This window comes from Acinetobacter sp. ANC 4558, from assembly GCF_002135375.1.
Classification (GTDB): domain Bacteria; phylum Pseudomonadota; class Gammaproteobacteria; order Pseudomonadales; family Moraxellaceae; genus Acinetobacter.
This window is the reverse complement of the sequence record NZ_NEGH01000009.1, coordinates 1-193,537: the sequence shown is the minus strand read 5'-3', so window position 1 is coordinate 193,537 and position 193,537 is coordinate 1. Positions and strand designations below refer to the sequence as shown.

Here is a 193,537-nt window from a genome sequence, read left to right as displayed (position 1 = left end):
CCACAACAAACCAATCAAAACAACGGCGTAGATTTTTTAGTAGGCGATGTAATTGTTTCTTTATGTAATGCGATTAATCCCGTGCTTTTTGAAGTTCGGGAATTAGCACACGTAACATATCCAGAATTTATTAAATGCAGACCTATTCCAAATGGTGATTATTTTTGTTGGTTAGCTGTGAATGAGATCCGTACAGCAACACCATCTGAACTCCAAGCCAACCGCCGTCTATCTAAAACTGAATTAGCACTTGCGGAGGTTTCATGAATAGTCAATTTAGAAATCAACAAGAGTACAAAGATACGCAGAGTATTCAATCTTTTTATGAACCTGCCTTAGAAATCCTGACTCAGTTGATTAACCGTAATAAAGACAATCTTCGTAGCAAAGGCTATGACGAAAATAATGCTGCAATTACTAAAGAGGAATTCGCTCAAGAAATGGCACGGCGTTTCCGTATTACCCAATGGCTTGCACATCAAGTTGCAACAAGTCTAATCAATGCCAATTTGATTAAGTCATTTGGCGGTTATGTGAAGTTGATGGAAGGTGAGCAATGAGCCATATCTTATCTATTCGTGGCATTGGTCAGCCGATAGCGTATTTCCCGAAATTATCAAAATATCTTGGTTGTGTTAATGCTGGAATCTTCTTAGGCCAAATGGTTTTTTGGTCTGATAAGACTGATAACCCACTCGGTGTTTATAAGACTTCAGAAGAAATTACTGAAGAAACAGGCTTGTCATATAAACAACAAGTCAGTGCACGAAAAAAGCTAGTGAGTCTTGGTTTAATTTCAGAAACGTATAAGCGTTTAGATCATCGTTTGTTTTTTAAATTTAATACTGAACGCTTTGATGAGTGGTTTTCTGAGGTGATTTTCGCGGAAGAACAAAAGGTCAATTCCCCAAATGCTGAAACAGAATTTCCCGAACTTCCCAAAGGTCATTTCGGGAACACCTCAAAAGTATGTTCGGGAACAGACCAAATAGTCGATCGGGAGCAACCAAAAGGTCAGATCGTTATACAAGAGAATACTACAGAGATTACTACAGATATACACACTCAAGAAAACGCACCCGAAAAAAACGAAATTTGTGAGCAGTGGAATCCTGATCTCGAATTCTTAAAAAACATTCTTGTTCAGACAAAATTCAGTAACCGAGCAGAAGAAATTTTATCAATGACTGATTTCCAATTTCACTTAGGAAATTTCAATGCTCATTGGGAAAACAAAACTTACCTCACTGAAAACCAAAAAACTCGAAAGTTTGCATCTTGGTTAATTCAGGAGTTCGAGAAATCAGAGCGTAGCGCGAAAGCGAAAACTCGTAGTTTTGAAAAACCATCTCGTAACGTCAACGATGCTTGGGATTCAATTCCACAGTTTCAAGGTGAAGTGGCTCCAGTTGAAATACCAGAGGATTTTGTATGAACGCTAAATTTTCTATGAGTTTCCAACAAGCGAAATCATTCTGCACTGAACACAATGTTCAAAAGGTTCAAGCAGGTCCTAATCAAATTTGCCCTGAGTGTGCAAAAAACCTTGTGAATCAGAAAAACCAAGAGCACCAAAAAACCGTAGATCAAAAAGTACGTGAATTACATTTTGCAGGGGCCATGATTCCAAATCGCCATGCTGAAAGTGGATTTAAGAACTACATAGCAAAAATATCTGGTCAAAAGAATGCTTTAGCGGAATGTATTGGATTTTCAAAATCAATGATTGCAGGACAGAAGCGTAATTTAATCATGTCGGGTAAGACAGGTACTGGTAAGACGCATTTGAGCTGTGCAACGGCTAGAACACTTTTGAACAAGGGTATCTATGTTCGTTACATCACTTCAGAAGATATGGCGAATGATATTGCAAATGCATGGAAGAAAGCGGATGACAGCGAAGCAAATGCGATTCACCGATTCACTGATACGGATTTATTAATTCTTGATGAATATGGCTTGCATGATCGTCATGAGAACAGATTGCAGTTAGTTCACAAGGTTTTGTATGCACGTTATGACGCTAAAAAACCAACGATGCTTATTTCAAATTTAACAGTGCAGCAGCTTAAGGAAGATTTAGGTGATCGTCTTTGGTCTAGGTTTCAACATGACGGACTCACAGTGGTTGAGTGTAATTGGGCAGATTCGAGAGTTGGGGGTGGGGTGTGAGTTTAATTCAAAAAGTTGGTGGTCTTGGTCAAGCACAAATTATCACAAGTGAGATTCTAACCAGAGCTTCTTGCCCGAATTGTTATTTCCCTGAAAAGAAAGTCTATGGCTTTGCTGATGCACATGATGATCAGATTTATTTCTTTGATGAAGAATCTTGTCAATTTTTTAATGTTGAAAATGCAAGTGAGCCGCTTGGTGAGTATGTGTTGTTGATTGATCTAAAAGTTGAGATTTGCGAGGTGGTGTCGTGAAAGAACTCAATAAAGCTTTTCTTTTCGTGTTCATGTTGATTGGTGCGGTTGTAGTGAAAGTTGGGGGTGGGGCATGAGCGCAACACTGGAAGACGTAATTAATTTTATTGAGTCTGCAAGCGATTCTGACTTAAGCACAATTGTAAGTGAAATAACTGAAAAAGGTTATGAGTACGAGTGCTACGAATGTGAAACGCATGAATGTGAAGAGTGTAGTTGTGACGAGGATATGAATGAAGAAAAGGAAAATTTCATCCGTCACTTGGCGCAGCGTCTCAATCAATTTGGCTTAGATGACATGCTTTCTGAGTTAGAAGAAGAGGCTCGTAGTTTTGGTATGTATATCAAGTTGAGGGCGGTGGCATGAGCATACTCAGTAAACAAATAACCTCCCAAGCACTCAGCATTGAGATTGATAAATTTTTAGATTCTGGCGGCCGTATTGAAGTGCTGCCTTTGGGATATTCATGTGAATTTTCAAATAATACTCAAGCATTAAAACCGACAGCAAAAATGCGAGCAATTATGTCTGCCTCTGTAGCTAGTGCTCATGCAAGAAAGGATCGCCCAGATGTTTTTGCTAGAGAGAAAGCAAGGGTTAGTGGACTTCTGCATTATCACGGAAAGCCGTGCAAGGTGTGTGGTGCAACATTACGTTATGTAAGTACAAATAATTGCTTTAGCTGTAACAAGGCGAGCGCATACAAACGCAGTCAAAGAATAAAAAAGGGAATCACTCATGATCAATGATGATTTTAAAACGCTTCGTGACAAGTTGAATGGCTCTATTGCTCACAGTGATGACGAGATGGAATTACAAGAACAATGGAATGAATTACATCGCCGTGCTGAAGAAGATGCGCTGAATGATGATGAGAATTGGGAGGTGTGCGGTGAATAAAAGACAAATAAAAAAACTTAATAAAAAATCTATGGATTTATTAATTGGATGCGGTTTGTGCCCCGAAGAAGATTTTGATCTCTTCTCAAATGATTGGATTATTTATGTAACTCATGAAGCTAGAGAGGAGTGTTGGACTGATGAAGTAGAGCCATTTGCTTATCTCACAGGTCTAGTTCAAGACACTTTGGTGGAATATATCGAAGTTGAAGATGATTCTGAATATGGCTTTCATATTGAGGAGTCTTGGACAAGAAATTCAAATCTTAGTGTGATTGATGTGTTTGCTATTTTCCGCAATACGTATGGATTGGAGGTGTGCGGTGGATTTAATTAATCGTTTGGGTGGGTATGAGCGAGCAAGCAAGATTGCTAAGTGCGAGTCGGGCGTAGTACATCCAACACAACAGTTACTTGACGCCTTGCTTCAATACCGCCGTGAGCACAATTTTTATGAGGCTGGGGATTTGATTGTTAAATGTGGAAGCATTCATCAAAAATCTAACTCCAAAAGTTTATGGGTCGTGGGTGCTGTTTTAAATACAACTATTCCATGTATTGAGGTTTCTCCGATTAATAAAAGTGGGAAGCCTATGCGTTGTAATTGTCAAATTGTTGTTTCGCAGCAATTTAGACATGCCACTCCTGAAGAAATCCAAGTAGGCAAAAGACTAGATCAAAATAAATGTTGGTCATGCGACAAACCATTCACTACCGAGCAACTCAAGTTGAATGATGGTTTCTGTATTTATTGTAATGCGGAGGTGTGTGGTGGGTGATTGTACGTTTTCAAGAGTCCAAAACGATTTAAGTGCGAATGTAGAGCATATTGTGGTCAATCAATACGGTAAAGTTCTACTAAGCAGATCATATTTTAAATGTAATGAAATATTATGCATTGTTGTATGGAAACAATGGTTAAACACTAGAACAATGGGGGGTGTTATGAGTTTAATTGAAAGCTTAGGAGGGTATGAAAATGCGCAAAAAGTTTATCTTAATAGACCTGAGCAAGATAATGATACCTATCCTAAATACTATTCAGTAACCAAAGATGAATACTTTGATGGCTGTGGGTATGGATGGTCAGTTAAGGAGAGTCGATGGATTGAGGTTATGGGATCATTACATGAAAAAGATCTAATCTCCATAAATACATTAGGAGAAGAGCTTGTTGAATATCGTAAGAGCAATAACTTTTATGAAATTAATGATTTTGTTGTCCTGGATCAGGGCGTTATTAATACATTGTTTCAAGTAGAAACAATTACATTAAAACAAAGTAGACCAAAAACATTGAAGTTTAATTCCATAAGTAATTATTCAGTAGGTAGGCAACTTATACGACATGCTACGGAGGAAGAAATTAAGGCAGGTAGGCGACTAGAAACGTTACATACTAAAAATAAAAATCATTTACTGAAACTTCAACATGAGTATAGAAGAGTGACTTTTGAAAAAAATCAACTAGAAAGAGATAAGAAAGAGCTTCAAATGGTTAGCGTTCAACAGTCTGAGTTGATTAAAGGTAATGAGCTTAAGATAAAAAAAATCAAAGATTTACTTCAAGTGTTGGTGGATGATAATTGCACAATTATGCGCCCAAGTATGGCTAATAAGATATTTGAAACCTTGCGAGGTGACAGTGACCAGCATCTCAATCACTGAATACAAAAAGAAGTATGCAAAACCACGGCGCAGTAAACGCCGTGTAGCTGTTAAGAAAGAACGTGTTGTTAGCGAAGGTGAAGCAACGCTTGCTCAGCAATTGAAGTCGTACAAGATCGAATTTGAGCAGGAATTTAAGTTTCATTCAACAAGACAGTGGAGAGCTGATTTTCACTTAGTAGACAAAAAGATTTTAGTTGAAGTAGAGGGCGGTATTTGGAGTAACGGACGGCATACCAGGGGAAAAGGTTATTTAGGAGATATGGAGAAGTATAACGCAGCAGTCATGTTGGGTTATCAGGTGATACGGTTTAGTACAGAGCAAGTGAAGTCAGGTTTAGCGATACAGCAGATTGAGAAGATGGTAGGGGATTTGGGGTGAATGCGATGTTGAAAACACAAACAATGGATTGGTCTAAATTTACAGCAGAAGAATGGCTTAAACAGTATGGTGCTTATATTCAAACCTGTCGCATGAAAAGCGGTAATGAACCTGATGATTTAAGTATTAATCAAATTTATTGGCTAGTATTAGAAAACAATAAAGATATGGCCAATAGAAGAAAGGATCAGTTGATTTGTGAAGTTAATGACTTTGAAGCTGAACAGGTGCGCAAGCTTATAGTTGATTTTCAAAAGTCTACAACTGTGTGTGATTCAGCTAAACGCGCCGTGATGTTATTTATTGAAAAGAATGTGCGTGGAATGTCTTTACGCCAGATGGGTGCTGAATTTTGCTTAGGAAAAACATCAATTGATGCGATGTTATATGCAGGTAAGTTTTATCTAGCTGGGCATGATAAAAGACTCAGAATTGATTAGGATTTGACTGTCCGGACAAGATATGGCATATTTCTGTTATAGTGGACGAAGTTATGGTAATTCACTAGTTATATTAAAGCCCATCGAAAGATGGGCTTTTTGCTTTGGGGAAAGCTATGTTTAAGTACTTTAAGTGTCTATTTGGTTTTCATGGGGCTACTGAAATCTACCACTGTAAGGATGGGGATATAGGAGTCTGTCAAAATTGCTTTAAGGTTAAGGAAATAGACCAGCATTAATTAAAAATATGGTAATCAAGGGAATTTGAGTTGTTTGTAAAACGCTATTAGTGACATATATCTTAGTAGGAATGGTAGATTTCTTTATTGGTTGTGATGCAATAAGTCGCATTCGACTATCTAGTCTTTTGTATCATTATTTTTCTAAATATAGGTTTTTATCTAATTTATAATTAAAATAATTAAATATTTTTTGAAAAGAAATAACACCAAGCATGAGTGGATATACCGCTTCTTTTACTGTTATTAGGCCTGATAATCAACGATATGAATTGAAGCAATGTCGAATGGATTATAGCAAGAGAGTTATTTATACAAAGGATTTGAGTATTAGTATTCAGCAAGGTGATAAATTATTTAAACAGAATAAGGATGGTTATATAGAATCTTATTTAGTGATACATGTACGTGCAAAAATAGCACTAAATGGGGTTGTTGCGATTCATATACTACAATTCTAATTTATATGAAAAATTATGTAATATATTGTCAGGTTTTTGTTTGTTTTTTGTGATATAAGATAGTCATAACTAATTAATTATAAACATTATTATGAATAAGTATGATGCAACTCTCACGGTTTTTGGGTTTAACGAGAATAAATATAAATTAAGCCAATGTAAAATTGATATTCGGAAAAAAATAATCTATACAAAGGATTTAAGTACAGAGGTTAAAAATGGTTATTGGCTTATTAGAGAATTTAATACGGGCTATTCTGAACGTTACTTGGTAATACATGTGTGTAAGAAAGCTTCACTGAAAGATGTTAATGTGATTCATATAATGAGATTTTAAAAAATATCTACAGAAAATATTGAAGCCACTCTGAGGTGGTTTTTTTCCTCTCTAGAGGAAATAGACTAATTTTTTCCACTGAAATTAATATTAAAAAGTAGTTTTTCTGTAAAAATATGAGATAAATTTGACTTCAGCTAATAACATTGCGTTTTTTTGTAAAAATGAAACAGTATCATGAGTAATTTTCAAATTTTGAGTGAATCTTTAGACAATGCTGAATTATTAAAAAAATTACATCATGCAATTGATGAGTATCGTCTTCCAATTACCTCAAAAGATGATCTAAATAGTCAAATAGTAGAGATTGAAAAGTATCTTGGTGGTAATGAATTTAGTAATCTCAATGCAAAAACAAAATTTGCAAACTTAGGAACGGGACTGTTAGGACTTCCTGTTTTAATTTACTGTTTATTTCTTTTCGGGAGTCGTTATGCAAACAGCTTTGGATTCAACATTGATGCGGCTGCATTTAATCATTCATTATTTATGTTGGTGATAAACTATTTGTGGATTTTGATTATTTATGCTTTGTTATTTATTGGGTTGGTTGCGTATTTCTATAAATTAAATAAGCAAGTTAAAGCGAAAATCTATTCAATAGTAAACAAGCTATTTACTATTTTGAATTAAAAATTATGAAAATCACCTTCGGGTGATTTTTTATGGGTGAAATATGGAAATTAACCAATACAAAGCCCTAACCAATAAGAAGCCACTCAAGCCAAAACTAAGAAATAGACCACTGCCTAAGGCAACTCAAAAATATTTAGAAGCTGAAGAAACCTTATTTCAAGAATTAGAAGAACATCTCATTGGTTATCGCAGAAAATTTCAATTTGAATCAACTCGAAATTGGCGCTTTGATTTTTATATTGTGAAACTAAATCTTCTTATTGAGATTGTGGGTAGTCCGTGGGCTGTAGGCCGTGGTGGAAAAAAGATAGCGAATTCATTTAATAAGTATGATCTTGCTGAAGATATGGGTTACAAGATTGAGCGGTTCCATCCTGATTCTATTTATTCGGGTTATGTGATTCAAAAGATATTAAGCAGAGTAGAAAAATAAAGCTTCACATCCACTATGTGAAACTTTATTAGTCTTTAAATTAAATCAGTTATATCTTACTTTTTGTTAGGCACATTTTGATTAGGTTGAACTCCTTTATCTTTTTGATCAGTGCTTGGTGGTGGCGTATTTGCCGGGGTGGGGTTTGGTTGGGAAGATGGTACGTGTTCTTTCACTTGTTCGTTAGTTTGAACATTTGATGCTTGATGACTAGCTTTAGTTGAAAAATTTTTAAAATCTGACATTTTAATTCTTCTTTACTTTGTGAAGGAGTATTCACCTTACGGATTTAATGACACTTACACTAAGGCAATTATGGGAGTCGTGAGTGGATATTTGTTGTGTAGTGAGTGTTTATATCGACATGATATTTCATTAATAAATTCAGCTATATATTAGTTATTGATTTAGATTGCTTTAACTGAGTTTTTATTGTCCTGTGAATTCAAGTATGGCTACATAATCTGCACAAAATATAATTATTTATAATATCTTGGTGAGAATTACTATGGACCAAATCAGACCATTTCCACCGACGGATCTCATTGATCAAGCTGAGGAAGAAGAAGCTATTCGTTTGGCTCCTGCAATCGATTTAAAAGAATGGGTTGTTACTAACTTTTTAACGGTTGGCGGTCACTTACATAATCCTGATCATGATCATATTGCTGAGCTCTTACATGACAATGAAGAGTTCTTAGCCTTTGCATGGGCATCATCTGCCGCCGTGGCTAAGAAACGCATGGTATTGGGTCAATGTGAAAAGGTGATGTTTAACCAAGGTGGGTGGAAAAAGGCACGACAAGAACAACAAATGCGTGATTGGTACGGCTTTGTACCTCAATACTTGGTTACGGTTGATGCTTCATTCTGCGAACAAGCCACTGATCATGATTTCTGTGCCTTGATCGAACATGAGTTGTATCACATCGGCGTTGAACGAGATGAAGACGGTGAAGCGATTTACAGTGAAATGACGGGCTTACCTAAACATTACTTAGCTGGTCACGATGTTGAAGAATTCTACGGCGTAGTGAGACGTTGGGGAGCGAGTGAGAATGTAAAACGCTTAGTCGAGATCGCCAAAAATCCGCCGTTTGTATCTGATTTTAATGTATCTGCGTGTTGTGGGACATGTGTAATAGGATAGTTTCAAATTTTTTTGCTCACTTTCCTTGATGTACCTTGATGGATGGTGGTTTATGGCAAGGCTTAAAAAACTAGAAAAAGTCTTTATTGTTCGGTCACTTGCACAGTTTATGACACCGACTGAGGTAGTAAAGGACATCAAGGAAAAATTCAACATTGATGTATCTCCACAACAAGTCGAAACATATGATCCAACAAAAGTTGCAGGTGCGGACTTATCACAAGAATTTATTGATTTATTTAGTGAGGCGCGTAAAGAGTATTTAGCTCAACCTATACATAACATTGTAGGGGCGAATGACATCACTCAATTGCAGATTCTCAGCGATCTCTTAATGTCTAAGAAAAGTAATACTGTATTGGCAATTAAGCTTATTGATCAGATTCAAAAAATAGTCAAAGGACATTACGAGAAAAAAATAGAAATCACAGGCAAAGATGGTGGACCACTTGAATCGATTCAAACAGCTGTATCTGTGCCTAAAGAAGATTATCTCAAAGCTCGGCAGGAGGTTGTGGATGACTACTGACCCTGCACGTGACTTGGCAATTGAAATTGAAGCTAAAGAAGATTTATATTTTTTCACACGCTATATGTTCAAAGAACGTCGTGGCTATAAATGGATGCATAACTGGCATCATCGTGAAGTGTGTGATGCTTTGATGAAAGTGTATAACGGCGAAATTAAACGACTGATTATTAATATTCCGCCACGTTATTCTAAAACTGAAATCGCCGTGATTAATTTTATGGCTTGGGCATTGGGTAAAAATCCAGACTGCGAGTTTATTCATATCAGCTACTCAGCTATGCTTGCTGCAAACAATGCATTCCAGACTCGCAACTTAGTACAAGAAGAAGCTTATTTAAAAGTCTTTCCCGATCTAAAGTTACGTGATGACAGTAAAGCCAAAGATAACTGGCGCACGGCGGCAGGTGGAGTGTGCTATGCCACAGGTACTGGCGGTACCATTACAGGTTTTGGTGCCGGTAAGATGCGACAAGGTTTTGGTGGATGCATCATTATCGATGACCCACACAAGGCAGATGAGGCATCATCTAAAACTATTCGTGAAGGTGTGATTGATTGGTTCCAAAATACACTTGAATCTCGTACCAATTCACCAGATACCCCAATCATTGTCATTATGCAGCGTTTGCATGAGGAAGACTTAGCAGGATGGTTGTTAGGTGATAGAAAGGACGGCGTAGCTGTTGCAGGGGGAAATGGCGAAGTATGGGAGCATATTTGCTTATCTGCGATTCAAGAAGATGGCTCAGCACTCTGGCCAGCCAAGCATAATATACAAAAACTCACACTAATGGAAAAAGCTGCGCCGTATGTTTTTGCAGGGCAATACAGACAGCGTCCAGCACCACCAGCAGGTGGTTTTTTTAAGCCTGATGAAATTGAAATTGTAGATGCATTACCGGTAGGGATTGTTAAAAAGACCCGTGCATGGGATTTAGCCAGTTCAGAAGGTGAGGGTGCTTATACCGCAGGTGTTGGTATGGCAAGTGCCAGTGATGGATTCACTTATATCTTTGGTATAGAGCGTGAACAGCTTGGTCCCGAGAATGTGAATAAACGTATTAAAAGTACTGCGGATTTAGACGGAACCTCTGTCACGGTGCGATTACCACAAGATCCTGGTCAAGCAGGGAAATCACAAGTCAAATCATTTACTAAGCTCTTGGCTGGTTACAACGTTGTTGCCCTGCCTGTATCAGGCGATAAGGTCACACGTGCACAGCCATTCGCAGCACAGGTCAATGTAGGCAATGTTCGAATGCTTCGTGGTGATTGGAACAAAGAATTTAAGGATGAGCTGAGAAACTTTCCAAATGGTAAATATAAAGACCAAGTGGATGCGGCTTCTGATGCTTTTAATGATTTATATGAAGGCTTTACGCCGTTCTTTCCAACAATGGGGTTTGCTCGATGAGTGATGTCACTTTTAAACATCCTGAATATGTAAAAAATCTCTTGTTGTGGGAACAAGTCGATGATGTCTGTAAAGGGCAGAAAGCTGTTAAAGACAAAAGAGAAAGTTATTTACCTCGCAATAATCCACAAGATACAAGTGCGGAAGCACGGGGCTTTTATGATTCATATCTTCAACGTGCAGTCTTTTACGGCGTGACAGGTAAAACCTTAGGCAGTTTGGTTGGTGCAGCCTTTGCCACCGATCCGACGTTTAAATATCCGACTGAATTGGAACATTTAGAGCGTAATGCCAATGGTTCAGGTGTCAGTCTGTATCAACTTTCACAATCCACGATACGTCATGTGTTGAAGCATTATCGCTGTGCGCTATATGTTGATTTCCCTGATGTTGGACCATCACGCAATCGTGCTGAGGAAAAGATCAGACAAGCCTATCCCATGATTCATTTGCTTAGTGCAAAAGCTGTGATTAATTGGGATACGATTACCATTGGCAATCAAACAAAACTCAATTTGGTTGTCATTAGTGAAAGTGTCTCTGAGCGTGGTCAAGATGGTTTCAGCATAGAATCAAAACAGCAGTATCGCGTGTTACGTTTAGAAGATGTTGGATTAGGTGAGTTTGTTTATACCATTGAGGTGTATACCAAGTCTGATAAAGGGATTTGGACTGGCAATGGTCGTAAAATCCCAACAGATTATAACGGCGATACATGGAGTTATATCCCATTTACCTTTGTCGGTGCGGTTGATAACTCAGCACAAATTGACAATGCGCCATTACTTGAACTTACAGACCTGAATCTTGCGCATTACCGTGATAGTGCTGACTTTCAGGAATCAGCGTATTACATGGGACAGCCTCAATATTATGTTACTGGCGTGGATTGGGCATGGTTTAAAGAGGCGCGAAACAACGGTGTTTATGTAGGCTCTAAGACATTGATGCCAATACCCATGAATGGAACATTAGGCATTGCACAAGTTCAACCCAATACACTTTCGCGTGAAGCCATGAAAGATAAATGGCAGCAGATGAAAGAAATGGGTGCACGCTTAGTTGAGAAAGGTTCAGCCAGTAAGACCGCAACTGAGGCAGATAATGATGACGCCATTCAACATTCAGTCTTGTCTTTATGTGTGGTGAATACTAACGAAGCTATATCGGTTGCATTACGTTGGTGTGCCAAGTTTGTCATGCCGAATGTGGATGTACTGACCAAGGATGATTCTATCTTTGAAATCAGCCAAGAATTCAGTAAGCAAGGTTATCTGGCTGATCTCTCCCGACAGCTCTTTGAAAGCGCCGTACAAGGTCATAGTTCATTTAAATCATGGTGGGAATATAACCAGTCTGGCATGTTCCCGAAACAGACCTATGAAGAAGAAAAATTGAACTTAGAAACTGAGCGTGAAGGAAAGCTTGATTTAACAGGTGAATGATATGGCCAAGAATAAAGATGATTCATTATTAGATTCAATTATTCGTCACCAAGCTTACCTGTATCGGCTTTCATCTCATGAAGTCATGGAAATCTTAAAACAGTTCAACCGTGAATCGAATGCAATGGTTTCACAGCTTCGTGATTTGCTTGATGAATTAAGTGAATCAGAAAAGACGGCGCTATCAGGAGCAAGATATACAACAGTAAAACTCAAGGAAGTTAAGCGTATTTTGGATGATTGGCAAGATGCGATTGTCACGGCGTTGCCTGAATCATTTGCGGTGTCTGGTGTTGCTTTATCTGTTTATGAAGCAAATTACCAAGCTAAAATCTTAGGAAAGAAAATCAAAGAACCTCAGGGCGAAAAAATATTTAATCAGGCATGTAAAAAGCCATTTTCTGGTGGGGCATTGATTGACCAGATGTTCACAGATATGGCTGAAAATACACGTCGCCGTGTTGAATATGCGATACGTGATGGGATTTCCCAAGGGCAAACGAATCAGCAGATTACCCAGCGAATCAAGGGGACTTCTAAGCTGAAGTATGAGGATGGAATTTTAAACCAGTCTCGGCAATCGATTGATATGGTTGTTCGAACAGCGCGAAGTCATGTGAGTAATACCGCGTATGATGAAACCTATCGGGCATTAGGCGTTAAAAAGCTCAAAGTATCAGCCACACTGGACGGAAGAACATGTAAGTTTTGTGCATCTGAAGACGGCAAGGTCTATGACATTGATGATCCGAGTCGTCCGCAGTTTCCAGTACATCCACGGAATCGAACGGTCTATGTTCCATATGTTGAAAATGAAGATGAAAAGTTCGTAGGAAAACGCCCTTATGTGATTAAACCAGGTGATGCTGGTCAAGTCAGTGCCAATACTGATTTTAAGGAATGGTTTGCTGTGCAGGATGAAAGCTTTCAGCGTGAATGGTTGGGTAAAAAGCGGTTTGAGCTTTATAAAAACGGCGATTACACAATTGAAAAGTTTCTAGATCCTGAAGGTAAGCTTTATACGCTTAAGGAGTTGGAAGCACTGGACAAGCAAACATTTAAGGGGTTGGGGTTGTGATAAAAATTTATGAAGTTGGAACCTATGAGCAATATGAGGAAGGATTTCATGCGTTTTATCGAACACAAGATGAATGTAAAGCTCTTAAGGTATTAGAACTCGCCCAAACATATTTAAAAAATGCACCACATGAATTGGGCTCTCATCATTCAGATGAAGAGTTTCAAGTATTCAAAGATCAATGTAGAAAGTTAGATTTAGACTTTCAGAGAGAATCTAAAGCTAAGGATTTTTTAATATCAAGATATTTTAATGACTTGTATACGATAGAAATACGGAGCTTTGAAACGAATGATTAAATTAACCACATCTGTTTTAGATATTAATGAGATTAGCTACATATTAAGCATGGATCTAATTCTTCCACCATTTCGAGCGAATGCGCTGCGCCGTCAAATGATGTTGCTTAGCTTAGGGCAAGAGAGACGAAAGGCAGTGGTGTTATGACAAAAGTTAAAACTCGACCACTGGTCGTTAAGCGTATTGGTAATGGGTTGGCTCTACACGATGAGCAAACAGGCGAACTATTGCAAGGACAGACATCTGTGGTGCTTGAGAGTCATTCAGGCATGCCACCAAAAGTCACAGTCACTTTTGATGCATGGGGAGCACACGGCGTTCGTTTTGAAGATGAACCACGATTAGAGCAGTAACTTATTGAATAAACCACGGAGCCAGTAGGCTCTTTTTTGTGAGTAAAGAAATGGAAAACCAACATCGTAAAATTACAGGTTATCGTGAGCTTAATGCTGACGAAATTGCATTAATGAATGAGATCAAAGAACTTGGTCCACAAATTGATGCAGTGATTCTTAAAGTACAGACACATGTGCATAAGCAGCGTATGAAGGCATTGTATGGTCAGGAAGATTTTAAGCCTTCACAAAATACAGCAGTTAACCCATTAGACCCTGAAACACTAAAACGATTAGAAGATGCTACCCCTGAGCGTTTTGCTGCTATGGCAAAAACTGAATTTCAAACTGGCTTAATGTATCTCGTGCGCGCCGTTGCACAACCTACAACATTTTAAATAAACAATCCAAATCACAGCACCTTCCGAGGTGCTTTTTTAATGCCTGTAATTTACCAAAAAGGTCAAAGGACTTATGAAACTCAAATTAGATGAAAACGGCAATGTCGTTCTTCAAGATGGAAAGCCTGTCTATGTGCATGACGATGGTAGCGAAGTCGCATTTGATGCACCGCAAACGGTCGCAACAATCTCTCGATTGAATGGCGAATTGAAGACCACACGTGAAGGCAAAGAAAAAGCTGAAACCGCTTTAAAAGCGTTTGATGGAATTGATGATCCAGCTGCTGCTAAAAAGGCGTTGGCCACAGTTAAAAATTACGATGATAAAGAGCTTGTTGATGCAGGTGAAGTCGAAAAAGTCAAAGCCGAAGCGATTAAAGCAGTAGAAGAAAAATATGCTCCGATCGTGCAACAGCGTGATGATCTTCAAAATCAGTTACACGGCGAACTTATCGGTGGTGGTTTTGCTCGATCACAAATGATCAAAGACAAAATCTCGGTACCAGCCGACATGATTCAAGCGCAGTTCGGACGTAACTTCAAAGTTGAAAACGGCAAAGTGGTTGCTTACGACAACAATGGCCAACAAATTTTCTCGCGTGCACGTCCTGGTGAATTAGCTGACTTTGATGAAGCACTTAACTTGCTTGTTGATGGCTATCAATTTAAAGACCAAATCTTGAAAGGCGGTCAAGGTAATGGAGGTGGTTTTGGGGGGCATGGCAATCCAAATACAGGATTAAAGCGTAGCGAAATGGATGCTAAAGCAAAAGCGGATTACATCCGATCTCATGGGCAAGAATCATATTTAAAACTTGAAAAATAAGGAGTCATCATGACTACAACTGTAAATAGCGACATGATTATCTATAATCAATTGGCGCAAACGGCGTATTTAGAACGCTTACAAGACAATTTAAATGTTTTTAACGAAGCATCTAATGGTGCAATTCGTTATGTAAATGAAGTGATTCAGGGTGATTTCAGTCAGAAGTCATTTTATCGTGTAGGCGGAAGCATTGAACATCGTAATGTAAATTCGACCGCAAAGGTAACCAATAAAAAGATTAGTGCAGGGGAATCTGTTGGTGTAAAAATTCCATTTAAATATGGTCCATATGCTTCTACAGAAGAGGCGTTTAAACGCCGTGCACGTTCTCCTGAGGAGTTTGCAGAAATTATCGGTTACGACTTGGCGGATGCATTGGTTGCTGGTCGCTTGCAATACAGCTTGACGGCGCTTAAAGCAGCAATCACAAGCAATCCTAGTATGGTTGCAAAAGGAAGTATTGCGACTGATGGTCGAAAAGCTCTTACTAAGGGGATGCGTAAATTTGGAGACAAGTTTGGGCGCATTTCACTGTGGGTTATGAATTCAGATACATATTTCGATATTGTTGATGAAGCACTAACTAATCAGATTTACGGTGAATCTGAAATTGTTATTTATGGTGGATTACCGGGGACATTAGGCAAGCCAGTTCTAGTAACTGACTTGATTGAAGATGATGATGCGTTTGGCTTACAAGCAGGTGCGGTCACAGTCACTGAGTCTCAAGCACCGGGTTTTCGTGCGTACGACATCAATGATGAGGAAAACTTGGCAATCGGTATGCGTGCTGAAGGTACGTTTAACCTTGATCTACTCGGTTATTCTTGGGATACATCCAAAGGTGCAAATCCAGAACTTGCATTGCTTGGTGCTGATGCAAATTGGAAGAAACATGCAACCAGCAACAAAATGACAGCTGGTACATTGCTTGATCTTTCTGGCAAATAATAATGATTAGGGCTTTATAGCCCTTTTTTTGTGAGAAAAAAATGAAAATTATTTATGCAAAGAAAAGCACTGGTATCAATGAAGATGGATTATTCATGAATCCCAAATACTTTGAGCGTCCAGATAGTAATGCCTCATCTGTCGTGATTTATGGTGATTATCCTGAAATTAAAGCAGCTTATGCAGAATTAGGGGTTACTGCTGAAGTGCGAGGTATTGTTGAAAAATCTTCAATTGCCAATATTTCAATAGCTGAAAAAGAACAATCTCATGCACAGCTTAAAGGCGTTGTGCCACAAGATGTTTACGATGAAGTATATAAGGATCGTACACGGCTAGAACAAGAAGTTGTTGGTATTAAAGCTGACTTGGAAAAAGTCACTGGTGAGCGTGATGCGTTGATCATTCAGGTGGGTGAATTGCAAGCCATTATTGATAGTGCTCAGTCTGCCAATGATGCACCTACCGCCGTTGAGACTGAACAAGCGGTACAGGAAAATCAAGTGACACCAATTGATTATTCAGCTTGGACCATTGAGCAAATCAAAGTATTTTTAGCTGATAAAAATATTGGCTTTAAAGCATCTTCAACTAAGCCTGAATTATTGGCACTCATTCCGAAGGGATAACATCATGAGCTTTATCACAATTGAACAAGCAGAAGCGATTTTAGGGGCAGATTTCGCCGATGATGGTGATAAAGCTCGTCTTGTTTTACTCGCAAATACATGGATGAAGAAAAATGCAGGTCAAAGTTTTGATCCAGTGCCATATGATCTTCAAGTAGCTGCATGTGAAATCATCAAAGGGATTCAAGCCAAAGCCATTTATAACGGTCAAAGCCAAGCCTTAAAGAAAGAAAAAGTTAAGGCAGACGGCGTAGAGTCCGAAGAAGAATATCAAGATGGTAGTGTGACCATATCAAGTTATGAGCAAATTGCACTGGATTTGATTGCATCCATTGAAGTGGATCAACCTAAAACGCCGTATGGCATTTATTTAACACGGGTGTGATATGGGACTGCGAGATAAGATTCAAGGTAAATTAGCCAAAGCTTTTGACAACAAGCTTTCTGACGCCGTGTATTCCTTTACCTGTGAACGAATTATCAATAGCGGTACGTACAATCGAATTACGGGTCAATACGAAAATAAAGATGCCTTAACGTATTCAGGTCGTGGTGTATTGTTTGGTAGTTATAACCAGTATGAAGTGCAGAATCTAGGTGTGTTGGCAACGGATAAAAAAGCCACTTTGCTACAAAATGAAGTCACGGCGGAACCATTAATCAATGATGAGTGGATAACGACAGAGGGCAGATTCAAAGTGATTTTTAAAGGACAAGATCCAGCCAAAACCATTTGGAAAGTACAGCTAAGAAAAGTGTAAGTGAGGGCTTTATGGCTTGGACAAATAACCCTGTCAATTTCATTAAAGAAATAGAAAAAGACTTATGCGATCGACAAAAGAAAATAGCCATTGATGCCTTACGGGGTGTGATTGAAGCATCACCAGTGGATTCAGGAGCATTTAAAGGAAATCACCGTTTAAGTATCAACACTGAAGATCATGGCTTTGATCCTAACATCAGCGATAAAGCTGGTTCGAGTGCATTATCAAAAGGCTTATCTGTTCTTGCTCAGCTTGTACCGTACTCAACAGTCTATATCCAAAACAATGCGCCGTATGGACCTACATTGGAATACGGCGGGTATTCTAATCCTGTGAAGAAAGGTAGTTGGGTGAAAGGCAAAGGCTTTGTCATTAAATCGGCAGATGGTTACTCCAAACAAGCACCTTTAGGTATTTACGGTGTTACCTTTACTTTAATCAAAGAGAAATACAAATGATGACACATGAGCAAGCTCGACAAGCTTTTATGACGTTGATCGATAGCTTTGATTACTTAGATCAGTCTCTAATTTTTACTCAAAATCAAAAGATGGGAAATGATCAGCCATTTGAACCACCAGAGCATGGCTTATGGTGTGAGGTTTCTATTCAAAATGCGCCGTCTTTTATCGCCAGTATTGGGAATAAACCATGCACAAGAACAGTTGGTAATTTAATTATTCAGTGTTTTGAGCGTTTAAATAACGACACGGTTGAATTAACTAAGCTTGCTGATGCATGGATCGAACACTTGCAATTTAAGCAAATCAGTCACCTAGAAATACTTCAAGGCTCCGTGATCAATGTGGGGAGGGTAGGAGATTTTCTTCAGGGTAAGTCTGGTGACTTTTATCAGTTTAATGTGATTTTTGAATATCGAATTAATTAATCAACTCTTTTTCTAAACCGTCCTCCTTGGGCGGTTTTTTTATGCCTGAAAAATGGCAAGCACTGGCTAGAACGACGGTTTGAAAAGCGTATTTTCATGTTCATACGCCTGCCAGTTTTTTATTTTGAACATGTGTATAAGAGGAAATCTTATGAACATGATGTCAACGTTAAATTTAAGAGCGGTAGTCACAGCCGATAATGGTGAACCTACAACAACCAGTTACGCAGTAGGGCAAGCTTTTAATAAGCGTCATTCCGATGTGCTTAGAGCAATTAAAAATATGAAGTGCTCTCAAAAGTTCCGTGAACGCAATTTTGCGTTTACCTTAGAAAACAAACAGATAGGTAACACAAAAAGAAATACTGGTTTTTATACAATGACTGAGCGTGGCTTTATGTTTCTTGTGATTGGTTTTAATGGCGAAAAAGCTGATGCAATTAAAGAATCATTTATTGATGCATGTCTGTGTGGTTTTCATACCCACAAAAAGCAAAAAGCCAAGAATTCGCAGTTCTTGGCTTGTGCTGTTTATATCCCAAAGGAATACAAACATAAATGAAGTTAAACAATAGTAACACTAAACCCGATATCAGTATAGAGGGAAAAATGAGCGAAAAAGATACAGGAAAGGTAGCCATTATCATGGCATGGGGTAAATCAATATCTCTTGTTGTTGGTAGCCTAGCAGGCGCAGTAGTAGCTATTTCAGCAGTTATTAAATTGATTACTTAATCAAGTAAGTCTAATCCCATCCACCTCCTTAAAGGAGGTTTTTTTACGTCTAAATTAAGGAGAGCTCAATGAGTTCTGGAGCTAAAATCCGCCTCTTTTATGCAGAGGAAAAAACACCCGAGGTCTTACCTGATACACCCATATGGAAAACCGTCCGCCGTGTGACAGATGGACTTTCAGAGTCTGTGACAACTGAGACTTCATCTAGTGTTGCTGATAATCGCTTTCGTCAAGGTGGACTTGCAACTGAAGCAGAAATTACAGGTAGCTTAGAGGTAGAACTATCAGTCGGTCTATTTGATGACTTTTGGTCAGCCGTTGCCATGAATGAATGGGATGATCAAGGCGTACTCTTATTTGGTGGAGATGTTCGCAAGACATTTACCCTGGTTAAAGTATTTGAAGATATCGGACAAATCTTTATTTATCGTGGTATCCGTATCGGTGAAGCCTCTTTATCCATTGCAACCACAGGAAAGATCACGGCGAACTTTGGAATGGTTGGGACTATTTTTGAAAGAAGTTCTACCAGTCCTGTAATTAACCCATTACCTGTACCCGAAGATGTCTTAATTTCAGCATTGAATGTCGGTGATTTAAAAGTAAATGGTGAAACGGTTATTGGGAAAGCATGTATGCAGACGCTTGAGCTTTCTATCAATAATAATCTTGAAGCGATCCGCTGTATTGGTTCTAAACGCCTCACAGCGACCACGTACCTTGAAAAGATCGTAGATATCACAGTCAACACGCAGTACATGTTCTCAGCGCAATCAGCATCGTACTTAGACTATGTTAAATCACGCGACACAATGCCATTAGAGTTTTCAATTGAAGATGAGGGTGGTGGTAATGGATATGCCTTTGAATTTCCGAAACTCGAAGTATCAGAAGCGAACCATCCAGACGGTGGCGGTGAAGACACTATTACATTGGATGTGAACTTTAACCATATTCGTGTATCACCAAAAATTACACGTTTGAAGCTGTAAAAACTTTATATGAAATACAGAAAAGCAAAAAGCCCGTGACTGCAATCATGGGCTTTTTTATTTCCAAAACTTAAATAAGGATCAGAAAAACATTTATGTCCGACAAAGATAACCGATTTACCTTTAAGTTTCTAGGAGTGTTTACTGTGGAAATTGTAAAAGTTACCCCTAAAGAGGTTCGTAAAACGATTTGGCATGCAGCATTAATTATTTTTATTTGCATCCTTTTAATTCGTTTTCCTTCATATATGGACGCTATTCGTTGGTGGTGAAAATGAGTGAGCAAGGTGTGGATCAAGCAGGAATTACACTTGCAAATGCAGCAAAAATTGCAGCGATTCTCTTTGGAACATCAGCACTAATCAGTGCATTAGGCTTTGCCTATAAAAGCATATTCAATTAATAGCCCGATAAAGGGCTTTATTTTTAGGATCAAAGAACCATGGCATTAAAAGTCGAAATTCAAAAGAGTGAAAATATTTCCCTTTGGAAAGAATATAAAGATGAAGAGGGTAATATTCTTGCCGAGTTTAAAATACGTGGACAGTCTTACAAGCCTTATCGTGTGGCCTTAGAGCGTGCGCAAAATCAAGTCGCGCATAAGGGTTATGATGTACCGATGGCACGTGCTGAAGATAAGCTTTATCACGAGTTACTATTAGAAGCCACAGCCTGTCATTTGATAGAAGACTGGAAAGGTGTTGTTTTCATTGAAGACGGTCAAGAGATTGAACAGACCTATTCAGCAGAGAATGCAACCAAGCTGTTAAATATGGGTGATATTGGTGTTGCGATTTGGGGCTTTGTGATGTCACATGCAGAGAAAATTCAAAACGAAGCAGATCAGGTTAAAGCTGATATCTTGGGAAAGTCACAGCCCTCTACCAATGGCACAGCTCAGACATCGGGAAGACGGAACACCAAAAGAAACAACTCCAAGCGTTAGGGGTAAAGATTCCTGAACCTCCTGAATATAGCTATGTGGCCAATGTGATTTTAAGCGCCTTTAATGTGATTGCTCGATCACGTACATATGAAACTGGTGTTGCTTTACCTTTAGACAGTAGCATGATTGAAGCTTACCTCAATCTTCATGATGCGCCGTGTGAAATGCATATTTTTGTTGAGAGTATTTTTGTCCTGGATAATCTGTTTTTAGACAAGGTTCATAATAGAAGCTAGCAATTAGTTGGTTTCTTTTTATATTCAAAATGTTACATTACAGTGATTTCTTTTAGCGTGAATATTCGATGATTAAGAAAGCTCTTTTAGTATTATGTGCGACCAGCACTTTTATGATTTCAAGTTCTGCCTTGGCGGAAATTTCATGTGAGGCTGAAGTTGAAAAAGTGAATCAATTATTAGGTCAGCAGGGTTTAACACCTATTAGAGATACATCAACTTTAATAAGAACTATAAGAACTTTTGATAAGACTGATCGACTACCAATTGATTACGTGACTAGTCAGGAGGCTAAAAAGATGGGTTGGTCTGGGGATCCAAAAGATTCGTTATGGTTTGTTTGGGCATTAAATAAGAAAATTATTGGTGGGGATGCTTACTCTAACGCAAACTTACCTTCTAGGTATTCATGGATATCAGTTGATTTGGATTCTGTTCGAGGTATGAGATCAGATAAAAAATTGATTTTATCTGAAACGACTAGAAAAAAATTCATCACCACCAATAATTATCGAAGTTTTGTTGAATTAGCACCATGTCGATAAATTATAAATAACCATGAAAAATACCATTCTTGGGAGAGTATTTTTGTCCTGGATAATTTGTTTTTAGACAAGGTTCATAAGAGAGACTAATGAGTGATTAGTTTCTTCTTTCTTGTTATATTCACAAAATATTAATATTTGAGAATATGTAATGCTGAAACTAATCGCTGAAGACTTTATTCAAGCTGATAAAATTGAAACTGTGTTACCTTTTTATAAAGAGTTGGTCGAAAAAACCAGAACAGAAGCTGGTTGTATATCTTATGAATTACATCAAGATATTAAGGACCAAGGACATTTCATATTTATTGAAGAATGGGTAGATCGAAATGCTTTAGATTTACACGTTGCATCAGAACACTTTCAACGATTAGTACCACAGATTGATCAATATAAAGTTAAAAATGGACGTTTTACCCATATGCGTAAATTGGAGATGTAGTCGCCTTAGGATAGCTTTATATATTCCTTTTTATTTTAATATTTAGAATGATTATTTTGGGGGAATTATTAACCACATATCTTGTATTATTAATGTTCTTCTATATACGGATTTAAGTGTTACACTGGGTGAAGTCCATCACTTTATATAAGGAGGGCTTTATGTGGTTATTATTTTTTGTTGTATTTGTTATAGGAATAACATTTTTTTTCATGGTTAACTCAAATGAAAAGTTTAAGTTATCTGGAAAATTTAGACATATTAAGAAAAATAAATTTCAGCATGAAATCAATGGCGGGAAAATCTATCAAGAATCTTTTATTCAACTTATTGGTCCTAAAATAAATAACTCTATAGAACAGATTGTTACAGCATTTTTGATCAGGGACTTCGATCAACAATATGCAGTAATGGTTTTGGTAAATGATCTAAAGCTCGGATACTTATTAGATGATGATGCTATTAAATTCATAAAGTTATTAAAGTTAAACAATTTATCGGATAACGCTGGAATCAATGTGCAAGCTTTAATATATGGTAATTGGAGAATAAATGGTGTAAATGACAGGTTTAGGATTAATTTAAATATTTGTAAGAATTTAAGTGATTCTGAAATCATATAATTACACCTACTTCGTAAGACTTTTTTTGTAGCTAATAATTCCAAAAAGTCTGTGGATGTTGTACATGAACTGGCTTATCGATTTATTTGGAAAATTTAAAAATAGTTTAAACTAATAGCGCCCTTTAGGCGCTTTTTTACGTCTAAAGGAAAGCGAAATGACAGAACAGAAAAGTCGTTTAGTTGTTGAGATTAGCTCAGAGCAAGCTAAGCGTAATGCTGAGCTTTTAAACCAAGAACTTGATAAATTATATGAAAAAGGTAATAAATCAAGCACTTCATCTGCTGCCCTAGGCAAAGAGTTAAAAACAACAGGCGAGTCAGCGAAATCACTAGGTGAATCCACTTCTAAAACCACCAAGGATTTAGCACAGCAAGAATCACAACTTAATAAGAATGGTTCTGCTGTGATGCAACTGGCGAAGTATGTAGCTGGTTATCTAACCATTAGTAAAGCGATTTCTATGGCAGACGGTTATACACAAACGGCTGCGCGTATCCGAAATGCAACCACAAGTACGCAAGAATATAACTTAGTTCAAGACCGCTTGTTGTCTACCGCAAATACAACCTTTCGTGCGCTCTCAGAGGCACAGGAGGTTTACTTGTCGATGTCAGGTGGAATGAAGTCATTGGGTTATAGCACAGCTCAAACACTGGATATGACAGATTCACTATCATTTGCCTTTACCGCGAATGCTACTCGTGCAGATCAAGCTCAATCTGCAATGGATGCGTTATCTAAATCGATGGCAAAAGGTAAAGTCGATGCAGATGCATGGATCTCAATTGTTACGGGTGCGGATAATGTCATTGCAGATATGGCAAAAACGACAGGGCGTTCTGAATCTGAAATTAGACAACTAGGTGCTACAGGAAAAATATCTTTAACTGAATTGATTAAAACACTCATTCAGACCAAGGATGCAAATGAAGCTTTGGCCAATAATATGGAAAACTCATTTGCGGATGGGATGCAAAAGTTATCTAACGCCGTAACTGAATATTTAGGTAAAGCAAATGAATCGACCAGTGCAACAGGGATGTTGGCAGCAGCACTCGGTACGCTGGCTGATAATTTAGATACCGTTTCCAATGTGGCCATGTTGGGTGGTGTTGCTTATTTAACCAAGGTTATTGCAACACAAACGCTTGCAGTTAGAGCATCTATATTGGCAAGCATCAATAAACGAAACGCTACGATTGCTGAGTTAGAATCGCAAGTTCGTTTATCTGCAGTAGAGGTGCAACGCACACGCCAAGTGACTGCCTTGGCTGCAACAGAGGTTAATCTTGCCCGTGCTGAATATAATTCTGCAACCACACGCAATGAAAGAGCAGCTGCAACGATACGTTTAACACAGGCTGAGATTGCTCATAACCTTGCAATGAAACAAACAACCATCGCAACGACTGCACAGACTGCAGCTCAAAATGCATTGAATACAAGCCAAGCAATAGGTTCCAGATTATTCAATTTAGTCGGTGGTGGTGTTGGCGTATTAACAATTGGTGTTGCTGCTTTAGCTGCTGGCTATATGTATATGCAAAGTCGGATTGCCCAAGCCAACAAAAAATTGGAAGAGCAAGCATCTGTTGCTAAAAAGGCGAAAGAGGAGTTATTAGCGCTTAAAGGGATTGAAAAAGACAATGCGATAGAGGATATGACAGCTTCATTTAAGCGTCAAAATGAAGCGTTAGCAGAATCAAGTACTCAGATAAATATTCAACTTACTGCAATTAAGCGTTTATATGCAGGAAATAAAGAAGTTGTTCAAGTGGTTGAGGATGCACAAAGTGGCACAATCAGCATGACGGAGGCATTAAAGAAGTTCAATGAACTGCGCATTAGTAAAGATATTTACAATGCATTAAAGGAAAATATTCCTCAGTTTATTAAATTTGCGAATGAAGCTAAAAACTCTAAAGAGAAATTAAGCCTCTTTGGAAAAGAAGCTGTATTGGCAGGACGTGATGCTCAAATTGGTGCTGTGGGCGTGGATGTTGGCAGTAAAAGCATGACTGAACATGAAAAAGCCACAAAAGCTGCTACACAAGCTCAGAAGGACTTTCGGGCATCATTGTATGATCAAGAATTTGATGCTGTTTTTACGAGGCAATTATTAGCGAAGAATGCCACTGAAGAGCAGATCAAAGTTATTTTAGAGGCTGCGAAATGGGCTCGAAAGAATAATGTGAAATTCACCAATGAATTGGCACAAGAAGCACTTCGAGTTCATGCAATTGAGCAAAAAAATAAAAATGTCATTGAGGGCAGGAATAAAGCTGAAAGGGACAGAACCAAAGAGTTAAAAGAGCAGGTAAGTATCTCAAAACGCTTGATCGGGATTTCTGGAAACTCTGGCATTGGTACAGGTGCTCATCTGGATGTCCGTTACGGTGGATCACGTGATGGGCAAAAGGTATCTAAAGAACATTTGGCAAGATTACAGGCAGGAGGAAAATCCTTATCATCGTATCGAGTCAGTTCGGATTATGGACAACGAAAAGCCCCAACAAAAGGGGCTTCTTCTTTTCATAAGGGAATTGATTTTGCGATGCCAGTAGGAACACCAATCACAACGAATGTCGCGGTGAAGGATGTTAAGACAGCTTACGATTCTAAAGGTGGTGGCTATTACAGCACTGTGACCTTTGAAGATGGTGTTGTATTAAAGCTTTTACATCAAGCACCATCCATGATGTCTAAAGTTAAAGGAGGAGCGAGCGAGGGAACACTTAAGGCTAATCAGGATATTGAGAAACAAGCTGAGGATGCTGCGAGAAATCAATTGCAATTAACACTTGCAGTTGCAGCTGAAAAGACTCGAATTGAAACTCAACTTGCAGAAGATATTAAAGACATTCGTAAAGCTGGATTCTCAACTGAAGAAGAGGGAAAACTCATTGCTCGATACAAAGAGCGTGCTGATAATGATATCGCCATTGCAAAATATGCTTTAAAAACCAAACTCGATGATTATGAGGATTTCCAAAAGTCAGAAGCTGAATTACTTGAAAAGAGTTTTGCACAGAAGAAATTTGCTGCAAGTCGTGATTTGGAATTGACTAAAGGTGAACGTAGTAAAGCGGTTGATCTTCTTAATCAGCAATTACTGCAAGAACAGGCTTATTTGGCTTTGGCAACTGAACAGCGTTTATTTCAGATCCAACAGGCTTATATGCATGAGGTTGATATCATGCAAGAGCGATATAGACTCGAACGCTTAGAAATTGCTAAAACAAAAGATCCAGAGCAACGAAGTAAATTATTGAATGCTTCATATCGTGCTGAAGATAACGACTATGAGACTAAGCGTAGAAATGTTCATAATGAATATCGAAGTATGAAAGCTCAACAAGATGGATCGAGTGAGTTTCTTCAATTGGACTTTGCAAAAGAAGATGCCCAAAAAACTATTGAAGAGAGCATTAAGTACAATTTAATCACTGAGGAACAGGCTAAAAGAGATCTTCTTCAAATTGAGGAGGATTATCAAAAAGCTAAGCTTCAGCTTCAATTAAATTATGGTGAACGTATTGCTGGATCGGTTACAGACAGTATGGCCACAATTTTTGGTGAGCAATCGGCTGCCTATAAAGCGATGTTTGCTGTACAAAAAGGCTTTGCAATCGCTCAATCTATGTTAGCGATCCAGCAAGGTATCGCAAATGCCATGTCGTTGCCGTTCCCAACAAATCTTGGTGCAGTTGCAATTGTTGCTGCTGAAACAGCCAGTATTTTATCTAACATTAAAGCAGTCACTATGACGGTTTCTGGTCGTAAGGAAGGCTATTTTAATGGAGGGTTTACTGGTGTAGGCGGCAAGTTTGATCCTGCTGGTATCGTGCATAGAGGTGAGGTTGTCTGGTCGCAGGACGATATCAAACGTTGGGGTGGTGTGAGTGTTGTCGAAGCCATGCGGACATCTAGACCATCGGGCTATTCAGATGGTGGTTTAGTCTCAACTAAGGATACACGCCGTGTGGGTTCTGGTGTTGCTGATGCGGTAAGTAGATCAGGAGATGAAAGTTTTGCATTAAAAGTGATCATCAATAATGCACCTGAAGGTACTACTGCAGAACGAGGAGCCGATGGTAATTTGTATGTCACGATTCCACAGGTTAAGCAGATGCTTAAAGAGTCTTGGGGAAATCTAGGTCAGGCAGGTTCTTTTGAATCCAAGCAAGTGTCTCGAAACTTCGATACTCGAAAGAGACTCGGATAAATATAAACCACCTTCGGGTGGTTTTTTTAATGGGTGCAAGTTATGCATAAATTACTTTATTGCTCCACCCAGTCGGGCTATTCAGCCCAATTGGGTGATGGTGTTATTTCACAAGAGTTAGATGGTGGTGCGCCAAGATATCGCCGTGCATTGAAAGGTAGTTATCACACCGCATCCGTGCAGTGGGTGGTTCAAGAAGAAGGCTATCAATATTTAATGGCTTTTTATCGAGTATGGGTTAGAAACCCAAGTCAGCGGTTCTTGGCAAAGCTGTGTATCGATAGTCCTGTTGTTGAAGATTATCAGTGTTATTTTTCAGGTAGTCCAAGGCTCACCAGTAAAGAAGCAGGGGTTTATACCGTTACTGCTGAATTTCGTGTGAAGCCGTTAAATATTGATCCAAGTTTAGATAATTCAATTGTTAATGCAGGTAGCGAAGGTGTGGATCTAAACGATCTTACAAACCCACTGGAAACACTGGTTAATGAAAGTTTGCCGAACGCTGTAGGAAAACTCTAATGGATTACACCTCATTCTTTTTAAACAGCTCAGGTGGCGTGGTTCAGCTTGAATGCATCGAAATATCTCATCCAAGTTTCACTAAAACCTTTCGGTATGTTCGAAATGATGAGGATGGGGTAAAAATTGGTAAAGATGTTTATCAATATCAACCAATGTCAATTAAACGTGCCAATGTTACCAATGATTTAGAACAGCGTTTATCAATCACCTTGGCAGATATGGAAGATGAATTCTCGGATGCCATTGATAATATTCTTCTATCGACCAGTTCGCGTGTGAAACCTAAACTGGTATTTAAGATGTATCGAGATGATGATTTATCCGCACCTATGAACGAAATACAAACCTTAGAAATCGCAACGATTTCAGGGGATAGCACTGGATTGGTGACGTTTGAAGCACAAGCACCTGAATTAAACGCTATTAAAACTGGTCGGCTGTTTACCTTTGAAGATTATCCGTTACTTAGGGGGATTTAGGCATAAAAAAACCTCGTTGTTGTGGAGACTCGTAACGAGGTGTGTCTTAAGAAACAAGGTGAATTAAGACTAGATTTTCATGATATTCCCAGTTTTTGTAAACGAATAGCAGATAATTTAACGTGAATTGTAAAGTATTCTATGAAATCTATACTTAATGATTCTCTATTGTAACTTTTATGTGAAATAGGTAGTAAATGAGTATCGATAATTTATTAGATCGTACATGGTCCAGAGATTACACCTGTAATGAATTTGCGTGTGAAGCATGGAAACAGATTACAGGCAAGGATTTAAGTAAGCGAATTTATAAAGTGTTAAGCGGTAAAGGTCGATTTAAACGATTAGAAGAACCTATTTCGCCGTGCATTGTCTATTTTAAAAATAGCGATACAAGCCCTACACATGTGGGGCTTTTTTATTGCAACAAACTTTTGCATTTAACCTCAAGAGGTGTGCAATTCGTACCGCTTGAAGTGGTGGCGATGCACTTTAGGGAAGTGAGATTTTACACATGAAAAAAGTCATCATCATAGAGCAATTCAAGGGTAAAGAGACTCAGATTGAAGCTTATGTTGATAATGTGCATGCTTATATCGCATGGAGTTTTGAAGAATTTACACCTGGCATTCGCATACACCATGGTGAAAATCCAACGCAAGACAATGATGTTACCCCAAGGACTAAAGAAGATGTTGAGCGGTTAAATCAGCTAGAGGGTGTGATTTGGGTGGTGGTTCATCCGACTTGGTTGCAAGTGGTATTTTGGGTGGTTACCGCAGTCATGGCAGCATATAGTGTTTATATGATTGCCACGATGCCAAAGCCGAATGCCAATTCAAGCATGGGTTCATCGAATAATGAGTTAGCAAGTCGGACTAATAAAGCACGTGTAAGAAGTCGTATAGCAGATATCTTTGGAACGGTGTTGTCTTTCCCTGACTTAATTGCTGAAATCTATACTTATTATGAAAATGGGATTGAAATTGAAGAGTGTTTAATGGTCATTGGTCGTGGCTATTATCAAATCCACAACTGTAAAGATGGTGATACAGCCATTGAAGGGATTGAAGGCACATCGGTCAGTATCTATGATCCAAATAAATCCATTACAGGCAATGAAACAATTTATCGAACAGGTAACGCATTTACTTCAGCACCTCGCGCTGTCAGAAAATCAGATGCCATTAATGGACAGTCTTTGGTCAAGCCAAATGATTTAAGTCTTGAATCGAAGGCCCTCTATTTCATGACAGGTGGTGTGATTCGAAATACAGCAAATATCGATTTCTCTCAGTCGTTTAAGGTGGGTGATGGTATCGCGATTACAGGCGCAGGCTTTGGGATTAATGATGCAGTTTTATCAGGTACCGCAGTATTAACACCGAGCTTTCAAGTGATTGTTCAAAGCCAGTTAGATATTGAAGCCTTTGCAGGATATAAAGGATTACTACTCAATGGTGCCTCATTTGAATATATCGTTGAAGAAACCACGGTTGATCCCGAAACAGGAGAATCAACAACAGTTGTGAAAGATCGTTTATTTCGTGATGTCTCTGGACAGTATGAAGTAAGTCGGGTCACACGCACATTGAGCCAAGATATTTACACCTATACGATCCAACTGGTGAATGCTAAGCAAGTGAACTTTAATTGGAATGATGTTGTAGAGGATCAAACAGTCAATGCAGGGATTACCCTGAATTTGAATGCAGATTCAATGACTTTAGATGGGATCTATTCAATCAGTGCTATTAGTACAACACAGATTACTTTAGCGAATGCCAGTACCGTCAATACGGAATGGTTGAAATTACCAAACATGTTTAATGGTAGCACTCAAGGTAAGTCAACCAATGTTGAACTTGAGATTGTGGCCAACAAGTGGGTGGGGTGGTTTAACCTTGAATTTGAGCAAGCAACACAAGCAGTTTTTAATGTTTATGCGCCACAAGGCATGTATGCAACAACAGATTCAGGTGGTGAGCGTCAAGCAGGTTGTACCGTCACAGTACAAATTCAAATGCTAGATGAGAATAAAAGACCTTATGGGCCAATCATTAATCATGACTGGAGCATATGGGCTCAAACCAAATCAAGTTTTGGTCGCACTTATCGTTACACCTTACCAGATAAAGGAAGCTTTCGATTTCGTCTTGCTAAGACCTATGCCAAGGAAAATAACCAACCTGTTACAGAAGTGAAGATTAAGAGTGTATATGCCACCTATGCTTCACAGAAGCGTAATTATCCCGATGTTACTGTAGTTCGATTAAAAACCACGGCAACGGATGGTGCTTTGTCCGTCAAAGATCGAAAGTTGAATTGCTTGGTCACACGTAGACTTCGTGTGGATGGAACAGGGGCGTATGTTGCAACACGTGATGCAGGACAAGCCCTAATTAACATGGCATTAGATCAATACATTGGTCGGCGTTCTGCGTCTGAGCTTGATATTGTTCAGATCAAAGCTGAAATTCAAAAGGTTAAAAACTATTTTGGGTCGGATGCTGCAACAGAATTTAATTACACCTTTGATGATGACAATCTGAGTTTTGAAGAACAGGCAGGCATGATTGCTTCGGCATGTTTTTGTGAAACACACCGTTATGGCAATAAACTTCGTTGGAAGTTTGAAGGGCCACAAGATCATTCTGTCTTGTTGTTTAATCACCGCAATAAGGTACCGGGTAGTGAGAAACGGACGATTAATATCGGCATCAATAAAGACTATGACGGTGTAGAAATTGAATATACCTCACCTGATGATGACATACGCACCACTTATTCCATTCCCGAAGATGGCTCAGCACGTAATCCGATGAAGATTACAACATCAGGAATTCGTAATCATGCTGTTGCTAAAACAAGGGCATGGCGAGAATGGAATAAACTGCAGTATCAAAATGTCAGTTGTGAGTTTATCGCTTTGGATGAATCTAATTTATTGATCAGAAATGATCGTATTTTAGTGGCTGATAATAGAAAGCTGAGAACTCAAGATGGACAAGTTGAAGAAGTAAACGGTTTGACTCTAACACTCTCTCAAAATGTTGAATTAAAACCAAAGACCGCATATTTCATATGCTTACAGATGGAAAATGCCACAGTCGATATGATTAGCTGTGTGATGGGAAATAATTCAAATGAGGTTATTTTAAGTCGTGCACCATTGAAGCAACTGGTAGTTGATGAGGATCGATACATCACGACTACTTATTTGATTGTTGAGGAACAAGATGCAAAAAAACAAGCATTTCTACTGACTGAATTAAGCCCGAATGATGAGCTGACAAATAACCTGACCTGTATTAATTACGATGCACGTTATTACGAAAAAGATCATTCATTTATCTAAAATTTAAACCTTATCAGGCACTCGAAAGAGTGCTTTTTTATGCCTGGGGAAAAGCATGGCGATTATTACGATGGAGAAGCTTGAGAATGCTGATAAAGATGCAGATTCTCTTGATGATTTTGTCAGTGGCAATGGCAAGAAAAAAGTAAAGACAAGACGTGGGATTGAATATTTAACCGCTCCTGGTGTTGAGCAAACATTACTGGATAATGGTCTAAAGCGTGGATTCGCTAATAAGGCTGCACTTGAAAAATACAAACCAAGTATTGAAGGCAGTCTTGCACAGGATATGGAAACCAAGAAGGTTTGGTTATGGGATGGTGCTAAGTGGAATGATACAGGGGCAAGTGATAAGGATTTAGCTATTGCTCATTCTGATGCTGAGATTGCTAAAACGAATGAAACCATCACAAATATATCAGCGACAACGACAGAGAAAATTAATGAAATCCAAGCTGTAGATTTTTATTCACAAGAAAAATCGAAAGAGACTAAGACGTTTCGACAAACAGATTCAGAAGGCAATATTTTAATTGCATTTGATGATGATGGTTTTTTACAGCAGAACTTCAAGTCGGATTTCCATTCAGAAGAAAAGTTGAGTAGTTTTTTAATTGTCGATCATCATCTAAATATCATTTTTGCAAATGAAGAAGATGAACAATTTTTAAAAGATTTTTTTAGAGATCAAAATCAACCTTCTTTTTCAGTTGTTGATAGTCAGTTTAATTTGCTTATTGGAGAAAATAAAAAAAGTGATGACGATGATCAACAAGATATCGACTTTTCAAAACTTCAAAATAATGCATTAAACCCAGAACCACTCAATACCACAAAAGATTTGTATTCAGATTTTGGTGTTATTAAGCGAATGCAGGATTACACCGATGATTTGTATAACCTGCCTATACGCACACTTATTGGAAATACAGCTAGTCTATATACGCTTTACGATGCGCTAGTTAATACGTATGCATCAATGTCATCACAAGAGATAGGAAGCGACGCTTTAGGGAATATTATTAAAGCATATACGTATAAGCCAATTCCGTTCGAGATGGGTATGGATTCAGAACTTCCATTTGATCTTAAGGAAATGATTAAGCCTAAACACATTGTTATTACTACTGGTGTTCATGGTAATGAAAAAGATGCAATGCTCCAAATGTATATTTTCTTAAAAGAAATTCTTGAAAGAAAAGAAGATATTCAGGAAGCAAGTCTGTTAAGTAACGCTCGTATTACAGTTGTACCTGTGATTAATCCGACGGGTACAAATGCGCATACAAGATTTAATCACAATCAAGTCAATTTAAATCGCAATGGTGAGTATAAGTGGGGAGCTTTTCCTGGTGAACAAGGTTCAGGGCCACTATCAGAAAAGGAAGCACAAATCGCATCAGCTTTGCCTGTAACTTTTCCAGATGCGACATGCTTTGTTGATTTTCACAATTTCTGGCCGAATATCACAGGTAATGGGGTTGGATGGTTAGGTGCATCAAGACAAGACACTGTGAAAGTGATTAGAAATGTAGCGATTGAAATTAATAGCGATATGCGTCGATACAAGCTTTTTTCAGATCAAAAACTAATGCGTGTTGGTCTCAATTATACAGGCACACTCTCACGAGATTGGATTGAGCTTTACAACAAGCGCGGTTATTTGCTTGAAACACCTGTCGAAACGGCAGGATTTAACCGCTACAAATTGCGTCAATACGGATTAGATGTTGTGAGAAAAACACTCGCAGCAGTTTACAAATATGAATTAACTTTTTAACCATTCAGGAAATAAAAAATGATCACGATTCAAAAACTATCAAATGTCAATGTCGGTACTACAAGTTTAGGCAAGTATGAAATTAGCGAAGCAGGGAAAGCCTTAGCCCATATTCCAGAGTTCAAAGCATTTTTTGATGCTGATTTCTACACAGACAAATCAATGGATATATTAAATCGGGCGAATGGCATTAACTCTAGATTACGAAGTGCAACCTATACACCTGTAGTGTTTCACAATGGTCAGCGTGGGTTAAGTAAAAGAATTAGCGGTGCAACGTATGTTGTAACTGATGGTGATTACGATATTAATCCTGATGCTTGGACATTTTTTGTTGTGATGAAGCCAGCAGTATCAACAAATGAATTTAGATTGATTCGTGCGATCAATGATACGACTGAACCATCTCCACATCTAATACTTTCAGCTTCGACCCGTACACTCGGTGTAAAGCCGCATGCAATCAATGGAGTGAGTAGTATTCTTTACTATGAAGCACCTGTTGGCGATGCGATGGCAAATAAGCCAACTCCACAACTTGCAATATTTAGTTTTTCAACGAAACGCGGAACAACAATTCGACTCAGTGGAAAAGAAGTCGCATTTAGTTCTACACTCAAAACCCCATTTATCGCAGGCTATAAGAAAGGAGAGTGGGATTGGATGAGAAATGCGCATGCAGACTTTGGTGCGTGGGGCGGCTTAAATATTGATTTAACATTAGACGAAAATAAGCAGTATTTAAATGATCTTGAAAGATATTTTATGAATAAATATGAAATCACAGCTTAATGCACATCAAGCCTCATACCCCGACATAGATCGGGGTTTTTTATTACCAAAAATTAGGAAAAATATGGAACCAGTCTCTACAGGTAGTCTTACTGCCTTCTTAAAATTTTATGGCGCAGCGCTTGCAGTCACACTTGCTATCGCACTTGTGGCAACAGTTGTCATTATGATGAGATTTCCACGTTCACCTCAAGAGTGGGCGGTAGGTTTGATTTGTACCATCGTTTCGAGTCTAGGTGGTGGAGCATTCATCATTGTTCGTTGGGGGTTGCATGAGTGGGTCACTGATATTTGGGGAATGATCGCACTTGGGGGCTTTTTTTTCGTCTGCGGTTTACCAGGTTGGGCAATTGTGCGGTGGACATTTAACTTTATTGATCGGCAGGAAGGTAAAACCATTGTGGAAGTCATTAAAGAAGTTAAAAAAGCCAGAAAAGATATTCAAGGGGAATGATCATGCAAAATATATTCGATCAGCTTCGTAAAATGTCAGGTGGCAAGCTCACACAAAAACAGGTCAATGCCACGGACAAATTAATTTCCTTTGACCAGCAAGCTGTAAATGACATGCTCGGTATTAAAGATCAAATGGCTGTGAGTGATTTCGGGATTAATCTTATCTGTGGTTTTGAAGGGAAGCGATTAACAGCCTATGACGATGGTGTAGGTGTTTGGACCATCGGTTTCGGTACCACGATTTATCCGAACGGCCAGAAAGTTAAAAAAGGTGACACTTGTACAGAAGCTCAAGCCAAACAGTTCATGCAGAATGATTTAAAGAAATTTGAACACGCTGTAAATGAAGCTGTCACTGTATCACTCAATCAAAACCAATTCGATGCGCTTGTTTCACTGACTTATAACATTGGATCGGGAGCTTTTGAGAAATCGACCTTACTTAAAAAACTGAATACTGGTGACTATCAAGGTGCAGCGAATCAATTTGATGCATGGGTCAATGCTGGTGGCAAGCGATTACAAGGATTAGTGAATCGTCGTGTTAAAGAGAAGGAGTTATTTTTAAAATGAAAATAGCTCTTCAGCAATTTATAGATAAGTTTTACCAAATCATCATTTTAGTTTTGTTGGCCATAATTTTAATTCTTTCAATTTTCAGTGGTACACAGACTTGGCGAGTACAAAGTCTAAAGACGAATTACTCATTGCTGAATGCTCAATACAAAACAGAAGTTGCCGAAACTAAAGCCTTAACCGAACAAGCTAAAGCTGAAGCAAGAACTAAAGAAAAACAATGGTCAGATAAACTTTTAGAAGCAGAGAGAAATCACAATGCGAAAATGCAAGAAATCATTATTGATGTTAATCATGCTAAGTCCGCTATTAATGGCATGTCAAAGCAAATCGATAAAGCCACAAGTCGTATGTCTACAGCTTCCAAAGAAACCATTATTGAGTACACCACTACCAATAGTGACGTACTCAAAGAGTGCATCGGACAATATCAATACGTGGCAGAACAAGCTGACAAACACGCAGCTGATGCACATCGATTGAGTGAAGCATGGCCTGAAAATTGAAAGAAAAATTAGGCTGCTTGCGTGAAATACATGAGCAGCTGCAAATTGAATTAATTTATTGTTAATATTAAATCTTTGTGAAATCAGAAAATCGTTAATCGAGATTTCCTAATTGGGGGAGTTTAGCTTATCAATCTCTTTAAGTGTTATATCTTGAAGACTTCTAATTCCTTCATGTGATACCGAAATAAAAGACTTAGATCTGCTTAGAATTTGGAATTGATCGTAGGTGCCTCGGTTAACTAAAATCTCTTTATACTTACTATCAACACCTTTGTTAAGTTCAGTATAAATTGGATTGATTTTTAAAAATGCCTCCATGGATATGTATTTAAGTGATAGAAGATCCGATTCAAGGTGCTGAATATCATGAGTGATTTTCCTGCAAGAACTTTTAATACTGGGAATCATATTGCGTATTTCATCCAAATGTTCAGGCTTTACTAATGCGATACTCAATCCACCCTTTAAAGAATCAGTGCTATCCAATATTATTTTTAAATCATATATCTCGCTATCAATACTTAAAATTGAGTTTTTAAGTCGTTCACACGTTGCGGATATGTAATTAGCTCTATGCATTTTCCTCCAATCATTAAATAGTAAAGATGCAATATACGCAGCAGCTAAGGTTGCTATAGCCCCTGCATAATTACCAACTAATGACAACGCTGCCACCAAAGGTCCTGAATTACCAATGCTTTTAAAATATAATGTGGCAGAAATAATTAATAATAAAATCCAACCAATAGCTGTAGTAATTACTTGAGACACTTTCTTTTTAATTGAGATTTCTTCTTCATTCATAATCTGCAAAACCCCATTATTTTTAATTTACCGTGCTTTTTAACTCGTCACAATAATTAGCCCATGCTTGCATCATTTCTCTTCGCTTTTTTAAGTGCTTCGTGCGGTTATATGCCCGACCATGCATGTCTCTAACTTGATGCCCTAATTGCATTTCAATAATCTCGACAGGGAACTGCAAAACTTCTTCAAGCATAGTTCGTGCTGATGCCCTAAAACCATGTCCAGATACTTTTTCCTTCTCATAACCAAGTCGCCTTAATGCTTGATTGATTGTATTTTCAGACATTGGTTTTAAGCTTGATGTCATTGCAGGAAAAACAAAATCACTTTGATTACTTGTTACAGGGTAAATTTTCTCAAATAAAATCAATACTTGGGTAGATAGCGGGACAATTAATTCAACCCCAGTTTTACTTTTTGTCTTAGGTGGGGTGTAGGCCCATATTTTTTCATCAAAATCGATATCTGACCATTTTGCATGTCGAAGTTCTCCTGGTCTAACAAAAACTAAAGGAGCAAGCTGTAATGCAATTTTTGTTATATATGTACCGTCATAGTGATCTATATCTGCTAAAAGAAGTGCAAATTCTTTTGGGTCTGTAATTGCAGACATATGCTCAACAACTGGTGTAGTCAATGCACCTCTTAAATCTTGAGTTACATCTCTTTCACACAATCCAGTAGCAACCCCATATCTTAAAACCTGACCACATTTAACCTTTACTTTTTTTGCGGTCTCAAACTTTCCTTGTCTTTCATAAATGCGACAAATATTTAAAACATCTACAGGTGTAATTTTGTTAATGGGTTTTTTTCCAATACTTTCAAAAATCACATCAAATAAGCTTTTGGATTTCTTAATTGTGGATTCGGCTAGACTCTGCTTAGACAGCCATTCACTTGCAACAAATTTAAAAGTATTTTTTAGCGCATCACCATGTTCCAAAGTTATGCGTTTTTTTTCTTCTTGAGGATCGATATTTTGAGCTAAAAGAGATCTAGCATCTTCTCGCCTCGATCTCGCATCAGCAAGTGAGACTTCAGGATAAATACCAAAACTAATAGTATTTCGTTTTTTTGAGTAGGGGCGATAATAGTCAAAACGCCAAAATTTATTATTGTTTTTATCAATGAGTAAATACAAACCCCCACCGTCTGACAACTTAATGTTAGAGCCTTGGGATTTAGCCTTTTTTATCTTTGTATCATTAAGAGGTACAACGGTTCTAGCCATTTTAGCGGTATCACTTTTAGCGGTATCCTGACGATACCGTTATAAATACCGTCATAAACACTGGATTAACTTAAACTATCTTAGACTATTAAATTACAAATGCGTTTATTTTTCAATGCTTAGAGGGTAGTCGATATACTATGTTATACGATGTTTAATTCTAAATTGGTGCGCTCTGCGGGACTCGAACCCACGTCGGTCGCTTAGGAGGCAACTGCTCTATCCAGTTAAGCTAAAAGCGCATGTGAGTTAACTTAGCATAAAAATAAAAAGTTATTACCGAAGTAATAACTTTTTTAATGAAATTAATCGTCTTTAGGCTTCAGATCACTTAAATCTTTTGGATTTAGACGATCAAATAGAATCAACATTAAGGTAATCCAAATTGGAATCATGATGACAGATTCTTGGAAGCCCTGTGTCCACATAATGAAGAGAACTACAGCAATAAAAGCCAAAACCAAATAATTACTTAATGGTGCCCATAGCGCAGGATAAGAGGTTTCAAATTTTAATGTTTGTTTTGCACGTCTAAATTGTAAATGAGTCAATGTAATCATTGCCCAGTTTAAAACTAAAGCACCAACTACAATGTAAATTAAATGACTTAAAGCTTCTTCAGGCACAAAATAGTTAAGAAGAACACAACCAAAAATCAGTAAAGCAGACATTAAAACAGCCTGAATAGGTACCCCTTGCTTATTTGTTTTTGCAAAGATTTTGGGTGCATTTCCTTGTTTGGCTAAACTATACAGCATTCGACTATTGGCATACATTCCACTGTTATAAACAGAGAGTGCAGCAGTTAGAATAATAAAGTTAAGTAAGTGAGCTGCCCAATTAATACCTAATTGGCTAAAGATCATGACGAATGGACTTTTATCTAAGCCGCCCAATTCTAGCTGGTTCCAAGGTACAAGTGACAATAGAACAGCAAGTGAACCGACATAGAACAAGAGGATTCTAAATACAACTTGATTGATTGCTTTTGGAATGGTCTTTTTAGGATTTTCTGCTTCAGCAGCAGCCATACCAATCAGTTCAATACCACCAAAAGCAAACATCAAAAAGGCTAACATGTAAAATAGACCATCAAAGCCATTGGGGAAGAATCCTCCATGACTCCAAAGGTTGCTAAAAGAAGCTGTTGAATTGGTATCGGCTGTAAATATTAAATACAAACCGAAAAGAATCATAGAAACTACAGCAATCACTTTGATGATAGAAAGCCAAAACTCAGACTCTCCGTATATTTTTACATTTCCAAGATTGAGAATTGTAATGATAATAAAGAAGAAAAGCACAGAAGACCATGCAGGAATATGTGGCCACCACCAGTTAATATATTTAGCGACAGCAGTCAGTTCGGTCATGGCTACTAAAATATAAAGGATCCAATAATTCCAGCCAGTTAAAAAGCCTGGGAATTTTCCCCAATATTTATAAGCAAAATGACTAAATGATCCAGCAACGGGTTCATGTACAATCATTTCACCTAATTGACGCATAATTAAAAAAACAATAAAGCCACCAATCGCATATCCTAAAATAATAGAAGGACCTGCTGATTGTATGACATGAGCGGAACCTAAAAATAAGCCTGTACCAATTGCACCACCCATGGCAATTAATTGGATATGACGATTCTTTAAGCCACGCTGAAGTTCAGTATTTTTATTCAAATTTTTCAGCCCGACGATGAATATGTATTGAGATTGTAATAGATTGATTTGTAATAGCCTAGTAGTCCGTTAAAAATGAAATTAATTTATGAAATTTATAAAGCAGTTTGAAGTTTATTTCTTTTATTAAATTTATATTTATCAGTTGGTTGTGAGTTTTTAATAAGGTTGGGTCTTAGTAAAAATGCCGTAAAATAAAATATTAGAAAGCTTCTTTTTTATACTTAAGTCAAGTCGTTGAGTAATCTGTAAAAAAAAGCAGTATGCTAAAAATAGAACGTAAGTCATCAAAATACCTCTTTAAAATAGGATTTACCCATGAGTTTTTTTGCTCCACAAATAAAAATTGCGGCAACTTATATGCGCGGTGGTACAAGTAAGGGTTTATTTTTTAAATTAGATGATCTACCTGAAGCTGCACAGCAACCAGGTGTAATTCGTGATCAAATTTTATTAAGAGCAATAGGTAGTCCAGATCCTTATGCTAAACAAATTGATGGTATGGGTGGGGCAACATCAAGTACAAGTAAAACGGTGATTGTTTCTAAGAGCTCAAAAGAAAATCATGATATCGATTATTTATTTGGTCAAGTGTCTATTGATCAGCCTTTTGTTGACTGGAGTGGAAATTGCGGGAATTTAACCGCTGCTGTTGGTGCATTTGCAATTCATCAGGGGCTTATTGATCCGATTAAGATTCCTGAAAATGGCTATTGTACTGTACATATATGGCAAAAAAATATTGAAAAAACCATCATTGCGCATATTCCTATTGTGAATGGACAAATACAAGAAACGGGTGATTTTGAATTAGATGGTGTGACATTCCCAGCAGCAGAAATTCCGCTCGAATTTTTAGACCCTGCTGATGATACGGGTAAGATGTTTCCTACAGGCAATGTGCTTGATATATTAGATGTACCTGATATAGGTTCATTTCAGGCAACGTTTATTAATGCAGGTATTCCAACTATTTTTTTAAAGGCAGAAGAATTAGGATATTTAGGGACAGAATTGCAAGATGAGATGAATAATGATGCTGTTGCTTTAGCACGAATGGAACTAATTCGTGCATATGGTGCAAAAAAAATGGGGTTAATCCAAGATGTATCTGAAATTAAGCATCGTCAGCATACACCTAAAATTGCATTTGTTTCTTCTCCAAAAAGTTATACCTCTTCCAGTGGTAAACAGGTTTCAATGCATGAGATAGATCTATTGGTTCGTGCTTTATCTATGGGGAAACTCCACCATGCAATGATGGGGACTGCTGCAGTAGCAATAGGTACAGCTGCGGCTATACCAGGAACGTTGGTCAATTTAGTGGCAGGTGGTGGGCGAAAAGATACCGTGAATTTTGGACATCCATCTGGCACGTTAAGAGTGGGGGCTTATGCTGAACTTGAAGATCAACAATGGAAAGTTAAAAAAGCACTGATGAGTCGCAGCGCTCGGATTTTAATGGAGGGGTGGATACGGATTCCATTTGTACTTTAGAGCTGAATATAAAAGATAGAATGAATGGTTAAAGGTGAATTTAGTTAATGCTTTTACTTTTAATTGAGATGTTAGACGAAAGTAAAGTCATTTAAACGTGGTAGAGATCGTATCAGAACATGCTTTTATCAATGTATAAAAGCATTATATTTGATTAGGTTGAATTGAATAGTGCTGATAAGAATGAAACCCAAAAAAATAAAAGGTACAATGTGCGCAGATGTGTTAGCTTGAAAAGTTAACTTTATTGAACTATAGCAACGTCCATTGAGGCCAATGTGTCATCATTAACTCATATGCAAACAGATGAACTTATTACTGCACAAAATCGTATTCAACAGGATTTACTCACGACTTTAGATGCATTTTCTCTTCCTGAACCATTAAAAGGGGCTGTACATCATGCAGTTATGCTGGGAGGAAAGCGTATACGCCCAGCATTGTGTTATGCGACTGCGGAAATACAATCGAATCTCAATTTTGCTGCTGTACGTCGTGCTGCTGTCGCAATTGAGCTTATTCATTGCTATTCATTGGTTCATGATGACTTACCCTGTATGGATAATGATTTATTACGTAGAGGACAACCAACATGTCATGTTGCTTTTGGTGAAAGAGCTGCATTGTTGGCTGGAGATATTTTACAATCAATGGCTTTTGAAGTGCTTGCTAGTCGCTTATTTGATCAAGCAGGTGCTGTCGACCAAGCCATTGTGGTTAAGCAAATGCAAATTTTAGCGACTGCTTCATCTAAGATGGTTTGTGGGCAAATGTTAGACCTTCAGTCTGAAGGGAAGTGCATAGACCAGATTACTTTAGAGAAAATTCATAAAAATAAAACAGGAGCCTTGATTTCTGCAGCGATTATGATGTCAGCAGTTGCTGTATTTGAAGGGGTTAATCCTGCAATTCCAAAATTAAGAGAGTTTGCTCAAGCCATTGGTTTAGCATTTCAAGTGCAAGACGATATTTTGGATGTAACGGCTAGTACAGAAGAGTTAGGTAAAACTGCTGGAAAAGATGAATTAGTAGAAAAGTCGACTTATCCTGCTTTAATGGGTTTAGATGATGCGATTCAATATGTTAAAGAATTACATGATGAAGCATTTAATGCCTTAAGTTTTTTTGATGGTAAAGCAGTTGCATTAGAAAATATTGCTTTATTTTTATTACATCGAAAACAGTAAAAAGAAAAAGCATGTATGAACATGCTTTTTCTAATCATTTAATAATCCATCGTGCTTGCGTCTGGTGGAGTGATTGATTTTCCATCTTTTAAGCTTTGTAGTGCTTCTGGATCAAAATCAATGAGTAACGCATTATTTTCAATATCAATTGCATATTTGCTAATTAATTTTTTGTCACCATCAATTGTTTCAACGGTATATCCATCTGCAATATTTAAAATGCCATCAAGATTTGTCGTAATGGATGCCTTGTCTTGGCGAAAAAGATCATAAATATCACGCATATCAAAGATTGCATTTTCTACATCTGGGTGTTTTTCAATGTAAGTCTCAATATGGCGAATAATTAATTGGGCATATAAAAAGTAATTTGGTTTGTGTGTATAATCTAAACTCATGTAAGAAACCCGTATTTATATTGAGTGTTATATAGGAATACCATAGAAATATAATAAAAATAAATATGTTATTTTTATTAATGATGTAAAAATTAACTAAAACAATATTTTACAAAAATATTGAGATGAAGAATACGAATATGTTTTTTGAGGTTTATTTCACTATTAAATTCATATAAAAAGTAACAATATGATATTTAAATTGAATTTTATTCTATTGCGTTATTAGAAAAAAGTAATCGTAATTTGCTTCTTAATTCAATAAAGCGATTTTAAGGTAAATAGAGAGACGAAAACTCAAGTTTTTATAAAATTGCTGAAAAAATCATCCGAAAGACTAAGACTTATAAACTAGCAAGTGAAAACAGAAATCAGGTACAATTGGCGGGATTAATTTTGTGTTTGGTGTATTTGAAGGCCAATACATACATTCTTTGTTAATAAATAGGCCTGCCAGGAGTTATCCCCGCATGAGTGCTATTACTCCATACGAATGGGCAATTATTGCCTTCGTGATCGGCGTTACATTTTTATGCGTCTTTATGCTCACAGTCCCGTTACTCCTTGGGGGTAAGTCATGGGGTCGTGCTAAGCAAGAGCAGTTTGAGTCCGGTGTAGTGGGTGCAGGTGGAGCACGTATTCGCTTCTCTGCAAAATTTTATTTAGTCGCAATTTTCTTTGTGGTGTTTGACTTAGAGGCATTGTATTTATATGCATGGTCAACATCTGTACGTGAAGTAGGTTGGGTCGGATTTACTACAGCGGCAGTATTTATTTTAGTTTTATTGATTGGTTTGATTTATGAATTATCGACTGGAGGATTAAATTGGTCTCCATCTGATAAGCGTAAAGCGGCAGGTATTAAAACTAAAATCGGTTCTCCAAATATGGATATTGCCGAAATTACGCGTTTTAACTCGATTGAAGAATTGGTGATCGACCCTACTGGTCAAATCCCAGCTCAATCATCTGGTCGTGTGAAAAATTCTACGACTGCACCATCTGATAAGGGGTAACTCGGGATGAAATATACATTAACCCGTGCGAATCCGGATGCTGATCAATATCCACTTCAAGAGCGTCAAATCGTTATAGATCCGCTTGATGAAGAAGTGAATAAGAATGTGTTTATGACTCGTTTAGAGGATTTAGCACATACAGCAGTAAACTGGGGACGTAAAAACTCAGTTTGGCCGTTTAACTTTGGTACATCTTGTTGCTACGTTGAGTACGCGACAACACTTACAGGCGTGCATGATTTATCACGTTTTGGTGCTGAGGTTATTCGTGCTTCACCACGTCAGGCTGACTTGATGATTGTTGCTGGTACTTGTTTTATGAAAATGGCACCAGTCATTCAACGTTTGTATGAGCAAATGCTAGAACCTAAATGGGTTATTTCCATGGGTGCATGTGCAAACTCTGGTGGTATGTACGATATTTATTCGGTTGTACAAGGTGTGGATAAAATCATTCCTGTTGACGTATATGTTCCAGGTTGTCCACCACGCCCAGAAGCATTAATTCAAGCATTAATGTTATTACAAGACCAAATTCAATTAGAACGCCGCCCACTTTCAGCGGTAATTGGTGATGATCTTAAGCCTGTATATAAGCCAAAGATGATGCCAGAACGTGATCGTAAGAAAGAGCAGCGAATTGCTGTGAAGAACTTGCGTTCTATGGATGAGATTAAATAATTTAACCGACTAAAAAATTGATGCACCCGATATGGGTGTAATTGTCGTTTAAGTTGACTGAATTTGTATTAAATAGGAAGCCAAGCCAATGGCTGAAACTGACGTTGCTATGCCAGAATCAACTCCAGTTGATTCACGCCCAGCATTTGCAATTGTAGAGGAGCTCAAAACCAAATTTGGTGAGAACTTCTATGTGCAAGCGACTTGTGAAGATTTTCCAACGGTCTGGGTTGAACGCGCACGCGTGCAAGACGTTTTAATGTTCTTGCGTACAGTATCACGTCCTTACGTGATGTTGTTTGACTTATCTGCGGTAGATGAACGTTTACGTACACACCGCCATGGTTTACCTGCGTCTGACTTTACAGTGTTTTATCACTTATTATCGTTAGAACGTAATACTGACATTCGTGTGAAAGTTGCATTGAATGAAAGTGATTTAAATATTCAAACCGCAACCAATATTTGGCCAAATGCAAACTGGTATGAACGTGAAGCGTATGACATGTTCGGGATCAACTTCGAAGGGCATCCAATGCTTCGTCGTATTTTGCTCCCAACCTATTGGGAAGGTCATCCACTTCGTAAAGAATATTCTGCACGTGCGACTGAATATACTCCGTATATGCAGAACAAAGCGAAGCAGGATTTTGAACAAGAGCATTTACGTTTTGTCCCTGAAGATTGGGGCTTAAAACGTGGTAATGCTGACGAAGACTTCATGTTCTTAAACTTAGGTCCTAACCATCCATCTGCACATGGTGCTTTCCGTGTTGTTTTGCAGTTAGATGGTGAAGAAGTTAAAGATTGTGTGCCTGATATTGGTTATCATCACCGCGGTGTGGAAAAAATGGCAGAGCGTCAAACATGGCATTCTTTCATTCCATATACTGATCGTGTTGATTACTTAGGTGGTTGTGCTCAAAATATGCCTTATGTATTGGGTGTCGAGCAACTTGCAGGAATAACTGTTCCAGATCGTGCACAATGTATTCGTGTCATGATGTCAGAGCTTTTCCGCATTAATAACCATTTATTGTTTATTGGTACTGCAATTCAAGATGCGGGTGGTATGACGCCTGTATTCTATATGTTCGCTGATCGTCAAAAAATCTATGATGCGATTGAGGCAATTACGGGATACCGTATGCACCCAGCATGGTTCCGTATTGGTGGAACAGCACATGATCTTCCAAATAACTGGCAACATCTAATCCGTGAAATTTTGGATTGGCTGCCTAAGCGTTTAAAGGAATACCATACTGCTGCACTAAAGAACTCAGTGTTCGAAGGTCGTACACGTAATGTTGCTCAATACGATGCAAAATCTGCATTGGCATGGGGTGTTACAGGTACAGGTTTACGTGCAACGGGTATTGATTTTGATGTGCGTAAATATCGTCCATATAGCGGTTATGAAAACTATGACTTTGAAGTACCATTAGAGTACGAAGGCGATGCCTATGCACGTGTCATTGTTCATTACCGTGAAATTGAACAATCATTAAAAATTATTAAACAGTGTTTAGATAACATGCCATCTGGTCCATATAAAGCGGATCACCCATTGGCAGTTCCACCACCAAAAGACAAGACATTACAAGATATTGAAACGTTAATTACGCATTTCTTAAGTGTATCTTGGGGTCCAGTTATGCCTGCTGGTGAAGCATCTGTAATGGCAGAAGTGGTAAAAGGTGCGTCTAACTATTATTTGACTTCAGATAAGTCAACCATGAGTTATCGTACGCGTATTCGTACACCAACTTTCACGCATTTACAGCAAATGCCTTCTGTGATTAATGGCAGTCTGATGTCTGACTTAATCATTTATTTAGCGACCATTGACGTCGTAATGGCTGACGTGGATCGCTAAGGGGTAAACGCATTATGATGATTTTGACAGATAAAAAACCGCGTGTGAGCGTTGAAGGAATTTTGACTGCGGACGAAATTCACGAAATTGAACATCACATTGGTCATTACCCATATCCACGCGCTGCATGTTTAGATGCTTTGAAACATGTACAACGTCGTAATGGTTGGGTTGATGATGCACAAATGCATGCAATTGCTCAAATGTTAAGTATGAGTGTTGCAGATTTAGAAGGTGTTGCAACTTTCTATAATCGAATTTACCGTCAACCAGTTGGACGCCATGTAATTTTATTATGCGATTCAATTGCGTGTTTTTTAATGGGTGCAGAAACCTTAGCAGAAGCATTTCAGCGTGAATTAGGAATTCAGTATGGTCAAACGACAGCAGATGGTCGTTTTACATTGCTTCCAATTTGCTGTTTAGGGAACTGTGACAAAGGTCCAACCTTAATGATTGATGAAGACACTCACGGCTTAGTTGAAGTGACGTCAATTCAACAGTTATTGGAGAAGTATGTATGAATACTGAACCAAAACCAATTTATGGTGAAGGCAATCCAGAAACTCATCCATTAACTTGGCGCTTGAGTAAGCAAGAACATGTTCGTAGTGCAGATGACTATGAAACGCTAGAGGGATATGCTGGCTTTAAAAAAGCAATTGGCATGCAACCCAAAGATGTTCTTGATGTAATTAAAGCTGCAACAGTGAAAGGTCGTGGCGGTGCGGGTTTCCCAGCAGGCATTAAATGGTCATTGATGGCACCTAATGATGGTGGTCCACGTTACCTCATTTGTAATGCTGATGAAATGGAACCAGGTACCTTTAAAGATCGTTTGTTGATGGAAAAACTTCCTCATCAATTGATTGAAGGAATGTTGATTGCAGGATATACCTTAGAAGCGACGCATGGTTATATTTTCATTCGTGGTGAATATATTGAAGCCGCTCAATATCTAAATGAAGCTTTAGAGCAAATTCGTGCCAAGGGTTATTTGGGCGAAAATATTTTAGATACAGGTTGGAGCTTTGATTTACATGTACACACGGGTGCAGGTCGTTATATTTGTGGTGAAGAAACCGCATTAATTAACTCTCTAGAAGGTCGTCGTGCAAATCCAAGAACGAAACCTCCATTCCCGCAAGTTGCTGGTGCATGGGGTCGTCCAACGATTGTAAATAACGTAGAAACATATAATAACTTACCTGCAATTATGCTCCGTGGCCCAGAGTGGTATATCGGCTTATCTGCTGGTAAATCTAAAGATCCAGGTACTAAAATTTACGGTGCATCAGGTAAGGTGAAATTCCCAGGTTTGTGGGAGCTTCCATTTGGTACAACTGCACGTGAAGTTATTGAAGATTATGCTGGTGGGATGCGTGATGGCTTAAAGCTAAAAGCATGGTTACCAGGTGGAGCATCAACTGACTTCTTGGCTGCAGAGCATATCGATATTCCTATGGATGCTGAAAGCATCATGAAAGCAGGTTCACGTTTAGGTACGTGTTTGCTTATGGTAGTTGATGAAACTCAATGTATGGTTTCAGCAACGCGTAACCTTGAAGAATTCTTTGCACGTGAGTCTTGCGGTTGGTGTACACCTTGCCGTGATGGTTTACCTTGGGCAGTTAAAGCGCTTAAATCACTTGAGAATGGTGAAGGCAAGAAAGAAGATATCGATCATTTACAAGAGCTTACGCGTAAGCTTTGGATTGGTAAAACTTTTTGTGCCCACGCTCCAGGTGCAATGGAACCACTCATGGGTGCACTCAAACATTTCCGTGGCGAATTTGAAGCAAAAGTAGTAAATGCTGCTGCTCAGACTAGCAACGTAGCACAAGCTTAAGGAATTCGACTATGGCTACAATTCATGTCGATGGACAATCGTATGAAGTCAACGGCTCAGAAAACTTGCTACAAGCGTGTTTGAGTCTTGGTATTGATATCCCGTACTTTTGTTGGCATCCATCCTTAGGTTCTGTTGGTTCTTGCCGTCAATGTGCTGTGACTCAATATGCGAATGCGGATGATACCCGTGGACGTTTAGTGATGTCATGTATGACGCCTGCATCTGACAATACCTACATTTCAATTGAAGATAAAGAAGCAAAAGATTTCCGCGCTTCAGTTGTTGAATTTTTAATGACGAATCACCCACATGACTGCCCAGTCTGTGAAGAGGGTGGTCATTGTCATTTACAAGATATGACGGTAATGACGCAGCATGATCGTCGTCGCTATCGTTTTACAAAACGTACACATTACAACCAAGAGCTAGGCTCATTCATTGCACATGAAATGAACCGTTGTATTGCGTGTTACCGTTGTGTGCGTTATTACAAAGACTATGCTGGTGGTACAGATTTTGGTGTGTATGCCAATGCATCACGTGTTTACTTTGGTCGTCCAGAATCAGGAACTTTAGAGTCTGAGTTTTCTGGAAACTTAACTGAAGTATGTCCAACTGGTGTATTCACAGACAAGACACATTCTGCACGTTATAACCGTAAATGGGATATGCAATATGCACCGAGCGTATGCCAAGGCTGTTCTTCAGGTTGTAATATTTCTCCAGGGGAACGTTATGGTGAATTACGTCGTGTAGAAAACCGTTTCAATGGTGATGTAAACCAATACTTCCTTTGTGATAAAGGACGTTTTGGAACAGGTTATGTGAATCGTGCAGATCGTCCACGTCAACCACAATTCCGTACTGGTGCGAATGTAGAAACTGTTTCAGTTGATGTTGCGCTAGATACTGTGATTGAAAAAATCCAAGGCAAAAAAGTTTTGGGAATTGGTTCACCACGTGCATCACTTGAATCTAACTTTGCACTTCGCGAACTGGTTGGACAAGAAAACTACACCACAGGTATTTCTCAAAAAGAGCAAAATCTTATTGAGCTTGCAGCTTCAATTATGCAGACCGAAGGTGTTTACAATCCAGGTATGCGTGAAATTGAAAGTTATGATGCTGTATTGATTTTAGGTGAAGACTTAACTCAAACTGCGCCACGTATGGCTTTATCGGTTCGTCAAGCAGCGAAAAATAAAGCAAAAGAAATGGCAGCAGAGCGTCGTACACAAGATTGGTTAGCAGAACCTGTGCAGCGTATTGCACAAGATGCAAAATCACCAATTTATATTTTAGCTGCAACTCAAACACGCTTAGCTGATGTTGCGACAGGTGAAGTTGTTGCTTCACCAAATGATATTGCCCGCTTAGGTTTTGCAATTGCTGCTGCTGTTCAAGGTGAGTTAATTACTGGTTTAGCAGAAGATGCAAAAGCATTTGCAGAAACGATTGCAAACACTTTAAAAGCTGCGAAAAAGCCTTTAATTATTTCTGGTACGAGTTTGCAAGATGCTGCAATCATTGAAGCAGCTGCGCAAGTTGCACAAAATCTAGGTGGAAATGCTGGCCTTACTTTGACTGTTCCAGAAGTGAACTCAATGGGCTTAGCAATTTTAGGCGGACAAAGCTTAGAACAAGCACTTGCTCAAGATTATGATGCAGTTATTGTTGTTGAGAATGACCTATATCGTCGTTTACCAGCAGCTCAAGTTGATGCTGCATTGGCAAAAGCGCAAGATGTTATTGTCGTTGATCATTCAGAAACAGAAACAGTGAAGAAAGCAAATATTGTTCTTTCTGCTGCAAGTTTTGCTGAAGGTGATGGTACTGTTGTTTCACAAGAAGGTCGTGCTCAACGTTTCTACCAAGTTTATGATCCGAGTTACCTTAAACCTGAATTCGCAATTAAAGAATCTTGGCGTTGGTTACATGCCATTGAAACAGGTGCGAAAGGTAAAGCGATTTCTTGGACATTGCTGGATGATGTCATTGAAGATGTTGTAAAAAATGTGCCAGCATTACAAGCAATCGAAGATGTTGCTCCAGATGCAGGTTATCGTGTACATGGCTTGAAAATTGCGCGTGAACCACGTCGTTATTCTGGTCGTACAGCAATGCGTGCACCACTTTCAATTCATGAACCAAAGCAACCTGTCGATATTGACTCAGCATTAACTTTCTCTATGGAAGGTTATGTTGGTCCACAAGAAGCATCATCTCTTGTACCATTTGCGTGGGCTGCGGGTTGGAACTCTCCACAAGCTTGGAATAAATTCCAAGATCAAGTGGGTGGGCATTTGAAAGGTGGTGACGCTGGTATTCGTCTGTTTGATCGTTTAGCGAAACGTCCTGTTCGTAGTTTTGTTGCACCAACTCCTCTTGCGGTAAATCCTGAAAGCTTCCGTTTAATTCCAATGCATCATATTTTTGGTTCTGGTGAATTTACGGTGAAAACCCCTGCTATGGAGTCGCGTATTCCTGTGCCAGTTTTTGCAGTTGGTGAGCAAGATGCAGAGCGACTAAATGTACAAGATGGTCAAATTATTACAGTGAAGGCTGGTGAGACAGAAGTTGTGTTACCAGTACAAATCATTGAATATTTACCTACAGGTTATATTGGTTACCCAATTGGTTTAGCGCCTACGGTATCACTTGCAGAACCTGTTTCTATTGCGGTAGGAGCATAATTCATGAATCAAGAATTAATCCGTTTAACACCGCTTTGGGCTGAGAATTGGCCGATTGCTTATGCTGTCATTCAAGCGATTATTATTTTATTGGTCGTGGTTTTATTTGCAGCATTAATGTCCTTTATTGAGCGTCGCTTGTTGGGATTATGGCAAGACCGTTATGGTCCGAACCGTGTGGGTCCAGGCGGGATGTTCCAGATTGTTGCTGACATGCTGAAAATCATGTTCAAAGAAGACTGGACGCCTAAGTTTGTCGATAAGTTGACTTTCCGTTTAGCGCCAGCAGTTGCAATGGCAACTGCAGTATTGTCATTCATGGTTATTCCTGTATCGCCACACTTAGGTGTTGCAGACATGAGCATTGGTTTATTGTTCTTTATGGCAATGGCGGGTATTGCTGTATATGCAGTTTTATTTGGTGGTTGGTCTTCAAACAATAAATATGCACTTCTTGGTGGCTTACGTTCAGCAGCGCAAACAATTTCGTATGAAGTTTTCTTGGGTATTTCATTAATGGGTGTGGTTGCAATTGCAGGCTCATTCAATATGCGTGAAATTGTAGAAGCACAAAAAGATGTTTGGTTTGTTGTTCCTCAATTCTTAGGCTTCATGATTTTCGTGGTTGCAGGTGTTGCAGTGACTCACCGTCATCCATTTGACCAACCTGAAGCAGAACAAGAATTAGCAGAAGGCTATCATGTAGAATATGGTGGAATGAAGTGGGGAATGTTCTTCGTTGCAGAATATGTCAACGTTGTACTCATTTCTGCACTCATTGTAACGTTATTTTTTGGTGGATGGCTTGCACCATTTAATTGGGAAATTTCGTTCATACCACCAGCGTTCTGGTTCATTATCAAAACATTATTCTTTGTAATGATGTTTGTATTGGCACGTGGTTCATTGATGCGTCCACGTTATGACCAAGTGATGAACTTTGGTTGGAAAATTTGCTTGCCACTGGCGTTAGTCAACTTACTTGTGACTGGTGCTGTAATTCTGATGAATCAGGCCTAAGACAGCAGGGAGAACAAAATGTATAAATTTCTAGCTGGAGTTGGGTCAATCGTTCGCTCGTTATGGATGGTGTTTAGCCATGTAACCCGCAAACGTGACACTATTCTTTATCCAGAAGTACCAGCCGAAGAAATCGTACCGCCACGTTTCCGTGGTCGTATTGTGTTGACGCGTGATCCAGATGGTGAAGAGCGTTGTGTTGCTTGTAACCTGTGTGCGGTTGCATGTCCAGTAGGTTGTATTTCTTTACAAAAAGCAGAACATGAAGATGGGCGTTGGTATCCGGAATTTTTCCGTATTAACTTCTCTCGTTGTATTTTCTGTGGAATGTGTGAAGAAGCTTGTCCAACGACTGCAATTCAAATGACACCAGATTTCGAATTAGGTGAATACGTTCGTCAAGACCTTGTGTATGAGAAAGAACACTTACTTATCTCAGGTCCTGGTAAATATCCAGACTACAACTTCTACCGTGTAACAGGTATGGCAGTGGCTGGTAAAGGCAAAGGTCAAGCACAACGTGAAAGTGCACCTGTTGATGTACGGAGTCTATTACCATGATGTGGCCGTTTTATTTAATGGCTTTAGTGGCCATTGTCTCTACGATTCGTGTTGTGACCAATACGAATCCAGTGCATGCTTTACTTAGTTTGATTGTGTCATTACTTGCTGTTGCAGGCATATTCATGATTGTGGGGGCACCATTTGCTGGAGCGCTTGAAATTATTGTTTATGCAGGTGCAATCATGGTGTTATTCGTGTTCGTGGTGATGATGCTGAATTTAGGTCATCAAACTATTGAACAAGAAAGTAAATGGTTGACTTCATCTGCTTGGGCATATCCTGCATTAATGAGCTTTTTAATGGGCTTAGTTTTAGTTTGGATGCTCGGTTCAGATTACACGACTTCTGGTGGCCTCATGGGTACAGAAATTGTCGGTCCAAAAGCAGTTGGTGAAGCACTCTTTACTCACTATATCTTATTGGTTGAAATTGCCGCGATGCTATTACTTGCAGCTCTTGTTGCAGCATTTCATCTTGGCAAACGTGAACCAAGTGCAGAAGAGGATAAAGAATAATGGGCAACATTCCTTTAGAACATGGTTTGATCGTTGCAACCATTCTCTTTGCACTCGGTTTTTACGGTGTAATGGTTCGACGTAATTTATTATTTATTTTGATGAGCCTTGAAATCATGATGAACGCAGCAGCACTTGCGTTTGTATTGGCAGGTAGTGTTTGGGCACAACCAGATGGTCAGGTCATGTTTATTCTAATTCTGACGCTTGCTGCGGCAGAGGCGTGTATCGGTCTTGCGATCGTTCTTCAGTACTATCATCGCTTCCACCATTTGGATGTAGATGCTGCTAGTGAGATGCGCGGATGAATTATTTATATTTAACAGTATTATTTCCGCTCATTGGGTTTATCCTTTTAGCGGCAGGTCGTCGACATCTTCCTGAAAAACTTGCTGCGGTGATTGGTGTTGGTGCAGTTGGACTTTCAGCATTATTTGCATTGATTGCAGGTTTAGATTTTGTTGCCAATGGCAAGCTTCCTTTTGTTCAACATCTTTGGACATGGTTTGATGTTGCTGGTTTAAATCCTGGAATTAGCCTGCACTTAGATGGTCTTTCTCTATTAATGATGGGAATGATTACGGGTGTTGGTTTCTTAATTCACATCTTTGCATCGTGGTATATGCGCGGTGAAGAAGACTTTGCTCGTTTCTTCTCTTACTTTAACCTATTCGTTGCAAGTATGTTGCTTCTCGTTTTAGGTGATAACTTAGCGTTATTATTCTTAGGTTGGGAAGGTGTAGGTCTTTGTTCTTATTTGCTGATTGGTTATTACTACCAGACGCCATCAAATGGTGTTGCAGCAATAAAAGCATTTACTGTGACACGTATTGGTGATGTATTTTTACTGATTGCATTGTTCTTGATTTATCAACAATTTGGTACATTGAACATTGCTGAAGTTGTTGCAGCTGCACCAACTGTATTAGCACAAAGCTCTTCAATTGCAATTTGGACAGCATTAATGTTGTTCTTGGGTGCTGCTGGTAAATCTGCTCAAATTCCATTACAAACATGGTTAGCAGATGCAATGGCAGGTCCAACACCTGTATCTGCATTAATTCATGCTGCAACAATGGTTACAGCGGGTGTTTATTTATGCTGCCGTATGTTTGCAGTAATTGAACAAGCACCAGAAGTTATGATGTTTATTTCAATTACAGGTGCGGTCACATTACTTGTCGCTGGTTTTGCAGCACTCGTACAGACAGATATCAAACGTATTCTTGCTTACTCAACGATGAGTCAGTTGGGTTATATGTTTATGGCTGTTGGTGCAGAAGCTTACCAAGCAGGTCTTTTCCACATGCTTTCACACGCATTCTTTAAGGCATTATTATTCTTGTCTTCAGGCGCGGTGATTTTAGCTTACCATCACGAACAAAATATTTTCAAAATGGGCGGTTTATTCTATAAGAACAAATTCCTATTTGCATGTTTTGCAATTGGTGGCGGTGCATTGGCTGCAGTTCCATTTATCACGATTGGTTTCTTCTCAAAAGATGCAATTCTTGGTGCAGTATGGGCAAAAGGTCAAGCAGTAGCGTTATATGATTGCTTATATTGGGCTGGCGTTGCTGGTGCATTTATTACTGCAATTTATACATTCCGCTTAATTTGGGTTGTCTTCTTCGGAAAAGAAAATACGCCTTATCATGAAATTAAGGGTGTTACGTATTGGTCTCCATTGGCAATTCTTGCAGTGCTTGCAACGGGTTTAGGTGCTTTATTAAAAGGACCTGTAGACAGTATTTTAAATGCTGCGAAAATTCCTGAATTTGCGGTTTCAGAAGCACTTGAACAAGGGATGCACAGTGCAGAACATATCGCATCAGCGATTGCTGTTGCAGGTATTGTGGTTGCAGTGGTGTTATTTGTCTTTGCGTACAATGCATTAAAGTCATTTGCTAAAACATGCTTGGGTGCAGGTCTAGCCAATATTTGTAGAAATGCACTTGGTTTTGATAAATTGTATGATTTGGTATTTGTTAAGCCATATCTTCTTATTGCGAAAATTTTAGGTCGCGACCCAATCGATGGTTTGTGGCTTGTTCTTCCTGCACTTGTTCGAGGTGGTAATCGCTTCACAAGTTCACGTCAAACAGGTTCATTACGTGAATACGCATCAAGTATGGCAGTAGGTACGATTGTCTTACTGATGATTTTGGTCGTGATTCAGGTCGTGGGGAAATAAAATGGATACTCCAAATAATTTAATTCTACCCGCTCTGATCCTTGTTCCGTTCATTGCAGGTTTTGCATGCTGGTTGGTCGATAAACTCGATCAACACCTACCACGCTATATTGCATTGGTAGGGATGTTAGTTACTTTTCTATTAACCGTTGTATTATGGCAAACGGGTACATATAGCTATGAACTTGGTGGTGCGACACCAACTTGGGCTGCTCAGTTTTATGTGCCTTGGATTCAAAGTTTAGGAATCAATATTCACCTTGCGGTGGATGGTCTTTCACTACTCATGGTTGGCTTGACTGCATTACTTGGTGTACTTGCAATTGGTTGTTCATGGGGTGAAATCCAAAAACACGTGGGATTCTTCCACCTGAATCTTTTGTGGTCTCTTGGTGGTGTCATTGGCGTATTCTTAGCAATTGATTTGTTCTTGTTCTTCTTCTTCTGGGAGATGATGCTTGTACCAATCTATTTCTTGATTGCGCTATGGGGACATAACACAGCAAATAAATCACGTGTATATGCGGCAAATAAATTTTTCATTTATACCCAAGTTGCTGGCTTGATTATGTTGATCGGTATTTTAGGTCTAGTGATCTATAATGCATTGGTTGTTCAGCATCAAATTAGCTTTGGATATAATGAGTTAATGATTGCAGCGCATCACTTAGAAGCAAATAACCCTGCAATTGCATATGCATTCATGGTGTGTTTGTTCATTGGTTTTGCGGTAAAACTTCCAGTTTTCCCACTACATGGTTGGTTGCCAGATGCACATGCTCAAGCACCTACAGCAGGTTCTGTAGACTTAGCGGGTATCTTAATTAAAACTGCTGCTTATGGTTTGTTGCGTTTCGTCATTCCATTCTTCCCATTGGCATCTGCTCAATTTGCCGATATTGCAATTATTTTTGGTTTAATTGGTATTTTCTACGGCGCGTGGTTAGCTTTCCAGCAAACCGATATGAAGCGTTTATTGGCATATACTTCAATTTCACACATGGGCTTTGTACTTCTAGCAATTTACGTCGGTGATTTGCTAACGTTCCAAGGTTTAATGATTATGATGTTAGCGCATGGTTTATCTTCAGCTGCATTATTCATTATGTGTGGACAAGTATACGAACGCCTACATACGCGTGATATGCGTTTGATGGGTGGATTACGTGGTCAATTCCAATACCTTTCATTCTTCTTAATGTTCTTTGTTGCCGCTCTTGTGGGTATTCCAGGCTTAGGTAACTTTATTGGTGAATTCTTGATCCTTATGGGTTCATTTGAAAAATTCCCAGTATTTACAATCTTAGCTGCGGTAAGTTTAGTCTTTGCAGGTCTTTATGGTCTTATTCTTATCCATAAAACATTGTTTGGTGTTCCAAGCGAAGAACAAAAACAACATCATACTAGCCCATTAAAAGATTTAAATGCGCGTGAGATTAGCTTACTTTTACTCTGTGCATTTGGTCTTTTATGGCTTGGTCTATACCCACAAAGCTTCCTTGATATTTCGCATTCAAGTATGGCGTGGTTAGTGAATAGCTACATTCCAGTAGAAGTAGTTGAAGTTGTTCAAGAAGTCACTACTCAAGTGCAAAGTGTGGAGATCCAATAAGTCATGAACTTCACAGTGTCTTTTTCTGATCTAATGCCTTTGGCGCCTGTCATGATCGTGGCTTTAACCGCAATTGTTGTCATGATTCTGATTGCAATTAAACGTAATCATAATTTAGTTGCGACGGTTTCGGTTATTGGCTTAAATCTAGCAGCGTTTTATATTGTTTTTGTACTTATTGCAGGGTTATATACGCCTGCAAATGTCATGAATTTATTCATCGTAGATCCATTTACGATGTTGTACCAGTTTGTGATTTTGATTGCAGCACTTGCATGTTGTACTCTTTCACACGCGTACATTGAAACTTATAAAGAAAATCGTGAAGAACTTTATATCTTAATGTTGTGCTCTGTTGCAGGCGCAATGTTAATGGTTGCAAGTTCAAACTATGCTTCTTTCTTTATCAGCCTTGAGTTAATGTCAATTCCTGTTTATGGTCTATTGGCATATACCTATCAACGTGGCCAATCACTTGAAGCAGGTTTAAAATACTTAGTGCTTTCAGCAACTGCATCTGCAATGTTACTGATGGGTATGGCGTATATTTATGCGTATACAGGTACATTAGATTTTGTAGCTGCACCAAGTAAACTATTCTCTGCATTTGAACAGCCTGCTGTTATTTTAGGTTTGGCACTGATTATTTTTGCTGTCGCATTTAAATTATCATTAGCACCATTCCATAAATGGACACCTGATGTTTATGAAGGAGCACCTGCTCCGATTGCAACATTCCTTGCAACTGCTGCAAAAGTTGCGATGATTGGTTTATTTATTCGTTACTTATTATCTTCTGGATTAATTTTAGCAGATAGTTTCGTTATTATTATTACCATCATTGCTGTGCTTTCAATTCTTGCAGGTAACTTGCTTGCGGTACGTCAAAATAATTTAAAACGTATTTTGGCATATTCATCAATTGCACATTTTGGTTATTTACTTGTTGCTATTATTTGTACAAATAAGAGCGATTTCCTACAAGTTCAAGGTTTTATAACTTTAGAAGCAGTCAATGTATATGTGATTACTTATGTGTTAACAACAATCGGTGCATTCGGTGTTGTGACATTAATGTCTAGTCCATATAACAATAAAGATGAAGCGGGAAGTTTAGACGAATATCGTGGTTTATTCTGGCGTCGTCCAATATTAACTGCAACATTGACCGTGATGATGCTTTCTCTTGCCGGTATTCCATTAACTGCGGGCTTTATTGGTAAGTTCTTAGTGATTAAAACAGCTGTTGCGAGTGGTTCTTGGTTCCTTGCAGCAATGGTTATTATTGGTTCAGGTATTGGCTTATACTACTACTTACGCGTCATGGTTGTGCTTTATATGACACCACCAGAGACACCACGTATTGATGCTGCTGACCATTGGGGTCAAAAAGTGGGTGGTATTATGGTGTTAGGTGCTGCCGCATTAGTTTTACTATTTGGTGTATATCCAGATCCAATGATTGTCATTTCAAAAGTGGCATATATTGCAATTTCATCTGAAATGCAAAGTTTTATCTGGACACTCGTACAAAACGGGTTCTAATTAATTCGTTTATTCATTGATCCTTTATAAAAAGCCTCCTTCTGGAGGCTTTTTATGTTTTTTCATCGGGTAAATGGCATTATACTACACATAGTTTTATCTTCCTTTTTAGGTGTTCTCCTGTGGCTATTCATGAAATTCGTCATCCGCTCATTCGACATAAACTAGGTTTACTTCGTCGTGCTGATATCAGTACTAAAAATTTTCGTGAGTTGGCGCAAGAAGTAACCATGTTGTTAACGTATGAAGCCACTAAAGATTTACCGATGGTTGATCATGAGATTACCGGCTGGAATGGTAAAGTGATCGTCGACAGAATTGCAGGGAAAAAAATTACTGTTGTACCTATTTTACGTGCTGGAATTGGCATGTTAGAAGGCTTTTTAAATCTGATTCCAAGTGCAAAAGTTTCAGTATTGGGCTTAGAGCGTGATGAGGAAACCTTACAAGCACGCACGTATTATAAAAAACTGGTTCCAGATGTACAAAATCGCTTGGCAATGATTATTGATCCAATGTTGGCAACAGGTGCATCTCTTGTTGCTGCAATTGATGTATTAAAAGCAAGTGGTTGTAAAGATATTCGCGTTATGGTTTTAGTTGCTGCACCTGAAGGAATCAAAAAAGTTGAAGAAGCACATCCTGATGTGATTATCTTTACAGCATCTGTAGATAATGGTCTAAATGAACATGGTTATATTGTGCCTGGATTAGGTGATGCAGGTGATAAGATTTTTGGTTCAGTTCAGAAAGATTAAGTTTAAATCATAGTAAGAAAGGAGGCTTTCTAGCCTCTTTTTTATATACTATATAGGATGAATAATAAGGTAGGAAAGGCAAATGAAACGAGATTATCAACAAGGCAAAATTAAACAATATAATGCTGATCAGGGGTTTGGTTTTATTTCAGTACCTGAACAAGAAGATATTTTTTTTCATATTTCAGATTTTCCAGCAGAAGCAGGTGAGCCTAAAAAAAATGAAAGAGTAAAATTTGTTATTGTCGAAAATGGTCATAAATTTAAAGCAATTCAGATCGAACGCGTTGAATCTAATTCTGCAAAAGCCAAAAAATCGAAAGTCTCTACGCATAACAAATCTATTACGTCAGCATTACTCAATAATTTTCGCAGTTAATGAGTCGACACAGTTTTTATGACATCACTTGGCTAAAAAAGATATTTCGCCTTTCTTAGGATCAAGATGAGGTAGATATGAATAAATAAAAAGCACCATTTGGTGCTTTTTTTGAGGTTTTATTTTCCACAAAAACTCATAAATGCTTTTAAACCTGGACCTTGATATTTTTGGCGATGGATTAACATATATAACGGTCGTGTTAACTGCCAAAATGGAGTATCAAGCATTACTAAATGACCTTTTTCAAGCAAAGGTTCTATGGCAAGTTTAGAAATACAAGACATTCCTAATCCTCCCGCGACAATTTTTAAAATTGCTTCATTGTGACCAAGGGTTAAGCGAATATTTGCATCAGGTAAGTTTTGTAAAATTGCATTATCAAATACCTCACGCGTGCCCGAACCCTCTTCACGCAGAATCCATTCGACGGATTTAAAATCGTCGAAGGTCAGTGGACGATTAAGTTGAGCAAGTGGATGTTCTGGTGAACAGCACACAGCTAACTCATCATCACGCCAATGAATACATTGTAGTTGAGGCAGATAACAAGAACCTTCAATAAGTGCTAAATCTAACTGGAACTGATTAACAGCTTCAATCATTTGGCGGGTATTACCCACTTGAAGTTGTAAATGAGCTTGAGGTTGAATTTGTAAAAAGTTTGCCATTAAGTCAGGCATTAAGTAGTCACTAATTGTGAGCGTTGCACCTAAACGAAGGTCAATGCTTTGTAACTCGCCTTTTGCAGCTTGTTCAAATGCTTCACATCGCCCTAAAATTTCAAGTGCTTGAGGAAGTAAAAAACGTCCTAGGTCATTCAGTTGTAAACGTTTACCTAAACGATCAAACAGTGGAGCACCTAAGCCATCTTCTAGATCGGCTAAGGCCATACTAGCTGCACTTTGGGTAAGCTTGACTGCATCACTTGCTTTAGTAACGGTTCCTTCCTGAGCGACTGCTACAAAAACAGCCAATTGGCGTAATGTCATGCGCATAAGCGTGGTGCCTTAACATTAAAATTGTTCATAAATTATGTTGCCATGCTAACATGAGCGCAGTCTTTCATGCCACGTTGAAATCATGTCAATTGAAAAATTTAGTTTAGAAAAAGTTTTATCTGTACATCGTTGGACGGATACCTTATTTAGTTTTACGATGACGCGACCAGCTCACTTTAAGTTTTCTGCGGGTCAATTTGCAAGAATTGGCATTAAAGTAAATGATGAATTGGTGGCGCGAGCATATTCAGTTGTATCTTCACCTTATGATGAAATCTTAGAGTTCTTTTCAATTGTAGTTCCACATGGCGCCTTCACTTCAAATTTACAGCATCTTAAAGAAGGCGATGAGATTTATCTCGAGAAAGTTCCTTATGGCTATCTTACTTTAGCACGTTATCAATTGCCATTACCTCAAGATTTATGGTTATTGGGTACAGGAACAGGGTTAGCCCCTTTTTTATCAATGCTACAAGATTTTGACACATGGCAAAATTACCAAAAAATATTTTTAGTCTATAGTGTGCGTACACAATCAGAATTAGCCTATGTAGATCGTATTCAGGAGATTGCTACAACTTTTGGCGAAGGTCATGAGGGGTTTAAGTTCATTGCAATTATTACACGAGATCCACATGCAGCTTTGCATGATCGGTTACCGAAATTGATTTCCAACGGTGAATTAGAAAAAGCAGTTGGTTCGACATTCAACCCTGCTACAAGCCATATTATGCTTTGCGGTAATCCAGAAATGGTCGAAGATACCAAGGAAGCGTTAAAAGCACGTGGTTTAACAATGAATCGACGGGGTGAGGGAAATATTGCGGTAGAAAATTACTGGTAAAATAAAAGAAAAATAGATGTATATAAAAACTCCAAGACGGAGTTTTTATATTTAAAAATTAATGAACAAACATATCCATAAATTCTCTTATTTCTAAAATCGCAGTATCTAAGTCGGTCGATAGCCAAGTAGGTTCAAAAAAACCTGCATAATGGTCTAAACGCTCCTGTGGCACAATTAAACGAATAGGGCATTCTTCTTCGAGCAAGCGCCATGGAATAATCGGAACTTCAGCATCTATAAACGCAGAAATATTACGAATATCAATGATCATTGCATTGATACATTCTGGAAATGGCATGACAGAAAATTCATCTGTACGACGACGAAAATATTCTAAATCACCCCATTTAAGTACATAGCTTGGTTTTGAAAACTCAATAATACCAATCAAATGTTGATCACGGGTATAGTGTAATGAACATTGATGTGTGACGTCAGTGTCAAGATCAAGCGATACACTTTGTTGACGATACGCCATAAAACTTCATATATTAAAAAGGGTGCATGATTATAGCTCAAATTTATGCATATGCTTTAAAATTTAATAAATGTGAAGCATGAATTCATAATTTCATGTATATATGAGAAGTGAAAACTTAAAAGTAATACAAATTATTAAAATAAATACAGTATAAAAATAGCAATACGTTTCAATATTGTTATATCAATGATGTGATTAATCGTGTTTATTGTATTTATACATTATGTCATAAAAATACGATCTATTTTTTTTAAATAGGCTTAAAAAGATGGATTAAAACACTGTAATAACAGGCTATACCAAAAGAATGTGTATAAAAATAGGGGTATATATATGAATGATAATTTAGCTAGAACAGATTTGAATCAACTGAGTTTGATCTATTACTGGGAGCAGTTTTATCCCATAATTAGTGCAGTTGCAATTTTATTCATTGGTTGGATTATTGCACTGCTGATTGCTTCAGGCGTGAAGCGAATCTTAGAAAAATGTGAAACAAATCGTAAGCTTTCTCATGCGACAGGTCATTCTTCTAATATTGAAAAAATTATCGCTAAAATTATATTTTGGATTATTTTAATTATTGCTGTTATTGGTGCGCTCAATGTTCTGAACTTAACCAGCATTAGTGGTCCATTTAGCAATATGATTCAACAGTTTTTATTATTCGTTCCAAAGTTACTTGCTGCAATAGCAATTGGTTTTATTGGTTGGATTTTAGCAAATTTAATTAAAGTGGGTGCGAAGAAACTACTGGATCAAACGACATTAGATGAAAAGTTAAGTACAGAAATTGGAGTTAGTCCAATTAGTCAAAGTATTAGTGATATTGTTTATTGGCTTATCTTATTGTTATTTTTACCTATTGTTCTTTCAATATTGGGGTTGAATGGTCTTTTATTTCCAGTCCAAAATATGGTGAATGAAATCGTTTCCTATTTACCTAATATTTTTATTGCTGCTGTTATTATTTTCATTGGATATATTCTTGCTAAAATTGTTCGTGGAATTTTACAAGGCTTAATCAATAGCTTGAATATTCAACAACATACTGAAAAATTAGGTATTTTAAAAAATCTTAATATTGCTCAATTTATCGGCTCTTTTATTTTTGCCGTTATTCTCATTACTGCTTTTATTATTGCATTTGAAGCATTAGGAATTTCTACAATTTCGCAACCTGCTACAGCTATGCTATATGAAATTATGAATGCAATACCTCATATTATTGCAGCACTTTTAATTCTAATTATTGCTTATGTCGTCGCAAAATTTGTTTCTAATTTAATTGTGGATATCATTGCAGGTTCAGGAATTGATGAAATCCCTGAAAAAATAGATGTACAACGTTTTATAGGCAACCATAAAGTTTCTCAAATTATTGGCTGCTTAATTGTATTTTTTACGATGTTGTTTGCTGTTTCTGAAGCTGCGAATCGATTGGAACTCAATCAAGTAAGTGATCTTATTGCAATATTTATCCAATTTGGTGCAAATGTATTACTGGGTGCTGTCATTTTAGCGGTTGGCTTTTGGTTTGCAAATGTTGTGGCAAATACAATTCAACGTGGTGAAAATAATTGTTCACGCTGGTTAAGCAATATTGTACGTATTTTAATTATAGGTCTCGTCATTGCGATGGGATTAAAAGCAATGGGTATTGCAGATTCCATTGTAAATTTGGCATTTGGTCTAACACTAGGTTCAGTCGCAGTTGCTTTTGCTCTTGCATTTGGTTTAGGTGGACGCAAGCCAGCAGAGCAAATACTCATTGATTTGATTGATAATGCAAAAAAAGAAGCATCTAAACTACAGACTACAGTTGCTCAGAACAATGATTCAAATGCGGAAACTTCACAAAAGCAACCGAATGATGACGAGGCAAAAGAACAATAGACAAGATGAAGATCAATTGATTTTTAGGTTGGTCTTATTTTCATAAGCTCTATGAGAAAGCAGAGGTTAATATGAAGAAAAAGACATCAAGTAGAATACTTACACCTTTTATTATTGCAGGCGTAACTGTTGGTTTTTTAGTTAGTGCTTATAAATTTGTATTTCGTAAGCCCAATGAAGAACAACCAGTTGAAATATCACCCTTATTAGAGGAGGAGAAAGAATAACAATTGTTAAGACTATTGAAATTTAAAGAAGTAGATTGAGTAGCATTAAGTACATCATCTTTGATGAGTCCATTGTAATGGAGAATCAACATTTAATGTTACGGTAATGAAGATGATGATCATGAGATGATTTTGTGTAAATTAAAAATCATCTCAAAATTATAGTGCTCATCATTGATTAAACATATTGAGCGGTGGCATGGGCAGATGACCATGCCCATTGAAAGTTGAATCCACCTAAATGTCCTGTAACATCTAGAATTTCGCCAATAAAAAATAAACCTTTTTGTTTTTTACTTTCCATTGTTTTAGATGAAACTTCTGTGGTATCTACGCCACCTAAAGTAACTTCTGCTGTTCTATAACCTTCTGTACCGGAAGGCTTAACACTAAACTCATGCAATTGTTGGGAAAGTGTCAATAATCTTTCATCACTAATATGACCGATGGCAATCTCCGCAATATCTGGCCAGATTAGATTTTGTAATTCTAAAACAATACTTTTAGGTAAAAACTCATTGAATAGTGTTCGAATGAATACTTTGGGTTGTGCTGTTTTTTTTGATTTTAAATATTCATTTAAGTCAATTTGTGGGAAAAAATTAATTTGAAAGCTTTGTCCTACATGCCAATAGTTTGAAAGCTGTAATGCACTTGGGCCACTTAAGCCACGGTGTGTAAATAAAAGTGCTTCAGTGAATGAATTTAAGTCATTTGATAGTGTTACGTCTATGGCATTACCACTTAAACGATGGGTAATCTCTTTAAAGCTGTCTGTGAAGGTAAATGGCACAAGACCAGCACGGGTAGGGAAAACATGATGTCCAAACTGTTTTGCAATTTCATAGCCAATTGCAGAACCACCTAGTGTTGGAATGGATAAGCCTCCAGATGCAATAACCACAGATTCTGCTTGAAAATATCCAATATTGGTTGCGACTTGAAAGTTACAATCATTAATAGAAGTCACTGCTTTAACATCACAATTGGTTTTAATCTCAACTAAACCTGTTTTTTCACATTCATTCAGTAACATTGTTAAGATGTCTTTTGAGCCATTTAATGTGAATAATTGCCCATGTTTGCGTTCTTCATATTGAATACCATGATCAGCCACTAAACCAATGAAATCCCAGTTGCTATAACGACTCAGAGCAGAAATAACAAAATGAGGATTGTGGGAAATGAAATTTTCCGGCTCAACATAGAGGTTGGTAAAATTACATTTTCCACCACCAGACATGAGAATTTTTTTTCCAACTTTATTGGCTTTTTCAACAACAACCACGCGACGACCACGTTGTGCTGCCATATATGCCGCCATTAAGCCAGAAGCACCAGCACCAATAATTAAAACATCATATTGATTTAAAGACATGCGCGTGCTTCCAAGGTTGAAAGCGAGCAATTATAGCCAATTTTAAACTAAATGTTGGAATTACTTTTAGTGCCGTAGAATCAATTTCGTACTGTAAAACCAAAGTATTATATTTTATAGTATGCAAAAATCAGGCTTTTACGATAAGTTTTCTATATAAACTAAAATTTAAAATGAACAGCGTGTATGAATGATTTCATACCCCACTCAAGTAGAAAAAACAATGTGTTTTGCGTGTCTGGGTGAAGGCATTCAACGTTTGAAAATTTATTTATTATTGAATGTAAAAGAAGCGCGATATAGGTTTGTAATTCGCGAATATAAAAATTATAGTGTTAAAGAAAGCAATAATATTATTCAATAATTAATGGGGGATCTAATGGGTTCAGATGAAGAAAAACTTAAAAAATATAATTTAATTACCTATATATTGTATCTAGTTGGATTTCTTGTCGGTATCACGGGCTTAATTGCCATTATTATGAACTATGTCAAGCGTAATGAAATGCGTGGAACATGGTTAGAAAGTCATGTTGACTGGCAAATCAAAACATTTTGGTGGTGCCTTGTCGGTTATATTGTTGGATTCCTTCTTGCCGTTGTCTTCATTGGTTATTTAGTTATTTTCTTGGTTATGGTCTGGCAAATTTATCGTTTAGTTGTTGGCATTAATGCACTGAATGATAATCAACCCATTGGTATGAAATAAATTATTTTTTAGGAGAAAGCTCTTAAATTTGGGGACTTCTTCCTTGTAAACCACCACTATGAATCGCTAGAATTTTAGATTGATTGTTTAACTTTCCTTGATCAATTAAATCAAAAATGCCCATAAACATTTTTCCTGTATAAATTTGTTCAAGCGGTATGCCATAAGTTTTTTCAAAATAGCGAATAAAATCAATAAGTTCTGATGTGATTTTTGCATAACCACCACAGCAATACTGATCTGTGATTTGCCAATTTTTTTTGGTTGTATATTGTTGAATTTCATGGTGAAGAAAGTGACCTTTGAGCGCAGAGAATCCCCAAATTTTTTGTTTTTCTGTACAGGATTCAATTATTCCAGCAAGTGTACCACCAGTACCAACTGCACAAGCAATGGTTTGATAATTTTGAAGATCAGACGTATTTAATATTTCTTGGCAGCCTAAAATAGCAAAACGATTGGTTCCACCTTCAGGAATAAGATAATATTCAGGATAATCTTTTTTTAATTTTTCCAAAAACTCTAGCGTTTGTTTGAGTTGATACTGTTGTCGAGATACAAACAGAAAAGACATCTCTTGCTGTTGAGCAAAGCTTAAAGTTGAGTTGAGAGGCTTATGTTGAAGTTCTTCACCACGAATAATACCAACACTTTTAAAATCAAATACTTTTGCTGCAAATGCTGTTGCAGCAATATGGTTGGAATAGGCACCACCAAATGTTATAACGCCTTGATACCCTAAAGATTTTGCGTGAATAAAATTATATTTCAGTTTGAAGAATTTATTTCCAGAAATTGCAGGATGAACTTGATCTAATCGCTTAATGGTAATTGCGATATTTTTATATTGAATTGTTTGATAGGGAATAGCTTGTTCAATACATTTAAAGTTATGTTGTGTTTCATGATGAATAGGATATTGGGACAAGGGACTTATCCTACATACAGGTGATAATTTTTTAGGATGATAACAAAGGAAAAATGTCAGGTAAAACGATTGTTGATTATTTGAACAATAATGCTATTCTAAATTTAAGCTAATACAAAAAGAAGGAAAGCAACATGGAAAAAGTGCCCTTCATATTGATAATACTACTCATGAGTGGATTAGTTGCCTGTGATTCGACAGAGAATTTTAATAAGCCTAAAACAGATCAAAGAACGATGATTATTGGTGGCGTACCTGCATTTGATCAAGATTATCAATTGCTAACAACAAAGCAAGTTGAAAAATAAAGAGATAAAGCATGATTGTGGAAATAAAATAATGTTATCTCTATCGAGATTTTTTTTGATAAATTGAGTAAAATCTCGTAATTATTTTGTTTCATTATTGAGATGATTATTGTGGAATCACTTTTGATTTTAGGTTCAATTGCATTTGCTTTAATGCTCGGTGCAATGAGCCCAGGTCCAACTTCTATTTATGTGGCAAAAAACTCAATTGCGATTTCGCGTAAGCATGGGCTATTTACGGCGTTAGGTACTGGTTTTGGAGCTGCTTTTTTTGGTCTACTGGCTGTTTTAGGTTTACAAGCATTCTTATTGGCAGTGCCCTCAGCTTATTTTATTTTGAAAATTTGCGGTGGTTTATATTTACTTTGGCTCGCTTATAAAATTATTAAACATGCGAAAGAACCTATAGATACAGATGAATCACGAATTCAACAAATGACCTTACGTCGTGCGTTTATGACTGGATTAATTACGCAATTATCTAATCCTAAAATTGCAATTGTTTTGGCAAGTATTTTTACTGCGCTATTACCTCAAGAGTTTCCAACATATTACTATTTTGTTTTACCGATTTTATGCTTTTTTATTGATGCAGGTTGGTGTTCTTTAGTCGCTGTTGCGTTATCGGCAGAAAAACCACGCCAAGCATATTTAAAATCTAAAGCTAAATTTGATCGTGCTGCTGGAACTGTGATGACCATATTAGGTTTGAAGTTAATTTTTGGAATGAAATAAATTTTATTCATTAAGCGAAAATCTTTGCGATGAATACTAAGCTTAAATCAATTCATTAAATTTCAAAAAATCAATGACGTCGTATTAAAGTTTAAAGTTATTTAATACATTGATCATAAAAGAGTAAAGTTTAAAAAAACTGGCATAGACCAGTTTTTTTGATTAATTTTATGCCTAAGCATCAACAGATGTAGTTTTTTAATTAAAATTTTCCTGAATGAATTGTAATAGTGCTTGTTCAGATTGATTGACAGCAATGACTTGTAAGCCAATTGGAAGACCATTTCTATTGAGTAAAGGAACACTGCAAACAGGAAATCTGAGTACATTCCATGGTGACGTGAGGCTAAGTAAGGCTTCTTTAACATTGATCTGATGATTATTTAAATGAATGCTTCTCTCATAGAGGTTTGGAGCTGAAATTGGAAGCGTTGGCATCAAAATAAAATCAACCTCTTGGCAAAGGGTTTTAAATTGATTGATACATTCGATTTGTTTCTTTTTAGCCAACAGGTATTGCCAACCCGCAATTTTTTTTGATGCTAACAGTCGCTCAAGCACTTCTTTTTGAAATAAATCAGGAGTGTGTTCAACATGTTCAGCATGGATCGCATAAGCTTCACTACTTTGAATGTGATTAAAGCATTGTTGAATATCTGAAAATAACTCATTTAAAGGATGAATTATCTGTAGATTCGGGTTAAATTTCGCAGAAATAAAATTTTTGATGTCACGATAAATATTTAAATCATAAGAAGATGTGATTTCACTATTGGGCAACCAAGCAATATTAAATTCAGATGATGTCTCAATATGGTCTGAATGAGTCAAAGATTTTTGCTGAAATAAATTCCATACAAGCTGTAAATCATGAATATCTTTAGTTAATATACCTAAATGATCTAAGGATTCAGATAACGGAAAAACACCCTGTAATGAAAGCTTTCCATAACTGGGTTTAAATCCAAATATTCCATTGAGAGAAGCGGGAATACGAATAGAGCCTCCAGTATCTGTTCCCAATGCAAGTGGAACCATACCCGTTGCAACTGCAACAGCACTTCCACAACTCGAACCTCCCGATATTTTTTCTAAATTCCAAGGATTTAACGTTGCACCATGCGCTGAGCAATCTCCAGTAGGTCCATAGGCAAATTCATTTGTATTTGTCTTTCCAATAATAATTGTACCTAAAGATTTTAAAACTTGAACGCAATCAGCATCATTCTTTGGAATAAAGTCTTTATAAAAATTTGATCCCATTGAAGTTATCAAATTTGCAGTGTCAATATTATCTTTGATTGCAACAGGTATTCCTTGTAATGGACTTAGAATAATATTTTGTTCAAAAAGTGCATCAATTTCCTGTGCTTGTGCTAAGGCATGCTGAACATCTACATGGCAGAAAGCATTAAGATTACGATCGAGCTGAGAAATCGAATCCAATGTATTTTGTATTAATTCTCGAACCGATATTTTTCTTGAATGTAGTAAATGAGCAGTATCTGCGATACTTAATTTAGAAAAATAACCTTGTATAGGGCAATCTTGCATATTCTTACTCTGTAGATGTTAGGAGACAGCAGACTTAATGCTATTCATCGTATTAATTGAAAAAGCGAATAACAGTAATGGCGATTAAAGAGACAATTGCCATTGAAATTACATTGCCAATATAAGGATGCTGGTAGTTTGGTAATCTAGTTGAAATCCAATGAGCCAATGGTGGAGCGATGATTGCACCGATGATTGCACCTCCAACAATTGAAATCTGACTACCGTTAAAAACAAGAACAGCAACAGGGGCAACTGAAGAAATAGGAATGTAAGTTGGATACCAACCATATTTTTCCCATTGCGACTGCCATGTTACAACTGCAATTGCAGCTGATAGGATTTGGCTAATAAGAATGGCTACAATTAAATCGCTTCCATAACTAATACTTAAAGGATTAATATAAATTGCGAGTAGCACACCAGCGATAAAGCCTAAACCTGCCCATTCATTTGCAAAAAATTGAGATTCAGAAAAATCTGCAATCATTCTTCTCATGACCCAAAATGGACCATGTTTTGGAAGAGTTGAATCTATTTCATTGATCACAGTTGTCTCGGAGTGAGACTCTTCAACTTGTTCTTGTTTCCCCATCATTGATGGAAATGCGTAAAAAAGTCTAAAGGCAATTAAACTACCAATCGCCATGGCACTTACATTTCCAATAATATTTGGTAAATCCAGTGGTCTACATATATAATTGACGAAGAGTAATGCCAATGGCGTGATGAGAAGGGCGCCCGAAATTGCACCAATGAATGCAACTCGATATCCTTTTCCATACATTAAAACCGTTGCTGCAGGTAATGAAACAAACGTTACAAAAGTTGGTTGCCATTGCTGAGTAGAGGCAATTGTCCAACTCCACAATAGATTACTTAAAATTAATCCCAAGCTAGAGCTAAGCAGAATCCATAGAAATAAACCAGTTCCATAACTAATTGCAAAGCCTTGTAGTTTTTGCTTTTTTCTATATAGAACATAAGCAAAAAAAGCGCCGAGCAATAAGCCTAAAGAGGCGAGATCATTTTTATAAAATTGTGCTTCACTAATATCTCCTATAATCCAGTTCATCCATGACATAAATGAAGAATATTGGGGAAGTCCATCATCCAATATTCTTAAGTTTAATGAATAAGATGAAGCTAAATGTGAACTATAAGAAACAATCAAAACCAGAAATGTTGCTGATAAAATGTTTGCAAATAAACGCTTACTTTTAGCCATTTTATATTCCCTCAAATTAACGAGGGAATACAGGATGATCTTTATATCCTAATATTTCATCATATACATCGGTTCTACGATCACGGATTAAGTCATTATGTTTATTCCAGATTGGAGCCCCACGTGCAGCCATAAGATCAATGTCAGCATATAAAATAGTTTCGCTTTCAGAATCTGCAATACCTGAAATTGGCCAACCATTTGTTCCCGTAATTAAAGAGCAACCTAGGAATTTTTCACCACGGTCAATACCAACTCGGTTTGCCGCAGCAATATAAACATTATTTACATGAGATGCTGTAATGGTTAAGTATGACGCCATACATTTACCACTTTCATCAAATAACGGAGGTGGTGTCCAAACCCAGTTATTCACACTACAGATAATATCTGCGCCTTGCTGCGCTAAAATTCGTGGCACTTCTGGGAACCAAACATCCCAACAAATCATCATGCCAATTCTGCCAATTGGCGTATCAAATACTGGAAAACCATGATCACCTGGAGTAAACCAAAGTTTTTCTAGATTCCATAAGTGAGCTTTACGGTATTTTCCAATAAAATCTTCTGGCCCAATTAAAACAGATGAGTCATAAAGCTTATCACCTTCTTTTTCTGCAACACCAGCAACGAGATAAATTGAATGCTTTTGTGCAAAATCTTGCCAAATTTGCACACTTGGACCATTTGGAACGTTTTCTGCATGATCAAAAGCTTCTTTTCGGCTCGTAAATAAATAACCTGTATTCGCAAGTTCAGGCATCACAATTAAGTTTGCACCTTGTTCTACCGCTTGCAGCGCAAGATCTAAACCATGGCGTAAGTTCCGATCTCTATTTTCCATACCAACTTGAGGATCAAACTGTATAACCGCAACTTTAACTGGACTAATTGGATTTCCTTCCATGATATATTTCCTAGGTGAATTAAATTAAACAACCCTAACGTTTGGGTTTGTGTTTTTTAATCAACCCAAACGTTAGGGTTATAAAAACATATCTAAAATAAAAATCAAGTATTTTTTTCAATCCTTAAACGTTACAATAAGGATTGACTTTAAAAACATGATAGAGAATGGCTAGATCTAACACTAAAAATGTGACCTTAAAATTTCTTTCTGAACAGTTAGGTTTACATGTTTCTACCGTTTCTAGAGTGCTTAATGGGGGAGTTCATGATGCTGAAACAGCAGCATCTCCAGAAACAATAAAAAAAATTCGAGAGTTAGCACAGTCTTTAAATTACACCCCGAATACGCTTGCCAAAAGTTTGAAATCACAAAAAAGTCAGGTGGTTGGAGTTTTAGTGCCTAAATTGTCAGATTTGGTTTTGGCCACCATTTATGAAGGAATTGATGCGGCAGCAACGAAGCATAATTATGTGACTTTTGTTTCAAATACAAACGATGTACCTAAAAATCAACGAAAGTTAGGTGAAATGGCGCTATCTCGTAGAGTCGATGGTTTAATCATTGCGGATGCACATTTAAATAATGCAGAAACAACAGAATTTTTTGATTTTTTAACACAACGAGATATTCCGTTTGTATTGGTAAGTCGAGGCGTTGATGGATTTCCTTCTGTAACTTGTGATGATTATTTAGGTGGGCGATTAGCTGCAGAACATTTTTTATCTTCTGGTAAGCATCAATGTATAGGAATACTCGCAGGGGAGCCATTTGCCAGTACAGGGTATCTTCGAGCTAAAGGCTTTAAAGATTATTGCTTCGAACATGGAGTTCAATTATTAGAAAAAAATATAATTCATAGTGGTTTTGATGTTGATTCAGGCTATCACGCAGGATTACAACTACTTTCGCAAGAAAATGCTCCAAGCGCAGTATTTGCAGTGAATGATTTTATTGCAATTGGGCTTATGGGAGCTGTAAAAAAACTCAATCTATTGTCAGGTAAAGATATTTCTATTATTGGATTTAATGATATTTCCTTAGCTAAACAACTACCAATTCCTTTATCGAGTATTAACTCCCCGATGTATGCGATGGGCTTTAATGCATTTGAACTATTATTAAAAATTATGAATGGTAGCGAGGCTGAATCATTAAAAATGAAGCCTACAATTATGTGTAGAGAAAGTTCATTAGATTATCAGCATCATTCTTAATCAGCTCTCCTATTTTAAATAGGGCGGTAGAAGCATTAAATTATGTAGCAGACATACCCTCAACTTAGACCTTAAAAATCTAAGTTAGGGGGATTACACAGATTGGTCAGTATCATCATATGTAAATCTAAGGATATACTTTTAAAAAAGTAACCCAACAGGTGATTGTGAAATTTAAAGCAATAACATCAAGAAATGTCATAATTTGTTCATTCAACTGTCATAATTTAATTGCACAATAATAATGAATAAAAAATCGTGCTATTTTTAATCAAAAGATTTTATTTATTACAAAAATGAAACTAAGGAATGATATTGAGATTTAAAAATAGATAATTGAAAAATATTAATTTTTTATAATATTTTGACTTTAAACGTACTTTCATCTGAGTTTATGCAGTATGAAGTGCTTTATTATGTCAGTAATTGTCATATAATTGTCATAATTAAATTGAACAATAAGGGGATTCTTTATCCTCTTTTTTTGCTTGCATGAATCCTAATCAAAATCCAGTTGATTCAATACATCAGTCGTCAAAAACGAAATCGACGAATGTTCATGTACCAACGCCGAAATTTTTTGTTCCCGTGTTTTTAACACTTATTATTTCAACACTTATTTATATTGGTTTTCAACTTTCGAGTGATTTAGCCCATGTACCTGCATTAAGTTTATATTCTTTAATTTTATTAGGTACCGCATTATTCATTGCACTTGGCTTTGAGTTTGTCAACGGTTTCCATGATACTGCAAATGCTGTTGCGACTGTTATTTATACCAATGCACTATCTGCGCCTGTTGCAGTAATGTGGGCAGGTTTTTGTAACTTTCTTGGTGTGATGGTTGCAAGTGGTGCGGTGGCATATGGCATTATTGCCTTGTTACCTGTCGAGCTTATTATGGGCGTAGGTACGGGGGATGGTGCAGGTTTTGCCATGGTTTTTGCCATGTTAATCGCTGCGATCTTGTGGAATTTAGGAACGTGGTTTTTTGGAATTCCTGCCTCTAGTTCACACACTTTAATTGGCTCAATTTTAGGTGTAGGTATAATGAATTATATTTTACACTCAGATCTTGGTGCTTCTGGTGCAGACGTAGAGCAAGTCATTAAGGTCGGTAAGGCACTTTTATTTTCTCCATTAATTGGTTTTGCCTTTGCAGCAATCTTATTTCTGTTAGTGAAAAAAGTTTTTAAGAAGCAGATGGAGTTGTTTCAGCCACCTGAAGGGAATAAACCACCACCACCATTAATTCGTGCAATTCTTATTTTTACATGCACTGGCGTAAGTTTTGCTCATGGTTCAAATGATGGTCAAAAAGGTATGGGATTAATCATGCTGATTTTGATTGGTATTGTTCCACTGGCATATTCATTGAATAAAAACTTAGATCAGCAACATTTACAATCATTTGAGAAACTATCTGCTCAAACAGCAAAGATTATACATGTCAAACAGGATGGAATTTCTGATGAAGCAGCACGTACTGTAATTACTAAATATGTTCAAACAAAAGAAATTACACCAGAAGTTGTTCCAGCTTTGGCAAGTTTGACCCAACATGTTGGGGAAAAAATTGGTCAATATGGCGACCTGAAAAATGTGCCTGAGCAAGAGGTTTCTAGCTTGCGTAACGATATGTATTTGAGTGTAACTGCTTTTAAACGATTAGATAAAGCAGAGCAACTGCCTGTAATGTCATCGGCCGATGCAAAAATTGTTAAAGATTACCGCAATAGCTTAGATTCATTTTTACAATATATTCCGACGTGGGTGAAAGTTGCAACTGCGTTGGCATTGGGCTTGGGAACAATGGTTGGTTGGAAACGCATTGTCGTAACTGTTGGTGAGCGTATCGGAAAACAGCATATGACATATGGTCAAGGAATGTCAGCAGAACTTGTTGCAATGTCAACGATTGCCGCAGCAGATGGTTTTGGGATGCCTGTTTCGACCACACACGTTTTAAACTCAGCTGTTGCTGGGACAATGGTTGCTAATAAATCTGGTTTAAACTTCCAAATGGTGAAGACAATTCTTTCAGCTTGGATTTTCACTTTACCTGTAACCATCTGTTTGTCAGGAACATTGTATTGGTTGTTACTTAAAGTATTTTAATGGTTCAATAAATAAAAAACGCTGCAATTGCAGCGTTTTTTATTTCAGGGTTTATTTTTTCGTAGACAATAATTTAATAAAGGGTAACTTTTCATTTGCAAAACCATATAGGGCAGCGAATGGTAAAGCTGTACGCGCTAAATAGGCAACCCGCCAAAGTCCACCATGGTTGGCACCACTCATCATCAGCTCTAATGGGTGATTTAAAGGGGTATTTGGATGAGCAACAGATTTAGTATTTTGTAAATCGTGAATCCATAATGCTGCCATTAAAGCATTGGTTGTTTCTGGTTTAAATGCTTCAACATCAAATAAAGTTGCACCATTAAATGCAGCCTTTAAAAGTGGGTTTTTGACCACAGAATGTGTGGTTGTTGATGGCGCAATGTTAATACTGACCACCTGACCTTCAGTACGTGCCAAAGTTGCACGCCATTGTTGTAGGCGCTTGGCAAGAGCATAGTTTGGACCTTGTTCAACGACGAGACAGTCTGCAATACCATATTGTTGTTGGTTGTCTGATTGAATCAGTTCATCATCATTTGGGTCGAAAAAATGCTTTAAACTTAATGCTGAAATTCCTTTGGTTAAGACTTTATGCAAAGTTGAACGCTGTTTGAATTTTTTATGTGTTGCTTCACTGACTTCTTTAGGAATTGCATAGACATCGGTAGGTGTACACATAAACATTAAACTGGTATTGGTTTTATGTTGGCTGATCTGTTGCATGATTGCATCCATTGCGAGAGCAACACGCACATGCTTTTCACCATCTAAATATGCAATAGCTGCAAGATCTAAGTCATTTGGATTTTGTAGTAACCATTGGGTAATTTCTGGGATCTGGGTCAGTAAATTAGCACCTAATTTATGTTTTAAAACTGAAATATCAGTTGAAGAGTCTAATTGTTCAAAGGACGGTGCATATAAGGTGGCATTGCCTTGTTGAATGGTATTTAAGATTTTGTCCCAGACATGTTCATTTTGCAGATCTACTGCAACAATATTGGCCTTCCATTTAGATAACCATGTCAGTGGACCAGCTTCAGAAGCAGCGCCAAATAGCACCATTGTTCGATCAGATAAATCAAACCATTCTGGGTGGGCGACTACTTTTCTTAAGGCATCAGCATGGCTGAGTTCTATGATCCCTTGATCTTGCCAAGTTTGAATTTGTGTTAAAAGTGCTGCACCTTGTAGTTTTTTCCCGTGATAAGGCACATACCATTCAGATGGATCATCACTTTCACCAGAAAATTTAAAGGTATTTAAAGTGTCCGCTTGAATTGACATCACGTCAGCGAGTTTATATTTATTTTGATCACGATAAAAATCAAAAGATTGATGCGCTTTTTCTAAGCCAAGCTTGGCAATTTCTAAAGTATTTTGTGTACTTTGAATACCATGTTTGACTAAGGCTTTAAAGTATTTAGGGTAATGTTTACGCCATTTTTTCTCATGTTGTATTTCTACACTCAGTTCTTTATCAATGGTAGATAATGCACTGGATAAAATTATTTTACCTGTATGAGAGGTACTTGCTTTATTGGTTTTGGAATGCAGTGGAAACTGTAAGCCTTCTAAAGATGATGTCATTGCAAAATAGCTCATTTACAAATGTAATTAATATACAATTGTATACAATATCATTGCAAAGTTAATAAAGGGTTGGCAATAAATACCAAGATGGTAACAAGCAGCGTGATTTTAAATTGTAAAATTCATATTGTTTGTAATATTTTTAAATGGATCGAAAAACTGAATTATTAAACCTAAAAAACAAGACAAAGCATATTCAATAAATAAAATAAAAATGGATGGGTCTTATTTACAGTAAAACGAGTATATAGAATTAACCAAAGTTAAATCTATATACTCAAATGACAGAAAATTAAAATTGATTTTAGTTGTCGGTAATTAGACTATTTTTCTTCGTGTCTTTCATGAATATATAAGTAATCAGTGATAAACCGATCATGAATGTAATGTAGTAGAAGAAATAATTTTCATGCCCTGCATTTTTAAAGCTCAGTGCAACGAGTTCTGCTGTTCCACCAAATAAAGTATTTGCAATTGCATAAGGTAATGCAACACCAAGTGCACGAATGTGAGCAGGGAATAATTCAGCTTTTACAACTGCATTAATTGCCGTATATCCCGTTACAATCATCATACCACTCATACATAGAAGGAAAGCAGTGGTAGGGCTTGTTGTATTGCCTAAACCATTAAAAATTGGAATCGTAAATAATACCCCTAAGATTCCGAATGTAATCATAATTGGTTTACGGCCAATTTTATCAGAAAGTGCGCCTACAGCTGGCTGTATTAACATGAAGATGAAAATAGCAGCCGTGGTAATTTCTGTTGCTGTTGTTTTTTCAAATCCTGAAGTATTAACCAAGTATTTTTGTAAATAGGTGGTAAAGGTATTAAATGCGAGGGTACCACCAGCCGTTAACATAATGACGGTGAAGGCAGCTTTCGGATGCTTAGTAAATAATTCGATCGCACCTGATTTCGGACCACCTTTTTTAGCTTGTTCTTGTGCTTCTTTCGCAGATTGAGTTTCAACGAGTCCACGACGAATCCAGAATACAACGACTGCGAGTAATGCTCCAATGAAGAATGGAATACGCCATCCCCATGCATATAACTGCTCTTCTGTTAAAACGTTTTGTAGAATAATAAGAACACAAAGTGCAAGGAGCTGACCAGAAATAAGCGTTACATACTGAAAGCTTGAGAAGAACCCACGATGGTTTTTTCCTGCCATTTCAGTTAAGTAGGTTGCACTAGAGCCGTATTCACCGCCAACACTTAAACCTTGTATTAAACGTGCAAAAAGTAAAATTGCAGGTGCAAGCATTCCTACAGAGTCGTAGGTCGGTGCAAAAGCAATGGCTAATGAGCCAATACACATCAATGAGACAGAAAGTGAAAGCCCAGCTTTACGTCCTTTACGATCGGCATAGATTCCCATAATCCAAGCACCAATAGGACGCATAAGAAAGCCGAGTGCAAAAACTGCTGCAGCTTGTAAAAGCTTGACGGTATCATCACCATCTGGGAAAAATTGATGAGCAAAATATAAGGTAAAAGCCGCGTATACGTACCAGTCAAACCATTCAACAAGGTTACCAGCAGATCCACCGAGGATAGATTTGAAACGAGTTTTTCTATCAAATTGCTCAGGGGCAACTTGAGGCGTTGAATTTGTCACAACAATTCTCCAAAAGAATGTTGGAAAAATATATACATTTAAATTTTGACATTAAGATGGCAAAACTAAAAAGATATATTTTAATGAAATGAGGGAGAGAGTTAATTTATGGACACGTTATACTCTTGTACGTATAGATGATTTATAAGACTTTAGTCTAATATTTTTTATTTATTTTAGAATATGTCATTAAAACAATAAGTTATTGTTGTTTAAAAACCCATCACTAGGGATGGGTTTTTAAAAGAGAGAATTTAATTATCCGTGATTAAAGAGTTTTTCTTGGTGTCTTTCATGAATATATAAGTAATCAGTGATAAACCAATCATGAATGTAATGTAATAGAAAAAGTAACTTTCATGTCCAGCATTTTTAAAGCTTAAAGCAACAAGCTCTGCTGTACCACCAAATAACGTATTTGCAATTGCGTAAGGTAATGCAACACCAAGTGCACGAATATGAGCAGGGAATAGTTCTGCTTTAACCACAGCATTAATAGCTGTGTAACCAGAGACAATAATCATACCGCTCATACAAAGCATAAATGCAGTCATCGCATTATTAGTCGCACCAATATGGTTAAATATTGGAATCGTGAATATAACGCCTAAAACCCCAAATGCAATCATAATGGGTTTACGGCCAATTTTATCTGAAAGTGCGCCAATTGCGGGTTGAATCAGCATAAAGATAAAAATTGCTGCAGTGGTAATCTCGGTTGCAGTTGTTTTTTCAAAACCTGAAGTATTGACTAAATATTTTTGTAAATAGGTTGTGAATGTATTGAATGCGAGTGTGCCACCTGCTGTCAGCATAATGACGGTGAAGGCCGCTTTAGGATGCTTGGTAAATAATTCAATCGCACCAGATTTAGGTCCACCTTCTTTTGCTTGTTTTTGTGCTAGTTTGGATGATTCACTTTCTACTAAGCCACGACGAATCCAGAAGACAACGACTGCAAGTACTGCACCAATAAAGAATGGAATACGCCAACCCCATTCACCTAATGCGTGTTCAGACATTGTACGTTGTAAGACAATCAAAGTGCATAGTGCAAGTAATTGCCCAGAAATAAGGGTCACATATTGGAAGCTTGAGAAAAATCCACGATGGTTTTTACCAGCCATTTCACTTAAATAAGTCGCACTTGAGCCATATTCTCCACCAACACTTAAACCTTGAAGTAGACGAGCGAATAAAAGCATGGCAGGAGCAAACATACCTATTGCTTCATAAGTTGGGGTACAAGCAATGATGAGCGATCCCACACACATCAGAGAGACTGAAAGCGATAAACCAGCTTTTCGCCCTTTACGATCTGCATATATACCCATTACCCATGCACCTATCGGGCGCATAAGAAAACCAAGTGCAAAAACTGCGGCAGCTTGTAAAAGTTTTACAGTACTATCGCCTTCGGGAAAAAATTTAGGTGCAAAATATAAGGTAAATGCTGCATAGACATACCAATCATACCATTCAACAAGATTACCCGCAGAACCGCCAATAATAGATTTTACACGTGTTTTACGATCAATAGGGGTGGACTCAGGTTGAGTCATGACATCATTTGTCATATTGTCCTCCATGGATGAAATATACTGATAAAAAACAGGAGATAATGATGGATAACAATTCTTATTTAAATATAAGTAATTGATTTTATTTATTAATTATTAATATTTATAGAAAGTCATAAACAAATATTAAAATTATGGCGGAGCCTAACAAGTTATATGTATTTTCATCAGTTTAAATATTGTATTAAATGTATCGAAAATATTAATTTATGTTAATTTGGTTGATATTTTAGTTGTTTTTGTAAGAAATTTTGATTTAAACGCTTAAATAAATATTTAATTCAACCAAATATAAAAAAGACCACATTTGTGGTCTTTTTTATATTAATTTACTAAATTAAGCAGATGTTTTTACTGCTTCTAAAAGTTCATTTTGACGTGCTTTTAAAGCTGTAGGTAAACGATCACCTAACTGATCAAATAACTCAGTATGGCTTTCAAGTTCTTTGATCCATTGATCTTTATCTTGAGACGTTATGAGCTCAAACTGTTCTTTAGAGAAATCTGTACCCGTCCAATTGAGTTGTTCATAAGTTGGAACACGTCCAATTGGTGTGTCTACCGCAGTAGCGCGACCTTCACAACGATCAATGATCCACTCAAGAACACGCATGTTCTGGCCGAAACCAGGCCATACAAAGTTGCCCGCAGCATCACGACGGAACCAGTTTACATTGTAGATGCCAGGCAGTTTGTTACCTGCTGCTTCAGCTTTAACAGCAACTTGTTCACCAAGCTCTAACCAGTGAGCGAAGTAATCTGCCATGTTGTAGCCTGCAAATGGTAGCATTGCAAATGGGTCACGACGAACAATACCTTGTTGTCCTACAGCGGCAGCTGTAGTTTCTGACCCCATGGTTGCCGCTTTATAAACACCATCTACCCAGTCAAATGCTTCAGAAACTAATGGCACTGTATCTGCGCGACGACCACCAAAAATAAAGGCAGAAATTGGAACACCCGCTGGATTTTCCCAATCAGCATCAATAGAAGGACATTGGCTTGCTGAAACAGTAAAGCGCGCATTTGGATGAGCTGCTTTTTCTTCACCTGTATGTAGATGACCTTTCCAGTTTGTTAGGTTTGCAGGAGCTTCTTTAGAAAGACCTTCCCACCATACTTCACCGTTGTCTGTTACAGCAACGTTGGTATAAATGACATCTTTATGTAAGGTTGCCATACAGTTCGGGTTTGTTTTGGTATTTGTACCCGGTGCAACACCGAAGAAACCAGCTTCTGGATTAATCGCATATAAGCGACCATCTTCACCAGGTTTGATCCAAGCAATATCATCACCAACAGTTTCAATTTTCCAACCTTCGTAACCGACTGGTGGAATAAGCATTGCAAAGTTAGTTTTACCACATGCAGAAGGGAATGCAGCTGCGATGTAGTGTTTTTCACCTTGAGGGTTAGTCACACCTAAAATAAGCATGTGTTCAGCTAACCAGCCTTGTTCACGACCCATTGCTGATGCAATACGTAAAGCAAGACATTTCTTACCAAGTAATGCATTACCGCCATAACCTGAACCATATGACCAAATTTCACGAGTTTCAGGATAGTGAACGATGTATTTTTCAGCATTGCAAGGCCATGCAACATCTTTTTGACCTTCTTCTAATGGCGCACCGACAGTATGCACACAAGGTACAAACTCACCATCAGTACCAAGAACGTCATAAACAGCTTTACCCATACGAGCCATTTTGCGCATGCTGACTGCAACATATGGAGAATCAGTTAATTCAATACCAATGTGTGCAATATGAGAACCTAGTGGTCCCATTGAAAATGGAACAACATATAAGGTACGACCTTTCATTGAGCCATCAAATAAACTGTTTAAGCGAACGCGCATTTCAGCTGGAGCTTCCCAGTTATTTGTTGCGCCAGCATCTTCTTGTTTTTCAGAACAGATAAAGGTACGACCTTCAACACGAGCAACGTCGGAAGGATCAGAATTGGCAAGATAAGAACCAGGATGTTTTTCTTGGCTAAGCGCTTGCATAGTGCCGTTAGCAATCATCAAATCGATATAACGCTGATTTTCTTCTTCGCTACCGTCACACCACTCAATTCTCGCTGGTTTCGTTAGTTTTGCAATTTCTTCCACCCAAGCAATAAGCTTAGGGTGGCGAACGAATTCTGGTGCGTTCACTTGGGTCATGTTGAGGCCTATCTCAAATATGTACAAATGTACAAAGTTGAATCTAAGTAAATGATTCGCATTAACTCAGATTAATGATGTAAAAAAAGTGGCTGTATTAAAGCATAATTTTCAGAAAAAAATAAGACCAAAGAATATGAACAGTTTTAAATAGGAGTAATGAAATTAATAAATATATTTACCTATATATCAAATAGTTAAATTTAATTAATGTGTGAGTTTTTCTATTTATCTGGGAAATATTAGGTATTTATTTTTATTATTATCAAATAAAACACATATTTAGTTGATTGATATTGTGATAATTCTTCCATTAGAAAAACAAATAAAGCCCATTCAATTTTTATATCACACAGTTTATCTTTATCACGATTTATAGATAAAGATATTTAAATAAATATTAACCCAACATATACATTTGGAGGAGTAATTTATCGGTTATAGGCATCTTTATTTTTAAAGTGTAAACTATTTATCGGAAAATTGCTTTTAATAGAACTAAAATAGATAAAAAATGAAAAAAAAATGCGATTAGCCCTTGAAGCATTTTTTTCCATCCCCACAAAAGTGTCATCTAAAAGAATTGATAATGACGTAAGGAAAATTAAGTCATTATCTGTAATTAAGAAGACTTAGTCTGATGGAGTAATTTTATGAGCAATATTCGTCCATTACATGATCGTGTAGTAATTCGTCGTGTAGAAGAAGAAACAAAAACTGCTGGCGGAATTTTATTGCCAGGATCTGCTGCAGAAAAACCTGCTCAAGGCGAAGTTATTGCTGTTGGTAATGGTCAGATTACTGACAACGGTGTTCGTGCTTTAGATGTGAAAGTAGGCGATAAAGTTTTATTCGGTACTTATGCAGGTACAACTGTAAAAGTTGATGGCGAAGAACTTTTAATCATGAAAGAGTCAGATATTTTAGCAGTATTAGAAGGTTAATCTGCTTATTTATCGCTTAATCTAAATCAGCTTTTGTGAAAATATTAAAATTATTCGGAGTCAAACATGTCAGCTAAAGACGTAAAATTTGGTGATTCAGCACGTACAAAAATGATTGCAGGTGTGAATACACTAGCAGATGCTGTAAAAGTAACTTTAGGTCCTAAAGGCCGTAATGTCGTTATAGATCGCTCATTTGGTGCTCCACATATCACTAAAGATGGTGTGACTGTAGCAAAAGAGATCACACTAAAAGACAAGTTTGAAAACATGGGTGCTCAACTTGTTCGTGAAGTGTCTAGCAAAACAAATGATATTGCTGGTGATGGTACAACAACTGCAACAGTGTTAGCTCAAGCAATCTTGAATGAAGGGATCAAATCAGTAACAGCGGGTATGAACCCGATGGATTTGAAACGTGGTATTGATATTGCTGTTAGAGCAGTTGTTAAAAATATTCAAGAAACAGCAAAACCTGCTTCAGATTTTAAAGCCATTGAACAAGTAGGTTCAATTTCTGCCAATTCTGATACGACTGTTGGTAAGCTTATTGCGCAAGCAATGGAAAAAGTTGGTAAAGAAGGCGTAATTACCGTTGAAGAAGGCTCAGGCTTTGAAGATTCTCTAGATGTTGTAGAGGGTATGCAGTTTGACCGTGGCTATATTTCTCCTTACTTTGCGAATAAACAAGATACTTTAACTGCAGAGCTTGAAAATCCATTCATTCTTCTTGTTGATAAAAAGATCAGCAACATCCGTGAACTCATTTCAGTATTAGAAGCAGTGGCTAAAACTGGTAAAGCACTTTTAATTATTGCTGAAGATGTTGAAGGCGAAGCTTTAGCAACATTAGTTGTGAATAATATGCGTGGAATTATCAAAGTTTGTGCTGTTAAAGCCCCTGGCTTTGGTGATCGTCGTAAAGCAATGCTTCAAGACATCGCAATTTTAACTGGTGGTACTGTTATTTCTGAAGAAATTGGTATGCAGTTAGACCAAACGACGCTTGAGCATTTAGGTACAGCACATAAAGTGACCATTTCAAAAGAAAATACGGTCATTGTTGATGGTGCTGGTGATGCTGCACAAATTTCTGATCGTGTTCAACAAATTCGTGCACAAATTGAAGAATCTACGTCTGAATATGACAAAGAAAAACTTCAAGAGCGTGTTGCTAAATTAGCTGGCGGTGTTGCGGTAATCAAAATTGGTGCTGCAACTGAAGTTGAAATGAAAGAGAAAAAAGATCGTGTGGATGATGCGCTTCATGCGACTCGTGCTGCGGTAGAAGAAGGTGTTGTTGCGGGTGGTGGTGTTGCACTTGTACGCGCTGCTAAAGCATTGGAAAATGTAACTGGTGCAAATGACGATCAAAACGTAGGTATTAATATCTTACGTCGTGCAATTGAAGCTCCACTTCGTCAAATTGTATCTAACTCGGGTGATGAACCATCTGTTGTGATTAATGCAGTTAAAAGCGGTGAAGGTAACTTCGGTTATAACGCTGCGACTTCAGAATATGGTGATATGTTAGAAATGGGTATTTTAGACCCTGCTAAAGTAACACGTTCAGCATTAGAGCACGCTGCATCTGTTGCTGGTCTGATGTTAACAACTGAATGTATGATTACTGACATTCCAGAAGAAAAACCTGCTATGCCTGATATGGGCGGTATGGGTGGCATGGGCGGCATGATGTAATCTGTCTATGTTTATAAAAAGGTCGCTTTGAGCGACCTTTTTATTTTTATCTTGATATGAAAAATTTAATGGTTAAAAAATACGAAGTCGCAATTAAAAAAATAAGTAAAATATAAAGAAGTGTAAAATAGGTGTGTATGTGCGTTAATAAATTTTTAATGAATGAATTGTGTTGGGGGGCTGCCCATTTTACGTTTAAACATGGCACTGAATGAATTTGGAGTGCTATAGCCAAGTTGTCGTGAAATTTCATCGATATTTTTTCCTTCCAGTAGCATTTTTATTGAAGCTCCAATATAAATTTGTTGTCGCCATTGGGTAAAACTTAATCCTGTTTCTTTTTTAAAATAGCGAATCAGTGTTCTGGAGCTTACCCCAACTCTATCTGCCCAGACTTCAATGGATGCTGTATTTGATGGATGACGCAATAAGCTTTCACAAATTTGAAGTATTTTTTTATTTTTAGGTAAAGGAACACAGCAATCTTTAAAAGTAATGCTTTTATTTAAAGATTTTAATAAAAGAGGAATAATCAGTTTTTGGCTGTCTATATCAGATGAACTATCAATTAATTCTAATATTAGTTCTTTGAGTAAAGGAGTTACTTTAAGTAGTTTTAATTGAGATAGATTAGGTGGAATTGCATCAGGTTTAATATATACAGATCGAAGAGAAACAGCGCCAATCATATGAAGTTCATGTGGTACTCGCGGTGGGACCCATAAAGCAGAGTTTGGAGGTAATAATCAAATTTTATGAGGTGTAATGACATGAATGACACCTGTTAATGAGTAAACAAGTTGTCCAGTAGAATGTGTATGCATTGTTTCAATATCACCAGATTGATATTCAAATGGTAATGCAACGATATTCAAATTTTGCATGCAATTCACTCTTCTAAATTTTAGTCTACTGTTTGTCCATAATTCATTGTTTTTTATTTGAGTCTTTATTTATGACAAATGCTGTCATAAATGAATCGTATGTTGTCAGATATGAGAAAAAAATTCAATTATTATTGATAATAAGAATCAACTTCATATGAGAATAATTCTATGTCTCAAAAAAATCTCCCATACTCAACTGCTTTTTTTGTCATTTTTTTTGGTAATTCATTGTTTATCCAAAGTATCTACTCAGAAACGACAGGAAATCAAATCGATCAAGCAGAATTTGTTGTGCTGCCAGCATTAAAATTACAAGCGTCTCAGGAAGATTTAACGGGTTATGCCAGTTCAAACATAACGCTTGGATTAGGGGGTGCAAAACACACGCAACGAGAAATTGCGAATTCAATTTCAGTGATAAATCGTGAGAAAATGGATGATGTAAATGCCATTGCACTGGAAGATGCATTGAAATATACACCAGGATTAAGCATTAAAAGTTATGGGATTAATTCAGCGGGAGTTGAATCTCGTGGGTATGGAATTGATCATTATCAAATTGATGGTGTATCTTCTTCCGCACGTGTTTATGAAAATAACTTTGCTTTGGCAATGTATGATCGAATGGAAGTAATGCGTGGTGCATCTGGCTTACTACAGGGAACTGGTGATCCTGGTGGGACAATCAATCTTGTACGTAAAAAAGCACAAAAAGAATTTGGATTTAATGCGAAAACGAGTATAGGTTCATGGAATCATTATTATGTAGATGCAGATGTTACGGGTTCTATCAATAAGGATGAATCACTTCGAGGACGATTGATTGCTTCTTATTTAGATCGTGATTATTTTACCAATATTGCATCTAAAAAGCAGCCAATGTTATATGGCACATTAGAATATGATTTGGATGATCAAACAACATTATCACTTGGGCATAGTTGGCAACGCACTGAAAGTCATCCGTTTTATGGTTTGCCTGCATATAACAATGGTACATATCCTAAAATTTCACGTTCGACCTATGTTGGAACAAGTTGGGATAATGCAACAAATGAAGTGAATCGCAGTTTTATTGAGTTAGAACATCATCTTGCAAAAGGTGGAAAAGTAAAGGTGAGTGGTTCTTATCTTTATCAGAATAACCATAGCGAATTTGAATGGGGTAATAGTAATGTTGATTTAAAAACTGGAAACTTTAATTTAATTCCCTATTTTTCGTATTCACGAAATCAGGAAGTTAATTATAATGCAGAAATTATACAACCCTTTAAATGGCATGATTTAGACCAAGAATTCGTACTGGGGACGAATTATCAAAAATATAAAAATAAAGGAGCATATAACGCAAGTACTTGGGGGAAAAATGGGAGTGTGCAAAATATCTTTCATCCTAATTATCATATTCCTAAACCTGATATTCAAATTGATGATCCGACCACCTCGACCCAAACTCAAAGTGCTGCCTATGGACAGACTCGAATTAAACCGATCAAACCTGTAACGGTTGTATTAGGGGCACGTATTGCATGGTATGAAAATGCAGTAGATACAGATGCAACACAAAAAATAAATGCGAAATTCGTACCTTATGTTGGTTTTATTTATGATTTGAATAAAAATTTATCTGCATATACCAGTTATAGTAATATTTTTTCCCCTCAATCTGATCAAACTTCAGATTTGGAATTCTTAAAACCGCGTGTGGGGCATCAATATGAAATTGGATTAAAGGGAGGCTATTTTGATGATCGTTTAACATCGAGCATATCAATTTATCAAATTGATGATGAAAATAGAGCGATGTCTGATCCGAATAATCCCAATTTTTCAATTGCTGCAGGAAAAGTTCGAAGTAAAGGTGTTGAAACAGAGTTAACAGGTCAATTGACTGAAGCTTGGAAGATCTCTGCTGGGTATAGCTATAATACAGCTATTCAAGTTAAAGCACCTATAGGGAGAGAAGGTTTACCTTTAAATTCACTATTTCCACGAAATAGTGCGACCTTATGGACGGATTATAAAATTAATCAAGGTATGCTCAGTGGATTTAGTTTCGGTGGCGGCTACCGTTACCGTGGTGCTATTTATAGTCGTCGGGCAGGAAATTCATGGGGAGAAGGTGGCTTAAGCTTATTCGATTTACAGATGGCATATCAAGTCTCTCCAAAGCTTAAAGCATCGTTCACAGTAAAAAATGTGTTTGATAAGCGTTATTATGATCGTCCAGATGCTTGGTCTAGACAGACCTATTTTGGTGACCCTCGTAATATGATGTTTACATTGAATTATAAATATTAAACAAGATCAGCGTGGCTAAAATTAAAAGCGTTTTAATTTTAGCCACCTTGATGGCTTATGTCGTAGATTGGATTTTGTTTTGTGGATTTATTTTATAGATTAGAACTCAAAATAATCTGTGCTAATTTTTTAATTGCTTGTTCCATAAGCTCAGGTTCAAAATCTCCAAGTCCAATAATCAAACCAGATTGTTTTCTTTCTTTAGAATAAGTCGGGGAAATCGCTTTAACCGAAATTCCTGCATGAAGTGCAGACATAGCAATATCTTGATCACATAATCCTTCAGCAAGCCATAAAACAATATGCATGCCTTGATCACCTGTTTGTAACCATGCTAAGTGTTTGGGAATATGCTGTTCAATGATTTTGATTAAAAATTGTCTTACTTCAGCATACACATGGCGAATGCGGCGAATATGCCTTTCCAAAAAGCCTTCTTGAATAAATGCAGCTAATACATGTTGATCGGCTGTAGGGCTGTGTCGATCAATGATCACTTTAAGCCCGCAAAATGGTGCAACTAAAGACTGAGGTAAAATAGCATAACCAATACGTAGCGAAGGGAATAGTACTTTGCTAAAAGTACCTAAATAAATCACTTGATCGGGTGCTAATCCTTGTAGCGCTGGAAAGGGTTGACCAATATAGCGTAGCTCACTGTCATAATCATCTTCAATAATCCAAGCTTTATGTTGTTTTGCCCAGTTCAAAAGTGCATTTCGTCGTGCCAAACTCATTGACATGCCTAATGGGTATTGATGTGAAGGCGTGACAAATACAGCACGTGCTTGTTTTGTTAATGTTTTGGCATAATCAATTTGAATTCCTTCTTCATCGACGGGAATACGCGTGATTTCAATTTGATGTACGCAGTGTTCTAGAATGCTTGTTGTACCACGATATGCAGGGTCTTCGACCCACACATGATCATGTGCTTCAAATAAAATTTGACTACAAATATATAAGGCTTGCTGAATTCCATTGGTAATTACAATTTGTTCAGGTTCACAATGAACTGAACGGGAACGTCGAACATAATCTGCAATTGCAATTCGAAGTGCCAGAACACCTTGCGGATCATCATAACCCGTTGGTATACCAACACCACGAGCTCTAAATCGATTACCAAATTTTCTCCAAGCATCTTGAGGCTGCGTACGTGCTATAGGAATTGAAATGGCAAAAGGTGCATGTGGTAGTGGGGTAAATTCTTGGAGTACGTTTGCATAGGCATGTGCGGATTTAGTTAAAGTGAGCGTTGGAGTTATTGCGACTTTATGGGATTTTACGGTGACATTTAAGGTGGACGAAATATAGGTTCCTCTTCGAGGGTGAGAACATATAACACCTTCGGCGATTAATTGATCGTAAGCGTCAATGACTGTACCTCGTGCCACCTTTAAAGTTTGAGCAAGCACTCGAGATGAAGGTAAGGGATCATCTGCTTTTAAATCACCATTTTGCACTGCTTGACGAATTGCTCGAGTGAGCTGTGAACTTATTTTCCCATCAGATTTATTGATATTTGCAATCAATGGGAGATCAATCACTTTTGCTAATCTTGCCATAATTCTGGTCTATATTATAAAGATAAAAGTGGTACTTTTTTATAAGCCATAAAAAATAGAAAATCTACAAGAGAAATATGAAAATACATAACTTTATCTAAAGGATTTTGATGATGTATATCCCAAAAGATTTTGAAGAAACACAACGAGATGCTCTCTACCAACTGATATCTGAATATCCATTAGGTATTTTAATCAATGCTGGAGAGGTTGGATTAGACGCCAATCATTTACCTTTTGAATTACAGCTGAATAAAGGACAATTTGGAACTTTATCTGCACATGTAGCAAGAAATAATCCAATTTGGCAGAACCTTCAACATGAAGAAGAGGTCTTAATCATTTTCCGCGCTGGTGATGCTTACATTTCCCCACAGTGGTATCCAAGTAAGCAGGTACATCATCAACAAGTACCTACTTGGAATTATAGGGTGGTGCATGTATATGGGAAAATTACGATTCATGATGATGAGAAATATGTACGAGGTCTTGTTGCACGCTTAACACGTCAGCACGAAGCAACACAGCCTATACCGTGGAAAATGACGGATGCACCTCAAGATTATATAGCAGGAATGTTGAAAAAAATTGTTGGGATTGAAATCGAAATTACACGCCTACAAGGCAAGTTAAAGCTGAGTCAAAATAAAGCATACCCAGATATTTTAGGGGTTGCACATGCACTCAATCAGTCAAATCAGCATGAACTTGCTAAGGCGATTTATCAGATTGCAGAATCTAAAAAATAAATCATTCAGTTATTTATATGGAAAATGTGAGGAAAACATAAATGTCGTGGACGAACCCAGTTGAGTTGATTGGTGAGCATGTTGTTTTAAAACCTTTAAATCTGGCACAAGAAAAGGCGTTGAGTGAAGCTGTCTGTGATGGAGAACTATGGACACTTTGGTATACAAAAGTTCCTACACCAGAACAAATGTATACGGAAATTGAAAGGCGCTTAACTTTACAAAAAGTTGGCAGTATGTTGCCTTTTTATATTGAAGATCGCAAAACGGGTCAAGTATTAGGCATGACGACTTTTATGAATATTGAGCAAATACATCGCCGTGTGGAAATTGGTTCGACATGGTATAGACAGTCTGTGCAACGTACTCATGTGAATACGGAATGTAAAAGATTACTGTTAACATATGCATTTGAGGTATTAAACTGCATTGCAGTTGAGTTTAGAACATCCTCTTTTAATGTTCGCAGTCAGGCAGCCATTGTTCGTTTAGGAGCAAAATTAGATGGTGTTTTACGAAGTCATCAAATTGTAGAGGATGATATTTTAAGAGATACGCATGTCTATAGTATTGTTAGAAGTGAGTGGCCAGCCATTCAACACAATTTATCTTGGCTCATGAGTAAACCAAGATAAGTTTGAAACTAGATGAAATTTAGAGTTTCTAATGTATAAACTAATGAGAAATTCTAAATTTCTTGAACTCATCAACTCGGCATTAATACGTCAGAGGACTGATTAACACGGAGTTTTCTTGCAATTTCATTTAAACTTTCAGTGAACTGTAAAAGCATTTCATTGAGCTGTTGCTGTTCTGCAATTAAGTCTGTTAGTTGTTGAGAACATTCAGAAGTAACATCAGTGAGATGATCGGTTAAAGCATTATGAAGTTGAGTGGAAAGTTCATTATATAATTGATCATGACCAATGATCAGATCTTCATTTTTATCATTTGCAATGATGTCATAACGAATATGTGGATTTAACTCTAGTTTAATGAGTGAAATCTCTGGCAATAAGTAGTCAGTTAAATGTTCTTGTAATTGTAAATGTAGTGTTTCATTCGTCCACACATTAACTGTTTCTAATACACGATGAATAGACTGTGTCTGAGCATGTTGCACTAAAAGTGTTGGTAATTGTGGAACAATATTACGCCAAGTTTGAGTGATAATTCTCTCTTTTTGTTGGCTTAAGTTAAGCTGCATTGTCTGAGTTTTTTGTTGAATTTGATTTAAAGCTGCATCAAAAATCAGGGTTAAAGGTTCGAGTATTTGTTCTTGTAAATAGTGTAAAAATATTTCAATAGATTTACGTTGCTTGTAACTGAGTGCTGGTTTAATTAAATCTAAAAGTGCATTAAAAAGTTGATTAATTCCTGCTTCGGTCATTGCGGAAGAATCAAAATTATTTTGACGAACCATTTGTGCAGAAATAGAGACTGGGTTTTTTAATAGTTTAGGATCTACATGCATTTCGATGAGTTTTTCGATAGAGCGCTCATGAACATCTGCTTCTTGTATTGCACGTTGAGCTACATTTTTATTGCAGAGAACAGCACAAATTTCACCATCAAGCTCATCTTCCTCAATTTGATCACTTCGTGTAATTACAGGCAATAAGGGTTTATGGCGACGCAATTCACGAGCTAAAGCTTCTAACTCTTGAACTTGACCAGGTGAAGATGAACTACTTAGCCAAAGTACACCATCCGCACTATCAATAAAACGTTGAGTCAATGCCGAATTTTTAGAAGTAACCGAGTGTAACCCTGGAGTATCAAGTAAAATGAGTTTTTCACCTAAACAAACACCTTGTAATTGTGCAGTTGTTTCAGTTGCACCTTCACTCAACGTATCTTGATGATAAACAATTTGACCATCAGAAAGATAAAAAGACTTAACTGATTGATTTTGTTGTTTAAATAATTCTGCAAGCAAGTTGCATAATGAACTTTTACCTGCATTAAACTTTCCAAAAATTAAAAACATGACGTTTTTATCAAATGTATCGGCAAGAGACTGTGCAGGAGTAAGTTCATGCCATAAATCATCCCATTGATGAATATCTGCAATGATTTGTTGATTAAAACTGATAAGTAATTCACTTAATGGGCTGATAGGAGAAAACCTATCAGCAGAAAGTAGATTTCTTTGTAGATTCTGCTTAAGCTCATCACGCCAAATTTGTAATTCATGTAATATGGGGGAAAAATCTAATTGTTCATGGTTAGACGTATTTAAGGTGTCAATAAACTTTTGGAGGGTCGTGTGCTGAGTCATTATGCAGCCTCCAAGATTCTGAGTGCATCTTGTGCCTGACAAATTAAAGCTTCTTCAGCTGAAACATCTATTATTTTTTGAACAAGTGTTTCTCTTTCTGCAGATAACTCATAATAGTGAGCGAATTCACGGCATAATCTTTCACGACCTGAATCTTCACAAAATATTTTTCGTAAATCTTCTCGATATTTAACCGATACCCCCATGACTGCTACCATCACAGTATCTAAACTACGGACATTGGTTTGTTGTGAACTTGGTAAACCAACCACACCATAGCGAACTAAATGGCTATTTAAATCAATACATGCACGCGAATATGCAACTTGAATACGTGCACGTTCTTGCTTTCCAGCGGTCATTTTGAACATATTCTCAAAAGAATCTGGCACTAAGGCATCATCATGACCTGTTACTTGAATGGTGGGTCGCAAGTCATCACGAACTTTATCAAGTACCGTATTTAAGTCTTGATCAAAAGAAATTCGTTGTTGTTTTTGAGTTTCCTGTAAGGTTAATAACTCATTATGTCGTTCAGTATATAGTGCTTGTAGCTGCTGAGACATCTCATTAAATAATAATTCTTTTTCAAAAAGGCGTGCTTTAGGTACTTGAGATAAAGCGTTATCTAATGCTGCACGTAATTCATTTATACCACTTTTTTGTAATAATAATTGCTTGTTATTTTCTATTGCTTGTCGATGACGAGTTGCAGACACTGGTAAGAGTGCAAGTTGTGGAATTTGTTGGGTAATTGATTGAATAATATGGCTTAATACCGTTTGATCAGGAACTTGATCAACTTGTGTTAACGTAACCAATGTTTTACGCTGGGTACGCTGTGAATCTTCATATAATTTTTGGAGTAAAGGATGTTCCGCGGAGTCTAATTCACCTTCTTTTACAGAGTGAACAAATAAGCGAATATCAGATTTACACCAGAGTGCTTGTTGAGCCAAATGGTCATCTTGTCCCATGACATCGGCATCTAGACCAGGTGCATCAAGCCAGCGAATATTTTGATGAACATGTTCTGTAAGTTCAACGGTTTCACGGCGATCTGCAACAGAAAAAATATCATGACCAATTAATTCATTGAGTAAGCGACTTTTGCCATGATTATATTTGCCAATCACAGTAATGGTTGGCGTTTGCATAGATTGGGCGATTGCGGTTAGGCGTGCTAGATCAATGGCTCTTGTTGGCAAAACACCTAATACAATAGCAACTGCTTCATTGAAATTTTGAGTATCCATACTTTTTCTCTGCTTATCGTTATGACAAATATGGCTGGTCAAAGCCAGCCATATTTAGAAGTTGATTAAACTCAGATTAAGCTTGTAAACGTGGACGTTCTACAAGTTGATTATCTACACCATCATGTAATTTACTTAATTTGAAATCGAATTCCATTTCAAGATAAGGACCATCAAATCCTTGTGTTTTGATATCTGCTTCATCATTGTGTTCAATGACTGGTACAACTAAGCCATCACGAGTTGCATAAGCGAAATCATCATATACTAATGGATCATTTGCCATATTTAACTGAGTGGTTAACTTACGATGACCATCTGCAGTAATAAAGAAGTGAATATGGGCAGGGCGGTTACCATGACGACCAAGTTGATTTAATAACTGTTGAGTAGGACCATCTGGTGGACAGCCATAGCCTTTAGGCATGATGCTTTGGAAACGATAGCGACCTTGGTCATCTGTGATAATTGTGCGACGCATGTTGAATGGAACTTGTTCACCAGTTGGGTCAAAGTGTGAATAAAATCCTTTAGTATTGGCATGCCATACTTCAACTTGTGCATTTGGAAATGGTTTTCCTTCTGCATCATAAATAACACCATGCATAATAAGGGTTTGACCATCTGGATCGCTACCGTCATCTAAACGTGCAAAACCTTGTTCAACTGGAGCACCAGCAACATATAATGGACCTTCAATTGTACGTGGTGTACCAATCTCAATACCTAGTGCAGCATCTTCAGCATCCATACGCATATCAAGGAAACGGTCTAAGCCTAAACCAGGGGACAACAATGCTGCTTCTTGACTTGTACCTAACTGATTTAAATATGCAACACCTTGCCAATATTCATCAGAAGTAATGTCTAAATCCTCGATCATTTTAAAAAGATCGGAAAGTACACGATGTACAATCAGTTTAACGCGTGGGTCTCCACCTTCTTGTTCTAAACCGCTAGCTAGACGTAAAAAATCTTGTACTTCCTGTGTATCGAAAATTTTAACATTCATGGCTATCTCCTTAATAATGCCAAAAAATTGAGCGTTTTATTTCAAATTCCAACATATCTGGTTTAGATGTTATAGTTTCTATTCATATTGTTGGGATAACCATTTGTGCTTCACGCTACAATTAGAATGATAGATTTAACATATGAAATAGAAATAATTTACCTATATAGATGTGGGTATTTATTTCATTTGATAGAAACGATTATAGGGCTTAAATGAGCAATAACAAGAACCCAAAAAGTTTATATAAATACCTTATAGGTATATTTATTGAAAATTAAATCAGACTAAAACACTCAGTTTTTTGAAAAAAAGTTGAATCTTTTATATAGTAATAGAAATATAAGCTTTATAAGATGATGGTCAAAATAATGAGCATTCTTATAACTCATCACATATTTTGATGATGAGGCATTAGCCAAATAGAATGGATTTTAAGGTTAAGTAGTAAATAATTTTAATTCAATAATTTATTGATAAATATGGTGATATTGTATTTTTTGGATTTACTTGTTTACTGTATTATTCATGATTATAAATGAGTTTAGTGACTTTAGATTGGAGTATTTTAATGAAAGTTTTGGCTTTATAAATTTAATAGCATGAGAAGAAAATATAAAATGAATTTGATTTTATCGCCCATTAAGTAGGTTTGAATCAATGTTTAGAAGAGGAATTTAGAAAAATTTGTGGCTGCTTTGAATTATACCCAAAAAAGTATATAAAACGCTAGAATTGTCTATCTAATGAGTATGAATGAGCTAAGTGTTAGAAGATTTTTCAAGATAATGCTTAAATGTCATGACCTCATATGCGAGTACTATAATACTATTGTCAAAAGAACTGCAAATTAAGATTTATTAAGGTGAAGAGGCTCAGTAATTTGAGTGCTTTTGTAATCATGAATCACGTCATATTTTCATTGAAAAATGGATCTAGAATAAATGACATCGTCTTTTACTATAATAAAACAAAATTACATGTAAAATTCAATAATTATTTTTATAAATTTAATCGACGTAGATATTCGTATGACTCAGCGTAGGAAGTAAGTTCTCATCATGTAATAGTTGTGTTATGTAAGTGTGCAATATAAATATAGACTGAGAAATAAAAATCAGTGTGTAATGATGAGGTTACACACTGAATGGGGGCGTGATTTAAATTGCAAATGTACGACGTAATGCCTGAGTAAAATCTTCTGGACATTCAATATTTGAAATATGTGAAGCATTAATTTCAAATAATTGACTATTTACAATTTGATCTACAATAAATTGACCATCAGCAACGGTAGTCACTGGGTCTTGTTGTCCAGCAATCACGAGTACGGGTACTGTAATTTGCTTGATATCATCACGTAAATCCGCCTTAGCCAAAGCTTCACAACAACTTGCATAACCTTCTGCGCTGCCAGCTGCTAAGTCGTTACTTAAAGATTGTACAGTTATTGCTTGGCTTTGGATAAAGCTTTCGGTAAACCATCGTGATGCTGCTGTTGCAGCGATGGGTTGTAAACCTTGTTGGCGTACTAATGAAGCACGCTCATTCCATGCGGATTCTTGTCCAACTTTTGCAGCTGTATTACAGACTACAACATGATTAAATCGTTCCGGATGATGAATTGCTAACCATTGTCCTGTTAAGCCGCCCATAGAAAGACCACAGAAATTTGCTTTTTGGATGTTTAAATGGTCAAGTAAATGAACAACATCTTGACCTAATTGTTCAATGGTGTAAGGACCTTGTGGTGCAGACGAACCGCCATGCCCACGTGTGTCATAGCAAATGATAAAGTAGTCATTTTGCAATGCATCAATTTGTGGTTGCCACATACTGTATTGAGTACCCAGCGAATTAGAAAAAATGATTGCAGGGTGATGAGCATCACCAAAAGTTTGATAATTAATTTCAGCGTTATTCGATGTAAATTTTGGCATTAAAACTCTCCGAATCTCTCTGCACATCTGGGTAAATTTAAATTTTAAACCGATAAGCAGAGAGAGCAGTTTCTATCTTTTTTAATATTTAAACACGTTCAATAATCAAGGCAATACCTTGCCCAACACCAATACACATAGAACATAAGGCATATCGCCCTTGAATATGTTCAAGTTGATTTAAGGCAGTAATCACTAAACGAGCACCTGATGCACCTAATGGATGCCCAATGGCAATCGCACCGCCATTTGGATTTACACGGGCATCTTGATCATCTAAACCTAAATCACGAGTAACTGCCAATGCCTGTGCTGCAAAAGCTTCATTTAATTCAATGACATCCATTTGATCTAAACTTAAGCCCGTTTGATCAAGAAGTTTTTTAATTGCAGGAGATGGTGCAAAGCCCATGATTCGTGGTTCAACCCCAATGGTCGTTGCCGCAATAATTTTAGCTCGTGCAGTTAAACCATATTGTTCAACTGCATGGTCTGATGCAATTAATACAGCCGCTGCACCATCATTAATGCCAGACGCATTACCTGCTGTAACAGTGCCATCCGCCTTAATCACACCTTTTAGTTTGCTCAAAGCTTCAAGGGTTGTAGATGCACGTGGATGCTCATCGGTATCAACGACAAGTGCATCACCTTTACGCAGTGGAATGGTCACAGGAATCATTTCTTTTTTGAAGAAACCGTTGGCTTGCGCTGTTGCAGTACGTTGCTGACTATTTAGTGCAAATTGATCTTGATCTGCACGGTTGATATTGAACTGTTCTGCTACATTTTCAGCAGTTTGTGGCATGGTATCGACACCATACAGTTCTTTTAATTTTGGATTGATAAAGCGCCAACCCATCGTCGTATCTTCAATTTTTTGGCTACGACCATATGCACTATCAGATTTTCCCATTACATATGGAGCACGTGACATTGATTCAACACCACCTGCAATAATTAAATCTGCTTCGCCTGCTTTAATTGCACGTGCAGCAATGGCAATTGCATCTAAAGATGAACCGCATAAACGATTGATGGTGGTTGCAGGAACTTGATATGGCACACCTGCTAACAGGGCTGACATACGTGCAACATTACGATTATCTTCACCTGCTTGGTTAGCACAGCCATAAATGACATCATCAACCAATTGCCAGTTGATGGAGGTGTTTCGCTCAATGAGTGCTTTTATGGGTAAAGCACCCAAATCATCGGCACGTACTGGTGCTAATCCACCTGCATAACGTCCAAAAGGCGTTCTTACTGCATCAATAATATATGCATTTTTTAAAGTTTGACTCATCTTCACTAATCCTTAAACCTGTGTTGCATCAATAAGTTGAGCACCAGTTAAGGACTGCAATTCCTCAAAACTTAAGTCTTCCACTTTTTCGATGACTTTTAAGCCTTCAGGGGTCACGTCAATTACACATAAATCTGTATAAATACGATCAACACATTTTAAGCCTGTGGCTGGATAAGAAAGTTCTTCAACAATCTTCGGTTCACCTTTTTTAGTGACATGGTCTGTGGTGACAAACACTTTTTTTGAACCTACAGCGAGATCCATTGCACCGCCTACGGCAGGAATCGCATCTGCTGCACCAGTGTGCCAGTTCGCTAAGTCACCATTTTGTGCAATTTGAAAGGCACCTAAAACACAGATATCTAAATGACCACCACGCATCATGGCAAAAGAATCACCATGGTGGAAAAAACTTCCGCCTGTGAGCATGGTCACGTATTCTTTACCTGCATTGATTAACTCTGAATCCTCTTCACCTAAAGCAGGCGGTGGACCAAAAGCCAATAAACCATTTTCAGAATGTAAGAAAACATCTTTATCACTAGGCAGATAACTGGCAATTTTAGTGGGTAAACCAATTCCTAAATTGACATAAGCACCATCTGGAATATCTTGGGCAACACGTTCAGCAATTTGGTCACGAGTAAGTTTGATATAGCTCATTAATTTTCTCCAATTACTGGGCTGGTGTTACAGCAACAACATGTTTCACAAAAATACCAGGCGTGACAATGTGTTCAGGATCTAAACTGCCTAGCTCTACAATTTCAGAAACTTGTGCAATGGTACAATCGGCAGCCATCGCCATGATTGGGCCAAAGTTTCGTGCTGCTTTACGGTAAATGAGATTTCCCCAACGATCACCTTGATATGCTTTAATTAAGGCAAAATCAGCTTTAATCGGATTTTCTAAAACGAAATCTTTGCCTTCATAATTTAAGGTTGGTTTGCCTTCAGCCAGTAACGTTCCAAAACCTGTTGGTGTATAAATTGGTCCTAAGCCCATACCTGCCGCCTGAATACGGCAAGCCAAATTACCTTGTGGAACCAGTTCGAGTTCAATTTTTCCAGAACGATATAAGTCATCAAAAATATAAGAATCAGATTGTCGTGGGAATGAACAAATGATTTTACGTACAGCACCAGACTTAAGTAACTTTGCTAATCCGTAGTCGCCATTGCCTGCATTATTGTTGACGATAACCAGATCTTTAATACCAAGTTCAATAAGACCATCAATTAGTTCTGCAGGTTGACCAGCAGTACCAAAACCGCCAATCATAATGGTTGAGCCATTTGGAATTTTTGATAAGACTTCCATCATGGAAGCTGTACTTTTATCAATCATGTTGTAAACCTTCACCAAGAATAGATAAATTTCTAGCATTAAAAATCACGTCATTGTTAAGGCTAGAAATCTTGAGATATGCGTTCAAAGATTCCGACTTTTAGTAGGAACAGAACATTAGTTTGACTTCCAACACCTCATTGAATGAGATGATTGGAAGGTGAGAAACTTAAAAAGATAACATCAATTCATGATTAGTATCTTTATATTGTCTATAATTACTGACGACGTAAGTGATCAATCTTATCTTCATCGACCTCTATACCAAGCCCTGAACCTGTTGGGATTTGTAATTCAAAGTTTTGGTATTGAAGTGGTGTTTTTAGAATTTCTTCAGTTAACAGCAAAGGGCCGAAGAGTTCAGTGCCATATGCTAAATTTTCGAAGGTTGAAAACACATGTGCAGATGCAATTGTCCCGACAGGACCTTCAAGCATCGTTCCACCATATAAATCAATTCCTGCAAGTTTGGCAATTTTTCCAACCTCACAACCTTCAACTAAACCACCAGACTGAGCGATTTTGACTGCAAATACAGAGGCTGCATTGGTTTTTGCCAGTTGATAGGCTGAATTGGGTCCCATTAAAGATTCATCGGCCATAATCGCAATATCGAACTTTTGAGTGAGACGTTGCATTGCATCGATGTTATCAATTGCACAAGGTTGTTCAATTAAATCGACACCACCATCTTGTAATAATTGAATTCCTTTAATTGCTTCAAGCTCTGACCAAGCACGGTTAACATCTACACGAATAGAAATGTCTTGTCCGAGTGCTTTTTTAATTGCAAGTACATGTTCAACATCGGCTTCTACAGGACGTGAACCAATTTTTAATTTGAAAATATTATGACGTTTTGTCGCAATCATTTTTTCCGCTTCAGCGATATCTTTTTCAGTATTGCCAGAAGCAAGTACCCATAGAACAGGAATACTATCGCGTAATCTACCACCTAGAATTTCACTTAAGGGTAAGTTTAAGCGTTGTGAAAAAATATCTAAAAGCGCAGTTTGAATTGCACATTTTGCAAATCGATTACCATTAATATTACGCTTAATGATTTGCATGGTTTGAGCAACATTCAAACCTTTTAATGATTTAAGCAACGGACTAAAATAAGTGTCGATATTGGTTCTAACGCTTTCAGGGCTTTCATCACCATAACCCAAACCACCAATTGTCGTTGCTTCCCCCCAACCGATAAAGCCATCATCGGTGGTGATTTTGATTAAAACTAAGGTTTGTGTCTGCATGGTCGCAACCGCCATCTTATGTGGACGGATGGTTGGGATCTCGACAAGTAGGGTTTCTATCGACTTATACATCTTTCATATTTCTTATGCATTAAACTATTTATATACCCTAAATTAATGTAATATCTTAAACTAGAGAGAAATTGGTATTTTTAGATACTTAAAAGGTATATAAATGGAATTAAGACACCTCCGATATTTCGTCACTGTTGTAGAAGAACAAAGTATAACCAAAGCTGCAGAAAAACTGTGTATTGCTCAACCACCGTTAAGCCGTCAAATTCAAAAACTTGAAGAAGAATTAGGAATCACCCTGTTTGAAAGAGGCTCTCGACCTGTTAAAACCACAGAAGCAGGGATGTTTTTTTATGAACATGCTGTACAAATTCTAACGCATACAGCACAAGCAACCTCAATGGCACAGCGCATCAATGCAGTAGATAAGACCATTCGTATTGGCTATGTAAGCTCTTTACTCTATGCTTTATTACCACAAATTATTTATTTATTTCGACAACGTCATCCAGATGTACATGTTGAATTGATTGAATGTGGGTCGCGGGATCAAATAGAAGCATTAAAAACAGGTAAAATAGATTTAGGTTTTGGGAGACTTCGTCTTTCAGATCCATCTATTAAGCGCTTATTAATTCGAAAAGAACGTTTAATGCTAGCAATTCATGAAAATCATCATTTAGCAGATCATATTGATTCAGGAATTTATTTATCACAAATTTTAGATGAAGTAATTTTTTCTTATCCAACAACGCCCAAACCCAATTTTTCAACGTTAATTCAATCTATTTTTACTGAGTTAGGCTTAGTGCCTAAAAAGTTAAGAGAAGCACGTGAAATACATATGGCGCTTGGGCTTGTTTCTTCTGGCGAAGGGATTTGTATTATCCCAGAAAGTGCAAGTGATATTGGAATGAAAAACTTGGCATATGTTCCAATTTTAGATTTAGAAGCCTATAGTCCAATATCTTTATCTGTTCGTAATATGGACAAGAGTAGTTATATTCCTAAAATATTGGCGTGTCTACAGGAAGTTTTCCGAGAAAAAAATATAGATATGAAAATAGAAGATGCGTAAGCCTACTTGGCAATATTAAAAATTTATTTATTAAATGTAGACGGCGATATTTCTATAGGGAATAAAATATTAAGATTATTTATACGAAATTAAACTGACAAGAGCATTGATTTTATATGATTTGATACTTTTGAAAAAAGTATATGATTAAGGGGAAACTTAATAAAACCCTCACTTCAGTGAGGATTTTTTGATATTTAAACTTTTTTGAGATAAAAGACTATTCTTCAAAAATCTCTTTAGGATTTTTCGTAACGCCTTGAGTTGATCTTAAGTTACCTTTTTGATCTTTCCAAATCATAGATGGTGTAGAGAAGAAACCATATTTTTCCATGAGTGATTGGTTGAAATCAATTTTATCGGCAATGTCTTTAGGAATTTGGGCTGTCTTTTCCAGATGGCTTTTACCATGATGATCATTAATTTCATTAAATAACTTTTCAGGATTTTTAGACATGAGTAAAGTTGCGACTTGTGCACGACTTTCTTCTCGAATAACACCCACTTGGATATGGCGTAATTGAACTTTACCAGATTTTATCCACGGACGAGCTTGTTGCCAAAATTGATAACAATATGGGCAGTTAGGGTCTGAAAAAACATAGATAATGCGAGGAGCACTTTTTTCACCATCTTGTATCCAGGTCGATTTTTCCAGTGATTTCCAAACCTCATCAAGCACAATATCTTTAACATGTGTATTAATGGCATCTATAGAGAGGTTTTCTCCTTTGGCATTATATAAATCACCAATAATATAATATTGTTGATCATTGGATATAAAGACTGTACCAGGATGTTGGTTCGTATGACCTGCCCAAGCCGTCATACCAGATGGTGCTGGAATTTGTTTAACAAATTCAAACCCTTCTTTTTTAATTTGTTCTTTGATATCTGCATGTGCTGTCATACTTAGAGTAAATAATATGCTAGTGAGAATACCGTGTTTGAAAGCGTTCATTATGACAACCTGTTTCATTGAATATTATTCAGAAATTTTATTTAAATACTGCTGGAGCATTGCAGGTGATAGCTCGCCCATATGGCGTTCTATGAGTTGACCTTTTGCATTGAAGAATAGCGTGCTAGGTAGACCAAACATATTCATTTGCAGTGGCATTTCGCCCTGCATATCAAGCAAAACATGCTTAAACTGGAAATGGTTTTTGTGTAAATACGACTGTACTGTCTGTTGGTCTTCACCTTGATTGAGCATGACAAAATTAATATTCGGATTTTTTTGCTGTGCTTGCTGTAATACTGGCATTTCACGGTGACAAGGAGGGCACCAACTCGCCCATAAATTGACTACAGTCGGTTGGCCTATAAATTGATTGATTGGCGTTTGAACTTGTGGCTGATTGAGCTGTGTAAAAGAGAGCGCTGGATAATAGATATCTTGTTTAGGATGAGGCTTTAATAAGATACCTACGCTAATAATCATACTAAAAATAAGAATAAAAATAGATTTGATTTTTATGGATAATGCCTTATTTTTCCATAAAAACCATACCATACCAATCAGTATACCACTGCTTAATTGAAATCCTTTGTCTTGAATTTTCAACATATCAATAGGGTTATCTAAGTACGCTTGCCAGTTTAATAAAACAAATACGACACGTGCACCGATGAGACCAAATAATAAACTTGTCCACAATGAATCACGAAATTGTTGTGTCATCTGTTCAGACCATTTTAATTTTTGGCCAAATGCTCGACTACAAAAAGAAAGGATGAATAATGCGAAAAAGATAAATAGTAAATTCCAAGGCAACATCAATGGGCCAATATGAAGGGCTTCAGCCGATATCATGACGAAGCTCCCATCTTTAATTGTGTCAACTTCTGAATCAACTGCTCAGCTTTAAATGCACCTGTTAAACGAAGTTCACGTTGTTCTTGATGTGAGGCATCTAAGAAAATGAAAGTAGGAGGACCTAAAATTTGCCAATCTTTTAACAACTGATCTTGGCTAGGGTGATAATGTGTGATATCGAGTTTAATGCGTGCAACATTTTGTAAAGCAGCTTGTACATCTTTACGTGGTAAAACCTCATGTTCAGTAGGTTGGCATGCTACACACCAGTCTGCATAAACATCAATGACGACAGCTTGATTGGCATGTTCTGCTAATGCAGCTTTTAGCTCATCTTCATTAGTCACGCGTTGCCAAGTTAAAGTTTGCTCTGCATGTTCAACATTGATGTGTGAAAAGAGTTGTCCAAGATGCCATATGCCTGAAAGACCTATTGCTAAACTCAAGATTACAATAAATATTTTAGAAATAATACGTTTTAAATCTGGCAACATTTTCCATAAGAAATATAGGGCAAGACTAAGTAAAACAAGTCCCATTAAAGTGGTATACAGTCCCAGTGAGATTAAAGGGCGAACAAAATAAATTGCTAAGGCTAACATGACAAAGCCAAAACTAATTTTTAAACGATCCATCCACAGTCCTGGTTTTGGTAAATATTGCGAACCAAAAACAGAAGCGACAAACAAAGGTAAGCCAATTCCTAAACCGAGTACAAATAAGTAAATGGAACCCATCACAGGTTGATTAAGCTGAGAAACAAACAATAATGCGCCAGCAAGAGGAGCACTCATACATGGGCCAACAATAAGTGCTGCAATCATACCCATCACGAGCGCACCTAATAATGTTCCCCCTTTTTGCTTATTTTGCCATTGATCTAACTTATGTAACATTTGCTGTGGAAGAGATAATTGAAATGCGCCAAAAAGATTAAGCGCAAATAAAACAAATAAAATAGCAAATAAGCCAATAAAAATAGGGCTTTGGAACCAGCGTTGAAAATTATATCCCAGTTGTGCTACAGCCCAACCAATAATGGCGTAAACCATTGCCATGCCCAACACAAAAACACCAGCAATCAATGCTGCTCGGTAACCTGTTTTGCGTTGCACAAGAATGCCAGACAGAATCGGAATTAATGGCAGTGAACAAGGTAAAAATGCCAATAACACCCCAAGCCCTAAAAAGACCAATAAATTGAGGACTAAATTATGATCAGATAAAAGATTAAAAAAGAATTGATCATTATTCCATTGAGCATCAATTGACGAAGATACAGGTGCTTCAGCGGAGGTTTGAATCTGACTTTGTTCGAAAGAGGTTGCTTCACTCGCTTCTAGTGGGAGCACGGTTAATTGTGATTGATCTTCTATTATTGCAGATTCATTTGGGATGATATTTTCATTTTTTTGTATCGTTTGAGCAGATAGCTTTTCTGTTGATGCAATTTGAGTTGTTGCTTGTAATTCCGTAATTTTAGATGCACTATTTTCAGCAGAGAATAACTTTTTATTTTCACTGATTCTCTTTTCCGGCAATAAACCATTTGCATCGGTTTGTATGCTGGTGCGTTGTACAGGATAACAGAGTCCATCCTCAGAACAACCTTGCCATTGAATTTTAAGCTGTTGATTGGGTTGAACAGGGATACTGAATTTAACCTGTTGATAATATACTTTCGTCATACCAAAGGTTGGATCATCTTTATCTTGAGCTATAGGTAGCTTAAGTTTTAGCGCAGCTTCATTTTCACTGACTTTAAATTGGTCTGCATAAAGGTAATAGCCATCGGCAATTTTCCAAGTCAGTTCTGCACGATCTTGGCTGGTTGATATTGCATTGAACTGAAAAGCCTGATTAGGCGGCAAAAAGTCAGCATGTGTTATATTGAATAACATTGCCATACAAATTATCAGTGTTCTTAAAAACCACGTCATCATTAATTTCAACATCTTATTTTGTTTTAGATACCCTATTATTCAAAAAGTATAATTAAGAGAGCATTAAATGGCTCAATTGTTTATAAAATGAAAAATAGCCGAAGAGGAGTCTGTATGTTTGTTGTACTGGTTGAAGATGATCCTTATATTGCACAAAGTATTTGTGCAGCATTAAACTTTTTAAATATTTCAGTAGAGCATGTCAGTACAGCACGTTCTGCTGACTATTTTATACGAAATAGTGCGGTTGATTTATGTTTACTTGATCTGGGGTTACCCGATCAAGATGGTTTAACATTATTACAAAAATGGCGACAAGATCAAATCCATGTTCCAGTTCTGGTACTTACAGCAAGACTTAAAACTGCACAATGTGTAGAAGCATTGAATATGGGAGCAGATGACTATTTAACAAAACCTTTTGAACTCGATGAATTGATTGCACGCGTATATGCTTTAACTCGACGACATCGAGGATTATCTTCAAATGTCGTGGAAATTGAAGATCTTATGCTCAATCGAGATACACAAGAAGTGTTTTTTCAAGATCAAGCAGTACAACTTTCAAGGCGTGAATATAGTTTACTCGAAACACTCATGAGTCACCCAAACCAAGTACTTAAAAATGAACAGCTTCTCGATAAATTATATGGATATCAAGACAGTATTGAAAGTAATGCATTGAATGTACATATTTATCATTTAAGACAGAAACTTAATGCAGATTATATTCAAACGATTCGTGGGGTTGGTTATATGTTTAAAGTTTCAGAGTAAATGCCAATGCGAAGCTATAGTTTAAAGTGGCGTCTCGTCATGAGTCTTTTAGTCCTTTTTATCAGCTTGTGGAGCCTCGTTTTTGTCTGGCTTTATGTTGATTTACATCAGCGTCTACAAGAGACTTTAGATCAACGTCTTTCAGCTTCTGCACAAATGGTTTCACGTTTAATTGAACAATTACCAATACAAACAGTAGATGATTTTTTACTTAATAATGTGCAAAAAACGAATGATTCAGATCCTTTAATTGCTTGTGAAGTTTCCTTATTTGGTTCGGATATTTCTGTCGGTCAGCAGGTGGTTGCGACAACACGTGGTGCCCCTCAGAATTTAAGCCAACAACATGTTGGCTTTAGTACATGGCAACAAGATGGAGTTGAATGGCGTAGCTATGTTCTACGTAAAGGTGAGATTCAAGTTGTCGCAGCAGAACGTTTGTTTTTAAGAGATTTTTTATTACAACAAATTTTACAATCTGTCTTGATTCCGTTGATACTCACATTACTAATTTGTATTGCAATTATTATTTTTATCATTCGAAAAGAGTTTAAAACATTAGATGAAATTTCATGTTATTTAAGCCGTGAAGATTTATCTTTACGTGAGGCTACTCAATATTTAGCAGAATTGGACCCAAAACAGATTCCGAAAGAAGTACAACCTTTTGTTGATAACTCAAGTCGATTAATTCAACGATTGCATCAAAGTTTAGAAAATGAAAAAGTATTTACCGCTTATGCTGCTCATGAATTACGGAGTCCATTGACTGCTATAAAAACACATGTTCAATTGGCTCAAATGATTGCTCAACAGCAAAATCAAAATGAACAACTACAAAATAGTTTGCAACAAGCCAATACCAGTATTCGTCGTTATGCTCAATTACTTGAACAGTTATTGGCTTTAACGCACATTGATCATGATGCTGCTGTGATTCATGAAACATGTGATATTTCAACAGTTTTAAAGCAGGTGATTATAGATTTGAATTTGATTTACCCTGAGTTGGAACATAAACTCTATGTAGAGTGGTCAAGTTTAAAAAGGATGGATTTGCCTAGCTTTGCTTTACATACAGTATTGAAAAATTTACTTGAAAATGCAGCTTTACATGCTCAAGCAAATAAAATTTCTATTTGTATGGAGCAAGATATTTTGGTGATTCGTGATGATGGGAAAAAACTTAATTTTAACGACTTAGCGATGCTTAATCAAAGATTTTGGCGTAAATCTTCTGAACAAGCTGGGCATGGTTTAGGTTTATCTTTAGTTAAAAATATTTTAGAAAAATATCATTATCAATTAAGTTTTAACTTAAATACACCTTATGGCTTTGAAATAAGATTTAATAAGCGTGAATAAAATAGATGCATATTTTAAATGAATATTGGTTTTATTTGAACTGATCAAGATTGATGAGCATAGCATTAAAAGTGTTGCTAATATGTTTGCTCAGGGTATTCGATAGCCTTTAATTTTTTACTAAGTTGGCTAAATAGATCAGCAATGATGCTAAGAGGAAGTATCTCGATCGAATATTCAATATTGCATCGTTAAATTCTAAAAGCCAAAACCCATTATAAATTTTTTTATTAAATTACATCTTAAGAAATATAACATTTTTTCTTTGTCTTAAATGGATATACAAAATTCACTTTTAAGTCTCGAACTTTACTCATCTAAATCTATTTTAATATTTTTTATTGATTATTTTAAAAGAGTTATAAAACATATAACTATATATGTTTTATAGGTTTAATGCTTTTGATTATTTAATTTTTTGCAAATTACATCACATTATTATGTTGTAAAGAATTGACATAGCTTGGAAAACATAATACATATAATCTTATATGTTTTATATTTAAACCAAGGACAAGGATTTTTAAAATGGCTAAAACAAGACTGAAACACTTTATTAATGGTGAGTATGTAACAGGTCAGGATGATGATTATTTTGATTTAACCAGTCCAGTGACAGGTGAAGTATATGCTGAATCTCCAAATGCATCTGATGCGGATGTTAATGCAGCTTATCAAGCGGCAAAAGATGCTTTTAAAATATGGGGGCGCAGCACACCCTCTGTACGTCAAAAAGCATTGTTAAATTTAGCAGATGCCATTGAAGCGAATGCTGAGCGATTAATTGAAGCGCAAAGTCGTAATACAGGTCAGCTTAAACATTTAATTGCCTCTGAAGAAGTTGGTGCTTCTGCCGATCAAATTCGCTTTTTTGCAGGTGCTGCTCGTCTACTTGAAGGCACTGCAACTGGGGAATATCTTGAAGGTTTAACATCAAGTATTCGCCGTGAACCAGTTGGTGTTGTAGGACAGGTTACGCCTTGGAACTATCCGTTAATGATGGCTGTGTGGAAAATTGCACCAGCACTTGCAGCAGGAAATACAGTCGTATTAAAACCGAGTGATACCACACCCGAAAGTACTTTACTTTTAGCTGAGTTAGCAGCGCCATTTTTCCCTAAAGGCGCATTTAACGTTATCTTAGGACAAGCCAATGTTGGTTCTAAAGTTGTTTCGCATAAAACACCAGCATTAGTTTCAATTACTGGCTCTGTTCGTGCAGGTTTACAAGTTGCTGCTTCTGCTGCTGCTAACTTAGCGAAAGCTCATTTGGAGCTTGGTGGTAAAGCGCCAGTATTAGTTTTTGAGGATGCAGATATTGATAAAGCTGTTGAAATGATTGCATTAACTGGCTATTTCAATGCTGGGCAAGATTGTACAGCTGCTACTCGAGTTATTGTGTCTGAAGCGGTATATGATGAATTTGTTGCAAAACTTGTTGAGGCTGCAAAAAATACACGCTTTGGTAGTCCTGATGATGAAGAAGCACTCTATGGTCCACTTAACAATGCAAACCAATTAAAAAATGTTAGATCGTTTATTGAAAATTTACCGCCTCATGCAAAAATAGAAACAGGTGGTAAGCAGGCAGATCGTGCTGGTTTTTATTTCGAACCTACAGTTATTACCGGTTTAGAGCAGCATGACGATGCAATTCAAAAAGAAATTTTTGGTCCTGTAATTACTGTTCAAAAATTTAAAGACGAAGCTGATGCAATTGAAAAAGCGAATGATGTTGAATATGGGCTTGCATCTAGTGCTTGGACTAAAGATCATGCACGAGCAACACGCCTATCTCGTGAATTAGATTTTGGAACAGTATGGATTAATACCCATATTCCATTGACAGCAGAAATGCCTCATGGGGGGTTCAAAAAATCTGGTTATGGTAAAGACTTATCAGGTTATGGTTTTGAAGAATATACCCGTATTAAACATGTGATGAGCGCTAACGAATAATAAAGAACGGTGTTGTCTTCCATTTGGAGATGACACCTACTCATACAAAATATGCAAGGAATACGCAATGAATAAACAAGAAATGAAAGATTTTGTGAGCAAGGCTCATCACGAGTTATTCACACTTCATGATACAAGTGCATTAAAACGATATTTTTCAGACCATTTTATTGAGCACTCACCACTCGTTGCCGATGGACTTGCTGGTCTAAGTCAATTAGTACAAGACTGTCCAAATTTGAAACATGAAGCTATTCGTGTACTTGCTGATGGTGATTTAGTTGCCATACATGGTCGTTTTGTTGGATTGGATGAGCATGCTCTTATCGGTTTTGATATTTATCGTGTTGATGATGGGAAAATTGTTGAACATTGGGATGGTTTGGTTGCAGAAGCTGTGCCTAATACGAGTGGTCGTACACAATTAGATGGTATCGCTACGGTGGTCTCTAATGGGCAAGAAGAAAAAAATCGTAAAACTGTGACATCATTTTTTAAAAAAGCATTAATTGAAGGTCATTATGATGCTTTTAAAGAATATACTGAGGGTGGATTTTTTTTACAACACAGCCCAGACATTGGTGATGGTGTGACAGCTGTCATTGATTTTCTGAATAAAATCCGTAATGAAGGGCAGGGTTTGGTATACTTTAAAACACATCGTACCATTGCCGATGGACAATTTGTTCTTACTCATTCCGAAGGGAGTATTGCAGGTGAACGTCATGCATATTTTGAATTATGGCGTGTAGATCATGATAAAATTGTTGAACTTTGGGATGCTATTTTACCAGTACCTGAGGATCAACAAGCCGTTCATCCATATGGTATATTTTAACAATTACTTGCTTGATTATGGCTAGGTTTAAAGTCTAGCCTTTTAGAGAATTACGAATGTCAGCATATACGATAATTTTTGCACCCATTGGTCAAGCGACTCGCTCAGAACAAGTTGTTGAGCGTTTGGAAAATGCAATTATTTCTAGATTGCTAAAAAGTAATGAACAGCTTCCAAATGAAACAGATTTAGCACGTTTAATGGGCGTATCTCCGATTACCGTACGGGAGGCACTCAATACTTTACGTGTGAAAGGACTTATTGATACACGTCGTGGTCGAAATGGTGGGAGTTTTATTTGTGAATTGCCTGCCGATTTATTGTTAAATAAGCACCCATTACGTCAAGCTTCGAGTGAATATTTGGCAGATTTAGGTGAGTATCATAGTGCTATTTTAGGGCATAGTGCATTTTTAGCAGCACAACGAACAACACCAAATGATCTTGTTAAAATGCAAGAGTTACTTGATCAGTTTGAACAGGCAAAAGAACCAGATATACGTGCACAGTTTGATTTACGCTGTTTATTAACCCTTACCTCATTTGCGCAATCCTCAAGACTGGCGAATCAAGAGCTTACTATTCAAGCAGAGTGGGCACCACTAATTGCTTTTTTATATCAAGATCATGAATTTCATCAACGAATGGTAGATCAATATAAAAAGCTTTTAGCTTCTTTTCAAAATGGAAATGAAGGCGATGCCTTAGTGCAGGCGAAGAAAATTATTTCGATGCAAACCGATCAAATGCTTCACTTTAAGTTATATACACAATAAATATAAATGACTAATGTAGAGGTCGAACGCAAAGAAATATGGACGTTTAGGAGTTATAGGAATGACCCAAAATCTATATATAGAAGAGCTGCAAAATGTACTCAAACATGTTGTTAGTGAGACAACATCTATTGCTGAAGAGCTTGCGATAAAAGCAAGCCAAATTATGACAAAGAATACATTTAAAATAGAGAAAGGAATCAAACTTTCAAATACAGAGCGTATTGCATTACAACATGAAATTAAAACAGCGTTACAGCATAGTGCCTACTGTCAAGGTATGGGATTTGCAAGTTATAGTCCGAAAACACAAGAAGAACAAGATTATTGGACATTGGAATGGTGGTATAAAAAAGATGATCAATTGCAACAAGCAAAACTTGAAAATTATCAAAATGCGCAAAGATTTCTAGACTTTCGTTCTTTTGAGTGGTTTCAACAACCTGCCCAAAGTAAACAGCCTTATATACATGGTCCTTATGTTGATTATATCTGTAATGGGGCTTATACAATTACGATTGCTCATCCAGTGATCGTCGAATATCAATTTATTGGTGTCATTGCGATTGATATTTTTGTATCTGCATTGGAAAAAATACTCATGCCTAATTTAAAAAATATTAAACAAACCATGGTAATTACCAATGATAACGCAAGAGTAATCACATCTAATCATGTGACTATTCGAACAGGAACTTTGTTAAAAAATATGCCTGCAGCGTCTAGTATCACGCGACCTTGCCCATCATTTCAGATGGTATTTTTATAAAATTTAAATAATTAAACGAGTCACATTTAACACAAAAATATTGTGACATTTGAAGCTGATAAACATCGAATTTGAAGTTTAAGCTGTCTTTATTTTTAGAAGTTTCTTTTACTTTTTTGAGTGATATCAAAAAGGTCAAGGGCTTGTTTGTTCAAGAAACATCTCCCTTTTATAGATGAATAAGCAAAATAACAATATTCAAGGTTGAAATAGCATGGAAAATACAGCTACTCCCATAAAAAAATTATCGTTATGGCAAGTCACGATTATTGGCATTGCCTATATGACACCCATGACGGTTTTTGATACTTTTGGTATCGTTTCTGGAATGACCAATGGACATGTACCACTCGCATATTTATTTGCACTGTGTGCAATGCTTTTAACTGCATGGAGTTACGCTAGATTTAGTCGTAACTCAGAAAAATCTGGTTCAGCATATAGTTATACATCTGAAAGCTTAGGTGCAAACTGTGGTTTTTTTGTTGGCTGGTTATCATTACTTGATTATTTATTACTACCCTTAATTAATGTGCTATTGGCAGCAATTTATTTAGCAGCCTTGATTCCAAGTATTCCTTATTGGTTGTGGGTTTTATTTTTTGGCGCATTGGTTACACTCATTAATTGTTTCCGAATAAGACTTCTTGCAAACATTAGTTTAATTTTGGTTTTTGCACCGATTATTTTAATGATTTTTTTTGTATATCTAGTCATTACTGGTATCGGTTCAACACAAGGTTATGGTTATGTTTTAACTTTAAATCCATTATGGAAAGGGCAGCAAGATCTTTTTCCATTGGTTGCAGGTGCTTCAATTTTATGTTTTTCATTTCTTGGTTTTGATGCCGTTACTACACTTTCTAGTGAAACTCAAAATCCGAAGAAAACCATTCCTAAAGCAGTCATGTTAACCACATTGGCAGGAGGATTCATTTTTTTCACAGCTTCATGGTTCATTCAACTTTATTTTCCCACGAATATTGCGTTTCATAATCCAAGTGAAGCATTACCTGAAATTGTCTTATATGTTGGAGGCGTGTTCTTTCAATCTGTATTTTTATGCGGGCAAATCATGAATACAGCAGCATCTGGTCTTGCTTCTCATGCCAGTGCATCTCGTTTATTACATATTATGGGGAAAGATAATATTTTCCCGAGAAAATACTTTGGTACAATGCACCATTCACTTAATACGCCACTTTTTTCAGTTTTATTTGTGGGTCTTATTTCATTTTCAGCAATATTTTTAGACTTAGCTCAAGTCGTAAGTTTAATTAGTTTTGGTGCATTAATTGCTTTTACTGCAGTTAATTTTTCAGTTTTTGTTAAGTTTTATATTAAAGATCGACATCGTGTTGGATTAAAAAATAAATTTTTCAATCTTTTTTTACCATTTTTATCTGTTTTAAGCATTGTTTTTCTTTGGATCAATTTAGATTCATCTGCATTAATTTTTGGCGCACTCTGGTTCAGCTTAGGCCTCGCGCTATTTATTTATAAACGATTTAAAAAACAAAGTATTGCCATTGGTAATGTGTATTAATTTTTAAGGAATTCTATAATGAAATCAGTGACTAAACCTCAATTGTTAAAAGATGTGAAATTTAGATCGAGTATCGCAAAAAAGGTAGATAAAGAGTGGAGTTGGGTTAATCCAAAGCATCAACAGACTTCCACATCTGGTTTTGATAATCCTGCAAATTATTATGAAAGCTCATTAGATGATTGGCATATATTTGACTCATTAAAAACAGATTTAGAGTGCGATGTTGTAGTGATTGGTGCAGGTTTATTAGGTGCATCTACTGCTTTACATTTAGTTGAACAACATGTAGAGACTATTGTCGTTGAAAAAAATAGAATTGGTAGCGCAGCTTCGGGGCGAAATGGTGGTCAATTAACACCTGGACTTGCTCGTTGGGAAGCAGAAGAAATGATAGAAAAGTTAAGCTATGAGGATGCGAAAAAGTTATGGCACTTTACATCGACAGAAGCGATGCAATTAATAGATGATATATCAGATAAATATGATCTTAATTTAGATCGTCAAAAAGGGCATATTACTGCGGCTGTTCATGAGGGACATTTAGTTGGATTAACTCAAGGTGCTGATGCACGTAAGTTCTTGGGAGAAGACCATACGCGTATTGTTGGTAAGCATGAATTAATGGATTACATTAAATCAGATCACTATACAGGTGGGTTAATTGATGAACTTGGAGGGCAAATCCATCCATTAGCATTAAATCGAGGTTTAATTTATAGCTTTTGTCAAAATGGAGGAATTGTCTATGAACAAACAGAGGTGATTGCAATAGAAGAAAAATCCGATGGAATTTATGTTCAGACCGAAAATGCAATCATTAAAGCACGTAAATCAGTGGTCCTTGCGGTACATCATGCATCCTTTAAGTTGCTTCCTAATAAAACACAAACCACTATGCCATTTTATACCTATGTTGCTACAACGGCGCCATTAGAACTCGATATCAAAGAGTTACTACCTTTTAAACACCCTGTTTATGATACTCAATTTCAAATTGATTATTATCGTCCAGTTTCAGAAAACCGTCTGTTATTTGGTGGGCAAGGTACAGGAGCTTGTTGGTCTCCAAACAAAACCTTAAATTATTTAATGCATCGAGTTCATACGGTATTTCCCCATGCTAAAAATGTAGAAATGGATTTTGTGTGGAGTGGTTTGACAGATTTAACCGTGAATGGAGCAGTAGATAGTCGGAAATTTGGGCATAAATTTCCTATTTATGCAGTACATGGTTGGAGTGGGCATGGGGTTGCGCAAACGGTAAGAATTGGAAAAGCGATTGCAGATGATTTTATGGGTTTATCAGAAGATTTTGAAATGTTAAGTAAAATTGATCATCAAAATATTTTTCTTGGTCGGACTTTTGCACCTGTAATTATTCCAATTGCAAAAAGTGCTTATGGACTTGGTGCATTTATTCGTCCTGGTAAGATGGTTTCTTTTTAAGTGGGATAATTTAAAACTAATTAAATCAATCATGTATAAATATTATATAGCTGATGTATGGTATCGTTTTATTGATCAAAAATAATTGGTAATTTTAGTATGAGGATATCTATAATATTCTCATACTAAAAAACATTAAGCTTTGATGAAGCATTAAAAACTATGAAATCAAATGAATATTTAATTTTCTTTCACGGCTGCGGTTAGCATGATTTCAACCAGTATTTGTGAACGTGCTAAGTCTGCTTGTAGTGCAGCACGCGCTGGAGCAGTATGTTGTGGTAACCAAGCTTCCCAGCATTGATTAAATATATCAAAATCTGTCACGATATTTTTAATCCAAATTTGTGCTGTGAGTATGCGGCTTTTATCACTGCCAGATTGAGCCAGTAAGTGATCAATTTTTTCAAGTACTTCTAAGGTTTGTTGCTTTATATCTGCATCTAAAGATGTGGGCACTTGACCAGATAGATAAACTAGCCCGTTATGTATGACACAACCTGCTAAACGTGAATTAACTTGAATTCGTTGAATATCATTACTCATATTATCTCTCCAAAGATAAACCATCTAATGTAATAGGTGATACTGCTTGATTAATCAAGAGGGTAATGACCATTGCACATCCTGCTGCTAAGGTAAAACCGAGACTGCCTTGCCCAATATTTACCCATAAATTTGTATAAGGAGTACGTCCTAAAATTGGTGGGCCTTTGGGTGTAGAGGGACGTAACCCACTCCAAACCTCTGCTGTATCAATTTCACTTAATTGAGGGAATGTGTCACGAACAATCTCTTTTAATGCATTTATACGTTCTGGGCGGATATCAATATCTTGATAACCAATATCAACCATTGCTGCAATGCGCAATTGATCGCCTAATTTGGCATAGACAATTTTGTTTGCATAATCTGTGACGCTAATATTGGGAACAACGTTGGCCTGTTGAGGAAAAGGTAAACTCAGACTATAACCTTTCAACGGATAAACAGGGACTGAAATATTGAGTAGCCTTAAAATTTCGGTACTTCCATTTCCTGCAGCAATCACAAATTCATTTGCCTCAATAGACCCATGATTGGTTTCTAGTTGATGAATATGATTATTTTTAGTCACAAATCCAGTGACTTTATGCTCATACAAACATGTAAAATCTTTGTGATTATTGAGTTTTTTTAGTAATGCTAAGCAGAACTTATAACAATCTGCTGTTTCATCATCTGGCGTATAAATTGCACCGACTAATTGAGATTCAATGCTTTTTAATGCGGGTTCAATTTGAATCGTTTCTTGTGGTGTTAGAACTTTTTGTGCATTGGGGTCAATTTCTAGTGCTGCTTTTTTAAATGCTTTTAGTTGGCGATGAATGACCAATTTTCCAGATTTAACCCAGTGAAAATCATCAATTTCATTGCGCCATTGTGTCATTATTTCCTGACTATAAAGTGATAATCGCAAGATATGTGCACTATTTATGAGATGATCTTTACGATTACATGCCATTAAAAATTGTAATAACCACGACCATTGAGAAGGTGAAAAATTAAGTTTGAAATTAAGAGGAGAGTGTACTTTTCCAAGCCATTTCAAGGCTTGAAATGGAACACCTGCATCAGCCAATGGTGTAACATAACGATAGCTTAATTGCCCTCCATTTGCATAACTTGTCTGTAAAGCAGGACCATTTTTCTCTTCGATTAGGCTGACTTTATGACCTGCTTGTATGAGTGCATAGGCAGTACTTAAGCCAATAACACCACCACCAATGACAACGACATGCTTCTTCATTGTTGTATGCTTCTTTCCTTAAATTAAGGATATTAGAAAAGAAGAGGTAGAGATTAACAAATGAGTTTTTAATACTTGGTCATAACCTTTAGTTAATATCTGGTACTAGAAAGCGAATATCGGATTTAATTAATTCAATAAAGTCTTCTGTCGCTTTTGTGGTGATGACATTTGGATTTCTTAATATATAAATAGTGGTAGATAGTTTTTGTTTAATGGGGTGAATCATATTTTTAGGTAGAGAATTAGCAGCAGTAAAAATATCAGTAATACTGCATCCTAAACCTTGCCTCACCAATTCACTGGCCATGTAGTAGGTTTGTACATTGACGATGCTTCGATTAAAAATTCTATATTGTTGAACGACTTGCATTAAAGATTCAGCATTCGGTTGGATCCAACGACACTCATCAATAGCGTGAATATCTTGAGGGGCATGAACGGCATGAGAATCAATATATACCAAAGGGATATCTAAAATAGGTGTCGCAAGTATGCCGTGCTGTGTATGTGGTTGAAAAATAACAGCAATATCAATTTCTCGTTGAAGCAATTTTTGTTCTAAAGCCGCTGTATGATCAGTACCAATATTGACAAACACTTCTGGATATTTTTTTAAAAATTGAGCAGTTAGTTTAGGTATTAGACTTAAGCCTAAGCTAGGTAAGCAGCCCAAAGTGATTTTGCCTTGAGGGTTTTGGGCTAAATTATAAGTTAACTTATTTAATTCATTAATTTTTTCATAAATTGGTTGGATTTCTTTATATAAAATATAAGCTTCATTTGTCGGTTGTAATTTTCCTTTAACCCGTTTAAATAAAGCAAAACCAAGACGTTGTTCTGCATGTTTTAATAATTTACTGGCAGCTGGTTGGGAAATACACAGTGCAGATGCTGCTTCAGTTAGCGAGCCGAACAACATGACCAAATAAAACATTTCAATATGTCGAAGATTCATCATACATTACATAACCTATAGTTATATCTAATCTATTAGAATTCATTACTTAAAGTCAATAAAGCCTTGTAGATTGACTCACTTAAATAAAACAGTGGTCAAGGAGAGATTTTATGTCGGCTGCACAATTACCGTCATCTGTACCGAATATTTGGACAAAGAAAAATAGTGTATTAATACTGCTAATTGTATTGAGTTTTGTTATTGCATTCTATGCACGTGGTCTTCCTATCTCTGAAATTGGAATTATTGGATTTTTACCTATTGTTGCATTAGCACTTTTAACAGTTGTTGGTTTAGATATTGTTTTGGCAGTGATTATTGCTATTTTAATTAGTGTCGTGATGACATCTACCAGTGTTTTTGAACTTGGAGGCATTCTAGCGCATTCGACTGGTTCATTTATTGCAACTGTCGGTCTAATTATTATGCTAGGTGCTGGTGTTGGGGAGGTTGCGAATAGAACGGGAGCCGCCAAACAACTTGTTAGATTTATTGTCTATAAAGTTGGACTATCTAGTCAGAATAGAGTCAAGTTAGGCATTATGATGTCATCGGTCATTATCTGTGGCTCTTTAGGTACGATGGCAGGTGGAAATGCCATTATTGTTGCTGTGATTATCCCCATTGCAGCAGCAGTTGGCTTAACACCCCCTACTGTTGCACTACTTTTAATGGTTTCAGGTTCAGTTGGTCTTTTTATGGGACCTTTTACACCGAGTACGGTTACGATCTTAGAATTAGGCGGTTTAACCTACCCACAGTATTTGATAAGTTGTGGTATTCCAATGAGTATCGTCACTTTGTTGACGGGGTGGTTTATGTCAGGTCATATCCAAAAATGGACATCTGGTAAATATTCATATCATGAAAACTTTTTAAATGAAGCAGACGAAGCTGAAACAACTGAACAATTGAAAAGAAGTAAGCGAGCTGCGATGGTTTTTATTGGTACCATTCTTGTGATGGCTGTAATTGGGATCATTTTTAAGGCAGGATTTAGTTTTGCAATTATTGTGATGTTAACTGTCGCAGCACTCACTGGTCTGGCGGCTGGCTATAGTCCAAAACAGATTTTAGACGCACTTTATCAAGGCTGTGGCAAACTTGTGTGGATGTTCATTCTGTATTGGCTATATAACCCAATTTTAGAGTTGGTTGATAAACTTGATGCGTACCATACCCTACTTGAAAGTGCCACACCATACTTAGTGGACTTAACACCAGCAATGTTATGCTTTGGTATTTTTCTATTTAATATTGTTGGACATATTCCAGGTGCAGCAGTTGCTCAGATGACTTTTACACATAAAATTTTCGGTCCAATTTTAATGGCCAATGGCGTTCCTCCAGTTGCTGTTACTGCAGTTTTGCTTTCAAGTTCGCAAGTCGATTGGTTTGGGCCATTTCCATCTTCAGATATGTTTGGGCAAATGGGGCTTGCACGTTCGAATCAATTAAAATATATGCTGTATGGAGGATGGGCAATTGTGGTTGCAAATATTGCCTTGTTTGCAGTGATGTTCCAAGTGCTAACTTAATCAAGCTAGAAATACGTGATCAGCTGCTTTTGTTTCATTGAGAGCAGTTACATGAGAAATAACGAAACTTGATTTTTTCAACGTGATTTCTCAGGGTGATGATATTGAGATTGATTTTAAAACTTAAAACCTGCAGTTGCACTTTATCGGTAACTGCAGTTATTTGATGGAAGGATGTATATACTTGAATAAAGTCATACAGCATTTAAATTTTTAATTACAGACTAAAGCGTAAAAACTAAATATTGAAATCTCTTTATGATTAAAAACTGAGAAATAATTAATTGAATAAAGCGGTTTAAGACTTATTTACGAGACATTATTAAAAAAATCATCCTTTAGGATGAGTTCGCATTATCTAACTCTCGTTAGAATGTTGAATAATTAAACACAGTTGATAGGGACATATCAATGAATACAGATCTCATTATAAATGGTTCTAAAATTAAAGGATTAGCAGAAAAAGTTGGGGTCGTTAATCCTGCGAATGAAAACATTATTGTTGAGGTTCCCAGTGCATCTATTGAACAGATTGATGACGCCATAAATGCAGCTACAGTTGCATTTTCACAGTGGAAAGATGTTTCTGATGATACGATACGAGAGGCTTTCACAAAAATTGTAAAAGATATTCGCTCGGAAAAAGATGAAATTGCTGCACTGATTACTTTAGAGCAAGGCAAAACTATTGGCATGGCACAATTTGAGGTTGAAGCGGGTGCGAGCTGGATTGAGTATATTGCAAGCTTAGAAATTCCAGTAGAAACGATTCAAGATCCAAGCGGAAAAATTATTCAGATTTTTAATCGACCATTAGGTGTTGTTGCATCTATAACACCGTGGAATTGGCCATTTATGATTGCTATTTGGCATCTATTTCCTGCACTAAGAACAAAAAATTGTATTGTAAATAAACCGTCAGAATATACACCATTAAGCACGATTAAATTAGTTGAAATTATCAACCGCCACTTACCTAAAGGGGTATGTAGTGTTGTACTGGGTAAGGGGGCTGTTGGACAAGCATTAAGTGAACATCCACAAATTGCAAAGGTTACGTTTACTGGTTCAACTCGTACAGGACAAAGCATTTTAAGCCATTCTGTAAATACGTTAAAAGGTGTTGTTTTAGAATTAGGCGGCAATGATGTCGGGATTGTCCTTGATGATGCAGATATTGATGTAATTGCAGAAAGAATCTTTGGATCAGCTTTTTTAAATGTAGGACAGACGTGTGCAGCATTGAAACGGCTTTATGTCCATGAGAATGTTTATGATGCTTTGGTTGAAAGATTGGTCAAGATTGCTCATGCACAAGTGATCGGCAATGGTATGGATGCGGCTACAACATTTGGTCCTGTACAAAATAAAGCGCAGTATGAAAAAGTTAAAGCACTGATTGCTGATGCTGTATCACAAGGCGGTCAAATCATTACACAACATCAAACTGTTCCAGAGCAGGGTTATTTTATTGCACCAACTTTAATTACTCATGTACATGATGGTATTGCAGTGGTTGATGAAGAGCAATTTGGTCCAGTATTGCCCATTATGAAATTTAAAGATGTTGAAGACGTCCTACAACAAACGAATTTGAGTGAATATGGTCTAGGCGGGTCGGTTTGGAGCACAGATATTGAAAAGGCACAGCAAATCGCGAATCGAATGGAAACAGGAACCGTTTGGATAAACAGCCATTCTGATGTATCTCCAGCAGCACCATTTGGTGGTTGGAAATTATCAGGGCTAGGCTATTCATTTGGTTTAGATGGATTATTATTATTTACGCATAAACAAACAATTCATATTACTGCATAAAATAATCGGTCTCTTATAGGATGTAAGAGACCGTTATTGGCGTATCATTTGCTTATAAATTTCCAATAGGGATAGGGGGAATTTTATGTTAAATCATCATTTTTTAGCCGAGTTTAGCCAAAATTTTATATCGCAAGTCCATCGGGTTTTAGAGATTGATGCTTATTTAATATATTCGATTAATACAATTGATGCTGCAAATAACTATCATGCTCATAATATTCCTAAAGATGCAGTGAATGAGTATATTAATTATAAAATGAATAATGACCCAGTTTCATACCAGCATTTTTATCATCATACACATAGTCATGTCGAATTATTAAATCATTACGATAATAATATGGAATATTTTGATTTTATTCATCGTTGGAAAATAGGAGATACTGCAGAAATTTTTTTTAGAAAGCGAAATGGTGATCCAGTATTTGGATTAAGTTTGGTGAGAAAAAATAGTAATCGATTATTTAGTTTACAAGATAAAAATATATTAGAGTCATTTTATTCTTTATCAGAAAAATATTTTCATCATCATGCAGATACGATAGATAAAGAACTTTTGATTGATCAATATAGTTTAACAAAAAAAGAATTAATTGTTTTAGAACAGGTGTTTGACGGGCTTGATAATAACTTAATTGCACAACAATTGAATTGTAGTTTAGCAACAATAAAAACGCATATTCAGCATATTTATCAAAAAACAAATGTAAAAAATAGACATGAACTATTATGTCGATTTTTAAAATAAATCATCCCTAAGGATGATTTTTTGTCGTGTTAAATCATTTACTTTAAAGATATACGTTAATTTAAAATGGATTTTGGGGATGAAATATAATCGTATTACACAATCATTAAAAAAGTGGGCAGGACTTAATTTAACACTTGCTACTGTATTATTTGGCTTTAATCAACAAGCATTTGCACATGGCCAAGCGGCAGAAATGGTTCCACTTTATCAAAATATGGATGATTTTGGCGCACATGTTAAAAAAGACGATTTTACGAATACTTATACTATTTCAAAAGGCTCTTTAATTGTACGTGCTAAACCAAATTCTGATACTGTTTTAGTGAATGGGAAACCGCTTAAAGTCAGCGTACCGCTTATAGAGAAAAATGGTAAACCTGTGGTAAGTAAGGAATTTGCTGCTGAGATTTTCCAATCAGGTTTAGATCAGACCTTTAAAGTTGAAGCTGTTCCACATCCGTTAAATGGCTTGAATGCTCAAGAAATTACCCAAGCATTTGATGCAATTTCAAAATCAAAATATGCCTATAAAAATATGCGATTTTCTGAAATTAAATTAAAAGAGCCAGAAAAAGAAAAAGTGTGGGATTTTTTCATTCATCATAAAGATTATAAGGAAGATCGAGTTGCGAGTTTTACTTTACTCAAAGGGAAACAAGTCATTGAGGGTGAAGTTGATTTAAAAAATAACAAAGTTACTAAGTGGGATGTCTTAGAAAATACGCATGGAATGGTGCTCTATGATGATATGGTCACAGTACAGGAGGTTGTAACAAAAGATCCTAACTTTAAAAAAGCGGTTGCAAAACGAGGCATTACCGATATTACTAAAGTAGTGACCACACCTTTAACTGTTGGATATTTTGGCGGTAAAGATGGTTTAGATAAAGAGTTAAATGTACTTAAAGTCGTTTCATATCTCGATACAGGAGATGGTAATTATTGGGCTCATCCGATCGAAAATTTAGTAGCGGTTGTTGATTTAGATAAGAAAAAAATTATTAAACTTGAAGAGGGTGCAATTATCCCTGTACCAATGGCACCAAGACCAATTACAGCAAAGAATAAAATTAACCAATTTAAACCACTCAATACAGTCGAACCTGATGGTAAAAATTTTTCTATTACAGGTCAAACTGTGCATTGGGGACCATGGTGCTTCCATGTGGGGCTCGATTCTAGAGTCGGCTTACAACTTTCGACACTCACTTATAAAGATAAAGGTGTAAAACGTAAAGTCATGTACGAAGGTAACCTTGGTGGGATGGTTGTTCCATATGGCGATCCTGATATGGGATGGTACTTTAAGTCATATTTAGATTCTGGAGAATATGGCATGGGTACGCTAACATCTTCAATTGAAAGAGGAATAGATGCGCCTGACAATGCTGTTTTATTGGATGCTGTGCTCGCAGATTACACGGGGCAACCGACTGTTATTCCAAATGCAATTGCAATTTTTGAACGTTATGCAGGACCTGAATATAAACATCAAGAAATGAATCAACCCAATGTGAGTGCTGAACGCCGTGAATTAGTTGTGCGCTGGATTAGTACGGTGGGTAACTATGATTACATTTTTGATTGGGTATTAAATACGAATGGTGTCATTGGTATTAATGCAGGTGCGACTGGTATTGAGGCGGTGAAAGGTGTAAAAGCACGTACAATGCATGATGAAACTGCAAAAGAAGATACTCGTTTTGGAACATTAATTGACCATAACATTGTGGGAACGACGCATCAACATATCTATAACTTCCGCTTAGATTTAGATATTGATGGTCCAAAGAATAGCTTTATGGAAATTGATCCAGTTGTGGTTGAAAATACGCGTGGTGGACCACGTACAAGTGCAATGGAGACCAAAGAACGGATTATTAAAACAGAGCAACAAGCAGCACAAAAGTTTGATCCATCAACGATCCGCTTAATTACCAATACCAATGTGGAAAATAAAATGGGTAATCCTGTGTCTTATCAGATTATTCCATTTGCAGGCGGTACGCATCCAATTGCGAAAGGCGCAAATTTTGCACCAGATGAGTGGTTATTTAAGCGTCTAAGTTTTATGGATAAGCAAATTTGGGTTACAAAGCGTGATGCCAATGAGAAGTTTCCTGAGGGTAAATACTCAAATCGTTCAAGCAGTGATACGGGTCTAGGTCAATTTGTTAAAAATAATGACAATATTGAAAATACAGATTTAGTGGTATGGATGACAACAGGAACAACACATGTGGCACGTGCTGAAGAATGGCCAATTATGCCAACGGAATGGGTATATACATTGCTAAAACCATGGAACTTCTTTGATAGTACGCCAACTTTGGCATCAGATTCAGAGCAAGAGTCAGCGCATAAGCACTAAAATTTCTCCATTAGGATCAATACGATATTGATCCTAATTTTTTTTATTTTATAAAACATGAGAATGTACAGGATGAAAAGAAGACTAAAACAATCTTCAATGTTGGCAACATTGATACTTGTAGGGACGCAAGTACAAGCCCAAATATCCTTGCCAGAAGGATTGAGCATCAAACCCACGCTAGAGTTAACCTATGCCATGTTTCATAGCGACAAAAGCTATAATGATCCAGCAGCAACAGGATCTGCATCTTGGCAAGAGGGTTATATTAAATACGGCATTAAAAGTGAATATGAACTGACCAATTCAACTTTATTTGCAAATCTTGTTGGTATTAGCACAGCAACCTTTGGTGATGGTGATGCAGGTGGATTTACTTCAGGTAAAGAGCGTAAAACAGTATTAGATGAATGGAGTTTAGGTTGGAAGAATAAACATGAAAATTATCCAGCTATTGATGGAAGTATTGGGCGTCAAAAAATTGTCATTGCAGATGGATTCATTGTTGCAGGAGATGCATTAAATGTAGGTAAAGCGCTGGCAGATGGTGAACTTTATCGTGGTGGTGGTTATTATTTAGCTGCACAGCAAAGCTTTGATTTCACAACGAACGTCAATGTTCAATTGAACGAAAATTTTAAAACACATTGGTATTATTTGAAATCAAATAATAAAGCACAGAATAAAGCTAAGTTTTGGGCAACAGATTGGCAATATAAATATAATCAAAGTGATTTTGGTTTGATGTATTTGCAAATTTTAGATGTTGATGATCCGTTAAATAAATCAGATCGTAAGCATTTAAAGGATGTTTCCATACGAGCAAAACATCAACTAACAGAACAGTTTGATATAAAAGGTGAATACGTTCATCAGAAGAAAAAAAGTGAACGAGAAAATGCTTGGTATGTTGCGACAAACTACACTTTTGATCAAGTGAAGTATACACCTACTATAGGATATCGCTACTCATCATTCTCTGAACATTATGATCCACTTTTTTATGGGAATACCGATGCAGGATTTGGCACGTGGTTCCAAGGTGAAGTTGCAGGGAACTATGCTGGACCATTTAATAGCAATGCACGTATCCAACAAATTTCCTTACAAGCCTCTGTCATGGAAAATTTGCATCTAGGTGTATTAGCCTATCAATACAATACCATTAAGAAGCAGGAGAAAAATTTAAATGGGCATGAAATAGATCTGTTTGCCGTATGGGAACCATTCAAAAATATGAATGTTATTCCATTGATTGGTTTTTATAAACCCAAAAAGGATTTAGATAATTTAGGAACGCAAGTTTCGAATACGAAAACCAATACCTATGCTCAGCTCATTTTACAGTACAGTTTTTAATTCATTGATATGAACTTTATATGCATGAGATTTCAATGATTAAACGTGAAAGAAAATGAACAGTTATATGTATTGATTATTTTATACAAATCATAGAAGCATCGCTTTTATCGATGATGATGTTTTTAAGAATCGTACAAATATTGATAATTTGTACGATTTTTTTCACTTAAAATTATTTATAAATAAATTTTGAAATTTTCTGGGCAGCCAGAATGACTGATTCCGCCACTTTGCCATGAAATTCTGATTCATTATAGGTACTAATTGGGCAACTTACAGAGAGAACAGCGACCATTTCTTGGTTTGCTTGATTAAAAATAGGTGCCGCACAAGCAGCCATATCCGTATTATAGTGCCCCCAACTGACCATATAAGGTTGATTTTTAACAAAATCAAGACGCTCTAGTAGAGCATCTAAGTTTTTAGGGGTTCGTTCAGAAAAAACATCCCATTTTTGAAAATGAGCATATCGCTCTTGAATCTCAGTCTTAGATAATCGTGAAAGTAAAAGTTGTCCAATAACTGTGGCATGTGCTGGCCATCTTGTTCCAATATGAATGTTACTGGTAAATAATTCCGTTGATTGTAAGTTATGAATAAATAAGATGTTGGTGTCTTCAAGTATAGAGAGATGTACCGCAATTCTGACATGATCCCTCAATTCTTTTAGAATAGGCATTGCAAGCTCAATGAGTGACATTTCAGAAAGACTATTAAATCCTAACTTCATGACATTACTATCCAATGCATAAGTTTTTTGTGACATTTTTCTAAGATAGCCACAAGATTCTAATGTATAAATTAAGCGAAAAGCACTTGAACGATTAATCTCTAATTTTTCAGCAATTTCTGAAATTGTCATTTCTTGATGAACACGATCAAATAAATTTAATACAGCTAAACCTCGAACTAGGCCTGGAACGAGATAACGTTCTTCTTGATTTTTTTCTTGTTCTATATCCAGAGATAGTTCTGAGGAATATGAGCTCATATATTGCTCCCTTTTACTTAATTAAATTGGCTATGTCTTATAACAAGAACATGTATATCTCTTATTTTAACCATTTCATTAAAGCTAAACAATGTTTATATACAAAACAATATATTACATATAAAACGTAACATAATATTAAATATCATTAACTCATTCATATTAAATGAAAAATATAAGTTGACAAATCTTTGATCAAAATACTATTCTGGATATAAGTTTTAAATATTAAATAAAGTTTTGTATATGAAACATGGAGTGGGCTCATGAATTGGATTTCAGTATGTAAGGTAGAAGAGATTGCTGAGGAAGAGCCAAAGGCAATTGAAGTTGAGAATAAAAAAATAGGCGTTTTTTTAATCAATGAGCAATATTATGCGATTGAAAACGTCTGCCCACATGCTTTTGCCTTACTCACAGAAGGTTTTATAGAGGACTCAACGGTTGAATGTCCATTACATGAGGCAATTTTTGATATTCCAACAGGACGTTTAGAAAGTGGACCAGGATGTAGAGACTTATGTACATATCCAGTCCGAGTTGAAGATCATGAAATTCAGATTCAACTTTAATATGAATAATAAGGAATTTATCGCATGAAGCAATTTAATGAAAAGCTAGCAAGATGGATTAATTCGGTACCATCAAGTGAAGCTGGAATTAACAATATTCAGATTCCAGGACAAGTAGAGCATTTGGTATGGCAAAACCGTTATAAAGAGCCAAGCCTTTATGAACAGAATTTTGTTCAACAATTAATTCAGGCATTTACGAATGATGTAACGGAATTAAATGACTTGGTTGCAGCTTTAAATCAACAAGATTTTCGAAATGAGTCTGGCGACTTATGGACAGTTGAAAATTTTACCGCTGAAATGCAGCGCTTAGGATATTAACGGTTATAAGGACATATGATCATGACGATTGCAGAAATGAATGTTGAAAAATATTTAGACCTTGGTTTGCGTGACCAATGGTATCCAGTATTGGCAAGTTGGGAAGTGGCATCCAATCCAGTGGGAATTACACGTTTAGGCGAAAATATTGTGGTATGGCGTGATGATCAAGGTCAGGTACATGCTTTGGAAGATCGCTGTCCGCACCGAGGTGCCCGATTATCTTTAGGTTGGAATTTAGGAAATCGAGTCGCGTGTTGGTATCACGGTGTAGAAGTTAGGCATGATGGTATTGTTGAGGATGTGCCAGCAGTCCATGATTGCCCATTAAAAGGCAGTGATTGTGTTAAAAGTTATCAGGTTTTAGAACAGCATGATGCTATTTTTATTTGGTTTGGTCTCGATGATGCTGAAGCACCTGCAGAATTAATTTTACCTGATCAATTGGCAGATGAAGCATGGAGCTCATTTCTCTGCATGGCAGACTGGAAGGTCAATCATCAATATGCGGTAGATAATGTGATGGATCCAATGCATGGTACCTATTTACATTGCACCTCGCACTCAATGGCAGATGGTGAACGCACTGCTGAAATGAAACATCGTTCTACAAAGAATGGTTTTATTTTTGAAAAAGAAGGTCAAACAGGTGTGAATTTTGACTGGGTTGAATATGGTCAAACAGGCGCGGCTTGGTTGCGGTTATCAATTCCTTATCGTAAATCATTTGGTCCAGGTGGAGAGTTTTGGATCGTCGGATTTGCAACACCGATTGATGAAAAAAATACGCGTGTGTTCTTCTGGCGTTGTCGCAAAGTTTCTGGTTGGCAGCGTAATGTGTGGCGTTTCTTATATCGTAATCATTTAGAAAAACTACATTGGGATGTTTTAGAACAAGATCGAATTATTCTTGAGAATTTAGCACCGAATGCACGTCAACATGAATTCTTATATCAGCATGATGTGGGGCTATCTCGTTTACGTCGTTTAATGAAAAAAGAAGCTGAAAAACAAATTAAGAAAATTACTGCACTTCGAGAAACACAAGAAGAAAACCGGATTGAAATGAAGGAAGCTTCTAATGGTTAGTTCACCTATTTTGGCAGGTAAGCGTATTTTAGTCACTGGCGCGGCTCGTGGCTTAGGACGTGATTTTGCTCAAGCAATAGCTGAAGCTGGTGCATCGGTTGTGATGGCCGATATTTTAACTGAGCTTGTGCAACATGAAGCTTTAGCACTTTCAAGTCAAGGCTTGAAAGTTTCCGCTGTTACGATTGATTTGACACAAAAAGAATCAATTCAAACAGCAGTAAAAATAGCAGTTAAACAACTTTCTGGTTTGGATGGCTTAATCAATTGTGCAGCTTTAGCAACTGGGGTTGGTGGTGTTACGCTCATGGAGTATGACGAGTCACTTTGGGATCGTGTGATGACGGTGAATGTCAAAGGTACTTGGTTAGTGACGCAAGCTTGTGTTCCACATTTGAAAAAGTCAGGTGCAGGAAAAATTGTCAATATTGCCTCGGATACCGCAATGTGGGGAGCTGAGCGATTAATGGCTTATGTCGCAAGTAAAGGTGCATTAATTTCAATGACGCGCTCAATGGCGAGAGAGTTAGGCACTGACAATATTTGTGTCAATACCATTAGCCCAGGATTAACACTGGTAGAAGCTACAGAATATGTTCCACAAGCTCGACATGATTTATATGTTAATGGACGAGCAATACAGCGACAACAACTCCCACAGGATGTGAATGGCACAGCGATTTATCTGCTATCAGATTTATCTTCTTTTGTGACAGGACAAAATATTCCTGTAAACGGCGGCTTTGTATTTAATTAAGGAGTAACGGATGATTACAGGGATTGAGGTTCTTAAATTTGGGGTTGAAAATCGAAAAGAAACACAGACATTTTTGACCGATTTCGGTTTAACTGCAGTGACTTCAGATATTGATAATGCAGATTTATATCAAACTCAAAATGGCTGCAAAATTTATGTATTTGACCTAGAAGATCAGCGTTTACCTCAAGCAATAGAGGCAGGATCTACACTTCGTGAAGTGACATGGGGGGTGGAGAGTGAACAAGATTTAATCCATTTAAGTAAAAATTTACAGCATGAGCCTAGATTCACACATACCGCAGAGAAAGTGCAGTGTCTAGATCCGAATGGTATGACGATTGTTTTTGCAAAGACGATTACCAAAGAAATTTCTGAAGTAAAAACGGAGGGGATTAATCAATTTGGTCATATTCAACGGATTAATGCAGCGAGTCCTGTATATGAAAAAGCAGAACCAGTGGATATTGGACATGTTGTATTTTTCACACCAGATTTAGCAAAAACACAAGCATTTTATATTGAAAAGTTAGGTTTTTATTTATCTGATGCATATACCAACCGCGGTGCTTTTTTACGTTGTCGTGGTACAGGTTTCCATCATGATTTATTTCTTCTTTCAGTTCCGAACAAACCAGCTGGTTTAAATCATGTTGCATTTGTTGTTCGAGATATCCATGAAGTGATAGGTGGTGGTTTAAGTATGAATCGTCAAGCTTGGTCTACGTTTATTGGTCCAGGTCGACATCCTATTTCTTCTGCTTATTTTTGGTATGTTCATTCTCCTTTAGGCGGCGCATTTGAGTATTACACCAATGATGATTATTTGACAGAAGATTGGGTGCCACGCGAAGAAGAGCATCGTTTGGAATTATTCACTGAATGGGCAATTGAGGGTGGTTTAGACCATGAAACTCGTCGTCAAGTCAAACCTGCATAGCTACTCATGAAACTGGGGGAAAACAACATGAATCAAATCGTCATAGTTGGTGCAGGACAAGCGGCAGGGTGGGCAGTTCATACCTTGAGAAATCAAGGATATGATGGTGAAATTCATGTCATTTCAAATGAAAATCACGTGTTTTACGAACGTCCTCCATTATCTAAGCAAGTGCTTTCTAAAGAGGCACCTGTTGAAAGTTTAAATTTATTTACTTCAGATCAAATTAACGATTTTTCAGTGATTTGGCATAAACCAGATCATGCTGTGAAAATCGATAAAACGGCTAAAAATGTCTATTTAGAAAGTGGTAAGAAGTTAGCATATGACAAGCTCTTAATTGCCACGGGAAGTCGTGCACGTATTCCTGTGAATGCGTGGAGATCAATGGTTAATGTGTTTACCTTAAGAGATATTCAGGACTGTGAAAGTTTAGCTCAGAAGTTTCAACACGCAAAAAGAATTGCGGTTGTTGGCGGTGGCTGGATTGGTTTAGAAATTGCGGCAACAGCGCGTAAACAAGGCAAAGCTGTTGAAATTTTTGAGTATGGTTCTCGCTTATGTGCCAGAAGTGTCAGTCCAGAAGTTTCTGAATATTTAAAGAACTTACATGAGAATGCAGGCACAAAGGTACATTTGAATGCAACGGAATTACATCTCATTGAAACCTCAACTCAAAATATTGAAGTTTTTAATGCAACACTAAGTTTTGCTGAGTTTGATTGTGTTGTGGTCGGTGCTGGAGCTGAAATTGCAAATGAACTTGCTATAGAAGCAGAATTGCATGTCAAAGATGGAATTGTTGTGAATGAGTTTGGACAATCATCCGATCCTGATGTTTATGCAGCAGGTGATGTTGCGATACATCCTACGCTTGGTTACTGCATACAGTCTTGGGCAAATGCTCAAAATCAAGCCATTTCAGCAGCCAAATCGATGCTTGGTGAATTAACAAGTTACGAAGATATTCCCTGGTTATGGTCAGATCAATATCAATGCAATATTCAAATTTTAGGGGTGTATCAGCCTGATCAAACGGCTCAGGTCGTGATACGAGGAACAGATCCGAACCAACAAAGCTTTTTCTATTTAAATGAAAAAAATCAGCTCATTAATATGATTGCGGTGAATGAAGGAAAATTTGTGAAATTGGCCAAAAGATGGTTAGCAAATGCGAAAGAACTTGATCCACAACAATTAAAAGATCCTGATTTTAATTTAATGAAATTGAAATAGTCGAGTTAGGAAAACTCGCTTAATGCGTATTTAAAAGGATGTACCATGGAAAATGAAATAAAAACAGGTATAAAACATTGGACACCTGCAGTCATCTTAATGATTTGTGTGGTGCTGGCTTTTTTTGACAAGATCAGTATTGCCGTACTTTTTTCTGATTCAACCTTTCTCGATGTAATGGGAATTGGGCAAGATAAAGCCAAACTTGGTTGGTTGATGACAAGTTTTTTACTGGCTTATGGCTTTTCTTCAATGTTTTTAAGTTTTTTGGGTGATATTTTTTGCCCTAAAAAAATGTTGTTTTGGAGTGTCACCTCATGGGGTGTGCTCATGTTAATCATGGGATTCACAACTGACTTTACGACATTAATTATTTTACGCATCTTATTGGGTCTAGCAGAAGGTCCTTTATTTGCCTTAGCGTATACCATTGTGAAACAGACTTATACCGATCGTCAGCAAGCACGTGCATCGACGATGTTTTTACTTGGTACACCAATTGGAGCTTTTCTAGGGTTTCCAATTACCGCTTATGTTTTAGCGCATTATGAGTGGCATTCAACATTCTTTGTCATGGCTGCTTTAACGTTAATCGTCATGTTTATGGTTTCATTCGGCTTACGTGATTTAAAAATCAAACGAACTGTTGATTTAGAAGGTGTCGCTAAACGTGTCAATTTTAAAGAGCATGTGAGTAATACCAAAGCTTTATTCAAAAACAGCGCATTTTGGTTATTGTGTATTTTTAATATTGCATTAATGACTTATTTGTGGGGATTAAACAGCTGGGTACCATCTTATCTAATTCAAGACAAAGGCTTTAATTTAAAAGAATTTGGTATTTATTCAAGTTTCCCATTTATTGCCATGCTGATTGGTGAAATTGTTGGTGCCGTATTTTCAGATAAATTGGGTAAACGCGCTATTCAAGTCAGCGGTGGTTTATTCATCGCAGGTATTTTCATGTACCTCATGGTTATTGCTACAGATCCAATTATTGTAATTTTAGCAATGTCTTTAAGTGCAATGGCTTGGGGATTTGGTGTAGCCGCAGTATTTGCACTCCTTGCGCGTGTCACAACTGCAGATGTTGGTGCGACAGCAGGTGGTATTTTCAATGGTTTAGGTAATTTTGCGAGTGCAGCAGCACCCGTCATTATTGGTGCGATTGTAATGCAAACTGGCAGTTTCAATTTAGGAATCACCTTCCTTGCAGTGTTCTCTATCATTGGCGCATTTTTCTTAATTCCATTACTCAAACGCTATTAAAACAGCATTTCTATCCATAGGGCATGGTGCAGTATGGATAGGAAAAATCTAATAAACAGATTGAGTGTTTGTCATTAATCAACACAATTCAATCTAAATTGAAAAGGAGAAAATTTCATGACAACTCAACAATTTGAATCATGGAAACAGCCAGAAAATAAATCTTTAGAAGAGTGGATTGGTGGGCGGATTGCACGCTTTGAAACACGAAAATATGATTTCGATGCTTTGAAGTTTCAAGCAGATTACGACCCGAAATATCGCCGTGCTCAAATGCGTTACATGGGTACGGGTGCAACTGGTGTAGCAAGCGATAGTAATACTGTCTTAGCTGAAAACTTTACTTTTTCAACGATGGTATTACCACCGCAGTGTGAAGGACCTTTGCATATTCATCATGATGTTGAAGAAGTGTTTTTTATGCTTCGTGGTGAAATTGATCTCTTCATTGAACATGAAGGAGAAAAGTTTTCTACCCGTTTGAAAGAGCGTGATTTGATTTCAATTCCACCAGGTATTTATCGTGGTTTATTTAATCCAGGTCAAGATGATGCTCTGATGTGTGTGATGTTAGGAACAGGAAAACCAACGATTCCAAACTATCCACCTGAGCATCCACTTTCACAAATTAAACGTTAATTTTATTCAGGATATGAAGTGATGACTTTAATTGGGCAACTCGCACAATATGAATTAAAAACTATTCAGTTCAATGGTGTGCAACAGTCTTATCGTGAAGCAGGGAAAGGCAAGACCTTAGTGCTTTTGCATGGAATTAGCTCTGGATCTGGTTCTTGGGTAAAACAATTGCAAAATTTAAGTCCGTATTTTCATGTCATTGCTTGGGATGCACCAGGTTATGGAAAATCAGATGAATTAACAACGAAGCAACCCACTGCTCAGGATTATGCAAATCGATTGAAAGAGATGCTTGATGCATTGGCATTAAAAGATATTGTTTTGGTTGGACATTCACTTGGTGCATTACAAGCTGCTGCATTTTATGCTTTATATCCTGATGATGTGAGCGCCTTAGTTATTGCGAATGTTGCACAAGGTTATAAAGGCTTTGATGTTCAGCAACAGCAAGATGTATTTGAAAAAAGACCTAAAATGTTGACAGCATTAGGCGCAAAAGGGATGGCGAAATCCCGTGGTCCTTATTTGGTTGCTCACGCAACAACAGGTGTTTTGCAGTTTATTGAAGTCATTATGCAAAATATTCATCTGGTAGGTTTTACCCATGCATCATATTTACTGGCGTATGACTCCATTCAAAGTTATTTAAAGATTGGTCAAGCAAATACCATCGTCGTGATGGGAATGTCAGATAGCATTACCCCTGCAAAAGATATACAAGCATTGGCTGAACAATATCAACTCAACCCATGTTACCAAATTGAAGATGCTGGGCATTTGAGTTACCTCGATCAAGCCGAACAGTTTAATCAAATTTTATTGTCGCTTAACTAAACACAGATGTGAGAGATAAATATGAGCTTCCAATTAAATGGAAAAAATGCAGTAGTTACCGGTGGCTCGTCTGGTATCGGACTTGCAACTGTTGAACTTTTAGTTGCAGAAGGTGCGAATGTTGCATGGTGCGGCCGCAATGAAACACGTTTAAACGAGTCAAAAGCATTAATTTTATCTCGTTACCCCAATGCCAACATATTCACAGCAGTCTGTAATGTTTTAGATAAGGACGATGTACAGGCATTTGCAGATCAAGTACAGCATATTTTTGGTGGTGTGGATATTTTGATTAATAACGCAGGTCAAGGTCGAGTATCCAGTTTTGATACAACAGAAGATGAAGATTGGATGAATGAAATTCAATTGAAGTATTTTAGTGTATTACATCCAATTAAAGCGTTTTTACCTGTGTTAAAACAATCGTATTTTGCGTCTATTACCAATGTCAATTCATTGCTCGCTTTACAACCTGAGCCACATATGATTGCCACATCTTCTGCACGTGCAGCATTATTAAATTTAACCCATTCATTGGCACATGAGTTCTCACAATACAACATTCGAGTGAATTCAATTTTATTAGGTATGGTTGAGTCAGCACAGTGGAAACGTCGTTTTGAAACACGTTCAGATGAGAACCAAACTTGGGATGAATGGATTGGTAACATTGCAAAGAAACGTGGCATTCCAATGGCACGCTTAGGAAAGCCCGAAGAGCCAGCACGTGCTTTAGTTTTTTTGGCTTCCCCAATGGCCTCTTATACAACAGGTTCGACGATTGATGTCTCTGGTGGTTTTAATAAGCATTTATAAGGTGAACCTATGAAACAGTTAATGATGATTGGTTTTGGTGCAATGGCAAATGAAGTATGTGCTCATTTGCCGACAGATCTTGAATTGAAATGGATCGTGGTACCTGAACGCAGTGTTGAAAGTGTCATAAGCAAAGTTTCATCGGATGTGCATGTCATTTCAAATATTAATGAATGTTTTGGTGAACCTGATTATGTCATTGAAGTCGCAGGTCAAGCCGCAGTAAAAGAACATGCATTAAAAGTTTTGGAAAAAGGGTGGACGATTGGCCTGATTTCAGTAGGCACGCTGGCAGACACAGTATTTTTTGAGCAATTACAAAAAACTGCTGAGAAATCGGGAGCTCATTTACATCTATTGGCAGGGGCAATAGCAGGAATTGATGGTATTGCTGCCGCGAAAGAAGGTGGTTTAGAGAAAGTCACTTATAAAGGTTGTAAAAGTCCCAATAGTTGGCGTGGAAGTTATGCAGAACAATTAATTGATTTAGATCAAGTCAGTGAAGCCACTATTTTTTATACAGGAACTGCACGTGAAGCAGCCTTAAATTTTCCTGCAAATGCCAATGTTGCAGCAACCATTGCACTGGCAGGAATGGGAATGGATGAAACGAGGGTTGAACTGATGGTCGATCCTCATACTCATCAAAATAAACATACTATTGTCGCAGAAGGTCGTTTTGGGAAAATGACCATTGAAATGATGGGTGTTCCTTTGGAAGGAAATCCCAAGACTTCAACTTTAGCTGCATTGAGTGTTATTCGAGCATGTCGAAACAGTGTGGATGCAATTCAGATTTAAAAAGGAATAGGTAAATGCCATGGTAAAAGAAATTTATATTGCAGGTGAATGGCGCCTTGGTCGTGGAAATGTAATTCAAAGTTTATTTCCAGCAGATCATTCAGTCAACGCAGAGATTTCAACTGCAAGCTTAGAAGATGTTGAAGAAGCAATCATTAAAGCAGATCAAGCTTGGCGTAAACCTGAATGGCGTAATTCACTGCCACATGAACGTGCAAAAATTTTATATCGCGTAGCAGAGATTATTGAATCTCGTGTAGATGAATTATCTAAATTACAAACACGTGATAATGGTAAGCCACTCGCTGAAACTCGTGGATTGGTCATGAGTGCAGCAGCAACAGCCAGATTTAATGCTGCAGCATGTGAAACATTGAATGAAGAACTTACGACTCAACGAGCATCTGATTTTTTAACCATGAGTGTATATGAACCTGTAGGAGTTGTGGCTGCAATTACACCGTGGAATTCACCTATTGCTAGTGAAGTCCAAAAACTAGCGCCCGCTATTGCAGCAGGAAATGCAGTAATTTTAAAACCTGCAGAAGTGACCTCACTAATTGCACTAGAACTTGCCAAAATTTTTGAAGAAGCAGGTTTACCTAAAGGCATCCTAAGTGTTTTAGTTGGACGTGGTTCGGTGATCGGTGATGCCATTGCTCAGCATCCATTGGTACGTAAAATTTCATTTACAGGGGGAACATCAACGGGTCGTCATCTTGCACATATTGCCGCTGATAAACTGATTACTACATCGTTGGAGCTTGGGGGTAAATCCCCAACAATTGTATTCCCAGATGCAGATATTGAAATGGCTGCCAAAGGAATTGCTTACGGGATTTTCAGTTCAGCAGGTCAAGCTTGTATCGCAGGCTCTCGTTTATTTATCCACCAGTCAATTTATGACAGTTTCTTAAAGCGTTTAGTTGAAATTACTGAAGGCTTGCGTGTTGGGCATCCAGAAACACCAAATGTTCATATTGGATCGTTAATTAATCAAAAACACTTGGATTCGGTACATCGGTATGTCGAACTTGCTAAGTCAGAGGGTGGTACGGTTGTGACAGGTGGTGAAGCCATTACTGAAGGTGAGTTTGCAAAAGGGAGTTTCTATAAGCCAACTATTATTACTGGCTTAACCAATCGTGCTCAAACGTGCCAAGAAGAAATTTTTGGTCCAGTACTGGTAGTTTTACCGTACGAAAATGAACAAGATTTAATCGCTCAAGCGAATGATAGCTGTTTTGGTCTTGCTGCAGGAATTTGGACAGAAAATTATCGCAAGGCATGGAAAATCGCACGGACTTTAGAAGTCGGTACTGTTTGGATTAATACCTATAAAAAATTCTCTATTAGCGCACCTTTTGGTGGCTTTAAAGACAGTGGCATTGGTCGTGAAAAAGGACGTTTAGGAATATTGTCATATATGCAACAAAAAAGTATTTATTTAGGTCTAAACGAGCATGCCAATCCTTGGGCTGATTAACGTGATTTAGAAAGATAGTGTTGAGTAATAGAAAATTTAGGAATTTAAAGAAATAAGGAAGAATGAAATGACTGAAAGCGTAAATGTTGGTGAAGCAATTGCTCGTGTTTTAGAAGAACATCAAGTCGATAGCATTTATGGGGTAATCTCAATTCATAATTTACCTATTGCAGATGCAGTAGGTCGTCGTGAAAAAATTCGTTTTGTCGCTGCTCGCGGTGAAGCTGGTTCGGTAACCATGGCGGATGCACATGCTCGCTTTAAGGGGTTAGGTGTTGCATTAACCAGTACTGGTGCAGGTGCAGGTAATGCAGTCGGTTCATTAATTGAAGCGATGAATGCTGGTAGTCCAGTTTTACATTTAACAGGTCAAGTCGAACGCGAATATTTAGATCGCGATGCAAGTTTTATTCACGAGACAAAAGACCAACTGTCCTTTTTAAAAGCCTCAAGTAAAGCGGCATTTCGTATTACTAGTCCAGAAAATGCAGTTGGTGTAATTCGGGAAGCAATTCGTGTTGCAACGACTGTTCCGATGGGGCCAGTAAGTGTTGAAATCCCGATTGATGTACAAGCTGCAGAAATTGATTTACCTGCAAACTTAGGTCCAGTAAAAGCACTACAATTGCCTTTTGCCGAAGATACAGAAATTACTTTAATCGCAGAAGCAATCAAAAAAGCGAAACATCCAATCTTTTGGATTGGTGGGGGAACTTTAACTGCGGTTGATGAAATAAAAGCGATTGCAGATTTGGGTATCCCAGTGGTTTCCTCAACCCATGCACGAGGTGTACTTGCTGATGATCACCCAAGAACATTAGGTGCATTTCATAACTCAGCAACTGTAGAAACACTACTTAAAGAAGCAGACTTATTGGTGGTTGTCGGATCACGGTTACGCAGTAACGAAACAAAAACATATTCTGTAGCTTTTCCAGAAAATATCATTCAGATAGATGCAAACCCAGTTGCCCAGCAGCGTAATTATAAGATTTCTGAGTTTATTTGTGCAGATGCAAAAAATACGTTAGCGCGTGTTGTAGATGCTTTAAAAGATGTGAATAAAGTTGATGCTGAATATGATATAAAAATCAAAATTGCACGTGAAGGTGCAATTGAAGCCCTTCGTACTCAAATGGATCAATATGCTTTGATTTGTGACCATTTACGGAGTGCATTACCTGAAGATGGTATTTTTGTACGTGATATTACGATGTCAGGCAGTACTTGGGGCAGTCGTTTATTTCCAGTACAAACACCAAATAAAAATATTCATTCTTTGGCCGGAGCAATTGGTTTAGGTCTAGCACATGCAATTGGAACATCTATTGCCAATCCAAGCAAAAAAGTGGTGGGGCTTGTCGGTGATGGTGGGCTTATGCTCGGCATTGGTGAAATTGCCACCATGGTGCAAGAAAATACCGATATGGTACTGATGATTATGAATGATGGTGGTTATGGTGTAATGCGTGGCATTCAAAATAATTATTTTAATGGTCGTCAATATTTTAATGAACTTCATACGCCAGATTACAAGCTGTTGGGTGAATCTATGGGAGTTAAAAGCTGGAAAGTCGGGAGTGCAGAAGAGTTTAAAGTCGCGATCCAAGAAGCCGTTAATTTAAACGGCCCCGCAGTGATTGAATTAGATATGAATTCGATTGGCCCGTTGAAATTTGCAGGTCCTCCACAAAAGAAATTGTATTAATAATGTCATAAAAATCATGGCGTGGGTTTAATGCATAAGCCCACTAAAATTGAGTTGAAGGAAGAAGACAAATGCTCAAGAAACCTATTGTAAGCAAGATGAATTAATCACAATTTGGTAAAATTGTTATACCAGATGATCGCATCTTGATGTGAGGACATACATGAAAGACCCAAGGATTAAGGTGTATTTATGTATGGCATGATTAATTTTTTTTAAGTGAAAAATAAAATAAACATTGTTTTGTATATAAAACAATACAAACAAAGTTTAGCTAAAGGGGAAAAGGAATGAGAAAAACAGGATATGGAATAACATTTTTATTTGTCATGACAACCATTAGTTCACAGCTCTATGCGAAAGATGATCCATTAGAATGGAAAAGTGCTGATGGTGATAAATCCTTTAAAGTTGGTGGTCTTTTACGTTTTAATCACCGTTACGAACAATGGCCGGAAAGTGATAAACGGGGTGGAGGAAAACTAGATTTTGATATATTCCGCTTAGATTTAAAGGGAACTTATGGCGATTTTTATTTTAATGCCAGTCCGATTCTTCAAGATAAAGAAATGACGTCAATTGAGAAAGCTTATATTGGTTATAAGATCAATTCAAATCAGAATCTTGAAGCGGGTTTAGTCTATAAGCCATTTGCAATTTATCCATATCCACAAAACGGGTGGACCTATCATTTACCCTTCTTTTTAGGTTATGGAAATAATATTGCACCTGGGCTGAATTGGAGTTTTAACGATTCTGCTTGGGATATTAAATTAGGATACTATCCTCGAATGTTGGATACAAAACTTCGTTATTCACCTGAATCTGCGACTTATGATGAGTTATCAAAAAATCATTTACCTTTTCAAGCAGCCTATCAAAATGAAAAACGAAATCAGTTGAATACACGAGTAGTACATAAGTTTAAAACGGAAATTTTTGGGAAGCATGAAGTTGGTTTCTCAGGGGCCGTTTCTCAGTTATATAACACAACCACGAAAAAAGATGGTCATTATCATGCTGTTAGTATTCATACCGATAGCCATTATCAGCGTTGGAATTTACAGTCATCTATTATTCATTATGAATATGATGCAAAAAATCCGATTGGTGTAGATAATGATCGAACCCTCATGGGAGCTAATGGTTTAACACCAGCGTATTTTATTGCATCTGAGGGAACGGTATATAGTATGAATTTAGCTTATACCTTGCCCATTACAGAGATGGGAATGCTAAAGGCTATACGTTTTTATAATGATTATAGCTATTTAGATAAAGCGCGGAGTGGATGGAATGCATCACAAATGAATACAACAGGTGCCATGTTTATTGCAAAACCTTTTATGGTTTGGGCAGATTATACATGGGCTAAAAATGCAAATATATTGGGTGGAGCACAAAATGGAACAGGTTTAACATCTGGTCAAGATGCGAAATATTCCAACCAATGGTTATATCGAGTTAACCTTAATTTAGGTTTTACATTCTAAGTGTAAATAAACATTGATTATCTAGAACAATTGTTTAGCCTAAATAATCAAAATTAAATTTGGTCAAAAGTATGCTCATTTTATGCATTACTTTTGACCGATTAAGAAGAATATATAACCCTAAAATTGATCACGTTGATATACAACATAAAATGCTATTTATTCTTTTAAAAACAATATCTTGTGTTTTATTTCTAAAATAAATACAAGATTGGGTGAGCTTCAATTTGTTATATATGTTTAGCGTTCTAAACATCTCAAGTAAATAAAAAATGTTCAACCAATAAAAAATCGAGCTAATCACTTAGCCCGATTGAATAGGAAAACTATGAGTTAGACAGTAAATTAGTTTTCTTGTTGAATACCTGCAACTAACCAGTCTTGGCTAGAACCTGCGGGTTTAACAAAATGCCAAATTTCAGTGAATGGCTGAGGTAAACTATTTAAGTCTTCACTCACCGTACCTGTAAAGCGAACACTAATAATATATTGACCATTTTCCGTTGCAGAATCGGCAACCATTGCATTTAAATTTGAAAACTCAGCAACATCTTGATCTTGATTTGCCATGATGTCGTTATACATTGACTGATAAAGATCAGGTGTTAAATAACGTTGAATTTCAGACACATTACTTGCTGTATTCATGGATTGGATATGGTTGAAGCGTTGGCGTGCAATACGTAAAAATGCAGCAGGTTCGCTACCATCAGGTAATTGATTACCACTATTAGTTGATGCTGTTCCAAACGGGGCAGACGTTGCAGGAGTATTTGCAGAAGAACCACCAACATTTTGCCCAAAAATGTTGGTCGCATCATTTGATGGACGACTCGTTGGGGGAACTTGTCCAAATGGCGCCTGAGTAGGGCCACCATTTGGCGCATATGGATTAGAAGCTAGTTTTTTTTTTGCTCCGATTTTACGGAAGATAAAGAACGCAGCAGCAGCAAGAATGATCATCCAAATCCAACTTGGAATCCCGCCTTTTTCTTCTTGTTGCGCTTCTACTGGAGCAGCTTCTGCTTCGCTAGTCGCATGAGCTGGTTTATCATCAGCTAAAGCATTCGCTGCAACAGCACCAATTGCTGCACCAGCAACACCAGCTGCAACCATACCACCAACACCAGGACCTGATTTTTGTGCAGGAGCTGCGGTCGGTTGTTGTGCAGGAGCTGCTTGACGAGGTTGTTGGTAAGATTTTGAAGGTGCCGCTGAACGACTCATCCCTTGACTTTTACCACCACCAGCTCGCTTTGCTTCTGCAGCTAAAGGAGCAACCAATAATGCTGCAGTTAAAATACCAGCAAAAAAACCACGCTGTCGAACTTCCATTAAATTTTCCTGTCGAAATAAATCTAGTTTGAACTGTATATTTATATAGGCTTTGATTAAAATTTCAATAAAAAAATAGTTTTTTATTGAAATTCCCTTTACCAATAGAAAAATATATCAGTATCTCGGCTTATTCACTTAAGTTCATGGCTTCTGTGAGTGCTTCGTGTAGCCTTGCAACAGCAATAATTTGAACGCCTGCAATTTTATTTTGTGGAGCATTGGCACGAGGCACAATAATATATTTAAAACCATGTTTAATCGCTTCTTTTAATCGTTCTTGACCATTAGGAACTGGGCGAATTTCACCAGATAAACCGACCTCTCCAAAGACTGCAAGTTGTTGGGGGAGTGCTTTTCCACGTAAACTTGAGGCACAAGCTAAAAGTACAGCTAAATCAGAGCCAGTTTCTGTAATCTTTAAACCACCAACGACATTCACATAAACATCTTGTCCTGAAGTCTGTACGCCACCATGACGGTGCATAACTGCAAGCAGCATATTCAAGCGATTTTGTTCTAGCCCCAAAGCAACACGTCGCGGTTGACCATGTGCATCATCTACTAAAGCTTGAACTTCAACTAATAATGGACGAGTACCTTCACGGCTAATCATCACAATTGAGCCAGGAATAGCTTCATCATAGCGACTTAGGAAAATTGCGGATGGATTAGAGACTTCACGTAAACCTTTATCTGTCATGCCGAATACACCAAGCTCATTCACTGCACCAAATCGATTCTTTACAGCCCGAATCATACGATAACGCGAATCTGATTGACCTTCAAAATAGAGCACGCAATCTACCATATGCTCAAGAACACGTGGGCCTGCTAATGAGCCTTCCTTGGTTACATGACCAACAATAAATAAAGCAGTGCCACTATTTTTTGCAAATCGGGTAAGGAGTGCCGCTGACTCTCGAATTTGAGAAACACCACCGGGAGCAGATTGCAAGGTTTCTGTATAAAGCGTTTGAATCGAGTCAAGAATAGCGACAGCAGGACGTACTTGTGCCAATACTTCACAAATACGCTCTACACAGGTTTCAGCCATCACTTTTAAGTGGTCAGTGGGTAAATCAAGCCGTTGAGCACGTAAAGCAACTTGAGAAAGAGATTCTTCACCAGTGACATAAAGTGCTGCACTTTTGGCTGATGCCATATGAGTTGCCGTTTGAAGTAAAATAGTTGATTTTCCAATGCCAGGATCACCACCAATAAGTACAACAGAACCTGTGACTAGGCCACCACCTAATACCCGATCAAACTCACTAATGCCTGTTGCTAAACGGGTTTCATGTGACACAGAGATTTGATTTAAAGTTGTAATAGTTGACGCTTGACCTGCATACCCACCACCCATTTTAGGTTGAGCACGGTGGATAATTGCAGGCGCAATATTTACTTCGACGAGAGAATTCCATTCTCCACAATCTGTACATTGCCCAGACCACTTTGAATGATCAGCACCACATTGTTCACATCGATATACTGTTTTTACTTTAGCCATTTTTTTGAATAAACATAAAATTTAGATACAGCATACCTTTGAATGCGAAATAAAGAAAAGATGGTATGGAAAATGCTTAAACTGAGATAGTCGGCATGCGTATGAATGAAGAAATATGATGTCAGACATTTATGATGAGCAAAACTGAACCATTATTTCATATTCAAAATGGATAATATCAGTTGAAAAAATGTACGATGATATTACTATTGATGTCTTAAGAGAATAAGAATGCTTTGCATTAAATGGATGGATCCATAAAGTAGTATTTAAATTTTTTCGCTCTTTTATAAAAAAATGAATATGAAACTATCAAGTAATTCAAATTTTATTTGAATTTAGAATGTTTTGCGTTAAGTTGTCGAATTGGTGTAGTTATGGTGAATAAAAAAATGTCAGATCAAAAAATGAATTCGCCGGTAGAAAAAGGTGAACTAGAAAGAAGTTTATCGAATCGGCATTTACAATTAATCGCAATTGGAGGCGCAATAGGAACAGGACTGTTCATGGGATCTGGTAAAACGATTAGTTTGGCGGGACCTTCAATTCTTTTTATTTATATGATTATTGGTTTCATGATTTTTTTCGTGATGCGCGCACTTGGAGAATTATTATTATCGAATCTACAATATAAATCATTTATCGATTTTAGTTCAGATCTTATTGGTCCATGGGCTGGTTATTTTGTTGGTTGGACCTATTGGTTATGCTGGATCACTATTGGGATTGCAGATTTATCAGCAATTATTTATTACTTACAATTCTTTAATGGTGGTGCAGCATTTTCTCCTGGTGAAGGAGTAATGATTAGTATTGCATCCATTATTTTTATTATGGGATTGAATTTAGTTACGGTAAAATTATTTGGTGAACTCGAATTTTGGTTTGCCTTAATTAAAATTATTGCCATTATTGTATTAATTGCAGTTGGCTTATGGATGGTCGTTATTGGGTTTACCTCAGATTCAGGTCAAGTCGCATCATTTTCAAACTTATGGAAATATGATGGTTTATTCCCAACTGGTGCTCTAGGTTTTCTTGCAGGATTCCAAATTGCAATTTTTGCCTTTGTTGGGGTTGAGTTGGTTGGAACTACAGCAGCTGAAACCAAAGATCCTGAAAAGAACTTACCTAAAGCTGTAAACTCTATTCCAATTCGAATTATTATTTTCTATGTATTGGCATTGTTAGTGGTGATGTCTGTAACACCATGGAATGAAATTGATCCAACGATTTCCCCATTTGTAAATTTATTTAGTCAAGCAGGTATTGCAGCAGCCGCTATTATTATGAACTTGGTGGTACTTTCATCGGTAATGTCATCAATGAATAGTGGTGTCTTTTCTACAAGTCGCATGTTATTCGGTTTGTCTAGAGAGGAACAGGGTCCTAAAGTATTTGGTCGATTGAACTCACGTGCAGTTCCTGCCAATGCATTGTATTTTTCAGCATTATGTTTATTGTGTGGTGCAGCATTACAATACTTTATTCCTGATACCGTAAAAGCATTCACATTAGCAACAACACTTTCAACCATCTTTTTTATCTGTGTTTGGTTGATGATTATGTGGAGCTATATTGTATATTACAAAACACGACCTGAACTTCATGCGAAGTCGATATTTAAATTACCAGGTGGATTATTGACGTGTTGGGTCGTCATTATTTTCTTTATTGGTATCATTTATGTTTTATCATTAGAAGCAGATACCTTCCAAGCCCTTAAAATTAGTCCAATTTGGTTTGTTATTTTACTTATTGGTTATTTTTGCTTTTATAAAAAGAAATAAAATAAACAAGACTGATAAAAACGTCAGTTAATACTGGCGTTTTTTTATAACTAAAGCTAATCTTTTACGTTTAGGACTTTGGTCACGTTGGTGATCACGTTATACTTTATCGACAACATTATATTAGGTGGTCAGATGCGTCTCGTCATTTGCTGCATGAGTCTTCTCATTACAAGTAGTATGCTTGTCGCTTGTGGTCAAACAGGAGCATTACAGCTCCCAAATGATCCAAATTATGACAAGCGTGCAAAATATTTGATATATCCTGATGCAAAAGTTCCTACTTCCAAAGAGCAAAAATCAGTAGAATCTGTTCAACCACGGGTGAATACACCAGCATCAGAAGTTTTACCCTCTAAACCTTCAACTCAAACACCATAATCTTTCAACGAAAGGGATACATTCATGAGTTTCACCCGCATTAATGGGGTATTGCATGCAGAGCAATGTTCATTACAACAGCTTGCACAGCAATATGGCACACCACTTTATGTTTATTCAAAAACAACCTTTGAAAAACATTATTTAGATATGGATCGTGCATTTAACTTTATCGATCATCAAATTTGTTTTGCGGTAAAGTCCAACTCTAATCTTGCGGTATTGAATGTATTAGCCAAGCTTGGTTCAGGTTTTGATATTGTGACAGGTGGTGAGCTTGCACGTGTATTAAAAGCAGGCGGAGATCCTTCAAAAATTGTTTTTTCTGGCTTGGGAAAAACAGAGGCAGATATTCAAAAAGCATTAGAGGTTGGCATTGCTTGCTTTAATGTTGAATCTTATGCTGAATTAGATCGGATCCAGAAAGTCGCGAAAGCAATGCATAAAAAAGCACCGATTTCATTGCGTGTGAATCCTGATGTCGATGCCAAAACACATCCTTATATTTCGACAGGTTTAAAAGAAAATAAATTTGGTATTCCATCGGATGCTGTATTTGAAACATATCAATATGCAGCATCTTTATCACATTTAGATATTGTTGGAATAGATTGCCATATTGGTTCTCAATTGACAGAAACCCAACCATTTGTTGATGCACTTGATCGTGTCATGTTGATGATAGAACAATTAAAACAATTGGGCATTAAGCTAAAGCACGTTGATATTGGTGGTGGTTTAGGTGTCACTTATAAAGATGAAACACCGCCGTCTATTGAAGAGTATGCCAATGCACTCAAACCAGCACTTGAAAAACTCGGTCTGAAAGTTTATATGGAGCCGGGACGTAGTATTTCTGCAAATGCAGGTGTACTACTCACCAAAGTTGATTTACTTAAACCAACCAATCATCGTAACTTTGCGATTATTGATGCAGCAATGAACGACCTAATTCGCCCAGCGCTTTATGAAGCATGGATGGATATTCAAGAAGTGATACCACGTACAGATGTTGCAGCAAAAGAATGGGATGTGGTCGGTGCTATTTGTGAAACAGGTGATTTTCTAGGAAAAGAGCGTGTACTTGCACTGCAAGAAAATGATGTTTTGGCCGTTCTTGGTGCAGGTGCTTATGGTTTTGTCATGAGTTCAAACTACAATAGTCGAGGTCGAGCGGCTGAAGTGATGGTCGATGCGGATCAATCGTATGTCATTCGTGAGCGTGAAACCATTGAGTCATTATGGGATCGTGAACGTTTATTGCCTTAAGGAGTCATTCGAGATGTTGTTAGAATTTACCAAAATGCATGGTTTGGGCAATGACTTTATGGTGATTGATCTCATTAGCCAAAAAGCATTTTTAGATACTTTGACCATTCAGCGTTTAGCAGACCGTCATTTAGGGATTGGTTTTGATCAATTATTGATTGTAGAACCACCTGATGTACCAAGTGCAGATTTTAAATATCGAATTTTTAATGCTGATGGATCGGAAGTTGAACAATGTGGAAATGGAGTTCGTTGTTTTGCTCGCTTTGTTCATGAACGTCAATTGACTACAAAAACTAAAATTAAAGTTCAAACTAAATCAGGTATTGTAGAACCAGAGCTTGGACCAAATGGTTGGGTGAGGGTTAATATGGGCTATCCGAAGTTTCTTCCTCAAGACATTCCGTTTATTGCACAAGATGTTGAAAATCTTTATGACATTGATTTATCAAATCATGAGCAGTTAACAATTGATGTGGTGAATATGGGGAATCCTCATGCAGTGACCATTGTACCCAATGTGATTTCTGCAGATGTTGCTCGAATTGGTCCACAAGTTGAATCGCATGAGCGTTTTCCACAACGTGTGAATGTTGGTTTTATGCAAATTGTTGATGATAAACATGCGCGTTTACGTGTTTTTGAGCGAGGTGTTGGAGAAACATTGGCATGTGGTACAGGGGCATGTGCTGCTGCAGTTTCGGGAATACGTCGTGGATTATTATCAAATTCAGTAGAAATTGAATTGGCAGGTGGTCAGTTATTAATTGAGTGGCGTGAAGGAGAGGTTGTTTGGATGACTGGTCCAACAGCAACAGTTTATCACGGGCAATTAGACTTGCGTTATTTTCAAGCATAACGTTAAAAGCCCTAATAAGTTAGGGCTTTTTTTTAACCATAAAATAATAAGTATAGGAAAATAGAATGAATGATGAAGATGAAAAAGAACTTGAAAATATTTTTTTACATGCAGTACATGAGCCTGCATATCGTCCAGATTTTTTAGAAAAATTATTGACTGCAAATATTTATTGTATTCGTTATCAGCGTGTAAAAGACACCATCGAAACTCAGCTAAAAGAGGTGAGAGATGAAGATTATATTTCATTAAAAACGTGGGATGATCCAGAATATGGACATATAATTCCATTCTTTACATCATTAGAGAAATTAAGAAAAATTTCATCAGAAGATGATTTATTTATTTGCTTGCCCTGTCGCATTTTTTTTGAAATGACATTGGGATCACATCTTATTTTAAACCCTGAATCAAATGCGATTAAAGAGTTTTTCCCAGATGAAATTAAAAGTATTTTACAGGGGGATTTTGGTCAAATCGCTGAAAGTTACGAGTTAGAGACAGATGCTGAAATTTTCATTACCGAACCAGAACATTATCCAGAATTTATGGTGGAGCAATTAAAGCAATTTTTTTTATCGGAGTTACATATTGTCGCGGCCTATTTAGCAGAAATATATGACCCAGAAATAGATGAAGAACCTACGTTAATGATTGGTTTGCAATTTGATAAAATTTTATCAGATGATTATATTGAAACATTACACCGTAAAATTGGACAAGTTGCATATGCATGTTTAGAAAATAAAAAAACGATCAATTTAATACATATCGATAAACATGAAGGTGGAATCAATCGTTATTTTTATGAAGAAATAGCTCCTTTTTATATTCGTCTTCAAGAGAATAAAGATCATTTTTTTGTTAAACTCTTTTCATAATTTATTTGATCACCTATTTGAGTGATGGAGAATAGTAAAATGCAGTACACAACGATGCAATTACTGTCGATGTGGCTAAAGGAAAGAGAAATACAAAACCAATCAAAACATACAATTAGCGCCTATGAGCGTGACGTTTCTGATTTTTTAAATTATTGCGAAATGCAAAATATTGCACTGATGAGCATTGAAACTTCAGACTTGCGAAGTTATGTAGCTTATAAAGTTGAACAAAATCAATTGAGTTCAAGTAGTTTACAGCGCCTATTGTCTGCGATAAGGCAGTTTATGAAATGGGCGGAACAGGGACAATATTTATTATTTAATCCAACCGATGATTTTCAATTAAAACGGCAGCCGCGACCATTGCCGGGAATGATTGATATTGAAACGGTCAACCAAATTTTGGATCAGGCAGAACCAGAATTAGAAAATCAGAAACAATATTGGATTAGGGATAAAGCAATTTTAGAGTTACTTTATTCAAGTGGCTTACGGTTATCTGAAGTGCAAGGATTAAGAATTAAAGATATTGACTTCAAACGTCAATTACTCAGAATTACTGGTAAAGGAAATAAAACGAGAATCATTCCATTTGGTACAAAAGCAAAAGATGCAGTGATGGCATGGTTAGCAATTTACCCACAATGGCAAGGTGATTTTGTTGCAGATTCACAAGTTTTTATTACGCAAAAAGGTAATCCCTTGGGTGTGCGTCAAATTGAAAATCGAGTTAAGTTTCAAGCACAAAGAGCTGGAGTTGGCGTAGATTTACATCCCCATTTATTACGACATTGCTTTGCAAGCCATATGTTGTCAACTAGTCGTGATTTAAGAGTTGTGCAAGAAATGTTAGGGCACAGTAACTTAACGACTACTCAAATTTATACACATATTGATTTTGAACATTTAGCTAATGTATATGATCAAGCTCATCCAAGAGCAAATAAGCTTGAATAGAAAGAATGGTTAAAGACTAAAAGATGGTGTTCAGTTTAAGTAAAGTAAACTAATATTAAAAAGCGTCTTTTGAACTAATGTAGAATAAAATGATGGTCAATTTTCATGTATAAATGAAGAGATCAACTTAAAGTAAAGAAGATGATGCGTACAACGAGAAGATATTGTTTGAGATTACGGTACTGTAATCTTTAAAGATAAATTGAAAATAAGGTTAAAAAATGATTTCAAATATACAGCAAAAATATGACCAACTGACGCAAGCACAAAAAGATATTTTTGCAGGTTATGGACTTAGACAAGTAAAGCATTTTGTAGAAGTTAATCTTCCGACAATCACAGCAATTCTTCCTGATGGCGCTCATGTACAAGGAATTAATGCTGAAGGAAAATTACAAGCATTAAACTCAAAGAGCCGTAAAACTTATATTTGGATTTCTGATAAACAATGGCAAGAAAAACCTGCTTCGATACATCACATCGATTCAAAAGAAGATTTTCTAAAAGTGTGGGAAGTTTTTAATTTACAGAATCATGACTTAATTGATTTAAGCCATGTTCATCGTGATTTTTTAGAAAGTCAGACAGCGTAATTAAATCATCTATTAATTTATAGATAGGGCTGCTTTTATCTAAATTGGATGGATGAAAAGCCAAAGCATTGAAGTAGCCTATATTTTAACTATCAAAAATGATTTATAACAGGTCAAGCGGTAACTGAAAACTTTGTTTAATAATTTGGCTAGGTAAATCAGTTTTTACACTCGTAATACCATTTTTTTTGGTTAAATGGCTGGATTGAAATTTACGATAACTTTCTAAGTCTGGCACGACAACTTTAAGCATTGCATCGCATTCTCCTAAAATAATATAGCACTCCATGACTTGTGGAAGTTCTTTCATGGCTTCAATAAATGTATCAATGGTTTCTGCATCTTGGCCAATTAGCCAGATTCGTGAAAATAAAATCAATTGAAGGCCGATCTTTTGAGGATCAACGACAGTTGTATAATTTTGAATCACATTTGCTTCTTCTAATAATTTAACACGCCTCAAACATGATGACGGTGATAGCCCAATAATTTTAGCCAAGTCATTATTTTGAATACGACCATTACTTTGTAAGGTACGAATAATATTTTTATCAATTCGGTCTAACTTTACTGAAATAGATTTTGAAATAATCTTCATAATATAGAATTTAATTCTAAAAATAATAATTAAACTAGAATATTTGAAATCCTATTTTAAGTAAATTAGAAGATACTATTTTTGCTTCTTTCATACAGCAAGGAAACGAAAATGTCTGTATTTGTACTCTTCGCACTCACGGTGATTCCACTTATTTTAACACCAGGGCCAGATATGCTTTTTATTCTGTCTCAAGTGATGGGTAAGAATGCAAAAGCAGGTGTTATGGCAACCATAGGCGTATGTTTAGGTTATTTAATTCATTCAGTTTTAGTTGCTGTGGGTATCGCGGCGATTATTGTTTCATTTCCTATTTTGTTTGAAACCATTAAGTGGTTAGGTATTGCGTATTTGTTGTATTTAGCATTTGGTTTGTTTAAGTCAGTTTTGGGTAAAAAAACGATAAAAATTGAAGATCAAACAGCCGTCAATCCTGTGAGAAAAGGCTTTTTTACGGCTTTGTTAAATCCAAAAGGAATGTTGATTTATTTTGCGGTATTACCTCAATTTATAGATAAATCAGGGAATACAGTTAAACAAGGTCTTATCTTATCTTTTATATTTATTGGATTGTGTTTAGTTTTTTATAGTGTGCTCAGTATTTTATTTGCTCAGTTATCAAAGCGTGCGCATATAGATGAACGTCGTCAAAAATGGATAGATGGTTCTTCAGGTGGATTGCTGGCATTGGCAGCAAGTTGGCTCATTATTCAATAAAACAATGCAAGCTGGGGTGAATTAAAATCACTCCTTTTTATTGATGATTTATCTCATGGTTTAAAGGCTAATTTTTATATCAATATTGGTCATAAAATGTAAGGAAACGTATTTAATATGGAATCTTTATTTCTCTAGAATGACAAATTCAGTTGCATCATCTTGATCTTATTTAAGATCTATCTATAAAGGGTAACCGAGATAAATGATTTATAAATAAGTTCTTTTGATTTATTAAATAAAATAAAAAAATAATAAAAATCAATTATTAAATATGGTTAAAAAAAAATCTAAAATTGAATGTATTTTGTCAATATTAAATAAAGTGAACGTATAGTTCAGCTATTTTATGTTTTTTTATAGTGCTTTAAGTAATTGTGACTTGACCGAAATGCCATCTACATTGCAAGATAAGGCACCTAAAAAATTTTAAGTGAAGAGTTAGTATAATTCTTCTCCATATTTAATTTGCTAAAACAGCCGAGGATTACATGAAGGCTCTTGTTGCTGTAAAACGTGTGGTTGATGCCAACGTTAAAGTTCGCGTTAAACCGGACAATAGTGGGGTAGACCTGACTAACGTTAAAATGTCAATTAACCCATTCTGTGAAATCGCAGTGGAAGAAGCGGTTCGCTTAAAAGAAAAAGGAACTGTTTCAGAAATCGTTGTGGTTTCTATTGGTCCTAAAGAAGCTCAAGAACAAATTCGTTCAGCGATGGCACTGGGCGCAGATCGCGGTATTTTAGTTGAAGCTGATGAAAGTCAGTTAGGTGCTTTAGAAGTTGCTAAAATTTTAAAGGGCATCGTTGAATCGGAACAACCTCAGTTGATTCTTCTGGGTAAACAAGCCATTGATGAAGATTCAAACCAAGTGGGGCAAATGTTAGGTGCATTACTTGGCGCAGGTCAAGGTACGTTTGCTTCTGAAGTGAAAGTGGATGGTGATAAAGTTCAAGTAACACGTGAAATTGATGGCGGTTTACAAACAGTTGAACTTACTTTGCCTGCAATTATTACCACAGATTTACGTTTAAATGAACCACGCTATGCGGCGCTTCCAAATATTATGAAAGCACGTAAAAAGCCACTTGATAATAAAACTCCTGCAGACTATGGCGTTACTACTGCTACTCAACTTAAAACTGTAAAAGTTGAGCCACCTGCAGAGCGTAAAGCAGGCGTACAAGTAAAATCTGTAGATGAGCTTGTTGACAAGTTAAAAAATGAAGCAAAAGTGATCTAATACGGAAGGATAAAATCATGAGTATTTTAGTTATCGCTGAGCACGACAATAAAGCACTAAATGGTGCAACTTTAAATGTTATCGCTGCAGCTCAAAAAATTGGTGGTGATATCACTGTATTAGTTGCTGGTTCTGGTGCACAAGCGGTTGCAGATCAAGCAGCGAAAGTTGCAGGTGTAAGTAAAGTATTGCTTGCTGACGATGCATTATATGCAAATCAATTGGCTGAAAATGTAGCTAAATTAATTGCAGAAGCGGGTAAAGGTTATAGTCACATCCTTGCTGCATCGACAACAACAGGTAAAAATATTTTACCACGTGCAGCTGCATTATTAGATGTAAGTATGATTACGGACATTATTGCAGTTGAAGGTGCTAAAACTTTCAAACGCCCTATTTATGCAGGTAATGCGATTGCAACTGTAGAGTCTGGTGAAGCAATTGTTGTGGGTACTGTTCGTGGTACTGCATTTGATGCTGTTGCTGCTGAAGGTGGTTCTGCAACTGTTGAAGCTCTTGCTGCCGCAGGCGATGCAGGTGTATCTAAATTTGTTTCAGAAGAAATCGTAAAAACTGAACGTCCAGAATTAACAGCAGCGCGTATTGTTGTTTCTGGTGGGCGTGGTGTTGCATCTGGTGAAAATTACCATAAAGTACTTGATCCATTGGCAGATAAGCTGGGTGCTGCACAAGGTGCATCACGTGCTGCGGTAGATGCTGGCTTTGTACCAAATGATATGCAAGTAGGTCAAACAGGTAAAATTGTTGCACCAGACTTATATATTGCGGTAGGTATTTCAGGTGCAATTCAACACTTGGCAGGGATGAAGGATTCTAAAGTCATCGTTGCGATTAATAAAGATGAAGAAGCACCAATTAATGCGGTTGCAGATTACTGGCTCGTAGGTGATTTAAATACTGTCGTTCCAGAATTAGTGTCTAAGCTTTAATTCTTGTAGATAAAAAAGGCACTCATATTGAGTGCTTTTTTTATTGAAAAGCATACTAGGTTAAGATGAGTTTTTAATTAATATCTAAATATTGGTATTTTATGAGAAAATACATGAACGTTGTAAATATAAAAATCAAAAATACTAAAAAATATCGTCTCGGTTTTATTTAAAATTCGTATAAAAAATCATGATGCTAGCTTTGATTCAACAGCACAAATTCAGTCTTATTTGTGCTATACTTACCGACTGTGTTTTTGATTTTAGTTCTGACAAATTGAAGAACTTTTTCACTGATTTTACGATATAAAATGCGGGCAGAATTCTGCTTGTATAACAAGGAGTATGCATGAGCGTATCGGAAATTAGACCGATTGCCATTGAAGATGAACTCAAGCATTCGTATCTCGATTATGCAATGAGCGTGATCGTATCACGTGCTTTGCCAGATGTTCGAGATGGTCTCAAACCAGTTCATCGTCGTGTGCTTTTCGCAATGCACGAATTGGGCAATGACTATAATAAAGCGTACAAAAAGTCAGCTCGTGTAGTTGGTGACGTGATCGGTAAATATCACCCACATGGTGATTCAGCTGTCTACGAAACCATTGTTCGTATGGCACAAGATTTTAGTTTGCGTTATCAATTGGTTGACGGTCAAGGTAACTTCGGTTCTGTTGATGGCGATAGTGCAGCAGCAATGCGTTATACCGAAGTCCGTATGCGCAAAGTTACCCATGAAATTCTTGCAGACTTAGAAAAAGATACGGTTGAGTGGGAAGATAACTACGACGGTTCTGAACGCATTCCAAAGGTAATGCCAACTCGTGTACCTAATTTGTTGATTAATGGGGTAACAGGGATTGCTGTCGGTATGGCGACCAATATGGCGCCTCATAACATGACCGAAGTGGTGAATGCATGTTTGGCTTATGCAGAAAATCCGCAAATTTCAATTGAAGGATTAATGGAACATATTTCTGGTCCAGATTTCCCAACAGGCGGAATTATTTACGGTAAGTCAGGTATTGTAGATGCGTATCGCACAGGAAAAGGTCGCCTTCATATTCGTGGTAAATATCATTTTGAAGAAGATCAAAAAACAGGGCGTACGACCATTGTATTTACTGAAATTCCATATCAAGTTAATAAAGCAAAAACGATTGAACGTATTGCAGAGTTAGTCAAAGAGAAAAAGCTTGAAGGTATTTCAGAATTACGGGATGAGTCTGATAAAGATGGAATGCGTATTGCAATTGACTTAAAGCGTGGAGAAAATGCTGAAGTTATTGTGAATAACTTGTTTATGAATACGCAATTGGAAAATTCTTTTAGCATTAATATGGTTTGCCTCGATAATGGTCAACCTAAGTTAATGAACTTAAAAGATATCATTGCTGCATTTATACGTCATCGTCAAGAAGTTGTTACACGTCGTACGATGTATGAACTACGTAAAGCACGTGAACGTGGTCATATTTTAGAAGGCTTGACAGTCGCTCTGGCTAATATTGACACGATTATTGAAACCATTAAAACTTCAGCGAATCCAGCAGAAGCGCGTGAGCGTTTACAGGCGGGTGAGTGGGCTGCTGGAAGTGTTGCCGCTTTACTTGAAAAAGCTGGCTCAGTTTCAGTCCGCCCTGATGAAATTGAAGGTGAAGATTTAAGTCGTCCTTTTGGTATTGATGGTGACATTTATCGTCTTTCTCCAACGCAAGTTGCTGCAATTCTTGAATTACGTTTGCATCGTTTAACAGGTCTTGAACAAGATAAGTTACATGCTGAATATACAGATATCTTAGGTCAAATTGCTGAATATACAGCAATTTTAAATGACTTTAATTTATTGATGAACGTTATTAAAGAAGAACTTGCATTAATTTTGCAACAATATGGCGATGCGCGTAAAACTGAAATTATTGAATCTCGTGTTGATTTTTCACGTGAGGATTTAATTCCTGAAGAGCAAGTGGTATTCACTGTTTCAAATTCAGGTTATGCAAAAACTCAACCGCTTTCAGATTATGCGGCGCAGCGTCGTGGTGGTCGTGGTAAATCTGCGACATCAATGAAAGAAGATGATTATATTCAGCATTTAATTGTCACTTCAAATCATGCTACGGTACTTTGCTTTACGAACGTTGGTAAGGTCTATCGCTTAAGAGTTTTTGAAGTACCGCAAGCATCACGTGGCTCCAAAGGTCGTCCGATGGTAAATTTATTGCCATTAGATGCGAATGAATCGATTACAGCGATTCTGCCTGTCATTGATGTACCGAAGAAATTCAAAGAACGTATTGTTGAATTTAAAGAATATGTTCGAGCACATTTAACGCAATTACAAGAAAATGATATTTTTGTTGCACATTATGATGCACTTAAAGCATCGTTTGATGAGTTAGATGAACAAGCAGATGAATTGACGGATGCTTTACGTAAGCAGTTAAAAGCGTTGGCTGTTGATTTTGCAACGACAGATTTTGAAGATGAAGTTATTGCTGAATTCGCAAACCTTGCTGAAAAAGTTCGTAAAAACTTTTATGCCTTTATGGCAACAGCGTACGGCACAATTAAACGTGTTGAATTAGAACAATTTAGTAATGTTCGTTCAAATGGTTTACGTGCAATCGAACTCAATGGTGATGATACCTTAATTGGCGTTGCAATTACGGATGGGGAACAGCAAATTATGTTGTTCTCTAATGAAGGTAAAGCAATTCGTTTCGCTGAAACCGATGTTCGTGCGATGGGACGTTCTGCGAAAGGTGTACGCGGTATGCGTGTAACTATTGGTGCAACACAAGTTGAAGATGCGGATGAAGTTGATGTAGATTCAGATGATGAAGATTCAACTGAAACCAATTTTGTCAGCCGTATTGTGTCATTGGTGGTGGTACCAGAAACAGGTGAAGTATTATGTGCTTCAGCGCATGGTTATGGTAAACGGACACCAGTCGATGATTTCCCAACGAAAAAACGTGGTGGTAAAGGTGTAATTGCACTGAAAACCTCTGAACGTAATGGTGAGTTAGTTGGTGCAGTTGCAATTGATGCGTCTAAAGAGTTGATGTTAATTTCTAATGGCGGTACTTTGGTACGTACTCGTGCATCTGAGATTGCACAAACAGGTCGAAATGCTCAAGGTGTACGCCTCATTCGTTTAGGTAATGACGAATTACTTGTTGGCGTTGAAGCGATTGAAGCTGTAGAAGATGAGGAAGAAATTCTAGCCTCTGTTGAAACTTCAGAGAACCCTGTAGATGATGACATCATGATTGCTGAACCTGAAAGTGAATCAGCGTCAAAACCATCTGAGGATGATGATTAAGTTCTCATTTTAAAAAAGGGCGCTAAGGCGTCCTTTTTTAACTTTTCAATATAAATGAATAGGGTAATAATCATGAAAATAAAGTTAGTTGCATTAAGTACTGTTATATTTTTAGCATCTTGTGATCAAATAGGAAAAAACGCATTAAATTCTGTGCCAGATCCAAGTGTAGAACAAGAACAGGTTGCACAAACAGCATATGATCATTTACGCCATTCAGAATTTGAGTTATTAACAGAGAATTTTGCGCCTGAATTAAAAGTGAAGTTTAATGAAAATGGGAAAGAACTGAAAAAATTTGCACGTGCATTGCCGAAAGAAAATTATAAATCTAAGAAAATTGTTGCAAAGCATTTTGAAGAAGGGAAAAGTCAACCAAGTCAATATAAGGTAAGTTATGAATATGCTTACCCAAAAAATTTGGTTCAGTATGATGTTAGTTTTGATCAAGCAGGCGGAAGTACTAAAATTCAAGATATTAATGTACAAATTTTTGGTGAGTAATCAGTATGATATTTTACTCAAATATTTTTAAAGGATTGAAGGTTGAATCCCTACATTGATTTATGCAGGGATCCAGTTGATATTAAGAAACAGAATCATCTAAATTAGGTGCTAACCAACGTTTGGCTTCATCTAATGTCCAGTTTTTACGTTTAGCATAATCTTCAAGCTGATCTTGCGCTATTTTCCCGACATTAAAATATTCACTTTGTGGCAAGCTATAGTAAAATCCACTGACACTAGAAGGTGGCCACATTGCAAAACTGGTTGTTAGTTGTGTTCCAATTTTATTGGTAGAATCTAACCAATCAAATAATACCGCTTTTTCCGAATGTTCAGGACAAGCTGGGTAACCAGGTGCAGGGCGAATGCCAACATATTTTTCTTTGATTAAATCTTCATTTGAAAGTTCTTCATGCGCTTGATAGCCCCAAAACTCTTTACGAACTCTTTCATGTAAATGTTCAGCAAACGCTTCAGCAAAACGATCACCTAATGATTGAACTAAAATAGCTGAATAATCATCGCCTTTTGCTTTAAATTCATGTGCCATTTCCTCAGCACCGAAAATAGAAACAGTGAAACCACCTAAATAATCGGTATGTTGAGCAGATGGACTAATAAAATCAGCTAAAGATAAATTAGGTTTACCCGTTACTTTATCTGATTGTTGTCTTACATGTTCAAAGTTATGGGTGATATGACCTTGATCATTATAAATACTAACCGTATCTGCACCTGTGCGCTGAGCTGGTTGAATGGAAAAAACTGCGCGTGCATCGAAACGCTTATTGGTAATAATATCTTCTAGTATAGTTTGAGCTTGATGATATAAATCTGTTGCAGCTTCACCAACGACACTATCTTGTAAAATCTTAGGAAACTTTCCTGCCAAACTCCAAGAAATAAAGAATGGAGTCCAGTCGAAATATTCAACCAATATCTCGAGTGGATAATTGGTGATGACATGTGAGCCAATTAAATTTGGTTTTGGTGGAATATAAGTATTCCAATCTATTTTAAAACCATTTTCAATGGATTCTACATAAGAGAGTTTTGCCGCTTTAGGTTGTTTATTGGCAATACGCTCACGAATTTTTGCATATTCAGCACGATGTTCTTCAATAAAAGTACCACGCATTTCTTTAGACAGTAAAGTCGTTGCAACACCAACAGCACGAGACGCATCAGCCACATAAATGACGGCATCATTTTGATATTGTGGCTCAATTTTAACCGCTGTATGGGCTTTAGAAGTTGTTGCACCGCCAATAAGTAAGGGAATATTAAAACCTTTGCGCTGCATTTCTTTGGCAACAAATACCATTTCATCTAGACTTGGTGTAATGAGTCCAGATAATCCAATAATATCGCATTTTTCATCAATTGCTGTTTGTAGAATTTTTTCAGCAGGCACCATAACGCCTAAATCGACAATATCATAACCATTACATCCGAGAACAACCCCCACAATATTTTTACCAATATCATGAACATCGCCCTTGACTGTTGCCATCAGAATACGACCTTTAGACTCACTTGCTCCTTTTTCTGCTTCGATGTACGGGTTAAGCCATGCAACTGCTTGTTTCATCACACGGGCAGATTTTACCACTTGAGGAAGGAACATTTTTCCTGAACCAAATAAGTCTCCTACGACGTTCATTCCATCCATGAGCGCACCTTCAATCACGTCAAGAGGGCGTTTGGATTTTAAACGAGCTTCTTCTGTATCTTGATCAATAAAGGTCGTAATCCCTTTAACGAGTGCATATTCAAGACGTTTTTCGACAGATTCATTACGCCACTCTAAATTTTCTACGGTTTTTTGCGCAGAACTTTGACCACGATATTGTTCGGCAACTTCGAGTAATTTTTCAGTAGCATCTTGACCGCTTGAACCTTGATTTAAGTTTAAAATGACATCTTCGACAGCATTTTTAAGTTCAGTTGGAATATCATCATAAATTGCCATTTGACCTGCATTGACGATACCCATGGTCATGCCTTGTTGAATAGCATGGTATAAAAAGACCGAATGAATTGCTTCACGAACGGGTTCATTCCCGCGGAAAGAGAAAGATACGTTAGAAACACCTCCTGAAATCATGGCATGGGGTAGGTTTTGCTTAATCCAGCCTGTAGCTTCAATAAAATCGACAGCGTAGTTATTATGTTCTTCAATGCCCGTTGCAACTGCAAAAACGTTCGGGTCAAAAATAATATCTTCAGCAGGATAACCTACGTCATTGACTAAAATTTCATAAGAGCGCTGACAAATTTCGCGTTTACGTGCGGCAGTATCTGCCTGTCCAACCTCATCAAATGCCATGACAATAATAGCAGCGCCATATTGACGACATAAGTGAGCTTTTGCAACAAATTCGTCATAACCTTCTTTTAATGAAATGGAGTTAACAATAGATTTACCCTGTACGCATTTCAATCCTGCTTCAATGATTTCCCATTTTGATGAGTCAATCATGATGGGCACTTTTGAAATTTCAGGTTCAGATGCAATCAGATTAAGAAAATGGACCATCGCATTTTGCGAATCGAGCATTCCTTCATCCATATTAATATCAATGACTTGAGCACCAGACTCAACCTGCTGCTGGGCAACTTCTAAGGCTTCTGAAAATTTTTCTTCACGAATTAATCGTAAGAATTTTTTTGAACCTGTGACGTTCGTACGCTCACCAACGTTGACAAATAAAGAATCTGAATAAATATTGAAAGATTCAAGTCCACTTAAACGACAAGCAGGAATAGTTTCTGGAACTGATCGTGGTGCAATATCTTTAACGGCTTCATAAATGGCACGAATATGATCAGGTGTTGTACCACAACATCCACCAGTGATATTAATCAAACCACTTTCTGCAAATTCTTTAATCAATGCAGCAGTTTGTTCAGGCGTTTCATCATATTCACCAAAAGCATTCGGTAAACCCGCATTGGGATGTGCTGAAACGAATGTGTCGGCAATATCTGCAATGGTTTTAATATGTGGGCGCATTGCATCTGCACCCAAAGCGCAGTTAAAACCAATGGAAAGTAAATCACCATGACGAACAGAGTTCCAGAAAGCCTCAGCCGTTTGCCCTGTGAGCGTACGTCCAGATGCATCTGTAATTGTTCCTGAAATCATGAGGGGTAATTCACGCCCAATTTCTTTGAAGACTTCTTTTACTGCAAAAATTGCAGCTTTACAGTTTAAAGTATCAAAGACTGTTTCGATTAAGATAATATCTGATCCACCGCGAATTAATGCATGTGTAGCTTCTATATAGTTTTCTTTTAGTGCATCAAAGCTAATATTTCGAAAAGCTGGATTGTTGACATCAGGTGAAATTGAGCAAGTACGAGATGTTGGTCCAAGTACACCAGCAACAAAACGTGGTTTGTCTGGCGTTGAGTATTTTTCACATGCAGCTTTAGCAAGTCTTGCTGCTTCGTAATTAATTTCGCTGACGAATTCTTCCATGTGATAATCAGACATTGAAACTTGAGTTCCATTGAAACTATTGGTCTCAATAATGTCTGCACCAGCTTCTAAATAAGCTTCATGAATCCCTTGAATAATTTGAGGTTGAGTTAAAACCAATAAGTCATTATTGCCTTTTAAATCATATGCCCAATCAATAAAACGCTCACCACGATAGTCTGCTTCCTCTAATTTATGGCGTTGGATCATGGTCCCCATTGCACCATCAATAATGAGAATTTTCTTAGTAAGAAGCGCTTTTAGAGTGGTCAGTGTAGACATTCAAACATTCTCAGCAGGAATTAAAAACGCCTATAATTTTAGCAGATTTAGTAATTAATTTCTGTTTAGATTGCTCAATATCATGGATATAGCTGATATGAAAAATTTATAAGCCATGCCTGAGCAAGATGTTTCTCTTTTTCTTCGATAAATAAAAATATAACTGTCGCTTATTTTATTTAAGGAGAATGATTGCCCATGTCATAAAAATAATCACCAAGGATACAAGTTGCGCTGCACTGCCCATATCTTTAGCATTTTTAGAAAGCTCATGTTTTTCTAACGAAACTCGATCTACAATGGCTTCTATTGCAGAATTAAAAAGTTCTACAATAATAGAAAGCAAACAAACGATAATCATGATGGCCTGTTCTGCTGGAGAAATCCTGAAGAAAAAAGTCAGCGGAATTAAAATAATATTGAGAAAAATAATTTGACGAAAAGCAGCTTCATTTTGGAAAGCCGCCCTAAATCCAGCAAATGAATAACCTGCTGCATTTAGAATTCGTTTTAGCCCCGTTTTACCTTTAAAAGGTGAATATTGATCCATTTTAAGTATCCGAAATTGAGAGAGAATAAGCCAAATATCTTAAAATAATATTAATTGTTAAGATGTTTAAACTAAAATTGAAGTGTGAATCAAAAAGTAATAAATCGAGATTCAGACAAAAAATACAATTTTAGTTACATTGATATTTTATACTTTTTCCCGATGTCATAAATGCGTAATGAGAATATTCTACATATTTTCTTCATATTTGAAATATAAGGCATTAATTCTGTAATCTATGATTGTATTTTTAAGTTTTGTCACAGATGATCGTGGTGAATAAATAAAACTTTCAGTTTCATCAATTTCTGATGTCACTTTTTTCTACAAATGGATATGCGAATAAGACATTATGCTGTCTAAATATTTTATTGAACGGCCTATTTTTGCCGGCGTATTAGCAATTTTTGTAATGGCGCTAGGTATTTTTTCTATATTTAATTTATCTGTTGAGCGATATCCTGATATAGCACCACCAAGAGTTGTGGTTGTAACAACATACTCAGGCGCTGATGCTGAAACTGTTGAAGAAAGTGTAACCCAAGTTTTAGAAAAACAAATTAAAGGTTTGGATCATCTTTTATACTTTAGCTCAAGTAGTGACTCAACAGGTCGCAGTAGGATTAGTTTAAGTTTTGAAAATGGAACAGATCCAGATACTGCGCAAGTACAAGTACAAAACTCAATTAATAGTGTGATTAGTCGTTTACCAGATGAAGTTCAACGCCAAGGAGTGAATGTATTTAAATCACTCGGTGATACGCATTTGGTGATTGGTTTATATGACGAAACTAAAAAGAGTAGCAATATTGAATTATCTGATTATTTATTAAGTTATTTAGAATCTGAAATTGCACGTGTGGATGGTGTTGGTGAGGTTGATGTTTTTGGTTCCCAAATCGCAATGCGAATTTGGTTAGATCCAATAAAATTAAAAGAATATAAACTCATGCCGAGTGATATTCAAAGAGCAGTAGAAGCGCAAAATACTCAAGTTGCTGCTGGAGGGGTTGGAGAATTACCTGTTGCACAAGAACAATATTTAAATGCAAAAGTAACGTCTGGATCAAAATTAAAAACGGTGGATGAGTTTAATCATATAATTTTAAAAGCCTCGCAAGAAGGCAGTTATGTTTATTTAAAAGATGTTGCGCAGGTTGAACTTGGTGCTGAAAACTATCAATCATATAGTTCGATTAATGGTTATCCATCTGCTGCCATGGCAATTTCTTTGGCCTCTGGTGCGAATGCAATTGAAACATCAAAACGTATTCAAGAAACAGTCAATCACGTTTCAAAGCAACTGCCGAAAGGGTATACACTGGTTTATCCGAGAGATAATACCCCATTTATTCAAGAATCATTAAAAGAAGTCATCAAAACCCTTTTTGAAGCCATCTTGTTGGTTATTGTGGTGATTTTCTTATTTTTACAAAATTGGCGAGCGACGCTTATTCCAACTATCACGGTTCCTGTTGTTATTTTAGGTACAATGGCCGTGTTGCTTGCGATTGGAATGAGCATTAATACCTTAACTTTATTTGCTTTAGTGCTTGCGATTGGCTTATTGGTGGATGATGCGATTGTCGTTGTAGAGAATGTTGAGCGTTTAATGCATGAAAAAGGCTTAAGCGCAAAAGATGCTTCTATTGAATCGATGCATGAAATTAGTGGTGCATTGGTGGGTATTACGTTAGTACTGACTGCTGTATTTATACCAATGGCTTTTTTCGGTGGTTCTACAGGTGTTATTTATCGTCAGTTTTCAATTACACTTGTGACAGCAATGTCTATTTCATTACTTGCTGCGCTTGTATTAACCCCCGCTTTGAGTGCGATTATTTTAAAACCTAATCCGACACCTTATCGATGGGCAATTAAATTTAATCGATGTTTAGATCAGATGAAAAGTCTTTATTTGAAAGCATCACTAAAGACGATTCAACACAAGTTAATCACGTTGACTTTAACATTCGCTTTATTTGCCATATTTGCATTATTTTATCGTGCACTACCTACCAGTTTTTTACCGAATGAAGATCAAGGCTCATTAGGAATTCAAATTGCACTTCAAGATAATGCACCAATGTCTAAAACGAGAGAAATTGGTGATGCTGTTGAAAAGTATTTTCTGGAACATGAAAAAGCCAATGTGAACTTAGTGATGCTTCGTTATGGACGTAATTTCTCTGGTACTGGGCAAAATTTAGCACAAGGCTTTATTCAGCTAAAACATTGGGATGATCGCACGAGTAAAGAGAACACAGCCGCTGCAATTCGAGAACGTGCGGCACAATATTTTAGAAAAAATCCAAATGCTCGGATTGTTTTTACGATGCCACCTGTCGTGAATGGTTTAGGAGATACAAATGGTGTTAATCTTTGGTTAAGAGATTTAAATGGTGATGGTCGAAAAGCCCTGACTGAAAAATTTGAACAAATCAAAGAGGAAGCAAAAGAATATTCTACTTTTGAAAATTTAAATAAAAAAACTGCACCAGATAAAGCCAATGTTAACGTGACAATTAATCAAAAAGCAGCAATGGCTTCTGGCTTAGCATTATCTGATGTAAATAATACTTTATCTGCGGCATTAGGTGGACGATATATTAATGACTTTATTGATCGCGGAAGAATTAAAAGAGTCATGATGCAAAGTGACGCTGCTTATCGGGCTAAGCCAGAAGATTTACAATATTGGAGTGTACGCAATAGTTCAGGTGAAATGGTTCCCTTTGCGAATTTTTCAACAATTCGTTGGTCTGGCGGTCCAGAAGTCGTTAATCGTTTTAATGGTTATACTGCAATAGAACTAGAAGCAGATAAAACAGCAAATGCCAGTACAGGTCAAGCCATGAAGGACTTGGAAAAGTTGGTTAGTACTCAGTCTGGTGTCGATTTGGCATGGAGTGGTTTATCATTTGAAGAGAAGAAATCAAGTAATCAAGCACTGCTTTTATATTTAATTTCAATCGGCTTTATTTTCCTATGTTTGGCGGCGCTTTATGAAAGCTGGTCGATTCCTACAGCTGTGATGACCGCGATTCCGTTAGGCATTGGTGGCAATATTTTATTCAGTTATTTTGCAGGTTTCCCTAATGATATTTATTTTCAAATTGCATTACTCACCACAATAGGATTGTCATGTAAGAATGCTATTTTGATTGTGGAATTTGCTTCAGCGGCACAGCAACAAGGCAAAAATGCGATTGATGCGGCCATGGAAGCAGCAAGTTTACGTTTACGCCCAATTTTAATGACATCATTGGCTTTTGGAGCAGGCATCATCCCCTTGGTATTTGCTTTTGGAGCAGGGGCAGCAAGCCGTCAAGAAATTGGGGTGAGTGTGCTTGGTGGCGTGATCTTTGGAACAGTTTTAGTGCTCATTTTCATTCCATTTATGTACGTCATTATACGAAGTATTTTTAAATTAAAGGATGAGCAAGCATAAAAATGTAACGTGATTTGTAGATTTTTTGTTGTATCTCTTGAGGTGTGCGGATCTTCTCTGTACTATTCGCACGCCGGATAAACGGTATATAGAGGATCAATTCCCTAAATGGACAGGTGTAGTTGTCGTTTACTTTATTTTTCAGAATATTATCTTCATTTCACGCACTGTGAAGGTCAGTTGTTGGCTTAAATAATTTGCCATGTTGCCTTTATTGTTGCAGAAATGACAATAAGGGGTTAACACATGGGTTACAATAACTTTTTATATCTATTAAATGACGCTTTAGAAAAAAACCATCTAGAGCTTGCTTTGGCATCTGTAAAAACTTTTCGTGCTGCCGATATTGCTGATGCTTTAGTTCAGCTTCCTTTAGAAAATAGCAAAACGTTATTAATCAATCTTCCAGACCGTGTAGAGGTTTTCTCCTTTCTCACACCCGAATATCAAGCAGAACTTGCGAAAATTATTCCACGAAATGTCTTGGCTCAAATTATTGGAGAAATGTCATCCGATAAGCGAGTGGATGTTTATAAACGCTTAGATAAAAATCAACAAAATGCGCTTTTACCTGCATTGGCTCAAGCAGAACGTGAAGATATTCGTCAGCTCGCTTCTTATTCAGAAGGTACTGCTGGCGCGATTATGAGCTCGGAATATGCAACATTAAAGTCTAATATGACAGTATCCGATGCAATCACCATGTTACGTAGAGAAGCGCCAGATACTGAAACAATTTATTTTGCTTATGTTTTAGATGAAAATCGTAAACTTTTAGGGGTGGTTTCTTTAAAAGAATTAATTTTAGCAGATGAGGAAGAAAATATTGGAAAGTTAATGACGACCAATATTGTCTTTGCCAAAGTTGATGATGATCAAGATGAAGTTGCAAAAATTATTGCACGTTATGATTTGCTTGCACTTCCAATTGTAGATATTCATGGGGTGATGGTCGGAATTGTCACCTACGATGATGCGATGGATGTTGCAAGTGAAGAAGCAACCGAAGACTTTTTAAAAGTTGGTGCCGTAAATGGTTCATCAAAGTTTAGTTTAAAATCTGCACCTTTATTACAACTCTATAAAAAACGTGTGTATTGGTTGGTTATTTTAGTTTTTGGCAGCTTATTGTCTGGAATTGGCATTGCGCATTATGAAGATATTATTGCTGAACATATTGTATTGGTATTCTTTTTACCATTATTAGTTGGGAGCGGTGGGAATGCTGGTTCACAATCCTCAACGTTAATGGTACGTGCATTGGCAACAGGAGATGTACAATTTAAAGATTGGTTTTACTTATTAGGCCGTGAAAGTCTTGTTGCTTTAGGTTTAGGTTTAACGATGGCAGCGGCGGTCTCGATATTGGGCTTTTACCGCGGTGATGAATATATTGCTTTAGTTTTGGCATTGAGTATGACAGGTATCGTTTTATTGGGCTGTTTAATTGGTATGAGTTTACCGTTTATTTTGAATAAAATGGGTTTAGATCCTGCAAGTGCATCTGCACCGCTGGTAACTTCTATTTGTGATGCGATGGGTGTTTTGGTTTATCTCTTTATTGCATCAATTATTTTGTTTTAAAACTTTGTAATTTAGATAAAAGTAATCATCTTGGGCTTCGTTTTATGATAAAAAGTTTATCTAAACGATGAGTTAAGAAAAATGTGGCAACAAAAAAACTAACAAAAGAAGAGGTGATTCGATTAGAGCGTGATCTGACTAAATATGCCAATATGATGGACTCTCTGATTCGAATTCCATTTACGAAACAAGGAATTGGTGCAGATGCTGCATTAAGTACAATTCCTATTGCGGGTGACATGGCAGGTTTTGTATTGACCTGCTATGCAATCTATAAAGCCAAGCAGATTGGTGTACCTCAAGCTAAACTCAATATTGTTTTGAAGATGGCGCTGCTAGATGCGGTGCTGGGTTGTTTGCCATTTTTAGGTACAATATTTGATATTTTTATTCGTCCGAGTCGTAAAGCATTAAAGATTGTACATACGCATATTCAAGAAGAATATGAAATTAAAACAGATCACCATCTCGTACATCCATTTTTACATGAAAAGCTTGAACATATGCAAAGACGATCTAGATTTTGGAAAAATCCAATTGTATCTTGGCTATGGCTACATATTCCTGATCTTTTAGGATTAATATTTATAACCATTTTTGTTTTTTTAATTTGGATCAGTGGAACATTAATGTGGCAATGGATGTAAGGGTTAAATAGGTAAAAGTAATGAAACAGGATTTTATTAGTGCTAACTTACCTGCAATTAATTTTGAAGAAACTCGGAAATTCTATACATTTTTAGGATTTCAGTGTACCTATCAATCTTCAGAATGGATGATTTTAAGGAGAGATCAATTAATTTTAGAGTTTTTTCTATATCCGCAATTAGATATTCAACAGTCTTGGCATAGTGCCAGTATTCGCGTACAGGATTTACAAAATTATTATCAACAGTGGATTGCTTTAGATTGGAATAAGTTTTCAGCAGCAAAAATCACAGCAATACAGCAAAACCATGAAATTAAAATTTTTAATATTGTTGATATTAATGGCAGTTTATTACGCTGTATTCAAAGCGAATAAAATATATCCTCTAAGAGAAGTTCAAAACAATAAGTATAAAAAAAACCTCTACACAGTAGAGGTTTTTAATACAAAAGATTTACGCTTTTAAATTAAGGTAAATTCAATTGGTGTAATGCAGCAACACGTTGCTCAATACTTGGGTGAGTTTGGAATAATGCCGCTAAGCTGAAGCCTTGTTCTTTACCTTCCGCAATTGCAAATGCTTTCATTTCTTTAGGCATTGCATCGGGTAGTTCAGATTCTGCTTGTAAGCGTAGTAATGCAGAAATCATGGCTTGCTTTCCTGCTAAACGTGCACCTGCCTCATCTGCACGATATTCACGTTGACGAGAAAACCAAAGTACAATCGCTGAGGCTAAGATTCCAAACACAATATCAAGTGCAATGGTAATTGCAAAATAACTTAGACCAGGTGCTTCACCATCTGCACGACCAAAGACATTACGGTCAATAAAGTCACCGACGATACGCGCAAAGAACATTACAAAAGCATTGACTACCCCTTGAATCAGCGCAAGGGTAACCATATCACCATTCGCAACATGACCAATTTCATGCGCTAAAACAGCACGCAACTCATCTTTGTTCATCCGCTCTAAAAGACCAGTTGACACTGAAACAAGCGCATCATTTTTATTCCAACCAGTTGCAAAAGCATTTGATTGATAAGATGGAAAGATACCCACTTCTGGCATTTGAATACCAGCACGTTGAGAGAGTTGAGCTACTTCTTGCAGTAACCAAACTTCTGCTTGATTGCGAGGAGCATTAGGGTCAATTATTTCAGTACCAGTGGTTTTTTTCGCCATCCATTTTGACATGAATAATGAAATAAGAGAGCCCACCATACCAAATACGAAACAGATGACTAAAAGGTTGCCTAAATTTAAGCCGCCTGCACCATGGTAACTACCGACACCGAAGAGTGACAAAATTATGCCAGCTACAACCAGTACCGCGAGGTTGGTAAGCAAAAACAAACCAATCCGCATCATCGATAAAATCCTCTTAATGTGAAAAGTTAAACTAATTTATGAATCATAAATGATTGAGTTCAATATGAGGTGAAAATAAGAAAAATTCAAGAAAAAATGACAAAAACTTTATCAAAACTCAACACTAATTATCTGAAATGGTAATACGTGCAGAAGCAACCGCATTTTGTGTGACGTAACTGCGGGAAGGTGCATCTGTATATGTACCATCGGATGCAATAATGATGGGTCGAGATGAATAACGATCAGGTGTATTTTTATTTATATCATGACTTGTTGCGGCTGTTGGCGCATTTTGAGTAAATTGATTATGGGCCTCATAAATCGTATTTGAGGTATTTTGTGCATATAGATTGTTTAAGCGACTGGTCACACGGTGTACATAATCTTGAGTTTCTTTGAAAGGGGGAATCCCACCATATTTAGTCACATTACCTTCACCAGCATTATAGCCTGCTAAGGCAAGTTGAGTATTGCCATTGAAACGTCGAAGTAACCATGCCAAATATTTGGCACCCGCCATAATATTTTGCTGCGGATCATAAGCATTATCAACATTAAAACGTTTTGCAGTTGCTGGCATAAGTTGCATTAAGCCTTGAGCACCGACTGGCGAACGTGCATGGACATTAAAACCCGACTCTGTGTGCATCACTGCTTTGATTAAACCCTCAGAAACGCCATGTGTTTGAGCCGCTTGACGGATAATATGATTAAATGCATCTTTATTTTTATTATAACTGGGTAAGACGGCAGCCTCTGATGCACCCCAATTTTTATATTGATGAATATTACTTTCTGGATAATAGGTGACTTTAATCGTTGTTAAAGATTGATCATTATTTTTTTTATTGGTCAGTAGGGTCGTGCCATTATTTTGGTCTTTATAAACATAAATTTTCCCTGCAAAAGATGTCGAAAACATCAGCGGGATACTGATCAACCCTAAAAAGTAATCGATATGTTTCTTTATTTTCATTTTGGTCAATAGCGTATTATTCATAAGTCAATAAGAGTTTAACAAAAAAAACCATCCTGCCAAGTAAAACTTTAATAACAAGAAGTTTTAAAAATGCAAGCACGTTTGGTTATAACTTAATTAAAAAAAATATTTATTTTTTTTTCAATGCATAAGTATTGACAACATAACACATTGAAAAATAAAAATAAATAATTTGATCAAATAATGATCAATTTAAATGAAAGCCTTAAATTGGGGCGGAAAAAGCTGTCAAGCCTTTTTAAATCCACAAAGTTATCCACAACTTTTGTGGACAACTGTGGAAAAGTCCAAAATATAAGCATCGGGCATAAACTTTGAACGATGTAGTTCAAAAATACAGCAAAATTATGACAAAGAAATGAAGTTGTTTTTAATTACATTATTTTGATGCGTGGTACTACTATTTCAGATAAAATCGTGCGGTATTTTTTTTATGGGTAAATCTCGTCTATGTACTCGCCAGTTGAGTCCAATCAAGGATTTAATTTCAAACCAGAACTTCCAACAAGCTCTGCGTATTATCGTTTGTTGAAAAAGCTTCGTCGCCAAGTTGGACATGCGATTCGTGATTTTAATATGATCGAAGAAGGTGACAAAGTCATGGTGTGTATTTCTGGTGGTAAAGACAGTTATACCTTATTAGACATCATGCTTCAGTTTAAACGGATTGCTCCAATTAATTTTGATGTTGTTGCTGTCAACTTAGATCAGAAACAACCTGGTTTTCCCGAAGATGTTTTGCCACGTTATTTAGAAGAAAATAATATTCCCTATTATATTTTGGAAAAAGATACGTACAGTATTACAAAACGATTGACCCCTGAAGGTAAAACGTACTGTGCCGTTTGTTCACGCTTACGTCGTGGTTCGCTCTACGGTTTTGCACAAGAAATTGGGGCCACTAAAGTTGCATTAGGTCATCATCGAGATGATATTTTAGCCACATTCTTCTTAAACCTATTTCATGGTGGAAGCTTAAAAGCGATGCCACCGAAACTTTTGTCTTCGGATAAAAAGAATATCTTGATTCGTCCATTGGCTTATGTTGAAGAGAAGGACATTATTAAATACGCTGAGATGCGTAAATTTCCAATCATTCCATGTAACTTATGTGGTTCGCAAGAAAATTTACAACGTGCGATACTCAATGACATGCTGCGTAGTTGGGATAAAGATTATCCTAAGCGATTACATAGCATCTTTGGCGCAATTCAGAATGTATCTCCATCTCAATTGGCTGATCGAGAGTTATTTGATTTTGAAGCATTAGATTCCCAAAGAGAGTTTGATTTTAAAGATTCATGCTCAACAGATCAAACGGACGATGGCGAAAGCAAACGTATTAATATGGTAAATTTGGGTTTTGTCGCAGACTAAATTCATATTTAGATACCATTATGCAAAAGATAATATCTTTTTGAATAATGGTATTTTTTTTATCAAAAATAGAAAAATGAACGCTTGGGCTAAAATTTATTAGCCCAAAAGAAAAATTACGTGCTATAACAACTAGCAAGCTTAATGCTAGCAATGTTATCTGGATAGATGACATAACAATGAACAAATAAATTGAGGAAAGATGATGCCTGCTTTTTTATCTGAAGATTGGTTTTCAACTGTTGAATCTTTAACTGCTGAAGCTGGTAGTTTAAATTTGCCACCTGCATTGGCAAATCTCGCGATAAATTTAGTTGTAGCTAACGATTCTGGTAATACTGAATTATCATTTGATGGTGGTGCAATTAAAAAAGGGTTGTCTTCGAAAGCAAAAACAACTTTAAATATGGATGGAGAAACTCTACGTAAAGTATTTTTAGAGTTTGATATGGCTGCGGCAATGCAAGCGTTTATGACTGGAAAAATAAAAGTACAAGGGGATATGTCACAGCTTATGGCTTTACAAACAGCAAAACCAAGTCAAGAACAAAAGAGTTTATTTAAACGTATCCTTGAGCATACGGCTTAAATTTTACCTTAAAAGCTTAGCTCTTTAGACAGCTAAGCTTTTTTATACGCTAGAGATTAACCAACTGCGGTGTAGATTTAATATGTTCAAGATAAGCACGAATACGTGTAACATATTGCGCTGCTTGCCCGTATCGGCTATTAGATGCTTTATTACGATCTAAATAACTATATAGATTAATCCAACTATTTGGATCTTTTCCTTGTGACTTTAAACGTTTCTGAATTTGGCTAACCGCACCTGGCCCCATATTATAAGCAACCAATGCATACCAATTTCGATCAGGATAGGGAATATTAGAATACTTACTTAGCATCAAGTCGTAGTATTTCGCACCACCTTCAATACTTTGAGAAGGATTCGTGCGATCGTTAACTCCCATCGCTTTAGCTGTACTTGATGTCAACATCATTAAACCACGAACCCCTGTAGGTGATACAGAGCTCGGCTTTAGATAAGATTCTTGGTAGCCAATTGCAGCCAATAAGTGCCAATCAATATCATAAGTACGTGCCGTTGACTTAAAGCTTGCCTTATAGATTGGCATACGTTTGCTTAAATCACGTTGAATAACATTCCATGATTCATCTTTAACAACGTTTCTATTGTAGAACGATGCTAATTGCGAAGTTACACCACTGCGTTTGGTTTGACAAATATATGCGCTTGCATTTTGACTCAGCGGATCACTTGCATGTTTAAACGCCCAATTTAAGCCAGCATTTAAACCATTTTTTTTCAAAATATCTAAATCACCGCAGGTTGCAGAAAATGCGGTTAAATCTTTACTTTCAACAGTCTTAAAATTGGCAGTTGTCATGGCAAAATTCGCTTTGCCAGATTTGACCATATTGAGTGCTGTTGCATTGTCTGGAACAGTTTTGAACTCAAGTTTAACATTTAAGCTATTGGCATAATTACGAACTAGATCATAACCAAAACCGTGAAGATGTGTACTTTTATCGAATACAGTCGTTGGGTTTTCAACAGATACGACAATCAGTTTATTTTGATTGATAACAGTATCAAATTGAAAGACGGCTTTACTTGCATTGAGGCTATGAAATGGAAAAAAAGCCGTACAGAGTGCAAATGTTTTAACTGGGAGAGAGGATATAATCGAGTTAAGGCAAAGCCTTGACCCAAAAACTGAACTACTGTGCATGTTGTCTCCGCTACAAGTAATTTATGCCCAAAAAAAGCAAAAAGGAATACACCTCAAACTTTTTAAGTCTGATAAATTGGATTGGGGGTGGGCACTCATGACGTCATTCAAAATGACAAGGGGTTAAAGGGAAATACGTAGTAAAACTACATTGTTTGAAAAATAGCCTTGATGAAATGTTGGGCGAATAATAATAGAAGTTGAAATTAGATGTCAAATTATATGTAATAAATAATTTATAAACAAAAAATAACATATTGAAAACAAAAAGTATTTTTTTTTATTTTTAGATAAAGTATGGAATTGCCAATTATTATACACTTTTAATTTGAAAATGAGACATGAAATAATATTTATATTGTGAAATATAACTTAATTTTAAAGTTGAAAATTAAATAATCCACTTGAAAGAACTGGAGAAAAAGTATGTTCCCTAATGCTAAGTTTTTTTAAGAAAATGGATGTCTTTCTCGATTTGCATGAATATAAAAGTAATATATCTTTTACATATTGCGGTTCGTACTTTGAGAAAAATTTATAGTAATTTTAATCAATATAATTTAATAAAGAATATTGTATACGATAGAAGGTTATTGGCTCGATGAGCAAACGAATATTATCTAAGTTTAGACACTGAAAAGAAGCTCGTGCTAGTTTGATAATAAAAGAGTTCTTTTATAAGTCATTTATTCTTCAATTCCATGTTGTAAATTCCAGCAATTAAATTGAATCTCAAACCAAGTCTTTTGCCTCGGTTTCGATAACGCTCCGAAAGGATTTTAAAGATTTTCAAACTGCCAAATACATGCTCAATGCCTATTCTTTTTCTATTAATTTATTGATTATAGACTTTTAGTGCAGGATCCAATTTATATCGTTTTTTGCTTTTAGTGGTAATAGGCTATTTGGATGCATTTTATAAATACCCTAATCAGCTTTATCTGCAAGAATAAAGGCCCCGAATGGAATTTGATTCAAATTACGTTTGAATCGCTCGAAATCATGTACAACACTACGATTCGTGCATAGAGTCAGGATTTTTTGAGTTTTATAATGAATGATAGCTTGTACTTTGATAGTATGCGCTTTCTTCTTACTACTATCGCTTTTTTTCTGTTTATAGGTCTTTGTATTGCAATTTTCGTAGCATCTACGATCCCTGTATTCCAGCCTATGTCTTCACCTTTTGGTAAATTAAATAGATTAAGAGATGTTCTAGAAAGCTTTTTTGAGCCAATATATTTCATCTGTAGATTATGTATAAATACACAGGTTTACAAAGCAAAAAGATTAACCCAGTGATTGGTCCTTTTTATTTTATGAGGTAGGGGGAATCATTTATATATTGATTGAACTAGACAAATCGGTATTTGAAATTTAATGTATACTTTATTTAACTTTTATTAGTTGGATTCTAATAATATGAAAAATATTATTAAATTAAAATATTGTTCATGAATATTGAGTTCTGTAAAAATCATAAGAAAATAAATTTATTTTGTTTAAATTCAGCATATTATTTAATTTATAGTGTTAATTTTATTGAAATTAAAGACATGATATAAATTATATGAGTGTTTGATTTTTTTGTTTTTAAAATAAATATTTTATGTTTTTTAATTATTATTAGAACAATAAATCACATAAAGTAAATAATTTTAATGGATTAAATTAGACTATACATATACGTTATATTTAATGTAGCGATGATGTCAAAATAATTTTATCATTCACTAATACAGAATTAAATCATCAGTAAACTATCAATAATTGAAATTAATAGTGTGTAACCAGTCGGTATAATTACTCTCTTATTAAAAAGCCTCTAGAGATATAGAGGCTTTCTAGATATTTAAAAACTAAATTTTAAGATACTTTATCGCCAGGTTTAGCGCCAGTTTCTGGTGAAATCACCCAAACACCTTCACCATTTCCAGCGGCAAGAACCATACCATTTGAAATGCCAAAACGCATTTTACGTGGTGCAAGATTGGCTACAAAAACAACCAATTTACCTTGTAAATCTTCAGGTTGATAGAATTCACGTATTCCACTAAATACATTACGTGTTTCTGTTTCGCCAGCATCTAAAGTAAGTTGAAGAAGCTTGTCAGAACCTTCTACAATTGATGCATTTAATATTTTTGCAACTCGGAGATCAACTTTTATAAAATCTTCAATCCCAATAATATCCGCATCTCCAATTTTAGGTTCTGCTTTTTTATTTATATTTTTTACTTTTGTCTTTTCAGTGGTGACAGGCGTTGCAGTCGCTTTTAAAGACTCTTTAGATGCTTCAACCATTGCGGTCACTGCTTTCGGGTCTACACGTTGCATTAAAGGTTGAAATAATGCAATTTCATGATGAATAAGTACATGTTTACGTGATTCAAAATCAAAACTTTCAAGTTTTAAGAAGTCTTGAACTTGCGTTGCTAAAACTGGCAGCACAGGCGCTAAGTAAATGGCCAATTGACGGAATAAATTGATACCGACAGAACACACATCATGTACATGCTGTTCTTCACCTTCAATTTTTGCTAAAGCCCATGGTTTTTTCTCATCAATGTATTGATTTGCTTTATCTGCAAGCGCCATGATTTCACGAACAGCTGTTGAAAACTCACGAGCTTCATAGGCTTTTGCAATTGAATCACCAGCATCGATAAAGCTTTGAACAAGTTGGGGCTCAGCACATGTTACTGATAATTTATTGTCATAGTTAGTATTGATAAATTTTGCACAGCGACTCGCAATATTTACCACTTTCCCAACTAAATCAGAGTTAACTTTTTGTACAAAGTCTTCTAAATTTAAGTCAGAATCTTCAACTTTATCTGAAAGTTTTGATGCAAAGTAGTAACGTAAATATTCAGGATTTAAATGCTGTAAATACGTTTCAGCTTTAATAAATGTACCACGTGATTTAGACATCTTTTGTCCATTCACCGTTAAGAAGCCATTGACGAATAAACCTGTAGGTGTGCGGTAGTTTGCACCTTCAAGCATTGCTGGCCAAAACAAGGCATGGAAGTAAACAATGTCTTTTCCAATAAAGTGATAGACTTCATTTTTAGAGTCTTTTTCCCAATAGTCATTAAAACTTAAATCAGGACGTTTTGTTTTAATGTAATTTTCAAAACTCGACATATAGCCAATTGGTGCATCTACCCAAACATAGAAGTATTTATTGGGTGCATCTGGAATTTCAAAACCAAAATATGGGGCATCACGAGAAATATCCCAATCTGCTAAACCTGCTTCAAACCATTCATCTAATTTATTTGCAATAGATACGGGTAAACGACCTTCATCACGTGTCCATTTTTGTAAATATTCTGCAAAGTTTGGTAATTTGAAGAAATAATGATCTGAAGATTTTTCAATCGGGGTTGCACCACTTAGGGTTGAACGAGGGTTTAATAATTCAGTTGCATTATAGGTTGTTGCACAGACTTCACAGGCATCACCATATTGATCTTCAGCTTTACACTTAGGGCAAGTACCTTTAATGAAGCGATCAGATAAGAACATCCCTTTTTCTGGATCGAATAATTGGGTAACAGGGCGAATAGCAATATTACCCGCTTCACGATTTTTAATATAAATTTCTTCTGAGCGCGCCTTATTCTCATGGCTATGAGTTGAGTCATAATGATCAAACAAGACATTAAATCCGTCAAAATCACGAATGTGCTCTTTTTGAACATTGGCAATTTGTTGTTCTGCGGAAATACCATTTGCTTCAGCACGCAACATAATTGCGGTACCATGAGCATCATCTGCGCATACATAAGTCACATTATGACCCATTGCACGCATGGCACGAACCCAAATATCAGCTTGGATATAACCGAGTAGGTGACCCATATGAATTGGGCCATTCGCGTATGGTAGGGCATTAGTGACTAAAATATTACGCACGGATGTAACTCTCTCATTCGTATTTTATGTAGGATTTACGATTTTACCTTAGATATAGAAAAGTTGCACAAGGGAATCGTTGAAATCTTTTCAAACAAAGAAGTTTATTGAATTTAACAAGTGATTTATAGCTTATTTATTTTATTACGTTATTTTAAAAGAATGATGATGATTTATTTTATGATTTAAGTTGATTCGAATCACCTAAGATTTGATGAAAGAGCAAGAAAGTGACAATTGAGTGAAGGTGCTATAAGGATTAGGAATTTTTAGCGTGTTTAAGTAAAAAACTTATTTTGAGTTTTTTATTCTTAATATACGTTGATATAAACTTTATTCGTTCATTTAATGTTAGGCATTTCTATTCACTTCATTTCAACCAATATTTGTTATTATTTTAGAACTGAAAACAAGTGTTTAGAGTTTGTAGATATTCGATCATTTGTAAGTTAAAAAAATTGTAGGATAAAATTCATGATAGATGGTTTTAACGATGAGCAATCGATTCTTCGCATTCCTCAAAATAGCCCAAATAATCAAATGGGAAAGCGCATTTTAGATGATGCAATTCAGTATTTAGAACAAATATCAGAAAAGGAACATCGTTATTTGATTCAAAGTTTAAGTACATTATCTGTTGAAGAATCTTATTTTGAAGTGCTGTCAGATGAGCTTGATCAGCCTATTGATGCAAAGATTGCAAATGATGCATTAAACTTAATCCATTTTTGGAAATTTTTTCAGCATGATGAAGACCTTGCTACATTTAAATTATTAGATATTGTTCAGCATACAATTTTTGAAAAAGATTTATTCATGGCTTTTGATGCAATGGATATTGGGGCGCTAAAATCACAACGTAGAAAAGTCATTGCTGAAGCATTAAAACTATATAAATTAGAATGTTATGCAGGATGTATTGCAATTTTATATGCACAAATTGAAGGATTACTTACCGATATCTTAGTTCAATATGGTTATTTACAGCCCAATCAAAGTAAATTTATTGATGTTTATAAAATTGTACCTGGTTTAAAAGCACATGAAGTGAAAAGCTTATGGCATAAGGTTAAAATTGCGTGTGAATTAAATCCTTACTTTTTAGAACTGGCTGCCTTTAAAATGGACAATAGTTCGATTATCACAATGACACGACATAATATTTTACATGGAACAGATCTCACCCATTTTAATCAAGGGCGAAGTTTTATTCTATTTTTGTGGTTATTTTCTGTGATTAGTTTTATGAGTACCTTGAAGAGATAAACAAGTATTCGATTAATGATGTTTTTTTTGACAGTTAAACTTTTAAGATAGGCAATCTTATTTCTCATCTAAAATGAGTTGCTTAATTTTATGTGCTTTTTCAAAATGATCGAGTTGATGGGTTTTAATCCACCACTGCGCAACTTGCATCAATAATTCAGGATTGTCATTTTTATTGGAAAAGAAGGCGTAAAAGGATAAGCCAACATTTGGTCCTTTCTTTGCAATTTTATCGTTACAAATAGTGATCATTTTTTCTCTAAAATCTTGGTTCATCATTCAATCCTGAGTTGGGAATAAGTTTTGTTAATGCAATTTTATAATGTTAAATGAAGGATAATCATTATTATTGGTTCAAATTAAGCTCTTTCCTTTTGCTCAAGATCAGTATAGTTAATTTTTGATTTTATTGCAGATGATTAATTTTTTTGTTTCAAATTGATGCATTTTATATTTTTGGATGAATTTATATGTATAAATAATGAAAAACATGTAAATAAATCAGAGGTAAAAAATGGTGACCAATAAAAGTTTAAATGATTTAAAAGAACAAGCATCTCAAGCAGTTGACGATGCAAAATCTAAAGCAAGTGAATTACAGTCACAAGCAGAGGCAGCAGTAGATGAGTTAAAAAGTACAGCCCAAGATGCCAAAAAAGAGGGAGAAAAAACAGTTGCTGACTTAAAAGCAACCGTAGGTCAAACGTTGACAGAGGGTAAGGCACACTTAGAAAGTCATGTCGCAGACTTAAAAACTAAAGCCTCTGAAGCACAAACCAATGTGCAGGAAAAGTTTGATCAATTGAAAGCGGATGCTGGGCAAAAAATTGAAGATGTTAAAGCGAAGGCTGAGGCATTAAAGCATGATGCATCATCTAAATTTGACGACTTGAAAGAGCAGGCAACGGGTAAGATAGATGAGTTAAAGAAAAAAGCTTCGGATACTTTAAGCAAATTTAAAAATGATGATAAAGCTTAGTGACAATCTTACTTACATAATTTTAATCATCGCAAGATGATCATATAGAAATAAAGCCGACGTATTTACTCTGAATTTGCTAAACAATCAGAATCTGACTTAACCTATCGTAAATTTACAGTTAAACTATGGTGTCAGTATTGTGCTGTATACCCAAGTTTGGAGTAAATATATGTCGTGGCTTTCTTCTCTTAAATCAGTTTTTTCACCGTCAAAAGAAGTGAGTGAAGAGGAGATTCAGCAGATACTCGAAACGTATATTTTGCCAAACTCAACGCATCTGTTAAAAGATCGCATTACACAAATTAATATAGAAAATCAAACCCTTCAAATTACAATTAACACATTTCCATCTGAAGCAGAGGATTTACAAACGATTCATGATGAATTGGCAGATGCTTTAGAGAAGTGTGGAATTACTGAATTGAATATGCATGTGATTCAACAAAAAAGCAGTTCAGGAAATCATGATCATCAGCATAAAGCGGGCGAAAGTTGCTCAGCTCAACCTCAAGAAAAAAAACAAAAGCTTCCACCTGTCGTTGATGCATCAGCTGGAGTACCTAAAGAAACTAAATCAGAAGTAGATCCTAATAATCCACCTATTACGAAAGCTGCACCGCAGCAGCGTGATGTACCTAAACATCCCCGCATTCAGAATGTAATTTTGGTATCGTCGGGTAAGGGTGGGGTTGGTAAATCAACAACGACGGTCAATTTAGCCTTAGCTTTACAAGCATTAGGCTTAAAAGTTGGGGTATTAGACGCAGATATTTATGGCCCAAGTATTCCAACCATGTTGGGGAATGCAGGTCGTACGCCAATGATTGAGTCTGAAAATTTTGTTCCTATTGATGCATATGGAATGGCTGTATTGTCAATAGGGCATCTTACGGGCGATCACAATACACCTGTAGCTTGGCGCGGACCGAAAGCAACAGGTGCATTGATGCAGTTATTTAATCAAACGCTTTGGCCTGACTTAGATGTTCTTATGATTGACATGCCACCAGGGACTGGGGATATTCAATTGACACTTGCCCAACGTATTCCGGTTACGGGTGCTGTGATTGTAACGACTCCACAAAATGTGGCATTAATGGATGCAACAAAAGGGATTGAATTATTTAATCGCGTTCATATTCCTGTTATGGGCGTGATTGAAAATATGTCGACACATATATGTTCAAATTGTGGCTATGAAGAACCAATTTTTGGTACAGGTGGTGGAGATCAACTAGCCGAACAATATGATATTCCATTATTGGGTCGTTTGCCTTTAAATGTTCAAATCCGTGAAAATACTGATGCAGGTAAACCTTCGGTGATTGCGCAAGATGATGCAGCAGAAAGTTATATGGCGATAGCGAAAAAAATTATAGATAAATTACCAAAAGTTGAAAAAAGTAAATCACGCATTTTTTAAAATGCTGTAATGGATTTATCAAAATAAAAGCCCAACATAATGTTGGGCTTTTTTCTTTAAGTAATTGTTTTTAACGTTGAGCGCTGTATTTTGACTGATCGGAGGTTTACAGTGATTGCAATTATTACCATCGCTATGCCAATAATATCTGTGATGGTTTCAGGAATAATCATAAATAGTGCGCCTGTACCTAAGAAAAGTCGCCAAAACCAAGATAATGTAGTTTTAAAATATCCTTCAACGGCAGCTCCCAAAGCTAGAATACCGATAATAGACGTAACACATATGCTGATTACGGTTGTCCACGCAGGGAATGCAAATTCACGTGCATTCACTGCAACGTTTGTCGTATCAATCATGAGCATGGCAGGGTTATAGACAAACAAGAATGGGACAATAAAACCTGCTAAAGATAATTTTAATGCTTGGAAACCTGTCCGCATTGGATCACCTCCTGCAATTCCTGCTCCTGCAAAGGCGGCTAAAGCTACGGGTGGGGTGATATTCGCGAATAATCCAAAATAGAATACAAACATATGCGCAACTAACGTTGGAATATCAAAGTTTGCTAAAGCTGGTGCTGCCATGGTTGCTGTAATGATATAAGCAGGAATAGAAGGTAGTCCCATTCCTAAAATCATAGAAGCAATCATGGTAAAGAATAGCGTTAAGAATAAACTTCCAGCACCAATACTCATAATAGATGAGGTCATGACCGTGCCAAAGCTTGTTAAGCTGACAACTCCAATAATGATCCCAACTAATGCACAGGCAGCCATGACGGATAGAGATTGTTTCGCACCATCCTCTAGGGCTTCAAGTATTTCTTTAATTCCCATACGGGTAGATTTTTTAAAGGCAGCAACAATAATTGTCAGAATAATGGTATAAACCGCTGCATAGCCGACTGGAATAGATTGGAAGAGAAATATCACCAAAGCAATAATTGGAATAAGCAAGTGACCACGTTCTTTTAGCACCTCTTTCACACGTGGTAAATCGGCTTTAGGTACACCTTTAAGATCATCTCTTCCAGCACGGAAATGGACTTGAGCCATTACGCCTAAATAATATAGTAGCGCAGGTAAAGCCGCAGCAAGCGCAATTGTACCGTAACTTACACCTGTCGTTTCAGCCATAATAAACGCACTGGCACCCATGACAGGAGGTAAAATTTGACCACCGACAGATGCACTTGCTTCAACAGCACCTGCAAAGTTTTTGTGATATCCAATTTTTTTCATGAGAGGAATGGTAAATGAACCTGTACCGACAACATTGGCGACTGCCGTACCATTAATACTGCCCATAAACCCACTAGAAATAACGGCAACTTTCGCAGGTCCTCCTTGCTTATGGCCTGCTAACGCCATGGCTAAATCATTAAAAAGTTTTCCCATTCCAGATTTAGCAAGAAAAGCACCAAATAAAATAAATAAAAAGATAAATGTAACGGATGCACCAATAGCAGAAGAATAAAGACCTTCTGTTTTTAAGTACATTTGTCCAAAAATATCACTAATGGTATAAGATCGAGTGAGTAGTCTGTCTGGTATCCAACCGAAGTGACTTATAAAGGGATAAGTTAAGAAAATTAGTCCTAATATGGGTAACATCCATCCCATAACACGCCGTGATGCTTCAACAACCAAAATAACCGTGATGATAGAAAATATAACGTCTAAAGTATTTGGAATTCCTCCACGAGTCGTAACAATATCTTGATATTCAAACCACAAATATAAAAAAGTAGATAAAGAAATTAATGCCAACCCCCAGTCTGACCATGAAACTTTTTGTCGTGAGGTCGAGCTACGTGCAGGATAAAGCAAAAAAACGAGCATTAAACCAATTGCAACATGTGCTGCACGTTGAAGAAGTTCGGGTAATGGATTAAACGTAATAAATAAGTGAAAAAGAGAATAACTAATTGCAATGGCAGCAATGAACCATTTCACAGATTTATTGGTCGGATGGCGAGTCACCGATTCTCGATCAAATTTCTCTAAAATGGCTTGTTGTTCTTTTTCATTTAATTGTTCAATGGCATTATTTTGAGTATTTGTCATAAACATTGTCCTAATCGCAGAACACGCCAAAGAGGTTGTTGCTGAATAGAAATATGAACAATACTGTAATCAGGGTAGTCTTTATAAATGGACCATTGCTGATGCTGAAATATAATAATCCCTTGCATATGATTCGAAATAGTCCAATAAATATCTTTAACTGACAGATTGACATCCATTCGTATCCAACCATTTTTCTGGAATATAATGGGATAGTGTGTTGGCGTACCTGCACCAAATGAAACAAAATCGGTATATTGCAGGACGAATTTTTTATGTTTTATTTGATAGTGCTCAAGCCAAGTCGTTTTTTCTACCGAGTGTATCCATTGCAATTCAAGATGATTAGAAAAAATCCTACAATGATCTTGATTAACTTGAATTTGAATGAAATATATTGGATAAAATCCAATAATACTTGAGCACCCAATAAGTAAAAGTAAGGCAATTAAAATTCTGGTATTGCTCACATTATTTCGATGCTATTTCATCGTAATAACGTTTTGCACCTGGGTGTAGGGGAGCGACTAAACCATGTTGAGCGCTTTTTAATGTAATATCTTGAGCGGCTTGATGGGCAGTCGTTAAGCTTTTTAAACTATTAAAAAATGTTTTTGTCAGTTTATATACATCATCTTCAGAAAGGTCTGACCTGACAACAAGTGCATTCATAATTGCTGCAGTCGGAATATCTTCTGTATTCCCGTAAGTCCCTTTAGGAATGTTTAAAGAGAGAAAATAAGATTGATCTTTTGCTATTTTTTTCATTTTTTCAGGATCAATACGAACAAGTTGTAGGTCATACCCTTGTTGCAGTTCCATTAATGATGAATTAGGAATGCCGCTAGTCAAAAATGCAGCATCAATTTTTCCACTTTTTAAGGCATCTGCTGCTTCAGCATAACCGAGATAATCGACTTTGACATCATCATAGCTGATACCAAATCCTTTCAATAAAGAACGGGCATTTGCTTCTACGCCAGAGTTTTGTGCACCAACAGCGATACGTTTTCCTCTCAAATCTTCAATGTTTTGAATACCCGATTTTTTGGAGGTAACGATTTGCACGTAGTTGGGGTAAAGTGCTGCAATTTGTCGAACATTGTCCAGTTTTTTTTGATTAAACACACCAGATCCCTTGATGGCTTCTGTCAAGCTGTCGCTCATGACAAATGCCATCTCAACTTTATTTTGTTTCAGTAAGTTAAGGTTTTCTACAGAAGCACCAGTGGTTTGGGTTTTTGCATTGACACCATAAGTTTTGTTATAGATTTCTGCTAAATTAGTGCCAATAACATTATATGGACCTGACGCTCCTCCTGTTGCAATATTGATAAATTTACTGGAGAGTTTATCTTTAGCCAAAGCTGTTTCAGAGGAGCTTGAGACATTTGAAGCAGTATTGTTTTCTTTTGTACAACCATAGCTTGCAAATAAAGCAAGAATAGTGACCGTCTTAAGTGCCAATTTATACATTGATTTTTCCTTTGTTTTGGTTCTTCACTCAATTCATTTGAGTTAAATTATTCACTTATAAAATTTAAGCTTTAAGCATGAAGTTGTATGAAACTAACGTATTTACGCTTTAAGAAATATTGTCTTTCTATGAATTTTGTATGACAAAATCCATCTATTTGTTAAGTTATGATTAATAGTGTTTTAAAGATGTTAATGTGAATAGAAAAGTGTATAAACGACCATCAAACGACCATCAAACGACCATCAAACGACCATCAAACGACCATCAAACGACCATCAAACGACCATCAAACGACCATCAAACGACTATCGTGTGACTGGTGAGTCTAATGTTTTTGATTTATAAGTTGTTGAAAAATAATATTTTAATTTATTTCATTGTGAGTTTTATACTTCCTCTTACAATTTTTACTTTGCTAAATGAATTCAAGCTCCTTTATCCTAAATAGATTCATTGTTGAGGTTGAATGAATGATTTCATTGTTATTTATTGGCTTGGTTATCTCCATTCTTTTGACACCAGGTCCTACAAATACATTACTCGCCTCATCCGGTATTCAGGTTGGCATTAAAAAATCATTCCGTTTAATACCTTCAGAGGCTTTTGGCTATTTAATTGCGATTTCATTGTGGGGACTTCTCATTGGTAAAGTTTCAGCACAATTTCCTTTGTTACCCGTAATTTTAAAATTATTTAGTGCGAGTTATATTATTTTTTTAGCCATTAAGCTTTGGCGTACAGCTGATGTTGAAGTCAGTTATTCACAGCCGACCATTCGTGCACGCGAGCTTTTTTTAGCGACGGTTTTAAACCCTAAAGCATTGTTATTTGCATCTGCTATTTTTCCAGCAATTGTATGGAAAAATATGAATTATTATGTCAGTCATATGTTGGTATTTTTAATCTTATTGGTTCCAATTGCATTTTTATGGACATGTATTGGGTCTTATTTAGCATCGAATAAAATTAAATGGTTAAATCAATGTAATTTACAAAAGACGGCTTCAATTGTGCTGTTGAGTTTTTCAGTACCTTTAAGTTATTCCGCCTTGTTGAGTTTTTAATGAAAAGAAAATCAATTTTTTCTTTGTCATGAATGATAGATAATTCGAAGGCTTATTTTCATTAGGCGTGATTTCAGTTAAAGTACATCGTAGTAAATTATTTTAGTATGATTTGGATAAAACAATGGCAATAAAGTCTGATCGCTGGATTCGTGAAATGAGCGAAAAGCACGGTATGATTGAACCGTATGCAGAAAACCAAGTTCGTTTAGATGAAAATGGTCAAAAGCTCATTTCGTATGGCGTATCAAGTTACGGCTATGATGTGCGCTGCGCACGAGAATTTAAAGTTTTTACAAATGTTCATTCAGCAATTGTTGATCCTAAAAACTTTGATGAAAACAGCTTTATTGATATTGAAGCTGATGTATGTATTATTCCACCAAACTCATTTGCTTTAGCACGTACTGTTGAATATTTCCGTATTCCACGTAATGTTCTAACGGTATGTTTAGGTAAATCAACTTATGCACGTTGTGGCATTATTGTGAACGTTACGCCATTAGAACCTGAATGGGAAGGGCACGTCACTTTAGAATTTTCAAATACAACAAATTTACCTGCACGTATTTACGCAGGTGAGGGTGTTGCGCAGATGTTATTTTTTGAATCTGACGAAGTATGTGAAGTATCTTATAAAGACCGTGGTGGAAAATATCAAGGTCAAACAGGTGTAACTTTACCTAAAGCTTAATCTCATCATAAAGAATTGATGATTCTATAAAATATTGATTTAAAATAAAGAATCCCGCATTAAGCGGGATTTTTGATCAAGTATGTTATATTGAAAAATTACTTTGCAATTTTTGCAAGCAAATCTTCTTTACTCAAGTTGACTGATTCTGCATCAGTACGCCCTTTATATTCAAATGTTCCTGCATCGAGTCCTTTTTCACCAATCACAATGCGGTGTGGAATACCTGTTAATTCTAAATCAGAGAATTTAACACCAGGGCGTTCATTACGATCATCTAAGAGGACATCATAGCCTGCTGCTTGTAACTCTGCATAAAGCGTTTCAGCAGCTTCGAGCGTACGTGGTGATTTATGTGCATTCATTGGAACAATTGCAACTTCAAATGGAGCAATGCTCAGAGGCCAAATAATTCCTTTATCATCATAGTTTTGTTCAATTGCTGACGCCACTACACGCGTTACTCCAATACCGTAACAACCCATCGTCACAACCAACGGCTTACCATCTTCACCAAGTACTTTACAGCCTAATGCTTCAGAGTACTTTTGACCGAGTTGGAAAATATGACCAACTTCGATACCACGTTTAATTTGCAACGTACCATGACCATCTGGAGATGCATCACCTTCAACAACATTACGCAAATCAAATATTTCAGTAAATTGAGCATCACGTTCCCAGTTTACACCGACTGCATGTTTGTCAATTTCATTTGCACCGGCAACAAAGTCAGACAATACCGATGCTGCACGATCAATAATGACAGTTAAACCTTTTTCAACTAAACCTTGTGGACCACAGAAACCAGGGGTTAAGCCTGAAGTCGCAATTTGTTCTTCAGTGGCAAAAGTAAGTGGTGCAGCAATTAATGGATGTTTTTCAGCTTTAATTTCATTGAGCTCATGATCACCACGTAAGAATAAGGCAACAACAGGTGTTGTTTGATTTTCTTGTGTTGGAATTCCTTGAACCAATAATGCTTTTACTGATTGTGCAGGATCTGATTTTAAGAACGTAGAAACATCAGCAATTGTTTTTTGATTAGGTGTGTCTACGATTTCTAAGGCTTTATTTGGCGCTGCACGTTCACCAACAAGAATAGCCTCAGCCATTTCAACATTTGCTGCATAATCAGATTCTGTAGAGAAGGCAATATCATCTTCGCCACTTGAAGCAAGAACGTGAAACTCATGAGAACCTGACCCACCAATTGAGCCTGTATCTGCTTGTACTGGACGGAAATTAAGACCTAAACGGGTAAAAATCTTACAATAAGCATCATACATCGCATCGTAAGTTTCTTGTAAAGACACTTGATTAACATGGAAAGAATAAGCATCTTTCATAATAAATTCACGAGAACGCATAACACCAAAACGAGGGCGAATCTCATCACGAAACTTTGTTTGAACTTGATAAAAGTTAGCTGGAAGTTGTTTGTAACTATGTAGTTCATTGCGCGCAAGATCTGTAATGACTTCTTCATGCGTTGGACCAAGTACAAAGTCATTTTGATGGCGGTCTTTAAAGCGCAATAATTCTGGACCATATTGTACATAACGACCAGATTCTTCCCATAAAGATGCAGGTTGTGTTACGGGCATTAAAACTTCAAGAGACCCTGCACGGTTCATTTCTTCACGCACAATCGCTGCAACTTTATTTAATACGCGAACGCCCATTGGTAGCCAAGTATATAAACCTGAAGCTAGTTTACGAATCATTCCCGCACGTAACATAAGTTGGTGAGAGATGACTTCAGCATCATTTGGCGTTTCTCTTAACGTTGCAAATAAAAAGCGACTCGCGCGCATGGAAAATGTCCTAAAAAGTATTTCGTTAAAGTCGATGAGTATACAATAAAAAGCACTTCAACATGGCAGATCTATTTATCTGTTAAATGAAAGTGTATTAAGGTTTTAATTTCAAACGGTCGATGATTTTGTTGAACTGGATTTCTGTTTGCATATAGTTCTGTTGTAGCATTTGAATATTATTAATGGTTTGTTCAATATTTTTTGAATTAAATTCAAGCTTGTCTATTGATTCATGAGGAATCAGTTGATTTTTCCGAATATACTCCATCTCTATTTTTTTTAAATGTATTCGGTTTTGTTGCAAATTTTTTAATTGATTGAGTTGAAAATTAATTTGATTATTAATAGTGTCTAAACTCATTTTCTTTTTTTCTTTCGCGACTTCACTGGTGCTATAAGCCTTTTTTAATAGCAGATCATCTTTAATTTCTTGTGCATCAGTGTTGAGTAAGATGTTTGACTTTTGGTTTTTCTCTGCATTGAAGGCATCATTTTTTTTAATAATTTGCATATTCTGATCTAGTGTTTCATATCCATATTGAATATGACTTTGTGTAATGCTACTACTGATGTTGGCGACACCTTTGTGATCATAATAACGATACCATCGTTGATCTTTTAAGGAAGTATTATTTATATTTTTAGAAAAAACAGGATTAGTTTGAACTAATAATAACGTGAGTGCTATAAAAGAATATATCGAAAATCTTAGCCATTTTTTTTTAATATTATTGTCATTTTGCACTTAATCTATCCCCATATGTTAAGTGGTGTTATTTGCTTATATGGTCTTGAATTTTATCTTAAGATAATTTTCTTGAGAATAGAAGAAGATTTTTAAAACGAAAAACGATTTGAAATTAAATATAAATGGGACAATTTTTGAAAATAAATTGAAATATTTCAGTTAAAACGGCATGTTCACGTAGATATTATTTGGTTACGATTATCTCGAGATCATAACTTTTCTAAAACAATAAACAGATGTAAAGTGATGCAGTTAAAACCAATGACAAACTTTAGATTTTCAAAAAAGATATCGGATGATACTGGCATTTTTATCGGTGCAGGGTTTTTTTGATTATTGAGGAAAAGTTTGGTTGCTTGGGTTTAGATGAAATTATTTTGAGAAATAAATGATTGAAATACAATTAATAATCTTATGTTTGTATAATTGAAAGATTAATTTTTTGGAAAACAGAATGGCACGAATTTTAATTGTAGATGATTCACCAGCAGAAACCTTTCGATTCAGAGAGATATTAAGTCATCATGGTTATGATGTGATTGAAGCTTCTAATGGTGCTGATGGCGTTACAATCGCACAGGCAGAATTACCTGATTTAGTGCTTATGGATGTTGTGATGCCAGGGGTGAATGGTTTTCAAGCAACCCGTCAGTTGACACGCGCAGAAACAACAAAACATATTCCGATTATTATTGTGAGTACTAAAGATCAAGAAACAGATCGCTCTTGGGGGATGCTACAAGGTGCAAGTGATTATTTAACGAAACCTATTGATGAAGCATTATTACTTCAAACGGTTAAACGTTACCTGAAGAGTAGTATTGAATAAAATAAATAAAAATATGAATCAACATCATAAAAAAGGAACTCATTGAGTTCCTTTTATTCTAAGTGAGAATTAAGCTAAGAGGTTTTCTAAAATTAGTTCATAAATTTCAGATAGAGGCTCTAAATCTGCCACATTTACATGTTCATTGATTTGATGAATGGTTTCATTTAAAACACCAAGTTCAAGAACTTGAGCACCTGTTGGTGCGATGAAACGTCCATCTGATGTTCCACCACTAGTTGAAAGCGTTGTTTCATTCCCAGTAATTTGCTGAATTGCATGACGAGCAGCATTGACTAATTCACCAACTGGGGTAAGAAAAGGTAAGCCAGATAACGTCCAATGAATTTCATAGTCAACTTGATGGCGATCTAAAATCTCCATGGTGCGCTGTTTAAGTTCTTCAGCAGTCACTTCAGTTGAATATCTGAAATTAAAAAGCAGATTCATACTTCCTGGAATAACATTGGTTGCTCCAGTGCCTGCTTGAATATTTGAAATTTGAAAAGTAGTTGCTGGGAAGTATTCATTTCCATGATCCCATACAGTTTCACATAATTCACTGATTGCTTTAGATGCAGTATGGATCGGATTAATGGCAAGATGTGGATATGCAACGTGACCTTGTTTGCCTTTAATGGTGATATTTGCATTTAAAGAGCCACGACGACCATTTTTGATAATATCACCAAGTTGATTGGTACTAGACGGTTCACCAACAAGGCACCAATCCATTTTTTCGTTACGTGCTTCTAAAGTTTCAATCACTTTGACCGTACCGTTAATCGAAGGACCTTCTTCATCTGACGTGATTAAAAATGCAATTGAACCTTTATGATTCGGATGTTTTGCGATAAAACGCTCAGATGCGACTACCATTGCGGCCAATGCAGTTTTCATATCAGCACTGCCACGTCCATAGAGTTTTCCATCACGAATTTCTGGTTTGAATGGATCAGAGTTCCAAGCATCTAGATGTCCTGTAGGTACAACATCTGTATGACCTGCAAAACAAAAAACTGGTGCTTCAGTACCTTTTCTTGCCCATAAGTTGTCAACATCTTCAAAACGCATATCTTCAATTTGAAAGCCAACTTTGGCTAAACGTTCTGCCATAATTTCTTGGCAAGTATGATCAATAGGGGTTACAGAGGGTTGTCTTAATAACTGTAAGCTAAGCTCAAGAGTTTCTGAGTGAGTCATACCAATAAATCATGTTAAAAAATTTTATCTATGATAGGCGAAACCTTGTAATAAAGGGAATTTAAAATATAAAAAAACCCGATCTAGATACTAAATCGGGTTTTGAAAAAGTAAAAACTTACTTTTTCTTAATTTCATTCGAAGTTTTTTCAGCAGTATCTGTTACCACAGAACCAACTTTAGAGACATCTTGACCAACTCCTTTAACCGTATTACATCCAACTAGAACTACGCTCATCGCTAATGCAGTAAATAAAACTTTTTTCATCATTCATACCCTTGTTTGTGATTTTAAATATCAGTTTTTTATACCATATTATTGAGATTAAAAGGAATAGAAAATGAAATGTGTTTTTTTTTGTATAAATAAGTTATGAATTGTATTTAAATATTTATTTTTAACTTAATGTTTAATTAAGAAAATTTATTTTTGAGACTGATCGTACTTCTATACATGTAATATTCATTTTTATGACGAGAAAAATATAAACCATTTGTCCACCATGAATTAAACGCATGCTCTATAAATTGATTTGGGCATAACCACTCATGTCTATTTAAACGATAATATTGAGCGTGGTGTGATGGGAAGTTATTTCCCCAAAAACCAAGTCGACGATTTGTATTGACCCATGGAGGTATTTTAGCAGTATATCGATGGTAGGGAAGATAAAGCTGTCCTTTCATTACAGCAAAGCGTTGATCTATTTGATGTTCATGCACATTAGAAAATTGAAACTGCTTTTCAGTGAAGTGCATCAGTTTTGTTAAAAGTGTATCTTCTCGATTTAAACCGTACCAATGTTTTAAAGATAGATTTTGTTCACCTAAATAATATTTTAAAGCGACCTCCCAATGCTCAACTTGGCGAGTTTCCGTATTTTGAATTAAAAAATCTAGTTCGCCAATTGTTCTAGCACCATCAATTATTTGAAGGCTATGTGCTATAAGATGATAAGGATGATAGTGGTGGTCTAACAGCCAAAACCAAATATACCTTTCGAAACGTAGACCTAAACGCGTACTTTTAAGTTTGTTTAAAAACTGATGTAATTCATCAGGATAGAGATCTAGTTGCTGAAGTCGTGGCGTATAACATTTATACATATCTTGCCAGTGTTGATCTGTATGTAAATCAAATTTATGTTGAATAGGAAGTTGATTTGGAATTTCTCGAATAATATTTGGGCTCAGAAGAGAAAAAGCCAATTGCTGGACTTCTGGTGTTTTATAAGTTAACCAAGCTTCATGAAATTGATGTGAATTAAGTTCAGGCATTGAGAAATACATTCGAGTTGGAATTTTAAGGGATTGCGATGAAAAACAATTTATACTACAAGCAGCGTGCTTGTAGAGTAAATAAATGAAAACGTTGTTTTGGCGGACCTTGGTGGTGATTTTTATCATATTGGGTTTTATTGGCGCATTATTACCTGGTATGCCAACCACCGTATTTCTCATTTTAGCCGCGTGGGCAGCTTCTAAAGGTTGGCCTCAAATGGATGCTTGGTTATTGCAACATCCTAAGTATGGTCCGACCTTAAAAGCATGGCGTGAAAATGGAACGGTGCCACGTAAAGCAAAGTGGTTGGCCAGTATTATGATGCTTATTAGTGGAATAATAATGTTATTTACAAATGCACCATTTGCCGTCAAAATTTTTACAGATGTGACCATGCTGATAGTTGCAATTTGGCTTTGGTTTAGACCCGAACCTAAACATCATTAGAAGGGAAAGCAATGAAATATACGTTGGATCAAGCTGATGTACTTATAGACTTAGCAGAACAGACTTTATACCTCCCTAAACATAATAAAGTTTATGTCATTTCAACGGGGAAAAATGGAATTGGGGAGCAGGAAAATAGTGGGAAAACGCCACGAGGCTGGCATAAAATTGCTTTAAAGTTTGGTCAAGATGTTCCAATCAATACCGTATTTATTGCTCGCCAAGAAACGGGTGAAGTTTATTCACAAGATTTAGCAGATGCTTTTCCAGAGCGTGATTGGATACTCTCAAGAATTTTATGGTTAAGCGGCTTAGAAGAGCATTTTAATTTAGGAAATGGTTGCGATACCTTTAATCGTTACATTTATATTCATGGCACACCAGATACTGAACCGATGGGAATTCCAATGTCACATGGTTGTATTCGCATGAAAAATACTGAGATTATTGAGTTATTTGATCTTATTCCAGAAGAGGCATTGGTGTACATTTCAGAAATGAGCATTATTGAAAACATTTAATTACATATGTCATTAAAGGATTAAACTTCAATAGAAATGAATTAAAGTTGCAACGTTGTGAAGGTTAAAATGTTTCATTAAGTTTTTAAAACATATTTATTTTTTTAATTTATCCTTGAGTAAATTTATAAAATTTGTATATTTTTATAGCAAATAACCTATTTTTTAATCACTCAATAGGGAAAAACTGAAAACAAGTGGAAAAGCGTTTGACAGGTTCACAGGATTCTCTATAATGCACCACACAAACGATGAAGTCGTAAAGGGCGCTTAGCTCAGTTGGTAGAGCGTCTGCCTTACAAGCAGAATGTCGGCGGTTCGATCCCGTCAGCGCCCACCATGTCTTTTACGTTAAGAATATATAGTGCAGCGGTAGTTCAGTTGGTTAGAATATCGGCCTGTCACGCCGAGGGTCGCGGGTTCGAGTCCCGTCCGCTGCGCCACTTAATTCTTAATATTGTTTGTGCCAAAAAAGTAAAGTTATGTAAGTGCAGCGGTAGTTCAGTTGGTTAGAATATCGGCCTGTCACGCCGAGGGTCGCGGGTTCGAGTCCCGTCCGCTGCGCCATTTACATAGTAGAACTTTTGAGGGCGCTTAGCTCAGTTGGTAGAGCGTCTGCCTTACAAGCAGAATGTCGGCGGTTCGATCCCGTCAGCGCCCACCAGATTTTTAATGCAGCGGTAGTTCAGTTGGTTAGAATATCGGCCTGTCACGCCGAGGGTCGCGGGTTCGAGTCCCGTCCGCTGCGCCATTAAAAATCAAAGTTTCACCCTTATAAGGGCGCTTAGCTCAGTTGGTAGAGCGTCTGCCTTACAAGCAGAATGTCGGCGGTTCGATCCCGTCAGCGCCCACCATATCTTTGGATATGTGTAGCACCTATGCAGCGGTAGTTCAGTTGGTTAGAATATCGGCCTGTCACGCCGAGGGTCGCGGGTTCGAGTCCCGTCCGCTGCGCCATTAAAAATTAAAGTTTCACTCTTATAAGGGCGCTTAGCTCAGTTGGTAGAGCGTCTGCCTTACAAGCAGAATGTCGGCGG

187 protein-coding genes, 8 tRNA genes and 1 pseudogene are annotated in these 193,537 nt (G+C 36.7%); 142 read left to right on the top strand and 54 right to left on the bottom strand.

What is annotated here, in order from left to right; genetic code table 11:
• The 15 genes from B9T31_RS17815 to B9T31_RS12220 all read left to right on the top strand — a co-directional run.
• On the top strand, positions 1-267 hold a 267-nt coding region (locus tag B9T31_RS17815), incomplete at its 5' end, for a hypothetical protein (RefSeq protein ID WP_086182238.1).
• Positions 264-560: a hypothetical protein gene (locus B9T31_RS12290; protein ID WP_086182237.1), complete on the top strand. Its 297-nt coding sequence runs from the start codon at positions 264-266 to the stop codon at positions 558-560. The genes B9T31_RS17815 and B9T31_RS12290, both read left to right, overlap by 4 nt.
• A complete protein-coding gene (locus B9T31_RS12285; RefSeq protein WP_086182236.1) occupies positions 557-1,435 on the top strand; it encodes a hypothetical protein in 879 nt (292 codons plus the stop codon). The genes B9T31_RS12290 and B9T31_RS12285 overlap by 4 nt, the downstream gene beginning before the upstream one ends.
• Positions 1,432-2,172 carry an ATP-binding protein gene (locus tag B9T31_RS12280; RefSeq protein WP_086182235.1) on the top strand — a complete coding sequence of 247 codons (741 nt, stop codon included), beginning with the start codon at positions 1,432-1,434 and terminating at the stop codon, positions 2,170-2,172. Before B9T31_RS12285 ends, B9T31_RS12280 begins: the two co-directional genes overlap by 4 nt.
• Positions 2,169-2,426 (top strand): hypothetical protein, encoded by a 258-nt coding sequence (locus B9T31_RS12275; RefSeq protein ID WP_086182234.1) that lies wholly within the window; start codon positions 2,169-2,171, stop codon positions 2,424-2,426. The genes B9T31_RS12280 and B9T31_RS12275 overlap by 4 nt, the downstream gene beginning before the upstream one ends.
• 73 nt (positions 2,427-2,499) lie before the next feature.
• Positions 2,500-2,793 carry a hypothetical protein gene (locus B9T31_RS12270; RefSeq protein WP_086182233.1) on the top strand — a complete coding sequence of 98 codons (294 nt, stop codon included), beginning with the start codon at positions 2,500-2,502 and terminating at the stop codon, positions 2,791-2,793.
• Positions 2,790-3,176: a hypothetical protein gene (locus tag B9T31_RS12265; protein ID WP_086182232.1), complete on the top strand. Its 387-nt coding sequence runs from the start codon at positions 2,790-2,792 to the stop codon at positions 3,174-3,176. Before B9T31_RS12270 ends, B9T31_RS12265 begins: the two co-directional genes overlap by 4 nt.
• Positions 3,166-3,327, top strand: coding sequence for a hypothetical protein (locus B9T31_RS17810; protein ID WP_171264750.1), 162 nt, complete (start codon positions 3,166-3,168; stop codon positions 3,325-3,327). The genes B9T31_RS12265 and B9T31_RS17810 overlap by 11 nt, the downstream gene beginning before the upstream one ends.
• A complete protein-coding gene (locus B9T31_RS12260) occupies positions 3,320-3,664 on the top strand; it encodes a hypothetical protein (RefSeq protein WP_086182231.1) in 345 nt (114 codons plus the stop codon). Before B9T31_RS17810 ends, B9T31_RS12260 begins: the two co-directional genes overlap by 8 nt.
• A complete protein-coding gene (locus B9T31_RS12255; RefSeq protein WP_086182230.1) occupies positions 3,651-4,106 on the top strand; it encodes a hypothetical protein in 456 nt (151 codons plus the stop codon). The genes B9T31_RS12260 and B9T31_RS12255 overlap by 14 nt, the downstream gene beginning before the upstream one ends.
• Positions 4,107-4,272: 166 nt before the next feature.
• Positions 4,273-4,995, top strand: coding sequence for a hypothetical protein (locus B9T31_RS12250; RefSeq protein WP_139840921.1), 723 nt, complete (start codon positions 4,273-4,275; stop codon positions 4,993-4,995).
• Positions 4,973-5,377: a DUF559 domain-containing protein gene (locus tag B9T31_RS12245; RefSeq protein WP_086182228.1), complete on the top strand. Its 405-nt coding sequence runs from the start codon at positions 4,973-4,975 to the stop codon at positions 5,375-5,377. The genes B9T31_RS12250 and B9T31_RS12245 overlap by 23 nt, the downstream gene beginning before the upstream one ends.
• Entirely contained in the window at positions 5,374-5,817 is a 444-nt protein-coding gene (locus tag B9T31_RS12240) for a hypothetical protein (RefSeq protein ID WP_086182227.1), read from the top strand. The genes B9T31_RS12245 and B9T31_RS12240 overlap by 4 nt, the downstream gene beginning before the upstream one ends.
• 1,214 nt (positions 5,818-7,031) lie before the next feature.
• Positions 7,032-7,487 carry a DUF6097 family protein gene (locus B9T31_RS12225; RefSeq protein ID WP_086182224.1) on the top strand — a complete coding sequence of 152 codons (456 nt, stop codon included), beginning with the start codon at positions 7,032-7,034 and terminating at the stop codon, positions 7,485-7,487.
• Between the two features lie 43 nt (positions 7,488-7,530).
• The gene (locus B9T31_RS12220) at positions 7,531-7,923 is read left to right on the top strand and encodes a hypothetical protein (protein ID WP_086182223.1); all 393 of its coding nucleotides are present in this window, start codon (positions 7,531-7,533) and stop codon (positions 7,921-7,923) included.
• Positions 7,924-7,979: 56 nt separating this feature from the next.
• On the opposite strand, the gene B9T31_RS12215 is transcribed toward B9T31_RS12220, so the two are convergent.
• Positions 7,980-8,168: a hypothetical protein gene (locus B9T31_RS12215; RefSeq protein ID WP_086182222.1), complete on the bottom strand. Its 189-nt coding sequence runs from the start codon at positions 8,166-8,168 to the stop codon at positions 7,980-7,982.
• Positions 8,169-8,431: 263 nt separating this feature from the next.
• Between B9T31_RS12215 and B9T31_RS12210 the strand changes: the two genes are divergently transcribed.
• The 36 genes and pseudogenes from B9T31_RS12210 to B9T31_RS12055 all read left to right on the top strand — a co-directional run bounded on the left by B9T31_RS12210 (position 8,432) and on the right by B9T31_RS12055 (position 35,856).
• Positions 8,432-9,073, top strand: coding sequence for a putative metallopeptidase (locus B9T31_RS12210; protein ID WP_086182221.1), 642 nt, complete (start codon positions 8,432-8,434; stop codon positions 9,071-9,073).
• A gap of 52 nt (positions 9,074-9,125) precedes the next feature.
• Positions 9,126-9,602 (top strand): DUF2280 domain-containing protein, encoded by a 477-nt coding sequence (locus tag B9T31_RS12205; protein ID WP_086182252.1) that lies wholly within the window; start codon positions 9,126-9,128, stop codon positions 9,600-9,602.
• Positions 9,592-11,019, top strand: coding sequence for a phage terminase large subunit (gene terL / locus B9T31_RS12200; protein WP_086182220.1), 1,428 nt, complete (start codon positions 9,592-9,594; stop codon positions 11,017-11,019). Before B9T31_RS12205 ends, terL begins: the two co-directional genes overlap by 11 nt.
• Positions 11,016-12,464 carry a DUF4055 domain-containing protein gene (locus B9T31_RS12195; protein WP_086182219.1) on the top strand — a complete coding sequence of 483 codons (1,449 nt, stop codon included), beginning with the start codon at positions 11,016-11,018 and terminating at the stop codon, positions 12,462-12,464. The genes terL and B9T31_RS12195 overlap by 4 nt, the downstream gene beginning before the upstream one ends.
• 1 nt (position 12,465) lies before the next feature.
• Positions 12,466-13,542 (top strand): minor capsid protein, encoded by a 1,077-nt coding sequence (locus tag B9T31_RS12190; RefSeq protein ID WP_086182218.1) that lies wholly within the window; start codon positions 12,466-12,468, stop codon positions 13,540-13,542.
• Positions 13,539-13,841 carry a hypothetical protein gene (locus B9T31_RS12185; protein ID WP_086182217.1) on the top strand — a complete coding sequence of 101 codons (303 nt, stop codon included), beginning with the start codon at positions 13,539-13,541 and terminating at the stop codon, positions 13,839-13,841. Before B9T31_RS12190 ends, B9T31_RS12185 begins: the two co-directional genes overlap by 4 nt.
• Positions 13,834-13,989, top strand: coding sequence for a hypothetical protein (locus tag B9T31_RS17805; RefSeq protein WP_171264749.1), 156 nt, complete (start codon positions 13,834-13,836; stop codon positions 13,987-13,989). The genes B9T31_RS12185 and B9T31_RS17805 overlap by 8 nt, the downstream gene beginning before the upstream one ends.
• Positions 13,986-14,195 (top strand): hypothetical protein, encoded by a 210-nt coding sequence (locus tag B9T31_RS12180; protein WP_086182216.1) that lies wholly within the window; start codon positions 13,986-13,988, stop codon positions 14,193-14,195. Before B9T31_RS17805 ends, B9T31_RS12180 begins: the two co-directional genes overlap by 4 nt.
• A gap of 50 nt (positions 14,196-14,245) precedes the next feature.
• Positions 14,246-14,575, top strand: a complete 330-nt coding sequence (locus tag B9T31_RS12175; protein ID WP_086182215.1) for a hypothetical protein — start codon at positions 14,246-14,248, stop codon at positions 14,573-14,575.
• 76 nt (positions 14,576-14,651) lie between these two features.
• Complete coding sequence (locus tag B9T31_RS12170) at positions 14,652-15,404, top strand: DUF6651 domain-containing protein (RefSeq protein WP_086182214.1); 753 nt, start codon at positions 14,652-14,654, stop codon at positions 15,402-15,404.
• A 9-nt stretch (positions 15,405-15,413) separates the two neighbouring features.
• Positions 15,414-16,358 carry a major capsid protein gene (locus B9T31_RS12165; RefSeq protein ID WP_086182213.1) on the top strand — a complete coding sequence of 315 codons (945 nt, stop codon included), beginning with the start codon at positions 15,414-15,416 and terminating at the stop codon, positions 16,356-16,358.
• Positions 16,359-16,399: 41 nt separating this feature from the next.
• The gene (locus tag B9T31_RS12160) at positions 16,400-16,987 is read left to right on the top strand and encodes a hypothetical protein (protein ID WP_086182212.1); all 588 of its coding nucleotides are present in this window, start codon (positions 16,400-16,402) and stop codon (positions 16,985-16,987) included.
• A 4-nt stretch (positions 16,988-16,991) separates the two neighbouring features.
• The gene (locus B9T31_RS12155) at positions 16,992-17,372 is read left to right on the top strand and encodes a hypothetical protein (protein WP_086182211.1); all 381 of its coding nucleotides are present in this window, start codon (positions 16,992-16,994) and stop codon (positions 17,370-17,372) included.
• A gap of 1 nt (position 17,373) precedes the next feature.
• Complete coding sequence (locus B9T31_RS12150; protein WP_086182210.1) at positions 17,374-17,748, top strand: glutamate 5-kinase; 375 nt, start codon at positions 17,374-17,376, stop codon at positions 17,746-17,748.
• 11 nt (positions 17,749-17,759) lie between these two features.
• Complete coding sequence (locus tag B9T31_RS12145; RefSeq protein WP_086182209.1) at positions 17,760-18,209, top strand: hypothetical protein; 450 nt, start codon at positions 17,760-17,762, stop codon at positions 18,207-18,209.
• Positions 18,206-18,640, top strand: coding sequence for a hypothetical protein (locus tag B9T31_RS12140; protein WP_086182208.1), 435 nt, complete (start codon positions 18,206-18,208; stop codon positions 18,638-18,640). The genes B9T31_RS12145 and B9T31_RS12140 overlap by 4 nt, the downstream gene beginning before the upstream one ends.
• A 151-nt stretch (positions 18,641-18,791) precedes the next feature.
• Positions 18,792-19,103 (top strand): annotated as a pseudogene (locus tag B9T31_RS12135) (Rha family transcriptional regulator); the annotation flags it as partial.
• A 95-nt stretch (positions 19,104-19,198) separates the two neighbouring features.
• Entirely contained in the window at positions 19,199-19,375 is a 177-nt protein-coding gene (locus B9T31_RS17800) for a hypothetical protein (protein WP_171264743.1), read from the top strand.
• A gap of 68 nt (positions 19,376-19,443) precedes the next feature.
• Positions 19,444-20,367 (top strand): phage tail tube protein, encoded by a 924-nt coding sequence (locus tag B9T31_RS12130; RefSeq protein WP_086182206.1) that lies wholly within the window; start codon positions 19,444-19,446, stop codon positions 20,365-20,367.
• Positions 20,368-20,513: 146 nt separating this feature from the next.
• Complete coding sequence (locus tag B9T31_RS18135; RefSeq protein ID WP_265733386.1) at positions 20,514-20,639, top strand: hypothetical protein; 126 nt, start codon at positions 20,514-20,516, stop codon at positions 20,637-20,639.
• 2 nt (positions 20,640-20,641) lie between these two features.
• Entirely contained in the window at positions 20,642-20,770 is a 129-nt protein-coding gene (locus B9T31_RS18130) for a hypothetical protein (RefSeq protein WP_265733385.1), read from the top strand.
• A gap of 39 nt (positions 20,771-20,809) precedes the next feature.
• On the top strand, positions 20,810-21,313 hold the full coding sequence (locus B9T31_RS12125; protein WP_086182205.1) for a hypothetical protein: 504 nt from the start codon (positions 20,810-20,812) through the stop codon (positions 21,311-21,313).
• Positions 21,314-21,357: 44 nt separating this feature from the next.
• Positions 21,358-21,549 (top strand): hypothetical protein, encoded by a 192-nt coding sequence (locus B9T31_RS12120; RefSeq protein WP_228146031.1) that lies wholly within the window; start codon positions 21,358-21,360, stop codon positions 21,547-21,549.
• 68 nt (positions 21,550-21,617) lie between these two features.
• A complete protein-coding gene (locus B9T31_RS12115) occupies positions 21,618-22,094 on the top strand; it encodes a ribonuclease domain-containing protein (RefSeq protein ID WP_086182203.1) in 477 nt (158 codons plus the stop codon).
• 151 nt (positions 22,095-22,245) lie between these two features.
• Positions 22,246-22,536 carry a putative quinol monooxygenase gene (locus B9T31_RS12110; RefSeq protein ID WP_086182202.1) on the top strand — a complete coding sequence of 97 codons (291 nt, stop codon included), beginning with the start codon at positions 22,246-22,248 and terminating at the stop codon, positions 22,534-22,536.
• A 161-nt stretch (positions 22,537-22,697) separates the two neighbouring features.
• Complete coding sequence (locus tag B9T31_RS12105; RefSeq protein ID WP_086182201.1) at positions 22,698-23,159, top strand: hypothetical protein; 462 nt, start codon at positions 22,698-22,700, stop codon at positions 23,157-23,159.
• Between the two features lie 157 nt (positions 23,160-23,316).
• Positions 23,317-27,387, top strand: coding sequence for a tape measure protein (locus B9T31_RS12100; protein WP_086182200.1), 4,071 nt, complete (start codon positions 23,317-23,319; stop codon positions 27,385-27,387).
• A gap of 42 nt (positions 27,388-27,429) precedes the next feature.
• Positions 27,430-27,906 carry a hypothetical protein gene (locus tag B9T31_RS12095; protein ID WP_086182199.1) on the top strand — a complete coding sequence of 159 codons (477 nt, stop codon included), beginning with the start codon at positions 27,430-27,432 and terminating at the stop codon, positions 27,904-27,906.
• Positions 27,906-28,388, top strand: a complete 483-nt coding sequence (locus B9T31_RS12090) for a DUF1833 family protein (RefSeq protein WP_086182198.1) — start codon at positions 27,906-27,908, stop codon at positions 28,386-28,388. Before B9T31_RS12095 ends, B9T31_RS12090 begins: the two co-directional genes overlap by 1 nt.
• Positions 28,389-28,585: 197 nt before the next feature.
• Positions 28,586-28,906, top strand: a complete 321-nt coding sequence (locus B9T31_RS12085; protein ID WP_086182197.1) for a hypothetical protein — start codon at positions 28,586-28,588, stop codon at positions 28,904-28,906.
• Positions 28,903-31,746: a host specificity factor TipJ family phage tail protein gene (locus B9T31_RS12080; RefSeq protein ID WP_086182196.1), complete on the top strand. Its 2,844-nt coding sequence runs from the start codon at positions 28,903-28,905 to the stop codon at positions 31,744-31,746. The genes B9T31_RS12085 and B9T31_RS12080 overlap by 4 nt, the downstream gene beginning before the upstream one ends.
• A gap of 55 nt (positions 31,747-31,801) precedes the next feature.
• Positions 31,802-33,526: a M14 family metallopeptidase gene (locus B9T31_RS12075; RefSeq protein ID WP_086182195.1), complete on the top strand. Its 1,725-nt coding sequence runs from the start codon at positions 31,802-31,804 to the stop codon at positions 33,524-33,526.
• 18 nt (positions 33,527-33,544) lie between these two features.
• Positions 33,545-34,318 (top strand): hypothetical protein, encoded by a 774-nt coding sequence (locus B9T31_RS12070; RefSeq protein ID WP_086182194.1) that lies wholly within the window; start codon positions 33,545-33,547, stop codon positions 34,316-34,318.
• A gap of 64 nt (positions 34,319-34,382) precedes the next feature.
• Positions 34,383-34,772 (top strand): hypothetical protein, encoded by a 390-nt coding sequence (locus B9T31_RS12065; RefSeq protein ID WP_086182251.1) that lies wholly within the window; start codon positions 34,383-34,385, stop codon positions 34,770-34,772.
• A gap of 2 nt (positions 34,773-34,774) precedes the next feature.
• The gene (locus B9T31_RS12060) at positions 34,775-35,347 is read left to right on the top strand and encodes a lysozyme (protein ID WP_086182193.1); all 573 of its coding nucleotides are present in this window, start codon (positions 34,775-34,777) and stop codon (positions 35,345-35,347) included.
• A complete protein-coding gene (locus tag B9T31_RS12055; protein ID WP_086182192.1) occupies positions 35,344-35,856 on the top strand; it encodes a hypothetical protein in 513 nt (170 codons plus the stop codon). Before B9T31_RS12060 ends, B9T31_RS12055 begins: the two co-directional genes overlap by 4 nt.
• Before the next feature lie 108 nt (positions 35,857-35,964).
• On the opposite strand, the gene B9T31_RS12050 is transcribed toward B9T31_RS12055, so the two are convergent.
• The 4 genes from B9T31_RS12050 to B9T31_RS12035 all read right to left on the bottom strand — a co-directional run bounded on the left by B9T31_RS12050 (position 35,965) and on the right by B9T31_RS12035 (position 39,582).
• Entirely contained in the window at positions 35,965-36,663 is a 699-nt protein-coding gene (locus B9T31_RS12050) for a hypothetical protein (protein WP_086182191.1), read from the bottom strand.
• A 22-nt stretch (positions 36,664-36,685) separates the two neighbouring features.
• Positions 36,686-37,900, bottom strand: a complete 1,215-nt coding sequence (locus B9T31_RS12045; protein WP_086182190.1) for a tyrosine-type recombinase/integrase — start codon at positions 37,898-37,900, stop codon at positions 36,686-36,688.
• Positions 37,901-38,066: 166 nt separating this feature from the next.
• Positions 38,067-38,142: transfer RNA gene (locus B9T31_RS12040), tRNA-Arg, on the bottom strand.
• 63 nt (positions 38,143-38,205) lie between these two features.
• Positions 38,206-39,582, bottom strand: a complete 1,377-nt coding sequence (locus B9T31_RS12035) for an amino acid permease (protein ID WP_086182189.1) — start codon at positions 39,580-39,582, stop codon at positions 38,206-38,208.
• 318 nt (positions 39,583-39,900) lie between these two features.
• Here B9T31_RS12035 and prpF point away from each other — a divergent pair, with 318 nt between their 5' ends.
• Together prpF and B9T31_RS12025 are read left to right on the top strand one after the other, a co-directional pair.
• Complete coding sequence (gene prpF / locus B9T31_RS12030; RefSeq protein WP_086182188.1) at positions 39,901-41,079, top strand: 2-methylaconitate cis-trans isomerase PrpF; 1,179 nt, start codon at positions 39,901-39,903, stop codon at positions 41,077-41,079.
• 296 nt (positions 41,080-41,375) lie between these two features.
• Positions 41,376-42,266: a polyprenyl synthetase family protein gene (locus B9T31_RS12025; protein ID WP_416202540.1), complete on the top strand. Its 891-nt coding sequence runs from the start codon at positions 41,376-41,378 to the stop codon at positions 42,264-42,266.
• Between the two features lie 38 nt (positions 42,267-42,304).
• Here the strand turns inward: B9T31_RS12025 and B9T31_RS12020 are convergent, their stop codons facing one another.
• Entirely contained in the window at positions 42,305-42,664 is a 360-nt protein-coding gene (locus B9T31_RS12020; protein ID WP_086182186.1) for a hypothetical protein, read from the bottom strand.
• A 470-nt stretch (positions 42,665-43,134) separates the two neighbouring features.
• Between B9T31_RS12020 and ndhC the strand changes: the two genes are divergently transcribed.
• The 15 genes from ndhC (at position 43,135) to B9T31_RS11945 (ending at position 59,372) form a co-directional block, all read left to right on the top strand.
• Positions 43,135-43,680: an NADH-quinone oxidoreductase subunit A gene (gene ndhC, locus B9T31_RS12015; protein WP_086182185.1), complete on the top strand. Its 546-nt coding sequence runs from the start codon at positions 43,135-43,137 to the stop codon at positions 43,678-43,680.
• Between the two features lie 6 nt (positions 43,681-43,686).
• Positions 43,687-44,364, top strand: coding sequence for a NuoB/complex I 20 kDa subunit family protein (locus tag B9T31_RS12010; RefSeq protein ID WP_086182184.1), 678 nt, complete (start codon positions 43,687-43,689; stop codon positions 44,362-44,364).
• 88 nt (positions 44,365-44,452) lie between these two features.
• Positions 44,453-46,240 (top strand): NADH-quinone oxidoreductase subunit C/D, encoded by a 1,788-nt coding sequence (gene nuoC, locus B9T31_RS12005; protein WP_086182183.1) that lies wholly within the window; start codon positions 44,453-44,455, stop codon positions 46,238-46,240.
• Positions 46,241-46,254: 14 nt separating this feature from the next.
• Complete coding sequence (nuoE, locus tag B9T31_RS12000) at positions 46,255-46,764, top strand: NADH-quinone oxidoreductase subunit NuoE (protein ID WP_086182182.1); 510 nt, start codon at positions 46,255-46,257, stop codon at positions 46,762-46,764.
• Positions 46,761-48,089, top strand: a complete 1,329-nt coding sequence (nuoF, locus tag B9T31_RS11995) for an NADH-quinone oxidoreductase subunit NuoF (RefSeq protein WP_086182181.1) — start codon at positions 46,761-46,763, stop codon at positions 48,087-48,089. Before nuoE ends, nuoF begins: the two co-directional genes overlap by 4 nt.
• Before the next feature lie 11 nt (positions 48,090-48,100).
• Positions 48,101-50,785: an NADH-quinone oxidoreductase subunit NuoG gene (gene nuoG, locus B9T31_RS11990; RefSeq protein ID WP_086182180.1), complete on the top strand. Its 2,685-nt coding sequence runs from the start codon at positions 48,101-48,103 to the stop codon at positions 50,783-50,785.
• Positions 50,786-50,788: 3 nt separating this feature from the next.
• Positions 50,789-51,805: an NADH-quinone oxidoreductase subunit NuoH gene (gene nuoH / locus B9T31_RS11985; RefSeq protein ID WP_086182179.1), complete on the top strand. Its 1,017-nt coding sequence runs from the start codon at positions 50,789-50,791 to the stop codon at positions 51,803-51,805.
• 18 nt (positions 51,806-51,823) lie between these two features.
• Positions 51,824-52,366: an NADH-quinone oxidoreductase subunit NuoI gene (nuoI, locus tag B9T31_RS11980; RefSeq protein ID WP_086182178.1), complete on the top strand. Its 543-nt coding sequence runs from the start codon at positions 51,824-51,826 to the stop codon at positions 52,364-52,366.
• Complete coding sequence (gene nuoJ, locus B9T31_RS11975) at positions 52,366-52,884, top strand: NADH-quinone oxidoreductase subunit J (protein ID WP_171264753.1); 519 nt, start codon at positions 52,366-52,368, stop codon at positions 52,882-52,884. The genes nuoI and nuoJ overlap by 1 nt, the downstream gene beginning before the upstream one ends.
• On the top strand, positions 52,884-53,192 hold the full coding sequence (gene nuoK, locus B9T31_RS11970) for an NADH-quinone oxidoreductase subunit NuoK (protein ID WP_086182176.1): 309 nt from the start codon (positions 52,884-52,886) through the stop codon (positions 53,190-53,192). The genes nuoJ and nuoK overlap by 1 nt, the downstream gene beginning before the upstream one ends.
• Complete coding sequence (gene nuoL / locus B9T31_RS11965; RefSeq protein WP_086182175.1) at positions 53,189-55,078, top strand: NADH-quinone oxidoreductase subunit L; 1,890 nt, start codon at positions 53,189-53,191, stop codon at positions 55,076-55,078. Before nuoK ends, nuoL begins: the two co-directional genes overlap by 4 nt.
• Before the next feature lies 1 nt (position 55,079).
• The gene (gene nuoM / locus B9T31_RS11960) at positions 55,080-56,690 is read left to right on the top strand and encodes an NADH-quinone oxidoreductase subunit M (protein WP_086182174.1); all 1,611 of its coding nucleotides are present in this window, start codon (positions 55,080-55,082) and stop codon (positions 56,688-56,690) included.
• Positions 56,691-56,693: 3 nt separating this feature from the next.
• Positions 56,694-58,235, top strand: a complete 1,542-nt coding sequence (gene nuoN / locus B9T31_RS11955; RefSeq protein WP_086182173.1) for an NADH-quinone oxidoreductase subunit NuoN — start codon at positions 56,694-56,696, stop codon at positions 58,233-58,235.
• A 122-nt stretch (positions 58,236-58,357) separates the two neighbouring features.
• On the top strand, positions 58,358-58,993 hold the full coding sequence (gene upp, locus B9T31_RS11950; RefSeq protein WP_086182172.1) for a uracil phosphoribosyltransferase: 636 nt from the start codon (positions 58,358-58,360) through the stop codon (positions 58,991-58,993).
• Between the two features lie 82 nt (positions 58,994-59,075).
• Positions 59,076-59,372, top strand: a complete 297-nt coding sequence (locus B9T31_RS11945; RefSeq protein ID WP_086182171.1) for a cold-shock protein — start codon at positions 59,076-59,078, stop codon at positions 59,370-59,372.
• A 119-nt stretch (positions 59,373-59,491) separates the two neighbouring features.
• On the opposite strand, the gene gigC is transcribed toward B9T31_RS11945, so the two are convergent.
• Positions 59,492-60,370 (bottom strand): LysR family transcriptional regulator GigC, encoded by an 879-nt coding sequence (gene gigC / locus B9T31_RS11940; protein ID WP_086182170.1) that lies wholly within the window; start codon positions 60,368-60,370, stop codon positions 59,492-59,494.
• Between the two features lie 85 nt (positions 60,371-60,455).
• Between gigC and B9T31_RS11935 the strand changes: the two genes are divergently transcribed.
• Positions 60,456-61,217, top strand: a complete 762-nt coding sequence (locus B9T31_RS11935; RefSeq protein ID WP_086182169.1) for a ferredoxin--NADP reductase — start codon at positions 60,456-60,458, stop codon at positions 61,215-61,217.
• Positions 61,218-61,275: 58 nt separating this feature from the next.
• Here the strand turns inward: B9T31_RS11935 and B9T31_RS11930 are convergent, their stop codons facing one another.
• The gene (locus B9T31_RS11930; RefSeq protein WP_086182168.1) at positions 61,276-61,698 is read right to left on the bottom strand and encodes a hypothetical protein; all 423 of its coding nucleotides are present in this window, start codon (positions 61,696-61,698) and stop codon (positions 61,276-61,278) included.
• A gap of 336 nt (positions 61,699-62,034) precedes the next feature.
• Between B9T31_RS11930 and B9T31_RS11925 the strand changes: the two genes are divergently transcribed.
• A complete protein-coding gene (locus tag B9T31_RS11925; protein WP_086182167.1) occupies positions 62,035-63,597 on the top strand; it encodes a mechanosensitive ion channel in 1,563 nt (520 codons plus the stop codon).
• Between the two features lie 71 nt (positions 63,598-63,668).
• Positions 63,669-63,824, top strand: coding sequence for a hypothetical protein (locus B9T31_RS17795; protein WP_171264748.1), 156 nt, complete (start codon positions 63,669-63,671; stop codon positions 63,822-63,824).
• Between the two features lie 178 nt (positions 63,825-64,002).
• Here the strand turns inward: B9T31_RS17795 and B9T31_RS11920 are convergent, their stop codons facing one another.
• Positions 64,003-65,202 (bottom strand): NAD(P)/FAD-dependent oxidoreductase, encoded by a 1,200-nt coding sequence (locus B9T31_RS11920; RefSeq protein WP_086182166.1) that lies wholly within the window; start codon positions 65,200-65,202, stop codon positions 64,003-64,005.
• Positions 65,203-65,581: 379 nt separating this feature from the next.
• On the opposite strand from B9T31_RS11920, the gene B9T31_RS11915 reads away from it, so the two are divergent.
• On the top strand, positions 65,582-65,911 hold the full coding sequence (locus B9T31_RS11915; RefSeq protein WP_086182165.1) for a DUF4870 family protein: 330 nt from the start codon (positions 65,582-65,584) through the stop codon (positions 65,909-65,911).
• A gap of 22 nt (positions 65,912-65,933) precedes the next feature.
• On the opposite strand, the gene B9T31_RS11910 is transcribed toward B9T31_RS11915, so the two are convergent.
• The gene (locus tag B9T31_RS11910) at positions 65,934-66,839 is read right to left on the bottom strand and encodes a 1-aminocyclopropane-1-carboxylate deaminase/D-cysteine desulfhydrase (RefSeq protein ID WP_416202537.1); all 906 of its coding nucleotides are present in this window, start codon (positions 66,837-66,839) and stop codon (positions 65,934-65,936) included.
• 134 nt (positions 66,840-66,973) lie between these two features.
• On the opposite strand from B9T31_RS11910, the gene B9T31_RS17790 reads away from it, so the two are divergent.
• Entirely contained in the window at positions 66,974-67,147 is a 174-nt protein-coding gene (locus tag B9T31_RS17790) for an NF038215 family lipoprotein (RefSeq protein WP_171264747.1), read from the top strand.
• A 111-nt stretch (positions 67,148-67,258) separates the two neighbouring features.
• Complete coding sequence (locus tag B9T31_RS11905; protein WP_086182249.1) at positions 67,259-67,882, top strand: LysE family translocator; 624 nt, start codon at positions 67,259-67,261, stop codon at positions 67,880-67,882.
• Between the two features lie 198 nt (positions 67,883-68,080).
• On the opposite strand, the gene B9T31_RS11900 is transcribed toward B9T31_RS11905, so the two are convergent.
• The 3 genes from B9T31_RS11900 to B9T31_RS11890 are packed head-to-tail and all read right to left on the bottom strand — an operon-like array spanning position 68,081 to position 71,571.
• Positions 68,081-69,436, bottom strand: a complete 1,356-nt coding sequence (locus tag B9T31_RS11900; RefSeq protein WP_086182164.1) for an amidase — start codon at positions 69,434-69,436, stop codon at positions 68,081-68,083.
• Positions 69,437-69,488: 52 nt separating this feature from the next.
• Positions 69,489-70,664 (bottom strand): hypothetical protein, encoded by a 1,176-nt coding sequence (locus tag B9T31_RS11895; protein WP_228146030.1) that lies wholly within the window; start codon positions 70,662-70,664, stop codon positions 69,489-69,491.
• 16 nt (positions 70,665-70,680) lie between these two features.
• The gene (locus tag B9T31_RS11890; protein ID WP_086182163.1) at positions 70,681-71,571 is read right to left on the bottom strand and encodes a nitrilase family protein; all 891 of its coding nucleotides are present in this window, start codon (positions 71,569-71,571) and stop codon (positions 70,681-70,683) included.
• 167 nt (positions 71,572-71,738) lie between these two features.
• Between B9T31_RS11890 and B9T31_RS11885 the strand changes: the two genes are divergently transcribed.
• Both B9T31_RS11885 and B9T31_RS11880 read left to right on the top strand, forming a co-directional pair.
• Positions 71,739-72,788: a LacI family DNA-binding transcriptional regulator gene (locus B9T31_RS11885; protein ID WP_086182162.1), complete on the top strand. Its 1,050-nt coding sequence runs from the start codon at positions 71,739-71,741 to the stop codon at positions 72,786-72,788.
• 492 nt (positions 72,789-73,280) lie between these two features.
• Entirely contained in the window at positions 73,281-74,906 is a 1,626-nt protein-coding gene (locus B9T31_RS11880; protein ID WP_086182161.1) for an inorganic phosphate transporter, read from the top strand.
• Between the two features lie 51 nt (positions 74,907-74,957).
• Here the strand turns inward: B9T31_RS11880 and B9T31_RS11875 are convergent, their stop codons facing one another.
• The 4 genes from B9T31_RS11875 to B9T31_RS11860 form a co-directional block, all read right to left on the bottom strand.
• Positions 74,958-76,502 carry a hypothetical protein gene (locus B9T31_RS11875; RefSeq protein ID WP_086182247.1) on the bottom strand — a complete coding sequence of 515 codons (1,545 nt, stop codon included), beginning with the start codon at positions 76,500-76,502 and terminating at the stop codon, positions 74,958-74,960.
• Positions 76,503-76,809: 307 nt separating this feature from the next.
• Positions 76,810-78,129, bottom strand: coding sequence for an MFS transporter (locus tag B9T31_RS11870; protein ID WP_086182160.1), 1,320 nt, complete (start codon positions 78,127-78,129; stop codon positions 76,810-76,812).
• 254 nt (positions 78,130-78,383) lie between these two features.
• Positions 78,384-79,706, bottom strand: coding sequence for an MFS transporter (locus tag B9T31_RS11865; RefSeq protein WP_171264746.1), 1,323 nt, complete (start codon positions 79,704-79,706; stop codon positions 78,384-78,386).
• 340 nt (positions 79,707-80,046) lie between these two features.
• Entirely contained in the window at positions 80,047-81,879 is a 1,833-nt protein-coding gene (locus B9T31_RS11860) for a phosphoenolpyruvate carboxykinase (GTP) (protein WP_086182159.1), read from the bottom strand.
• 653 nt (positions 81,880-82,532) lie between these two features.
• Between B9T31_RS11860 and B9T31_RS11855 the strand changes: the two genes are divergently transcribed.
• Both B9T31_RS11855 and groL read left to right on the top strand, forming a co-directional pair.
• Positions 82,533-82,823, top strand: a complete 291-nt coding sequence (locus B9T31_RS11855) for a co-chaperone GroES (RefSeq protein WP_004972131.1) — start codon at positions 82,533-82,535, stop codon at positions 82,821-82,823.
• Positions 82,824-82,889: 66 nt separating this feature from the next.
• Positions 82,890-84,524 (top strand): chaperonin GroEL, encoded by a 1,635-nt coding sequence (gene groL, locus B9T31_RS11850; RefSeq protein WP_086182158.1) that lies wholly within the window; start codon positions 82,890-82,892, stop codon positions 84,522-84,524.
• A gap of 155 nt (positions 84,525-84,679) precedes the next feature.
• Here the strand turns inward: groL and B9T31_RS11845 are convergent, their stop codons facing one another.
• Positions 84,680-85,213: a helix-turn-helix domain-containing protein gene (locus B9T31_RS11845; RefSeq protein ID WP_086182157.1), complete on the bottom strand. Its 534-nt coding sequence runs from the start codon at positions 85,211-85,213 to the stop codon at positions 84,680-84,682.
• A 57-nt stretch (positions 85,214-85,270) separates the two neighbouring features.
• Positions 85,271-85,408, bottom strand: a complete 138-nt coding sequence (locus B9T31_RS17785; protein WP_171264745.1) for a hypothetical protein — start codon at positions 85,406-85,408, stop codon at positions 85,271-85,273.
• 171 nt (positions 85,409-85,579) lie between these two features.
• On the opposite strand from B9T31_RS17785, the gene B9T31_RS11840 reads away from it, so the two are divergent.
• Positions 85,580-87,712 (top strand): TonB-dependent siderophore receptor, encoded by a 2,133-nt coding sequence (locus B9T31_RS11840; RefSeq protein ID WP_086182156.1) that lies wholly within the window; start codon positions 85,580-85,582, stop codon positions 87,710-87,712.
• A gap of 92 nt (positions 87,713-87,804) precedes the next feature.
• On the opposite strand, the gene B9T31_RS11835 is transcribed toward B9T31_RS11840, so the two are convergent.
• Entirely contained in the window at positions 87,805-89,280 is a 1,476-nt protein-coding gene (locus B9T31_RS11835) for a PLP-dependent aminotransferase family protein (protein WP_086182155.1), read from the bottom strand.
• Between the two features lie 113 nt (positions 89,281-89,393).
• Between B9T31_RS11835 and B9T31_RS11830 the strand changes: the two genes are divergently transcribed.
• A complete protein-coding gene (locus B9T31_RS11830; protein WP_086182154.1) occupies positions 89,394-90,029 on the top strand; it encodes an FMN-binding negative transcriptional regulator in 636 nt (211 codons plus the stop codon).
• Between the two features lie 41 nt (positions 90,030-90,070).
• Positions 90,071-90,664, top strand: a complete 594-nt coding sequence (locus tag B9T31_RS11825) for a GNAT family N-acetyltransferase (protein ID WP_086182153.1) — start codon at positions 90,071-90,073, stop codon at positions 90,662-90,664.
• Between the two features lie 71 nt (positions 90,665-90,735).
• On the opposite strand, the gene B9T31_RS11820 is transcribed toward B9T31_RS11825, so the two are convergent.
• The 8 genes from B9T31_RS11820 to B9T31_RS11785 all read right to left on the bottom strand — a co-directional run bounded on the left by B9T31_RS11820 (position 90,736) and on the right by B9T31_RS11785 (position 100,503).
• The gene (locus tag B9T31_RS11820; protein WP_086182152.1) at positions 90,736-92,310 is read right to left on the bottom strand and encodes a dynamin family protein; all 1,575 of its coding nucleotides are present in this window, start codon (positions 92,308-92,310) and stop codon (positions 90,736-90,738) included.
• Complete coding sequence (locus B9T31_RS11815; RefSeq protein ID WP_086182151.1) at positions 92,310-93,566, bottom strand: GTPase; 1,257 nt, start codon at positions 93,564-93,566, stop codon at positions 92,310-92,312. Before B9T31_RS11815 ends, B9T31_RS11820 begins: the two co-directional genes overlap by 1 nt.
• Positions 93,567-93,642: 76 nt before the next feature.
• Positions 93,643-94,578 (bottom strand): catechol 1,2-dioxygenase, encoded by a 936-nt coding sequence (catA, locus tag B9T31_RS11810; protein ID WP_086182150.1) that lies wholly within the window; start codon positions 94,576-94,578, stop codon positions 93,643-93,645.
• Positions 94,579-95,738: 1,160 nt separating this feature from the next.
• On the bottom strand, positions 95,739-96,518 hold the full coding sequence (gene pcaD, locus B9T31_RS11805) for a 3-oxoadipate enol-lactonase (RefSeq protein WP_086182149.1): 780 nt from the start codon (positions 96,516-96,518) through the stop codon (positions 95,739-95,741).
• 88 nt (positions 96,519-96,606) lie between these two features.
• Positions 96,607-97,824, bottom strand: a complete 1,218-nt coding sequence (pcaF, locus tag B9T31_RS11800; protein ID WP_086182148.1) for a 3-oxoadipyl-CoA thiolase — start codon at positions 97,822-97,824, stop codon at positions 96,607-96,609.
• A gap of 12 nt (positions 97,825-97,836) precedes the next feature.
• A complete protein-coding gene (locus tag B9T31_RS11795; RefSeq protein WP_086182147.1) occupies positions 97,837-98,490 on the bottom strand; it encodes a 3-oxoacid CoA-transferase subunit B in 654 nt (217 codons plus the stop codon).
• Positions 98,491-98,503: 13 nt separating this feature from the next.
• Complete coding sequence (locus B9T31_RS11790; RefSeq protein WP_086182146.1) at positions 98,504-99,175, bottom strand: 3-oxoacid CoA-transferase subunit A; 672 nt, start codon at positions 99,173-99,175, stop codon at positions 98,504-98,506.
• Positions 99,176-99,393: 218 nt separating this feature from the next.
• The gene (locus tag B9T31_RS11785) at positions 99,394-100,503 is read right to left on the bottom strand and encodes a muconate/chloromuconate family cycloisomerase (RefSeq protein WP_086182145.1); all 1,110 of its coding nucleotides are present in this window, start codon (positions 100,501-100,503) and stop codon (positions 99,394-99,396) included.
• A gap of 103 nt (positions 100,504-100,606) precedes the next feature.
• On the opposite strand from B9T31_RS11785, the gene B9T31_RS11780 reads away from it, so the two are divergent.
• Positions 100,607-101,524 carry a LysR family transcriptional regulator gene (locus B9T31_RS11780; RefSeq protein ID WP_086182144.1) on the top strand — a complete coding sequence of 306 codons (918 nt, stop codon included), beginning with the start codon at positions 100,607-100,609 and terminating at the stop codon, positions 101,522-101,524.
• Between the two features lie 220 nt (positions 101,525-101,744).
• On the opposite strand, the gene dsbG is transcribed toward B9T31_RS11780, so the two are convergent.
• Genes dsbG through dsbD form a run of 3 tightly spaced genes read right to left on the bottom strand, consistent with a single transcriptional unit; the run spans position 101,745 to position 105,286 of the window.
• Positions 101,745-102,485 (bottom strand): thiol:disulfide interchange protein DsbG, encoded by a 741-nt coding sequence (dsbG, locus tag B9T31_RS11775; RefSeq protein ID WP_228146029.1) that lies wholly within the window; start codon positions 102,483-102,485, stop codon positions 101,745-101,747.
• A 24-nt stretch (positions 102,486-102,509) separates the two neighbouring features.
• Positions 102,510-103,340, bottom strand: coding sequence for a TlpA disulfide reductase family protein (locus tag B9T31_RS11770; protein WP_086182142.1), 831 nt, complete (start codon positions 103,338-103,340; stop codon positions 102,510-102,512).
• Complete coding sequence (gene dsbD, locus B9T31_RS11765) at positions 103,337-105,286, bottom strand: protein-disulfide reductase DsbD (protein ID WP_086182245.1); 1,950 nt, start codon at positions 105,284-105,286, stop codon at positions 103,337-103,339. Before dsbD ends, B9T31_RS11770 begins: the two co-directional genes overlap by 4 nt.
• A 114-nt stretch (positions 105,287-105,400) precedes the next feature.
• Between dsbD and B9T31_RS11760 the strand changes: the two genes are divergently transcribed.
• The 8 genes from B9T31_RS11760 (at position 105,401) to B9T31_RS11725 (ending at position 114,765) form a co-directional block, all read left to right on the top strand.
• Positions 105,401-106,063 carry a response regulator transcription factor gene (locus B9T31_RS11760; protein ID WP_086182141.1) on the top strand — a complete coding sequence of 221 codons (663 nt, stop codon included), beginning with the start codon at positions 105,401-105,403 and terminating at the stop codon, positions 106,061-106,063.
• A gap of 6 nt (positions 106,064-106,069) precedes the next feature.
• On the top strand, positions 106,070-107,428 hold the full coding sequence (locus B9T31_RS11755; protein WP_086182244.1) for an ATP-binding protein: 1,359 nt from the start codon (positions 106,070-106,072) through the stop codon (positions 107,426-107,428).
• Between the two features lie 528 nt (positions 107,429-107,956).
• Positions 107,957-109,387 carry a gamma-aminobutyraldehyde dehydrogenase gene (locus tag B9T31_RS11750; RefSeq protein ID WP_086182140.1) on the top strand — a complete coding sequence of 477 codons (1,431 nt, stop codon included), beginning with the start codon at positions 107,957-107,959 and terminating at the stop codon, positions 109,385-109,387.
• Between the two features lie 67 nt (positions 109,388-109,454).
• Entirely contained in the window at positions 109,455-110,225 is a 771-nt protein-coding gene (locus B9T31_RS11745) for a nuclear transport factor 2 family protein (RefSeq protein ID WP_086182139.1), read from the top strand.
• Between the two features lie 56 nt (positions 110,226-110,281).
• On the top strand, positions 110,282-111,001 hold the full coding sequence (locus B9T31_RS11740) for a FadR/GntR family transcriptional regulator (protein ID WP_086182138.1): 720 nt from the start codon (positions 110,282-110,284) through the stop codon (positions 110,999-111,001).
• Positions 111,002-111,062: 61 nt separating this feature from the next.
• A complete protein-coding gene (locus tag B9T31_RS11735; protein WP_086182137.1) occupies positions 111,063-111,770 on the top strand; it encodes a cache domain-containing protein in 708 nt (235 codons plus the stop codon).
• A gap of 214 nt (positions 111,771-111,984) precedes the next feature.
• Positions 111,985-113,316 carry an APC family permease gene (locus tag B9T31_RS11730; protein ID WP_086182136.1) on the top strand — a complete coding sequence of 444 codons (1,332 nt, stop codon included), beginning with the start codon at positions 111,985-111,987 and terminating at the stop codon, positions 113,314-113,316.
• Between the two features lie 18 nt (positions 113,317-113,334).
• Complete coding sequence (locus tag B9T31_RS11725) at positions 113,335-114,765, top strand: NAD(P)/FAD-dependent oxidoreductase (protein ID WP_086182135.1); 1,431 nt, start codon at positions 113,335-113,337, stop codon at positions 114,763-114,765.
• Between the two features lie 180 nt (positions 114,766-114,945).
• Here the strand turns inward: B9T31_RS11725 and B9T31_RS11720 are convergent, their stop codons facing one another.
• The 3 genes from B9T31_RS11720 to B9T31_RS11710 form a co-directional block, all read right to left on the bottom strand.
• Positions 114,946-115,311: a RidA family protein gene (locus B9T31_RS11720; protein ID WP_086182134.1), complete on the bottom strand. Its 366-nt coding sequence runs from the start codon at positions 115,309-115,311 to the stop codon at positions 114,946-114,948.
• A gap of 1 nt (position 115,312) precedes the next feature.
• On the bottom strand, positions 115,313-116,554 hold the full coding sequence (locus B9T31_RS11715; RefSeq protein WP_086182133.1) for a D-amino acid dehydrogenase: 1,242 nt from the start codon (positions 116,552-116,554) through the stop codon (positions 115,313-115,315).
• Positions 116,555-116,642: 88 nt separating this feature from the next.
• Positions 116,643-117,515 carry a LysR family transcriptional regulator gene (locus B9T31_RS11710; RefSeq protein ID WP_228146028.1) on the bottom strand — a complete coding sequence of 291 codons (873 nt, stop codon included), beginning with the start codon at positions 117,513-117,515 and terminating at the stop codon, positions 116,643-116,645.
• Positions 117,516-117,625: 110 nt separating this feature from the next.
• On the opposite strand from B9T31_RS11710, the gene B9T31_RS11705 reads away from it, so the two are divergent.
• From B9T31_RS11705 to B9T31_RS11685, 5 genes are all read left to right on the top strand, one after another.
• On the top strand, positions 117,626-119,053 hold the full coding sequence (locus B9T31_RS11705; protein WP_086182132.1) for a gluconate:proton symporter: 1,428 nt from the start codon (positions 117,626-117,628) through the stop codon (positions 119,051-119,053).
• A 411-nt stretch (positions 119,054-119,464) separates the two neighbouring features.
• Complete coding sequence (locus B9T31_RS11700; protein WP_086182131.1) at positions 119,465-120,871, top strand: aldehyde dehydrogenase family protein; 1,407 nt, start codon at positions 119,465-119,467, stop codon at positions 120,869-120,871.
• An 85-nt stretch (positions 120,872-120,956) separates the two neighbouring features.
• Entirely contained in the window at positions 120,957-121,622 is a 666-nt protein-coding gene (locus B9T31_RS11695; RefSeq protein ID WP_086182130.1) for a helix-turn-helix transcriptional regulator, read from the top strand.
• A 79-nt stretch (positions 121,623-121,701) separates the two neighbouring features.
• A complete protein-coding gene (tynA, locus tag B9T31_RS11690; protein ID WP_086182129.1) occupies positions 121,702-123,996 on the top strand; it encodes a primary-amine oxidase in 2,295 nt (764 codons plus the stop codon).
• A gap of 72 nt (positions 123,997-124,068) precedes the next feature.
• Positions 124,069-125,355 carry a hypothetical protein gene (locus B9T31_RS11685; RefSeq protein WP_086182128.1) on the top strand — a complete coding sequence of 429 codons (1,287 nt, stop codon included), beginning with the start codon at positions 124,069-124,071 and terminating at the stop codon, positions 125,353-125,355.
• Positions 125,356-125,530: 175 nt separating this feature from the next.
• Here B9T31_RS11685 and B9T31_RS11680 read toward each other — a convergent pair whose 3' ends face one another.
• Positions 125,531-126,349 (bottom strand): IclR family transcriptional regulator, encoded by an 819-nt coding sequence (locus tag B9T31_RS11680; protein WP_086182127.1) that lies wholly within the window; start codon positions 126,347-126,349, stop codon positions 125,531-125,533.
• Positions 126,350-126,615: 266 nt separating this feature from the next.
• Here B9T31_RS11680 and B9T31_RS11675 point away from each other — a divergent pair, with 266 nt between their 5' ends.
• From B9T31_RS11675 to B9T31_RS11610, 14 genes are all read left to right on the top strand, one after another.
• On the top strand, positions 126,616-126,921 hold the full coding sequence (locus tag B9T31_RS11675) for a non-heme iron oxygenase ferredoxin subunit (RefSeq protein WP_086182126.1): 306 nt from the start codon (positions 126,616-126,618) through the stop codon (positions 126,919-126,921).
• Positions 126,922-126,945: 24 nt separating this feature from the next.
• Positions 126,946-127,245, top strand: a complete 300-nt coding sequence (locus B9T31_RS11670) for a recombinase-like helix-turn-helix domain-containing protein (protein ID WP_086182125.1) — start codon at positions 126,946-126,948, stop codon at positions 127,243-127,245.
• A gap of 21 nt (positions 127,246-127,266) precedes the next feature.
• Positions 127,267-128,334, top strand: coding sequence for an aromatic ring-hydroxylating oxygenase subunit alpha (locus B9T31_RS11665; RefSeq protein WP_228146027.1), 1,068 nt, complete (start codon positions 127,267-127,269; stop codon positions 128,332-128,334).
• Positions 128,327-129,091 carry an SDR family oxidoreductase gene (locus B9T31_RS11660; RefSeq protein ID WP_086182123.1) on the top strand — a complete coding sequence of 255 codons (765 nt, stop codon included), beginning with the start codon at positions 128,327-128,329 and terminating at the stop codon, positions 129,089-129,091. Before B9T31_RS11665 ends, B9T31_RS11660 begins: the two co-directional genes overlap by 8 nt.
• A 10-nt stretch (positions 129,092-129,101) precedes the next feature.
• A complete protein-coding gene (locus tag B9T31_RS11655; RefSeq protein ID WP_086182122.1) occupies positions 129,102-130,031 on the top strand; it encodes a VOC family protein in 930 nt (309 codons plus the stop codon).
• Between the two features lie 27 nt (positions 130,032-130,058).
• Positions 130,059-131,267: an NAD(P)/FAD-dependent oxidoreductase gene (locus B9T31_RS11650; RefSeq protein WP_086182121.1), complete on the top strand. Its 1,209-nt coding sequence runs from the start codon at positions 130,059-130,061 to the stop codon at positions 131,265-131,267.
• Positions 131,268-131,312: 45 nt separating this feature from the next.
• Positions 131,313-132,536, top strand: coding sequence for an MFS transporter (locus tag B9T31_RS11645; protein ID WP_086182120.1), 1,224 nt, complete (start codon positions 131,313-131,315; stop codon positions 132,534-132,536).
• A 117-nt stretch (positions 132,537-132,653) separates the two neighbouring features.
• Positions 132,654-133,175, top strand: a complete 522-nt coding sequence (locus B9T31_RS11640; RefSeq protein ID WP_086182119.1) for a cupin domain-containing protein — start codon at positions 132,654-132,656, stop codon at positions 133,173-133,175.
• Positions 133,176-133,193: 18 nt separating this feature from the next.
• Positions 133,194-134,009 (top strand): alpha/beta fold hydrolase, encoded by an 816-nt coding sequence (locus tag B9T31_RS11635; protein ID WP_213033237.1) that lies wholly within the window; start codon positions 133,194-133,196, stop codon positions 134,007-134,009.
• Between the two features lie 21 nt (positions 134,010-134,030).
• Entirely contained in the window at positions 134,031-134,825 is a 795-nt protein-coding gene (locus B9T31_RS11630) for an SDR family oxidoreductase (protein WP_086182117.1), read from the top strand.
• A 9-nt stretch (positions 134,826-134,834) separates the two neighbouring features.
• Positions 134,835-135,626 carry an aspartate dehydrogenase gene (locus B9T31_RS11625; RefSeq protein ID WP_086182116.1) on the top strand — a complete coding sequence of 264 codons (792 nt, stop codon included), beginning with the start codon at positions 134,835-134,837 and terminating at the stop codon, positions 135,624-135,626.
• A gap of 19 nt (positions 135,627-135,645) precedes the next feature.
• Positions 135,646-137,112 (top strand): aldehyde dehydrogenase, encoded by a 1,467-nt coding sequence (locus tag B9T31_RS11620; RefSeq protein ID WP_086182115.1) that lies wholly within the window; start codon positions 135,646-135,648, stop codon positions 137,110-137,112.
• Positions 137,113-137,179: 67 nt separating this feature from the next.
• Positions 137,180-138,820 (top strand): thiamine pyrophosphate-binding protein, encoded by a 1,641-nt coding sequence (locus B9T31_RS11615; RefSeq protein WP_086182114.1) that lies wholly within the window; start codon positions 137,180-137,182, stop codon positions 138,818-138,820.
• Between the two features lie 290 nt (positions 138,821-139,110).
• Positions 139,111-140,313: a hypothetical protein gene (locus tag B9T31_RS11610; RefSeq protein WP_213033236.1), complete on the top strand. Its 1,203-nt coding sequence runs from the start codon at positions 139,111-139,113 to the stop codon at positions 140,311-140,313.
• 345 nt (positions 140,314-140,658) lie between these two features.
• On the opposite strand, the gene B9T31_RS11605 is transcribed toward B9T31_RS11610, so the two are convergent.
• Positions 140,659-141,648 (bottom strand): Tim44 domain-containing protein, encoded by a 990-nt coding sequence (locus tag B9T31_RS11605; protein ID WP_086182113.1) that lies wholly within the window; start codon positions 141,646-141,648, stop codon positions 140,659-140,661.
• Positions 141,649-141,778: 130 nt separating this feature from the next.
• Positions 141,779-143,161 (bottom strand): DNA repair protein RadA, encoded by a 1,383-nt coding sequence (radA, locus tag B9T31_RS11600; protein WP_086182112.1) that lies wholly within the window; start codon positions 143,159-143,161, stop codon positions 141,779-141,781.
• A 392-nt stretch (positions 143,162-143,553) separates the two neighbouring features.
• On the opposite strand from radA, the gene B9T31_RS11595 reads away from it, so the two are divergent.
• The 7 genes from B9T31_RS11595 to B9T31_RS11565 all read left to right on the top strand — a co-directional run bounded on the left by B9T31_RS11595 (position 143,554) and on the right by B9T31_RS11565 (position 149,894).
• Positions 143,554-144,951, top strand: coding sequence for an amino acid permease (locus B9T31_RS11595; protein WP_086182241.1), 1,398 nt, complete (start codon positions 143,554-143,556; stop codon positions 144,949-144,951).
• Positions 144,952-145,086: 135 nt separating this feature from the next.
• Positions 145,087-145,332 (top strand): LPS translocon maturation chaperone LptM, encoded by a 246-nt coding sequence (gene lptM, locus B9T31_RS11590; RefSeq protein WP_086182111.1) that lies wholly within the window; start codon positions 145,087-145,089, stop codon positions 145,330-145,332.
• Positions 145,333-145,356: 24 nt separating this feature from the next.
• The gene (gene lysA / locus B9T31_RS11585; protein ID WP_086182110.1) at positions 145,357-146,601 is read left to right on the top strand and encodes a diaminopimelate decarboxylase; all 1,245 of its coding nucleotides are present in this window, start codon (positions 145,357-145,359) and stop codon (positions 146,599-146,601) included.
• A 13-nt stretch (positions 146,602-146,614) separates the two neighbouring features.
• Complete coding sequence (dapF, locus tag B9T31_RS11580) at positions 146,615-147,460, top strand: diaminopimelate epimerase (protein ID WP_086182109.1); 846 nt, start codon at positions 146,615-146,617, stop codon at positions 147,458-147,460.
• A 65-nt stretch (positions 147,461-147,525) separates the two neighbouring features.
• A complete protein-coding gene (locus tag B9T31_RS11575) occupies positions 147,526-148,341 on the top strand; it encodes an enhanced serine sensitivity protein SseB C-terminal domain-containing protein (RefSeq protein ID WP_086182108.1) in 816 nt (271 codons plus the stop codon).
• Between the two features lie 39 nt (positions 148,342-148,380).
• Entirely contained in the window at positions 148,381-149,301 is a 921-nt protein-coding gene (gene xerA / locus B9T31_RS11570; RefSeq protein WP_086182107.1) for a site-specific tyrosine recombinase/integron integrase, read from the top strand.
• A gap of 221 nt (positions 149,302-149,522) precedes the next feature.
• Positions 149,523-149,894: a hypothetical protein gene (locus tag B9T31_RS11565; protein ID WP_086182106.1), complete on the top strand. Its 372-nt coding sequence runs from the start codon at positions 149,523-149,525 to the stop codon at positions 149,892-149,894.
• Between the two features lie 103 nt (positions 149,895-149,997).
• Here B9T31_RS11565 and B9T31_RS11560 read toward each other — a convergent pair whose 3' ends face one another.
• Positions 149,998-150,492 (bottom strand): Lrp/AsnC family transcriptional regulator, encoded by a 495-nt coding sequence (locus B9T31_RS11560; protein ID WP_086182105.1) that lies wholly within the window; start codon positions 150,490-150,492, stop codon positions 149,998-150,000.
• Positions 150,493-150,603: 111 nt separating this feature from the next.
• On the opposite strand from B9T31_RS11560, the gene B9T31_RS11555 reads away from it, so the two are divergent.
• The 5 genes from B9T31_RS11555 to B9T31_RS11535 all read left to right on the top strand — a co-directional run bounded on the left by B9T31_RS11555 (position 150,604) and on the right by B9T31_RS11535 (position 157,238).
• Positions 150,604-151,209: a LysE family translocator gene (locus B9T31_RS11555; protein ID WP_086182104.1), complete on the top strand. Its 606-nt coding sequence runs from the start codon at positions 150,604-150,606 to the stop codon at positions 151,207-151,209.
• A 491-nt stretch (positions 151,210-151,700) separates the two neighbouring features.
• A complete protein-coding gene (locus tag B9T31_RS11550; protein ID WP_086182103.1) occupies positions 151,701-152,453 on the top strand; it encodes an electron transfer flavoprotein subunit beta/FixA family protein in 753 nt (250 codons plus the stop codon).
• A gap of 17 nt (positions 152,454-152,470) precedes the next feature.
• Complete coding sequence (locus B9T31_RS11545) at positions 152,471-153,403, top strand: electron transfer flavoprotein subunit alpha/FixB family protein (protein WP_086182102.1); 933 nt, start codon at positions 152,471-152,473, stop codon at positions 153,401-153,403.
• 349 nt (positions 153,404-153,752) lie between these two features.
• Entirely contained in the window at positions 153,753-156,734 is a 2,982-nt protein-coding gene (gene gyrA, locus B9T31_RS11540; protein ID WP_086182101.1) for a DNA gyrase subunit A, read from the top strand.
• A gap of 72 nt (positions 156,735-156,806) precedes the next feature.
• The gene (locus B9T31_RS11535; RefSeq protein WP_086182100.1) at positions 156,807-157,238 is read left to right on the top strand and encodes a DUF3887 domain-containing protein; all 432 of its coding nucleotides are present in this window, start codon (positions 156,807-156,809) and stop codon (positions 157,236-157,238) included.
• 82 nt (positions 157,239-157,320) lie between these two features.
• On the opposite strand, the gene metH is transcribed toward B9T31_RS11535, so the two are convergent.
• Together metH and B9T31_RS11525 are read right to left on the bottom strand one after the other, a co-directional pair.
• Positions 157,321-161,007, bottom strand: coding sequence for a methionine synthase (gene metH, locus B9T31_RS11530; protein WP_086182099.1), 3,687 nt, complete (start codon positions 161,005-161,007; stop codon positions 157,321-157,323).
• Between the two features lie 175 nt (positions 161,008-161,182).
• A complete protein-coding gene (locus B9T31_RS11525; protein WP_086182098.1) occupies positions 161,183-161,557 on the bottom strand; it encodes a diacylglycerol kinase in 375 nt (124 codons plus the stop codon).
• A gap of 352 nt (positions 161,558-161,909) precedes the next feature.
• On the opposite strand from B9T31_RS11525, the gene B9T31_RS11520 reads away from it, so the two are divergent.
• From B9T31_RS11520 to B9T31_RS11505, 4 genes are all read left to right on the top strand, one after another.
• Positions 161,910-165,008, top strand: a complete 3,099-nt coding sequence (locus B9T31_RS11520; protein ID WP_086182097.1) for a multidrug efflux RND transporter permease subunit — start codon at positions 161,910-161,912, stop codon at positions 165,006-165,008.
• 246 nt (positions 165,009-165,254) lie between these two features.
• Entirely contained in the window at positions 165,255-166,592 is a 1,338-nt protein-coding gene (gene mgtE, locus B9T31_RS11515) for a magnesium transporter (protein ID WP_086182096.1), read from the top strand.
• A gap of 83 nt (positions 166,593-166,675) precedes the next feature.
• A complete protein-coding gene (locus B9T31_RS11510) occupies positions 166,676-167,239 on the top strand; it encodes a DUF4112 domain-containing protein (RefSeq protein ID WP_086182095.1) in 564 nt (187 codons plus the stop codon).
• A gap of 20 nt (positions 167,240-167,259) precedes the next feature.
• Positions 167,260-167,616: a hypothetical protein gene (locus tag B9T31_RS11505; RefSeq protein WP_086182094.1), complete on the top strand. Its 357-nt coding sequence runs from the start codon at positions 167,260-167,262 to the stop codon at positions 167,614-167,616.
• A 92-nt stretch (positions 167,617-167,708) separates the two neighbouring features.
• On the opposite strand, the gene htpX is transcribed toward B9T31_RS11505, so the two are convergent.
• Positions 167,709-168,614, bottom strand: coding sequence for a protease HtpX (gene htpX / locus B9T31_RS11500; RefSeq protein ID WP_086182093.1), 906 nt, complete (start codon positions 168,612-168,614; stop codon positions 167,709-167,711).
• Positions 168,615-168,738: 124 nt separating this feature from the next.
• Positions 168,739-169,539 carry a lytic transglycosylase domain-containing protein gene (locus B9T31_RS11495; protein WP_416202539.1) on the bottom strand — a complete coding sequence of 267 codons (801 nt, stop codon included), beginning with the start codon at positions 169,537-169,539 and terminating at the stop codon, positions 168,739-168,741.
• Positions 169,540-170,067: 528 nt separating this feature from the next.
• On the opposite strand from B9T31_RS11495, the gene ttcA reads away from it, so the two are divergent.
• Both ttcA and B9T31_RS11485 read left to right on the top strand, forming a co-directional pair.
• The gene (gene ttcA / locus B9T31_RS11490) at positions 170,068-170,994 is read left to right on the top strand and encodes a tRNA 2-thiocytidine(32) synthetase TtcA (protein WP_086182092.1); all 927 of its coding nucleotides are present in this window, start codon (positions 170,068-170,070) and stop codon (positions 170,992-170,994) included.
• 205 nt (positions 170,995-171,199) lie between these two features.
• Entirely contained in the window at positions 171,200-171,583 is a 384-nt protein-coding gene (locus B9T31_RS11485; RefSeq protein ID WP_086182091.1) for an SCP2 sterol-binding domain-containing protein, read from the top strand.
• 49 nt (positions 171,584-171,632) lie between these two features.
• Here B9T31_RS11485 and B9T31_RS11480 read toward each other — a convergent pair whose 3' ends face one another.
• From B9T31_RS11480 to metG, 3 genes are all read right to left on the bottom strand, one after another.
• A complete protein-coding gene (locus tag B9T31_RS11480; RefSeq protein ID WP_086182090.1) occupies positions 171,633-172,748 on the bottom strand; it encodes a transglycosylase SLT domain-containing protein in 1,116 nt (371 codons plus the stop codon).
• Between the two features lie 927 nt (positions 172,749-173,675).
• A complete protein-coding gene (locus B9T31_RS18245; RefSeq protein WP_416202538.1) occupies positions 173,676-173,918 on the bottom strand; it encodes a transposase in 243 nt (80 codons plus the stop codon).
• A gap of 696 nt (positions 173,919-174,614) precedes the next feature.
• Positions 174,615-176,672, bottom strand: a complete 2,058-nt coding sequence (metG, locus tag B9T31_RS11470; RefSeq protein WP_086182089.1) for a methionine--tRNA ligase — start codon at positions 176,670-176,672, stop codon at positions 174,615-174,617.
• Positions 176,673-177,146: 474 nt separating this feature from the next.
• Here metG and B9T31_RS11465 point away from each other — a divergent pair, with 474 nt between their 5' ends.
• Positions 177,147-177,938, top strand: coding sequence for a hypothetical protein (locus tag B9T31_RS11465; RefSeq protein ID WP_086182088.1), 792 nt, complete (start codon positions 177,147-177,149; stop codon positions 177,936-177,938).
• Between the two features lie 57 nt (positions 177,939-177,995).
• On the opposite strand, the gene B9T31_RS11460 is transcribed toward B9T31_RS11465, so the two are convergent.
• On the bottom strand, positions 177,996-178,214 hold the full coding sequence (locus tag B9T31_RS11460; protein WP_086182087.1) for a DUF6500 family protein: 219 nt from the start codon (positions 178,212-178,214) through the stop codon (positions 177,996-177,998).
• Between the two features lie 241 nt (positions 178,215-178,455).
• Here B9T31_RS11460 and B9T31_RS11455 point away from each other — a divergent pair, with 241 nt between their 5' ends.
• Both B9T31_RS11455 and apbC read left to right on the top strand, forming a co-directional pair.
• Entirely contained in the window at positions 178,456-178,917 is a 462-nt protein-coding gene (locus tag B9T31_RS11455) for a hypothetical protein (protein ID WP_086182239.1), read from the top strand.
• A gap of 172 nt (positions 178,918-179,089) precedes the next feature.
• Positions 179,090-180,343, top strand: coding sequence for an iron-sulfur cluster carrier protein ApbC (apbC, locus tag B9T31_RS11450; RefSeq protein ID WP_086182086.1), 1,254 nt, complete (start codon positions 179,090-179,092; stop codon positions 180,341-180,343).
• Positions 180,344-180,399: 56 nt separating this feature from the next.
• On the opposite strand, the gene B9T31_RS11445 is transcribed toward apbC, so the two are convergent.
• The 3 genes from B9T31_RS11445 to B9T31_RS11435 are packed head-to-tail and all read right to left on the bottom strand — an operon-like array spanning position 180,400 to position 183,888.
• Positions 180,400-182,412: a TRAP transporter permease gene (locus tag B9T31_RS11445; RefSeq protein WP_086182085.1), complete on the bottom strand. Its 2,013-nt coding sequence runs from the start codon at positions 182,410-182,412 to the stop codon at positions 180,400-180,402.
• Positions 182,409-182,882, bottom strand: a complete 474-nt coding sequence (locus B9T31_RS11440) for a DUF1850 domain-containing protein (RefSeq protein ID WP_086182084.1) — start codon at positions 182,880-182,882, stop codon at positions 182,409-182,411. The genes B9T31_RS11445 and B9T31_RS11440 overlap by 4 nt, the downstream gene beginning before the upstream one ends.
• A gap of 1 nt (position 182,883) precedes the next feature.
• Entirely contained in the window at positions 182,884-183,888 is a 1,005-nt protein-coding gene (locus B9T31_RS11435) for a TAXI family TRAP transporter solute-binding subunit (RefSeq protein WP_086182083.1), read from the bottom strand.
• 474 nt (positions 183,889-184,362) lie between these two features.
• On the opposite strand from B9T31_RS11435, the gene B9T31_RS11430 reads away from it, so the two are divergent.
• Complete coding sequence (locus B9T31_RS11430) at positions 184,363-184,956, top strand: LysE family translocator (protein WP_086182082.1); 594 nt, start codon at positions 184,363-184,365, stop codon at positions 184,954-184,956.
• A gap of 124 nt (positions 184,957-185,080) precedes the next feature.
• The gene (gene dcd / locus B9T31_RS11425; RefSeq protein ID WP_086182081.1) at positions 185,081-185,650 is read left to right on the top strand and encodes a dCTP deaminase; all 570 of its coding nucleotides are present in this window, start codon (positions 185,081-185,083) and stop codon (positions 185,648-185,650) included.
• Positions 185,651-185,748: 98 nt separating this feature from the next.
• On the opposite strand, the gene B9T31_RS11420 is transcribed toward dcd, so the two are convergent.
• On the bottom strand, positions 185,749-187,467 hold the full coding sequence (locus B9T31_RS11420; RefSeq protein WP_086182080.1) for a proline--tRNA ligase: 1,719 nt from the start codon (positions 187,465-187,467) through the stop codon (positions 185,749-185,751).
• A 97-nt stretch (positions 187,468-187,564) separates the two neighbouring features.
• Positions 187,565-188,215, bottom strand: coding sequence for a hypothetical protein (locus B9T31_RS11415; protein WP_086182079.1), 651 nt, complete (start codon positions 188,213-188,215; stop codon positions 187,565-187,567).
• A 457-nt stretch (positions 188,216-188,672) separates the two neighbouring features.
• Between B9T31_RS11415 and B9T31_RS11410 the strand changes: the two genes are divergently transcribed.
• Positions 188,673-189,047 (top strand): response regulator, encoded by a 375-nt coding sequence (locus B9T31_RS11410; protein WP_086182078.1) that lies wholly within the window; start codon positions 188,673-188,675, stop codon positions 189,045-189,047.
• Between the two features lie 69 nt (positions 189,048-189,116).
• Here the strand turns inward: B9T31_RS11410 and dapE are convergent, their stop codons facing one another.
• The 3 genes from dapE to B9T31_RS11395 all read right to left on the bottom strand — a co-directional run bounded on the left by dapE (position 189,117) and on the right by B9T31_RS11395 (position 191,528).
• Complete coding sequence (dapE, locus tag B9T31_RS11405; RefSeq protein ID WP_086182077.1) at positions 189,117-190,250, bottom strand: succinyl-diaminopimelate desuccinylase; 1,134 nt, start codon at positions 190,248-190,250, stop codon at positions 189,117-189,119.
• A 118-nt stretch (positions 190,251-190,368) separates the two neighbouring features.
• Complete coding sequence (locus B9T31_RS11400; protein ID WP_086182076.1) at positions 190,369-190,518, bottom strand: entericidin A/B family lipoprotein; 150 nt, start codon at positions 190,516-190,518, stop codon at positions 190,369-190,371.
• Positions 190,519-190,664: 146 nt separating this feature from the next.
• Positions 190,665-191,528: a DUF1853 family protein gene (locus B9T31_RS11395; protein WP_086182075.1), complete on the bottom strand. Its 864-nt coding sequence runs from the start codon at positions 191,526-191,528 to the stop codon at positions 190,665-190,667.
• An 85-nt stretch (positions 191,529-191,613) separates the two neighbouring features.
• Between B9T31_RS11395 and B9T31_RS11390 the strand changes: the two genes are divergently transcribed.
• The 9 genes from B9T31_RS11390 (at position 191,614) to B9T31_RS11350 (ending at position 193,457) form a co-directional block, all read left to right on the top strand.
• Positions 191,614-191,979, top strand: a complete 366-nt coding sequence (locus B9T31_RS11390; protein ID WP_086182074.1) for a YbaN family protein — start codon at positions 191,614-191,616, stop codon at positions 191,977-191,979.
• A gap of 11 nt (positions 191,980-191,990) precedes the next feature.
• The gene (elsL, locus tag B9T31_RS11385; RefSeq protein WP_086182073.1) at positions 191,991-192,500 is read left to right on the top strand and encodes a cell wall-recycling L,D-carboxypeptidase ElsL; all 510 of its coding nucleotides are present in this window, start codon (positions 191,991-191,993) and stop codon (positions 192,498-192,500) included.
• A gap of 264 nt (positions 192,501-192,764) precedes the next feature.
• Positions 192,765-192,840, top strand: a tRNA-Val gene (locus B9T31_RS11380).
• Positions 192,841-192,866: 26 nt separating this feature from the next.
• Positions 192,867-192,943, top strand: a tRNA-Asp gene (locus tag B9T31_RS11375).
• A gap of 47 nt (positions 192,944-192,990) precedes the next feature.
• Positions 192,991-193,067 (top strand) — tRNA-Asp (locus tag B9T31_RS11370).
• Positions 193,068-193,088: 21 nt separating this feature from the next.
• Positions 193,089-193,164: transfer RNA gene (locus tag B9T31_RS11365), tRNA-Val, on the top strand.
• 10 nt (positions 193,165-193,174) lie between these two features.
• Positions 193,175-193,251: transfer RNA gene (locus B9T31_RS11360), tRNA-Asp, on the top strand.
• Between the two features lie 27 nt (positions 193,252-193,278).
• Positions 193,279-193,354, top strand: a tRNA-Val gene (locus B9T31_RS11355).
• Between the two features lie 26 nt (positions 193,355-193,380).
• A tRNA-Asp gene (locus B9T31_RS11350) sits at positions 193,381-193,457 on the top strand.
• Positions 193,458-193,537: the final 80 nt, after the last annotated feature.

Bases quoted from the DNA above. Each gene is read 5' to 3' on its own strand.
- B9T31_RS12290 (WP_086182237.1), top strand. From the start codon at position 264: ATGAATAGTCAATTTAGAAATCAACAAGAGTACAAAGATACGCAGAGT.
- B9T31_RS12285 (WP_086182236.1), top strand. From the start codon at position 557: ATGAGCCATATCTTATCTATTCGTGGCATTGGTCAGCCGATAGCGTAT.
- B9T31_RS12280 (WP_086182235.1), top strand. From the start codon at position 1,432: ATGAACGCTAAATTTTCTATGAGTTTCCAACAAGCGAAATCATTCTGC.
- B9T31_RS12270 (WP_086182233.1), top strand. From the start codon at position 2,500: ATGAGCGCAACACTGGAAGACGTAATTAATTTTATTGAGTCTGCAAGC.
- B9T31_RS12265 (WP_086182232.1), top strand. From the start codon at position 2,790: ATGAGCATACTCAGTAAACAAATAACCTCCCAAGCACTCAGCATTGAG.
- B9T31_RS17810 (WP_171264750.1), top strand. From the start codon at position 3,166: ATGATCAATGATGATTTTAAAACGCTTCGTGACAAGTTGAATGGCTCT.
- B9T31_RS12250 (WP_139840921.1), top strand. From the start codon at position 4,273: ATGAGTTTAATTGAAAGCTTAGGAGGGTATGAAAATGCGCAAAAAGTT.
- B9T31_RS12225 (WP_086182224.1), top strand. From the start codon at position 7,032: ATGAGTAATTTTCAAATTTTGAGTGAATCTTTAGACAATGCTGAATTA.
- B9T31_RS12220 (WP_086182223.1), top strand. From the start codon at position 7,531: ATGGAAATTAACCAATACAAAGCCCTAACCAATAAGAAGCCACTCAAG.
- B9T31_RS12215 (WP_086182222.1), bottom strand. From the start codon at position 8,168: ATGTCAGATTTTAAAAATTTTTCAACTAAAGCTAGTCATCAAGCATCA.
- B9T31_RS12210 (WP_086182221.1), top strand. From the start codon at position 8,432: ATGGACCAAATCAGACCATTTCCACCGACGGATCTCATTGATCAAGCT.
- B9T31_RS12205 (WP_086182252.1), top strand. From the start codon at position 9,126: ATGGCAAGGCTTAAAAAACTAGAAAAAGTCTTTATTGTTCGGTCACTT.
- terL (WP_086182220.1), top strand. From the start codon at position 9,592: ATGACTACTGACCCTGCACGTGACTTGGCAATTGAAATTGAAGCTAAA.
- B9T31_RS12195 (WP_086182219.1), top strand. From the start codon at position 11,016: ATGAGTGATGTCACTTTTAAACATCCTGAATATGTAAAAAATCTCTTG.
- B9T31_RS12190 (WP_086182218.1), top strand. From the start codon at position 12,466: ATGGCCAAGAATAAAGATGATTCATTATTAGATTCAATTATTCGTCAC.
- B9T31_RS17805 (WP_171264749.1), top strand. From the start codon at position 13,834: ATGATTAAATTAACCACATCTGTTTTAGATATTAATGAGATTAGCTAC.
- B9T31_RS12180 (WP_086182216.1), top strand. From the start codon at position 13,986: ATGACAAAAGTTAAAACTCGACCACTGGTCGTTAAGCGTATTGGTAAT.
- B9T31_RS12175 (WP_086182215.1), top strand. From the start codon at position 14,246: ATGGAAAACCAACATCGTAAAATTACAGGTTATCGTGAGCTTAATGCT.
- B9T31_RS12170 (WP_086182214.1), top strand. From the start codon at position 14,652: ATGAAACTCAAATTAGATGAAAACGGCAATGTCGTTCTTCAAGATGGA.
- B9T31_RS12165 (WP_086182213.1), top strand. From the start codon at position 15,414: ATGACTACAACTGTAAATAGCGACATGATTATCTATAATCAATTGGCG.
- B9T31_RS12160 (WP_086182212.1), top strand. From the start codon at position 16,400: ATGAAAATTATTTATGCAAAGAAAAGCACTGGTATCAATGAAGATGGA.
- B9T31_RS12155 (WP_086182211.1), top strand. From the start codon at position 16,992: ATGAGCTTTATCACAATTGAACAAGCAGAAGCGATTTTAGGGGCAGAT.
- B9T31_RS12150 (WP_086182210.1), top strand. From the start codon at position 17,374: ATGGGACTGCGAGATAAGATTCAAGGTAAATTAGCCAAAGCTTTTGAC.
- B9T31_RS12145 (WP_086182209.1), top strand. From the start codon at position 17,760: ATGGCTTGGACAAATAACCCTGTCAATTTCATTAAAGAAATAGAAAAA.
- B9T31_RS12140 (WP_086182208.1), top strand. From the start codon at position 18,206: ATGATGACACATGAGCAAGCTCGACAAGCTTTTATGACGTTGATCGAT.
- B9T31_RS17800 (WP_171264743.1), top strand. From the start codon at position 19,199: ATGAAGTTAAACAATAGTAACACTAAACCCGATATCAGTATAGAGGGA.
- B9T31_RS12130 (WP_086182206.1), top strand. From the start codon at position 19,444: ATGAGTTCTGGAGCTAAAATCCGCCTCTTTTATGCAGAGGAAAAAACA.
- B9T31_RS18130 (WP_265733385.1), top strand. From the start codon at position 20,642: ATGAGTGAGCAAGGTGTGGATCAAGCAGGAATTACACTTGCAAATGCA.
- B9T31_RS12125 (WP_086182205.1), top strand. From the start codon at position 20,810: ATGGCATTAAAAGTCGAAATTCAAAAGAGTGAAAATATTTCCCTTTGG.
- B9T31_RS12115 (WP_086182203.1), top strand. From the start codon at position 21,618: ATGATTAAGAAAGCTCTTTTAGTATTATGTGCGACCAGCACTTTTATG.
- B9T31_RS12110 (WP_086182202.1), top strand. From the start codon at position 22,246: ATGCTGAAACTAATCGCTGAAGACTTTATTCAAGCTGATAAAATTGAA.
- B9T31_RS12105 (WP_086182201.1), top strand. From the start codon at position 22,698: ATGTGGTTATTATTTTTTGTTGTATTTGTTATAGGAATAACATTTTTT.
- B9T31_RS12100 (WP_086182200.1), top strand. From the start codon at position 23,317: ATGACAGAACAGAAAAGTCGTTTAGTTGTTGAGATTAGCTCAGAGCAA.
- B9T31_RS12095 (WP_086182199.1), top strand. From the start codon at position 27,430: ATGCATAAATTACTTTATTGCTCCACCCAGTCGGGCTATTCAGCCCAA.
- B9T31_RS12090 (WP_086182198.1), top strand. From the start codon at position 27,906: ATGGATTACACCTCATTCTTTTTAAACAGCTCAGGTGGCGTGGTTCAG.
- B9T31_RS12085 (WP_086182197.1), top strand. From the start codon at position 28,586: ATGAGTATCGATAATTTATTAGATCGTACATGGTCCAGAGATTACACC.
- B9T31_RS12080 (WP_086182196.1), top strand. From the start codon at position 28,903: ATGAAAAAAGTCATCATCATAGAGCAATTCAAGGGTAAAGAGACTCAG.
- B9T31_RS12075 (WP_086182195.1), top strand. From the start codon at position 31,802: ATGGCGATTATTACGATGGAGAAGCTTGAGAATGCTGATAAAGATGCA.
- B9T31_RS12070 (WP_086182194.1), top strand. From the start codon at position 33,545: ATGATCACGATTCAAAAACTATCAAATGTCAATGTCGGTACTACAAGT.
- B9T31_RS12065 (WP_086182251.1), top strand. From the start codon at position 34,383: ATGGAACCAGTCTCTACAGGTAGTCTTACTGCCTTCTTAAAATTTTAT.
- B9T31_RS12060 (WP_086182193.1), top strand. From the start codon at position 34,775: ATGCAAAATATATTCGATCAGCTTCGTAAAATGTCAGGTGGCAAGCTC.
- B9T31_RS12055 (WP_086182192.1), top strand. From the start codon at position 35,344: ATGAAAATAGCTCTTCAGCAATTTATAGATAAGTTTTACCAAATCATC.
- B9T31_RS12050 (WP_086182191.1), bottom strand. From the start codon at position 36,663: ATGAATGAAGAAGAAATCTCAATTAAAAAGAAAGTGTCTCAAGTAATT.
- B9T31_RS12045 (WP_086182190.1), bottom strand. From the start codon at position 37,900: ATGGCTAGAACCGTTGTACCTCTTAATGATACAAAGATAAAAAAGGCT.
- prpF (WP_086182188.1), top strand. From the start codon at position 39,901: ATGAGTTTTTTTGCTCCACAAATAAAAATTGCGGCAACTTATATGCGC.
- B9T31_RS12025 (WP_416202540.1), top strand. From the start codon at position 41,376: ATGCAAACAGATGAACTTATTACTGCACAAAATCGTATTCAACAGGAT.
- B9T31_RS12020 (WP_086182186.1), bottom strand. From the start codon at position 42,664: ATGAGTTTAGATTATACACACAAACCAAATTACTTTTTATATGCCCAA.
- ndhC (WP_086182185.1), top strand. From the start codon at position 43,135: ATGAGTGCTATTACTCCATACGAATGGGCAATTATTGCCTTCGTGATC.
- B9T31_RS12010 (WP_086182184.1), top strand. From the start codon at position 43,687: ATGAAATATACATTAACCCGTGCGAATCCGGATGCTGATCAATATCCA.
- nuoC (WP_086182183.1), top strand. From the start codon at position 44,453: ATGGCTGAAACTGACGTTGCTATGCCAGAATCAACTCCAGTTGATTCA.
- nuoE (WP_086182182.1), top strand. From the start codon at position 46,255: ATGATGATTTTGACAGATAAAAAACCGCGTGTGAGCGTTGAAGGAATT.
- nuoF (WP_086182181.1), top strand. From the start codon at position 46,761: ATGAATACTGAACCAAAACCAATTTATGGTGAAGGCAATCCAGAAACT.
- nuoG (WP_086182180.1), top strand. From the start codon at position 48,101: ATGGCTACAATTCATGTCGATGGACAATCGTATGAAGTCAACGGCTCA.
- nuoH (WP_086182179.1), top strand. From the start codon at position 50,789: ATGAATCAAGAATTAATCCGTTTAACACCGCTTTGGGCTGAGAATTGG.
- nuoI (WP_086182178.1), top strand. From the start codon at position 51,824: ATGTATAAATTTCTAGCTGGAGTTGGGTCAATCGTTCGCTCGTTATGG.
- nuoJ (WP_171264753.1), top strand. From the start codon at position 52,366: ATGTGGCCGTTTTATTTAATGGCTTTAGTGGCCATTGTCTCTACGATT.
- nuoK (WP_086182176.1), top strand. From the start codon at position 52,884: ATGGGCAACATTCCTTTAGAACATGGTTTGATCGTTGCAACCATTCTC.
- nuoL (WP_086182175.1), top strand. From the start codon at position 53,189: ATGAATTATTTATATTTAACAGTATTATTTCCGCTCATTGGGTTTATC.
- nuoM (WP_086182174.1), top strand. From the start codon at position 55,080: ATGGATACTCCAAATAATTTAATTCTACCCGCTCTGATCCTTGTTCCG.
- nuoN (WP_086182173.1), top strand. From the start codon at position 56,694: ATGAACTTCACAGTGTCTTTTTCTGATCTAATGCCTTTGGCGCCTGTC.
- B9T31_RS11945 (WP_086182171.1), top strand. From the start codon at position 59,076: ATGAAACGAGATTATCAACAAGGCAAAATTAAACAATATAATGCTGAT.
- gigC (WP_086182170.1), bottom strand. From the start codon at position 60,370: ATGCGCATGACATTACGCCAATTGGCTGTTTTTGTAGCAGTCGCTCAG.
- B9T31_RS11935 (WP_086182169.1), top strand. From the start codon at position 60,456: ATGTCAATTGAAAAATTTAGTTTAGAAAAAGTTTTATCTGTACATCGT.
- B9T31_RS11930 (WP_086182168.1), bottom strand. From the start codon at position 61,698: ATGGCGTATCGTCAACAAAGTGTATCGCTTGATCTTGACACTGACGTC.
- B9T31_RS11925 (WP_086182167.1), top strand. From the start codon at position 62,035: ATGAATGATAATTTAGCTAGAACAGATTTGAATCAACTGAGTTTGATC.
- B9T31_RS17795 (WP_171264748.1), top strand. From the start codon at position 63,669: ATGAAGAAAAAGACATCAAGTAGAATACTTACACCTTTTATTATTGCA.
- B9T31_RS11920 (WP_086182166.1), bottom strand. From the start codon at position 65,202: ATGTCTTTAAATCAATATGATGTTTTAATTATTGGTGCTGGTGCTTCT.
- B9T31_RS11915 (WP_086182165.1), top strand. From the start codon at position 65,582: ATGGGTTCAGATGAAGAAAAACTTAAAAAATATAATTTAATTACCTAT.
- B9T31_RS17790 (WP_171264747.1), top strand. From the start codon at position 66,974: ATGGAAAAAGTGCCCTTCATATTGATAATACTACTCATGAGTGGATTA.
- B9T31_RS11900 (WP_086182164.1), bottom strand. From the start codon at position 69,436: ATGCAAGATTGCCCTATACAAGGTTATTTTTCTAAATTAAGTATCGCA.
- B9T31_RS11895 (WP_228146030.1), bottom strand. From the start codon at position 70,664: ATGGCTAAAAGTAAGCGTTTATTTGCAAACATTTTATCAGCAACATTT.
- B9T31_RS11890 (WP_086182163.1), bottom strand. From the start codon at position 71,571: ATGGAAGGAAATCCAATTAGTCCAGTTAAAGTTGCGGTTATACAGTTT.
- B9T31_RS11885 (WP_086182162.1), top strand. From the start codon at position 71,739: ATGGCTAGATCTAACACTAAAAATGTGACCTTAAAATTTCTTTCTGAA.
- B9T31_RS11880 (WP_086182161.1), top strand. From the start codon at position 73,281: ATGAATCCTAATCAAAATCCAGTTGATTCAATACATCAGTCGTCAAAA.
- B9T31_RS11875 (WP_086182247.1), bottom strand. From the start codon at position 76,502: ATGACATCATCTTTAGAAGGCTTACAGTTTCCACTGCATTCCAAAACC.
- B9T31_RS11865 (WP_171264746.1), bottom strand. From the start codon at position 79,706: ATGACAAATGATGTCATGACTCAACCTGAGTCCACCCCTATTGATCGT.
- B9T31_RS11860 (WP_086182159.1), bottom strand. From the start codon at position 81,879: ATGACCCAAGTGAACGCACCAGAATTCGTTCGCCACCCTAAGCTTATT.
- B9T31_RS11855 (WP_004972131.1), top strand. From the start codon at position 82,533: ATGAGCAATATTCGTCCATTACATGATCGTGTAGTAATTCGTCGTGTA.
- groL (WP_086182158.1), top strand. From the start codon at position 82,890: ATGTCAGCTAAAGACGTAAAATTTGGTGATTCAGCACGTACAAAAATG.
- B9T31_RS11845 (WP_086182157.1), bottom strand. From the start codon at position 85,213: ATGATTGGCGCTGTTTCTCTTCGATCTGTATATATTAAACCTGATGCA.
- B9T31_RS17785 (WP_171264745.1), bottom strand. From the start codon at position 85,408: ATGCAAAATTTGAATATCGTTGCATTACCATTTGAATATCAATCTGGT.
- B9T31_RS11840 (WP_086182156.1), top strand. From the start codon at position 85,580: ATGTCTCAAAAAAATCTCCCATACTCAACTGCTTTTTTTGTCATTTTT.
- B9T31_RS11835 (WP_086182155.1), bottom strand. From the start codon at position 89,280: ATGGCAAGATTAGCAAAAGTGATTGATCTCCCATTGATTGCAAATATC.
- B9T31_RS11830 (WP_086182154.1), top strand. From the start codon at position 89,394: ATGTATATCCCAAAAGATTTTGAAGAAACACAACGAGATGCTCTCTAC.
- B9T31_RS11825 (WP_086182153.1), top strand. From the start codon at position 90,071: ATGTCGTGGACGAACCCAGTTGAGTTGATTGGTGAGCATGTTGTTTTA.
- B9T31_RS11820 (WP_086182152.1), bottom strand. From the start codon at position 92,310: ATGACTCAGCACACGACCCTCCAAAAGTTTATTGACACCTTAAATACG.
- B9T31_RS11815 (WP_086182151.1), bottom strand. From the start codon at position 93,566: ATGGATACTCAAAATTTCAATGAAGCAGTTGCTATTGTATTAGGTGTT.
- catA (WP_086182150.1), bottom strand. From the start codon at position 94,578: ATGAATGTTAAAATTTTCGATACACAGGAAGTACAAGATTTTTTACGT.
- pcaD (WP_086182149.1), bottom strand. From the start codon at position 96,518: ATGCCAAAATTTACATCGAATAACGCTGAAATTAATTATCAAACTTTT.
- pcaF (WP_086182148.1), bottom strand. From the start codon at position 97,824: ATGAGTCAAACTTTAAAAAATGCATATATTATTGATGCAGTAAGAACG.
- B9T31_RS11795 (WP_086182147.1), bottom strand. From the start codon at position 98,490: ATGAGCTATATCAAACTTACTCGTGACCAAATTGCTGAACGTGTTGCC.
- B9T31_RS11790 (WP_086182146.1), bottom strand. From the start codon at position 99,175: ATGATTGATAAAAGTACAGCTTCCATGATGGAAGTCTTATCAAAAATT.
- B9T31_RS11785 (WP_086182145.1), bottom strand. From the start codon at position 100,503: ATGTATAAGTCGATAGAAACCCTACTTGTCGAGATCCCAACCATCCGT.
- B9T31_RS11780 (WP_086182144.1), top strand. From the start codon at position 100,607: ATGGAATTAAGACACCTCCGATATTTCGTCACTGTTGTAGAAGAACAA.
- dsbG (WP_228146029.1), bottom strand. From the start codon at position 102,485: ATGAACGCTTTCAAACACGGTATTCTCACTAGCATATTATTTACTCTA.
- B9T31_RS11770 (WP_086182142.1), bottom strand. From the start codon at position 103,340: ATGATATCGGCTGAAGCCCTTCATATTGGCCCATTGATGTTGCCTTGG.
- dsbD (WP_086182245.1), bottom strand. From the start codon at position 105,286: ATGATGACGTGGTTTTTAAGAACACTGATAATTTGTATGGCAATGTTA.
- B9T31_RS11760 (WP_086182141.1), top strand. From the start codon at position 105,401: ATGTTTGTTGTACTGGTTGAAGATGATCCTTATATTGCACAAAGTATT.
- B9T31_RS11755 (WP_086182244.1), top strand. From the start codon at position 106,070: ATGCGAAGCTATAGTTTAAAGTGGCGTCTCGTCATGAGTCTTTTAGTC.
- B9T31_RS11750 (WP_086182140.1), top strand. From the start codon at position 107,957: ATGGCTAAAACAAGACTGAAACACTTTATTAATGGTGAGTATGTAACA.
- B9T31_RS11745 (WP_086182139.1), top strand. From the start codon at position 109,455: ATGAATAAACAAGAAATGAAAGATTTTGTGAGCAAGGCTCATCACGAG.
- B9T31_RS11740 (WP_086182138.1), top strand. From the start codon at position 110,282: ATGTCAGCATATACGATAATTTTTGCACCCATTGGTCAAGCGACTCGC.
- B9T31_RS11735 (WP_086182137.1), top strand. From the start codon at position 111,063: ATGACCCAAAATCTATATATAGAAGAGCTGCAAAATGTACTCAAACAT.
- B9T31_RS11730 (WP_086182136.1), top strand. From the start codon at position 111,985: ATGGAAAATACAGCTACTCCCATAAAAAAATTATCGTTATGGCAAGTC.
- B9T31_RS11725 (WP_086182135.1), top strand. From the start codon at position 113,335: ATGAAATCAGTGACTAAACCTCAATTGTTAAAAGATGTGAAATTTAGA.
- B9T31_RS11720 (WP_086182134.1), bottom strand. From the start codon at position 115,311: ATGAGTAATGATATTCAACGAATTCAAGTTAATTCACGTTTAGCAGGT.
- B9T31_RS11715 (WP_086182133.1), bottom strand. From the start codon at position 116,554: ATGAAGAAGCATGTCGTTGTCATTGGTGGTGGTGTTATTGGCTTAAGT.
- B9T31_RS11710 (WP_228146028.1), bottom strand. From the start codon at position 117,515: ATGATGAATCTTCGACATATTGAAATGTTTTATTTGGTCATGTTGTTC.
- B9T31_RS11705 (WP_086182132.1), top strand. From the start codon at position 117,626: ATGTCGGCTGCACAATTACCGTCATCTGTACCGAATATTTGGACAAAG.
- B9T31_RS11700 (WP_086182131.1), top strand. From the start codon at position 119,465: ATGAATACAGATCTCATTATAAATGGTTCTAAAATTAAAGGATTAGCA.
- B9T31_RS11695 (WP_086182130.1), top strand. From the start codon at position 120,957: ATGTTAAATCATCATTTTTTAGCCGAGTTTAGCCAAAATTTTATATCG.
- tynA (WP_086182129.1), top strand. From the start codon at position 121,702: ATGAAATATAATCGTATTACACAATCATTAAAAAAGTGGGCAGGACTT.
- B9T31_RS11685 (WP_086182128.1), top strand. From the start codon at position 124,069: ATGAAAAGAAGACTAAAACAATCTTCAATGTTGGCAACATTGATACTT.
- B9T31_RS11680 (WP_086182127.1), bottom strand. From the start codon at position 126,349: ATGAGCTCATATTCCTCAGAACTATCTCTGGATATAGAACAAGAAAAA.
- B9T31_RS11675 (WP_086182126.1), top strand. From the start codon at position 126,616: ATGAATTGGATTTCAGTATGTAAGGTAGAAGAGATTGCTGAGGAAGAG.
- B9T31_RS11670 (WP_086182125.1), top strand. From the start codon at position 126,946: ATGAAGCAATTTAATGAAAAGCTAGCAAGATGGATTAATTCGGTACCA.
- B9T31_RS11665 (WP_228146027.1), top strand. From the start codon at position 127,267: ATGACGATTGCAGAAATGAATGTTGAAAAATATTTAGACCTTGGTTTG.
- B9T31_RS11660 (WP_086182123.1), top strand. From the start codon at position 128,327: ATGGTTAGTTCACCTATTTTGGCAGGTAAGCGTATTTTAGTCACTGGC.
- B9T31_RS11655 (WP_086182122.1), top strand. From the start codon at position 129,102: ATGATTACAGGGATTGAGGTTCTTAAATTTGGGGTTGAAAATCGAAAA.
- B9T31_RS11650 (WP_086182121.1), top strand. From the start codon at position 130,059: ATGAATCAAATCGTCATAGTTGGTGCAGGACAAGCGGCAGGGTGGGCA.
- B9T31_RS11645 (WP_086182120.1), top strand. From the start codon at position 131,313: ATGGAAAATGAAATAAAAACAGGTATAAAACATTGGACACCTGCAGTC.
- B9T31_RS11640 (WP_086182119.1), top strand. From the start codon at position 132,654: ATGACAACTCAACAATTTGAATCATGGAAACAGCCAGAAAATAAATCT.
- B9T31_RS11630 (WP_086182117.1), top strand. From the start codon at position 134,031: ATGAGCTTCCAATTAAATGGAAAAAATGCAGTAGTTACCGGTGGCTCG.
- B9T31_RS11625 (WP_086182116.1), top strand. From the start codon at position 134,835: ATGAAACAGTTAATGATGATTGGTTTTGGTGCAATGGCAAATGAAGTA.
- B9T31_RS11620 (WP_086182115.1), top strand. From the start codon at position 135,646: ATGGTAAAAGAAATTTATATTGCAGGTGAATGGCGCCTTGGTCGTGGA.
- B9T31_RS11615 (WP_086182114.1), top strand. From the start codon at position 137,180: ATGACTGAAAGCGTAAATGTTGGTGAAGCAATTGCTCGTGTTTTAGAA.
- B9T31_RS11610 (WP_213033236.1), top strand. From the start codon at position 139,111: ATGAGAAAAACAGGATATGGAATAACATTTTTATTTGTCATGACAACC.
- B9T31_RS11605 (WP_086182113.1), bottom strand. From the start codon at position 141,648: ATGGAAGTTCGACAGCGTGGTTTTTTTGCTGGTATTTTAACTGCAGCA.
- radA (WP_086182112.1), bottom strand. From the start codon at position 143,161: ATGGCTAAAGTAAAAACAGTATATCGATGTGAACAATGTGGTGCTGAT.
- B9T31_RS11595 (WP_086182241.1), top strand. From the start codon at position 143,554: ATGTCAGATCAAAAAATGAATTCGCCGGTAGAAAAAGGTGAACTAGAA.
- lptM (WP_086182111.1), top strand. From the start codon at position 145,087: ATGCGTCTCGTCATTTGCTGCATGAGTCTTCTCATTACAAGTAGTATG.
- lysA (WP_086182110.1), top strand. From the start codon at position 145,357: ATGAGTTTCACCCGCATTAATGGGGTATTGCATGCAGAGCAATGTTCA.
- dapF (WP_086182109.1), top strand. From the start codon at position 146,615: ATGTTGTTAGAATTTACCAAAATGCATGGTTTGGGCAATGACTTTATG.
- B9T31_RS11575 (WP_086182108.1), top strand. From the start codon at position 147,526: ATGAATGATGAAGATGAAAAAGAACTTGAAAATATTTTTTTACATGCA.
- xerA (WP_086182107.1), top strand. From the start codon at position 148,381: ATGCAGTACACAACGATGCAATTACTGTCGATGTGGCTAAAGGAAAGA.
- B9T31_RS11565 (WP_086182106.1), top strand. From the start codon at position 149,523: ATGATTTCAAATATACAGCAAAAATATGACCAACTGACGCAAGCACAA.
- B9T31_RS11560 (WP_086182105.1), bottom strand. From the start codon at position 150,492: ATGAAGATTATTTCAAAATCTATTTCAGTAAAGTTAGACCGAATTGAT.
- B9T31_RS11555 (WP_086182104.1), top strand. From the start codon at position 150,604: ATGTCTGTATTTGTACTCTTCGCACTCACGGTGATTCCACTTATTTTA.
- B9T31_RS11550 (WP_086182103.1), top strand. From the start codon at position 151,701: ATGAAGGCTCTTGTTGCTGTAAAACGTGTGGTTGATGCCAACGTTAAA.
- B9T31_RS11545 (WP_086182102.1), top strand. From the start codon at position 152,471: ATGAGTATTTTAGTTATCGCTGAGCACGACAATAAAGCACTAAATGGT.
- gyrA (WP_086182101.1), top strand. From the start codon at position 153,753: ATGAGCGTATCGGAAATTAGACCGATTGCCATTGAAGATGAACTCAAG.
- B9T31_RS11535 (WP_086182100.1), top strand. From the start codon at position 156,807: ATGAAAATAAAGTTAGTTGCATTAAGTACTGTTATATTTTTAGCATCT.
- metH (WP_086182099.1), bottom strand. From the start codon at position 161,007: ATGTCTACACTGACCACTCTAAAAGCGCTTCTTACTAAGAAAATTCTC.
- B9T31_RS11525 (WP_086182098.1), bottom strand. From the start codon at position 161,557: ATGGATCAATATTCACCTTTTAAAGGTAAAACGGGGCTAAAACGAATT.
- B9T31_RS11520 (WP_086182097.1), top strand. From the start codon at position 161,910: ATGCTGTCTAAATATTTTATTGAACGGCCTATTTTTGCCGGCGTATTA.
- mgtE (WP_086182096.1), top strand. From the start codon at position 165,255: ATGGGTTACAATAACTTTTTATATCTATTAAATGACGCTTTAGAAAAA.
- B9T31_RS11505 (WP_086182094.1), top strand. From the start codon at position 167,260: ATGAAACAGGATTTTATTAGTGCTAACTTACCTGCAATTAATTTTGAA.
- htpX (WP_086182093.1), bottom strand. From the start codon at position 168,614: ATGATGCGGATTGGTTTGTTTTTGCTTACCAACCTCGCGGTACTGGTT.
- B9T31_RS11495 (WP_416202539.1), bottom strand. From the start codon at position 169,539: ATGTTTTCGACATCTTTTGCAGGGAAAATTTATGTTTATAAAGACCAA.
- ttcA (WP_086182092.1), top strand. From the start codon at position 170,068: ATGTACTCGCCAGTTGAGTCCAATCAAGGATTTAATTTCAAACCAGAA.
- B9T31_RS11485 (WP_086182091.1), top strand. From the start codon at position 171,200: ATGCCTGCTTTTTTATCTGAAGATTGGTTTTCAACTGTTGAATCTTTA.
- B9T31_RS11480 (WP_086182090.1), bottom strand. From the start codon at position 172,748: ATGCACAGTAGTTCAGTTTTTGGGTCAAGGCTTTGCCTTAACTCGATT.
- B9T31_RS11465 (WP_086182088.1), top strand. From the start codon at position 177,147: ATGATAGATGGTTTTAACGATGAGCAATCGATTCTTCGCATTCCTCAA.
- B9T31_RS11460 (WP_086182087.1), bottom strand. From the start codon at position 178,214: ATGAACCAAGATTTTAGAGAAAAAATGATCACTATTTGTAACGATAAA.
- apbC (WP_086182086.1), top strand. From the start codon at position 179,090: ATGTCGTGGCTTTCTTCTCTTAAATCAGTTTTTTCACCGTCAAAAGAA.
- B9T31_RS11445 (WP_086182085.1), bottom strand. From the start codon at position 182,412: ATGACAAATACTCAAAATAATGCCATTGAACAATTAAATGAAAAAGAA.
- B9T31_RS11435 (WP_086182083.1), bottom strand. From the start codon at position 183,888: ATGTATAAATTGGCACTTAAGACGGTCACTATTCTTGCTTTATTTGCA.
- B9T31_RS11430 (WP_086182082.1), top strand. From the start codon at position 184,363: ATGATTTCATTGTTATTTATTGGCTTGGTTATCTCCATTCTTTTGACA.
- dcd (WP_086182081.1), top strand. From the start codon at position 185,081: ATGGCAATAAAGTCTGATCGCTGGATTCGTGAAATGAGCGAAAAGCAC.
- B9T31_RS11420 (WP_086182080.1), bottom strand. From the start codon at position 187,467: ATGCGCGCGAGTCGCTTTTTATTTGCAACGTTAAGAGAAACGCCAAAT.
- B9T31_RS11410 (WP_086182078.1), top strand. From the start codon at position 188,673: ATGGCACGAATTTTAATTGTAGATGATTCACCAGCAGAAACCTTTCGA.
- dapE (WP_086182077.1), bottom strand. From the start codon at position 190,250: ATGACTCACTCAGAAACTCTTGAGCTTAGCTTACAGTTATTAAGACAA.
- B9T31_RS11400 (WP_086182076.1), bottom strand. From the start codon at position 190,518: ATGAAAAAAGTTTTATTTACTGCATTAGCGATGAGCGTAGTTCTAGTT.
- B9T31_RS11395 (WP_086182075.1), bottom strand. From the start codon at position 191,528: ATGCCTGAACTTAATTCACATCAATTTCATGAAGCTTGGTTAACTTAT.
- B9T31_RS11390 (WP_086182074.1), top strand. From the start codon at position 191,614: ATGAAAACGTTGTTTTGGCGGACCTTGGTGGTGATTTTTATCATATTG.
- elsL (WP_086182073.1), top strand. From the start codon at position 191,991: ATGAAATATACGTTGGATCAAGCTGATGTACTTATAGACTTAGCAGAA.